This window comes from Pseudoduganella aquatica (genome assembly GCF_009857595.1).
Classification (GTDB): domain Bacteria; phylum Pseudomonadota; class Gammaproteobacteria; order Burkholderiales; family Burkholderiaceae_D; genus Rugamonas; species Rugamonas aquatica_A.
The window spans coordinates 1-215,769 of the sequence record NZ_WWCU01000006.1 but is presented as its reverse complement, the minus strand read 5'-3'; the positions used below and the strand labels follow the sequence as shown (position 1 = coordinate 215,769).

General features: G+C 65.1%; 205 protein-coding genes, 1 other RNA gene and 1 riboswitch. Of the genes, 134 read left to right on the top strand and 72 right to left on the bottom strand.

The features are described from left to right. Positions 1-127 precede the first annotated feature (127 nt). Positions 128-1,243 carry a rod shape-determining protein RodA gene (gene rodA, locus GTP77_RS08505; RefSeq protein ID WP_161071733.1) on the top strand — a complete coding sequence of 372 codons (1,116 nt, stop codon included), beginning with the start codon at positions 128-130 and terminating at the stop codon, positions 1,241-1,243. Continuing rightward, positions 1,240-2,433: a septal ring lytic transglycosylase RlpA family protein gene (locus tag GTP77_RS08500; RefSeq protein ID WP_308807701.1), complete on the top strand. Its 1,194-nt coding sequence runs from the start codon at positions 1,240-1,242 to the stop codon at positions 2,431-2,433. The genes rodA and GTP77_RS08500 overlap by 4 nt, the downstream gene beginning before the upstream one ends. A 9-nt stretch (positions 2,434-2,442) precedes the next feature. On the opposite strand, the gene GTP77_RS08495 is transcribed toward GTP77_RS08500, so the two are convergent. The 7 genes from GTP77_RS08495 to argS are packed head-to-tail and all read right to left on the bottom strand — an operon-like array spanning position 2,443 to position 8,632. Beyond that, positions 2,443-3,141 carry an SPOR domain-containing protein gene (locus GTP77_RS08495; protein ID WP_161071732.1) on the bottom strand — a complete coding sequence of 233 codons (699 nt, stop codon included), beginning with the start codon at positions 3,139-3,141 and terminating at the stop codon, positions 2,443-2,445. 12 nt (positions 3,142-3,153) lie between these two features. Beyond that, positions 3,154-3,933, bottom strand: coding sequence for a type III pantothenate kinase (locus GTP77_RS08490; protein ID WP_161071731.1), 780 nt, complete (start codon positions 3,931-3,933; stop codon positions 3,154-3,156). After that, positions 3,930-4,724 carry a biotin--[acetyl-CoA-carboxylase] ligase gene (locus GTP77_RS08485; RefSeq protein ID WP_161071730.1) on the bottom strand — a complete coding sequence of 265 codons (795 nt, stop codon included), beginning with the start codon at positions 4,722-4,724 and terminating at the stop codon, positions 3,930-3,932. Before GTP77_RS08485 ends, GTP77_RS08490 begins: the two co-directional genes overlap by 4 nt. Further along, the gene (locus GTP77_RS08480) at positions 4,721-5,500 is read right to left on the bottom strand and encodes an SDR family oxidoreductase (RefSeq protein ID WP_161071729.1); all 780 of its coding nucleotides are present in this window, start codon (positions 5,498-5,500) and stop codon (positions 4,721-4,723) included. Before GTP77_RS08480 ends, GTP77_RS08485 begins: the two co-directional genes overlap by 4 nt. Positions 5,501-5,513: 13 nt before the next feature. Then, positions 5,514-6,185, bottom strand: a complete 672-nt coding sequence (locus tag GTP77_RS08475) for a thiol:disulfide interchange protein DsbA/DsbL (protein ID WP_161071728.1) — start codon at positions 6,183-6,185, stop codon at positions 5,514-5,516. Positions 6,186-6,195: 10 nt separating this feature from the next. Further along, a complete protein-coding gene (locus GTP77_RS08470) occupies positions 6,196-6,900 on the bottom strand; it encodes an SPOR domain-containing protein (protein WP_161071727.1) in 705 nt (234 codons plus the stop codon). A 22-nt stretch (positions 6,901-6,922) separates the two neighbouring features. Then, positions 6,923-8,632, bottom strand: a complete 1,710-nt coding sequence (gene argS, locus GTP77_RS08465) for an arginine--tRNA ligase (RefSeq protein WP_161071726.1) — start codon at positions 8,630-8,632, stop codon at positions 6,923-6,925. Between the two features lie 644 nt (positions 8,633-9,276). Between argS and rsmB the strand changes: the two genes are divergently transcribed. The 10 genes from rsmB (at position 9,277) to GTP77_RS08415 (ending at position 19,746) form a co-directional block, all read left to right on the top strand. Next, a complete protein-coding gene (gene rsmB, locus GTP77_RS08460; RefSeq protein WP_229202125.1) occupies positions 9,277-10,602 on the top strand; it encodes a 16S rRNA (cytosine(967)-C(5))-methyltransferase RsmB in 1,326 nt (441 codons plus the stop codon). Between the two features lie 127 nt (positions 10,603-10,729). After that, the gene (locus tag GTP77_RS08455; RefSeq protein ID WP_229202121.1) at positions 10,730-11,257 is read left to right on the top strand and encodes a DUF4390 domain-containing protein; all 528 of its coding nucleotides are present in this window, start codon (positions 10,730-10,732) and stop codon (positions 11,255-11,257) included. After that, positions 11,258-13,561, top strand: a complete 2,304-nt coding sequence (locus GTP77_RS08450; protein WP_161071723.1) for a sensor histidine kinase — start codon at positions 11,258-11,260, stop codon at positions 13,559-13,561. It abuts the gene before it with no gap. 83 nt (positions 13,562-13,644) lie between these two features. Then, on the top strand, positions 13,645-14,364 hold the full coding sequence (locus tag GTP77_RS08445; RefSeq protein WP_161071722.1) for a response regulator: 720 nt from the start codon (positions 13,645-13,647) through the stop codon (positions 14,362-14,364). After that, on the top strand, positions 14,364-14,822 hold the full coding sequence (locus GTP77_RS08440) for a P-loop NTPase family protein (protein ID WP_228894974.1): 459 nt from the start codon (positions 14,364-14,366) through the stop codon (positions 14,820-14,822). Before GTP77_RS08445 ends, GTP77_RS08440 begins: the two co-directional genes overlap by 1 nt. A gap of 77 nt (positions 14,823-14,899) precedes the next feature. Then, the gene (locus tag GTP77_RS08435; RefSeq protein WP_161071721.1) at positions 14,900-15,157 is read left to right on the top strand and encodes a BTH_I0359 family protein; all 258 of its coding nucleotides are present in this window, start codon (positions 14,900-14,902) and stop codon (positions 15,155-15,157) included. A gap of 49 nt (positions 15,158-15,206) precedes the next feature. Beyond that, a complete protein-coding gene (locus GTP77_RS08430; RefSeq protein ID WP_161071720.1) occupies positions 15,207-15,995 on the top strand; it encodes a class II glutamine amidotransferase in 789 nt (262 codons plus the stop codon). A 104-nt stretch (positions 15,996-16,099) separates the two neighbouring features. Then, positions 16,100-17,380, top strand: coding sequence for an EAL and HDOD domain-containing protein (locus tag GTP77_RS08425; protein WP_161071719.1), 1,281 nt, complete (start codon positions 16,100-16,102; stop codon positions 17,378-17,380). Positions 17,381-17,470: 90 nt separating this feature from the next. Continuing rightward, positions 17,471-18,445: an ABC transporter ATP-binding protein gene (locus GTP77_RS08420; protein WP_161071718.1), complete on the top strand. Its 975-nt coding sequence runs from the start codon at positions 17,471-17,473 to the stop codon at positions 18,443-18,445. An 8-nt stretch (positions 18,446-18,453) separates the two neighbouring features. Beyond that, positions 18,454-19,746 (top strand): ABC transporter permease, encoded by a 1,293-nt coding sequence (locus GTP77_RS08415; RefSeq protein WP_229202120.1) that lies wholly within the window; start codon positions 18,454-18,456, stop codon positions 19,744-19,746. A 49-nt stretch (positions 19,747-19,795) separates the two neighbouring features. On the opposite strand, the gene GTP77_RS08410 is transcribed toward GTP77_RS08415, so the two are convergent. After that, on the bottom strand, positions 19,796-20,182 hold the full coding sequence (locus GTP77_RS08410) for an SPW repeat protein (protein ID WP_161071717.1): 387 nt from the start codon (positions 20,180-20,182) through the stop codon (positions 19,796-19,798). A 67-nt stretch (positions 20,183-20,249) separates the two neighbouring features. Further along, positions 20,250-24,032: a methionine synthase gene (gene metH, locus GTP77_RS08405; RefSeq protein WP_161071716.1), complete on the bottom strand. Its 3,783-nt coding sequence runs from the start codon at positions 24,030-24,032 to the stop codon at positions 20,250-20,252. A 113-nt stretch (positions 24,033-24,145) separates the two neighbouring features. On the opposite strand from metH, the gene GTP77_RS08400 reads away from it, so the two are divergent. Both GTP77_RS08400 and GTP77_RS08395 read left to right on the top strand, forming a co-directional pair. Beyond that, positions 24,146-24,964, top strand: a complete 819-nt coding sequence (locus GTP77_RS08400) for a glycosyltransferase (RefSeq protein ID WP_161071715.1) — start codon at positions 24,146-24,148, stop codon at positions 24,962-24,964. A gap of 105 nt (positions 24,965-25,069) precedes the next feature. Further along, positions 25,070-25,483: a tautomerase family protein gene (locus GTP77_RS08395; protein ID WP_161071714.1), complete on the top strand. Its 414-nt coding sequence runs from the start codon at positions 25,070-25,072 to the stop codon at positions 25,481-25,483. Here GTP77_RS08395 and GTP77_RS08390 read toward each other — a convergent pair. From GTP77_RS08390 to def, 3 genes are all read right to left on the bottom strand, one after another. After that, positions 25,480-26,400, bottom strand: coding sequence for a LysR family transcriptional regulator (locus GTP77_RS08390; RefSeq protein ID WP_371869340.1), 921 nt, complete (start codon positions 26,398-26,400; stop codon positions 25,480-25,482). The genes GTP77_RS08395 and GTP77_RS08390 overlap by 4 nt on opposite strands. 3 nt (positions 26,401-26,403) lie before the next feature. Next, positions 26,404-27,363, bottom strand: coding sequence for a methionyl-tRNA formyltransferase (gene fmt, locus GTP77_RS08385; protein ID WP_161071713.1), 960 nt, complete (start codon positions 27,361-27,363; stop codon positions 26,404-26,406). Positions 27,364-27,428: 65 nt separating this feature from the next. Beyond that, positions 27,429-27,971, bottom strand: coding sequence for a peptide deformylase (def, locus tag GTP77_RS08380; RefSeq protein WP_161071712.1), 543 nt, complete (start codon positions 27,969-27,971; stop codon positions 27,429-27,431). A gap of 162 nt (positions 27,972-28,133) precedes the next feature. Here def and GTP77_RS08375 point away from each other — a divergent pair, with 162 nt between their 5' ends. The 4 genes from GTP77_RS08375 (at position 28,134) to GTP77_RS08360 (ending at position 33,885) form a co-directional block, all read left to right on the top strand. Then, a complete protein-coding gene (locus GTP77_RS08375) occupies positions 28,134-29,234 on the top strand; it encodes a LysM peptidoglycan-binding domain-containing protein (RefSeq protein WP_161071711.1) in 1,101 nt (366 codons plus the stop codon). Positions 29,235-29,242: 8 nt separating this feature from the next. Next, positions 29,243-30,493, top strand: a complete 1,251-nt coding sequence (dprA, locus tag GTP77_RS08370) for a DNA-processing protein DprA (protein WP_161071710.1) — start codon at positions 29,243-29,245, stop codon at positions 30,491-30,493. 52 nt (positions 30,494-30,545) lie between these two features. Continuing rightward, positions 30,546-31,010, top strand: coding sequence for a Smg family protein (locus GTP77_RS08365; protein WP_161071709.1), 465 nt, complete (start codon positions 30,546-30,548; stop codon positions 31,008-31,010). A gap of 175 nt (positions 31,011-31,185) precedes the next feature. Beyond that, positions 31,186-33,885 (top strand): DNA topoisomerase III, encoded by a 2,700-nt coding sequence (locus GTP77_RS08360; RefSeq protein WP_161071708.1) that lies wholly within the window; start codon positions 31,186-31,188, stop codon positions 33,883-33,885. Between the two features lie 27 nt (positions 33,886-33,912). Here the strand turns inward: GTP77_RS08360 and GTP77_RS08355 are convergent, their stop codons facing one another. After that, complete coding sequence (locus GTP77_RS08355) at positions 33,913-34,221, bottom strand: type II toxin-antitoxin system RelE/ParE family toxin (RefSeq protein WP_161071707.1); 309 nt, start codon at positions 34,219-34,221, stop codon at positions 33,913-33,915. Next, complete coding sequence (locus GTP77_RS08350) at positions 34,206-34,394, bottom strand: hypothetical protein (RefSeq protein WP_161071706.1); 189 nt, start codon at positions 34,392-34,394, stop codon at positions 34,206-34,208. The genes GTP77_RS08355 and GTP77_RS08350 overlap by 16 nt, the downstream gene beginning before the upstream one ends. A 149-nt stretch (positions 34,395-34,543) precedes the next feature. Between GTP77_RS08350 and GTP77_RS08345 the strand changes: the two genes are divergently transcribed. Further along, positions 34,544-34,960 (top strand): hypothetical protein, encoded by a 417-nt coding sequence (locus tag GTP77_RS08345; protein ID WP_161071705.1) that lies wholly within the window; start codon positions 34,544-34,546, stop codon positions 34,958-34,960. Here GTP77_RS08345 and GTP77_RS08340 read toward each other — a convergent pair. Both GTP77_RS08340 and GTP77_RS08335 read right to left on the bottom strand, forming a co-directional pair. After that, a complete protein-coding gene (locus GTP77_RS08340; protein WP_161071704.1) occupies positions 34,944-35,663 on the bottom strand; it encodes a hypothetical protein in 720 nt (239 codons plus the stop codon). The two genes, GTP77_RS08345 and GTP77_RS08340, sit on opposite strands and share 17 nt — an antisense overlap. Then, complete coding sequence (locus tag GTP77_RS08335; RefSeq protein ID WP_228894990.1) at positions 35,663-36,322, bottom strand: hypothetical protein; 660 nt, start codon at positions 36,320-36,322, stop codon at positions 35,663-35,665. Before GTP77_RS08335 ends, GTP77_RS08340 begins: the two co-directional genes overlap by 1 nt. Positions 36,323-36,629: 307 nt before the next feature. On the opposite strand from GTP77_RS08335, the gene GTP77_RS08330 reads away from it, so the two are divergent. Both GTP77_RS08330 and GTP77_RS08325 read left to right on the top strand, forming a co-directional pair. Then, positions 36,630-38,261: a methyl-accepting chemotaxis protein gene (locus GTP77_RS08330; RefSeq protein ID WP_161071702.1), complete on the top strand. Its 1,632-nt coding sequence runs from the start codon at positions 36,630-36,632 to the stop codon at positions 38,259-38,261. 112 nt (positions 38,262-38,373) lie between these two features. Further along, the gene (locus tag GTP77_RS08325; protein ID WP_161071701.1) at positions 38,374-38,793 is read left to right on the top strand and encodes a hypothetical protein; all 420 of its coding nucleotides are present in this window, start codon (positions 38,374-38,376) and stop codon (positions 38,791-38,793) included. Here the strand turns inward: GTP77_RS08325 and GTP77_RS08320 are convergent, their stop codons facing one another. The 4 genes from GTP77_RS08320 to GTP77_RS08305 form a co-directional block, all read right to left on the bottom strand. Continuing rightward, positions 38,794-42,366, bottom strand: coding sequence for an ABC transporter permease/M1 family aminopeptidase (locus GTP77_RS08320; protein WP_161071700.1), 3,573 nt, complete (start codon positions 42,364-42,366; stop codon positions 38,794-38,796). Positions 42,367-42,376: 10 nt separating this feature from the next. Then, on the bottom strand, positions 42,377-43,270 hold the full coding sequence (locus GTP77_RS08315; RefSeq protein WP_161071699.1) for an ABC transporter ATP-binding protein: 894 nt from the start codon (positions 43,268-43,270) through the stop codon (positions 42,377-42,379). A 167-nt stretch (positions 43,271-43,437) separates the two neighbouring features. Continuing rightward, on the bottom strand, positions 43,438-44,634 hold the full coding sequence (locus tag GTP77_RS08310; protein WP_161071698.1) for an ABC transporter permease: 1,197 nt from the start codon (positions 44,632-44,634) through the stop codon (positions 43,438-43,440). 3 nt (positions 44,635-44,637) lie between these two features. Next, positions 44,638-45,417 (bottom strand): ABC transporter ATP-binding protein, encoded by a 780-nt coding sequence (locus tag GTP77_RS08305; RefSeq protein WP_161071697.1) that lies wholly within the window; start codon positions 45,415-45,417, stop codon positions 44,638-44,640. A gap of 98 nt (positions 45,418-45,515) precedes the next feature. On the opposite strand from GTP77_RS08305, the gene GTP77_RS08300 reads away from it, so the two are divergent. Together GTP77_RS08300 and coq7 are read left to right on the top strand one after the other, a co-directional pair. Beyond that, positions 45,516-45,971 (top strand): hypothetical protein, encoded by a 456-nt coding sequence (locus tag GTP77_RS08300; protein WP_161071696.1) that lies wholly within the window; start codon positions 45,516-45,518, stop codon positions 45,969-45,971. 35 nt (positions 45,972-46,006) lie between these two features. Then, a complete protein-coding gene (gene coq7 / locus GTP77_RS08295; RefSeq protein ID WP_161071695.1) occupies positions 46,007-46,651 on the top strand; it encodes a 2-polyprenyl-3-methyl-6-methoxy-1,4-benzoquinone monooxygenase in 645 nt (214 codons plus the stop codon). A gap of 97 nt (positions 46,652-46,748) precedes the next feature. Here the strand turns inward: coq7 and GTP77_RS08290 are convergent, their stop codons facing one another. Next, entirely contained in the window at positions 46,749-47,171 is a 423-nt protein-coding gene (locus GTP77_RS08290) for an OsmC family protein (RefSeq protein WP_093552311.1), read from the bottom strand. Positions 47,172-47,404: 233 nt separating this feature from the next. On the opposite strand from GTP77_RS08290, the gene GTP77_RS08285 reads away from it, so the two are divergent. The 6 genes from GTP77_RS08285 to erpA all read left to right on the top strand — a co-directional run bounded on the left by GTP77_RS08285 (position 47,405) and on the right by erpA (position 53,011). Then, entirely contained in the window at positions 47,405-49,594 is a 2,190-nt protein-coding gene (locus tag GTP77_RS08285) for an NHL repeat-containing protein (protein WP_161071694.1), read from the top strand. A gap of 654 nt (positions 49,595-50,248) precedes the next feature. Continuing rightward, positions 50,249-50,677, top strand: a complete 429-nt coding sequence (rplM, locus tag GTP77_RS08280) for a 50S ribosomal protein L13 (protein WP_056398365.1) — start codon at positions 50,249-50,251, stop codon at positions 50,675-50,677. A 9-nt stretch (positions 50,678-50,686) separates the two neighbouring features. After that, positions 50,687-51,079, top strand: a complete 393-nt coding sequence (rpsI, locus tag GTP77_RS08275) for a 30S ribosomal protein S9 (protein ID WP_056398368.1) — start codon at positions 50,687-50,689, stop codon at positions 51,077-51,079. A gap of 124 nt (positions 51,080-51,203) precedes the next feature. Next, positions 51,204-52,241, top strand: a complete 1,038-nt coding sequence (argC, locus tag GTP77_RS08270; protein WP_161071693.1) for an N-acetyl-gamma-glutamyl-phosphate reductase — start codon at positions 51,204-51,206, stop codon at positions 52,239-52,241. Positions 52,242-52,244: 3 nt separating this feature from the next. Next, positions 52,245-52,589 (top strand): hypothetical protein, encoded by a 345-nt coding sequence (locus GTP77_RS08265; protein ID WP_161071692.1) that lies wholly within the window; start codon positions 52,245-52,247, stop codon positions 52,587-52,589. A 56-nt stretch (positions 52,590-52,645) separates the two neighbouring features. Then, positions 52,646-53,011, top strand: coding sequence for an iron-sulfur cluster insertion protein ErpA (gene erpA / locus GTP77_RS08260; protein WP_161071691.1), 366 nt, complete (start codon positions 52,646-52,648; stop codon positions 53,009-53,011). 110 nt (positions 53,012-53,121) lie between these two features. On the opposite strand, the gene GTP77_RS08255 is transcribed toward erpA, so the two are convergent. After that, entirely contained in the window at positions 53,122-54,213 is a 1,092-nt protein-coding gene (locus tag GTP77_RS08255; protein WP_161071690.1) for an anhydro-N-acetylmuramic acid kinase, read from the bottom strand. A 117-nt stretch (positions 54,214-54,330) separates the two neighbouring features. Then, the gene (locus GTP77_RS08250; RefSeq protein WP_161071689.1) at positions 54,331-55,716 is read right to left on the bottom strand and encodes a M23 family metallopeptidase; all 1,386 of its coding nucleotides are present in this window, start codon (positions 55,714-55,716) and stop codon (positions 54,331-54,333) included. A 156-nt stretch (positions 55,717-55,872) separates the two neighbouring features. Here GTP77_RS08250 and tyrS point away from each other — a divergent pair, with 156 nt between their 5' ends. The 15 genes from tyrS to GTP77_RS08175 all read left to right on the top strand — a co-directional run bounded on the left by tyrS (position 55,873) and on the right by GTP77_RS08175 (position 69,162). Then, entirely contained in the window at positions 55,873-57,108 is a 1,236-nt protein-coding gene (gene tyrS, locus GTP77_RS08245) for a tyrosine--tRNA ligase (protein ID WP_161071688.1), read from the top strand. After that, positions 57,105-57,557, top strand: a complete 453-nt coding sequence (gene dtd, locus GTP77_RS08240) for a D-aminoacyl-tRNA deacylase (RefSeq protein WP_161071687.1) — start codon at positions 57,105-57,107, stop codon at positions 57,555-57,557. Before tyrS ends, dtd begins: the two co-directional genes overlap by 4 nt. A gap of 13 nt (positions 57,558-57,570) precedes the next feature. Next, complete coding sequence (locus tag GTP77_RS08235; RefSeq protein ID WP_161071686.1) at positions 57,571-58,221, top strand: YbhB/YbcL family Raf kinase inhibitor-like protein; 651 nt, start codon at positions 57,571-57,573, stop codon at positions 58,219-58,221. Between the two features lie 10 nt (positions 58,222-58,231). Beyond that, positions 58,232-58,873 carry a histidine phosphatase family protein gene (locus tag GTP77_RS08230; protein ID WP_161071685.1) on the top strand — a complete coding sequence of 214 codons (642 nt, stop codon included), beginning with the start codon at positions 58,232-58,234 and terminating at the stop codon, positions 58,871-58,873. 171 nt (positions 58,874-59,044) lie between these two features. Continuing rightward, positions 59,045-60,061 (top strand): tRNA dihydrouridine synthase DusB, encoded by a 1,017-nt coding sequence (dusB, locus tag GTP77_RS08225; RefSeq protein ID WP_161071684.1) that lies wholly within the window; start codon positions 59,045-59,047, stop codon positions 60,059-60,061. A 42-nt stretch (positions 60,062-60,103) separates the two neighbouring features. Then, complete coding sequence (locus GTP77_RS08220) at positions 60,104-60,337, top strand: helix-turn-helix domain-containing protein (protein WP_056398400.1); 234 nt, start codon at positions 60,104-60,106, stop codon at positions 60,335-60,337. 97 nt (positions 60,338-60,434) lie between these two features. Continuing rightward, positions 60,435-62,021, top strand: a complete 1,587-nt coding sequence (purH, locus tag GTP77_RS08215) for a bifunctional phosphoribosylaminoimidazolecarboxamide formyltransferase/IMP cyclohydrolase (RefSeq protein ID WP_161071683.1) — start codon at positions 60,435-60,437, stop codon at positions 62,019-62,021. Positions 62,022-62,174: 153 nt separating this feature from the next. Continuing rightward, a complete protein-coding gene (gene ruvC / locus GTP77_RS08210; RefSeq protein ID WP_161071682.1) occupies positions 62,175-62,723 on the top strand; it encodes a crossover junction endodeoxyribonuclease RuvC in 549 nt (182 codons plus the stop codon). A gap of 24 nt (positions 62,724-62,747) precedes the next feature. Beyond that, entirely contained in the window at positions 62,748-63,326 is a 579-nt protein-coding gene (ruvA, locus tag GTP77_RS08205) for a Holliday junction branch migration protein RuvA (RefSeq protein ID WP_161071681.1), read from the top strand. A 16-nt stretch (positions 63,327-63,342) separates the two neighbouring features. Beyond that, entirely contained in the window at positions 63,343-64,398 is a 1,056-nt protein-coding gene (ruvB, locus tag GTP77_RS08200; RefSeq protein ID WP_161071680.1) for a Holliday junction branch migration DNA helicase RuvB, read from the top strand. A gap of 13 nt (positions 64,399-64,411) precedes the next feature. Next, on the top strand, positions 64,412-65,359 hold the full coding sequence (locus GTP77_RS08195) for a LysR family transcriptional regulator (RefSeq protein WP_161071679.1): 948 nt from the start codon (positions 64,412-64,414) through the stop codon (positions 65,357-65,359). A gap of 140 nt (positions 65,360-65,499) precedes the next feature. Beyond that, entirely contained in the window at positions 65,500-66,267 is a 768-nt protein-coding gene (locus GTP77_RS08190; RefSeq protein WP_161071678.1) for an SDR family oxidoreductase, read from the top strand. A gap of 46 nt (positions 66,268-66,313) precedes the next feature. Continuing rightward, positions 66,314-67,102 carry a glutaminyl-peptide cyclotransferase gene (locus GTP77_RS08185; RefSeq protein ID WP_161071677.1) on the top strand — a complete coding sequence of 263 codons (789 nt, stop codon included), beginning with the start codon at positions 66,314-66,316 and terminating at the stop codon, positions 67,100-67,102. A gap of 195 nt (positions 67,103-67,297) precedes the next feature. Then, positions 67,298-68,689: a DUF4214 domain-containing protein gene (locus GTP77_RS08180; protein ID WP_161071676.1), complete on the top strand. Its 1,392-nt coding sequence runs from the start codon at positions 67,298-67,300 to the stop codon at positions 68,687-68,689. Between the two features lie 11 nt (positions 68,690-68,700). Further along, positions 68,701-69,162 (top strand): YaiI/YqxD family protein, encoded by a 462-nt coding sequence (locus GTP77_RS08175; RefSeq protein WP_161071675.1) that lies wholly within the window; start codon positions 68,701-68,703, stop codon positions 69,160-69,162. A 9-nt stretch (positions 69,163-69,171) separates the two neighbouring features. On the opposite strand, the gene GTP77_RS08170 is transcribed toward GTP77_RS08175, so the two are convergent. Together GTP77_RS08170 and GTP77_RS08165 are read right to left on the bottom strand one after the other, a co-directional pair. Next, a complete protein-coding gene (locus GTP77_RS08170) occupies positions 69,172-69,618 on the bottom strand; it encodes a DUF2147 domain-containing protein (RefSeq protein ID WP_161071674.1) in 447 nt (148 codons plus the stop codon). Positions 69,619-69,771: 153 nt separating this feature from the next. Then, positions 69,772-72,570, bottom strand: a complete 2,799-nt coding sequence (locus GTP77_RS08165; RefSeq protein WP_161071673.1) for a valine--tRNA ligase — start codon at positions 72,568-72,570, stop codon at positions 69,772-69,774. 275 nt (positions 72,571-72,845) lie between these two features. Between GTP77_RS08165 and GTP77_RS08160 the strand changes: the two genes are divergently transcribed. The 18 genes from GTP77_RS08160 to GTP77_RS08080 all read left to right on the top strand — a co-directional run bounded on the left by GTP77_RS08160 (position 72,846) and on the right by GTP77_RS08080 (position 89,077). Next, on the top strand, positions 72,846-73,145 hold the full coding sequence (locus GTP77_RS08160; protein ID WP_229202119.1) for a hypothetical protein: 300 nt from the start codon (positions 72,846-72,848) through the stop codon (positions 73,143-73,145). Positions 73,146-73,315: 170 nt separating this feature from the next. Continuing rightward, positions 73,316-73,660: a hypothetical protein gene (locus GTP77_RS08155; RefSeq protein WP_161071672.1), complete on the top strand. Its 345-nt coding sequence runs from the start codon at positions 73,316-73,318 to the stop codon at positions 73,658-73,660. Between the two features lie 45 nt (positions 73,661-73,705). Continuing rightward, entirely contained in the window at positions 73,706-74,935 is a 1,230-nt protein-coding gene (locus GTP77_RS08150) for a DUF4214 domain-containing protein (RefSeq protein ID WP_161071671.1), read from the top strand. Positions 74,936-75,118: 183 nt separating this feature from the next. Beyond that, positions 75,119-75,346, top strand: a complete 228-nt coding sequence (locus GTP77_RS08145; RefSeq protein ID WP_161071670.1) for a hypothetical protein — start codon at positions 75,119-75,121, stop codon at positions 75,344-75,346. Positions 75,347-75,398: 52 nt separating this feature from the next. Beyond that, a complete protein-coding gene (locus GTP77_RS30175) occupies positions 75,399-75,713 on the top strand; it encodes a hypothetical protein (RefSeq protein ID WP_187358654.1) in 315 nt (104 codons plus the stop codon). Between the two features lie 48 nt (positions 75,714-75,761). After that, positions 75,762-76,055, top strand: coding sequence for a hypothetical protein (locus tag GTP77_RS08140; protein WP_161071669.1), 294 nt, complete (start codon positions 75,762-75,764; stop codon positions 76,053-76,055). A gap of 123 nt (positions 76,056-76,178) precedes the next feature. Further along, positions 76,179-76,559 carry a hypothetical protein gene (locus GTP77_RS08135; protein ID WP_161071668.1) on the top strand — a complete coding sequence of 127 codons (381 nt, stop codon included), beginning with the start codon at positions 76,179-76,181 and terminating at the stop codon, positions 76,557-76,559. 87 nt (positions 76,560-76,646) lie between these two features. Next, positions 76,647-76,749, top strand: a riboswitch (TPP riboswitch). Between the two features lie 96 nt (positions 76,750-76,845). Next, a complete protein-coding gene (gene thiC, locus GTP77_RS08130; protein ID WP_161071667.1) occupies positions 76,846-78,726 on the top strand; it encodes a phosphomethylpyrimidine synthase ThiC in 1,881 nt (626 codons plus the stop codon). A gap of 6 nt (positions 78,727-78,732) precedes the next feature. Next, positions 78,733-78,936: a sulfur carrier protein ThiS gene (gene thiS, locus GTP77_RS08125; protein WP_161071666.1), complete on the top strand. Its 204-nt coding sequence runs from the start codon at positions 78,733-78,735 to the stop codon at positions 78,934-78,936. A gap of 36 nt (positions 78,937-78,972) precedes the next feature. Further along, positions 78,973-79,767, top strand: a complete 795-nt coding sequence (locus tag GTP77_RS08120; RefSeq protein WP_161071665.1) for a thiazole synthase — start codon at positions 78,973-78,975, stop codon at positions 79,765-79,767. Next, a complete protein-coding gene (thiD, locus tag GTP77_RS08115; protein WP_161071664.1) occupies positions 79,764-80,663 on the top strand; it encodes a bifunctional hydroxymethylpyrimidine kinase/phosphomethylpyrimidine kinase in 900 nt (299 codons plus the stop codon). Before GTP77_RS08120 ends, thiD begins: the two co-directional genes overlap by 4 nt. 28 nt (positions 80,664-80,691) lie before the next feature. Next, complete coding sequence (gene thiE / locus GTP77_RS08110) at positions 80,692-81,330, top strand: thiamine phosphate synthase (RefSeq protein WP_161071663.1); 639 nt, start codon at positions 80,692-80,694, stop codon at positions 81,328-81,330. A gap of 67 nt (positions 81,331-81,397) precedes the next feature. After that, a complete protein-coding gene (locus GTP77_RS08105) occupies positions 81,398-82,027 on the top strand; it encodes an ANTAR domain-containing response regulator (protein ID WP_161071662.1) in 630 nt (209 codons plus the stop codon). Between the two features lie 74 nt (positions 82,028-82,101). Further along, positions 82,102-82,719: a response regulator gene (locus GTP77_RS08100; protein WP_228895011.1), complete on the top strand. Its 618-nt coding sequence runs from the start codon at positions 82,102-82,104 to the stop codon at positions 82,717-82,719. Then, entirely contained in the window at positions 82,719-83,129 is a 411-nt protein-coding gene (locus GTP77_RS08095; protein WP_161071661.1) for a response regulator, read from the top strand. The genes GTP77_RS08100 and GTP77_RS08095 overlap by 1 nt, the downstream gene beginning before the upstream one ends. Positions 83,130-83,200: 71 nt before the next feature. Beyond that, positions 83,201-84,307 (top strand): S-(hydroxymethyl)glutathione dehydrogenase/class III alcohol dehydrogenase, encoded by a 1,107-nt coding sequence (locus GTP77_RS08090; protein WP_161071660.1) that lies wholly within the window; start codon positions 83,201-83,203, stop codon positions 84,305-84,307. 177 nt (positions 84,308-84,484) lie between these two features. Then, a complete protein-coding gene (locus GTP77_RS08085) occupies positions 84,485-86,713 on the top strand; it encodes a M56 family metallopeptidase (RefSeq protein WP_161071659.1) in 2,229 nt (742 codons plus the stop codon). Positions 86,714-86,767: 54 nt separating this feature from the next. Beyond that, positions 86,768-89,077, top strand: a complete 2,310-nt coding sequence (locus tag GTP77_RS08080) for a UvrD-helicase domain-containing protein (RefSeq protein ID WP_161071658.1) — start codon at positions 86,768-86,770, stop codon at positions 89,075-89,077. Between the two features lie 46 nt (positions 89,078-89,123). On the opposite strand, the gene GTP77_RS08075 is transcribed toward GTP77_RS08080, so the two are convergent. The 3 genes from GTP77_RS08075 to GTP77_RS08065 are packed head-to-tail and all read right to left on the bottom strand — an operon-like array spanning position 89,124 to position 91,334. Next, entirely contained in the window at positions 89,124-89,909 is a 786-nt protein-coding gene (locus tag GTP77_RS08075; protein WP_161071657.1) for a BPSS1780 family membrane protein, read from the bottom strand. Positions 89,910-89,923: 14 nt separating this feature from the next. Next, positions 89,924-90,880 carry a homoserine kinase gene (locus tag GTP77_RS08070; RefSeq protein WP_161071656.1) on the bottom strand — a complete coding sequence of 319 codons (957 nt, stop codon included), beginning with the start codon at positions 90,878-90,880 and terminating at the stop codon, positions 89,924-89,926. 58 nt (positions 90,881-90,938) lie between these two features. Beyond that, positions 90,939-91,334 carry a hypothetical protein gene (locus tag GTP77_RS08065; RefSeq protein ID WP_187358644.1) on the bottom strand — a complete coding sequence of 132 codons (396 nt, stop codon included), beginning with the start codon at positions 91,332-91,334 and terminating at the stop codon, positions 90,939-90,941. Between the two features lie 139 nt (positions 91,335-91,473). Here GTP77_RS08065 and polA point away from each other — a divergent pair, with 139 nt between their 5' ends. The 5 genes from polA (at position 91,474) to GTP77_RS08040 (ending at position 96,799) form a co-directional block, all read left to right on the top strand. After that, positions 91,474-94,287, top strand: a complete 2,814-nt coding sequence (gene polA / locus GTP77_RS08060) for a DNA polymerase I (protein ID WP_161071655.1) — start codon at positions 91,474-91,476, stop codon at positions 94,285-94,287. Positions 94,288-94,436: 149 nt separating this feature from the next. Then, entirely contained in the window at positions 94,437-95,321 is an 885-nt protein-coding gene (locus tag GTP77_RS08055) for a dienelactone hydrolase family protein (protein ID WP_161071654.1), read from the top strand. A gap of 131 nt (positions 95,322-95,452) precedes the next feature. After that, the gene (locus GTP77_RS08050) at positions 95,453-96,181 is read left to right on the top strand and encodes a ZIP family metal transporter (protein ID WP_228895019.1); all 729 of its coding nucleotides are present in this window, start codon (positions 95,453-95,455) and stop codon (positions 96,179-96,181) included. Between the two features lie 74 nt (positions 96,182-96,255). Further along, positions 96,256-96,522: a hypothetical protein gene (locus tag GTP77_RS08045; protein WP_161071653.1), complete on the top strand. Its 267-nt coding sequence runs from the start codon at positions 96,256-96,258 to the stop codon at positions 96,520-96,522. Then, positions 96,494-96,799 (top strand): type II toxin-antitoxin system RelE/ParE family toxin, encoded by a 306-nt coding sequence (locus GTP77_RS08040; RefSeq protein ID WP_161071652.1) that lies wholly within the window; start codon positions 96,494-96,496, stop codon positions 96,797-96,799. Before GTP77_RS08045 ends, GTP77_RS08040 begins: the two co-directional genes overlap by 29 nt. On the opposite strand, the gene GTP77_RS08035 is transcribed toward GTP77_RS08040, so the two are convergent. From GTP77_RS08035 to GTP77_RS08025, 3 genes are all read right to left on the bottom strand, one after another. Continuing rightward, a complete protein-coding gene (locus GTP77_RS08035; protein ID WP_161071651.1) occupies positions 96,800-97,651 on the bottom strand; it encodes a sulfurtransferase in 852 nt (283 codons plus the stop codon). It abuts the gene before it with no gap. A gap of 17 nt (positions 97,652-97,668) precedes the next feature. After that, positions 97,669-98,592: a DMT family transporter gene (locus tag GTP77_RS08030; protein ID WP_161071650.1), complete on the bottom strand. Its 924-nt coding sequence runs from the start codon at positions 98,590-98,592 to the stop codon at positions 97,669-97,671. A gap of 102 nt (positions 98,593-98,694) precedes the next feature. Then, the gene (locus GTP77_RS08025; RefSeq protein WP_161071649.1) at positions 98,695-99,795 is read right to left on the bottom strand and encodes an aromatic ring-hydroxylating oxygenase subunit alpha; all 1,101 of its coding nucleotides are present in this window, start codon (positions 99,793-99,795) and stop codon (positions 98,695-98,697) included. A gap of 325 nt (positions 99,796-100,120) precedes the next feature. Between GTP77_RS08025 and GTP77_RS08020 the strand changes: the two genes are divergently transcribed. The 5 genes from GTP77_RS08020 (at position 100,121) to GTP77_RS08000 (ending at position 104,517) form a co-directional block, all read left to right on the top strand. Next, positions 100,121-100,381 carry an exodeoxyribonuclease VII small subunit gene (locus GTP77_RS08020; protein WP_161071648.1) on the top strand — a complete coding sequence of 87 codons (261 nt, stop codon included), beginning with the start codon at positions 100,121-100,123 and terminating at the stop codon, positions 100,379-100,381. Continuing rightward, positions 100,378-101,277: a polyprenyl synthetase family protein gene (locus GTP77_RS08015; protein WP_161071647.1), complete on the top strand. Its 900-nt coding sequence runs from the start codon at positions 100,378-100,380 to the stop codon at positions 101,275-101,277. Before GTP77_RS08020 ends, GTP77_RS08015 begins: the two co-directional genes overlap by 4 nt. A 2-nt stretch (positions 101,278-101,279) precedes the next feature. After that, the gene (gene dxs / locus GTP77_RS08010) at positions 101,280-103,160 is read left to right on the top strand and encodes a 1-deoxy-D-xylulose-5-phosphate synthase (RefSeq protein ID WP_161071646.1); all 1,881 of its coding nucleotides are present in this window, start codon (positions 101,280-101,282) and stop codon (positions 103,158-103,160) included. Between the two features lie 7 nt (positions 103,161-103,167). After that, complete coding sequence (locus GTP77_RS08005; protein ID WP_161071645.1) at positions 103,168-103,695, top strand: gamma carbonic anhydrase family protein; 528 nt, start codon at positions 103,168-103,170, stop codon at positions 103,693-103,695. Between the two features lie 69 nt (positions 103,696-103,764). Further along, positions 103,765-104,517, top strand: coding sequence for a M48 family metalloprotease (locus GTP77_RS08000; protein WP_161071644.1), 753 nt, complete (start codon positions 103,765-103,767; stop codon positions 104,515-104,517). 51 nt (positions 104,518-104,568) lie between these two features. On the opposite strand, the gene GTP77_RS07995 is transcribed toward GTP77_RS08000, so the two are convergent. After that, a complete protein-coding gene (locus tag GTP77_RS07995; protein WP_161071643.1) occupies positions 104,569-105,804 on the bottom strand; it encodes an SGNH/GDSL hydrolase family protein in 1,236 nt (411 codons plus the stop codon). A gap of 106 nt (positions 105,805-105,910) precedes the next feature. Here GTP77_RS07995 and GTP77_RS07990 point away from each other — a divergent pair, with 106 nt between their 5' ends. Next, entirely contained in the window at positions 105,911-106,810 is a 900-nt protein-coding gene (locus GTP77_RS07990) for a LysR family transcriptional regulator (protein WP_161071642.1), read from the top strand. On the opposite strand, the gene GTP77_RS07985 is transcribed toward GTP77_RS07990, so the two are convergent. Both GTP77_RS07985 and GTP77_RS07980 read right to left on the bottom strand, forming a co-directional pair. After that, on the bottom strand, positions 106,790-109,072 hold the full coding sequence (locus GTP77_RS07985; RefSeq protein ID WP_161071641.1) for an MORN repeat-containing protein: 2,283 nt from the start codon (positions 109,070-109,072) through the stop codon (positions 106,790-106,792). The genes GTP77_RS07990 and GTP77_RS07985 overlap by 21 nt on opposite strands. After that, positions 109,045-109,599, bottom strand: coding sequence for a cob(I)yrinic acid a,c-diamide adenosyltransferase (locus GTP77_RS07980; RefSeq protein WP_161071640.1), 555 nt, complete (start codon positions 109,597-109,599; stop codon positions 109,045-109,047). Before GTP77_RS07980 ends, GTP77_RS07985 begins: the two co-directional genes overlap by 28 nt. A 97-nt stretch (positions 109,600-109,696) precedes the next feature. On the opposite strand from GTP77_RS07980, the gene GTP77_RS07975 reads away from it, so the two are divergent. The 3 genes from GTP77_RS07975 to glcF are packed head-to-tail and all read left to right on the top strand — an operon-like array spanning position 109,697 to position 113,541. Next, the gene (locus GTP77_RS07975; protein ID WP_161071639.1) at positions 109,697-111,187 is read left to right on the top strand and encodes an FAD-linked oxidase C-terminal domain-containing protein; all 1,491 of its coding nucleotides are present in this window, start codon (positions 109,697-109,699) and stop codon (positions 111,185-111,187) included. A gap of 10 nt (positions 111,188-111,197) precedes the next feature. Further along, positions 111,198-112,274 (top strand): glycolate oxidase subunit GlcE, encoded by a 1,077-nt coding sequence (gene glcE, locus GTP77_RS07970; protein WP_161071638.1) that lies wholly within the window; start codon positions 111,198-111,200, stop codon positions 112,272-112,274. Between the two features lie 4 nt (positions 112,275-112,278). After that, positions 112,279-113,541, top strand: coding sequence for a glycolate oxidase subunit GlcF (gene glcF / locus GTP77_RS07965; protein ID WP_161071637.1), 1,263 nt, complete (start codon positions 112,279-112,281; stop codon positions 113,539-113,541). Between the two features lie 54 nt (positions 113,542-113,595). On the opposite strand, the gene GTP77_RS07960 is transcribed toward glcF, so the two are convergent. The 6 genes from GTP77_RS07960 to GTP77_RS07935 all read right to left on the bottom strand — a co-directional run bounded on the left by GTP77_RS07960 (position 113,596) and on the right by GTP77_RS07935 (position 123,405). Continuing rightward, positions 113,596-116,109, bottom strand: a complete 2,514-nt coding sequence (locus GTP77_RS07960; protein WP_161071636.1) for a putative bifunctional diguanylate cyclase/phosphodiesterase — start codon at positions 116,107-116,109, stop codon at positions 113,596-113,598. A gap of 108 nt (positions 116,110-116,217) precedes the next feature. Next, positions 116,218-117,213 (bottom strand): HD domain-containing phosphohydrolase, encoded by a 996-nt coding sequence (locus tag GTP77_RS07955; protein ID WP_161071739.1) that lies wholly within the window; start codon positions 117,211-117,213, stop codon positions 116,218-116,220. 17 nt (positions 117,214-117,230) lie between these two features. Next, entirely contained in the window at positions 117,231-120,680 is a 3,450-nt protein-coding gene (locus GTP77_RS07950) for an MHYT domain-containing protein (protein ID WP_161071635.1), read from the bottom strand. 48 nt (positions 120,681-120,728) lie between these two features. After that, positions 120,729-121,214: a glutathione peroxidase gene (locus GTP77_RS07945; RefSeq protein ID WP_161071634.1), complete on the bottom strand. Its 486-nt coding sequence runs from the start codon at positions 121,212-121,214 to the stop codon at positions 120,729-120,731. An 8-nt stretch (positions 121,215-121,222) separates the two neighbouring features. Beyond that, positions 121,223-122,359: a PilT/PilU family type 4a pilus ATPase gene (locus tag GTP77_RS07940; protein ID WP_161071633.1), complete on the bottom strand. Its 1,137-nt coding sequence runs from the start codon at positions 122,357-122,359 to the stop codon at positions 121,223-121,225. A 2-nt stretch (positions 122,360-122,361) separates the two neighbouring features. Then, entirely contained in the window at positions 122,362-123,405 is a 1,044-nt protein-coding gene (locus tag GTP77_RS07935) for a type IV pilus twitching motility protein PilT (RefSeq protein WP_161071632.1), read from the bottom strand. A gap of 68 nt (positions 123,406-123,473) precedes the next feature. Between GTP77_RS07935 and GTP77_RS07930 the strand changes: the two genes are divergently transcribed. Both GTP77_RS07930 and proC read left to right on the top strand, forming a co-directional pair. Continuing rightward, a complete protein-coding gene (locus GTP77_RS07930) occupies positions 123,474-124,187 on the top strand; it encodes a YggS family pyridoxal phosphate-dependent enzyme (protein ID WP_161071631.1) in 714 nt (237 codons plus the stop codon). Between the two features lie 67 nt (positions 124,188-124,254). Then, on the top strand, positions 124,255-125,124 hold the full coding sequence (gene proC / locus GTP77_RS07925; protein ID WP_161071630.1) for a pyrroline-5-carboxylate reductase: 870 nt from the start codon (positions 124,255-124,257) through the stop codon (positions 125,122-125,124). Positions 125,125-125,222: 98 nt separating this feature from the next. Here proC and GTP77_RS07920 read toward each other — a convergent pair whose 3' ends face one another. From GTP77_RS07920 to GTP77_RS07910, 3 genes are read right to left on the bottom strand one after another with little or no spacing between them, the layout of a single operon-like run. Then, a complete protein-coding gene (locus GTP77_RS07920; protein ID WP_161071629.1) occupies positions 125,223-125,570 on the bottom strand; it encodes an ElaB/YgaM/YqjD family protein in 348 nt (115 codons plus the stop codon). Positions 125,571-125,611: 41 nt separating this feature from the next. Continuing rightward, entirely contained in the window at positions 125,612-126,466 is an 855-nt protein-coding gene (gene ubiA / locus GTP77_RS07915) for a 4-hydroxybenzoate octaprenyltransferase (RefSeq protein ID WP_161071628.1), read from the bottom strand. 54 nt (positions 126,467-126,520) lie between these two features. Next, complete coding sequence (locus GTP77_RS07910) at positions 126,521-127,465, bottom strand: hydrogen peroxide-inducible genes activator (protein ID WP_161071627.1); 945 nt, start codon at positions 127,463-127,465, stop codon at positions 126,521-126,523. A 128-nt stretch (positions 127,466-127,593) separates the two neighbouring features. On the opposite strand from GTP77_RS07910, the gene GTP77_RS07905 reads away from it, so the two are divergent. Beyond that, positions 127,594-128,784 carry a PilT/PilU family type 4a pilus ATPase gene (locus tag GTP77_RS07905; protein WP_161071626.1) on the top strand — a complete coding sequence of 397 codons (1,191 nt, stop codon included), beginning with the start codon at positions 127,594-127,596 and terminating at the stop codon, positions 128,782-128,784. Between the two features lie 12 nt (positions 128,785-128,796). Further along, positions 128,797-129,279 carry an adenylyltransferase/cytidyltransferase family protein gene (locus GTP77_RS07900; RefSeq protein ID WP_161071625.1) on the top strand — a complete coding sequence of 161 codons (483 nt, stop codon included), beginning with the start codon at positions 128,797-128,799 and terminating at the stop codon, positions 129,277-129,279. Positions 129,280-129,377: 98 nt separating this feature from the next. Here the strand turns inward: GTP77_RS07900 and GTP77_RS07895 are convergent, their stop codons facing one another. The 3 genes from GTP77_RS07895 to GTP77_RS07885 form a co-directional block, all read right to left on the bottom strand. Then, entirely contained in the window at positions 129,378-130,169 is a 792-nt protein-coding gene (locus tag GTP77_RS07895) for a transposase (RefSeq protein ID WP_260048671.1), read from the bottom strand. Between the two features lie 135 nt (positions 130,170-130,304). Then, positions 130,305-130,775: a tRNA (uridine(34)/cytosine(34)/5-carboxymethylaminomethyluridine(34)-2'-O)-methyltransferase TrmL gene (gene trmL, locus GTP77_RS07890; RefSeq protein WP_161071623.1), complete on the bottom strand. Its 471-nt coding sequence runs from the start codon at positions 130,773-130,775 to the stop codon at positions 130,305-130,307. A 35-nt stretch (positions 130,776-130,810) separates the two neighbouring features. After that, positions 130,811-131,590 carry a ComFC family protein gene (locus GTP77_RS07885; protein ID WP_161071622.1) on the bottom strand — a complete coding sequence of 260 codons (780 nt, stop codon included), beginning with the start codon at positions 131,588-131,590 and terminating at the stop codon, positions 130,811-130,813. A 58-nt stretch (positions 131,591-131,648) separates the two neighbouring features. Here GTP77_RS07885 and GTP77_RS07880 point away from each other — a divergent pair, with 58 nt between their 5' ends. From GTP77_RS07880 to GTP77_RS07855, 7 genes are all read left to right on the top strand, one after another. Continuing rightward, a complete protein-coding gene (locus GTP77_RS07880; RefSeq protein WP_161071621.1) occupies positions 131,649-132,581 on the top strand; it encodes a methyltransferase domain-containing protein in 933 nt (310 codons plus the stop codon). A 258-nt stretch (positions 132,582-132,839) separates the two neighbouring features. Further along, positions 132,840-134,063: a cytochrome c oxidase subunit II gene (gene coxB, locus GTP77_RS07875; protein ID WP_161071620.1), complete on the top strand. Its 1,224-nt coding sequence runs from the start codon at positions 132,840-132,842 to the stop codon at positions 134,061-134,063. Between the two features lie 16 nt (positions 134,064-134,079). Then, a complete protein-coding gene (gene ctaD / locus GTP77_RS07870; RefSeq protein ID WP_161071619.1) occupies positions 134,080-135,690 on the top strand; it encodes a cytochrome c oxidase subunit I in 1,611 nt (536 codons plus the stop codon). Between the two features lie 2 nt (positions 135,691-135,692). Then, the gene (locus GTP77_RS30315; protein WP_223149313.1) at positions 135,693-135,809 is read left to right on the top strand and encodes a cytochrome oxidase small assembly protein; all 117 of its coding nucleotides are present in this window, start codon (positions 135,693-135,695) and stop codon (positions 135,807-135,809) included. Between the two features lie 7 nt (positions 135,810-135,816). Next, complete coding sequence (locus GTP77_RS07865) at positions 135,817-136,359, top strand: cytochrome c oxidase assembly protein (RefSeq protein WP_161071618.1); 543 nt, start codon at positions 135,817-135,819, stop codon at positions 136,357-136,359. A gap of 12 nt (positions 136,360-136,371) precedes the next feature. Beyond that, the gene (locus tag GTP77_RS07860) at positions 136,372-136,575 is read left to right on the top strand and encodes a DUF2970 domain-containing protein (protein WP_056398627.1); all 204 of its coding nucleotides are present in this window, start codon (positions 136,372-136,374) and stop codon (positions 136,573-136,575) included. Between the two features lie 9 nt (positions 136,576-136,584). Beyond that, positions 136,585-137,445, top strand: a complete 861-nt coding sequence (locus GTP77_RS07855; RefSeq protein WP_371869338.1) for a cytochrome c oxidase subunit 3 — start codon at positions 136,585-136,587, stop codon at positions 137,443-137,445. Positions 137,446-137,621: 176 nt separating this feature from the next. On the opposite strand, the gene GTP77_RS07850 is transcribed toward GTP77_RS07855, so the two are convergent. Further along, on the bottom strand, positions 137,622-137,825 hold the full coding sequence (locus GTP77_RS07850; protein WP_161071616.1) for a twin transmembrane helix small protein: 204 nt from the start codon (positions 137,823-137,825) through the stop codon (positions 137,622-137,624). Positions 137,826-137,861: 36 nt separating this feature from the next. On the opposite strand from GTP77_RS07850, the gene GTP77_RS07845 reads away from it, so the two are divergent. The 8 genes from GTP77_RS07845 (at position 137,862) to GTP77_RS07810 (ending at position 145,882) form a co-directional block, all read left to right on the top strand. After that, on the top strand, positions 137,862-138,596 hold the full coding sequence (locus tag GTP77_RS07845; RefSeq protein ID WP_161071738.1) for an SURF1 family protein: 735 nt from the start codon (positions 137,862-137,864) through the stop codon (positions 138,594-138,596). Continuing rightward, positions 138,580-139,185 (top strand): SCO family protein, encoded by a 606-nt coding sequence (locus GTP77_RS07840; protein WP_503826784.1) that lies wholly within the window; start codon positions 138,580-138,582, stop codon positions 139,183-139,185. Before GTP77_RS07845 ends, GTP77_RS07840 begins: the two co-directional genes overlap by 17 nt. A gap of 9 nt (positions 139,186-139,194) precedes the next feature. Continuing rightward, positions 139,195-140,430, top strand: coding sequence for a COX15/CtaA family protein (locus GTP77_RS07835; protein ID WP_229202118.1), 1,236 nt, complete (start codon positions 139,195-139,197; stop codon positions 140,428-140,430). Beyond that, positions 140,427-141,320 carry a heme o synthase gene (gene cyoE, locus GTP77_RS07830; RefSeq protein ID WP_161071615.1) on the top strand — a complete coding sequence of 298 codons (894 nt, stop codon included), beginning with the start codon at positions 140,427-140,429 and terminating at the stop codon, positions 141,318-141,320. The genes GTP77_RS07835 and cyoE overlap by 4 nt, the downstream gene beginning before the upstream one ends. 2 nt (positions 141,321-141,322) lie before the next feature. Next, the gene (locus tag GTP77_RS07825) at positions 141,323-141,910 is read left to right on the top strand and encodes an SCO family protein (RefSeq protein ID WP_161071614.1); all 588 of its coding nucleotides are present in this window, start codon (positions 141,323-141,325) and stop codon (positions 141,908-141,910) included. A 34-nt stretch (positions 141,911-141,944) separates the two neighbouring features. Further along, positions 141,945-142,982: an AI-2E family transporter gene (locus GTP77_RS07820; protein WP_161071613.1), complete on the top strand. Its 1,038-nt coding sequence runs from the start codon at positions 141,945-141,947 to the stop codon at positions 142,980-142,982. A gap of 78 nt (positions 142,983-143,060) precedes the next feature. Next, positions 143,061-143,621: a heme NO-binding domain-containing protein gene (locus tag GTP77_RS07815; RefSeq protein WP_161071612.1), complete on the top strand. Its 561-nt coding sequence runs from the start codon at positions 143,061-143,063 to the stop codon at positions 143,619-143,621. Next, complete coding sequence (locus tag GTP77_RS07810) at positions 143,621-145,882, top strand: EAL domain-containing protein (RefSeq protein ID WP_161071611.1); 2,262 nt, start codon at positions 143,621-143,623, stop codon at positions 145,880-145,882. The genes GTP77_RS07815 and GTP77_RS07810 overlap by 1 nt, the downstream gene beginning before the upstream one ends. Before the next feature lie 10 nt (positions 145,883-145,892). Here GTP77_RS07810 and GTP77_RS07805 read toward each other — a convergent pair whose 3' ends face one another. Continuing rightward, on the bottom strand, positions 145,893-147,236 hold the full coding sequence (locus tag GTP77_RS07805; protein ID WP_161071610.1) for a hemolysin family protein: 1,344 nt from the start codon (positions 147,234-147,236) through the stop codon (positions 145,893-145,895). A 115-nt stretch (positions 147,237-147,351) separates the two neighbouring features. Further along, a complete protein-coding gene (nhaR, locus tag GTP77_RS07800; protein WP_161071609.1) occupies positions 147,352-148,263 on the bottom strand; it encodes a transcriptional activator NhaR in 912 nt (303 codons plus the stop codon). 101 nt (positions 148,264-148,364) lie between these two features. Here nhaR and GTP77_RS07795 point away from each other — a divergent pair, with 101 nt between their 5' ends. The 8 genes from GTP77_RS07795 to GTP77_RS07760 all read left to right on the top strand — a co-directional run bounded on the left by GTP77_RS07795 (position 148,365) and on the right by GTP77_RS07760 (position 155,832). After that, positions 148,365-149,411, top strand: coding sequence for a DUF475 domain-containing protein (locus tag GTP77_RS07795; RefSeq protein ID WP_161071608.1), 1,047 nt, complete (start codon positions 148,365-148,367; stop codon positions 149,409-149,411). 89 nt (positions 149,412-149,500) lie between these two features. Further along, the gene (locus tag GTP77_RS07790; RefSeq protein ID WP_161071607.1) at positions 149,501-150,076 is read left to right on the top strand and encodes a TerD family protein; all 576 of its coding nucleotides are present in this window, start codon (positions 149,501-149,503) and stop codon (positions 150,074-150,076) included. 2 nt (positions 150,077-150,078) lie between these two features. Beyond that, on the top strand, positions 150,079-150,774 hold the full coding sequence (locus GTP77_RS07785) for a TIGR00266 family protein (protein WP_056398695.1): 696 nt from the start codon (positions 150,079-150,081) through the stop codon (positions 150,772-150,774). A 15-nt stretch (positions 150,775-150,789) separates the two neighbouring features. Continuing rightward, positions 150,790-151,371, top strand: a complete 582-nt coding sequence (locus GTP77_RS07780; RefSeq protein WP_161071606.1) for a TerD family protein — start codon at positions 150,790-150,792, stop codon at positions 151,369-151,371. 235 nt (positions 151,372-151,606) lie between these two features. Further along, a complete protein-coding gene (locus GTP77_RS07775; protein WP_161071605.1) occupies positions 151,607-152,350 on the top strand; it encodes a FadR/GntR family transcriptional regulator in 744 nt (247 codons plus the stop codon). A gap of 117 nt (positions 152,351-152,467) precedes the next feature. After that, positions 152,468-153,379 (top strand): 5-dehydro-4-deoxyglucarate dehydratase, encoded by a 912-nt coding sequence (gene kdgD / locus GTP77_RS07770; protein WP_161071604.1) that lies wholly within the window; start codon positions 152,468-152,470, stop codon positions 153,377-153,379. 15 nt (positions 153,380-153,394) lie between these two features. Continuing rightward, on the top strand, positions 153,395-154,969 hold the full coding sequence (locus tag GTP77_RS07765; RefSeq protein ID WP_161071603.1) for an aldehyde dehydrogenase (NADP(+)): 1,575 nt from the start codon (positions 153,395-153,397) through the stop codon (positions 154,967-154,969). Continuing rightward, a complete protein-coding gene (locus tag GTP77_RS07760) occupies positions 154,957-155,832 on the top strand; it encodes an SMP-30/gluconolactonase/LRE family protein (protein WP_161071602.1) in 876 nt (291 codons plus the stop codon). The genes GTP77_RS07765 and GTP77_RS07760 overlap by 13 nt, the downstream gene beginning before the upstream one ends. A gap of 218 nt (positions 155,833-156,050) precedes the next feature. Here the strand turns inward: GTP77_RS07760 and GTP77_RS07755 are convergent, their stop codons facing one another. The 5 genes from GTP77_RS07755 to GTP77_RS07735 all read right to left on the bottom strand — a co-directional run bounded on the left by GTP77_RS07755 (position 156,051) and on the right by GTP77_RS07735 (position 163,961). Beyond that, entirely contained in the window at positions 156,051-157,910 is a 1,860-nt protein-coding gene (locus tag GTP77_RS07755) for a glycoside hydrolase family 28 protein (protein WP_161071601.1), read from the bottom strand. A 19-nt stretch (positions 157,911-157,929) separates the two neighbouring features. Continuing rightward, on the bottom strand, positions 157,930-159,462 hold the full coding sequence (locus tag GTP77_RS07750) for a pectinesterase family protein (protein WP_161071600.1): 1,533 nt from the start codon (positions 159,460-159,462) through the stop codon (positions 157,930-157,932). Continuing rightward, positions 159,459-160,331 (bottom strand): rhamnogalacturonan acetylesterase, encoded by an 873-nt coding sequence (locus tag GTP77_RS07745; RefSeq protein WP_161071599.1) that lies wholly within the window; start codon positions 160,329-160,331, stop codon positions 159,459-159,461. Before GTP77_RS07745 ends, GTP77_RS07750 begins: the two co-directional genes overlap by 4 nt. A 29-nt stretch (positions 160,332-160,360) precedes the next feature. After that, the gene (locus GTP77_RS07740; RefSeq protein ID WP_161071598.1) at positions 160,361-163,051 is read right to left on the bottom strand and encodes a TonB-dependent receptor; all 2,691 of its coding nucleotides are present in this window, start codon (positions 163,049-163,051) and stop codon (positions 160,361-160,363) included. 205 nt (positions 163,052-163,256) lie between these two features. Then, positions 163,257-163,961: a FadR/GntR family transcriptional regulator gene (locus GTP77_RS07735; protein WP_187358642.1), complete on the bottom strand. Its 705-nt coding sequence runs from the start codon at positions 163,959-163,961 to the stop codon at positions 163,257-163,259. 158 nt (positions 163,962-164,119) lie between these two features. On the opposite strand from GTP77_RS07735, the gene garD reads away from it, so the two are divergent. Both garD and GTP77_RS07725 read left to right on the top strand, forming a co-directional pair. Further along, positions 164,120-165,682 carry a galactarate dehydratase gene (garD, locus tag GTP77_RS07730; protein WP_161071597.1) on the top strand — a complete coding sequence of 521 codons (1,563 nt, stop codon included), beginning with the start codon at positions 164,120-164,122 and terminating at the stop codon, positions 165,680-165,682. 48 nt (positions 165,683-165,730) lie between these two features. Further along, positions 165,731-166,537 (top strand): NAD-dependent epimerase/dehydratase family protein, encoded by an 807-nt coding sequence (locus GTP77_RS07725; protein ID WP_161071596.1) that lies wholly within the window; start codon positions 165,731-165,733, stop codon positions 166,535-166,537. Positions 166,538-166,544: 7 nt separating this feature from the next. Here the strand turns inward: GTP77_RS07725 and GTP77_RS07720 are convergent, their stop codons facing one another. The 10 genes from GTP77_RS07720 to GTP77_RS07675 all read right to left on the bottom strand — a co-directional run bounded on the left by GTP77_RS07720 (position 166,545) and on the right by GTP77_RS07675 (position 177,670). Further along, a complete protein-coding gene (locus GTP77_RS07720) occupies positions 166,545-168,887 on the bottom strand; it encodes a CPBP family intramembrane glutamic endopeptidase (protein ID WP_161071595.1) in 2,343 nt (780 codons plus the stop codon). After that, positions 168,884-169,618, bottom strand: coding sequence for an ABC transporter ATP-binding protein (locus tag GTP77_RS07715; protein WP_161071594.1), 735 nt, complete (start codon positions 169,616-169,618; stop codon positions 168,884-168,886). The genes GTP77_RS07720 and GTP77_RS07715 overlap by 4 nt, the downstream gene beginning before the upstream one ends. Continuing rightward, complete coding sequence (lepB, locus tag GTP77_RS07710; protein ID WP_161071593.1) at positions 169,615-170,292, bottom strand: signal peptidase I; 678 nt, start codon at positions 170,290-170,292, stop codon at positions 169,615-169,617. Before lepB ends, GTP77_RS07715 begins: the two co-directional genes overlap by 4 nt. 61 nt (positions 170,293-170,353) lie before the next feature. Next, positions 170,354-172,108, bottom strand: a complete 1,755-nt coding sequence (gene ggt, locus GTP77_RS07705) for a gamma-glutamyltransferase (RefSeq protein ID WP_161071592.1) — start codon at positions 172,106-172,108, stop codon at positions 170,354-170,356. A gap of 42 nt (positions 172,109-172,150) precedes the next feature. Next, positions 172,151-172,594, bottom strand: coding sequence for a hypothetical protein (locus tag GTP77_RS07700; protein ID WP_187358641.1), 444 nt, complete (start codon positions 172,592-172,594; stop codon positions 172,151-172,153). A 150-nt stretch (positions 172,595-172,744) separates the two neighbouring features. Beyond that, entirely contained in the window at positions 172,745-173,644 is a 900-nt protein-coding gene (gene rpoH, locus GTP77_RS07695; protein WP_161071734.1) for an RNA polymerase sigma factor RpoH, read from the bottom strand. A 313-nt stretch (positions 173,645-173,957) separates the two neighbouring features. Further along, the gene (ftsX, locus tag GTP77_RS07690; protein WP_161071591.1) at positions 173,958-174,872 is read right to left on the bottom strand and encodes a permease-like cell division protein FtsX; all 915 of its coding nucleotides are present in this window, start codon (positions 174,870-174,872) and stop codon (positions 173,958-173,960) included. After that, positions 174,869-175,552, bottom strand: a complete 684-nt coding sequence (locus tag GTP77_RS07685) for a cell division ATP-binding protein FtsE (protein WP_161071590.1) — start codon at positions 175,550-175,552, stop codon at positions 174,869-174,871. Before GTP77_RS07685 ends, ftsX begins: the two co-directional genes overlap by 4 nt. Before the next feature lie 22 nt (positions 175,553-175,574). Then, positions 175,575-176,618, bottom strand: coding sequence for a signal recognition particle-docking protein FtsY (gene ftsY / locus GTP77_RS07680; RefSeq protein WP_161071589.1), 1,044 nt, complete (start codon positions 176,616-176,618; stop codon positions 175,575-175,577). Between the two features lie 107 nt (positions 176,619-176,725). Next, positions 176,726-177,670, bottom strand: a complete 945-nt coding sequence (locus GTP77_RS07675; protein ID WP_229202117.1) for a MerR family transcriptional regulator — start codon at positions 177,668-177,670, stop codon at positions 176,726-176,728. A gap of 781 nt (positions 177,671-178,451) precedes the next feature. Between GTP77_RS07675 and GTP77_RS07670 the strand changes: the two genes are divergently transcribed. After that, positions 178,452-179,528, top strand: a complete 1,077-nt coding sequence (locus GTP77_RS07670) for a porin (RefSeq protein ID WP_161071587.1) — start codon at positions 178,452-178,454, stop codon at positions 179,526-179,528. Between the two features lie 80 nt (positions 179,529-179,608). Further along, complete coding sequence (locus tag GTP77_RS07665) at positions 179,609-180,160, top strand: hypothetical protein (protein WP_161071586.1); 552 nt, start codon at positions 179,609-179,611, stop codon at positions 180,158-180,160. Between the two features lie 63 nt (positions 180,161-180,223). On the opposite strand, the gene GTP77_RS07660 is transcribed toward GTP77_RS07665, so the two are convergent. Beyond that, positions 180,224-181,933 carry a thiamine pyrophosphate-binding protein gene (locus GTP77_RS07660; RefSeq protein ID WP_161071585.1) on the bottom strand — a complete coding sequence of 570 codons (1,710 nt, stop codon included), beginning with the start codon at positions 181,931-181,933 and terminating at the stop codon, positions 180,224-180,226. A 187-nt stretch (positions 181,934-182,120) separates the two neighbouring features. Between GTP77_RS07660 and rnpB the strand changes: the two genes are divergently transcribed. From rnpB to GTP77_RS07645, 3 genes are all read left to right on the top strand, one after another. After that, positions 182,121-182,460, top strand: an RNA gene (gene rnpB / locus GTP77_RS07655) — RNase P RNA component class A. A gap of 29 nt (positions 182,461-182,489) precedes the next feature. Then, on the top strand, positions 182,490-183,995 hold the full coding sequence (glpK, locus tag GTP77_RS07650; RefSeq protein ID WP_161071584.1) for a glycerol kinase GlpK: 1,506 nt from the start codon (positions 182,490-182,492) through the stop codon (positions 183,993-183,995). Next, the gene (locus tag GTP77_RS07645; protein ID WP_161071583.1) at positions 183,995-184,273 is read left to right on the top strand and encodes an acylphosphatase; all 279 of its coding nucleotides are present in this window, start codon (positions 183,995-183,997) and stop codon (positions 184,271-184,273) included. Before glpK ends, GTP77_RS07645 begins: the two co-directional genes overlap by 1 nt. 181 nt (positions 184,274-184,454) lie before the next feature. On the opposite strand, the gene GTP77_RS07640 is transcribed toward GTP77_RS07645, so the two are convergent. Beyond that, positions 184,455-185,372 carry an AEC family transporter gene (locus tag GTP77_RS07640; protein WP_161071582.1) on the bottom strand — a complete coding sequence of 306 codons (918 nt, stop codon included), beginning with the start codon at positions 185,370-185,372 and terminating at the stop codon, positions 184,455-184,457. 238 nt (positions 185,373-185,610) lie between these two features. On the opposite strand from GTP77_RS07640, the gene GTP77_RS31035 reads away from it, so the two are divergent. From GTP77_RS31035 to GTP77_RS07540, 20 genes are all read left to right on the top strand, one after another. Continuing rightward, on the top strand, positions 185,611-187,242 hold the full coding sequence (locus GTP77_RS31035; RefSeq protein ID WP_443094209.1) for a methyl-accepting chemotaxis protein: 1,632 nt from the start codon (positions 185,611-185,613) through the stop codon (positions 187,240-187,242). A gap of 58 nt (positions 187,243-187,300) precedes the next feature. Then, positions 187,301-187,597 carry a hypothetical protein gene (locus GTP77_RS07630; RefSeq protein WP_161071580.1) on the top strand — a complete coding sequence of 99 codons (297 nt, stop codon included), beginning with the start codon at positions 187,301-187,303 and terminating at the stop codon, positions 187,595-187,597. 282 nt (positions 187,598-187,879) lie between these two features. Further along, complete coding sequence (gene mraZ, locus GTP77_RS07625) at positions 187,880-188,308, top strand: division/cell wall cluster transcriptional repressor MraZ (protein WP_161071579.1); 429 nt, start codon at positions 187,880-187,882, stop codon at positions 188,306-188,308. A 12-nt stretch (positions 188,309-188,320) separates the two neighbouring features. Next, positions 188,321-189,289 carry a 16S rRNA (cytosine(1402)-N(4))-methyltransferase RsmH gene (gene rsmH, locus GTP77_RS07620; RefSeq protein ID WP_161071578.1) on the top strand — a complete coding sequence of 323 codons (969 nt, stop codon included), beginning with the start codon at positions 188,321-188,323 and terminating at the stop codon, positions 189,287-189,289. After that, positions 189,286-189,558 (top strand): cell division protein FtsL, encoded by a 273-nt coding sequence (ftsL, locus tag GTP77_RS07615; protein ID WP_161071577.1) that lies wholly within the window; start codon positions 189,286-189,288, stop codon positions 189,556-189,558. Before rsmH ends, ftsL begins: the two co-directional genes overlap by 4 nt. After that, positions 189,558-191,339, top strand: a complete 1,782-nt coding sequence (locus GTP77_RS07610) for a peptidoglycan D,D-transpeptidase FtsI family protein (RefSeq protein ID WP_161071576.1) — start codon at positions 189,558-189,560, stop codon at positions 191,337-191,339. The genes ftsL and GTP77_RS07610 overlap by 1 nt, the downstream gene beginning before the upstream one ends. An 8-nt stretch (positions 191,340-191,347) precedes the next feature. Further along, positions 191,348-192,883: a UDP-N-acetylmuramoyl-L-alanyl-D-glutamate--2,6-diaminopimelate ligase gene (locus tag GTP77_RS07605; protein ID WP_161071575.1), complete on the top strand. Its 1,536-nt coding sequence runs from the start codon at positions 191,348-191,350 to the stop codon at positions 192,881-192,883. Beyond that, positions 192,883-194,301, top strand: coding sequence for a UDP-N-acetylmuramoyl-tripeptide--D-alanyl-D-alanine ligase (locus GTP77_RS07600; RefSeq protein WP_161071574.1), 1,419 nt, complete (start codon positions 192,883-192,885; stop codon positions 194,299-194,301). Before GTP77_RS07605 ends, GTP77_RS07600 begins: the two co-directional genes overlap by 1 nt. Positions 194,302-194,303: 2 nt before the next feature. After that, the gene (gene mraY / locus GTP77_RS07595; protein WP_161071573.1) at positions 194,304-195,473 is read left to right on the top strand and encodes a phospho-N-acetylmuramoyl-pentapeptide-transferase; all 1,170 of its coding nucleotides are present in this window, start codon (positions 194,304-194,306) and stop codon (positions 195,471-195,473) included. After that, complete coding sequence (gene murD, locus GTP77_RS07590) at positions 195,473-197,005, top strand: UDP-N-acetylmuramoyl-L-alanine--D-glutamate ligase (protein WP_161071572.1); 1,533 nt, start codon at positions 195,473-195,475, stop codon at positions 197,003-197,005. The genes mraY and murD overlap by 1 nt, the downstream gene beginning before the upstream one ends. A gap of 3 nt (positions 197,006-197,008) precedes the next feature. After that, positions 197,009-198,223, top strand: coding sequence for a putative lipid II flippase FtsW (gene ftsW, locus GTP77_RS07585; protein WP_161071571.1), 1,215 nt, complete (start codon positions 197,009-197,011; stop codon positions 198,221-198,223). Next, positions 198,220-199,287 (top strand): undecaprenyldiphospho-muramoylpentapeptide beta-N-acetylglucosaminyltransferase, encoded by a 1,068-nt coding sequence (gene murG, locus GTP77_RS07580; protein ID WP_161071570.1) that lies wholly within the window; start codon positions 198,220-198,222, stop codon positions 199,285-199,287. The genes ftsW and murG overlap by 4 nt, the downstream gene beginning before the upstream one ends. After that, the gene (murC, locus tag GTP77_RS07575; RefSeq protein ID WP_161071569.1) at positions 199,284-200,684 is read left to right on the top strand and encodes a UDP-N-acetylmuramate--L-alanine ligase; all 1,401 of its coding nucleotides are present in this window, start codon (positions 199,284-199,286) and stop codon (positions 200,682-200,684) included. The genes murG and murC overlap by 4 nt, the downstream gene beginning before the upstream one ends. A gap of 3 nt (positions 200,685-200,687) precedes the next feature. Then, positions 200,688-201,656 (top strand): D-alanine--D-alanine ligase, encoded by a 969-nt coding sequence (locus GTP77_RS07570; protein WP_161071568.1) that lies wholly within the window; start codon positions 200,688-200,690, stop codon positions 201,654-201,656. Between the two features lie 5 nt (positions 201,657-201,661). Further along, a complete protein-coding gene (locus GTP77_RS07565; RefSeq protein ID WP_161071567.1) occupies positions 201,662-202,429 on the top strand; it encodes a cell division protein FtsQ/DivIB in 768 nt (255 codons plus the stop codon). A 48-nt stretch (positions 202,430-202,477) separates the two neighbouring features. After that, on the top strand, positions 202,478-203,710 hold the full coding sequence (ftsA, locus tag GTP77_RS07560; RefSeq protein WP_056398831.1) for a cell division protein FtsA: 1,233 nt from the start codon (positions 202,478-202,480) through the stop codon (positions 203,708-203,710). A gap of 143 nt (positions 203,711-203,853) precedes the next feature. Beyond that, positions 203,854-205,074 carry a cell division protein FtsZ gene (gene ftsZ, locus GTP77_RS07555; RefSeq protein ID WP_161071566.1) on the top strand — a complete coding sequence of 407 codons (1,221 nt, stop codon included), beginning with the start codon at positions 203,854-203,856 and terminating at the stop codon, positions 205,072-205,074. A 105-nt stretch (positions 205,075-205,179) separates the two neighbouring features. Next, positions 205,180-205,683, top strand: a complete 504-nt coding sequence (locus GTP77_RS07550; protein WP_161071565.1) for a peroxiredoxin — start codon at positions 205,180-205,182, stop codon at positions 205,681-205,683. Between the two features lie 119 nt (positions 205,684-205,802). After that, on the top strand, positions 205,803-206,138 hold the full coding sequence (locus tag GTP77_RS07545) for a hypothetical protein (protein ID WP_161071564.1): 336 nt from the start codon (positions 205,803-205,805) through the stop codon (positions 206,136-206,138). Next, positions 206,135-206,410: a type II toxin-antitoxin system RelE/ParE family toxin gene (locus GTP77_RS07540; RefSeq protein ID WP_161071563.1), complete on the top strand. Its 276-nt coding sequence runs from the start codon at positions 206,135-206,137 to the stop codon at positions 206,408-206,410. The genes GTP77_RS07545 and GTP77_RS07540 overlap by 4 nt, the downstream gene beginning before the upstream one ends. 10 nt (positions 206,411-206,420) lie before the next feature. Here GTP77_RS07540 and GTP77_RS07535 read toward each other — a convergent pair whose 3' ends face one another. Beyond that, complete coding sequence (locus GTP77_RS07535) at positions 206,421-206,924, bottom strand: SET domain-containing protein (protein ID WP_161071562.1); 504 nt, start codon at positions 206,922-206,924, stop codon at positions 206,421-206,423. Between the two features lie 67 nt (positions 206,925-206,991). Then, positions 206,992-207,528, bottom strand: coding sequence for a carboxymuconolactone decarboxylase family protein (locus GTP77_RS07530; protein ID WP_161071561.1), 537 nt, complete (start codon positions 207,526-207,528; stop codon positions 206,992-206,994). A gap of 131 nt (positions 207,529-207,659) precedes the next feature. Here GTP77_RS07530 and GTP77_RS07525 point away from each other — a divergent pair, with 131 nt between their 5' ends. Next, entirely contained in the window at positions 207,660-208,619 is a 960-nt protein-coding gene (locus GTP77_RS07525; RefSeq protein WP_161071560.1) for an AraC family transcriptional regulator, read from the top strand. Here GTP77_RS07525 and GTP77_RS07520 read toward each other — a convergent pair. Then, complete coding sequence (locus GTP77_RS07520) at positions 208,582-209,037, bottom strand: DUF2628 domain-containing protein (protein WP_161071559.1); 456 nt, start codon at positions 209,035-209,037, stop codon at positions 208,582-208,584. The two genes, GTP77_RS07525 and GTP77_RS07520, sit on opposite strands and share 38 nt — an antisense overlap. 229 nt (positions 209,038-209,266) lie before the next feature. Here GTP77_RS07520 and GTP77_RS07515 point away from each other — a divergent pair, with 229 nt between their 5' ends. Beyond that, on the top strand, positions 209,267-210,109 hold the full coding sequence (locus GTP77_RS07515; protein WP_161071558.1) for a DMT family transporter: 843 nt from the start codon (positions 209,267-209,269) through the stop codon (positions 210,107-210,109). 110 nt (positions 210,110-210,219) lie between these two features. Beyond that, a complete protein-coding gene (gene lpxC / locus GTP77_RS07510; protein WP_161071557.1) occupies positions 210,220-211,158 on the top strand; it encodes a UDP-3-O-acyl-N-acetylglucosamine deacetylase in 939 nt (312 codons plus the stop codon). On the opposite strand, the gene GTP77_RS07505 is transcribed toward lpxC, so the two are convergent. Continuing rightward, the gene (locus GTP77_RS07505) at positions 211,152-211,634 is read right to left on the bottom strand and encodes a DciA family protein (protein WP_228895087.1); all 483 of its coding nucleotides are present in this window, start codon (positions 211,632-211,634) and stop codon (positions 211,152-211,154) included. The two genes, lpxC and GTP77_RS07505, sit on opposite strands and share 7 nt — an antisense overlap. A 276-nt stretch (positions 211,635-211,910) precedes the next feature. On the opposite strand from GTP77_RS07505, the gene secA reads away from it, so the two are divergent. Then, entirely contained in the window at positions 211,911-214,661 is a 2,751-nt protein-coding gene (gene secA / locus GTP77_RS07500) for a preprotein translocase subunit SecA (RefSeq protein WP_161071555.1), read from the top strand. Between the two features lie 102 nt (positions 214,662-214,763). Here the strand turns inward: secA and GTP77_RS07495 are convergent, their stop codons facing one another. Both GTP77_RS07495 and GTP77_RS07490 read right to left on the bottom strand, forming a co-directional pair. Beyond that, on the bottom strand, positions 214,764-215,072 hold the full coding sequence (locus GTP77_RS07495) for a helix-turn-helix domain-containing protein (protein WP_161071554.1): 309 nt from the start codon (positions 215,070-215,072) through the stop codon (positions 214,764-214,766). Next, a partial coding sequence (locus GTP77_RS07490; RefSeq protein ID WP_161071553.1) for an HDOD domain-containing protein occupies positions 215,069-215,769 on the bottom strand: 701 nt, incomplete at its 5' end. The genes GTP77_RS07495 and GTP77_RS07490, both read right to left, overlap by 4 nt.

Below are 215,769 nucleotides of genomic sequence, written 5' to 3'. Positions count from 1 at the left end.
GGCTCCCGCGGCGCAGCGCAAGCATGCCGCCGTGCTGCCGCCCGGCGCGCAGCCGCATGCGCCGCCGCCAGCCGTAACGCCGCCTGCGCCGCCAGCGCAGCCGCGCAAGAAAGAATAAGGGACGCGTATGCGTATTAACGAAAGGCGCTCGCTGTGGCGCCGCATGAAACCTTACCTGACCGTGTTCGACGGTCCGCTGATGCTCATCATCACGCTGCTGCTGTCGACCAGCCTGGTCACGCTGGTGTCGGCCAGCATGGGCATTCCGGGCAAGATTGAAGACCAGGTCCGCAACATCTGCATGTCCTTCCTGATGATGTGGATGGTGGCGAACGTGTCGCCGCAAATGATGATGCGCGTGGCGCTGCCCGCCTACGTGGTTACGGTCTCGCTGCTACTGGCGGTGGCGGTGGCCGGCACCATCAAGCTCGGTGCGCGGCGCTGGCTGCATATCGGCGTGGTGGACATCCAGCCTTCCGAGTTTGCCAAGATCGCCGTGCCGCTGATGCTGGCGTGGTTCTTCCAGCAGCGCCAGGGCACGCTGCGCTGGCATTCCTACGCCATTGCCGCAGTGCTGCTGCTGATACCGGTGTTCCTGATTGCGCGCCAGCCCGACCTGGGGACGGCGCTGCTGGTGGTCATGGCCGGCTTCTGCGTGATCTTCCTGGCGGGGCTGTCGTGGAAGGCTATCGTGGCGCTGGCCATTGCCGCCGGGGCCAGTTTGCCAGTGGCCTGGTCTTTGATGCACGACTATCAGCGCGAGCGCATCATGACGCTGATCGATCCCACCACCGACCCGCTCGGCAAGGGCTTCCACATTATCCAGTCCACCATTGCCGTCGGCTCCGGCGGCATGATGGGCAAGGGCTGGAAAGAGGGCACGCAGGCCCACCTTGAATTCATCCCCGAGCGCACCACCGACTTCATTTTCGCGGTCTACTCCGAGGAGTTCGGGCTGATGGGCAATCTGTTCCTGATGATGCTGTACCTGCTGCTGATCGGGCGCGGCCTGATGATCGCCGCGAACGCACCCAACTTCTTCACGCGCCTGCTGGCGGGAGCGGTCACCATGATTTTCTTCACCTATGCATTCGTCAACATGGGCATGGTCAGCGGCATCCTGCCGGTGGTGGGCGTGCCGCTGCCGTTCATGAGCTACGGCGGCACCGCGCTGCTGACGCTGGGCCTTGCATCGGGCATTCTGATGAGCATCCAGCGCCACCGCAAGCTGGTGCAGACATGATGCGCCGCGCCGTTTATGGCCTGGCGCTGGCGGCGCTGCTGGCGCTGGCCGGCTGCGGCACCGCGCCGCAGCAGCCCGCGTCTGCGCCTGCAGCCCGTCCCGCGCCTGCCGCCAAGCCGGCGGCCAAACCGGAGCCCGGCGTGCCTGTGCTGCCGCCTGCCGGCTCGGGGCGCGGCGGCTACTACCAGGACGACGGCCCGGGCGAGAACCCGCCGCCCAACCTGATGGCGACGCCGGATGCGGAAGTGCGCAATGAGCCGCTCAATCCGCGCAACAGCAAGCCTTATGTGGTGTTCGGCAAAACCTATACGCCGATTACGGACCCGAACAAGACCTTTGTGCAGCGCGGCCTGGGCACCTGGTATGGCAAGAAGTTCCACGGCCAGCGCACCTCGTCCGGTGAAATCTACGACATGTACAAAATGTCCGCAGCCCATCCCACGCTGCCGATTCCTTCCTACGCCAAGGTAACGAATCTGGACAACGGCAACCAGGTGGTGGTGCGCATCAACGACCGTGGTCCCTTCCATTCGACGCGCGTGATTGACGTTTCCTATACTGCCGCGCTGAAGCTGGGATTGCTGGGCAAAGGCAGCCACCAGCTGGAGGTGGAACGCATTCTGCCTGCGGACGTGGACCGGTTCAACGCCGAGCGCAGTCAGCAGAAGGCCGCCGCCGCGCAGCCGGAGCCCAAGCCCGAGAACAAGCCCAAGCCGCGCGCGCCGTCGGAGACGGCCGCCATGCTGTATCCGTCGCCGCCGTCCGGCGCTGCCGTGGCCACCGCCAGCGTGGCCGCCGTGCCGTCCGGGCCGGAAAGCGCCGCACCCGCGTTGGCGCTTGCCAGCCAGATGCCGCAGCCCTTGCAGGCCATGCCGCGCGCCGCGCCGCTGATCCTGACGCCGCAGGCAGGCGCCGCCATGCCGGCCGCCGTGTCGCCTGCGGCAATGACGACGCCTGCCGCTGCGGGCGGCTTCTATCTTCAATTGGGTGCATACGGCCGCAAGGAAAACGCCGAAGCCGTGCGCGCCAAGCTGGCGATGGACGGCGGTTTGAGCGGTCTTGAGATTGTGCCTTCCGGCGATGTGCACCGCCTGTATGCTGGCCCGTATGCCACGCGCCAGGAAGCGGCGCAGGCCATACCGGGGCTGCCGCCGGCGATGGGCCTGAAGCCCCTGATTATCCAGCGCTAATCTGCCGGATTACTTGCAGCTGCGGCCTTCCTGGCTTGGGAAGGCCTTCAGCTTGCCCTCCAGCTGCGCCTTCACGTCGGCGCTGATATCGCGGAACTGGAACGCCAGCAGCTTGCTGCCGCTCATGCGCGGCGCCACGCGGGCGCTGTGCACGCCTTGCTTCTGCAGCATGGCCAGCTGGTTCTGCGCCGCCGCTTCCGTCTTGAACACGCCCAGCGAAATAGCCCAGCGCATGGCCGGATTGTCCGCCATGATGAAGTAATTGCTCACACCCAGTCCGCGCAGCTCGGCCGCTTTTTTATCGGCGCCTTCCTTGCTGCCCTGCGACGGGATATGCACGATGTAGCTGGAGACCTCAGTGCCGGGCATGTTGCGGCGGGCCTGGTGGTCGCCCAGGTCCAGCGGCGCCACGGCCGCTTCAAAGCGGCGCGCATCGGCCAGCACGAAATTGCCCACTTCATAGCAGGCCACGGTTTCCGTTTTTTTCTCCGCCGGGGTATCCGCTGTAGCAGGGGCGGCGGGCTTGAGCGCGGCTGCTGCGGCATTGGCTTTGGCGGCCGGGATCAGCGCCAGCTTGTCCGCATTCTGCTGATTCTTCAGGCGCGCAGGCTCGCGTTCGTTGCCGCTGAAATGGCCGAGATAACCCTGTCCGTAGGCGTACAGGGCGCCGTTCACAGCAAGCAGCAACCAGAAGATGAGTTTCAGCACGGGCGTTCCATGTCAGGCGCTGCCGGCGGCAGCTTGTAATCCGATCAGCACGATATTGTCCACCAGGCGGTGCGGAATCTGCGCCGGCAGGGCAGGCGCGATATACGCCGCCGCGCCGCCCGAGATCAGGCAGGCCTGGGCGCGGTGCAGCGCGCATGCGTGTTCGATGGCGCCCGCCTGCGCCGCCAGCAGGCCGCTCAGGATGGCGTCGTCGGTGTTGTCGGCGAATCCAGACGGCAGCTTACCGCCTTGCGCTATCTGCGGCAACTGCGCCGTGTTGCGCGCCAGCGAAGTGGCCATCAGGCCCAGGCCGGGCAAGATCATCCCGCCGAGGAAGACACCGTCCGCCGTTACCGCGTCGATGGTGGTGGCGGTGCCGCAGTTCGCCACGATGACGGCCTGCCCAGGCGCCAGCGCGTGCGCGCCGATGGCGGCGGCAAAACGGTCGCAGCCCAGCTGGGCGGGATTGCGGTAGCCGTTTTTCACGCCCGCGCGCTCGGGCACGGAGGCGAACCAGTCGATGGCGTCTTCGCCGATGGCCAGCGTGGCCAGGGCTGCCGTGATCTGGCCGCGCACGGCGGCGCCGGCCACGTTGGCGGCCAGTACGCGGGTGATGGCGTTGTTTGCAGCCCCTGTGGCCTGTGCGGCAGCGGCGGCCTGCAAGGCGGCGGGCAGCTGCGCGGCGTCCGCATGCATCAGGGCGCCGCAGTCCAGCCAGTCGCCCAGCGCCGCGCCGGGAGCGGCCAGCGCCCACTTGATGCGGGTATTGCCCGCGTCGATCAGCAGCATCATGGCGCCAGCCTTAGCGACACGTCGCCCGACAGCACTGCCACGCGGCCCTGGGCCGTGTCCAGCAGCAGCCGTCCGGAGCCGTCCACGCCGGCGCTCAGGCCTTCGTGCAGGGTTTCGCCATGGTCGAGTATGCGCACCGGCTGGCCGTGCCATGCTTGCAGGCGGTTCCAGCGCTCGGTGAAGGCGGCAAATCCGGTGTCGTCGAATTCGGCCAGCACCGAAGAGAGGCGGTTCAGCAGCGCGGCCATCAGCTCGTTGCGCTCCATCTTGGCCAGCCAGGGCGCGGACGCCACTTCGCGGCCGATATCCGCCTCCAGCTGGTCGGGCATCAGCAGATTGATGCCCGCGCCGATCACGGCCCAGATGGCGCCGTCCTGCGCGGCCTGCGTTTCAACCAGGATGCCGGCCAGCTTGGCGCCGTCCTTCATCACGTCGTTGGGCCACTTCAGCTGCACCGGCACGCCCAGCACGGTCATGGCTTCGGCCAGCGCCACGCCCACCGCCAGCGGCAGGCCGGCCAGGTTCTGCAGCGGCCCCTTGAAGCGCCACGCCAGCGAAAAAGTAAGCGTGGAGCCGGGCGCGGACAGCCAGGGGCGGCCGGCGCGGCCACGGCCTGCGGTCTGGCGTTCGGCGATCAGCAGCACCGGGCCGCTCATGGCGCCCGGCGTGCCCACGCGCTGCAGCAGGTCCGCATTGGTGGAGCCGGTTTCGGCCACCACTTCGATCGCCACGTGGTTGGCGCACTCGGCGCAATGGCGCGCAATCGCGGCCGGGGAGAGTTGCAAAGTCATGGTGCTTTATTGTTCAGACGCGCCTTGTGCGGCGCTTTGGCGAAGGCCAGGTCGTAGACGCCGTTCGGCAGCATGCGCAGCAGCTTGGCCACCACCCCCATCTGCCAGGGAATCACCGCATAGCTGTTGCCGCGCTCGATGGCGCGCACCGCCGCCGCCGCGAATTTTTCCGGCGCCATCAGGAAGGGCATGGGGTAGGCGTTCCGCTGCGTCATCGGGGTATCGATGTAGCCCGGCGCGATGGTCACCACGTCTATGCCGTGCGGTTTCATTTCCAGCCGCAGCGATTCGCAGTAGCTGATCACCGCCGCCTTGGAGGCACTGTAGGCCGCCGCGCCGGGCAGGCCGCGTATGCCCGCCACGCTGCCTATGCCCACCAGGCGCGCGGGTGTTTTCTGCAGCTTCATCGCGGCGATAAAGGGCGCGAAGGTGGCCACGGTGGCGTTCAGGTTGGTGGCGATAATGGCCTCGAACACCGGCAGATCCTCCGCGTGTTCGGTCAGCGTGCCGTGCGAGATGCCGGCGTTGGCGATGACGATGTCGGCGCCGCCGGTGTATTCGATGAAGTCCATGGCAGCCGCGCGGATGGCGGCGTGGTCGCGTACGTCCACGGCGTAGGCGCGGTGCTTTTCAGGGGAGGGCAGGGTGGCGATCAGCGCTTGCAGCGATTCGCCGCGCCGGGCCAGCAGGCCAAGCGTGGCGCCGTGCTGTGCATAGCGCAGCGCCAGGGCTGCGCCTATGCCGCTGGACGCGCCGGTGATGAATACGCGTTTCAACGGCGGCCCATGCTTATTTCTTTTCCGCTTTCGCCTTGGCGACGAGGAAGTCCATGACCTGCAGCGCAGCCGTTTGCAGCTCGGTTTCGCTAGGGTTGCCCTGCATGCCGGAAGCGGCCAGGTGCGGCGAAGCCTGGTAGCGGCCGTCCACGATCAGCGTAGGCCAGGAGTCGATCTTGTACGAGTCCATCATGCCGTCGGCGCGTTTTACTTTGGCTTGCACGCCGAAGGAGCGGTAGGTGTCGATGAACTTCTGGCGGTCGATGCCGTTGGCCGCCACCCAGTCGAATACCTGCTCGTCGCGGTTCAGGCGGTTGCGTTCCACGTGCATGGCGTTGAACACTTTCTTGTGGTACTGCGGCAGCAGGCCCATGGCCTCCAGCGTGAAGAACAGCTTCTGCTGCGGCAGCACGCTTTCGTCGCGCGGCACGTGCACGCGCTTGAAGACGATGTTGTCGCCCTGTTTCTTGACCCAGGCTTCCAGCTGCGGTTCCAGGTTGTTGCAATGCGGGCAGTAGTAAGCGAAGAACTCGATGACTTCGATCTTCTTGCCGGTGTCGGTGGGCTGGGCGGTTTGCAGGGTCTGGTACTCCACGCCGCTGATCGGTGCGGCCGGGGACGCGGCGGCGCCAAAGGCCGCGCTGCACATTGCTACTACGCTCAACAACTGCTTCAGGATACGCATGCTCGATTCCTTATTTTTGATTGCGCACGACGGCCACGTCGATGCCGTTTTCCGACAGCTTGCCGCGTACTTTGTTCATTGCTTCCACCTGATTGTAGGGGCCCATGCGGACGCGGTGCAGCACGCCGGTGCTGTTGGTGTGGTCGGACACGGTCGCCTCGAAGCCCAGCAGGGCCAGCTTGGCGCGCGCATTTTCGGCGTCCGCCACTTCGCGGAAGGCGCCCGCCTGCAGATAATATACGTACTTCTCTTCGCCTGCCGCCGCAGCTGCAGCCGGTGCGGCCACGGTGGGCTGCACGTTGGTGGCGCCGGGCTTCTTGCTGGCCGCTTCTATCTTGTCCACCACCTGCTGCAGTTCATCGGTCGCCGGTTTTGCCGGCGCGGCCGGCGTGGTGTGCGCAGCAGGAGCTGCTGGCGCGGCCGGGACCGCCGGCGCGGCGGGCGCCGCTGCGTTCGGGTCGCGCGCGAGGTCGCGCGCCGCTTCGCGCGCGGCTTCCTTGTTGCCGTACATCGGCTTGTTGGGATCCGAGATCTGTCCCGCAGTCGGTTCCGCCGCCTTGCCCGTTTTGCCGGACTTGTCGGTGAATGGCGTCGAACCCTTGGTGATCACCAATGCCACGATGACCGCGATAACCAGGCCGATAACCAGGCCGATGATGATGCCAACCAGCGTGTTGCCGCGCTGGCGCTGCAAAGAAGTGGGACGGAAACTCATTGTGCGGGATACCCTAAGCGATTTACATTTTGTTCGGAGCGGAGACGCCGATCAGCGCCAGGCCGTTGCGCAGCACCTGGCGGGTCGCCACCATCAGCGCCAGGCGCGCCAGCTTGGTCGCCTCGTCGTCCACCAGCACGCGTTCGGCGAAGTAGAAGCTGTGCAGCGCTGCGGCCAGGTCGCGCAGGTAGAACGCCACCTGGTGCGGGCCCAGTTCGGCCTGCGCGCGCGCCAGCGCTTCAGGGTAGGCGGCCAGCGCGGCCAGCAGCGTCGCTTCCGACGGCGCGGTCAGCGGCGACAGGTCGACATTGGCCAGCTTGGCTTCGTCGCCGTTCCACTGTTCCAGCATGCGGCAGATGCGCGCGTGGGCGTACTGCACGTAATACACCGGATTCTCGTCCGAGGTTTTCAGCGCCACGTCCACGTCGAACACGAATTCGGTGTCCGCCTTGCGCGAGATGAGGAAGAAACGCACTGCGTCGCGGCCCTTGGTGGTGTCGCCGCCGCCCGACCATTCGATCAGGTCGCGCACGGTCACGTAGGAGCCTGCGCGCTTGGAGATCTTCACCTCGGCGCCGTCCTTCATGACGGTGACCATCTTGTGCAGCACGTAGTCGGGATAGCCTTTCGGGATGCCGATGTTCACCGCCTGCAGGCCGGCGCGCACGCGCGCGATGGTGCCGTGGTGGTCGGAGCCCTGGATGTTGATGGCCTGGTCGAAGCCGCGCTGGAACTTGACGATGTGGTAGGCCACGTCCGGCACGAAATAGGTGTAGGTGCCGTCGGTCTTGCGCATCACGCGGTCTTTGTCGTCGCCGTAGTCGGTGGTTTTCAGCCACAGCGCGCCTTCCTGCTCGTAGGTCACGCCGGCTTTCTGCAGCGCTTCCACGGCGGCGTTCACCTTGCCGTCCTTGTACAACGACGATTCCAGGTAGTAGTTGTCGAACTTCACGCCGAAGGCTTGCAGGTCGATGTCCTGCTCGTTGCGCAGATAGGTCACGGCGAAGGCGCGCAGGGATTCGAGGTCGTCCACGTCGCCGGAGGCGGTGGCGGGAGCGCCGTCCGAAGCCGATACGGTTTTCTTGGCCAGGAAGTCGTCCGCGATGTCCTGGATGTAGTCGCCGTTGTAGGCCGACTCGGGCCATTCGGCGTCGCCCGGCTTGAAGCCGCGCGCGCGCGCCTGCACCGAGGTGGCCAGGGTCTGGATCTGCACGCCGGCGTCGTTGTAGTAGAACTCGCGGGTGACCGCGTAGCCTTGCGAGGTGAACAGCGAAGACAGCGCGTCGCCCAGCGCCGCCTGGCGGCCGTGACCCACGTGCAGCGGGCCGGTCGGGTTGGCGGACACGAATTCAATGATTACGCTCTTGCCGTTGCCCACGTCGCTGCCGCCGAACTGCGCGCCTTGCGCCAGCACGGACTTCACGACGGCCTGCTTGGCCGCGTCCGTCACGCGCAGGTTGATGAAGCCCGGACCGGCGATCTCGGCGGCGGCAACGATGTGTTTGCCGTCCGGATTGTCCAGCAGCGCGGCGACCAGCTTGGTGGCCAGTTCGCGCGGGTTCATCTTCAGCTGTTTGGCCAGCTGCATGGCGATATTGCAGGCCACGTCGCCGTGCGACGCATCGCGCGGGCGCTCCAGCACGACATTGGCGGTGACGCCGGAGCCGTCGAGGATGGGCGCCAGGGCGGCGTTGAACAGGGCGGTGATCTCTTGTTTCTGTTGGGCGAGCATGTGCGTAGGTGGCGGCTGGGCCGCGCTAAGTATCTGGTTAATGCGCTTGTAAAAGCGGTTTTGAAGCGAAACGGCCGGCAGCGTGCGCCCCGGCCAAACAGCGGTAATTATACTGGTTTGCAAGGGGGAGCAAACGTTTGAACCAGATGCAAGCCGACATGGCTTTAGCCTGAGTTGTCCACAACCCGGTTACAATCTCACCTTTATAGCAATTCCGCGATTTTTGCGGCCCGGCGGGCCGCTCGGCCCTGCCATGGGCGGACGCGAGCCATTACGGAAATAACAAGATGACCAAAGAGCGCCCAGTCCTGAAACTGAAAACCCCTGCCGCACCGGCCAAGACCGCTGCCGGCAAGGCACCTTACAAGGGCGCTCCCGGCAAATCCGCAGCCGGCAAACCGGCGTATGCCAAGCCGGCCGCCGCCGGCGGCGCCAAGACCTGGCCGGCCAAGCCGGCCGCCGCCGGTGGCCAGTCCGGCTCGCCGGCCCGTCCTGCAACGCCGCGTCCGGCTTCCGGCGAACCGGCCGAGACCGCGGCTTCGGTCTGGGCCAAGGCCGCGCCCAAGCAGCGCAAGACGGCGCCCGAGCCCAAATTTGCGGCCCCGCGCTCCAAGCCGGAGTTCCGCGAGAGCCACCACCGCGACCTGAAGCCTGCGCTGCAAGTCAATTTCCAGACCGATTTGCGCCATGACTCGCTGGCCTTCGCCCTGCTGGGCGCGGCCACCGCCGTGGCCCAGGTGCGCACCGGCATGGCGCTGCCGCAGGCGCTGGCCGGCGTGTTCGCCAGCACCAACGCCATCCCGCAGGCGCGCGGCGCCATGCAGGACATCGCCTACCGCGCCATGCGCGCGCTGGGCCATAGCGACGCGCTGATCGCCATGATGGCGCCGAAAGCGCCCGAGCCGCTGGTGGCTGCCCTGCTGGCCTGCGCCCTGCCGCTGATGCAGAAGGACGCCGACGGCAGCGCCGCCTACGAACAGTTCACCGTGGTCGACCAGACCGTCAGCGCCGCCTGGGCCCACCCGGACACCGAGCGCGCCAAACCCATGGTCAACGCCGTGCTGCGCCGCTTCCAGCGCGAGCGCGCCGAGCTGCTGGCCGCGGCCGCGCTGCAGCCGGTGGCCAAATGGAATTACCCGCAGTGGTGGATAGACGCGGTGCGCACCGCCTATCCGGACCAGTGGCAAGCCGTGCTCAGCACCGGCAACCAGCCGCCGCCGCTCACCCTGCGCGTGAACCTGCGCCGCAGCACGGTGGCCGACTACCTGGCCAGGCTGGAGCAGGCCGGCATCGCCGCCGCGCAGATCGGCCCGCAGGCGGTGCGCCTGGCCAAGCCGGTCGGCGTGCACCTGATCCCCGGCTTCGACGACGGCGTGGTCTCGGTGCAGGACGCGGCGGCCCAGCTGGCCGCGCAGCTGCTCGATGTCCAGGACGGCATGCGCGTGCTGGACGCCTGCGCCGCGCCAGGTGGTAAAACTTGCAACATCCTGGAGCTGGCCGACGCCGACGTGACCGCGCTCGACGCGGACGCCAAGCGCCTGCTGCGCGTGGGCGAGAACCTGGAGCGCCTGGGCCTGCACGCTACCATGAAGGCGGCCGACGCCCAGCATCCGGACTGGTGGGACGGCCAGGCCTACGACCGCATCCTGGCCGACGTGCCGTGCACCGCGTCCGGCATCGTGCGCCGCCACCCGGATATCCGCTGGCTGCGCCGCAAGGGCGACACGCTCCAACTTGCAACACTTTCCGCCAAAATTCTCGACAACCTTTGGCAGATGCTTGCCCCCAATGGTAAATTGCTGTTCGTGACATGTTCGTTGTGGCCGCAAGAATCCGAGGCGCAGGCGGCCGCCTTCGCGGTGCGTCACGGCGCCACCCGTCTCGATGCGCCCGGTCAATTGCTGCCCACCGGCAGTGCCGAACAGGATCATGATGGACTGTTCTACGCCTTGTTCCAGAAAAATGCGTGAACGGCGCATAAGCGTAGCGACTCCATGTTTTGCCCAATTTTTCGCGCTATTCCCGACGGATATATTTAGTACCGGCCCACTTGTGACGCAACGTTTTTTTCGACTCCTCGCCTGGCAGTTGCTGCTGATGTTCGCTTGCGCGCTGTCGCCCGCGCGCGCGTCGGAGGAAACCGTTGAAATCACCCGCGCCACCATCGAGGCGGCGGAGGAGGGCTACCGCCTGTCGGCCGCCTATTCCTTTGAACTGAACCACGGCCTGGAAGACGCGCTGCTGTACGGCATGCCGCTGTACTTCACCACCGAAATCGAATTCACCCGCCCTCGCTGGTACTGGGTGGACGAGAAGGCCGTCCGCGTTAAACGCACTTTCAGCATTTCCTACAACGTGCTCACGCGCCAGTACCACGTCGGCCCGGTCGGCAATGTGCGGCAGAGCTTCCCGACGCTGGAGGACGCGCTGTTCCTGATACGCCGGCCCAGCCGCTGGGTGGTGGCGCCGCGCGGCGCGCTCAAGGTGGGCGAGGTCTACAACGTCACGCTGCGCATGGGCATGGACCGCGATTACCTGCCCAAGCCCATCCAGGTCAACGCGTTCAACAACAGCGAGTGGCGCCTGGCGTCGAACAAGAAAACCTTCCTGTACAGGGCTGAATAAGTGAGACCGGCCTTGCGGTACCTGTTCGTCGTTGCCGGCGCTGCGGTCAGCATCCTGCTGTTCCTGCTGGCCTCGGCGTCCGACAACTCCGGCCTGTTCGACCGCTACTACGGCTGGCTGCTGGGCCTGAACGCGGCGGTCGCCGTGGCGCTGCTGGTGCTGGTGGGCGTGTCGCTGTTCCGCCTGTATTCGCGCTACCGGGCCGGCAAGTTCGGCTCCAAGCTGATGACGCGGCTGGTGCTGCTGTTCGCCGCCATCGGCGTGCTGCCCGGGCTGGTGATCTTCCTGGTGTCGGTGCAGTTCGTGTCCCACTCGATTGATTCCTGGTTCAACGTGCGCATCGAGGAGGCGCTGGACGCCGGCCTGACCCTGGGCCGCGACGCGCTCGACAAGGCGGTGGCCGACCTCAACGGCCAAAGCAAGAAAACCGCCAGCCTGCTGGCCGAAGAACAGTTCTACGCCGCGCCGGCCATCCTGGCGCGCTTCGTCAAGACCCATCCCGGCACGCAGAGCGCCATCATCGTCGACGCCGAAGGCGGGCTGATCGTGTCGGCCACCGGGCCGCAGCGCATCAATCTGTCGGCCGACCTGCCCAATGCGCCCATGCTGGCGGTGGCCAAGAACGAGGACTCCTATGCCCAGGCCGAGGGCGGCAGCGAACTGCGCGACGACCGCGTGGGCGCGCCGCCGCCGCCGCTGCCGGACGCCTCCAACGTGCTGCGCGTGCGTGTGCTGCTGGCCATACCGGACCCGGTGCAGCCCAACGGCACCCACTTGGCGCCGCGCTTCCTGCAGATTATCCAGGCCGTGCCGCCCAAGCTGGCCGCCAACGGCGAAACGCTGCGCACCGCCTACAGCGAATACAAGGAGCGCTTCGTGGCCCGCGTGGGCCTGCGCAAGATGTATATCGAAACGCTGACCTTGACCCTGCTGCTGGCCGTGTTCGGCGCCATCGCGGCGGCCTTCCTGATCGCCAACGACCTGGCCCAGCCGCTGCTGCTGCTGGCCGAGGGCACGCGCGCGGTGGCCGGCGGCGACCTGTCGCCGCGCCCCATCGTGGCCAGTTCGGACGAGCTGGGCACCTTGACGCAGTCGTTCAACACCATGACGCGCCAGCTGTCGGATGCGCGCATCGCCGTCGACAAGAACCGCGCCGCGCTGCAGAACGCCAAGGCCCACCTGGAGTCCGTGCTGGGCAATATGTCGGCCGGCGTGATGGTGCTGGACGGGGACTTCCGCCTGGTCAGCTGCAACGACTCGGTCGAGCGCATCCTGCAGCACGCCGGCGTGACCATGATAGGCCAGCAGCTGACCGAGATCGACGGCCTGCAGGAGTTCGCCGGCGCCATCGTGGCGGCGTTCTCGGCGCAGAGCGCGCACTCGGCGGCGGGCCGCAATGTGCAGCGCCTGCACTGGCAGCGCCAGATCGAAATTCCGCGCCCGGCCAACAGCGCCAATCCGGACGAGCATGACCTGACCCTGCTGACGCGCGGCTCGCGCCTGCCGGTGGAAAACGGCAGCGGCTACATCGTGGTGTTCGACGATATCACCGACGTGATCTCGGCCCAGCGCTCGATCGCCTGGGGCGAGGTGGCGCGCCGCCTGGCGCATGAAATCAAGAACCCGCTGACGCCCATCCAGCTGTCGGCCGAGCGCCTGCAGATGAAGCTCGAATCCAAGCTGGAAATGCAGAACGACGTGGACCTGCTGAACAAGGCCACCACCACCATCGTCAACCAGGTGGCCGCCATGAAGCGCATGGTGGACGACTTCCGCGACTACGCGAAGACCCCGCCGGCCGTGCTCGAGCCGCTGGACGTGAACGCGCTGGTGGAAGAGATCCTGAACCTGTACCTGAGCGGCGAGGCCAGCGACATCATCCACCTGGCGCTGGCGCCCCAGCTGCCGCTGGTGATGGGCGACGCCACCCAGCTGCGCCAGGTGATCCATAATTTACTGCAGAATGCACAAGATGCGTTGCTGGACCAGCCGCCCGCCGGCGTGGCGCCGCGCATCGACGTCGTCACCGAGGCCATCCATTACCAGAGCGCAGACGGCGGCACCCGCGTTGCGGTGCGCCTGGCGATATCGGACAACGGCCCCGGCTTCGCGCCCAAAATCCTGGCGCGCGCCTTTGAACCGTATGTGACGTCGAAGGCGCGCGGCACCGGTTTGGGGCTGGCGATGGTGAAAAAGATTATCGACGAGCATGGGGGACGGATTGATATCCAGAACCATGTCGATAGAAGTGGCGCTTCGGTACTGATTTTGCTGTTAAAGTTGGCGCCGGTGCAGTTGGCATAATATTGGAAGACTAATAAAATAATTGCTAGCATGCAGGCTTACAATGTCAGCATGACCGGCGAATGAAAAAAAGGCAGGGATAGATGGCAAACATTCTGGTAGTGGATGATGAAATGGGTATCCGCGAGTTGCTCTCGGAAATTTTGAGCGACGAGGGACACGCAATACAGCTTGCCGAAAACGCGCAGCAGGCGCGCGAGGCGCGTGCACAAGGCGCGCCGGATCTGGTCCTGCTCGACATTTGGATGCCGGACACGGACGGCGTGACGCTGCTGAAGGAATGGCAGCGCGACGGCTTGCTGACCATGCCCGTCATTATGATGTCCGGCCACGCCACCATCGATACGGCGGTGGAAGCGACGCGCATCGGCGCGCTGAATTTCCTGGAAAAGCCAATTGCCATGCAGAAACTGCTGAAGGCAGTGCAAGCAGGCCTGACGCGCGCCCAGGAAACCGTGCGTTCGCCGTCGCTGGCGCCGCGTCCGGCCGTGGCGCCGCCGCCGGAAGACGGCGCGGTCGCCGCCGGCGCGCCGTTCAGCGCCGCCATGCCGCAAGCCCACGCCTCGGTGCGCGGCGCGGGCGCCACGGCGGGCGAGGGCCATATGTTCAACCTGTCGTTCGACCTGCCGCTGCGCGAAGCGCGCGACGCCTTCGAGCGCATGTATTTCGAGCACCACCTGGGCCGCGAAGGCGGCAGCATGACGCGGGTGGCGGAGAAGACCGGCCTGGAACGCACCCACTTGTACCGCAAGCTCAAGCAGCTGGGCGTGGAGCCGGGCAAGCTGGCCAAGAAGAACCAATAATGGCCAGCGCCGCCGATGCCGCTCCCGGCGCAGCCGGGGCCGGCGCGGGCGGTCCGCCATCGCCCGCTGCGGCCGCGCGTACCCGCGTCACGCTGGTGACCGGCCCGCGCGCGGCTGTGCGCGAAGCGGCCATCGCCGCCGCGCTCGCCAATATGGCGGCCGCGCAGTCCGCCGCGCAGTCCGCTGTAATTCTGGAAGGCCTGGCGGACGCCAATTCCCCCCTTATCTCCTCCCCCGAAACAGGCCTGAATGTGCAGCGCATCGCTCCCGGCTGTTTGTGCTGCGCAGGAAATCTCGTTTTGCGAGTAACATTGAACCGTCTGCTGCGCCGTCCGCCAGCGCAGCTGTTCATCAGCCTGGCAAATGCGGAGCATGTGGACCAGTTGCGCAGCATGCTGCAGCAAGCTCCGTATGGCGATTTGCTGGACCTGGATACCGATTTGCAAGCCCAGGCTTGAAAAGCGGCGCCCGGTCCCCACTTCAATATGGACCGGCGGAACACATGAGCTTCCGCCTCTAGCGTGAAGGAAGCCAAATGAACCTGATCTACAACAGCGAGCAGTACAGCGTGGTTGAATTCGGTGCGGACCGCGACCTGGAGGCCCTGCGTTTTGGCGGCTATGAAATTGTGGACAAAGGCTGCAAGCGCGAGATCTTCATCGCGGGCGTGCTGGCGCAAAGCTTCCGGCGCGACGTCACCCAGCTGATTGCCAGCGAGCCCACCATGGAGGAAGTCGACGAATTCCTCGGCAGCTACGAGTCCCTGATGAGCCAGCCCGTGCTGCTGCATTAAAGGCCGCAGGCATGGTAAGGTGAGAGTCTGTTGCAGATTCTCCCTTACTATGTGCCAATTACTAGCCATGAACTGCAATGTCCCGACCGACATTGTGTTCAGTTTCACCGGCTTCGCCATGCGCGGCGGCCGCACCGACACCCACCATGACGGCTGGGGCATCGCCTTTTTCGAGGGCGCCGGCGTGCGCCATTTTGTCGACCACCAGGCCGCCATCGCCTCGCCGATCGCCGAGCTGATCAAGAACTACCCCATCAAGTCGCGCAACGTGATCGCGCACATCCGCAAGGCCACGCAAGGCCTGGTGGCGCTGGAGAACTGCCATCCCTTCGTGCGCGAGCTGTGGGGCAGCTACTGGGTGTTCGCCCACAACGGCGACCTGAAGGAATTCCATCCCGTGCTGGACGGTGCTTTCCGCCCGGTCGGCAACACCGACAGCGAGCGGGCCTTCTGCTACATCCTGCAGACGCTGCGCGCCCGTTTTGGCGACCAGCGCCCCGAACGGGCCGCCCTGCGCGGCGTGCTGGAAGAGCTGGTGGCCGGTATCGCCGCGCACGGCACCTTCAATATGCTGCTGGCCAGCGGCAACGAACTGTACGCGCACTGCTCCACCAATCTGTATTACCTGGTGCGTCAATATCCCTTCCTGACCGCCGAATTGTCCGACGAGGACGTGACCGTGGACTTTTCCGAGGTCACCACGCCGGACGACCGCGTGGCCATTATCGTCACCCAGCCGCTGACAACGAACGAGCAATGGACGGCGTTTGTGCCCGGTGAACTGAAAGTATTTCTCGATGGAATACCTGATGCGCCGGGTAACGCGAAAATTGTTTGAGACAACATGCGTGAATGATGCCAAAATATCAGGTAAAACCGCGTAAAACAGCGGGTTAGTTGCCATTTGGCACCATTGTTTCCTGAACTGAGACGGACCCTTCCATGATCGACCTTTCGCCTACTAGTGCGGCCTCCAGGAATTTGCGTGTGCGCGAGTTCTATCTTGGCCGTCAGCCTATGCTGGACCGCAATCAGGCGTTGTTCGGTTATGAGTTGTTGTTCCGCAACGCGCCCGTCGGGCCGGCCAACATCGTCAGCGACATCGGCGCCACCGCGTCCGTGATCGCCCACGCCTCCCAGCTGGGCATGGAAAAAGTGATCGGCGACGCGCTCGGCTTCGTCAATGTCGATGCCGACGTCATCATGAGCGACATCTTCGGTTTCCTGCCGCGCGAAAAAGTGGTGCTGGAAATCGTGGAAACCATGGAAGCCACGCCGCCGGTGCTCAAGCGCATGGCCGAGCTGGTGAGCCACGGCTTCAGCTTCGCGCTGGACGACGTGACCGGCGAAACCGGCAATGTGCAGTCGCTGATGCCCATGATCGAGTACGTCAAGATGAGCATGCGCGACACGCCGCTGCCCATCCTGATGAAGCTGGCGCCGCGCTTCAAGCAGGACGGCAAGAAGCTGGTGGCCGAAAAAGTGGAAACCCGCGAGGAGTTCAAGCACTGCCTGGACCTGGGCTTCGACTACTTCCAGGGCTATTACTTTGCCAAGCCGGTCATCATGAGCGGCAAGAAACTGTCGCCGTCGCAGCTGGCCGTGATGGAGCTGATGACCCTGGTGACGTCGGAAGCGGACAACCTGGAAATCGAACGCGCCATCAAGCGCGACGTGTCGCTGGCGCTGAACCTGTTGCGCCTGGTGAACACGCCTGCCGTGGGCGCGCGCCAGCGCATCGACTCGCTGAGCCAGGCCGTGACCATCCTGGGCCGCCGCCAGCTGCAGCGCTGGCTGCAAATCATGCTGTACGCAGAACCGAGCAAGCGCGGCCACAGCATGACGCCGCTGCTGATGCTGGCCACCACGCGCGGCCGCCTGCTGGAGCTGCTGGCGCTCAAGCTGCGCCCCAGCCAGCGCCACTGCGCCGACATCGCCTTCACGGTTGGCATCATGTCGCTGATGGATACGCTGTTCGGCATCCCCATGTCCGAAATCCTGGCCCAGATCCCCGTCATCGACGAGGTGCAGGATGCGCTGATGTTCCGTGGCGGCTTCTTCGGCGACCTGCTCAAGCTGGCCGAATCCATCGAACAGATCGAGGAGCTGGAGCACCAGATCGTGCCCACGCTGCGCGACCTGGCCGTCTCCACCGACGAACTGGTGGAACTGGAAATGGCGGCGTTCGAGTGGAGCGACAACGTGGTGCGCTACGCATTGTGACTTGTCACAACAAGTCATGACACTTGTCACTTGCTAGAAGGCTAACAGGCGCGATAAGCTTGCGATCTTATTAACGGATCGCACCGCGCCATGACTTCAGTCCTGCTCAGCGTCAATCAACTCAGCAAATCCTACGGCGGCCGCCTCGCGGTCGACGGCGTGAATTTCCAGGTCCGGCACGGCCAGACCGTCGGCCTGATCGGCCCCAACGGCGCCGGCAAGTCCAGCACCGTCAGCATGATCTGCGGCCTGCTGCGCAGCGACAGCGGCAGCGTCGAGCTGGAAGGGGAGGCCATGGCCCAGGGCCAGACCGGCGCCAAGCTCAAGATCGGCCTGGTGCCGCAGGACCTGGCGCTGTATGAAGACCTGTCCGCGCTGGAAAACCTCAAGCTCTTCGGCGCGCTGTACGGCCTGAAAGGCGCGCTGCTCAAGGAGCGCTGCGCGCAGGCGCTGGACATGGTGCGCCTGGCGGACCGCGCTGCCGACAAGCCATCCACCTTCTCCGGCGGCATGAAGCGCCGCCTCAATATCGCCGCAGCGCTGCTGCACGAACCCAAGCTGCTGATCCTGGACGAGCCCACCGTGGGCGTCGATCCGCAAAGCCGCAACGCCATCTTCGACACGCTGGAAGCGCTCAAGGCCAAGGGCATGGCGCTGATCTACACCAGCCACTACATGGAGGAAGTGGAGCGGCTGGCCGACCACATCGTCATCATCGACCACGGCAAAGTGCTGGCCGATGAAAGCCCGGCCGACCTGTACCGCCGCCTGCCCGCGCAAGCGGCGCTGCGTGCCGAACTGGCGCAGCCGCTGGCGGCCGAGCGCATGGCCGAGCTGCTCGCCGGCCTGCGCAGCCTGCCGGGCGTGAGCGCCGTGCGCGAGCTGGGCAGCCAGGCCGGCGAGGGCGGCCCGGTGCTGGAAATCGGCCTGGCCGCTACCGCGCACGCGGCTTCCGTGCTGGCCTGGCTGAACGCGCAGGGCTGCGCCCTGCAGCACTTCGCCACCGCCAAGACCAATCTTGAAGACATCTTCCTCAACCTCACCGGCCGCAGCCTGCGCGACTGAAAAGGACCATGATGACCGCATTTTTCGCACTGGTCCGCAAAGACCTCATCCTCTACCTCGGCGACAAGCGCGCGCTGCTGATCAACCTGATGCTGCCCATCGTGCTGGCTGCCTTCTTCGGCTCCCTGTTCGGCGGCAGCGGCGATTCCAAGACCGGCAAGATCGACGTCGGCCTGGTGCTGCAGGACAGCAGCCCGGTCGGCGTGAAGATTGCCGACGGCCTGAAGGCGGACGCCACGCTGCGCATCATTGAACTGCCGCTGGAAGAGGCGCAAGCCAGGGTCCGTTCCGGCAAGCTCACCGTGGCCGTGGTGATTCCGCAAGGCTTCGGCGACGCCGCAGGCAAAGCGCTGTTCAGTGCGGGGAACAAGCCGGAGATCCCGGTGTTCTACGACCCCTCGCAATCGACCACGCTGGCCATGGTGAAAGGCATGCTCACGCAGCAGGTGATGCAGATCGTCAGCGCGGAAATGTTCGGCGGCGACACGGGCGCCAAGTTCATGGACACCAGCCTGCTCGAGCTGGAGCAGGAGACTGCGAAAGGCAAGGGCAATCCCGAACTGCGCGACATGCTGGCCAGCGTGCGCAAGTTCCAGAAAACCGAGCAGGCCAAGCCTGCGCAGGACGGCGCGGACGGCGCCAAGGCCAAGCCCGGCCTGAGCATGCCCTTCGCCACCAAGGACGAGGCGCTCAGCTCTGGTCCCAAGTACAACGGCTACGCGCACTCGTTTGCGGGCATGAGCGTGCAGTTCATCCTGTTCATGGGCGTGGACATGGGCATAGGTATCCTGCTGGCGCGCCGCATGGGCATCTGGAGCCGGCTGCTGGCCGCGCCGGTATCGCTGACCACGGTGCTGCTGGCGCGCGCCATATCGGCCGCCGTGATCGCCTCCGGCCTGCTGGTGGCCATCTTCCTGTGCGCCATGCTGATCTTCAAGGTGCAGATTGCCAACCCGCTGGGCTTCGTGGGCGTGGGGCTGTGCTTCGCGCTGATGACGGCAGGCTTCGGCCTGCTGATCGCCGCCTTCGGCAAGACGCCGGAAGCCGCGCGCGGCATTGCGGTGTTCGCCACGCTGATCATGGTGATGCTGGGCGGCGCCTGGGTGCCGTCCTTCGTCTTCCCCGCGTGGATGCAGCTGCTGACGATCGCCATCCCCACCCGCTGGGCGGTGGACGGCTTTGACGCGGTAACGTGGCGCGGCCTCGGCATGGAAGGCGCGCTTGGCCCCATGGCGGTGCAGCTTGCCTTTGCCGCCGTGTTTGCCGGCCTCGCCATCTGGAAATTCCGCCGCGACCAGTGAAACCGGCGGGTTAGCGCCTGGGCGCGTAACCCGCCAAGCTCCGCCACGGTCACGGATGCGCCGCACCCGGCCAATGCGTGCGCAACTCCGGATCCGTGCGCATCTCCCACAGCGCCAGCACGGCAACCGCCGCGCCGACGATGAGGTTGTTCCACATGGCCTCTTGCGGCACGGTGATCTGCTCGGCCCGCGCCAGCACCCAGGGCGACACCGCCACCCAGACGCCAACCAGCAGGTTCAGCACAACCGCCCAGAAATAGGTCTTGTACAGATCAAACGCGGCCAGCGCCGCCATGACCGCGCCGGTCACGAAAGCGTTCCACGCCAGCTGCGACGGGATGCCGTAGCCAAACACCCAGGGCGTAATGAACTGCCACAAACCGAGCAGCAGGATCAGCTGATCCTGCCAGCGTTTGATTGCAACTGCGTTTTCCATATGGCCTCCGTTGAAGTGGTTAACTCCATGCTTAGGCCATCGCAGCGCGCAAAGGTTCCCGTTTTTTTTACAGGTTAGGCGCGAGGTAGCGTTCGAGTTCAGCCTTGTCGATGCCGCGGCGGACAACCATGTCTTCAAACTGGTCGCTGCCGATCTTGCCGACGGTGAAGTACTTCGATTGCGGATGCGCGAAGTAGAAGCCGGACACGGCGGCGCCGGGGAACATGGCGAACGACTCGGTCAGCTCCATGCCGATCTCTTCCGCTTGCAGCACCTTGAACATGTCGGCCTTCACCGTATGCTCGGGGCAGGCAGGGTAGCCCGGCGCCGGGCGGATGCCGGCGTATTCTTCGGCGATCATCTGCTCGTTGCTCAGGCCTTCGTCGGCGGCATAGCCCCACAGGTCCTTGCGCACGCGCTCGTGCATGTATTCGGCGAAGGCTTCGGCCAGGCGGTCGGCCAGCGCCTTGAGCATAATGGACGAGTAGTCGTCGTGTGCGTCTTCAAAGCGCTGCTCGTACTTCTCGATGCCCAGGCCGGAGGTCACGGCGAACATGCCGATGTAGTCCTTGATGCGGGACTCTTTGGGCGCGATGAAGTCGGCCAGGCACTGGTTCGGGCGCTGCACGCCGTCGATGATGGGCTTCACGCCCTGCTGGCGCAGGCCGTAGTAGGTGAAGGCCACGGTCTCGCGCTCGTCGTCGGTATAGATTTCGATGTCGTCGTCGTTCACGCTGTTGGCGGGCAGCAGCGAGACCACGCCGTTGGCGGTGAGCCAGCGGCCGTCGATCAGTTTCTTCAGCAGCGCCTGGCCTTCCTCGAACACCTTGCTGGCCGCTTCGCCCACCACTTCATCGGTGAGGATGGCGGGGAAGGGACCGGCCAGGTCCCAGGTCTGGAAGAACGGACCCCAGTCGATATAGTTGGCCAGCAGCGCCAGGTCCACGTTCTTGAACACGCGGCGGCCGATGAACTTGGGCTTGAGCGGCTTGAATTCCAGCTTGGCCTTGTTGGCGCGCGCGGCGGCCAGCGATACGGTCGGCAGCGCCTTCTTGTTGGCGTGCTGTTCGCGGATGCGCACATAGTCCTGCTCTATCTCGGCGATGTACTGGTCGCGGCTTTCCGGCGTCAGCAGCGACTGCGCCACCGACACGGAACGCGAAGCGTCCGGCACGTAGACCACCGGGCCTTCGTAGTTGTGCGAAATCTTCACGGCGGTGTGCGCGCGGCTGGTGGTGGCGCCGCCGATCAGCAGCGGGATCTTCATCATGCGGAAGTGCTCGTCGCGCTGCATCTCCTTGGCCACGTGGGCCATTTCCTCCAGCGACGGCGTGATCAGGCCGGACAGGCCGATGATGTCGGCGTTTTCCAGCTTGGCGCGCGCCAGGATCTCGGAGCAGGGTACCATCACGCCCATGTTCACCACCTCGAAGTTATTGCACTGCAGGACCACGGACACGATGTTCTTGCCGATGTCGTGCACGTCGCCCTTCACGGTGGCGATGACGATCTTGCCCTTTGGCTTGGCGACGATGCCGGTGCGCGCTTCCTCGGCCTTCTTCTCCTCCTCGATGTAAGGGATCAGGTGGGCCACGGCCTGCTTCATCACGCGCGCCGATTTCACCACCTGCGGCAGGAACATCTTGCCCTGGCCGAACAGGTCGCCGACGATGTTCATGCCGTCCATCAGCGGGCCTTCGATCACGTGGATAGGACGGCCGCCGGAAGCCAGAACCTGCTGGCGCATCTCTTCCGTGTCGTCGGTGATGAACTGGGTGATGCCGTGCACCAGCGCGTGCGCCAGGCGCTTCTCCACGATGGCGTTGCGCCACTCCAGGTTCTGCTCCTGCGCCTTGCCGCCGGCCTTCAGCGTGCCGGCGATTTCGATCATGCGCTCGGTGGCGTCTTCGCGGCGGTTCAGCACCACGTCCTCCACGCGCTCGCGCAGCTCGGCCGGCAGGTCGTCGTACACGCCCACCATGCCGGCGTTGACGATGCCCATGGTCATGCCGGCCTTGATGGCGTGGTACAGGAACACGGTGTGGATGGCTTCACGCGCCGGGTCGTTGCCGCGGAAGGAGAAGGACACGTTGGACACGCCGCCGGAGATCTTCGCGTGCGGCAGGTTGTCCTTGATCCAGCGGGTGGCGTTGATGAAGTCCACCGCGTAGTTGTTGTGCTCTTCGATGCCGGTGGCGATGGCGAAGATGTTCGGGTCGAAGATGATGTCTTCCGGCGGGAAGCCCACCTGCTCGGTCAGCACCTTGTAGGCGCGTTCGCAGATTTCGATCTTGCGCTCGAAGGTGTCGGCCTGGCCCTTCTCGTCGAAGGCCATGACGATGACGGCGGCGCCGTAGCGGCGGCACAGTTTCGCCTGGCGGATGAACTCCTCCAGGCCTTCCTTCATCGAGATGGAGTTGACGATGGCCTTGCCCTGCACGCATTTCAGGCCCGCCTCGATCACATCCCACTTGGAGGAGTCGATCATGATGGGCACGCGCGAGATGTCCGGTTCGGACGCGATCAGGTTCAGGAAGCGCGTCATGGCGGCCAGCGAATCGAGCATTGCTTCGTCCATATTGATGTCGATGACCTGGGCGCCGTTTTCCACCTGCTGGCGCGCCACCGACAGCGCCTCGTCGTACTGCTCGTTCAGGATCATGCGCGCGAACGCTTTCGAGCCGGTGACGTTGGTGCGCTCGCCCACGTTGACGAACAGCGAGTCGTCGTCGATGGTGAAGGGCTCCAGTCCGGACAGGCGCTGGGCGACCTTCACTTCCGGCAGCGCGCGCGGCTGGGTCTCGGCCAGCAGCTTGGCGATGGCGGCAATGTGGTCGGGCGTGGTGCCGCAGCAGCCGCCGGCCATGTTGATAAAGCCCGCGTCGGCGAACTCGCGCAGCAGGGCGGAGGTGTCGGCCGGCAGCTCGTCGAAGCCGGTGTCGCTCATCGGGTTGGGCAGGCCGGCGTTCGGGTAGATGCAGACGAAGGTGTCGGCGATCTGCGACAGCTCTTCGGCGTAGGGGCGCATCAGGGCGGCGCCCAGCGCGCAGTTCAGGCCTATGGTCAGCGGGCGCGCGTGCCGCACCGAGTTCCAGAAGGCCGGCACGGTCTGGCCGGAGAGGATGCGGCCGGAGGCGTCGGTCACGGTGCCCGAGATCATCAGGGGCAGGCGCTCCTGCTCCGGGCGCTCTTCGAAGTACAGGTCGATGGCGAACAGCGCGGCCTTGCAGTTCAGCGTGTCGAAGATGGTTTCCACCAGCAGCACATCGGAACCGCCGTCGACCAGGCCGCGCACCTGCTCGTAGTAGGCGGCGACCAGCTGGTCGAAGGTCACGTTGCGGGCGGCGGGGTCGTTCACGTCCGGCGAGATGGACGCGGTCTTCGGCGTCGGGCCGAGCGCGCCGGCCACGAAGCGCGGCTTGTCGGCGCTGCTGTACTTGGCGGTGGCGGCCTTGGCCAGCTTGGCCGCTTCCACGTTCATCTCGTAGGCCAGGTGGCCCATGTGGTAGTCGTCCTGCGCGATGGAGGTGGCGCCGAAGGTGTTGGTTTCGATCAGGTCGGCGCCGGCGGCCAGGTAGCGCTCGTGGATTTCCTGGATCACCTGCGGCTGCGTCAGCGTCAGCAGCTCGTTGTTCCCCTTGACGAACAGCTCGCGCGCGCCGCTGTCGGCGGGCGCTGCGAAGTCGGCGAAGCGGCCGGTGGGGCCGCCGCGGTAAGCCATTTCATCCAGTTTGTACTGCTGGATGATGGTGCCCATCGCGCCGTCCAGGAACATGATGCGCTTGGAGAGCATCTCGCGCAATTGCGCTTCGGTCTTGGAGTAGCGTGGCTGGCTGGCTTTGTTGTTCATTTCGTACTTTCGCGACGTGGCTGAAGGGAGGCTGAGAAGACAATACCGGGTCTAAAATTATACGGCATTGCAGCATCGGCAGCATAAGAGGCATTTTCCGGTAACATTGCGCCATGAAGATAACCGTTATCATCTCCGCGCACAAAAAGCGCCGCGAAATGGAGTTCGTCCTGACCGGCTACGCCGCCCAGACCCGCATGCCGGACGAGATCATCGTGTCCCAGGACGGCGAGTTCCCCGAGATTGCCGAGGCGGTGGAAAACTGCCGCCACCTGGGCCTGCCGCTGATCCACCTGACCCAGGAGCACCGTGGCTTCGGCAAATGCCGCGCCCTGAACAAGGCCATCCTGCAAGCCAGCGGCGACCTGCTGCTGTTCACCGACGGCGACTGCATCCCGCGCGACGACTTTGTCGACACCTATCTGCGGCTAAGCCGCCCGGGGGCTTTCCTGGCGGGCGGCAGCCATATCAGCGTGCCGGAGGCCTACCACCTGAATAACGACCTGCGGCCCGCCATCCTGGACCAGCGCCTGTTCGACTACGGCTTCCTGAGCGCCATCCCGGGCTTCGACAAGAGCCGCAACCGATTGCTGCGCAATCCGCGCCTGCGGCGCTTCTACGACTTCCTCTCCCCGCGCAACGCCTTCAGCGGCGCCAATAGCTGCGCGTGGCGGCACGACGTGCTGGAAGTGGGCGGCTTCGACGAGAGCATGGCCTACGGCGGCGAAGACCTGAACATCGGCCTGAGGCTGAACAACATCGGCGTGCGGGGCGTGCGCGCGCGCCACTCCATCGTCAGCCTGCACCTGGACCACGGGCGCGGCTACTACGACGCGGCGCTGCACCAGGCCAACCAGGACTGGAACAAGGAAGTGCGCAGCCGGGGCCACGTGTTCCCGCGCGTTTCTCCTATCCGCCAGCTGAAGCCGTAAGCCGGCGTGCGCGGCGCGCACAAATCCTGTGCGCCGGCATGGCTGGTGCGGGTGGGGAGGGCGGCCTACCATGGCTACACCTTAACCACTCGTAGGAGTAGCGCCATGCCCATCCTGAACCTCACCCTTTCCACGCCGGCCAGCGCCGGGCAATCGCAGCGCGCCGCCGCCATTCTGCTGCGTCTGACCAATGACATCCTGCACAAGGCGCAGCCGCTCACTTCCATCGCCATCTCGCACGTGGAGCCGCAGCACTGGTACATCGGCGCCGCTTCGCTGGCGCAGCAGGAGAAAGCCAGCTTCTTCCTCGACATCAAAATCACCGACGAAACCAACACCGCCAGCGAAAAGGCGGCATACATCAAGGCCGTGTTCGAAGAAATGGCAGGCTTGCTGGGACCGCTGCACGAGGTCAGCTACGTCCACATCGACGACGCCCGCCCCGCCGCCTGGGGCTACGGCGGCCTCACCCAGCAATACCGCGCGGTGAAGAAGTCGATGGCGCCGGCCGAAGCCTAGGCCCAGCCGCGCCCGCGGTAGTGAGCGGTGGCGAAGTCGATGAAGGCGCGGACTTTCGGGGACTGGTGGCGGCTCTGCGGGTAGCGAGCGTACAGTTCGCGCGGACGCTGCGGGTAGTCCGGCAGCAGCGCGGTCAAGGCGCCGCGCTGCACGTCTTCATGCACGATGAAGGAGGCGGCGCTGATGATGCCCAGGCCGGCCAGCGCGGCGGCGCGCAGGGCGACGCTGGTGTTGGCTTGCAGGTTGCCTTGCACATTCACGCTCTCCTCGCCGCCGCCGGGGCTGCGGAAAGTCCATATGCGCGGGTGCTGCGCCTGCGTGTAGACCAGGCAGTTGTGCCGCGCCAGCTCGGCCGGCGTGCGCGGCGCGCCATGCTGCTTCAGGTAGGCCGGGCTGGCGGCCAGCAGCAGCGGGCTGTCGGCCAGTCTCCTGGCGATCAGCGTGGAGTCGGGCAGGCCGCGCGTGAGGCGCAGCGCGACGTCGAAGCTGTCTTCGATCAGGTCGACGATCCGGTCGTTGCAGACCAGGTCCACTGTCAATTCAGGGTATTGCGCCATGAAGGCGGACAGCCAGGCGGCCAGCTCCAGCGTGCCGAAGGCCATGGGCGCGTTGATGCGCAGGGTGCCGGAAGGACGCGCCTGCTGCGCAGTCACGGCGCGGTCGGCGTCGTCGAGGGCGTCGAGGATCTGGCGGCTGGCTTCGTAGTATTGCTTGCCGGCGTCGGTGAGGGCGAAGCGGCGCGTGGTGCGGTTCAGCAGCTGGGCGCCGAGGTGGGCCTCCAGCTGCTTGATCTGGCGCGAGACGGCGGTGTGGCTGAGGCCCAGCGCCTCGGCGGCAGCCGTGAAGCTGCCCAGTTCGACCACGCGGCGCAGGGCGCGCAGCGCAGCCAGCTGGTCGATGCGCGCAGGCTCGCTCACCGCTCAGGCGAAGCGCAAGCCATCCAGCGCGAAGCCCTTGATGAACTCGGAAGCCGGCAGGCGCTTGCCGCCCGGCTTTTGCAGCTCGGTCAGGCGCAGCGAACCGCCGCCGCCGCAAGCCACCACGATGCCGTGCTGCGCGTCGGCCGCGAGCACCTGGCCGGCAGGCGCCGAGCTGTCCGCGTCCAGCACTTCCGCGCCCCACAGCTTGATGGTGACGCCGTTCACGTCGCCATGCGCGCCGGGGAAGGGATTGAAGGCGCGGATCTTGCGGCCGATCTCGCGCGCGGACTGCTTGAAGTCCAGCGCAGCTTCCTCCTTGCTGATCTTGGCGGCGTAGGTCACGCCCGCTTCCGGCTGCGGCACCGCTTCCACGATGCCGCTGTCCATCTTCTGCATCACCTTGACGATCATGCGCGCGCCCATGGCGGCCAGTTTGTCGTGCAGTACCCCGGTGCTGTCCTGCGGGCCGATGGGCAGGCGCTCGATCAGCAGCATGGGGCCGGTGTCCAGGCCTTCTTCCATCTGCATGATGGTGACGCCGGTTTCCGCGTCGCCCGACTCGATGGCGCGGTGGATGGGCGCGGCGCCGCGCCAGCGCGGCAGCAGCGAGCCGTGGATGTTGATGCAGGGCTTGATGTCCAGCGTGCTGCGCGGCAGGATCAGGCCGTAAGCGGCCACCACCATCGCGTCGTAGTCGGTCGCCATCAGCAGCTCATGGGCTTGCTTGGCTTCGGCGGCGCGCTGCGGGTCCTTGCTGTCCATGCGCAGCGACAGCGGCTGCGCCACGGGAATATTGTGCGCCACGGCATATTGCTTGACGGCGGACGGGTGCAGATGCATGCCGCGTCCGGCGGGGCGGTCGGGCTGGGTCAGCACCAGGGGGATCTCAAACCCCGCCTCGTGCAGGCTTTGCAGCGCCACGGCTGCGAATTCGGGTGTGCCCGCGAAGATTATTTTCATTCTATTGTCCTCTTGAGGTGGCACTAAAAACTGACATGGCCGGACTGTGCCGGCCATGTGGGAAATCAGATGCGGCGGCCTTGTTCCCGCAGCGCTTTTTCGCGCGCGATGCCGCGTTCTTCCTTCATCATGCGCGTTTTGATGCGGTTGCGCTTGAGCGGCGACAGGTATTCCACGAATACCTTGCCCACCAGGTGGTCCATTTCGTGCTGGATGCACACGGCCAGCAGGCCGTCCGCTTCCAGTTCAAACTGCTCGCCCTTCACGTCGAAGGCGCGCACCTTCACTTTGGAAGGACGCTCCACGCCGTCGTACACGCCGGGCACCGACAGGCAGCCCTCGTCGTACACGGTGCGCTCTTCGCTGGACCAGATGATTTCCGGGTTGATGAAGGCGATCAGCTGGCTTTTGTCTTCCGAGATGTCGATGACGACAACGCGCTCATGCACGTCCACCTGGGTGGCGGCCAGGCCCACGCCGGGCGCCTCGTACATGGTGTCGGCCATGTCGGCGACCAGTTTGGCCAGGCGCGCGTCGAAGGCGGTGACGGGCTGCGCAATCTTGTGCAGGCGCGGGTCGGGATAGCGGAGGATATTCAGTATGGACATGCGGATTCGTGGTGTGACTTAAAAATGCAACAGGCGCACCCTGCTGCGCAGCGTGGTTTCTCTTGCTAGTTCAGGGTATTATGGGCAGAATTTGATTCAGCAGGGCAACCTTCAGGTCGCGATCCAGCCTTTCGTCCATGCCCGCCTTTAACGGACATCTTAATGAAAAATTTTAGCACAGTCGGCGCACGCCTGTTGATCGCGACGCTTATTTCCAGTGCCACGGCGGCCTCTGCGCAATCCATGAACTGCGAATTCCGGCCGAATGCGCCGGACCAGCACGTGGTGGTCCGCGGCGATACGCTGTGGGGTATTTCCGGGCGTTTCCTGGAGCGCCCCTGGTGCTGGCCCCAGGTGTGGGGCATGAACCGCGAGGAAATCCGCAATCCGCACTGGATTTATCCGGGCCAGATCGTCTACCTGGACCGCGCCGCAGGCCGCCTGCGCCTGGGCAGCCGGGTGGGCGAGGGCGCCGGGGCCGGCGATCCGTCCGCGCTGCGGCTGTCGCCCCAGCTGCGCATGGAAGGCCTGGGCAAGGACGCCGTGCAGTCCATCCCGACCGGCGACATCGAACCCTTCCTCACCCAGCCGCTGATTATCGAAGACGACGAGCTGAAGAATGCGCCGCGCATCATTGCGGCGCAGGAAGGCCACGTTTTCCTGGGCAAGGACGAGAAAGCCTATGTGCGCGGCGACCTGAAGGATGGCACCTCCTTCCAGGTGTTCCGCCCGGGCAAGCCGCTGAAGGATCCGGTCACCAAGGCCGTCATCGGCCAGGAAGCGTTCTATTTAGGCACGCTCAAACTGCAGACCGCCGCCAAGCCCGGTTCCGAAGTGCACACCTTTATCGTGGCCACCGCCAAAGAGGAAATGGGCAAGGGCGATCTGCTGATGCAGTCCCCGCCCACGCCTATGCAGAACTATGTTCCGCACCCGCCGGAGCGCAAGGTGGACGCGGCCGTGGTGGCTATTTACGGCGGCGTGAGCCATGCGGGCCAGAACCAGGTGGTCAGCATTAATCGCGGAAAGCTTGACGGACTCGATATCGGTTCTGTGCTGCAGCTGTACCATAGGGGACAGACGGTGACCGATCCAGGCGCCAGCAAAGGCTGGCTCAACATGGGGAATCCGCAGGTCAAGCTGCCGGATGAGGAAGTGGGCAGCTTGTTTATCTTCCGCGTGTTCAAGCATATTTCTTACGGCCTGATCATGCAGGTAACGGCGCCAGTGGAAGTGGGCGACGTCGCCAAATCGCCGGAGTAAACCGCGCCGTGCAAGCCACGGATCCCCCCGCCAGCGGCAGCCAGCCTGCCGCCAGCCCCGCCGCCGCAGGCCCGGGGCCAGCCCTTGCCGCGCCCCGGGTCTTGGGCCGCGCGGCCATCGCCAGCTGGCTGCGGCTGCAGCTTACGCCCGGCGTGGGCGTGACCGCCGGCGCCGAGCTGATCGCCGAATTTTCCCATCCCGACCGCGTTTTCCAGGCCGAGCCCGGCGATCTGCACCGCGTGTTGGCCGAAGTGCTTGCTGGCAGCCTGGTCGCTCCCGCCGTGCAGGCGCTGCGCTCGCCCCCGGCCGCGCTGCTGGACGAGGCCGGGCGCCTGGCGGACGCCACGCTGCGCTGGCTGGAACAGCCCGGCCACGCGCTGATGGCGCTGGACGATCCCGCTTTTCCGCCCCAGCTGCGCCAGATCCCCGCCGCGCCGCTGCTGCTGTATACAAGAGGGCGGCGCGAACTGCTGTACCGGCCGGCGGCCGCCATCGTCGGCGCGCGCAACGCCAGCGTGCAGGGCGTGGAGAATGCGGACCGCTTCGCCGCCGCACTGTCGGCCGCCGGGCTGGTGATCGTGTCCGGGCTGGCGCTGGGCATAGACGCGGCAGCCCACGCGGGCGGGCTGGCGGCCGGACCGGAGGGCGCCGGCACGGTGGCGGTGCTGGGCACCGGCATCGACCGCCTGTATCCGGCCCGCAACCGCGAGCTGGCGCTGCGCATCGCCGCCGAAGGCTGCATCGTCAGCGAATATCCGCTGGGCACGCCGCCCCTGCCGGACAATTTCCCGCGCCGCAACCGCATCATCAGCGGCCTGGCGCGCGGCGTGCTGGTGATCGAGGCGGCGGCGCAGTCGGGCTCGCTCATCACCGCGCGCTACGCGCTCAACCAGGGCCGCGAGGTGTTCGCCGTGCCCGGTTCCATCCACGCCACGCTGAGCAAGGGCTGCCACGCGCTGATACGGGCCGGCCAGGCCAAGCTGGTCGAAACCGCCGCCGACGTGCTGGAGGATATGTTGCCGGATGCGCCCCGGGGCGCCGGCGCCGAGCGGCAACAGGCCACCGTGCAGCTGCGCGCCGAGCTGGAGGCGCTGCTGCTGGCGCTCGGGCATGATCCGGCCCCGGCCGACGCGCTGGCGCTGCGGGCCGGCCTGTCCGCCGCCGACGCGCACAGCCATCTGCTGGCGCTGGAACTGGCCGGCCTGGTCGAGCGATTGCCGGGAGGAATTTTTCAGCGCCTGCACCGCCGGGGCCTGTGACGATGCGGTGCAGGGCTTGTGTTTCGCCGTTCTTAACTGTTAGAGTAGCGCCATGTTCGACATCCTTGTTTATCTCTACGAGACTTATTACCGCCCCGATGCGTGCCCGGAACCGGCCGCCTTGGCAAGGAAACTGTCGGCCGTCGGTTTCGACGACGAGGAGATCTCCGAAGCGCTGGTCTGGCTCACCGACCTGAATGAAATGGCGGGAGTCGAACAGACGCTGACGGCCGCCTCCACCGGCACCCGCTACTATGTGGAGGAGGAGCAGGACGCGCTGGGCACCGCCGCCATCGGCTTTATCCAGTTCCTGGAAAGCGCCCAGGTGCTGTCGCCCCTGCAGCGTGAAATCGTCATCGAACGTGCGCTGGCGCTGGAGGAAGTGCCGGTGTCGCTGGGCAAGCTGAAAGTCATCGTCCTGATGCTGCTGTGGAGCCAGGGCAAGGAGCCGGACGCCTTGATGTTTGACGACCTGTTCGGTTCCGATGAAGATCAAATGCCGCGCCTGCTGCACTGACACGCTTCCCGTTGTTCCCCGCTTGCGCACCGCAAGACCACCCTCTGCAGCGCCGTGCCGCCAAGCCGAAGCAACCCTGGCGGGATTGCAAAAGTTCAGCATGCGGTATAAGAATGTTCTGTATGATGCGCATGCTGCGCCAAATCCAGAGTAAAAAAACAAGAGAATACAAAATATGAGCAAAACCCTCATCATCGCCGAGAAGCCATCTGTCGCGAACGATATCGCGAAGTCGCTGGGCGGCTTTACCAAGCACGATGAGTACTTTGAGTCCGACGACTACGTGCTGTCCTCGGCCGTCGGCCACCTGCTGGAAATCGCGGTGCCGGAAGAGCACGACGTCAAGCGCGGCAAGTGGAGCTTTGCCCACCTGCCCATGATCCCGCCGTACTTCGCGCTGAATCCGATCGCCAAGACCGAGTCGCGCCTGAAAGTGCTCAACAAGTTGATCAAACGCAAGGACGTCACCGGCCTGATCAACGCATGCGACGCGGGCCGCGAAGGTGAGCTGATCTTCCGCCTGATTGCGCAGAACGCCAAGGCCAAGCAGCCGGTGCAGCGCCTGTGGCTGCAGTCGATGACGCCCAACGCCATCCGCGAAGGCTTCAACAGCCTGCGCTCGGACGAGGAAATGCTGCCGCTGGCGGACGCCGCGCGCTGCCGTTCGGAAGCGGACTGGCTGATCGGCATCAACGGCACCCGCGCCATGACCGCGTTCAACTCGAAAGAGGGCGGCTTCTACCTGACCACCGTGGGCCGCGTGCAGACGCCGACCCTGTCCATCGTGGTCGAGCGCGAAGAAAAGATCAAGAAATTCGTCTCGCGCGACTACTGGGAAGTGCGCGCCGAGTTCATCTGCGCAGCCGGCGTGTACGAAGGCCGCTGGATGGACACCGGCTTCAAGAAGGACGAGCACGACCCGGAAAAACGCGCCGAGCGCCTGTGGTCCAAGGCCGCCGCCGACAGCATCGCGCTGGCCTGCCGCGGCAAGCAGGGCAATGTCACCGAAGAGTCCAAGCCGACCACCTCGATGGCGCCCGGCCTGTTCGACCTGACCAGCTTGCAGCGCGAGGCCAACGGCCGTTTCGGCTTCTCGGCCAAGAACACGCTGGGCCTGGCCCAGGCGCTGTACGAGAAGCACAAGGTGCTGACCTACCCGCGTACCGATTCGCGCCACCTGCCGGAAGACTACCTGGACACCGTCAAGGAAGTGCTGGGCGTGCTGGGCGAGAACCACAATTACCACACCTTCTCCAAGCAGATCCTGAGCAAGGGCTGGGTCAAGCCGAACAAGCGCATCTTCGACAACACCAAGATCTCGGATCACTTTGCCATCATTCCGACCGGCATCGCACCGAAGAACCTGTCCGAGCCGGAACAGAAACTGTACGACCTGGTGACGCGCCGCTTCATGGCCGTGTTCTTCCCGGCCGCCGAGTTCCAGGTCACCACCCGCTACACCGAAGTGTCCGGCCACCAGTTCAAGACCGAAGGCAAGGTCATGACCAACGCCGGCTGGATGGCGATCTACGGCAAGGACGCGGCCGGCGACGACGACAAGGAAGGTAGCGGCATGCTGGTGCCGGTCGCCAAGGGCGAGAAGGTCAAGACCGAGAAGGTCACGCCGAACGGCCTGGTCACCAAGCCGCCTGCGCGCTACTCGGAAGCGACGCTGCTGTCCGCCATGGAAGGCGCGGGCAAGCTGGTCGACTCCGACGAACTGCGCGACGCCATGGCCGGCAAAGGCCTGGGCACGCCGGCAACGCGCGCCGCCATTATCGAGGGCCTGCTGGGCGAGAAATACCTGCTGCGCGAAGGCCGCGAACTGATCCCGACCGCCAAGGCGTCGCAGCTGATGACGCTGCTGCGCGGCCTGGGCGTGAACGAATTGACGGCGCCGGAGCTGACCGGCGAGTGGGAATACAAGCTGTCGCAAATGGAAAAGGGACGCATCTCGCGCGAGGAATTCATGCGCGAAATCGCCCAGATGACGCAAATCATCGTCAAGCGCGCCAAGGAATACGACAACGACACCATTCCGGGCGACTATGCCACCCTGGTCACGCCTTGCCCGAACTGCAACAGCGTGGTGAAAGAGAACTACCGCCGTTTCGCCTGCACCAAGTGCGAGTTCTCGATGAGCAAAACGCCGGGCAGCCGCCAGTTTGAAATCGCGGAAGTTGAAGAACTGCTGAAGAACCGTACCATCGGTCCGCTGCAAGGCTTCCGTTCCAAGATGGGCCGCCCGTTCGCCGCCATCCTGCGCATCGTGCGCGACGAGGACATCAGCAACTTCAAGCTGGAGTTCGACTTTGGCCAGAACGACGAAGGTGGCGAGGACGGCGAAGGCGTGGACTTCACCGGCCAGACCCCGGTCGGCCCGTGCCCGAAATGCGCCGCCAATGTGTACGAAATGGGCTTGGCCTATGTGTGCGAGCACAGCGTCGCCAAGCCCAAGACCTGCGACTTCCGCAGCGGCCGCATCATCCTGCAGCAGGAGATCCTGCCCGAGCAGATGAGCAAGCTGCTCAACGACGGCAAGACCGATCTGCTGCCGGGCTTCGTCTCGCAGCGCACGCGCCGTCCGTTCAAGGCCTTCCTGACCAAGGGCAAGGACGGCAAGATCAGCTTCGAGTTCGAAGAGCGCAAAGCCAAGCCGGGCGCCAAGCCGAAAGCGGGCAAGGCGGACGAAGCGGAAGGCGCCGAAGGCGAAACCGCGGTAGCGGCGGCGCCGACCAAGAAAGTGGCGGCCAAGAAAGCCGCCGCGAAGCCGGCAGCGAAAAAAGCTGCAGCCAAGCCGGCCGCGAAAAAAGCCGCCGCCAAGCCGGCCGCCAAAAAGCCAGCCGCCAAAAAAGCCGCCGCCACAGCGGAATAAGCAAACGGGACCTTCGGGTCCCGTTTTTTATTCCCTTAGCCTGCGGCGCAGCGACACGAAGCTGCGCCTGCTGTGAAGTACGGCAAGGATAAGAGCTTCCGATGCGCGCACCCGATAGATGATGCGGTAGCGGAATACTTTGCGTTCGCGTATCGCCGGATCGGCAAGTTCAGGCACGATGGCGCCCAAGTGGGGAAACTGGCTAAGGCTAGCCGCTGTAGCCAGAATTTTTTTGACAACCGCCGAAGCATTTTGCGTAGAGTCGCGCGCAATGTAGTGGGCGATTGAGTTGAGGTCGTCGATTGCTTTTTCAGACCAAATTACGGATTTAGCCATTTATTGAGCCGCCGTTCCGCTTCAGTGTGCGAAATGGTGCCGTGGGCATCAACATGGTCGTCGCTCCTCTTGATTTCGGCTATGACGTATAGCTTGTAAAGGATGTCTTCCAATGAGCAGTCGTCAGGCATGGTCGCGAGCAAGTTCATGATTTCCTGCTTGGCGGTGGACATTTCTATGCTCCCAGTGCGTTGTATGACTTTAGTATAACTGGCCGGTTCGGACTTTGACCTTGCTTAAATCGGCAGGGTTCACACGCAGCGCATCATGGCTTCACAGGCCGTCCCTATGCTTGCATGATTCACATCATCAGGGACAGCTAATGAAAATCTTCGCTTCGGTTGCCGTTATTTGCACGCGCTTGTGCTGCGCACTTCTGGGCTTTGGCATGCTCTTTGTTTCCATTCCGCTGGCGCTGGTCCTCAACGCGTTTTCTTCCGAGGAGGCGACGGCGTCACCGTGGCAGATGATGGTATTGGTGATCGGCGGCGCGTGCCTGCTGGCGTCCGGGTTTGTGATGTTCGCGGTGGGGTGGCGGGCCAGGTCTCGGGAGCGCGCCTATCGGGGCGCCACGTTCGCGCTGCTGCTGGTGCCGCTTGCGGCCTGGGCGAAGCTGATGACCAGCCCGATCCAGTTTCCGCCAACGTCTTTGGCGGTGGTGCTCAGCGCTTTCACCGTCTGGCTTTTGCTGCTGTGTGCGTGGCCGGAGTTGCTGGAAACGCCTATGCCAGCGACGTGACGCGCCAGTGGCCGTCGGCGAAGGGCAGGGTGGTGATGCCGTCCGGCGAAAACTGCTGCGTGGCCAGCGCGTCCGCGCCGGGCACTTCCTGGCCTTCCTTCCAGGCGCAGTTGGAGCCGGCAATGCGCCAGCCGCCGCCTTTATGCAGCACCGTGAACTCGCCCCATGAGCTGGCGTCCGGCGTGGTCGGGGAGTAGGCGTCGCCGGGGCTGCCGCAAGCCCAGGCCATCCAGTGCTCGCCGATAATCAGGTAGGCGACCGCTGCGCCGCCCGCCGCCGCAACCGGCACCAGCCGCACGCCGCGCATCGGCGCGCCCGCCATGCGTACCCAGTCTTCATCGTAGCTGGCGTCAATGCCGGTTTCGTGGACCGCGTCCTCGCTGTCAAAGCGCATCCAGCCCGCGTCCAGTTCGGCGCTGAGAGCGGGGAAGGCGATCTCGGGCCGCCATTCGCAGCGCTCGCCCGCCACCACGGTAGTGCCGGCAAAGCCGGTTTGCGCGCTGAAACGGGCCAGCTGCGCTGGCGCAAGCGTCGCCAGCTGGGCGCGGCTGTCCAGCGACGGGCGGTCGATCGGAATGCGCAGGTCGATATGGAAGCTGGCGGACTGGAACCACCACACCTGAGTGCTCAGGTCGCTGGTGCCATTGCTGCGCCAGATGCCGGTGCGCCGCCACAAGCCTTGATAGATCGCAGGAACTGTCATCACCGCAAGTCGTCGGTATAGAAGTAGACCGTGCCGCGTATGGCGGACGGCGTTGCCTGCAGCGCGGCGGCGAGCGCTTTGGCGTCCGGTTCGGCCATGCCGTTCTTGGCGATGGTGGCCGGTGCGTATGGCGCATGCGATGCTGCACGGTAAGAAACAATATGATCGAAATCGGGACGGCTGTCGATCTCCTTGATGAGGTAACGCTGTTTGCCGTTGCCAATTTGCACATAAGTTGCCGTGGAGTTTGTTTTTTCGGCTGGCGAGAGTGGCCGGAACAGCAAGACTTTATCCACCACCAATGTTGCAGCCCTGTACTGTGTCTTGCCGCCTTGCTCGAAATGGCCGAGCACCAGATCAGCCTTGAACTGGCGCAGGGGCGAGGCGGCGTCCGGCGCCAGCCTGTCCAGTTCGAATTTTTCCGGGTCCACGGTCCACAGCGCGGTCTTGCCGTCCAGCCGGCCTTTCAGCGCCGCGTCCAGCCTGGCGTCCGCCACGTGCACTTGCAGCACCACCTGGTAATCGTGCGGCGCATGGAACATGGGCAGGTGCGAGGCGTACAAGCCCTCCTTGCCGCCGAACAGCGCCATGCCGTGGGTGCCGAAAGTGGGGCCGGCCGCGATTGCCTGAACGGCGAGAAGGCAGGCGGCGGCAGTCATTGCCGCTGCGCGCGGCCATCTGGTATGGATGAATGTTTTCATACCGTAATGGTATTCGGGCGCACGCGGAGCGTACAGCCCTGCTTGCGTCCGCGTCTACGTAGTTTCCACGAGGCACTAATTTTAACTCCGTGTTACACTCCTATCCTTCCCTAGCAGTTCTGTCAATACTAAGTGTTGCTTTTTATCACAAGCAGCACGCTGTCTCATTGTTGCAATCGTAGTTTCCCATGGACGCACTGGCACCTGTTTTCAGCCGGGGCGCGGCTTGTCCGCCTGTGTCCCACTTTTTTGTTCGAGAGAAAAAATGAAAAACCTGAAAATCGGTACCCGCCTCGCCGGCGGCTTTGGACTTGTCTTGCTGCTAACTATGCTGATGACCTGGATAGGCCTGAGCCATATGCAGGCCGTGGCCGAAGCCACCAGCGAAATGATGCAGCAGCCGCTGGCCAAGGAACGCATGATCTCTGACTGGTACCGCCTGATCCACACCAGCGTGCGCCGCACCACCGCCATTTCCAAGTCCAGCGACGCCAGCCTCGGTCCCTTCTTTGCCGCCGACGCCGCCGCTTCCTCCAGCGAAGTGAACGAGCTGCAAAAGAAGGTTGAGCCGCTGCTCGAAAGCGACGAGGAAAAGCAGCTGTTCGCCACCATGATCGCCGCGCGCAAGCGCTATGTGGCCTCGCGCGACGGCATCGTTGCGCTGAAGAAGGAAGACAAGTTCGAGGAAGCCGCCGCGCTGCTGGAAAAGAATTTCATCCCCGACGGCAAGGCCTATCTGGATGCGCTCAGCGGCCTGCTGGTGATGCAGCGCCAGAGCATCGACGCCAACGCGGCCCGTATCGACGCCAGCTACCAGGAAAACCGCCGCTTCATGCTGGCCTTCGCCGCCGCCGTGCTGGCGCTGGGCGGCCTGTGCGCCTGGCGTTTGACCACCGGCATCACCCGTCCGCTGCGCCGCGCCGTGGACGTTGCCACCGCCGTGGCCGCCAATGACTTGCGCAGCGATATCGTGATCGACAGCCGCGACGAAACCGGCAAGTTGCTGCAGGCGCTCAAAACCATGAACGACGGCCTGGTGCTCATCGTCAGCGAAGTGCGCTCCGGCACCGACCAGATCGCCACCGCCTCGCATCAGATCGCCGCCGGCAATCAGGACCTGTCCAGCCGCACCGAGCAGCAGGCCGGCAGCCTGGAGGAGACCGCCTCGTCGATGGAAGAACTGACCTCGACCGTGAAGCAGAACGCCGACAATGCGCGCCAGGCCAACCAGCTGGCCGTGGCCGCGTCGCACGTCGCCGAGCGCGGCGGCGAGGTGGTGGGCGAAGTGGTGGACACCATGGAATCGATCAATGCTTCGGCGCGCAAGATTGTCGACATCATCAGCGTGATCGACGGCATTGCTTTCCAGACCAACATCCTGGCGCTGAACGCCGCCGTAGAGGCCGCCCGTGCAGGCGAACAGGGTCGTGGTTTTGCGGTGGTGGCCAGCGAAGTGCGCAACCTTGCGCACCGCAGCGCCGCCGCCGCCAAGGAAATCAAGGTGCTGATCGACGACTCGGTGGGCAAGGTTGAGAACGGCAGCAAGCTGGTCGAACAGGCCGGCATGACCATGAGCGAAGTGGTGGACAGCATCAAGCGCGTGACCGACATCATGGGCGAAATCACCTCGGCCAGCATGGAGCAGAGCGCCGGCATCGAGCAGGTCAATGAGGCGATTATCCAGATGGACCATGTGACGCAGCAGAATGCGGCGCTGGTGGAAGAGGCCGCCGCTGCCGCGGGCGCGCTGGAGGAGCAGGCGGAATCGCTGGCGGACGTGGTGAGCGTGTTCAAGTTGTCCGAGCCGTACAGCCATGCGCCGGCGCTGACTTTGCACAAGTCCGCCGCCGTGGCGCCGCGCGCCGCGAACCAGCAGGCGCTGCGCCTGAGCGCTTGATATGGTTGGCGGGTTACGCGCGTACCGCGTAACCCGCCAGCTCTGCAGCGTGCGCTGCATAAATCCCAAACTGTGTAGAGTGTGACAACAACACCATGCTTTGGGAGAAATTATGCGAAATACCTTCTTGAAACTGAGCGCCTTGTGCGCTGCCCTGCTGCTGGCTGCCTGCCAGACCTCGCCGACCGGCTCCAGCGCCGCCCAGGACGAGGCGCCGTCGCCGAAGAACCCCGAGTTCACCACGGAAATGGCGAAATTCAACGCCCAGTTCCCGAATCCGAAAGTCAGCAAGTACGAGGAAGAGTCCATCGCCTTCAACAACGCGCAGAAGTTGGACGAGCGCGGCAACTGCCACGGCAAGTCCAAGTATCCGGTCACCATCATGCTGCTGCTGGACGCGAACGGCAAAGTCATCAGCACTGTGACGGATGTGGAAAACGGCAAGGCGGCCTGCTTCCGCCAGTCCTACGCGGCGGTGCAGTTCCCCAAGCCGCCCATCGCGCCTTACCGCAAGGCCATGCTGCTCAGGTAATCACTGCTCCACGGCGATCATATTGTCGTCCGGCTTGCGGTCGATCAGTTTGTTGTCCGGATCGATGCCCGCCCTGGCCGGGCGGCCGCTGACCACCAGCGTGTAAGTGGCTTGCTTTTGCGTGACCAGCTTGCGCTCGCGCAGCAGGCTGTTGCCGTCCTTGTCGTCCACGCCCACGTCGATCAGGTCGCGGATCGGCATTTCCTTCTCGGCGCCCAGTTCGTCCGCCCGCAGCTTGCTGGCGTGGACTTTCAGCGTCACCTCATACTTGCCGTCCGGACGCTTGCGCGCCGTAGCGCTCAGCGCGCGGCTGTCGTGCAGCACGATGGCGTTGAACAGGTCGTCGATCAGGTAAGCCTGGTCCGGCTGCGCAATCTTGCGCAGCGCATCCACCAGCACCGTCACGCTGGGGTAGGGCGCGGTGTGGAAGGCGTGCTGCGCCAGCAGGCCCTTCAGCACACCGTTCACCCGCTCCTCGCCCAGGATGTCCTGTAGCTGGTACATGGCCAGGCTGCCTTTGCGGTAGTGGATGTAGGGCTGGTTCTCGTTGTCCGCCAGCGGCAGCTCCTTCTTGTTCTCCAGCGCGCGGCCCATCAGGTAGTGGTTCAGGTCGTAGCGCAGGAAGCGGCGCATCTTGTCGGCGCCGTACTGCTTCTTCATCACCATCAGCGCCGAGTACTCGGACAGGGTTTCGCTCAGCACGGTGGCGCCGCGCGTGTCGCCGCCCACCAGCTGGTGCGCCCACCATTGATGCGCCACTTCATGCGCCGTCACGTAGAAGGGGTAGTCCACGTCCTTGGGGTTCTTGTCGTCCACCTTGGCGATGAAGCCCACGCTTTCCGAATACGGGATGGTGTTCGGGAAGGACTGCGCGAACGCGGCGTAGCGCGGGAACTCCACAATGCGCACCACCTTGTGCTGGTAGGGGCTGTAGTTCCTGGTGTAGTACTCCAGCGCGTCCTTCACGCCCTTGGCCATGCGGTCCAGATTGTATTCGTGGCCGGGCTGGTAGTAGATTTCGATGCCCACGTCCTGCCACCAGTCATGCTTGACGGCGTAGCGGGCCGACTGGAAGGCGTAGAAGTTCAGGATGGGCTTGTCCATCTTGTAGTGGAAGTAGCGCCGGCCCTTGGCTTTCCATTCCTTTTCCAGCGTGCCGGGCGCCACGGCGGTCTGGTCGGCGCTGGTGCTGACCACGGCGTCGAAGGTCACCCAGTCGGCGTCGCTGCCGATGTAGTTGTTGGCCAGGCCTTTGGGATCGTCGCGCGGCAGGGCGCGTTCCTGCGCCGGCAGGCCGTGGCGCTTGCGGTCGCGCGGATCGGTCAGCTCGGCCTGGCGCTGGTAGCCGATGTGCGGCAGCTTGGTGTTGTTGAAGAAGGTGCCGTTGCCCACCACCGGCGTGTCCTGGCCCAGGCCGAGGATGCCCTTGGGCGCGTACACCAGTTCGAATTCCAGCGGCATGCGCGCGCCCGGCGCCAGCGGCGTGGACAGGGTGTAGCTGTACACGCCCAGCTGCTCATCCCTGGTTTTCAGGTGCGCCACCTGGCCGAAGCGCAGCGGCTGCATGTCGGCCGTCGTGTCCTGCGTGACGTAGATTTCGCTGATGGGCTGCGCGCTCTTGTTCTCGAGCATGTAGCGGCCCTTCACCTGCAGGCGGCGCTTTTCCGGCTCGATGGCCACGCCCAGCCGCACGTCCGTGATGCGCGGCTGCGCCACATCGGCCAGCTGCTTGTATTTGCGTTCATAGTCCGCGCGCTCGGCCAGCTGGCGGTAGGCGGACTTGTAGTTGTTTGCGATGTGCAGGTTGTAGAACAGCACGCCGCCGGCGCCCAGGAAGATGCTCACGCCCAGGGCCAGCGAGGCCAGCACCGGCATGGTCAGCGCATGGCGCGCCAGCGAGACGCGCTGGCGCCATTCGGTGTTGTTGCCGCGCGCCCAGAACAGCAGCGACAGCACCACCAGGATCAGCGCCGCGCCGCTCCAGTACAGCTCGAACCAGCGCTCGCGCACCAGGTAGTGGCCGTAGCCGTTCATGGCCGAGTAGACGAAGCTGGGCGAGGTGCCGTACACCAGCATGGGATGTTCCATCCCCAGCGAGGGCAGGGTGATGCTGGCTACGTAGTACAGGATCATGGCGAAGTGCGCCATGTATTTGTGGTTGATCAGCACCTGCGCGGCAATCGCCAGCACCGCCACCAGCGCGTAGGACGGCAGCTGCACGGTGTACAGGTGCTGGAAGTACAAGCCGGGTTCAAGCTGGAAGTAGCCGTGGAAGATCTGTATCGTCATGCCGCACAACATCACCACCAGCATCAGCAGCGCCTGCAGGCCGATCAGCGCGAACAGCTTGGACAGCAGCGGCAGCCAGCTCGGCACCGGCAGCGCGTCCAGCATCTGCGCCATGCGGTTCTCGCGCTCGCGCCACACCAGCTCGCCCGCGTAGAAGGTGGTGAGCACCAGCATGAACAGCGCGAAGGTTTCCGACACCATTTCCAGCACCATGTAGGTGACCGGGTAGGTCTTGGTGCCGTACATGGAGCCCATGTCCAGCGCGCCGGCGAACATGGTCAGCACGCCGGCCAGCACGATCACCAGGAAGTAGACATTCTTCACGGTTTCGCGCAGGTTCAGGTAGATGTTTTTCAGCAGCAGCAGGCCCAGGCTGCGCGACTTGAAGTCCGGCGCCTCGTGCGTGTGGCTGGCCGCCTGGCTGATGCGCAGCTGCGGTTCGGCGTCGCCGCGCGCGTCGGCCTTGCCGCTGTCTATGCTGCTGACAAAGCGGAAGCGCCAGTAGCCCAGCAACAGCACCACCACCGAGAACGAGGTCCAGATCACGCGGTTCAGCAGGTACACGCCTTCCGGCAGCACCAGGCGCGTGTTGCGCTCGGCGATGGGCCAGTATTCGGTCAGGTTGATGGCGGCGGCGGTGCCGAAGGGGTCGATCAGCGCGGCCAGCGTCTTGTAGTCCAGGTCGCGCGCCAGGCCGGGGGCGACGATGTAGCCGATCAGCATCACCACGCTGGAAATATAGACCGGCAGCATGCGCCGCGTGAGCGCGGCCAGCACGAAGAAGATGGCGCCGAAGATGAACAGATTGGGCAGCAGCGTGACGAAGTAGGGTATCAGCCAGGCCGCCAGCGGCGGATTGCCCAGCCGTTCTGGATCGACGCCGGGAATGAAGGTGCCCAGCCAGGCGCCCAGCAGGATGGACGCGAACACCACCGCCAAGGTCAGGTAGGCGCCGATGAAGCGGCCCAGCATGTACTGGTACTTGCGGATGGGCGCGCTGAAGAAGAAGTGGTGCATGTCATATTCGAAGTCCTGCTGCACCGAGCGGCCCATCATGGCGGCCACCACGATCACGCCCAGGCAGCCGAGGAAGCTGGCGGTGAACATGATGGAGCGCGGGGCGTTGATGAACACGCGGCCGCCGAAGGTGACCACGGCTTCCTTGAACACGCCGCCGGCGGCCGCCATCCACAGCATGGCCAGCAGCAAAAACATGCCGAAATAAACCCAGGTGGACAGCAGCTTGAGGCGCTGGCGCGCTTCGAACAAGGCGATGGCAAGCATGTTGGCCGCCTTAATCGCAGCTGTCGGCGGCGTTGTGGCGGCCGGCGATGGTGGCGAAGTACAGGTCTTCCAGGTCGCCGATGGCTTCCTCGAAACCGTCGCCCGGATCGTCGTCGCTGTAGACGTGGATCAGCGTGCGGCCGGACAGCAGACGGGTCGAGATCACGGCATGGCGGGTCTGGAACTGCTGCAGGTCGCGCTTGTCCACGAAGCGCGCCCAGATCTTGCAGCTGATGTCGTCGATCAGCTGCTGGGTCTGGCCGGTGAGCAGCAGATGGCCCTTGTTGATAATGGCCATATTGGCGCACAGGTCGGCCACGTCGCTGACGATGTGGGTGGACAGGATCACGGTGCGGTCTTCGCCGATGTCGGACAGGAGGTTGTGGAAGCGCACGCGTTCCTGCGGGTCCAGGCCGGCCGTGGGTTCGTCCACGATAATCAGTTTCGGGTCGCCCAGCAGCGCCTGGGCGATGCCGAAGCGCTGCCGCATGCCGCCCGAGAAGGTGCCCAGCTTCTGGTGGCGCACCTCGAACAGATTGGTCTGCTGCAGCAGGCCGTCCACCACTTCGCGCCGGCGGGCGCGGCTGGACAGGCCTTTGAGCACCGCGAAATGGTCCAGCAGCTCGTAGGCGGACACCTTGGGATAGACGCCGAAGTCCTGCGGCAGATAGCCCAGCAGGCGGCGGATTTCGTCCTTCTCGTCCAGCACGTCCAGCTCGCCCAGGAAGACCGAGCCGGAATCGCATTCCTGCAGCGTCGCCAGCGTCCGCATCAGGGTGGACTTGCCGGCGCCGTTAGGCCCCAGCAAGCCGAACATCCCGGCCGGTATCGTGAGCGAAATATTGTCCAGCGCCACCACCCCGTTGGCGTAAGTCTTGGACAAATTGCGAATGCGTAATTCCATGCTGACTCCTGTCGTGTCCTGCTGCACCGCAACAGGACATACCACTATTCAATGTTGGCATTGTATTGAAATTGCCGCTGAGCGGTGGCTTCATTGCGACAGTCGGCAAAATCAGGGTTCCAGAGCGCCCAAAGCGGGGAACGGGCTACCGGGCGAACCGCGTGCGGCTAGTTGCGGAACAGCACTTGTTCGCGGCTGAACCACCAGCGGCACAGGGCCAGCAGCGCGCCTGCCGTGACCGTGCTCGACACCAGGATCACGGCGAACATGCGGTAGTCCATGGTGCCCTTGACCAGTTCCTTCATGGCCAGCGCCACATTGGTCAGCGGCACCATGGCCCACAGCCAGTTCAGTTCCACGCCCGGCAGCAGGGCCACCATCACCGGCAGCAGGGACAGCAGCATCAGCGGCGAGATCAGCCCGGCCGCCTCCTTGTAGCTCTTGGCGTAGATGGACAGCGACAGCAGCACCGAGGCGAAGATGGCGGCGGTGGGCGCCAGCATCAGCGCCAGCATGGCCATGTCCAGCGCGCCGATGGAGCTGACCATGGCGGCCACGCCGGCCGGCGCCGCGCTGCCGAAGGCGAACAGCAGCACGCTCATGCTGCCCACCATGAGCAGGGACGAGGTCAGGCCTATGCTGAACAGCACCAGGAATTTGGCCAGCACGATGGAGCTGCGCGGCACCGGCGCCAGCAGCAGCGTTTCCAGCGTGCCGCGTTCCTTTTCCCCGGCGCCCATGTCGATGGCCGGGTACATGGCTGCCATCAGGCAGCCCATCAGCAGGAAGTAGGGCAGCAGGCCGCCCAGCACGGCGCCCATCTGCTCGCGCTTGCCCGCCGTGGAGCGCTCCTCCAGCATGACGGGATTGAGGGCGAAGCGGAGCTGCTTCTTGCTCAGGTTAAGCGCGGACAGCTCGTGCTCGCGCAGCTCGGCGTTGACCGCGTCCAGCTCGGCCGACACGCGCTTGCGGATCACGTCCATGCTCACCGCGCTGTTGTAGTGCAGCGCCACGCTGGCCTGCTCCTTGCCTTGCAGGCGCTGCTGGTAGGCCGGCGGGATCACCAGCGCAAACTTGATCACGTCCTTGTCGATGGCGTTGCGGATCTGCTCGGGCGAGGCCAGCGGCACTTCGCGGAAGCCGCGCTCGGCCGTGAAACGCTGCGCCAGGCCGGGCGCGTATTCCTTGCCGAACATGGCGTAGGTCAGCTCGGCGGTGCGCGCCTTGTTGAACAGATTGGTGGACACATAGCTGAAGCCGCCCATGATCAGCGGCATGGCCAGCACCGGTATCAGCACGGTGAAGATAAAGGTCTTGCGGTCGCGCGCCAGCTCCAGGATTTCCTTGAGGTAAATGGTCCACATGGCTCAGTCCTCGCGGTTGATGACGCCGATAAAGGCGTCGTACAGGTCGGCGCTGCCGCCCAGGTGGCGCAGCTCATCGACCGTGCCGTTGAAGGCGGTCTTGCCGTGGTTGATGATGCAGACGCGGTCGCACAGTTTTTCCACCTCGTGCAGGTGGTGGGTGGAGAACACCAGCGGAATGCGCAGCGCCTTGTAGCTGGCGATGAAGTCCAGCAGGATCTTGGAGGACATCACGTCCAGGCCGGTGGTGGGCTCGTCCAGGATCACAATCTGTGGCTCGTGCACCACGGTGCGGGCGATGGCGCACTTCTGTTTCATGCCGGTGGAGAGCTGGTCGGCGCGCTTGCTGCCATAGTCCTGCATCTGCAGCAGCTCGAACAGATAATCGCAGCGGCGCTTCAGGTGGGCGCTGTCCATGCCGTGCAGGCGGCCGAAATACTCGACGTTCTCGCGCGCCGTCAGGCGCCCGTACAGCCCGGTTGAGCCGGACAGGAAGCCGATCTGCTGGCGCGCCAGCAGCGGCTGTTGCAGCAGATCCACGCCGTTCACCAGGGCCTTGCCGGCGTCCGCCTTGAGCGCGGTCGACAGCAGGCGCAGGGTGGTGGTCTTGCCGGCGCCGTTGGGGCCGAGCAGGCCCAGCACTTCGCCGGGCGCGCAGCTGAAACTCACGTCGCGCACCGCGTGGAACCAGCCGTCGTGGCCGCGCGGGTCGCGCGTGGCCGGCGCGGCGCCCTTCTGCCGGGGCAGCTGGAAGCGCTTGGCCAAGCCCTGAACTGCGAGCATTTTATTGTCCTGTTGTAAATATGGTGAGCAAGGGTAGCATGCCAAAATTCTCACATGCAAGATACAAAATGGTTTTGTCTTGCTATAGTCGTGCCACTATGAAAAACAGTCTGTTGATCGACACAGCCACCAAGGAAAAGATCCTCGCGGTAACGCGCTGCGGCACCACCGTGTCCGAAGCCACCGGTTTCTTCCGGGTGGCGCTGGGCCTGCATTACCTGTCCGGACTGATGACCAAGGAGACCCTGGACTTCAAGCGCCTGGACAAGGAATACAACCGCTTCATCTACCATGCCATTGGCAAGGGCCACAGCATCACCAGCATCCTGCAGTACCTGAGCGGCGAAAAGGTGATCAAGGTGGTGGAGTCTGCGCGCTTCCTGCGCGCCTTCAGCGACTATTGCGACGCGGTGCCGGTCGACAGCATTCCCTTCCTGCTGGGGCTGAACCTGGGCGTGGCCAAGGATTTGTCCGGCATCGACGTGCGCGGGCCGGTGGCGGACTGGATAGAGCGCCAGCGCATCCTGCGCGAGGAGAGGGAAGGCGGGGTGTAAAATGGTGCTTTCTGAACCAGCTTGAGCAGAACACCATGGCAGCAAACCATTTCCATACTCCACTGGACCGTTTCATTGCCAGCGCCGACAAGGCGCTGCGCGTGGTGGCTGGCGTGGCCTCGGCCTCGCGCCCGAATCCCGCCGCACATGCGGCCGATGCGGCGCTGAGCGAGTCCGAGCAGCGCCACGCCGCCGGGCTGATGCGCGTGAACCACGTGGGCGAAGTGATGGCGCAGGCGCTGTACAACTCGCAAGGGCGCTTTGCGCGCAGCGAGGAGATCCGCCGGCAGTTTGAAATTGCCTCGCGCGAGGAAGAGGACCACCTGGCCTGGACCGCGCAGCGCCTGGGCGAGCTGGGCTCGCAGATCAGCATGCTCAATCCGCTGTTTTATGCGGGCGCCTATGCGCTGGGCACGGTGGCAGCCGTGCTGGGCGACGCGCGCAGCCTGGGCTTTGTGGTGGAGACCGAGCGCCAGGTGGAGGCGCATCTGGCCAGCCACCTGGACAAGCTGCCGCCGCAGGACGCCAAGTCGCGCGCCATTGTCGAGCAGATGCGGGTGGACGAGGTGGCGCACGGCGCCGCCGCGCAGGAGATGGGGGCGGAAACCGCGCCCCTGCCGGCGCGCCTGGCCATGACGGCCATGGGCAAGCTGATGACCAGTACCGCGTATTACATTTAATGCCGGCGGGTTACGGGCTCCGCCCTAACCCGCCCTACGAATTCACCAAATACCGGACCATTGCGTAGGGCGGGTTAGCGTAGCGTAACCCGCCATCTCAGCCTTCCACGATCTCGTAGGAATGCGTGATCTCGGCCGTCTTGGCCAGCATGATGGACGCCGAGCAGTACTTGTCGTGCGACAGCGACACCGCGCGCTCCACCGTGGTCTGCTTCAGGTTCTTGCCGGTCACGGTGAAGTGGAAATGGATCTTGGTGAACACTTTCGGATCGGTATCGGCGCGTTCAGCCTTCAGCGTCACGTCGCAGCCGCGCACGTCTTCGCGGCCGCGCTTCAGGATCAGCACCACGTCATAGGCGGTGCAGCCGCCCGTGCCCAGCAACACCATCTCCATCGGGCGCGGCGCCAGGTTGTGGCCGCCGCCCTCCGGCGCCCCGTCCATATTCACCAGGTGGCCGGAGCCGGTCTGGGCCAAGAAACTCATCCCGGACGGGCCGTTCCAGCTGACTTTGCATTCCATTTCATCTCTCCGTAAAAAAACTTTGCCACTATTGTAATGGAGCAAAGCCGGCCGCGCTTTGCGCCAGCATCTACTCCTTGTTGCGGTGCCGCATCTTCCGCTGAAAAAGAGCCAATCGCCAGTGGGTATTCATCTGCAATGCACTGCAACATAATTATTGCCGTGAACCACGCAATCTCGCATACTGATGCGCGTCCGCTTCTCCATCTATCCCTTTCATACAGGTAGGTACCATGAACAACATGACTGCATCCGAGACCGGTTTCAAGCACCTGTGCCACTACGGCGAGTTGGCCTTGCCCGGCATGACCAAGAGCGGCGAGCTGCCGGACGACTTCACCATGAATTCCCCGGTCGGCGTTGCGCGCGACAACTACAACCACGTCTGGGTGTGCGACACCGGCAACAGCCGCGTGCTGGTCTTCACCGCCGACTTCGGCACGCTGCTGCATGTGATCGACGGCATCCCGGGCAGCACCGGCCTGGACCAGCGCCTGCTCATGCCCTTCCACCTGTGCCCGCATCCCACCGACGACATCATGTATTGCACCGACATGGGCAACGGCCGCGTGGTGGCGTTTGAATACGACGAGCACAGCGCGGACTTCCAGTTCGCCTTCGGCAACGTCGCCAGCAAAAACTTCCTGCCGCTGTCCGACCCGAACGGCATCACCGTGATCAAGGAAGCGGACGGCGAGCACTACATCTACGTGGCCGACGAGTTCTTCCACACCGAGGGCGACGTGCGCAGCCGCTGCGTGAAATTTACGCTGGAAGGCGACTTCGTGCTGCAGTTCCGCGCCGTGCAAGACCTGGACAGCACCCACGAACTGCTGTGGCCGCAAGGCCTGGCCAGCGACTCGAAAGGCAACCTCTACCTGGCCAACACCGGCTACTACGAAATCCTGAAGATAGACACGGCCTGGCCCATCAAGAACGAAACCGTGCAGGCCACCAAGGAAACCGCGCTGCTGCACGGCTTCGGCCAGCCCACCGGCATCGGCAAGTTCAATGTGATGCGCTCGGTGTGCGTGATCGACGACTACGTCTTCGTGCCGGGCCAGGTGGAAAACGCCATCATGGTCTACAACCCGGAAGGCAAGCTGCAGGAGAAGGTGATGGGCATGCTGCCCATGTGGAACCACGAGCCCGAGCCTGTGCATTCCTATAACGACCTGATCTACGGCGCGCTGGAAGACCGCGTCTTTGTCGGCCCCTACCAGATCTGCGCGGGCAAGGAAAAGAACACCTATTACATCAGCGAGCCGTTCGCCTCCACGGTGCTGCATGTGAGCATCAACATCATCGACGACAGCCTGCCCACCGTGGCCGTGCTGCTCGACACCGTGGGCCACCGCCGCGACAACGCCTCCCGCGCCCTGGCCACCTCGCAGTTCAACTGCATGACCTCGGTGATCCGTGTCGACCCCAACCGCAAGGGCGATGGCGTGCTACCGGCCCGCAACTGGTGGGACGGCTGGGCCAAGACCGCGGCCGGCGTCTACCAGTACTGGTACGACCACGTGCTCAAGCCCGCCGGGCTGGATCCGCTGGCCCATGTGGGCACGTCCTCGTACAACATCGATTCCGGCAACTGGTGCCTGAAGACCTTCAACACCGCCGTCAATCCCTATGCGCAGCTGCAGGACATGGTGCGCGGCTTCTTCACGCCCGGCGACATCGCCATGACGGCCTACTACCCGTCGCAGCCGCTGCTGGGCCAGGTCTGCCCCGGCACGCCGCTGATCTTCATCACCAATTTCAATATGTGCACGGTGTCCATGTACCAGTACGGACCGAACGGGCATTTGCTGAACTACGGCGTGCCCTTCGGCCGCGAAGGCGTGGGCGGCGAGGGCACGCTGAAGGCGCCGCAAGGCATCACGGTGAACAGCCACGGCGAGATCTATATTGCCGATTCGCTCAACAACCGCATCTCCCAGTGGCAGCTGCAGGCCACCGGCATCGTCAGCTTCGTCCGGAATTTCGTGTGGGAGGAGGACGGCAAGCCGCTGGCCTCGTTCACGCCGTGCGACATGGACGTGGATACGCAGGACCGCCTGTTCGTGTGCGACCAGTTCAACAACTGCATCCGCGTGTTCGGCCGCGACGGCAAGAGCCTGTGGAGCTACGGCCAAGCCGGCTATTGCGACGACCTGGAGAAAGATTATGAAAAATTCTATCTCCCGGCCAGCCTGTGCATCGACGAGGACGACAACCTCATCGTCAACGACCTGGTGAACCGCGCGCTGAAGGTGTTCAAGATCGGCGAAAACACGCTGACGTACAAGACGGGCGATCTGGTGTTCAAGAAATATCCGGAGGCGGGCGGCGTGTGGATGCCGTTCTTTATCTATGCCCACAAGGGGAACGTCTACGTGCCGGACACCACCTTCAACGTCGTGAACGTGTATAGCTACTGATCGAGGTGTTTGTGGTTGTATCTGCTTCAGTGCTGACTTGTCCCCTCGAAATCAAAGCCTTACTAGAAAATGAAATTAAATAAGATTCGCATTTGTAAAGTTTTCCTTCGAACATTGTCAATTTTCATTTTGTATTCCGGGGTTGCGTCTGTTCTCGGTGGGAAGCCTGGGCATGGCTTGGTAAATATCGGATTTTCGATTTACGTCGCCTTGTGCAGCACCGATGATGTGATTGCGCTTTGGCATGTCCGCAAAGAGAATTTATCTGCTATTCAGAAAGTCGACAGTCCAGTCTGGTTTTCTTTGTTGGGGACTATTGGGGCGGTTTTGGTGATAACAGGCCTGGCACTTCAGATATTTTAACCAGCCATGCAAACGGTAGGAGGCGATGATACGCCGACTCCGTTTCGAGCGCTTCCGGGAGTGCGCCCCGAGCGAAGGGCGAAGGGGCTTGTCTTTAGAGCAGTGCGAGGCCGGGTGCAGCCAGCGTACGTCCTGCCAGACCAAAGTCGGCTTGACGGGCGTGGCCGGTGGGGGTTATAATTGCCGGCTTTCCCGTTCGCTCAGGGAAAGTAAACAACAAGGATGCGTCCGCTGCAACACCGGGGCGGAACCACCAGATGAGCGTTTTTATCTTTCACAGAAAGTCATAACATGAAAACTTTTTCCGCTAAGGGCCATGAAGTCCAGCGCGATTGGTTCGTGATTGACGCGACGGACAAAGTCCTCGGCCGTGTTGCCAGCGAAGTGGCACGCCGACTGCGCGGCAAGCATAAGCCAGAGTTCACCCCTCACGTCGACACCGGTGACTTCATCGTCATCATCAACGCAGGCAAACTGCGCGTGACCGGTACCAAAGCAACCGAGAAGACCTACTACCGTCACTCGGGCTACCCAGGCGGCATCTACGAGACCAACTTCCTGAAAATGCAACAGCGTTTCCCAGGCCGTGCTCTCGAAAAGGCTGTCAAGGGCATGCTGCCTAAAGGCCCACTGGGCTACGCCATGATCAAGAAGCTGAAAGTATACGCCGAGGGTTCGCACCCACACGCTGCTCAGCAACCTAAAGCACTCGAAATCTAAGGAACTGACATGATCGGTAACTACAACTACGGCACCGGCCGTCGCAAGAGTGCAGTGGCTCGCGTGTTCATCAAGGCAGGCACTGGCCAAATCATCGTTAACGGCAAGCCAGCGGCTGAGTACTTCTCCCGCGAAACCGGCCTGATGGTCATCCGTCAACCACTGGAACTGACCGGCAACGTTGAACGTTTCGACATCAAAGTCAACGTACACGGCGGCGGCGAGTCCGGCCAGGCTGGTGCTGTTCGTCACGGCATCACCCGCGCACTGATCGACTACGATGCAGCTCTGAAGGGCGACCTGGCACGTGCCGGCTTCGTCACTCGCGATGCTCGCGAAGTTGAGCGTAAAAAAGTTGGTCTGCGCAAAGCACGTCGCGCAAAGCAATTCTCGAAGCGTTAATTTGCTTCATACAGCGTGCGCTGCGGCGCATGCTGGCGAGAAAGCCGCCCGGTACGCCGGGCGGCTTTTTTTCAGCCCTGCTAAAATGGGCGTCCCCTCTTTATTTAACTCCCAAGGAAAGAACATGATCAAAGTTGGCATCGTCGGCGGCACCGGATACACCGGAGTGGAACTGCTGCGATTGTTGGCCGTCCACCCTCAAGTGCAGCTGACGGCGATTACGTCGCGCAAAGAGGACGGCTTGCCGGTGGCTGACATGTATCCTTCCCTGCGAGGCCGCGTCAAGCTGGCGTTTTCGGCGCCGGACAAGGTCGACCTGGCCCAGTGCGACGTGGTGTTCTTCGCCACCCCGCATGGCGTGGCCATGGAGCAGGCGCCCGCGCTGCTGAAAGCCGGCGTGAAAGTGATCGACCTGGCGGCGGACTTCCGCATCAAGGACCAGGCCGTATTTGAAAAGACGTACAAGATTCCCCATACCGCGCCGCAACTGATCGAGGAGGCCGTGTACGGCCTGCCGGAGCTGAACCGCGAAGACATCAAGGCCGCCAAGCTGATCGCCAACCCGGGCTGCTACCCGACCACCATGCAGCTGGGCTTCGTGCCGCTGCTCAAGGCCGGCATCATCGACGCGGGCAACCTGATCGCCGACTGCAAGTCCGGCGTGTCCGGCGCGGGCCGCAAGGCCGAGATCGGCATCCTGTTCTCCGAGTCCAGCGACAACTTCAAGGCCTACGGCGTGTCCGGCCACCGCCACACGCCGGAGACGGTGGCCCAGCTGCAGCGTTTCAGCAGCGACAAGGTCAACCTGATCTTCACGCCCCACCTGGTGCCGATGATACGCGGCATGCACTCCACGCTGTACGCGCGCCTGACCAAGGACGTGAGCAACGAGGAACTGCAGGCCCTGTTCGAAGACGCCTACAAGGACCAGCCTTTCGTGGACGTGATGCCGTTCGGCTCGCACCCGGAAACCCGCAGCACGCGCGGCGCCAACACGCTGCGCCTGGCGCTGCACCGTCCGGACAACGGCAACACCGTCATCGTGCTGGTGGTGCAGGACAACCTGGTCAAGGGCGCATCCGGCCAGGCCGTGCAGTGCATGAACCTGATGTTCGGCCTGGAAGAAGGCATGGGCCTGGACAACATCGCCCTGATGCCATAAACAGTGGCGAAAAAATGGCAAGGCAGCGGCGCCTCGGCCCCGCCCACCGTCCTGGTGGAACGCAAAGCGCCGCTGCTGGCGCGCATCGCCGGCGTGGCCGTGGTGCTGGCGCTGGGCGGCGTGCTGCTGGTATGGGGCGTGGACCTGGGCGGACGCATCTTTGGCGTCAGCCGGGGCGCGCCCACGCCGGAGCAGCAGCTGGCGCAGGTGCAGGCCGAACTGGCGCAAATGACCGCCGAGCGCGACGCGCTGCAGGCCATCGTCAAGAAAGCCGGCTTGCCGCTGCCGGGCCAGGAAGCAAAAATTGTTGCCCCGGAACCAAAGCCCGTACAGGAAATCAAGCCTTGACAGCATGAGTCCGGACTAAGGTCTATAATGGCCGTATGAATTTTTAGGAGTAGCACATGAATGCAGTAGCCGAAGTGCAAGACGAAGTAATCCCGGTCCCTATCGTATTCACCGACAGCGCCGCGCAGAAAGTTGCGCAGCTGATCGAAGAAGAGGGCAATCCAGACCTGAAACTGCGCGTATTCGTGCAGGGTGGCGGCTGCTCGGGCTTCCAGTACGGTTTCACGTTTGATGAAATCGTCAACGAAGACGACACCACCATGGACAAGAACGGCGTGCAGCTGCTGATCGACTCCATGAGCTACCAGTACCTGATCGGCGCGGAAATCGACTACAAGGACGACCTGGAAGGCGCGCAATTCGTCATCAAGAACCCGAACGCCACCTCGACCTGCGGCTGCGGTTCGTCGTTCTCGGCCTAAGAGGCACGGCGGGTTACGCGGCTCTGCCGCTAACCCGCCCTACGGTTCCGCATACCCGCAGATCCGCATACCCGGCGTAGGGCGGGTTAGCGCAGCGTAACCCGCCAATCTCAGCGCGGATACAGCGCCCCCAGCACCCGTTCGCCCCGCGCTCCCGTCACGGCAGGCAGATTCCCCGCCAGCCGCTCGTTGAAGCGGAACGCCAGCCAGGCAAAGGCCAGCGCTTCCATCCGGTTCGGCGCCACGCCCAGCGCGTCGGTCGATTCCACCGGCACGCCCAATTCCACCGCAAGATTGCGCATCAGCACGCCGTTGTAGGCGCCGCCGCCGCAGATATACACCGCCTCCGTCCTGGGCGCATGCTCCTTGATCGCCTGCGCCAGCGACAGCACGGTCAGCTGGGTCAGCGTCGCTTGCACATCCTGCGGCGCAGCCGAGGCAAAGGGCGCCAGCTGCGTATCGAGCCAGTCGCCGTGGAACAGGTCGCGGCCCGTGCTTTTCGGCGCGGGCAGGGCGAAGTAAGGCTCGCGCAGCATGGCGTCCAGCAACGGCTGGATCACGGTGCCGGACGCCGCCCAAGCGCCGTCGGCGTCATAGGCCTTGCCCTGGTGGCGGGCGATCCACTTGTCCATCAGCACATTGCCGGGGCCGGTATCAAAGCCGGTGGCCTTGCCGTCGCCGCGCAGCACGCTGATATTGGCGATGCCGCCGATATTGGCCACCACCCGCGTCTTGCCCGGCACGCTGAACATGGCCTGGTGGAAGGCCGGCACCAGCGGCGCGCCCTGGCCGCCGGCCGCCACGTCGCGGCTGCGGAAGTCCGCCACCACGTCGATGCCGCACAGCTCGGCCAGCAGCGCGTGGTTGCCGGTCTGGCGCGTAAAGCCCAGCTCGGGGCGATGGCGTATGGTCTGCCCATGCGATCCCACGGCGCGCACGTCGGCCGGCTTCATCTCGGTCTGCGCCAGCACCTCGGCCACGCACTGCGCGTAATACTCCGCCAGCGTGTTGGCCGCCAGCGCCTCGCGCTCCAGCTCGTTCGGGCTGGCCGCCTGCAGCGCCATCAGCTCCTCGCGCAGCGCCGGCGGAAACGGCACATAGGCCGCCGCCATGGTGCGCGCCGCACCGCCCCAGAAATCCACCAGCACGCCGTCCACCCCATCCAGGCTGGTCCCCGACATCAAACCGATATACAGGCTCATCAACATCCTCCAATAGTGTGCCGCTATTGTGCCTCACCACAGCGAAAAAGGGGTCAGGGTTAATATTGCAAGCAATATTAACCCTGACCCCTTTTTGCGTGGGCCGCGCGCAGCGGCTTATTTGGCGGCCAGGCTGGAGGCGTTGGCGTTGGTGGGACGCAGCAGCGCGAAGCGGTGCATCATGTCGCCGGAGACGGTCTTGAAGCGGTTCAGCTCGGCTGCGGTCAGCGGGGCTTGCGCTTGCACGTTGAGCTTGTTCGGGTCCTTGGCTTCGCCGCCGACACGGAATTCGTAGTGCAGGTGGGCGCCGGTGGACCAGCCGGTGGTGCCGACATAGCCGATCACGTCGCCCTGGCTGACCTTGCTGCCTTTTTTCAGGCCAGGCGCGAAGCGGCTCATGTGGGCGTAGGCGGTGGTGTAGTTGGCCCAGTGCTTGAGCACCACCAGGTTGCCATAGCCGCCCTGGGTGCCGGCGAAGTCCACCACGCCGTCGCCGGAGGCGCGGATCGGGGTGCCGGTGGCGGCCGCGAAGTCGATGCCTTTGTGGGCTTTCCAGTTGCCGGAGATGGGGTGCACGCGCATCGAGAAACCGGAGGAGATGCGGGAGAATTCCAGGGGGGATTTCAGGAAGGCTTTTTTGAGGGACTTGCCGTCGAAGCTGTAGTAGCCGCCGCCTTGGTTGCTGCTGGGATCTTCAAACCAGACCGACTGGTAGGTGGTGCCGCGGTTGGTGAATTCGCCCGCCAGGATGCGGCCCGCTCGGATAAATTCGCCGTCTTGCCAGAACGTTTCGTAGACCACGTTGAAATGGTCGCCGCGCTTCAGGTCGGAGCGGAAGTCGATATTGGTGGAGAACATTTCCACGATCTGGCGCACCACGGAGTCCGGCAGCTTGGCGCCGTCGTTGCTGGCGTCGGTGGCCGCGTACAGCGACGAGGAGTTGATGGTGCGGGTGTGCATTTCCACACGGCGCTCCAGCTTGGCCGCTTCTTCGCTGGCGACAAAGCCGTCGCCCTTGCGGCTGACCAGGATGTTCTTGACCGGGATGTCCTTGCCGTCCACCACGGTGGCGCGCAGCCACACCAGGTTGCCGTTTTCGTCGGTCTGCGCCTGGACCTTCTTGCCGGTCTTCAGCTGCATCACGCCTTTGGCGACCTTGTCCTTCTTGATGAAGGTTTCGGCGGCGTCGTCCTCCACGCCGAGACGGGTCATCAGCGCGGCCAGCGTGTCGCCGGCGCGGATGCGTTCTTCGTGGACGTATTTTTCGGTGGATTCTTGCTGCTCGAGGGCGCCGATTTGCGCGGAGATGTTCGGAAGTTCAAGGGTGGTGGAGACCGACTTGACCGGTAGGTCCGCCGCGTCTGGCGCTAGCGGCGCCACGCCGGCCGCACCAAAGGCGCACACAGCAAGAAAGATTGCCGATGCACTCATGATGCGCGCCTTGCGCGTCGAACCTAGCAAGTTGACCAAGCCTTGGCTTGTGAATTTGTTTATAGGGTTCATGCAATCAGTTAAAATTTACCGCTTGAACTGTTCCGAACTTTGATATTTTTATAGTTGTCGTCTTATCGAGTTTTCATGCGGCAAGATTGATGGGATCGCGAATTATATCAAACTATCGGACTCATCCTACATTTTCACGAGAATTGTGCTCCCCCTATGGTAACTGCAACCCAACCCGCTCTGCCGCTGTCCGACCGCGTGCAGGAAGCCCTGGCCATCACTAAACGCGGCGTCGACGAGCTGCTGATCGAGACCGAATTCGCGCAGAAACTGGCGCGTTCCGAACAGAGCGGCGTACCGCTGCGCATCAAGCTGGGCCTGGACCCAACCGCGCCGGATTTGCACTTGGGTCATACCGTGGTGCTGAACAAAATGCGCCAGCTGCAGAACCTGGGCCACCAGGTGATCTTCCTGATCGGCGACTTCACTTCCATGATCGGCGACCCGTCCGGCCGCAACGCCACCCGTCCGCCGCTGACGCGCGAGCAGATCGAAGCGAACGCCGCCACTTACTTCAAGCAAGCTTCGCTGGTGCTCGATCCGGCCAAGACCGAAATCCGCTACAACTCCGAGTGGTGCGACCCGCTTGGCGCGCGCGGCATGATACAGCTGGCCTCGCGCTACACCGTGGCGCGCATGATGGAGCGCGACGACTTCACCAAGCGCTTCAAGAACGGCACGCCGATTTCGGTGCACGAATTCCTGTACCCGCTGATGCAGGGCTACGACTCGGTGGCCCTGAAGGCCGACCTGGAGCTGGGCGGCACCGACCAGAAATTCAACCTGCTGGTGGGCCGCGAGCTGCAAAAAGACTGGGACCAGGAGCCTCAGTGCATTTTGACCATGCCTCTGCTGGAAGGTTTGGACGGCGTTGAAAAAATGTCCAAATCGAAGAACAACTACATCGGCATCACCGAGCCGGGCAATAACATGTTCGCCAAGATCATGAGCATTTCCGACGTGATGATGTGGCGCTACTACGAACTCCTGTCGTGGAAATCGATCGAAGAGGTAGCGGCGCTGAAAAAGGCGGTGGAGCAGGGCGGCAACCCGCGCGACGCCAAGGTGGCGCTGGCGCAGGAAATCGTCGAGCGCTTCCATTCGCGCCAGGCGGCCGAGGACGCGCTGGCCGACTTCGTCAACCGTTCCAAGGGCGGCATTCCGGACGATGTGCCGGAAATCACCCTGGCCGGCGCGCCGGCCGGCATCGCCCAGCTGCTCAAGCAGTCCAACCTGTGCGCCTCGGTGTCGGAAGCGGCGCGCATGGTGGACCAGGGCGGCGTGCGCGTGGACGGCACGGTCATCAGCGACAAGGCGCTGAAGCTGGACGCCGGTACTTTCGTGCTGCAAGTGGGCAAGCGCAAGTTCGCGCGCGTCACCTTGACGGCATGATAGGGCTGCTGCAGCGGGTCAGCAGCGCGGGCGTGGTGGTGGATGGCGCGCTGATCGGCGCCATCGACGCCGGCCTGATGGTGCTGGTGTGCGCCGAGCGCGGCGACACCGAGAAGGAGGCGGACGCCCTGCTGAACAAGCTGCTGGGCTACCGCGTGTTTGCGGACGAGGCGGGAAAGATGAACCGCAGCGTGACCGACGTGGCCGGCGGCCTGCTGCTGGTGCCGCAGTTCACGCTGGCGGCGGACACCAAGTCCGGCACGCGCCCCTCGTTCACGCCGGCCGCCGCGCCGGCGGACGGCGCGCGGCTGTTCGAGTACTTTGTGCAGCAGGCCAGGCTCAAGCATCCGCAAGTGGCCACCGGCCGGTTCGGCGCCGACATGAAGGTGTCGCTGACGAATGACGGCCCGGTCACGTTCTGGTTGCAGGTTGAACCGAAGAAACAATAAAGCGGGGGCGGCGGTGAAACTGTGGAGTGATTCTTTCAAGAACGGCGGCGTCATCCCCGCCGAGTTTGCCTTTGCCGAGCCGGACCCGCAGGGCGGCATCCGCCTCGCGGCCAACCGCAACCCGCACCTGGCCTGGAGCGAGGTGCCGAACGGCACCGAGTCCCTGCTGCTGGTGTGCATAGACGGCGACGCCCCGGCCGACGCGGCCAAGGTCAACCGCGAGGGGCACACCCTGGACGCGTCCGACGCGCGCGCCGACTTCTTCCATTGGGCGCTGGCCGATATTCCGCCCGCGCTGGGGGGTATCCCCGCAGGCCTGCTGGCCGACGGTGTGACGGCCAGGGGCAAACCCGGACCCGATATCGAGCTGGCCGTGCTGGACGGTGCCGGCCATCCGCTGCGGCAAGGCCTGAACGACTACACCGACTGGTTCGCCGGCGACCCGGCCATGGCGGGCGACTATTTCGGTTATGATGGCCCCTGCCCGCCGTGGAATGACTTGCTGGCGCACCATTATGTGTTCCGGCTGTATGCGCTGGATGTGCCGCGCCTGCCCGTGGAGGGGCGTTTCACCGGCCAGCAGGCTTGCGCGGCCATGCGCGGCCACATACTGGACGAAGCACAAATCATCGGCGTCTACAGCCTGAATCCTCGGGCGCGCTAACCAGGCTTACATGACTACCAGTATTTTATTGATACGCCACGGCGAAACGGCGTGGAACGCCGTGCGCCGCCTGCAAGGCCACATCGACATTCCCCTGAACCCGGAAGGGCGGCGCCAGGCGGACGCCCTGGCGCGTGCGCTGGCCGCCGAGCCGCTGCACGCCATTATCGCCAGCGATTTGCAGCGCGCGCTGCAGACCGCGCAGGCGGTGGCCGGCCCGGACCGCACCGTACAGCAGGACGTGCAGCTGCGCGAGCGCTGCTACGGCGTGTTCGAGGGCATGCTGTACGCCGACATTGAACGCACTTATCCGGCCGAGTTCGCCGCCTGGCAGGCGCGCGACATCGACGCCGTGCCGCCGGCCGGCGAGCGCGTGGCCGAAAGCTTCCGCCAGTTCTTCCACCGCTGCACGGACGGCATCGCCGCCTGGGCCGTGCGCCACCCTGGCCAGACCATCGCCATCGTCGCCCACGGCGGCGTGCTGGAGTGCGCCTACCGCGCCGCCACCGGCATGACGCTGGAAAGCCCGCGCGATTTCCAGGTGAAGAACGCCAGCATCAACCGTTTCACTTTTGCCAACGGCAAGCTGGCGCTGCAAAGCTGGGGCGAAACCGCCCACCTCGAACAGCTCGTCCTGGACGACATCGTTTAAGCTGCCGCCGCCGGCGCGGCAGCACACCCGTGCTTATAAATTCCACACGGAAAGGCAGTTTCATAACTGCCAAGCTGCACAAGCACGGGAATCAGAATAAATAGTGCTTATTATTTGAGCAGTCCTTCGGTTAGAATAGACGGTTTCCCCGTTCATTTTCAGGCTTACCCAGTGCAAATCGGTCCGCATATCCTCCGTAACAATGTCTTCGTCGCCCCTATGGCGGGCGTGACGGACAGGCCTTACCGCCAGCTTTGCAAGGAGCTGGGCGCCGGGTATGCGGTGTCGGAAATGGCGGCCTCGAACCCGCGCGTGTGGGCTTCGGAAAAGAGCGCGCGCCGGCTCGACCATGCCGGCGAAATGGAGCCGAAGGCGGTGCAGATCGCCGGCTCCGATCCGCAGGAACTGGCCGAGTGCGCCAAGCACAATGTTGACAAAGGTGCACAGATTATCGACATCAACATGGGCTGCCCGGTCAAGAAGGTGTGCAACAACTGGTGCGGTTCGGCCCTGCTGCCGCACGAGGACCTGGTCGAGCGCATCCTGCACGCGGTGGTGGGCGCGGTGGACGTCCCGGTGACGCTGAAGTTCCGCACCGGCTGGGACCGCGAAAACAAGAACGCGCTGCGCATCGCCCGCATCGCCGAGCAGGCCGGCATCCAGATGCTGACCCTGCACGGCCGCACCCGCGCCGACGGCTACACCGGCGACGCCGAGTACGACACCATTGCCGCCGTGAAGGCCTCGGTCGGCATCCCGGTGGTGGCCAACGGCGACATCACGTCCCCGGAAAAAGCCCGCTTCGTGCTGGACAAGACCGGCGCCGACGCCGTCATGGTGGGCCGCGCCGCCCAGGGCCGCCCGTGGATTTTCCGCGAGATCGACCATTACCTGCGCACCGGCACGCATCTGCCCGCGCCGCTGGTGGCCGAAGTGGCCCAGCTGATGGACGAGCACCTGCAGGCGCACTACGCTTTTTACGGCGAGCGCAAGGGCATGCTGACGGCGCGCAAGCACATCGGCTGGTATGTGCGCGACCTGGAAGGCGGCGAGGAATTCCGCCAGCGCATGAACCGCCTGGAGTCCACGCAGGAACAGTTGCAGTCGGTTAAAGAATTCTTCGAATCGCAATGGAAGTATGGCGAGCGGTTACAATACCGCCTCGCCGAAGAAATGCTGGCCGCCTGAACGGCGCCGGCGTGGCAGATCAATTAGCAGAAATATATAAAAATGAGCAAAGAAAGCATTCAGGAAGTCGTCCAGAAATCGCTGGAAGATTACTTCAACGATTTGGGCGAGCAGCAGGCGTCGAACATCTATGACATGGTCGTGCTGACCGTGGAACGTCCCATTCTCGAAGTCGTGATGACCCGCGCCGACGGCAACCAGTCGCATGCCGCGCAAATGCTGGGCATCAACCGCAATACCCTGCGAAAGAAATTGCAGGAGCACGGCCTGCTGTAAGGTCCGCTGACGTCCCGGCTTGCATGGCTGTGACCGGCCCGTGCGGCCGGCGCGTTGACCTTTGTCCCACAGAATACTCAACAACCTAGCCACAGCCATGATTAAACAAGCTCTCATCTCCGTTTCCGACAAGACCGGCGTTCTGGACTTCGCCCGCGCCCTGTCCGCCATGGGCGTCAACATCCTGTCCACCGGCGGCACCGCCAAGTTGCTGGCCGACAATGGCGTGCCCGTGACCGAAGTGGCCGACTACACCGGCTTCCCGGAAATGCTGGACGGCCGCGTGAAGACGCTGCACCCGAAAGTCCACGGCGGCATCCTGGCGCGCCGCGATTTCCCCGAGCACATGGCCAAGCTGGAAGAGCACGGCATTCCCACCATCGACATGGTGGTGGTGAACCTGTATCCCTTCCAGGCTACCGTGGCAAAAGACAGCTGCACGCTGGACGACGCCATCGAGAACATCGACATCGGCGGCCCGGCCATGCTGCGCTCGTCGGCCAAGAACCACAAGGACGTGGTGGTGATCTGCGACCCGGCCGACTACGGCCAGGTGCTGGCTGAGATGAAGACCACCGACAACGCGCCCGGCTATGTGTCCTACGAAACCCGCTTCATGCTGGCCAAGAAGGTGTACGCGCACACCGCGCAGTACGACGGCGCCATCGCCAGCTACCTGAGCAGCCTGGGTCCGGACCGTTCGCACGCCAACCGCGCCGCCTATCCGCAAACGCTGAACGCGCACTTTGAAAAAGTGCAGGACATGCGCTACGGCGAAAACCCGCACCAGTCCGCCGCGTTCTACCGCGACCTGGCGCCGGTGGCCGGCGCGCTGGCGAGCTACACCCAGCTGCAGGGCAAGGAACTGTCGTACAACAACATCGCCGACGCGGACGCCGCGTGGGAATGCGTGAAATCGATGGGCGGCTTCGACCAGTCGGCAGCCTGCGTGATCGTCAAGCACGCCAATCCATGCGGCGTGGCGCTGGGCGCCAACGCGGCCGACGCCTACAAGCGCGCGCTGCAGACCGACCCGACCTCGGCCTTTGGCGGCATCATCGCCTTCAACGTGGAAGTGGACGGCACCGCCGCCACCGAACTGGCCAAGCTGTTCGTGGAAGTGCTGATCGCGCCGTCGTTCACCGCTGAAGCCAAGCAGATCCTGTCGGCCAAGCAGAACGTGCGATTGCTGGAAATTCCGCTGGGCAACGGCGTCAACGCGATGGACTTCAAGCGCGTGGGCGGCGGCCTGCTGGTGCAGTCGGCCGACTCGAAAAACGTGCTGCTGGCCGACCTGAAAGTGGTCACCAAGCTGCAGCCTACCCAGCAGCAGCTGCAGGACCTGATGTTCGCCTGGCGCGTGGCCAAGTACGTCAAGTCCAACGCCATCGTCTTCTGCGGCAACAACATGACGCTGGGCGTGGGCGCAGGCCAGATGAGCCGCATCGACTCCGCGCGCATCGCTTCGATCAAGGCGCAGAACGCCGGCCTGACCCTGACCGGTTCGGTCGTGGCGTCGGACGCCTTCTTCCCGTTCCGCGACGGCCTGGACGTGGTGGTGGACGCAGGCGCCACCTGCGTGATCCAGCCGGGCGGCTCCATGCGCGACCAGGAAGTGATCGACGCCGCCGACGAGCGCGGCGTGGTGATGCTGTATACCGGCACCCGCCACTTCCGTCATTAATCATGCATGGCGGGTTACGGCGTGCCGCCTAACCCGCCCTACGAGCTGGCTCAGGGCCGGATGGGGAAACCTGTCCGGCCCTGTTTTTATTGCACTGTGCTTATATACAGCTTTTGCTGCTTGCCAGCCATGTTGTTGATGTACAATCCGAGCATGATTATTCTCGGCATCGACCCAGGTTTGCGCACCACCGGCTTTGGCGTCATCCACAAACAGGGCGCGAAGCTGCGCTATATCGCGTCCGGCACCATCAAGTCCGGCGAAGGCGACCTGCCGGCCCGCCTGAAAGTCATCCTGGACGGCGTGAGCGAAGTCGCTGCCACCTACCAGCCGGACTGCTCGGCCATCGAAAAAGTCTTCGTCAACGTCAATCCCCAATCGACCCTGCTGCTGGGCCAGGCGCGCGGCGCGGCCATCTGCGCGCTGGTCAGCAACGGCCTGAGCGTGGCGGAATATTCGCCCACCCAGCTGAAGCAGGCCGTGGTCGGCACCGGCAAGGCCGACAAGGCCCAGGTGCAGGACATGGTGGCGCGCCTGCTGGCGCTGCCCGGCTTGCCCGGCTCGGACGCGGCCGACGCGCTCGGCGTGGCCATCTGCCATGCCAACAGCTACGATGCGCTGGCCCTGATCAGCCTGGCGGGCGGCACGGCGGCCAGCCCGCTGGCCGGCCTGCGCATGCGCCGCGGCCGCCTGGTCGATTAAACCCACTCACTAAGGTTACAACCCATGATCGGACGTCTCTCCGGCATCCTGCTTGAAAAAAATCCCCCGCAACTGCTGGTTGACGTGCAAGGCGTAGGCTACGAAGTCGACGTGCCCATGAGCACCTTCTACAACCTGCCCGGCGTGGGCGAGAAGGTGGTGCTGTTCACCCACCAGGCCATCCGCGAAGACGCGCACCTGCTGTTTGGCTTCGGCAACGCCGAGGAACGCGCGGTGTTCCGCCAGCTGATCAAGATCAGCGGCATAGGCGCGCGCATGGCGCTGTCCATCCTGTCCGGCATGTCGATCGCGGACCTGGCGCAAGCCGTCACGCTGCAGGAATCCGGCCGCCTGGTGAAAGTGCCCGGCATCGGCAAGAAGACCGCCGAACGCCTGCTGCTGGAGCTGAAGGGCAAGCTGGGCGCGGACCTCGGCGCGGGCGGCGCGCATCCGGTGCACGACTCCCAGTCCGACATCCTGAACGCGCTGATCGCTTTGGGGTATTCTGACAAGGAAGCGCTGCTGGCGCTGAAGACCGTTCCCGCCGGCGCCGGCGTGTCGGACGGCATCAAGCAGGCGCTGAAAGCGCTGTCCAAGGGTTAATGGTAAATACTAAGCAATGAGCATCCAGACCGACAATTTCACCGAGCAGCGCATTATCGACGCCGCGCCTTCGTCGCCGAACGAGGAGGCCATCGAACGCGCCTTGCGCCCCAAGCACCTCGATGAATATGTCGGGCAGGCCAAGATCCGCGACCAGCTGGAGATCTTCATCTCGGCCGCGCGCAACCGCAAGGAAGCGCTGGACCACACGCTGCTGTTCGGCCCGCCCGGCCTGGGCAAGACCACCTTGGCCAACATTATCGCGCGCGAAATGGGCGTGAACCTGCGCCAGACTTCCGGCCCTGTGCTGGAGCGCCCGGGCGACCTGGCCGCCATCCTCACCAATCTCGAAGCGAACGACGTGCTGTTCATCGACGAGATCCACCGCCTGTCGCCGGTGGTGGAGGAGATCCTGTACCCGGCGCTGGAAGACTACCAGATCGACATCATGATAGGCGAAGGCCCGGCCGCGCGCTCCGTCAAGCTGGACCTGCAGCCCTTCACCCTGGTGGGCGCCACCACGCGCGCCGGCATGCTGACCAATCCGTTGCGCGACCGCTTCGGCATCGTGGCGCGGCTGGAGTTCTACACCGTGCCGGAACTGACCAAGATCGTCAGCCGCAGCGCCGCGCTGCTCAAGGCCAGCATGGACGTGGAAGGCGCGGCTGAAATCGCCCGCCGCGCGCGCGGCACGCCGCGCATCGCCAACCGCCTGCTGCGCCGCGTGCGCGACTACGCCGAAGTGAAGGGCAACGGCGACATCACGCGCGAAGTCGCCGCCGCCGCGCTGGTGATGCTGGACGTGGACACCGTCGGCTTCGACGTGATGGACCGCAAGCTGCTGGAGGCGGTGCTGTACAAATTCGGCGGCGGCCCGGTCGGCATCGGCAACCTGGCCGCCGCCATCGGCGAGGCGGCGGACACCATCGAGGACGTGCTGGAGCCTTATCTGATCCAGCAAGGCTATCTGCAGCGCACGCCGCGCGGCCGCGTCGCCACGCCGGCGGCCTACAAGCACTTCGGCGTCACGCCGCCGCGCACCAATCCGAACGGCGAGCTGTGGGACCTGTAGCCAAGGCTGCCTGATGGACGAACTGCGCGCCGTCGCCACCTTTGTGCGGGCTGCCGAACTGGGCAGCTTCAACCGGGCCGCCGAAGCGCAGAGCACCACGCCGCAGGCGGTCAGCAAGACCATACGCCAGCTGGAGCAGCACCTGGGCGTGCGCCTGTTCCACCGCAGCACCCGCAAGAGCACTCTCACCGAAGAAGGCCAGCGCCTGCTGGAGTCCGTCAAGCCCGGCCTGGACGGGCTGGTCGGCGCGCTCAGCAAGGCGCGCAGCGCGGCACAGGACGACCAGGGCGTGGTGCGCATTACCGCGCCCGGCGCGGTGGGCCGCAAGGTGCTGATGCCGCTGCTGGCCGAGTTCCAGCAGCGCTACCCGCTGATCCAGTTCGAGCTGCTGCTGTCGGAGGGCTTCAGCGATATCGTGGATGAGCGCATCGACGTCGGCTTCCGCGCCGGCAATCCGCCGGACCTGCAAGTGATAGGACGCATGCTCTTCCCGGTGCAGCAGATCGTCTGCGCCACGCCGGCCTACCTGGCGCAGCATGGCGCGCCGGGCAGCATCGCCGAGCTGCAATCGCACCGCTGCACGGCCTACCGCCAGCCCGGCAGCGGGCGCGCCATGCCGTGGGAATTCGAGGTGGACGGCAGCACCGTGTTCCAGCACATGCCCACCGTCCTGTGCAGCAACGACCCGGAGGCGGACATGCACGCCGTGCTGGCCGGCATGGGCATAGGGCAGGTGGACAGCATCAACGCCGCCGCGCCGCTGCGCAGCGGCGAGCTGGTGCCGCTGCTGGTGTCCACGGTCAGCGAGCGCATGGGCTTGCATCTCTACTATCCGCAGCGCGCCGATATGCCGGGCCGGGTGCGGCGCTTTATCGATTTTGCCGTGGAGCGCTTGCAGGGCAGTACGGTGTTCTCGGTGCCGGGCGCGGAGCTGGCGGGTTACGCGGGCATTGCCCGCTAACCCGCCCTACGTTGGCGCCGATTGATTAACAACTCGCAGTTGTCTTTCAATCGGGTTTTTGGGACTACTTTGGTTGTCCTTGAAAATATAAAGTTCTCCCTGTCGCCGCATCGCCGGCATTGAACCTCAAGGAGAACAGCATGAACCAAGCTACCCAACTGTCCGGTCGCGTGGCCGTCATTACCGGCGCCTCCAGCGGCATCGGCCTTTCCACCGCAAGGCTGCTGGCCGCGCGCGGCGCCAAAGTGGCCGTGCTGGCGCGCCGCAAGGATGCGCTGGACCGCCTGGTGGCCGAGATCGAGCAGGCCGGCGGCACCGCCATGGCGCTGGCGGTCGACGTGACCGACCAGGCTTCCATCGATGCCGCCGCCGCCGCCGTGCTGGCCGCCTGGGGACCTGCCAACCTGGTCTTCAACAACGCCGGCCTGATGCTGCCCGGCGCCATCGAGGAAAACAAGCTGGAGGAGTGGAGCCGCCAGATCGACATCAACGTGGACGGCGTGATGCGCATCATCCACGCCTTCGTGCCGCAGCTGAAGCAGGCGGCGGAGCAGGGCGTGACCGTGGACCTGATCAACACCTCGTCCATCGCCGGCCAGTACATCTATCCCTACTTCGCCGTGTACAGCGCCACCAAGGCCTACGTCAGCCACCTGACGCGCCATATGCGCGTGGAGCTGGGCCAGAAAAACATCCGCGTGTCCATGATAGAGCCGGGCATCGTCGCCACGGAATTGCAAAGCCACGTCACCCACCAGGGCGTGCTGGACTGGCTGGCCGACGCCGCCAGGAACATCGAGTTCCTGCAACCGGAGGACGTGGCCGAAGTGGTGGGCTTCCTGGCCGCGCAGCCGCCGCGCGTGAACCTGATGCAAGTGGTGGTCATGCCGACCAAGCAGGCAAACTGAGGCTGGCGTTATACTGCATGGTTTATTGATCCGCCACGGAATGACCATGCAAAGTTGGAGCAGCACCAAAGTAGTAGGGCGCCTGGCCGCAGCGGGCCTGGCGCTGTTTGCCTCCTTGGCCACTGCACAGGCCGCTGTGCCTGTGTACGGCTACGAAATCAAGCACAGCTACCCGCACGACCCGCAGGCTTTCACGCAGGGGCTGCTGTTCCAGAACGGCATCCTGTACGAAAGCACGGGCCTGAACGGCCGCTCCTCGGTGCGCAAGGTGGCGCTGGAAACCGGCAAGGTACTGCAGAAGACCGATATCCCGGCGCAGTTCTTCGGCGAAGGCATTACCGCCGTGGGCAACGTCATCATCGGCCTGACCTGGACCAGCCAGACCGGCTTCATCTTCGACAGCGAGACCCTGCAGCTCAAGCAGACCTTCAGCTACCCCGGCGAAGGCTGGGCGCTGGCCACGGACGGCGAACGGCTCTACATGAGCGACGGCACCGCGTACATCCGCGTGCTGGATCCGAAAACCATGCAGCAGACCCGTCGCATCCGCGTTACCGCCGACGGCGAGCCGGTCACGCAGATCAACGAGCTGGAATGGGTGGAAGGGCAGATCTACGCCAACATCTGGCAGACCGACAAGATCGCCCGCATCGACCCCTTCAGCGGCCGCGTGATGGGCTGGATAGACCTGAGCGGCCTGGCCGCCAAGGCCGGCATCGAGTCCGGCAGCGACAACGTCCTCAACGGCATCGCCTACGACAGCGCCAAGCGCCGCCTGTTTGTAACCGGAAAGCTATGGCCCAAGCTGTTCGAAATTGAACTGAAACGTAAATAATGAAGTTGCAATAGGCGATAGCTCCTCGCCAACTCCGCCCGCCGCGTGGTGTGGATGGCTGGCGACAGTGACAATTGGTAATGTCCGTCCGCCATTGAATGTTGTGGTGCAGCCGGTTAGTCTGCTGAGTATTGCTGTATGGCACTATTCTGGCCGGCAGCGGCCGCCGCCTCTTCAGTTTGAACGGACACTTCCATGGACATTACCCCGCCCCGTCTCGTCAGCTTTTCCATGCCATCCACGCTGGACCTCAGCGCTGGTGCGCGCAACCTGTCGCTGCGCGTGGACGCGCGCGATGAAACCGGCGGCTCCGGCCCCGGCTGGGCGCAAGTCTGGATGCAGCAGTCCCTTATCTCCCCGCTCGGCTCCAGCCAGGCCATCATGATAGGCGCACCGGGCAGTGCGGACCCGCTGAGCGACGGCTCCGCCAGCTATGTGTTCCCGGTCGGCGCCGCCACGCCTCCCGGCGTGTACCGCATCTACGAAGTCGCGGTCTACGACATGGCCGGCAATGTGAAGCACTATTTCGACAGCGACCTGGCCGCCATGGGCTTCAATACGGCGGTCACCATTACCGGCGGCGTGGCGGACGCCACGGCCCCTGAGCTGACCGGACTGGTGCTGCCGGGCGTGGTGGACATCAGCGGCGGCGCCCAGCAGCTCAGCTTTACCGCCCATGCGCAGGACGGCGCCGGCAGCGGCGTGGCCGGCGTGGATCTGTTCTTCGACCGCGATTTTTACCTGGACACTTTTACCGGCCCGGCGGTTTCCATCGGCGGCTTCGTGGGCGGCAGCGACACCTTCTACGACGGCACGCTGAACTCCGCCGCCTATACCGGCACGCTGTTGGCGGAAACCGGGCTGGGCGTCTACAACTTGCTGAGCGCGGTGGTCACCGACCAGAGCGGCAACGCGAGGGAATACACTGCGGCCCAGCTTGCCGCCATGGGCATCAACACCCGCTTCGAGGTGCGGGACGGCGTGCCCGCCGAAGTGCCGGGTGATGCGCCGGTGAGCGGCCCCGTGCCCGGCCCCACCGTTATCCAGGGCGGCGCAGGCCTGGACGAAGTGGCGTACGCGGAGGCCAGCACCGGTTTCACGCTGCGCAAATCCGGCGGCGGCTATCTGGTCACGGACGGCCGGGGCACCAGCAATACGCTGGTCAATGTGGAGCGGGTGGCGTTTTCCGACCAGACCATAGCGCTGGACGCGGACGGCAACGCAGGCCAGGCCTACCGCCTGTACCAGGCCGCGTTCGACCGCCAGCCCGACTTGCCCGGCCTGGGCTACTGGATCTCGCATCTCGATGCCGGGCTCGCCTTGCGCGACGTGGCCGCGTCCTTCCTGGGCAGCCAGGAGTTCACCCGCCTGTACGGCGCCGCGCAGCCGAACCAGCAATTCGTGACGGAGCTGTACCACAATGTGCTGCACCGTAACCCCGAGCAAGCCGGGCTGGACTTCTGGGTGCGTGCGCTGGACAATGGCGCCATGCGGACGCAGTTGCTGGTCGACTTCAGCGAGAGCGCTGAGAACATGGCGCAAGTCATCGGCTCGATCGAGCACGGCATCGCCTATATTCCCTACTAAGAAAGCAGTGCATGCAAATTTGGGTGGACGCGGACGCTTGTCCGGCCGTGATCAAGGACATCCTGTACCGGGTGGCCGAGCGCACGCAGATGCAGGTGACGCTGGTGGCGAACCAGCTGATGCGGGTGCCGCCGTCGCGCTTTGTGCGCTCGGTGCAAGTGCCGTCCGGGGCGGACGTGGCGGACCAGGAAATCGTGCGCCTGCTGGCGCCGGGCGACCTGGTCGTCACCGCCGACATCCCGCTGGCGTCGGACGTGCTGAAGAAGGGCGGGCTGGCGCTGAATCCGCGCGGTGAGTTCTACACCGTGGACAACATCGCGCAGATGCTGACCATGCGCGCCTTCATGGAAGAGCTGCGCAGCGGCGGCGTCGACACCGGCGGCCCCGCGCCGTTCAGCCAGTCGGACCGCCAGAGTTTCGCCAACGCGCTGGACCGCCACCTGGCCAAGGTCAAGGCAGCCAGCCGCGGCTGATTTTCCTGCTTACTCCTGGCGCAGCCAGGTTTGCGAGCGGCCCAGCATCGGCACACCGATATAGCCGCGCACTTTCAGCTTCTTGCCGCCGTCGGCCAGTTCCATCTTGCTCTTGTAGACCTTGCCGTTGTCCGGGTCGAGGATCTCGCCGCCGGTGTACTCGTCGCCGTCTTTTTTCAGGCCGGACATGAACACCATGCCCAGGATGGGCTGGTCCTTGCGCGCGTCGGTGCACTTGTCGCACTTGGGATTCTGCTCCTGGTCGGCGGGGCGGAACAGCTTCTCGATCTTGCCCTGCAACACGCCGTTGCTCTCGCTGATGCGTATCAGCGCCTTAGGCTTGCCGCTCACGTCATCGATATTTTTCCACAGGCCCACGGGGCTGGCATCATCGGCAAAGGCAGGCGCCATGACGACGGCGGCGGCCAGGGCGCCGGCTTTGATCCAGTTACGCATAAGGTTGTCTCCAAAAGTTATGTTTGTCCGACGAGTGTAGCGCCAATTAATAGAATAGTCGTACTATTTCGTGTGGCAACAAAAAAAGGGGTCAGGGTTGATATTCCCGCTTGGGAATATCAACCCTGACCCCTTTTTTTGGGGGGCGCTAGCTTATGCCGGCAGCTTGGCCAGTTGTTCGCGCATCTTTTCGATGGTGGCGGTGAAGTTGGCCAGGCGTTCTTTTTCCTGGGCGACGACGGCCGCCGGGGCGCGTGCAACGAAGCTTTCGCTGGACAGCTTGGTGCTGGCCTTGGTGATCTCGCCGTCGATGCGGGCGATCTCTTTCGACAGGCGCTCGCGCTCGGCCGCGACGTCGATTTCCACTTTCAGCATCAGCTTGGTGGTGCCGACGATGGAGACGGCCGCCGTGGTCTCGGGCAGCGTGTCGACGATGGTGACGTCGGCCAGCTTGCCCAGCGCCTGGATGTAGGGCGCGTACACGGCCAGACGCGCCTTGTCGTCCGGCGAGGATGCTTCCACGATCAGCGGCACGCGCAGCGACGGCGCCAGCTTCATTTCGCCGCGCAGGTTGCGCGTGGCGTCGGTCAGCGTTTTCAGCTCGCCCATCCAGGCTTCGGCCGCCTCGTCGATGTTGGCCAGGTTGGGCAGCGGGTATTGCTGGGTCATGATGGATTGACCGGCGCTGTCCTTGCCTGCCAGTGGGGCCACGGCCTGCCACAGTTCCTCGGTCACGAACGGGATGATCGGATGCGCCATGCGCAGCACCACTTCCAGCACGCGCAGCAGCGTGTGGCGGGTGGCGCGCTGTTGGCCTTCGGTGCCGTTCTGTACCTGCACCTTGGCCAGTTCCAGGTACCAGTCGCAGTACTCGTCCCATACGAACTTATAGATGGTGCTGGCGATGTTGTCGAAGCGGTAGTCTTCGAAGCCTTTCACCACGTCCGCCTCGGCCTTCTGCAGCAGCGAGATGATCCACTTGTCGGCTTGCGACAGGTCCGCTTCGCTCGCGGTGCAGTCCTTGCCTTCGGTGTTCATCATCACGAAGCGGGTGGCGTTCCACAGCTTGTTGCTGAAGTTGCGGTAGCCTTCGCAGCGGCCCAGGTCGAAGTTGATGTTGCGGCCCAGCGAGGCGTAGGACGCCATCGTGAAGCGCACCGCGTCCGTGCCGTAGGCGGCGATCCCTTCCGGGAACTCCTTGCGCGTGGCCTTGGCGATCTTCTCGGCCGCCTTCGGGTTCATCAGGCCGGTGGTGCGTTTTTCCACCAGGGCTTCGATGCCGATGCCGTCGATCAGGTCGATCGGGTCCAGCGTGTTGCCCTTGGACTTGGACATCTTCTGGCCTTGCGAGTCGCGCACCAGGCCGTGCACGTACACGGTGTTGAACGGCACCTTGCCGGTGAAGTGCGCGGTCATCATGACCATGCGCGCCACCCAGAAGAAGATGATGTCGAAGCCGGTCACCAGCACGGACGACGGCAGGAAGGCCTTCAGGTCAGGCGTTTCTTCCGGCCAGCCCAGGGTGGAGAAGGGCACCAGCGCGGACGAGAACCAGGTGTCGAGCACGTCGTTGTCGCGGCGCAGGGCGCCGGTGCTGCCGGCCGCCTGCTGCTTGGCCACGGCTTCGGCTTCGGTGCGCGCCACGAAGATGTTGCCCTGCTCGTCGTACCACGCAGGGATCTGGTGGCCCCACCACAGCTGGCGCGAGATGCACCAGTCCTGGATGTTGTTGAGCCACTGGTTGTAGGTGGTGTTCCAGTTCTCCGGCACGAACTTGATCTCGCCGCTGGCCACTTTTTCCAGCGCCACGTCGGTGATCGATTTGCCCGGGTTGAAGGTGCCTTCAGGGGCAGGCTTGCTCATGGCGACGAACCACTGGTCAGTCAGCATCGGCTCGATAACGACGCCGGTGCGGTCGCCGCGCGGCACCATCAGCTTGTGCGGCTTGACCTGCTCCAGCAGGCCTTGCGCGTCCAGGTCGGCCACGATCTGCTTGCGGGCGGCGAAGCGGTCCATGCCCACGTAGGCGGCCGGCGCGTTGTCGGCGATCTTGGCGTCCAGCGTCAGGATGGTGATCATTTCCAGTTTGTGGCGCTGGCCTACCGCGTAGTCGTTGAAGTCGTGCGCAGGGGTGATCTTCACGCAGCCGGTGCCGAAGGCCTTGTCCACGTAGGAGTCGGCGATGACGGGAATTTCGCGGTCGCACAGCGGCAGCTTGAGCATCTTGCCGACCAGCGCCTGGTAGCGCTCGTCGGTCGGGTCCACGGCCACGGCCACGTCGCCCAGCATGGTTTCAGGACGGGTGGTGGCCACCGTCAGGAAGCCGCTGCCGTCGGCCAGCGGGTACTTGATGTACCACATGGAGCCGTCTTCTTCTTCCGACGCCACTTCCAGGTCCGACACAGCGGTGCCCAGCACCGGGTCCCAGTTGACCAGGCGCTTGCCGCGGTAGATCAGGCCTTGCTCGAACAGGCGCACGAACACTTCGGACACCACTTTCGAGCGCGGCTCGTCCATGGTGAAGTATTCGCGTGCCCAGTCAGGGGAGGTGCCCATGCGGCGCATCTGGCCGGTGATGGTGGAGCCGGATTTCTCTTTCCACTCCCAGACTTTTTCGATGAATTTTTCACGGCCCAGGTCATGGCGCGAGATCTTCTGCGCGTCCAGCTGGCGCTCCACCACGATCTGGGTGGCGATGCCGGCATGGTCGGTGCCGGGGATCCAGGCGGTGTTATGGCCCAGCATGCGATGGTAGCGGGTCAGGCCGTCCATAATGGTCTGGTTGAACGCGTGGCCCATGTGCAGCGTGCCGGTGACGTTCGGCGGCGGCAGCTGGATGCTGAAGGAGGGCTTGGACAGGTCGAGCGAAGCGGCGTAGTAACCGCGCTTCTCCCACTCGCTGCGCCAGAACTGTTCAATGTCGGCGGGCTCGAAAGACTTGGCTAATTCCATGATGTTGGGCTGTGTTGTAGGCGAAAACGACCATTATAAAGGGGCAATGCCGCCAGTGCATGCCGCCAGCGCCGCAGTGCACAATATTTCGCACATAATATGTGCCATATTGATAATGAAAGGCCGCCACCGTGGGCGCAACGCCATTGAAACCGCCGGAAAGCCGCTACGCCGCAGTGCGGTGGGCGTTGCGCTGCCTGCGCTATGGCTGGGCGGCGCCGTGCACTGCCGTCGGTATCTGCCTGGCTTCGCCCGCGTTCCTGTTTGGCGCGAGGATGCGGGCCGTGGACGGCGTGGCCGAGATTGCGCTGTCGGCGCGCGCGGAAGCCGGCTGGCTGCGCAAGCTGCCTTTCGTTGCCATCACCTTCGGCCACGTGGTCATCGGCGCCACGCGCGCGGACCTGGAGCGCCTGCGGCTGCACGAGCATGAACACGTCCGCCAGTACGAGCGGTGGGGAGCGCCCTTCCTGCTGGCCTATCCCTTGGAAAGCCTGTGGCAGATGCTGCGCGGCCGGCGCGCCTACCTCGACAACCGCTTCGAAGTGCAGGCGCGGGCCAAAGAAGTCCACCTGTAAGCAAATACAGCAAGTTGTAAGCACGTGTAAGGCTCGTCAACTGCGGCCTTCCGGCCCGCGTTTTCTGCCCAGAGACGCGGCAAAACCAGCTGCCCTGGAACTGAAGTGGATGAGTGAAACTTCGTGGTAACAAACTAAACCGTTTATATCAATTTAAAGAGGATTACATCATGACCAAGACCATCGCTACCCTGATCGCCGGCCTGTTCGCTACCGCAGCCTTCGCCCAAACCCCAGCCCCTGCCGCATCGCCTGTGCCAGCGGCGAAAGCCGAAGCCAAGGTTGTGAAAGCCGAAGCCAAGGAAACCAAGGAAGTTGTGAAAGCCGACGCCAAGGAAGCCAAAACCGTAGCCAGCGCCAACGCCGATGTGGCCAGTGCCAAGGCCGACGCCAAAGTCGAAAAAGCCAAGGCGCATGAGAAGTCTGCAAAATCGAAAGCCAAGGCGCACGCCAAGGCGGCCAAGGAAGTCAAGGCAGCTGAAACCGCCGCCGTCCCTGCCGCGCCAGCCAAGTAAGACTGTCGAACCTGAGGTGCATCCCCGCTTCGGCGGGGATTTTTTTTGCCTAGCGGTGTCAGCCACGCAGTGGGTGAGGAGCAGAACTACTATTCAGTGTGCACTGGCGTTACGCTGTCCAATCCCAATGCGCTGAGCTGCACGGCGACCGCCACCGGCATTGAAGTGCGCCTTGCCGGCGCGTTCAAAATCACCACGATATTGCCTTCGTATTCGGCCGACTACAACCAGCAGTTCGGCAACGTGGGCATCCAGTTCAACGGGCTGCTGAACTCCACCCCGAGCGGCGATGTCAGGGGCACACTGTCCAAGCTTGTGCTGACCGCCGACAAGGTGATGGCATCGACCACCATTGCGGGCGATTTCCAGGTAAGCGGCAATTCGCTGACCATTGCGCAGGGACTGAGCCATTCATCGGTGAGCGGCGTCATGTCCTCCTATGTCACCGAATACCGCGACGGCAGCTATGAGCGCCTCACGGGGCTGTCGGCGCCGCTGAGCGCCAGCCAGGTAATCGATTCCAGCATGCTGGCAAACAGCGCGCTCTTTACCGGGAATGACACCATCAGCCTCAACCTGCCGGCGCGGATATACGGCGATGCGTGGATCATGGCTGGCACGGGTAACGACACCGTCACGATCGGCGGCGGTGGCGGGCAGCTGCATGTGGATGCGGGCGCGGGCAACGACGTGATATCGGTGCTGTCGGGCTCCCACCGCATTGATGGCGGCAGCGGCGTCGATGTGCTGAAGTACAGCGGTGCAAAGTCCACCTACGCGATCGCCAAGACTGCTGCTGGCTTCAACGTTTCATCGCTGAACGGCAGCCAGAGCATCGACATGACGGGCAATATCGAACGCGTGAAATTTGCCGACGGCGCGCTTGCCTTTGATATCGCCGGCAACGCGGGCATGGCCTACCGCGTGTATCAGGCGGCGCTCAACCGCACGCCGGACATCGGTGGCCTGGGCTATTGGATGGCGGTGCTGGATGCCGGCAGCAGTATGCGGGACGTTGCAGGCAGCTTTATTGGGAGCGCCGAATTCCAGGGTATGTACGGCGCCAATCTGTCGGCCGACGCGTTTATCTCCAAGCTGTACGCCAATGTGCTGCACCGCGCGCCGGACCAGGGCGGACTCGAATATTGGAGCAACTCCGTCAAGAATGGTTTGGCCTATGCCGACATGCTGGTGAGCTTCAGCGAAAGTGCGGAGAACCAGTTGCAGGTCATTGGCGCTATTCAGAATGGGATCTCTTACACGCCGTTTGCCTGACCCGGCCTGCTTGCCGAAAATGGATCCCCGCTTCGGCGGGGATTTTTTTTGGCTAACTGTAAGCAATTACCGCAAGTTGTAAGCGCGTGTAAAGCCCGTCAACTGCATGAAACCGGGCCGCGTTTTCTGCTCAGTGACACGGCAAATGTGCACGAAACCACAAACTAGAAAGAGGACTGAAAAATGAAAAAAGTAATCGCTACCCTGATCGCCGGACTGTTCGCTAGCGCTGCGTTTGCACAGGCCTCCGCACCAGCAACGGCGCCCGCCGCTCCAGCAGCACCGGTAGCCAAGACCGAAGTAAAAGTGGAAACCAAAGCCGCAGTCAAAGCAGAACACAAAGCAGAGCACAAGGCAGAACATAAAGAAGTCAAGGAAGCGGCAAAGCCAGCCGCCCCTGCAACGAAGTAAGCAGTAAAAGTTAACTAAATAAACCGTTTATATCATTACAGAGGAATACACCATGACCAAGACTATCGCTACCCTGATCGCCGGCCTGTTCGCAACCGCAGCTTTCGCACAAACCCCGGCGCCTGCAGCCGCGCCAGCGCCTTCCGCCAAGACCGAGGCGGTTGCCGCGAAAGCGGAAACCAAGGAAGCCGCGAAGACCGATGTGAAAGCGGAACCTGCGAAAGAACACAAGAAAGCCGCCAAGGGCACGCACCACAGCAAAGCCGCAGCCAAGCCGGCGGAAAAAACCGCAAGCGCCCCGGCCGCAGCACCAGCAGCACCAGCAGCCCCGGTCGTCGCTTCGGCCACCACTCCGGCCGCCAAGTAATCGCAGCACCGAACAAACCATTCATATACTGACCAAGGAAAAAATATCATGACCAAGACTATCGCTACCCTGATCGCCGGCTTGTTCGCAACCGCTACCTTCGCTCAAACCCCGGCTCCTGCCGCTGCTCCAGCGCCGTCGGCCAAGGCGGAAGCCAAAGTGGTGAAAGCGGAAGCCAAGGAAAGCAAGGAAGTGGTGAAGACCGAGAAGGCCGAAAAGTCGAAAGAGAAATCGCACGCCAAGGATGGCAAGCATGCTGAGAAGGCCGCCGCCACGCCAGCCGCCGCTACGCCTGCCGCAGCACCAGCCGTCGCAGCCGCACCTGCGCCAGCCGCGAAGTAATTTCCGGCGCTTGCCTGGAGCCCCGCTTCGGCGGGGCTTTTTTTCGTCTGCTTGAGGATGTGCGCCGTAACGCCGCCACGCTCGGTTATCATCGCATTTTGAACAGATAGATGGAGTTTGGTGGTGAAGACAATCGTAGCGGCCCTGATGATGGCGGCGGCAATGGCGGCGCAGGCCGCACCGGCGGCGCGCCCGCCGCAGGACGTGTCCCTGATAGAGCTGATCGCAAACCCCGCGCGCTTCGACGGCAAGCAAATCCGCGTGAGCGGCTACCTGGTGCGCGAGTTCGATGGCGATGCAATCTACCTGCACCGCGACGACTACGACCACGGCATCCTGCGCAACGGCCTGTGGGTCACCTTCGCCAAGGACAGCCCCGAGCTGCGCTGCAAAACTTTGCGCTACGCCTCGGTGGAAGGAAAGTTCGTCGCCAAGGAACGCGGCCACCGTGGCTTGTGGAGCGGCTCGATCGACCGCATTGCCCGCTGCAGCGTATCGCGCTGAGCCTGCGGTGCAATAAAAAAGTTTAGTTTCGAATCAATGTTGCCTGCGTTCGCGGGCCATGTATAATTCAAACCGCTGCCGCAAGGCGGCACACGCTAGGGGTCCTGCGTTGCGAAAGCGGCGCGGGTGAGAAATACCCTCCGAACCTGATCTGGATAATGCCAGCGAAGGGAAGCTTTAGGCCTCCACCCGCCACGCCGCGCGCCCGTACTTTGGGGACTGCGCGCCGCAGCCGGGTATTTGCCGAACCTCCTTTGCTGGCTCCTGTAGCCAACAAAGGAGCCAAATGAACGCCAACCCGAAATTCCTGTCCGCCACCGCTGAAGTGGACAGCGCGGCCATCGCGCCGCTGCCGAATTCCCGCAAATTCTATGTCGAGGGCAGCCGCCCGGATATCCGCGTGCCCATGCGCGAGATCTCGCAGTCCGACACCCCGGCCAGCTTCGGCCACGAGAAGAACCCGCCCATCTACGTCTACGACACCTCCGGCCCGTACACCGACCCGGACGTGCAGATCGATATCCGCTCCGGCCTGGCCACGCCGCGCCTGCCGTGGATACTGGAGCGCGATGACACCGAGGAGCTGGACGGCCCGACTTCGGACTACGGCAAGGAGCGCCTGAACGACGCCGCGCTGGCCGAGCTGCGTTTCAACCTGACCCGCAAGCCGCGCCGCGCCAAGGCAAACGGCAATGTCACGCAAATGCACTACGCACGCCAGGGCATCATCACGCCCGAGATGGAGTTCGTGGCGATCCGCGAAAATATGCGCCGCAAGGAGTACCTGGCGGAGCTGAAAGCGTCCGGCCCCATGGGTGAACGCATGGCGGAAATGATGGGCCGCCAGCATCCGGGCCAGAACTATGGCGCCGCAACCCCGGCCGAGATCACGCCCGAATTCGTGCGCGAGGAAATCGCCCGTGGCCGCGCCATTATCCCGGCCAATATCAACCACCCCGAAGTGGAGCCGATGATCATCGGCCGCAATTTCCTGGTCAAGATCAACGCCAACATCGGCAACTCGGCCGTCACCTCGTCCATCGGCGAGGAAGTGGAGAAGATGACCTGGGCCATCCGCTGGGGCGGCGACAATGTGATGGATCTGTCCACCGGCAAGCATATCCACGAAACGCGCGAATGGATCATCCGCAACAGCCCCGTACCTATCGGCACGGTGCCGATCTACCAGGCGCTGGAGAAGGTGAACGGCAAGGCAGAAGACCTGACCTGGGAGATTTTCCGCGACACGCTGATTGAACAGGCGGAGCAGGGCGTGGACTACTTCACCATCCACGCCGGCGTGCTGCTGCGCTACGTGCCGCTGACGGCCAAGCGCCTGACGGGCATTGTGTCGCGGGGCGGCTCCATCATGGCCAAGTGGTGCCTGGCGCATCACAAGGAGTCCTTCCTGTACACGCACTTCGAAGAGATCTGCGAAATCATGAAGGCCTACGACGTGTCCTTCAGCCTGGGCGACGGCCTGCGTCCCGGCTCCATCTACGACGCCAACGACGAGGCGCAGCTTGGCGAACTGAAGACGCTGGGCGAGCTGACGCAGATCGCCTGGAAGCACGATGTGCAGGTGATGATAGAAGGCCCGGGCCACGTGCCCATGCAGCTCATCAAAGAGAATATGGACCTGCAGCTGGATCAGTGCAGCGAAGCGCCGTTCTACACGCTGGGACCACTGACCACGGACATCGCGCCGGGCTACGACCATATCACTTCCGGCATCGGCGCGGCCTTGATCGGCTGGTACGGCACGGCCATGCTGTGCTACGTCACGCCCAAGGAGCATCTCGGCCTGCCGAACAAGGACGACGTCAAGGACGGCATCATCACCTACAAGATCGCGGCGCATGCGGCGGACCTGGCGAAAGGCCATCCGGGCGCGCAGATCCGCGACAACGCGCTGTCCAAGGCGCGCTTCGAGTTCCGCTGGGAAGACCAGTTCAACATCGGCCTCGATCCGGACAAGGCGCGCTCTTTCCATGACGAGACGCTGCCCAAGGACAGCGCCAAGGTGGCGCATTTCTGTTCCATGTGCGGCCCGCATTTCTGCTCGATGAAGATCACGCAGGAGGTGCGCGAGTACGCTGCGCAGGGCATGCAGGAGAAGGCTGTGGAGTTTGTGAAGAAGGGCGCGCAGCTCTACAGCAAGGCTTGACCCGCCATGATCGCGATTGAACTGAACGGCGAGGCGCGCAGCGTGCCGCCGCAATACAGCCTGCAGGCGCTGGTGGAGGAGCTGGGGCTGGCGCACCAGGCGCTGGCGCTGGCTGTGAACCGCAGCGTGGTGCCGCGCCAGGCCTGGGGCGGGCGCACCTTGCAGGCGCAGGACAAAGTGGACATCGTGCGCGCCATCGGCGGTGGCTGAGCGCGGCGTGTCAAACAAAAAAATTGGAGATTGAAAATGCGTGACCTGAAAAATGAAGACCTGCTGACCATTGCAGGCAAGACTTACACCTCCCGCCTGCTGGTGGGCAGCGGCAAATACAAAGACCTGCCGCAGACCCGCGAGGCGACCGACGCGGCGGGCGCTGAAATCATCACGGTGGCGATCCGCCGCGTGAACATCGGCCAGGACCCGAAGGCGCCCAGCTTGCTGGACGTGCTGCCGCCGTCGCAGTACACCATCCTGCCCAACACCGCCGGCTGCTATTCGGCCAAGGACGCGGTCTACACGCTGCAAATGGCGCGCGAGCTGCTCAACGGCCACAAGCTGGTGAAGCTGGAGGTGCTGGGCGACGAGAAGACCCTGTTCCCCAATATGCCGGAGACGCTGGTGGCGGCGAAGGAGCTGGTGAAGGATGGTTTCGATGTGATGGTTTATTGCAGCGACGATCCTATCCAGGCACGCATGCTGGAGGATATCGGCTGCGTGGCGGTGATGCCGCTGGCGTCGCTGATCGGCTCCGGCATGGGGATACTCAATCCATGGAATCTGTCGCTGATTATCGAGCAGGCCAAGGTGCCGGTGCTGGTGGATGCGGGCGTCGGCACGGCGTCGGATGCGGCCATCGCGATGGAGCTGGGCTGTGACGGTGTGCTGATGAATACCGCCATTGCCGGCGCGCAGGATCCGGTGCGCATGGCGCGAGCCATGAAGCTGGGCGTGCAGGCTGGGCGTGAAGCCTTCCTGTCCGGGCGCATTGCGCGCAAGTTCGCGGCCTCGCCGTCGTCGCCGATGGCGGGCAGGATGGTATGACGGTGAGCGCTGCCGCTGCGGATGCGGGCGGGCCGAATGCGCGGAGGCGCTGCGTGCTGGTGTTTTCCGGCGCTGATCCGTCGGGCGGCGCCGGCATCGCTGCCGACATCCTGGCGATACGTGCACAGGGTGCGCATGCGCTGCCGGTCATCACCGCGCTCACGGTGCAGGACAATGACCGTGTGTACGAAGTGCTGCCGGTGGAGCCGGATGTGGTGCTGCGCCAGGCCCGCGCGCTGGCAGCCAGGGTGACGGTGGATGCGGTCAAAATCGGCATCCCCGGCAGCGCCGCCAACGCGCGCGCCATAGCGCAGGTGATCGCCGAACTACGCGCCGAACTGCGCGCCGGAGCGGGCGATACGCTGCCCGTCGTGCTCGACCCCGTGCTGGCAAGCGGCCACGGCGACCTGCTCTCGCGCGGCGACGCGGTGCAGGCGCTGGCGGCGCTGCTGCCTCTGGTCACGCTGATCACGCCCAACGGGCCGGAAGCTTTGGCGCTGGCGCGCACCGGCAGCACGGCGGAAGCGGCGGATGCGGCGGCCGGCGCCGCCGAGTCACCCGCCGGCGCCGATGCGGATTCGCAGCGCGCTGCGCGGGTCTTGCTGGGGCAGGGCTGCCGCCACGTGCTGGTCACGGGCGGCCATGGCGGCGGCGACACCGTCATCAACCGCTGGTTCAGCGCCGCGCCGACGCCGGGGCAGGAGCGGGCCTGGCATTGGGCCCGCCTGCCCGGCGAGTTCCACGGCAGCGGCTGCACGCTGGCCGCCGCTGCCGCCGGCCTGCTGGCGCAAGGCGTTCCGATGCAGCAGGCGCTGGCGCGCGCGCAAGACTACACGCATGGCGCGCTGGCCGCCGCCTTTGCCATCGCGCCCGGCCAGCGCATTCCACAACGCTAGTCACTACAACTATCAAAGAGAGACCATCATGCAAGGACTTTATCTGGTTACCCCCAACTGGGACGACACCGCCCGCCTGCTCGACGTCACCGAACAGGCGCTGGCCGAAGGCGTGGCCATGCTGCAGTACCGCCACAAGGATGCCAGCCCCGAATTGCGCATGAAGCAGAGCGCGGAGCTGCTGGCGCTGTGCCGCCGCTACGGCGTGCCCTTCATCGTCAACGACCATGTCGACCTGTGCCTGCTGATCGGCGCGGACGGCATCCACCTCGGCGGCACCGACGCCCGCATTGCCCAGACCCGCGCGCTGCTCGGGCCGGACACCATCATCGGCGCCTCCTGCTACGGCGAGATGCAGCTGGCGCTCGACGCGCAGGAAGCCGGCGCCAGCTACGTCGCCTTCGGCGGCTTCTACCTGTCGCGCGTGAAGCAGTATGCCGTCACCACGCAGCCCGAGATACTGGACGAGGCGCGCCGGCGCGTGCACCTGCCGCGCGTGGTCATCGGCGGCATGACGCCGCAGAACGCCGCGCCGCTGGTGGCGCGCGGGGCGCACATGGTGGCGGCCGTGAGCGGCGTCTACATGGTGGAAGACCCGGCCCAGGCGGTGCGCGATTTCAACGCGCTGTTCCTGGCTGAAGCCGTGGAAGAATTCATCAGCGAATAAATTCGCGCCGGCGCGGCGCGATCGTCTTATAATCGGTTGCATTATCTTCCGCTCAAGGTTGCGAACAATGAATGCACCCACCCCGGCGAAGCGCCTGATACTGATAGTTGACGACGACCAGTTGCTGGCCGCCTTCCTTAGCGAAGTGCTGCACCATGCCGGTTACGACACGGTGCTGGCCTATTCGGCCGACCAGGCGCTGGCCCAGGTGGCCGAGCGCGAACCGGACATGGCGCTGCTCGACATCCACATGCCCGGCATGTCCGGCCTGGAACTGGCCAAGCAGCTCAACCGCAACACCTCGGTGCCGTTCATGTTCCTGTCCGGACGCGGCGACAGCGACGCGGCCAAGCAGGCCGCCGCTTACGGCGCGGTTGGCTTTGTGGTCAAGCCGGTGGACGAGCAGCACCTGATGCCGGCCTTCGAAGCCGGTCTGGCGCGCGCCGACGAAATCCGCCAGCTGCGCCGCACCGAACTGAATCTGAATGCGGCGCTGGCCGCCGGGCGCGAGACCAGCCTGGCCGTCGGCCTGTTGATGTGCAAGTTCCAGACCGACCGCAACACCGCGTTCGAGGTGCTGCGCGACCATGCGCGTTCCAGCCGTCGCAAGATCAACGAGATTGCCGACCAGCTGCTGACGGCCGAGGAAACATTGAATGGTTTGCATGCTGCGTTTAGTGCACGGCTGAAAAAATAAGTCCGAAAATAAAACCGTTTCGCCTGAAATACGCTAAACTTGTATCCACAAGCACGGGGTCCTGAACCGCCCCGTTGCTTCCTCTTGCAGCCGCCCGCTCCCTGCCGCTGTATCTGAATTTCGGCCCAGCTCCGCCGACCTTGCACCCTGAATCCATCGATACGGCCCCGCCGCTGCTGTGCGCGCGCGCCTTCTGGCTTCAGGCACTGCGCAACAAGCAAACCGCAGCCGCCTTGGCTGCGGGCGGAGAAAAGAAGATGAAGGACAATCTGCACGCAATCGGTGACGTGATGGAAGAGCTGGCGGCCCTGGTCACCGAAGTGCCGCGTGTGCTGCACGTTGACGGCGACAGCGACGCCGCGCTGGTGCTGGCCACGCTGCTGGTGCCGGAAACGGAAGTGGTGCACGTGGCCACGCTGGCCGAGGCGTTGGGCAAGGTGGAGCAGGCCAGCTACGCGCTGGTGGTACTCGATCCGGACCTGCCCGATGGCGACGGCACGGTGCTGCTGGAGCAGCTGCGGCAGCGCCGGGAACGCATGCCGGTGCTGCTGTATTCGGCCCGCCATCCCGGCCTGCGCCTGCAGGCGCACGCCTTCCTGCCCAAGCCCTGGACCTCGCCGCGCCAGCTTTGGCGCACCGTGTCCCATCTGCTGGGCATAGAGCCGGTGATCCTGCAAGAGGAGGCCACCTGATGGGCGTGCTGAACAGCATACTGTATGTTGAAGACAACCCGCACGTGCGCGGCGTGGCCAAGATGGCGCTGGAAGTGATCGGCAATTTCAAGGTGCGCGAGTGCAGTTCGGGCCTGGCGGCATTGCGCCTGGGGGCTGACTTTCATCCCGATCTGATCCTGCTGGACGTGCAGGAGCCCGGCATGGACGGCGTGGCCACGCTGGCGCAGCTGCGCAGCATACCGCACCTGTGCCATACGCCGGCCATGTTCGTCACCGGCGCGGTGTCGGCCGGTGAAATGGCGCGCTACGTGGCGGCCGGCGCGGCCGGCATCATCGCCAAGCCGCTCGAACCGCTGCGCCTGGCCGGCCAGCTGCGCCGCCTGTGGGACGAAAGGCCGGAACAGGGGTTGGCCTTATTGCCGGTGTAATCTTATTTTCCTTGTTATGATTCGGGTATCCCGCTTATCAGGGCAATCCCCAACGTACACAGGAAACAAGCATGAAAACCAAAGCAGCCGTTGCATGGAAATCCGGCGCTCCGCTGACCATCGAGGAAGTGGAGCTGGGCGGCCCGCGCGAGGGCGAAGTGCTGGTGGAAATCAAGGCCACCGGTATTTGCCACACCGACTACTACACCCTGTCCGGCGCCGACCCGGAAGGCATCTTCCCCGCCATCCTGGGCCATGAGGGCGCAGGCGTGGTGGTGGACGTGGGTCCGGGCGTGAAATCGCTGAAGAAGGACGACCACGTCATTCCGCTGTACACGCCGGAGTGCCGCCAGTGCAAATTCTGCCTGTCGCAAAAAACCAACTTGTGCCAGTCGATCCGCTCCACCCAGGGCCGCGGCCTGATGCCGGACGCCACCAGCCGCTTCTCCATCGACGGCAAGCCCATCTTCCACTACATGGGCACGTCCACCTTCTCGAACTACATCGTGGTGCCGGAGATCGCGCTGGCCAAGATCCGCTCGGACGCGCCGTTCGACAAGGTCTGCTACATCGGCTGCGGCGTCACCACCGGCGTGGGCGCCGTGCTGTTCACCGCCAAAGTGGAGGCGGGCGCCAATGTGGTGGTGTTCGGCCTGGGCGGCATCGGCCTGAACGTGATCCAGGCCGCCAAGATGGTGGGCGCCGACAAGATCATCGGCGTGGACATCAACCCGGCGCGCGAAGAGATGGCGCGCAAGTTCGGCATGACGCACTTCATCAACCCGACCAAGGTGGAAAACGTGGTGGACGCCATCGTCCAGTTGACGGACGGCGGCGCCGACTACAGCTTCGAGTGCATCGGCAACACCACCACCATGCGCCAGTCGCTGGAGTGCTGCCACAAGGGCTGGGGCCAGTCCATCATCATTGGCGTGGCGGCGGCGGGGCAGGAGATCTCCACCCGTCCGTTCCAGCTGGTGACGGGCCGGGTGTGGAAGGGCTCCGCTTTCGGCGGCGCGCGCGGCCGCACCGACGTGCCGAAGATCGTCGACTGGTATATGGAAGGCAAGCTCAATATCGACGACCTGATCACCCACAAGCTGAAGCTGGAAGACATCAACAAGGGCTTTGACCTGATGAAGTCCGGCGAGTCGATCCGTTCCGTGGTCGAGTTCTAAACTCCGCATTTTTGCCGCCTGCTCCGCGCAGGCGGCGTTCTGTCGCAAATCCCTCGCTCCTGGCGGCGCCCGCCGCTACATTCATGCTGACGCCGTCACGGTTGGAAGTAGAAAAAAAGTTCTAGACAGAGAGTTCTAGATCATTTAATCTACATTGCATATTTCAAGGAGTTATTCATGGCCGAGTTGCTGTCCCTGCTGATGCCTGCCATAGGCTGGTCGCTGCTGCACTTTGTGTGGCAGGGATTGCTGATCGGCTGGGCGGCGACACTGGCGCTGCAACTGCTGCGCAACGCCCGTCCCCAGGCGCGCTACGCGATTGCCTGCGGCGCCTTGCTGCTGTGCGCCGCGCTGCCGCTGGCCGGTATCGTCTGGCGCCTGCTGGACGCGGCCAGCGCCGCGCCCGCCGCCGATCCCGCCGCGCTGCTGATGGCGGCCGCTCCTGCCGGCGCGGCATCCGCTGGCCTGGGCGTGCCCGTGCTCATGGATGGCGACCAACTCATTTCCTGGCAATACATGCTGCAGCGCCAGCTGCCCTGGCTGGTGCTGCTGTGGGCCAGCGGGGCCGCGTTCATGACGGTGCGCCTGTCGCTGGGCCTGCTCTGGGTGCGCGAGCGCACGCTGGAGGCGCAGGCCGTGCCGAATGCCCACTGGCAGCAGCGCCTGGACCGCCTGGCGCTGCGTCTCGGGCTGGACCGTCCGGTGCGGCTGGCCGTGGCGGACCACCTGGACTCGCCCATGACGGCGGGCTGCTGGAAGCCGGTGGTGCTGCTGCCCGCGTCGCTGCTGACCGGCATGCCGGCCGATCTTCTGGAAGCGCTGCTGGCGCACGAACTGGCCCATATCAAGCGCCATGACTACCTGGTGAACCTGGTGCAGAGCGCGATCGAGATACTGTTGTTTTACCACCCGAGCGTGTGGATGCTGTCCCGGCACATCCGCGACGAACGGGAGCAGATTGCAGATGATTTAGCCGCAAGCACGCTCGGCGAACCGCGGCGCCTGGCCCTTGCATTGTCCGAACTGGACCGCTTCCAGTTCGCTACCCCCCAGCCTGCGCTGGGGGCTCAAGGAGGAAACCTCATGTCCCGTATCAAACGTCTGGTCCGCCCAGACAGCCAGCCGCTGAGCTGGAAGATTGCCGCGCCCCTGCTTGGCCTGTGCACCGCCTGCGCCGTGCTGTACGCCCACGCCGCCCCGCAGCCGCCCGCCGTTGACGCGCCGGCAGCTCCTGCCGTGCCCGCTATTGACGCGCCCGCCGCCCCCAAGTCCCTGCCTGCCGTGCCGCCGGTGCCTGCCGTTGCCCAGCCGATGATGCTCGCGGCCGCCGCGCCGGTGCCGCCAGTGCCGGACGCCGCTCCAGTCCCGGCCCCGGCGCCCGCAGCCGCTCCGATGCCAGCACCGCGTCCCGCGCTTGCCGCCCGTCCCGCTCCCGCCGCCTTGGTGGCTTTGGCTGCCCCGGCTGCTCCTGCAGCCCCCGCCGCACCGGCAGCCCCAGCGGCTCCGGCTGCTCCGGCAGCGAAAGCAGCCCCCGCCGCACCGGCAGCTCCAGCAGCCCCGGCTGCGCCGCCGGCCCCGCCGGCGCCCATGCAGGCCGACGAGCAGGCTGCCCCGCACACTCCCGGGCGCATCCGCATGACCTTCGGCCGCCTGACCATGAACAACAACGCCAAGGAAGCCTACGCCATCCGGCGCGGCGACGGCTACAAGTCGATCTATTCCGGCCGCAACGACATGGCCGAACTGAGCCGCCTGGAAGGCGCCGTGAAGGGCGACTTCATCTGGTACCGCGACGGTAGCCAGGCCTGGCTGATCAAGGATCCCGCACTGCTGGCCAAGGTCAACGCCGCCTGGGCGCCGGCCGACGCGATGGATCAGAAAATGAAAGAGCAAAGCAAGGAGATGGAGCAGCACAGCAAGGCCATGGCCGTGCTGGGCGAGAAAATGCGCGCGATGTCCGACCAGGCCGAGCGCCAGGAGCGCGGTATGCCGCACGCCAGGATCGAGCAAGTGGCGCGCGAGCAGGAAGCCGTGGCGCGCAAGATGGAAGCGGTGGGGCGCCGGATGGAGCGCAACGGTGAAGCCGGCGCCGACCGCGAGGCCCTGCAGCGCGAAATGGCGGCCCTGAAAAAGGAAATGGAGCCCTTCAAGAAGCAAATGAAGGAGCTGACTGCCGAGTTTGCAAAAATGCACGCGGAAATGGCCCTCAAGCAGGAGCCAATGAAGGCGCTGAGTGCGGAAATGCGCGAAGCCGGCAAGCCCATGAAGGAGCTGGGCCGGAAGATGGGCGAGCTGGGCCGGGAGCAGGGCCGCCTGAGCCGCGAAGCCGACCAGACCGTGCGTGCGCTGATCCAGGAAGCCGTGCGCAACGGCCAGGCCGAAGCGGTCCCGGCCCCCAAGGGCTGATTGGATATCCAGTGTTTTGCACCGGGGCGCGCGCCGCCCCGGTATAATCACGGGATGCAAAATCTCCTCCACAACCTCAACCCCGAACAACTGGCCGCCGTCACGCTGCCGGCCCAAAGCGCCCTCATCCTTGCCGGCGCCGGCTCGGGCAAGACCCGCGTATTGACCACCCGCATTGCCTGGCTGATCCAGACCGGCCAGGTATCGCCGGCCGGCATCCTGGCGGTAACGTTCACCAACAAGGCCGCCAAGGAAATGCTCACGCGCCTGTCGGCCATGCTGCCGATCAATACGCGCGGCATGTGGATAGGCACCTTCCACGGCTTGTGCAACCGTCTGCTGCGCACCCACTACCGCGACGCGGCCTTGCCGCAGACCTTCCAGATTCTCGATTCGCAGGACCAGCTGTCGGCCATCAAGCGCCTGCTGAAGGCCTTCAATATCGACGACGAGAAGTTCCCGGCCAAGTCGGTGGTGTACTTCATCAACGGCGCCAAGGACGCGGGCCTGCGCGCCGGCGACGTGGAAGCCCACGATCCCGCCGAGCGCAAGATGGTGGAGCTGTACGGCCTGTACGACGACCAGTGCCAGCGCGAAGGCGTGGTGGATTTTGCCGAACTGCTGCTGCGCAGCTACGAGCTGCTGAGCCGCAACCAGCCGCTGCGCGAGCACTACCAGCAGCGCTTCAAGCACATCCTGGTGGACGAGTTCCAGGATACCAACGACCTGCAATACAAGTGGCTCAAGCTGCTGTCCGGCCAGGGCCAGAGCCAGGCCCGCAGCGCGCTGTTCGCGGTGGGCGACGACGACCAGAGCATCTACGCCTTCCGGGGCGCGAATGTGGGCAATATGCGCGCCTTCGAGCAGGAGTTCAACGTCCAGAACCTGATCAAGCTGGAGCAGAACTACCGCTCGCACGGCCACATCCTGGACTCGGCCAATATGCTGATCGCCAATAACAGCAAGCGCCTGGGCAAGAACCTGCGCACCGACGCCGGGCACGGCGAGCAGGTGCGCGTGTACGAGGCCAGCTCGGACCTGCAGGAAGCGCAGTGGATTATCGAGGAAACCAAGAACCTCATCGCCGAAGGCGCCTCGCGCAGCGAAGTGGCGGTGCTGTACCGCTCCAACGCGCAGTCGCGCGTGATCGAGCATGCGCTGTTCTCGGCCGGCATTCCCTACCATGTGTACGGCGGCCTGCGCTACTTCCAGCGCGCCGAGGTCAAGCACGCCATCGCCTATCTGCAGCTGATGGACAATCCGCACAACGACTCGGCCTTCCTGCGCGTGGTGAATTTCCCCACGCGCGGCATCGGCGTGCGCACCATCGAGAACCTGCAGGGCGCGGCGCAGCAGTACGGCATTTCGCTGTACGCGGCGGTGCCGTATATGTCGGGCAAGGCGGGCAGCTCGCTGTCCGGCTTCGTCAAGATGATAGAAGGCATGCGCTTTGAAACGCAGCAGATGGCGCTGCCCGAACTGGTGCGCGTGGTGCTGGAAGGCAGTACGCTGCTGAGCCATTACGCCACCGAGAAAGAAGGCGCGGACCGCGTCGAGAACCTGGAGCAGATGGTGAGCGCGGCCACGCAGTTCGTGTCCGAAGAAGGCTATGGCCAGGGCGCCCCGGCGCACCTGGGACCGCGCGCGGACGCGCAGGCCGGCGCGCCCATCGTCAACGCCGACGGCATCGAGATACTGGACGCGGACGCGCCGCTGGCCACGGTGATGTCGCCGCTGTCGGCCTTCCTGTCGCACGCCTCGCTGGAAGCGGGCGACAACCAGGCGCAAGCCGGCCAGGACGCGCTGCAGATGATGACGGTGCACTCGGCCAAGGGCCTGGAGTTCGACAACGTCTTCATCACCGGCCTGGAAGAGGGCCTGTTCCCGCACGAGAGCAGCTCGAAAGAGGACGGCGGCGTGGAGGAGGAACGGCGCCTGATGTACGTGGCCATCACGCGCGCGCGCAAGCGCCTGTACATGTGCTTCTCGCAGACCCGCATGCTGCACGGCCAGACCCGCTACAACATGAAGTCGCGCTTCTTCGACGAGCTGCCTGAGGAATCGCTGAAGTGGCTGTCGCCCAAGGTGCAGTCGCACTGGTTCGCCAACAAGAAGTCGGCCTGGGACGACGCGCCGCTGAACCTGGGCAGCGACAACGCCCTGGCCCAGCGCATGGCGCAGAAAGCCGGCGGCGGCAGCGGCTGGCGCATCGGCGAGGCGGTCTCGCACGGCAAATTCGGAGAAGGCGTGATCGTCAATATCGAAGGCAGCGGCGCCAACTGCCGCGCACAGATCAACTTCGGCAGCCACGGTATGAAGGTGCTGGATTTGAGCGTGGCGAAGCTGGAGCGGCTGGGACGCTGACGTCTGGCGGGTTACGCCCTGCGGGCTAACCCGCCCTACGGATTGCTTATTCCTGTGGCTGGTTTTCCTGCGGGTCCTGCGGCTGTACCGGGCTGCCGAAGATTTGCCGGTAGCTGGCGTACAGCGAGCAGTGGAACAGCACCGAGAACAGCACCAGCACCACCTGCATCACCATCATATACAAGGCGGGGGTGCGGCCGAACAGCAGGGCCACGGTCTGCGACAGCAGCAGCATCAGGCCGAACATGCTGATCAGGAAAACGGCGAAGGTCTTGAACGCGCGCCATACGCCGAAGAAGCTGAAGAAGATGGACTTGCCCACGCCCATTTTCTGGAAGTAGATCAGCGGCGCGGCAAAGCAGAAGGCCATGGCCGCCGGAATGCCGGCCGCCATAATGACCAGGAAGGCGCCGCCCAGGCTGGCGTCGCGCGCTTCCGGCGAGTTGTGCGGCACCTGGCCGGTGAGCAGCTTGATCAGCATGCCGTCGCTGGCCAGCGTGGCCAGGCCGATGGCCAGCGCAGCGGCAGCCATGTACAGCAGGCCCACCGCCACCAGTTTGCCGAAGGCCGGCTTCTGGAAGCCTACCGTCAGCAGTTTCGGTGTTACCCGCTTGCCTTGCTCCACGTCGGCGCCAGCCTGTATTAACGCTACCGAGAACACCGGGGTCAGGATCACCCAGGCCAGCGGGCCGATATAGGGCACGATGTTAAGCAGCAGATTCAGCATGGCGTACAGCATGGCCAGCGACGTCAGGTTGCCTGGCTGCTGCTTGAACATGCCGTAGCCCTGTTTGATCCAGAGCCAGCCGGTGCTTGCGGGAAGTTTGCCCATATCGGTTTTCAGTGTCAGTACAGTGCTGGTGCGGCTACGGCGATGCGTTCGCGCAGGATGCGTTCAAAGTGCGTGGGGTCGTGCGGCGTGAGCATCTCCGCTTCGCGCGGCTGGTGCAGGTCGTACAGGCGCGAGAGCCAGAAGCGCAGCGCGCCGGCGCGCAGCATGGGCTGCCATGCGGTCTGCTCCGCCTCGGTGAAGGGGCGCACGGCATGGTAGGCGTCCAGCATGGCGCGCACGCGCGCCGTGTCCAGCACGCCCGTGTCCAGGTCGATGCACCAGTCGTTGACCGTCACCGCCACGTCGAACAGCCAGCTGTCGCAGCCGGCGAAGTAGAAGTCGAAGAAGCCGGTGAGCTTGTCGCCGTCGAACATGACGTTGTTGCGGAACAGGTCGGCGTGCACCGGGCCTTGCTGCAGCTGCTTGTATGTGTCGCAGCCGTAGAACGCTTCCTGGAAATGCATCTCGGCGCGCAGCAGGTGCGCTTCCGCGTCGGACAGGAAGGGCAGCACTTGCGGCGTGGCCCAGTTCCACCAGTCCAGGCCGCGCAGATTGGGCTGCGTGCCGGTGTAGTCCAGCGCCGCCACGTGCATTTTCGCCAGCATGGCGCCCACTTCGGCGCAATGCACCGGCTGCGGGTCCATTTGCGACTTGCCCACCAGCTTGGTGACGATGGAGGCCGGCTTGCCGTGCAGCGGCACCACCAGCTGACCGTCCGCGTTGGCGATCGGCGCGGGCACGGCCACGCCCCGGTCGGCCAGGTGGCGCATCAGGTTCAAATAGAAGGGGAGTTGTTCGAAAGACAGGTTCTCAAAGATCGTGAGCACATATTCGCCGCGCTCGGTCGTGAGGAAGAAGTTGCTGTTTTCGATGCCGGACGCGATGCCTTTGATCGCGACCGGTTTGCCGAGAGGAAATTGCGTGATCCACTGGCTGACGTCATCCAGGCTGACCGGGGTAAAAACTGCCATGAGTAGAGGTTTGTTTAAGTAAGCTGCGGGAGCAAGAAAGTCGCGGACCAGCGCAGGCTCAGGGCTTGGCGGGCGGCGGGGCCGGCGTGTCGTCGGCCGCTTCGCCTTCCTTCTGCTTGGTCTTTTTCTTGCCGATGTCGAATTCCATCACGGTCCACTGCGGGCCACGGTTGGCCGAGCCGGCGGCGTCGCCGGGCAGGGCCGTGGTGCTGCTGGTGTTCTGCGCCTTGACGGTGTAGGTGCTCGGGCCGCTCTTGACTTTGGCCTCGGTCACACGGCCGCCTTCGCGTTTCTCCGTGATCTTGCGTTCGTTGGCCGGCTTGGTGGTAACCGTGATCGGCGTGTCAACTTCTTCGATTTTGTCGAGTTTGGGGGGCGCGGCCGAAGGCGTTTGAGCCTGGGCGACGCTGTTCAGGGCGAGAATGAGGACTGGCCAGATTATGGATGCACGCATGATGTATACCGCCCTGTTAAGTGAATAGCTAGATTCTGTATGTGCCCATTGTAACAAACCGACACGGTTCCGGTTTTAAAATAGTCTGCGATAATGGCCGACTACATTGTTATAACGCCGGAACGCTTAATTTTCTAATATGCAAAAGACCCTGCTGCTGGTTGACGGTTCCAGCTATCTCTACCGAGCCTTCCACGCGCTGCCCGACCTGCGCAGTCCGGACGGCCATCCGACCGGCGCCATGCACGGCATGGTCAACATGCTGCGCCGCCTGCGCGCCGATTTCCCCGCCGCCTACATCGCCTGCGTGTTCGACGCCAAGGGCAAGACCTTCCGCGACGATATGTACCCGGAATACAAGGCCACCCGCGCCTCCATGCCGGACGACCTGCGCCTGCAGATCGAGCCTATCCACGAGGCGGTGCGCGCCATGGGCTGGCCCATCCTGATGGTGGAGGGGGTGGAGGCGGACGACGTGATCGGCACGCTGTGCGTGGACGCGGTGAAGGTGGGGCTGGACGTGGTGGTGTCCACCGGCGACAAGGATCTGGCGCAGCTGGTCAACCCCAACGTCATGCTGATCAACACCATGACCAACGAGAAAATGGACGAGGCGGGCGTGCTGGCTAAGTTCGGCGTGCCGCCCAACCGCATCATCGACTACCTGACCCTGATCGGCGACACGGTCGACAACGTGCCGGGCGTGGCCAAGTGCGGCCCGAAAACCGCGCTGAAGTGGCTGACCGCTTACGACAGCCTGGACGGCGTGATGGCCAATGCGGAGAAAATCACCGGCGCCGTGGGCGAGAACCTGCGCCAGGCGCTGGGGTGGCTGCCCAAGGGCCGCGAGCTGATCACCGTGAAAACCGATTGCGACCTGGCCGCGCACATGATGTCGATTTCCGAATCGCTGGTGGCCAAGGGCGAGGACAAGGAAGCGCTGCTGGCCTTCTTCGGCAAATACGGCTTCAAGACCCTGCTGCGCGAACTGGGCGGCATGACGCCGTCCGCGCCCATCGGCGCCGGCGGCGCAGGCGCTCCGGCCGCAGCCTCCGGCAATGGCTCCGGTGCCGGCGCTGCGCCGGACGGCGCGATCGCCGCCGGCGGCGCCAATGGCGACCTGTTCGCCGCCGCCAGCGCGCCCGCCAGCGTGAACTACGAAACCGTGCTCACCGAAGCCCAGCTGGACGCCTGGATCGCGCGCATCAACGCCGCAGAGCTGACCGCCGTGGACACGGAAACCACCTCGCTGGAGCCGATGACGGCGCAAATGGTCGGCATTTCGCTGGCCACCGAGCCTGGCCTGGCCTGCTACATCCCGGTGGCGCACAGCTACCAGGGCGTGCAGGAGCAGCTGAGCCGCGAGCTGGTGCTGGACAAGCTGAAACCCTGGCTGGAAGACGCCGCCAAGGCCAAAGTGGGCCAGAACCTGAAATACGACGCGCACATCTTCGCCAACCACGGCGTGGCGCTGCGCGGCATCGTGCACGACACGCTGCTGCAGTCCTATGTGTTCGAGTCGCACCGCACGCACGACATGGACAGCCTGGCGCTGCGCCACCTGAACCACACCACCATTCCCTTCGTGGACGTGTGCGGCAAGGGCGCCAAGCAGATCACCTTCGACCAGGTGGAAATCGGCCGCGCCACCGAGTACGCGGCGGAAGACGCCGACATCACGCTGCGCCTGCACCTGGCCATGCATGGCAACGTCACTGCGGATGCGAAGCTGGAGCACATCTACAGCCAGATCGAACTGCCGACCGCCATCGTGCTGCAGAAGATAGAGCGCAACGGCGTGATGATAGACGCCGCGCTGCTCAAGACGCAGTCGGCCGAACTGGGCGCACGTATCGTGGAACTGGAAGCCAAGGCGCACGAACTAGCCGAGCAGCCCTTCAACCTGGGGTCGCCCAAGCAGATCGGCGAGATCTTCTTCGAGAAGCTGAAGCTGCCGGTGGTGAAAAAGACCCCGAGCGGCGCGCCGTCCACCGACGAGGAAGTGCTGCAAAAGCTGGCCGAGGACTATCCGCTGCCGAAGGTGCTGCTGGAATACCGCGGCATGGCCAAGCTGAAGTCCACCTACACGGACAAGCTGCCGCTGATGATCAATAAGGCCACCGGCCGCGTGCACACCAACTACGCGCAAGCGGTGGCGGTGACGGGGCGCCTGGCGTCGAACGATCCCAATCTGCAGAACATCCCCATCCGCACGGCCGAAGGGCGCCGCATCCGCGAAGCGTTCATCGCGCCCGAGGGCAGCCACATCGTTTCGGCCGACTATTCGCAGATCGAGCTGCGCATCATGGCGCACATCTCGGAAGACGCGAACATGCTGCGCGCCTTCGCCGAGGGCGAGGACATCCACCGCGCCACCGCCGCCGAAATCTTCGGCGTGGCCCCGGCCGAGGTGACGAGCGAGCAGCGCCGCTACGCCAAGGTGATCAACTTCGGCCTGATCTACGGCATGAGCGCCTTCGGCCTGGCGGGCAACCTGGGCATAGACCGCACCGCCGCGCAGAATTATATCGACCGCTACTTCGCGCGCTTCTCCGGCGTGAAGGCGTACATGGACGATACGCGCCTGCAGGCCAAGGCCAAGGGCTATGTGGAGACCGTGTTCGGCCGCCGCCTGTGGCTGCCGGAGATCAATTCGCCGAACGGCCCGCGCCGCCAGGGCGCCGAGCGCGCCGCGATCAACGCGCCGATGCAGGGCACGGCGGCGGACCTGATCAAGCTGGCCATGATCGCGGTGCAGGACTGGCTGGAGAAAGACCAGCTGAAAACCAAGATGATCATGCAGGTGCACGATGAACTGGTGTTGGAAGTGCCCGACGACGAGCTGGCGCTGGTGCGCGAGAAGCTGCCGCAGCTGATGGCCGGCGTGGCGCAGCTGAAGGTGCCGCTGCTGGCCGAGGTCGGGGTAGGGAAGAACTGGGAGGAGGCGCACTAACGGCGGGTTACGCTACGCTAACCCGCCCTACGCCCTGTCGCGACGTCGCAACCAATGCCGCGACGCCGTCATATGCGTAGGGCGGGTTAGGCGCCGCCGTAACCCGCCAGCGCCGCCGCACATTTTGTTGTAACCACTGGAGGGGACTGATGAAAGATTTGTTGAACGACGCAGCAAGCCTGAACGAAAAGCACCTGAACGACGGCATACCCCGCCGCGACTTCCTGAAAGTGGCGCTGGGCACCGGCTTTGCCGCCGCCGCGCTGCCGGTGGTGGCGCAGAACGTGGTCAAGACAGACACCGAAGGCCTGACCGCCGGCACCGTCACGGTGACGGTGAACGGCACCGCCGTGCCGGTCTACCGCGCGCAGCCCGCCGGCAAGACCGGCCTGCCCGTGATACTGGTGATCTCCGAAATCTTCGGCGTGCACGAGCACATCGCCGACGTGGCGCGCCGCTTCGCCAAGCTGGGCTACCTGGCGCTGGCGCCGGACCTGTTCGTGCGCCAGGGCGACGCCACCAAGGCGCCGTCCCAGGCCGAGCTGATGAAAAACATCGTCGGCAAAACCCCGGACACCGAAGTGCTGGCCGACCTGGACGCCGTCGTGGCCTGGGCCAAGGCCAATGGCGGCAACACCGACAAGCTGGGCATCACCGGCTTCTGCTGGGGCGGCCGCCAGACCTGGCTGTACACCGCGCACAACCCGAACGTGAAGGCCGGCGTGGCCTGGTACGGCCGCGTGGTGGGCGACAAGACGCCGATCAACCCCGCGCAGCCTATCGACGTGGCGGACAAGATCAAGGCGCCGGTGCTGGGCCTGTACGGCGCCAAGGACACCGGCATCCCGGTCGAATCGCTGGACAAGCTGAAAGCGGCGCTGGCGGCGGCCGGCAACACCAAATCCACGTTTGTGGTCTACCCGAACTCGGGCCACGCCTTCCACGCGGACTACCGTCCCAGCTACAACGAAGCCGACGCCAAGGACGGTTTCGCGCGTGCCGTCGCCTGGTTCAAGGCCAACGGCGTTGCATAACTGAGCAGGAAACCGGGCCGGGCGGTAAAATGCCCGGTTTGCGCAGTTTTGCGTAGCGTTCCAAGGCAGTCCGAGGTTATAAAATCGATTCCACACTCATTTCCATACTGCTGGCCACCACTATAGGCGGCGTGATCAGCCTGACGGCTGCGGCCATTTTCTCGTTTACCTTGCTGTCCAAGGTGGTCGAGCGCATGGTCAGCCTGTCGGTGGGCATCATGCTGTCCACGTCGCTGCTGCACGCGCTGCCGGAGGCGTTTGAGTCGAACGCCGACCCGCGCACGCTGTTTGCCACCCTGCTGGGCGGGCTGCTGGCCTTCTTCATGCTGGAGAAGCTGGCCATCCTGCGCCACTCGCACCACCACGAGCACGACGGCCACCACCACCACCATGGCCACGACAAGCGCGAGGCCGGCAAGGCGGGCTGGATGATACTGGTCGGCGACGGCATGCACAATTTCACCGACGGCATCCTGATCGCGGCGGCCTTCCTGGCCGACCCCGGCCTGGGCCTGGTGACCGGCCTGGCGATTATCGCGCACGAGATTCCGCAGGAGATCGGCGACTTCATCGTGCTGCTGAACGCGGGCTTCTCGCGTACGCGCGCCTACATCTACAATCTGCTGTGCAGCATGATGGCGATCGCCGGCGGCCTGCTGGGCTACTACACGCTGGACCAGGCCAGCAATCTGATCCCTTACGTGCTGGTGTTCGCCTCGTCCGGTTTCATCTACATCGCCGTCAGCGACCTGATGCCGCAGATGCAGCGCCGCGCCACCCTGCGCGAAACCGTGCCCCAGGTGCTGCTGATCGCCGCCGGCGTCGCCATCGTCCTCTTCCTCACCGCGCACCGCCACTAAAAGCGCTTGCGGCCGCGCAAACCGCGCGGTCCGCCCTGTGCTAAGGTGGTGTTTTGGCCGCCAAGGAGGCAATCATGGCTACCGAACAAGACCTGCAAGCCCTGTCCCCATCCGACCGCGAGCGCCTCGAGCGCCTGGCCGCGCTGGCCGAGCGCACGCCGCTGGAAACCTTGTATTTTGTTCAACGGGATGGATTTGAAGAATGCGAAGAAAGCGTTCGCGAAAATTTGCTGGCCGAGCAGAGTATTCTGGAGCAGGGCACAGTATCCAATGACGAGGTAATGGCCGAAACCCGCCGCATGATTGATCGTTATGCCCGGCAAAAACAGGCTGCAAAATAATCGCCGCGTTGAATGGGCCTTGCCCGCACTCCAGTCCTATCACGGCACTTTGCAGCGTATTGCGGAGCAGGACGTGTTAACAGTGGCACTTTTTGAACAGCGGGTCATGCATGCGCTATCCTTGCTGGCCAGCCAGCCCGGCATGGGAACGCCCGGAACCCGTGCCGGGGTGCGCTCCTTCGCTGTGCCCAACACCGGCCATACGCTCGAGTATCGAATGCAGGACGATATTCTGCGGGTTACACGCTGGTATCGCCAGCGCCGCAAGCGGCCGTGATCAGGCGCCGGTGGCGATCGGGCGGGCGGGGTTGGCGCACCATTCGCTCCAGGAACCGGGATACAGCGCAGCGCCGTGCAGGCCGGCCACTTCCATCGCCAGCAAGTTGTGGCAGGCCGTCACCCCCGAGCCGCATTGCATGATGGCGGCCGATGCGCTGCCGAACAGCGGCGCGAATTCCTGTTTCAGCTGCGCCGCTGGCTTGAAGCGGCCGTCCGGCCGCAGGTTGTCCTTGAAGAAGCGGTTCTTCGCGCCCGGTATGTGGCCGCCCACCGGATCGATGGTCTCGTTCTCGCCCCGGTAGCGGTCCGCCGCGCGCGCATCCACCACGGTGCGGCGGTGGGTGCCCAGGTTCTCCACCACGTCCGCCACGGTCACGGTATGCGTCAGCGTAGGGCGCTCGGTGATGTGGCCGCGCGCGCGCTGCGCCACCGGCGTCACCAGCGGCAGGCCCTGCGACTGCCACGCGGCCATGCCGCCGTCCAGCACCGCCACCGCCGGGTGGCCTATCCAGCGCAGCAGCCACCACAGGCGCGCAGCGAACATGCCGCCGTGTGCGTCGTATGCCACCACCTGGGTGCTGTCGCTGATGCCCCAGCCGCGCAGGGTTTCGATCAGCGCGCCGCGCTCCGGCAGCGGATGGCGGCCGGTGAACTGCGCGCCGGCCGGGCTCTTCGGGCCGGACAAATCGTCGTCGATGCTGGCGAATTGCGCGTTCTGGATATGGCCGATGGCGTAGCCGTCGCGGCCCGCGTTCGGATTCATCAGGTCATGGCGGCAGTCCAGGATGACCCAGTCCGGGTCGGTCAGGTGCTGCGCCAGGCCGGCGGCGTCGATCAGGGTGGTGTACATGGCGCTCCTTTTGTTTTTTATACTTCGCTGGCAATCGGATCGGTCGTGGCGATGGCCTTGCCGCGTTCCGTACTGCGGGTATTGTAAAACGTCGCGGCGATGCCGGAGGCGAGAATAATGCCTATGCCCAGCCAGCTGTGCCAGTCGAAAGAGTCGTTGAACACCATCACGCCCCAGAAGCTGGAGAACACAATGCCGGTGTACTGCAGATTGGCCACCACCAGCGTCTTGCCGACGCGGTAGGCGCGCGTCATGGCCATTTGCGCGGCGGTGGCGAACAGGCCTATGCCCAGCATCAGGAAGAATTTCTGCCAGGTGTCGACCGCGTGCCATACCACCGGGCCGCTGCCCGCTTCGAGGATATTGCCCGCCACGCCGGCGATCAGGTTGCCAATCGAGAAATAGAACACCACGCGGTATTCCGGCTCGCCCGCCAGGCCCAGCTTGCGCACCTGCATATAGGCCATGGCCGACAGCACGCTGGAGCCCAGCGCCACCAGCGTGGGGCCGAACAGATGGGAGTTGAAGGCCGGCTGCAGCAGCAGGGTGACGCCGACAAAGCTCATGAACACGGCCAGTATCAGGGGCCATTCAATGCGGTTCTTGGCGTGCCACCAGCCGTGCATGAACAGCCAGACGGCGATCCAGATCGGCGCCATGTAGTTCAGCGTCATGGCGGTGGCGAGGGGCAGCTTGGCGATGGCGTAGAACCACAGCCACAGGGAAATGACGCCGATGAAGCCTCGCCACAGGTGGGCCAGCGGCATGCCGGTCTTCAGGCTGCCGCCCTGGATGCGTATCATGCAGAACAGCACCGTCACGCCGATCACGCCGCGGCACAGCACGATCTCGGAGGTGGTGTAGATTTCCGAGGCCAGTTTCACGCACACGCCCATGGCGGCGAACATGAAACTGGCAAACAGCATCCAAAGCGATTGCATAGGCGGCAGTGTCTTTCCGTAGGGCGGGTCGTGACCCGCCATGTTTGCGATGCGGCGGCGCTGTGGCGGGTTACGCGGCGCTGCCGCTAACCCGCCCTACACTTACAGCGTTACTTTACTGCGGTACCACTCGTGGAAGTGCTGCATGCCGTCTTCCATGGGCGACTGGTAGGGGCCGGCGTCGTTTTCGCCGCGCTGCATCAGGATCTTGCGCCCGGCGTCCATGCGCAGGGCGATTTCGTCGTCCTCCACGCAGGTTTCCATGTAGGCGGCGCGTTCGGCGTCCACGAACTCGCGCTCGAACAGCACGATTTCTTCAGGATAGTAGAACTCCACCACATTGCGCGTTTTCTGCGGGCCGTCCGGCCACAGGGTGGACACCACCAGCACGTGCGGATACCACTCCACCATGATGTTGGGGTAGAGCGTGAGCCAGATGGCGCCGTATTCCGGCGGCTCGCCGCCACGGAACTTGAGCACCTGCTCGTGCCATTTCTCGTACACCGGCGAGCCGGATTTGCGCAGGCTGCGGTTCACGCCCACGGTCTGCACGCTGTAGTCGGCGCCGAATTCCCAGCGCAGGTCTTCGCAGTTGACGAAGCTGCCCAGGCCGGGGTGGAAGGGCTCGACGTGGTAGTCCTCCAGGTAGACCTCGATGAAGGTCTTCCAGTTATAGTCGCACTCGTGCACTTCCACGTGGTCGAACATATAGCCGCTGAAGTCCAGGTCCTTGGTGACCGACATCTCCTTCAGCTTTTCCATGACGTTGTAGCCGTTCTGCTCGAACAGCAGGCCGTTCCAGCTTTGCAGCTTGGTCTTGGGCAGGTTCAGGCATGGCGTTTCGGGGAAGTGCGGCGCGCCGATCAGCTCCCCTTTCAGGTCGTAGGTCCAGCGGTGCAGCGGGCAGACGATGGTGCTGCTGTTGCCGCGCCCATTGAACATCAGCGCCTGGCGGTGGCGGCAGACGTTGGACAGCACTTCCAGGCCGTTGGCGTTGCGCACCAGCATACGCCCTTCGTTTTCGGAAACGAGGGTCGCAAAATCGCCGGTGTTCGGCACCATCAGCTCATGCCCGATATAGCGCGGGCCGGCTTTGAACAGTTGCTGCATTTCACGCTGCAGTAGCGTTTCGTCAAAGTAGACGTTAACCGGAAGTTGCGCGTTGGAGCGCGCTAGCTTGGCGTGGGTAGCCAGATCGGACATCCCAACCCCCCTTAATTAATGTGCTGCAAACCAAGAAGAGACAGAATCCGTAAAGACCTGAATTCAGTTTTTGAAACGGTATTTCGGACAGAACCGGCGATTATAACGTGAAATGCCCATCTTCCGCTTGTGTTAAGGTGGTCCGCGGGTGGATTGCCGCGGATTGCCGTCCCGATAGGGTGGACTGATTTGCAACACCGCGTCCCCGGCGCGCTCACTTGGCCAACTGTTAATTCCACTGCATTGGATGGTTTGATCTAAAATAACGGGCTAAACTGGGCTGGCGGCCCCTGAACGCCGTCCGGCCTTACTGATTTGAGTGCTTATGTCTAAGAAATTGAACGCTGAATCCGCCCCTGTGCTGCCGCCGCCGGCCTCTTTCGAGGAAGCCATGGCGGAGCTGGCGCAACTGGTGACGCAAATGGAGGCGGGCCAGCTGCCGCTGGAAGCGTCCGTCGCGGCCTATGCGCGCGGTTCGGAACTGGTGAAATACTGCGCCGGCCAGCTCGACAAGGTGGAAACGCAGGTGAAGGTGCTCGAAGGCGGCATGCTGAAGCCCTTCGCGGACACGGAGGAGCTGGCATGAGCGCGTCCTTCCAGGATTGGATGAAGACCATCCAGGCCGGCATGGAGCAGGATATGGACGGCTACCTGCCCGCCGCCGGCGCCGAACCGGCCAAGCTGCACGAGGCGATGCGCTACGCGCTGCTGGGCGGCGGCAAGCGCGTGCGCCCGCTGCTGGTGTACGCCGCCGGCGCGCTGTTCGGCGCGGATGCGGCGGTACTGAGCCGCGCCGCCGCCGCCGTTGAAATGATCCACGCCTACTCGCTGGTGCACGACGACATGCCTTGCATGGACGACGATGAACTGCGGCGCGGCAAACCCACCGTGCACGTGGCCTACGACGAAGCGACCGCGCTGCTGGTGGGCGACGCGCTGCAATCGCAGGCCTTCCTGGTGCTGGCCGACGCCGCCGCAGTGGCCGGGCTGCCGCCCGCCCGCCTGGCGGCCATGCTGCGCCTGCTGGCGCACGCGTCCGGCTCGGCCGGCATGTGCGGCGGCCAGGCCATCGATCTGGACAGCGTGGGCCTGAGCCTGACGCTGGAGCAGCTCGAACGCATGCACCAGCTGAAGACCGGCGCCTTGCTGCGCGCGTCCGTGGTGCTGGGCGCGCTGGCCGGCAAGGAACTGGACGAGGCCGAACTGGCGGCGCTGAACGCCTACGCGCGCGCCATCGGCCTGGCTTTCCAGGTGGTGGACGACGTGCTCGACGCCACCGCCGATTCGGCCACGCTGGGCAAAACGGCCGGCAAGGACGCCGCCGACAACAAGCCGACCTATGTTTCGATACTGGGCCTGGAACCGTCGCGCGTGCTGGCGGAACAATTGCGGTTGGACGCGCACGCAGCGCTCGCGCCGTTTGGTGAACAAGCGATGCGCTTACGCGAACTCGCGGATTTGATCGTGCAGCGGAAGGCTTAAGAATGAATTTGCTCGAAAATATTAACGACCCGGCAGACGTGCGCAAGCTGGCGCGCACCCAACTCACGCCGCTTGCGCACGAGGTGCGCAACTACCTGCTCGATTCGGTCTCCAAGACCGGCGGCCACCTGTCGTCCAACCTGGGCACGGTGGAGCTGACCGTGGCGCTGCACTACGTCTTCAACACGCCGCACGACCGCATCGTGTGGGACGTGGGCCACCAGACCTACACCCACAAGATCCTGACCGGCCGCCGCAACCAAATGCATACGCTGCGCCAGCTGGACGGCATTTCCGGCTTCCCGCGCCGCGTGGAAAGCGAATACGACACCTTCGGCACGGCGCACTCGTCGACCTCCATCTCGGCCGCGCTGGGCATGGCGCAGGCGGCCAAGATCAAGGGCGAGCACCGCCACGCCATCGCCGTCATCGGCGACGGCTCCATGACCGCAGGCATGGCCTTCGAGGCCCTGAACAACGCGGGCGTGCAGGACGACGTGAACCTGCTGGTGATCCTGAACGACAACGACATGTCGATCTCGCCGCCGGTGGGCGCGCTGAACCGCTACCTGGCGCGCCTGATGTCCGGCCAGTTCTACGCGGCCGCCAAGAACGTGGGCAAGCAGGTGCTGCCCGGCCCCGTGCTGGAACTGGCCAAGCGTTTCGAGGAACACGCCAAGGGCATGGTGGTCCCGGCCACCATGTTCGAGGAGTTCGGCTTCAACTACATCGGCCCCATCGACGGCCACGACCTGGAATCGCTGATCCCGACGCTGGAGAACATCAAAAAGCTCAAGGGGCCGCAGTTCCTGCATGTGGTAACCAAGAAGGGCCAGGGCTACAAGCTGGCCGAGGCCGAGCCGGTGCTCTACCACGGCACGCCGAAATTCAATCCTGCCGAAGGCATCAAGCCTGCGCCCGCCGGCAAGATCACCTACACCGAAGTATTCGGCAACTGGCTGTGCGACATGGCCAAGGCGGACAAGCGCCTGGTCGGCATCACGCCCGCCATGCGCGAAGGATCGGGCATGGTGCGCTTCGAGCAGGAATACCCGGACCGCTATTTCGACGTCGGCATCGCCGAGCAGCACTCGGTCACCTTCGGCGCGGGCCTGGCCTGCGAAGGCCTGAAGCCGGTGGTGGCGATTTATTCCACCTTCCTGCAGCGCGGCTACGACCAGCTGATCCACGACGTGGCGCTGCAAAACCTGGACGTGACCTTCGCGCTGGACCGCGCCGGCCTGGTGGGCGCGGACGGCGCCACGCACGCCGGCAATTACGACCTGGCCTTCATGCGCTGCATCCCGAACATGGTGGTGATGGCCGCGTCGGACGAAAACGAATGCCGCCAGATGCTGACCACCGGCTACCACTACGAAGGTCCGGCGGCGATCCGCTATCCGCGCGGCGCGGGCATAGGCGCGGCCATCGAGCCGGCGCTGAACTCGATCGAGATCGGCAAGGGCGAGATCAAGCGCAAGGGCGAGAAGATCGCCATCCTGGCCTTCGGCTCCATGGTGGCGCCGTCGGTGGCGGCGGGCGCACAGCTGGGCGCCACGGTTGCCAATATGCGCTTCGTCAAGCCGCTGGACGTGGAACTGGTCAAGCAGCTGGCCGCCGAACATGATTACTTCGTGACGGTGGAAGAGGGCTGCATCATGGGCGGCGCAGGTTCCGCCGTGGCCGAGGCGCTGGCCGCCGAGGGCATCATCAAGCCTGTGCTGATGCTGGGCCTGCCGGACAAATTCATCGACCACGGCGACCCGGCCAAGCTGCTGGCCAGCGTGGGCCTGGACGCGGGCGGCATCGCAGCGTCCATCAAGGCGCGCTTCCTGGATGCGGACGGCAACGGCGAACCGCGCCTGGTCGTCAACAACGGATAGTTCCAGCATGCCAGTCAGTTCCTACCTCGACACCTCGCCCGAACTGGGCGAGGGCGTCTACCTGCACGACACCGCGCAAGTGATCGGCGACGTGCGCATCGGCCGCGATTCCTCGGTCTGGTGCAACACCGTGCTGCGCGGCGACGTCAACCGCATCACCATCGGCGAGTGCAGCAATGTGCAGGACTTCGCCATGGGCCACGTCTCGCACAAGAACCCGGCCAAGCCGGACGGCTCGCCGCTCAAGATCGGCAACTACGTCACCATAGGCCACTCGGTCATCCTGCACGGTTGCGAGATCGGCGACGAATGCCTGATCGGCATGGGCTCCATCGTCATGGACGACGTGGTGGTGCAAAAGCACGTCATGGTTGGCGCCGGCAGCCTGGTCTCGCCGGGCAAGGTGCTGGAAAGCGGCTACCTGTACGTGGGCCGCCCGGTCAAGCGCGTGCGCAAGCTCACCGAAGCGGAAATCACCTGGCTGAAGTACTCGGCCGAGCACTACGTCCGCGCTAAAAACAACTACAACAAGTAAGTCCCGCTTGCGGCTGCGCCCGCGCTCTCCTATATTGGTATAAACGGTTTATTCCAATGAGGGGGCGTCATGCGCGGTCTCGCTATGCTGTTGGCCGGATGGCTGCTGTGCGCAGGCGCGCAGGCCCAGGTGCCGGATTCCGGACGCTGGCAGGAGTTGCGCTTTGGCGCGGACGAGGTCGTCGAGCGCATGGAAGACCGCTATATCGAGCAGGTGGTGGACCTGGCCGCCGCCGGCAAGCTCGATGCGGACCGTACGCTGCTGCACCGCCTGCGCTACGTCAGCGCCACGCTGATTGCCGCCGCCATCGAACTGAAACCGGAAGCGGCGGACTGGCCCTGGGAGGTGCACCTGGCCGGCGCAGCGGATATCGATGCGGTCTGCCTGGCCGGCGGCAAGCTGCTGGTGGGCGCAGGTTTTGTACGGCGGCTGGCGCTGACCGACAGCGAGTTGGCGGTGCTGCTGGCGCACGAGGTGGCGCACGCCATCGCCGAACACTCCCGCGAGTTTTTGTCCGAAGCGCAGCTGGTGTACCGTCCGCTGGTACCGGTCGACGTGGTGATGCTGCGGCTGGACAGCGACCTGTCTTTGCAGCTGCGCCTGGCCTGGCTGTCGCGCATGCAGGAGCGCGAGGCGGACCAGCTGGGCATGGTGATCGCACACCGCGCCGGCTGGCCGGCCTCCGCCATGCTCAGCTTCTACCGCAAGCTGGCCGACGCGGATGCCGACAACGGCCCCGGCGAGCCGCTGATCGCGAGCCACCCTTCGCACGCCTCGCGCATCAGCATGTCGCGCGGCATGGCGCGGCTGCTGGAGCCGTAACCCGCCATGCGTTTCGACGGCTCATGGCGGGTTACGCTCCGCTAACCCGCCCTACAGAACTTGATACGCGGCTTTTGCCATTGCTTCATAGCCCGCGTCGCCCGGGTGCAGATGGTCGCCCGAGTCGAATGCCGGCAGCAGGCGGGACGGACGCGCGGGGTCGCGCAGCACCGCATCGAAGTCCACCACCGCGTCGAAGGCGCCGCTGCTGCGTATCCAGTCGTTCACCTGGCGCCGCACGGCGTCCTTGGCCGGGCTGTAATGGTCCGACAGGGGCGTGCCTTGCAGCGCGTTCTCGAACGGCGCCATGGTGGCGCCTATCACCTTCACCTTGTTTGCATGGGCGCGTTCGATCAGCTTGCGGTAGCCGGCGATCAGCGTTTCCGCCGCCATGGCCGGATCGTGCGGCGCAAAGGCGCTGGCCGGCCAGCCGATATCGTTGATGCCCAGCGCGACGATCACGCTGCGCACGCCCGGCTGGGCCAGCACATCCTGCTCAAAACGCGCCGCCGCGCGCTCGCCCATGCGGTCGGCCAGCACGCGCGCGCCCGAGATCCCGGCATTCGCCACAGCCAAGCCGCGCGCCACCGCCAGCCGGGCCAGATAGTCCGGCCAGCGGCGGTCGTGATCCGGCGTCGAGCCATTCCCGTCCGTGACCGAATCCCCCAGCGCCACCAAGGTGCCGCCGTCCGCGCCGCCGCTCACATGGACAGCGGTCAGGAATATGCGCCCCTGCAGCGTCTCTGCGCCAGGCAGCTGCCGCGCCGCAGTCTGGTTGCCGCTGGCGATAAATCCCGTCTGTTGCGCGCCCCAGTGAAAGGTGGAGGGCAGTGCGCGCTGCGGAAAGTAAGTTGATACGCTCAGCCGCTCAAGCGGGCGCACGCAGAAATCCAGTGCATCGCTGACCGCCTGCTTCCCGGGCGGCACCGTCACAGAGCGCTGGCCGCCGAAGGTCAGCACGCCCGCCGGCGCCGCGGTGATGGCGTGCGACGCCCCGGCGGCCGCGCCGGCGGCGGTGCGCGCCAGCCGCGCCTCGCCTATCACCAGAGCTTCGGTGCCATAGCGGTTCGACAGCACCACCCGCACCCTCTGCCCGCCCGCACTGAGGCGCAGCGTCTCGCGCACGGTTTGATCCTGCAGGCTAAGCGGGATGTTGGTCGGCAGCGCAAAGCCTGCATCCCAGCCGGGCTGCGGCGCCGCGTACCAGCTGGTCTGCCATTGCTCTTCCGCCACGGCAGGCAAGGCGACGGCGGCTGCAATGCCGATGACGGTCAAAGTCTTCAACATGGTCTGCTCCTTGAGTAAGTGTGCAGCCATCTTCATTCATTCCACTATCATGCGGAAGTGGCCGAAATGGACTATGCTTCATTCCAATATCGAATGAAAGACCGGCATGGACTCCATCCGCTCCCTGCAATACTTTGTGCGCGCCGTCGAACTGGGCAGCCTGTCCGCCGTCGCGCGCGAACACGGCACCACGCAGCCCACCGTCAGCAAGGTCGTCGCCGCGCTGGAGGACTCCCTGGGTGTGCGGCTGCTGGAGCGCAGCACCTCCAGCCTGTCGCCCACCGTGCAAGGCCAGCGCTTCTACGAGCGCAGCAAAGGCGTGCTGGAGGACTATGCCGAAGCCGTGGCCGACGCGCGCGGCGAAACGCAAACCGCGTCCGGCCTGCTGCGCGTGAATGCCCCGGTCGCGCTGGGCCAGTTCCGCCTGAACGCGCTGGTGCAGGAATTCCTCGCGCAATACCCCGGCATGGAAATCGAACTGATACTGAATGACCGCATGGTGGATCTGGTGGAAGAGGGCGTCGATGTCGCCCTGCGCTTGGGCAGCGAGTTGCCGCCCAACGCCATCGCCCGCAAGATCGGCAGTTCGCCGCGCTGGCTGGTGGCGTCGCCGGGCTATCTGAAAAGCCATCCCAAGCTGCGCCAGCCCGACGACCTGGCCGCGCATGAAGTTATCCGCTTCGCCTGGCTTAGCACGGGCGGCACTGTCGAACTGCACAATGGCGAGCGCAGCGTGCAGGTGCAAACCCACGGCCGCTACCGCGTCAACAATGCCCTGGCGATACGCGAAAGCCTAGCCATGGGCGGCGGCATCGGCTTGTGTCCCGCCTGGCTGGTTCAGGACCTGCTGGCAAGCCGCAAACTCACCCGCGCGCTACCCGCCTGGCAAGGGGCAACGCAAGACCTCAACTTGCTCTATCCCTCCCGCCGCCACCAGCCGTTGCGCGCACGCCTGTTTATGGACTTTCTGCAGGCGCGCTTCGCTTCAGTCAGCGGCGAACAATAGCTTGCCTTCCTTGAATACGCACGGTGCGGGTATGTCGTTGGCGTCGGTTCCCCGGCATGTGCCTTTTCCGTGCCGCAGGCCGTTCGTGTCCGCAGGTCCGTTGAAGACTATGCCATCCGTTGCCGCCCATTCGAAGCCGCCGCGCCGCCAGGCGCCGCTCAGCGTTACCGGTTTTTTTGCTGCCGTGAACTCGCCCGCGCCGTGCATGCTGCCGTCCTCGAAGCCGCCCACGTAGCGGCCCGTTTTGGTCACCAGTTCGCCTTTGCCGGATGGCCGCATATAGTCCACCTGGCCCTTGTAAGAGATGGCCTCGCTGCCGGACGGGTAGCTGACTTCCCCCTGGCCGCGCCCGTATCCACGGTCGAATTCCCCGAGGTAGACCAGCCCCGAGTCGCTGGCCAGTTTTCCTTTGCCATGAGGGACGCCTTGCACGAACGGCCCTTCGTAGTACGATCCGTTCGGCAGGCTGATTTTGCCCATGCCGTCCGGCTTGCCGTTGCTGACGGCACCGGTGTAGCGTGTGCCGCCGGCGTATTCGAGTCCCGTGGCCGTGGCTTTCGCCTCGCCGGCCAGGTCGTTCAGCAATTCGACATTGTCGAGTAGTAGCGCTTCGGGACCGAGCAAGGAGGGCTTGCTGAACGCCACCGCGCTGCGCAAGGCGTCCAGTGCTTCCATCGGTTTACCCATGCGCAGGAATACACCTGCCAGTTGCCTGAAGGTCTCCGGCTCGCGCGTGTAGATCGATGCGGTATCGAAGCCCGCCACCGCTTCCTGCAGCGGTTCGCTGTCCGGCAGCAGCTGATACAGCAGTCCCAGGCCGTTATACGGTGCGGGATAGCCTGCATCGATGCGGATCGCTTTGCGGTAGTAGTCGCGGGCCTTGTAGGCGATGGCCGGCCAGCCGGCTTCGCCCTGGTCCTTCATGTGTTCGGCCTGCCCCCGCAGCATGTCGGCGCGCAGCGTCAACAGCATGGGATGTTTCGGAAAGCGCTGCTCCAGGGCCGCGCCTGCCGTACTGCTTTCCAGGCCGTGCAGCAGTGGGAGAAGATTGGCGTCGGCGTCGTCTTGATTCAGTTCGCGGTTCCTGGTGAGCAGTTTTTCCAGGTCTGCACGCGAAATTTTGTGGTTGGGAAGGATGCGTGCAAGCTGCGCATACAGGCCGGGCGTATCGAGCCGGGTGACGGAAGGGGAAATCTTGGGGAATACGAAGTCGCCATGCCGATAGGTCATGACCTGCGCCGTCAGGTGGAGGGAGGCGTATTTCGCAATCGCCTTGTTCAGCTCCGCGTAGGACTGTTGAAAAGCCATCGCCGCAGCCCGGTCCTGGCGGTAGCCGCGATTGATGAATGTGACGTATCTGGCCAGCGATGCGCGCAAGGCGTCGGTGGAGTTGAAGTAGTGCACCGCGAAGTATGCGGCCGAGTAGAAGCGGCTCAGATCGTAGTGATCGGCCCGCGAGCTGCCTTCCAGTGTCAGGTCGACGGTATTGAAAGTCGTTTGCATGTCGAGCGAGAGGCGGCCGAGGTGGTTGTAGAGGCCGTGGTCGCGGCTGCCGCCATCGCTTGTGACGCGGTCTCCCAGACGGATGGTTGGCCCGTTGACATTGAACGTGGCCCAGTAGTCCGCCATGCCCTCATCCACCCAGTGCGGGTAGGCGAATGTCCGTTCCGACATGCGCAACAGGAAATGGAAGTATTCGTGCAGCAGGACTGTGCGCGGCCAGTTGTCGGTTTTGCTGCCGCGCATATAGTCGCCGATATTGGCGACCGCTGAGTAGCCTTGCAGGTCGAGCTGGAAGACGCCTGCCCACGTTGCGGGAAAGCCGATTTCGGCAAAGGCATCCTCGCCCAAGGCGAGTATGGGCAGCGGCTTGGACAGCTCAAGCGCCTTCAGGGTGCCGTACTCGCGCCTGAAGTGGCGGAACGCCTCCATGTCGGTCACCACCCGCAGGGCGACGGCTTCGGGCTGATCGGTGACGATGCTGAAGTTCGGGCTGTCGACCTTGATCCAGCTGCGCTTGGCCAGGCCGTCCAGGTTCGCTGCGGCGGCCGAAGAAAGAACACATGCGGCGCAGAGTTGCACGCATAGGGACAGGAAAGGACGGGGCATGGAGAAAAGTTGATTGAAGGCAATACTCCATCCTATCAACAACTTATGAATAAGGCAATGCGCATGACCCGGAAAATTCAACAGCTGTTTGAGGTCACAATTTGTGACCTCAAACGAGTGTTTGATCAGCGGCTCTTGCGTTCGTGCTGCCACAGCACGTCGCCGCCGCCGGCGTAGCGGTTCAGCACGCGGGCCAGCACGAACATCAGGTCGGACAGGCGGTTCACGTACTGGCGCGGGTGCTCGTGGATGGGCTCGGCGTTGCCCAGCGTGACGATGCTGCGCTCGGCGCGGCGGCAGATGGTGCGGCACACGTGGGCGATGGCGGCGGCGCGCGAGCCGGCCGGCAGGATGAACTCGGTCAGCGCGGGCAGGGTGGCGTTGTACTTGGCCAGCAGCGCGTCCAGCTTTTCCACATGCTCTTCCTTGATCATCTGATAACCCGGAATGCACAGTTCGCCGCCCAGGTCGAACAGGTCGTGCTGGAAGCCGACCAGCTCGTCGCGCAGGTCGTCCGGCATGGCTTCGCACAGCAGCAGGCCCAGGTTGGAGTTCAGCTCGTCCACGTCGCCGATGGCGTGGATGCGCAGGCTGTCCTTGCTGGTGCGGCTGCCGTCGCCCAGGCCGGTGGTGCCGTTGTCGCCGGTGCGGGTGGCGATTTTCGAGAGTCGGTTGCCCATGGTATTGCCCCTTAATTCTGGAATGACTGCGAGCATACGATAAATTCAGGCCGGGTGCCTTACAATCACTGCTTCATCGGCGATATGCTTTCCACCCATGACCATAGCCACCCCCAAGCCGGCCTTCACGGCCGAGCGCCAGCACAGCGTTGCGGCCGCCCTGCGCGCCGTGCTGCCGGCAGCCAGCATCCTGTCCGCGCTGGAAGACACCAAACCCTATGAATGCGACGGCCTGGCGGCCTATCGCCAGGCGCCCATGATCGTGGCGCTGCCGGCCAGCGAGCAGGAAGTGCTGGCCGTGCTCAAGGTGTGCCGCGACATGAACGTGCCCATCGTGCCGCGTGGCGCGGGCACCGGCCTGTCCGGCGGCGCCATGCCGATCGCCGACGGCCTGGTGCTGTCGACCGCGCGCATGAACCAGATCGTGCGCATGGACGCCTACTCGCGCACGGCGGTGGTGCAGCCCGGCGTGCGCAACCTGGCGATCTCGGAGGCGGCGGCGCAGCATGCGCTGTACTACGCGCCGGACCCCTCGTCCCAGATCGCGTGCACCATAGGCGGCAACGTGGCGGAGAATTCGGGCGGCGTGCACTGCCTGAAATACGGCCTGACGGTGCACAACGTGCTGCGCGTGCGCGTGGCCACCCTGGAGGGCGATGTGGTGGAGCTGGGCAGCGAGGCGCTGGATGCGCCGGGCCTGGATCTGCTGTCGGTCTTTATCGGCTCGGAGGGCATGCTGGGCATCGTCACCGAGGTGACGGTGAAGCTGGTGCCCAAGCCGGCCTGCGCGCGCGTGATCATGGCTTCGTTCGACGACGTGGTCACCGGCGGCAACGCGGTGGCCAAGGTGATCGCGGCCGGCATCATCCCGGCCGGGCTGGAGATGATGGACCGCACCTCCTCGCGCATGGTCGAGCCCTTCGTCAAGGCGGGCTACGACACCGACGCCGCCGCCATCCTGCTGTGCGAGGCGGACGGCACGCAGGAGGAAGTGGAGGAGGAGATCGCGCGCATGACTGCGGTGCTGGAAGCTGCCGGCGCGAGCGCCATCCAGGTTTCGCGCAGCGAGGCGGAGCGTCTCAAGTTCTGGTCCGGACGCAAGAACGCCTTCCCGGCGGCGGGCCGCATCTCGCCGGACTACTACTGCATGGACGGCACCATCCCGCGCAAGAACCTGGCGCAGGTGCTGATCGGCATCGAGCAGATGGAGGCCAAGTACGGCCTGCGCTGCGCCAATGTGTTCCACGCGGGCGACGGCAATCTGCATCCCTTGATCCTGTTCGACGCGAACCAGCCGGACGAGCTGCACCGCGCCGAGGCCTTTGGCGCGGAGATACTGGCGCTGTGCGTGGAAGTGGGCGGCACCATCACCGGCGAGCATGGTGTGGGCATAGAGAAGATCGATTCCATGTGCGTGCAGTTCAAGCCCGCCGAGCTGGAGGCCTTCTTCAGCGTGAAGCGTGCCTTCGATCCGGCCATGCTGCTCAATCCGAACAAGGCCATTCCCACATTGAACCGCTGCGCGGAGTTCGGCAAAATGCGCGTGACGGCGGGTGTGCTGCCGCACGCGGGCCTGCCGCGTTTTTAACGGAGTTATCTTGCAAGCGATCGTAGAACAATTCCGCAACCAGGTGCTGGCGGCCGTTGAAGCGGCCACGCCTTTGCGCGTGCGCGGCGGCGGCACGAAGGACTGGTATGGCAACGCAGCCACTGCTGCCTCCGCTGGGGCCGTGCTCGATACGCGCGCCTACACCGGCGTGGTGGATTATGAACCGACCGAACTGGTGATCACGGTGCGCTGCGGTACGCCGCTGGCTGAAGTCGAGGCGCTGCTGGCCGCCAACGCGCAGATGCTGGCGTTCGAGCCGCCGCGCTACGGCGAGGCGTCCACCATGGGCGGCGTAGTGGCCAGCGGCCTGGCCGGTCCGCGCCGCGCCAGCGCCGGCGGCGTGCGCGACTTCGTGCTGGGCGCGAAGCTCATGGACGGCAAGGGCGAGGTGCTCAGCTTCGGCGGGCAGGTGATGAAGAACGTGGCGGGCTATGACGTGTCGCGCCTGCTGGCGGGCTCGATGGGGACGCTGGGGCTGATACTCGAGGTGTCGCTCAAGGTGCTGCCGCTGCCGGTGTGCGAGGCCACGCTGCGCTTCGGCATGAGCGAGATCGAGGCGCTGCGGCGCTTGAATGAATGGGCGGGCCAGCCTTTGCCGGTGTCGGCCAGCTGCTGGCACCAGGACGTGCTGACGCTGCGCCTGTCCGGTGCGGAGGCTGCGGTGCGCGCGGCGCTGCTGCGCATGGGCGGCGGCCGCGTGGACGATGCGGAGGCGGCGCTGTTCTGGAACGGCTTGCGCGATCAGACGCATAGCTATTTCGAGGGCGGCGCGCTGTGGCGGCTCTCGGTGCCGCCTGCGGCCAGCGCCATCATCCTTAAGGGCGAGCAGCTGATCGAGTGGGGCGGTGCGCAGCGCTGGCTGAAGGTCGACCCTGCCGCCAGCGCGGACGCGGCGCAGGACATCCGCCGCAGCGTGGCTGCGGCCGGCGGCCACGCCACGCTGTTCCGTGCAGACGACAAGCGCCCCGGCGCTTTCCATCCGATGGCGCCGGCCGTGGCTACGATCAACCAGCGCCTCAAGCAGGCCTTCGACCCGGCCGGGATATTCAACCCGGGCCGCATGTAAAACTATGCAAACCAATCTGGCAGACTTCATCAAGAACACGCGCGACGGCGACGAGGCGGAGGCCATCCTGCGCGCCTGCGTGCATTGCGGCTTCTGCACCGCCACGTGCCCCACCTACCAGTTGCTGGGCGATGAACTGGATGGCCCGCGCGGCCGCATATACCTGATCAAGCAGGTGCTCGAAGGCGCACCCGTGACGCAGAAGACGCAGCTGCACCTGGACCGCTGCCTTACCTGCCGCAACTGCGAGAGCACCTGTCCGTCCGGCGTGCAGTACGGCCGCCTGGCCGACATCGGCCGCAAGGTGGTGGAGCAGCGTGTGCAGCGTCCGCTGGCCGAGCGCGTGAAGCGCTATGTGCTGAAGGAGGCTTTGCCGCGCCGCTGGCTGTTCACGCCTGCGCTGGCGATGGGGCGCATGGTCCGGCCTTTGCTGTCGCCGGCCTTGCAGGACAAGCTGCCGCCCGCAGCGGCGGCCGGCAGGCGGCCCTCGCGCACCCATGCGCGCCGCATGCTGATGCTGGAGGGCTGCGTGCAGCCGGGCATGGCGCCGAATATCAACGCGGCCACGGCGCGCGTGCTCGATGCGCTGGGCGTGCAGCTGATCGCGGCGCCCAAGGCGGGCTGCTGCGGCGCGCTGCGCTACCATCTGAACGACCAGGATGGCGGGCTGGATGATATGCGGCGCAATGTGGATGCGTGGTGGCCCTACGTGTCGGGCGAGGCTGGCGCGGCGCCGGTGGAGGCCATCGTGATGACGGCGTCCGGCTGCGGCGTCACCGTCAAGGAGTATGGCCATTTGCTGGCGCATGACGCGGCTTATGCTGAGAAGGCGCAGCGCATTTCGGAGCTGACCAGGGATTTGAGCGAGGTGATGCCGGCCTTTGAGGCGGAGCTGGCGCAGCGCATGGGCGGACGCATCGCGGAGCGCGTGGCCTTCCATCCGCCGTGCACTTTGCAGCATGGGCAGCAGATACGCGGCAAGGTGGAGGGCGTGCTGCGCGCGGTCGGCGTGGATGTGGTGCTGTGCGCGGACAGCCATTTGTGCTGCGGTTCGGCGGGCACGTATTCGATGCTGCAGCCGGAGCTGTCCAAGCAGCTGCGGGACCGCAAGGTGGAGAATCTGGAGGCGACCGGGGCGCGGAAGATCGTGTCGGCCAATATCGGCTGCCTGACGCATCTGCAGTCGGGCACCGAGACGCCGGTGCAGCATTGGATTGAGCTGATCGATCAGGCGCTGGCGGATGGCGGGTTACGCGCTACGCGCTAACCCGCCCTACAATCACCGTAGGGCGGGTTAGCGGGGTACCCGCGTAACCCGCCGTTACGGGACCGCGGGCAGTGCGGTGCTGGGGATGCTGGGGGCGCCGTTCATGCCGTCGATGGGCAGCAGCGCGGCGCGCTGCCAGGCGGGCGTGGAGGCGAAATTGGCGGTCCAGTCCAGCACGTCGTCCGCCGGCATGGGGCGCGCGATGCCGTAGCCTTGCGCCAGTTCGCAGCCCAGCCGCATCAGCTGGGCGCCGTGCTCCACGGTCTCCACGCCTTCGGCGATCACGCTGCGGTTGAAAGCCCGCGCCAGGCCGATCACGGCCGACACCAGGTGCAGGTCGTCACGGTCCACCAGCATATTGCGCACAAAGCTCTGGTCTATCTTCAGCACTTCGGCCGGCAGGCGCTTCAGGTAGGACATGGATGAATAGCCGGTGCCGAAGTCGTCCAGCGCGAAGCGGATGCCGAGCGCCTGGCATTCCAGCATGATGGCGCGCACGTGGCCGATGTCCGCCAGCGCGGATGATTCCAGTATCTCCAGCTCCAGCATGCGCGGCGGCACGGTGGGGAATTCGGCCAGGATGGCGGTCAGGCGCGGCACGAAGTCGGTGCGCTGGAAGTGGCGCGCGGCGATGTTCACGCTGACCACCCAGCCTGGATGGCTGGCGCGCCAGATCTCCAGCTGGCGCAGCGCGTGGCGCAGCACCATGTCGCCGATCTCCACGATCAGATCGGTGTGCTCCACCACCGGCAGGAATTCCATCGGCCCGACGATGCCGCGCAGAGGATGGCGCCAGCGCAGCAGCGCTTCCATCCCGATGATGCGCCCGGCGCGCATGTCCAGCTTGGGCTGGTAGAACAGGCACAGTTCCCCGGCGCGCAGGGCGGCGCGCACTTCGGTGCGGCGGTTGTGGTGGGTGCGCACTTCCTCGTCCAGATGCGCGTCGAAGTAGTGCACCTTGTTGCGGCCGGTGAGCTTGGCCTGGTACAGCGCCTGGTCGGCCTGGCGCAGCAGGCTGTCGGCGCTGATATCGCCGCCGGTGTAGAGCGCCACGCCGGCGCTGGCAGGCACCGACAGCGTTTGCGTCTCGCAATGGTAGGGCCTGGCCAGCAGCGCCATCAGCTGCGCCAGCGCGTGCTCGACGGCGCCCTGGCCGGGCTGGTCCGGCAGCAGCAACACGAATTCGTCGCCGCCCAGGCGCGCCGCGTAGTGGCGCGGGCCTGCAAAGCTGTGCAGGCGGCCTGCGGCCTGCTTGAGGATCTCGTCGCCCAGCGCATGCCCGCCGCGCTCGTTCACTTGCTGGAAGTGGTCCAGGTCCAGCATGCACACGGCCAGCGTGGCGCCGCCGGCCTGCTCGCGCGCCAGTTCCAGCTCGTGCTCGAAGCGCGCCGCCAGGGCGCTGCGGTTGGGCAGGCCGGTCAGCAGATCGTGCTGGCTTTGCCAGGACATCTGCTGGATCAGCTGCTTTTTCTCGCTCACGTCGCGGAACACCAGCACGGCGCCTTGCACCGCGCCTGCTTCGCCGTGGCCGTTGCGGCGGATGGGCGCCACCGTGTATTCGATGACGAAGCTGGCGCCGGAGGGCTGGCGCAGGGTCTGGTTCTTGGCGCGTACCGCCGCGCCGCCGGCGCAGATGCTGTGCATGGTGCGCTTGAGCGCCTGGTGGCCGAAGTTGTTGGCCAGCGTGAACACCGCCTGCAATTGCTTGCCGCAGGCCTGTTCCTCGCTGTAGCCGGTGAGCTGCTGCGCCGCTTCGTTCATGCTGCCGATGCGGCCATCGAGTCCGGTGGTGATGACGGCGTCGCCGATGGAGGCCAGCGTGACTTCAATGCGCTCCTTCTGGTCCTGCAGCGAATGCACCAGCGCCTGCACCTGGCTGGCCATGCTGTTGAAGGTGGTGGCCATGGCGCGCGCTTCGAGCGAGCCGGCAACCGGCATGCGCACACCCAGTTCGCCGTTCTGGAACCGGCTGGTGGCGTTCTCCAGGCGCAGCTGCATGCGGCGGTTCAGGTAGACCAGCAGCCCAAGCAGCACGAAGATGGTGACCACGTTCAGCGCCGAGATAATGGCCTGCTGGCGCAGCGCGCGCCACACGCGGTTGAGTGGCTGGGTGGGACGGAACCACAGCGACAGGGTGCCGGTGGCGGCATGGGGCGCCGCGTTGGCGCCCGGGGTGGATTCACTCCCGCTGCGCAGCGGGACGCGCAGGTTCAGATACAGCGGTTCGATGGCGATGGCCGGTCCCAGCCAGGCAGGATGGGCGATGCCGGGCAGGTCCGGGTCGCTTGCGGCGCGGGCTTGCCCGCCTGCGTGCTCCCAGCGCACCAGTGCCAGGTCGGGATTCTGCGCTGCTGCGCCGGCCAGCAGGGCGGAGATGGCGTTCTCGTTCTGTTCGCGTTGCAGCGGCCTGAGAGCCGCGGCCAGGTATTGGCCAAGCTGCTGCGCTTCCACTTCATAGCGCTGGCGCGCGGCGGCTGATTCGGATTCGGTCAGCAGCGTATAGCGCACGCTGATGATGATGGTGACTAGCAAAAAGATAGGGACGAACAGCCTCGCGTAGATTCCCATGCGCATCCACAATGACAGCAATTTCCCCAGCAGTGGCATGGTTTCCGTCCAGCTCTAAATCGTTCCTATTCCCATTATTACGTAAAAGTAAATAAAGCACATCCCTTTTTAACGTTCCGCCCATTTTTCCATGATCTCGGCGACGGCCGGCAGCTGGGTCAGGAACAGGTCCACCAGCCGGGGCTCGAAATGCAGGCCGCGCTGTGCGCGCAGATGGTCGCAGGCCTGCTCCACGGTCCATGCCTGCTTGTAGGGACGCACCGAGGTGAGCGCGTCGAACACGTCGGCCACCGCCACGATGCGGGCGGCCAGCGGGATCGCCTCGCCGGCCAGGCCGTTGGGGTAGCCGCTGCCGTCCCATTTTTCGTGGTGGTTCTGCGCCACCTGGCAGGCCACGGCCAGCATGCCGGTGGCGTGGCGGCCGATAATGTCCGCGCCGATGGTGGGGTGGGTCTGCATGACGCGCCACTCGTCCTCGTCCAGCTTGGCGGGCTTTTGCAGGATGCGGTCCGGAATGCCGATCTTGCCGATGTCGTGCATGGGGGCGGCGTTGAACAGGTCGTCCACGTCGTCCTCGTCCATGCCGGCCGCGATGCCGAGCAGGCGCGCGTAGTGGCTCATGCGGATCACGTGCAGGCCGGTTTCGTTGTCCTTGTATTCGGCGGCCAGGCCGAGGCGCTGCACGATCTCCAGGCGGCTTGCTTTCAGTTCATCCAGGCGCACCAGCGACAGGTGCAGGCGCACGCGCGCTTTCACCACGGCCGGGCTGACCGGCTTGGTGATGTAGTCCACCGCGCCGGCGTCGAAGCCGTCCACCTCGTCGGTGCTGTCGGTGAGGGCGGTGACGAAGATGACGGGAATGCCGGCCGTGGCCGGGTCGGCCTTCAGGCGGCGGCACACTTCGTAGCCCGTCATGTCCGGCATCATCACGTCCAGCAGGATCAGGTCGGGTTGCTCCTTGGCGGCCAGCTCCAGCGCGCGCGGGCCGTCCTTGGCGAACAGCAGGCTGTAGCGGTCCTGCAGGATCTGGCGCAGCAGCTGGAGGTTGGTGGATTCGTCGTCTACGGCGAGGATGACGGGCAGGCGCTTGGGGGCGCTGTGCATTTGTGCAGGTGCGAGGGTCATGTTGTGCTCCCGGCCGCCGCGGGCAGGACGGACGCCAGCAGCGCCTCCAGCCGCGCGTGGGCCGCGCTGAAATCAAAATCGTCAATGGCTTGCTGCAGTTCGTGCAGGCGCTGCGGCGCAACGTGCGAGGCCAGGGCCTGCGCCAGCTGCGCCATCGTGGCTTCATCGAAGGCGCCGCTGTCGATGGAGCGCTGCAAGGTGGCGCCCAGGGTGCGCACCAGCTGTTCGTCCAGGGCTGCGGGCGCGCCGCTGGCCGGGCGCGATGCGGCATCGGCAGTGACGGGGGCAGGGGTGGGCAGCAGGGCGGACGGGGGCGCGTCGGCCAGCAGCTCGCCGATGGCGGTGATGGCTTCGGCCAGGCGCTGCTCCACCGCCGCCAGCATGCCGGACACGGCGTCTGCCGGGGTGTCCGTGTCGCGCAGTGCGCGTTCAAGCTGGTCCAGCGCGGCGGCCAGCTGTTCCAGGCCGAGGTTGCCGGCCGCGCCTTTCAGCTGGTGGGCCAGGCCGGCCGCGTCGGCGGCCGCAGCCGCATCGTCGCCATGGCCGGTGCCCACGCCGGTCAGGCTGCGCAAGTCGCCGCTGGCCTGCGCGCGTTCGGCGGCGAAGTTGCGCAGCGAGCGGTGGTAGGCGCGCTCCTCGCCGGCCCAGCGGTGCAGCGCATGCGCGTGGTTGAGCACCTGCAGCGACTGCTCCGCGTCCGGCGCGGCCTCCTCGGCGATGTCTATGCCCAGCACCATGGCCAGTTCGCGGCCCAGCACGTGCATGTCCACCGGCTTGGGCGCAAAGCCGTCCATGCCGGCCGCGCTGGTGGCCTCGCGGTCCTTCTCCAGCACGCTGGCCGTCATGGCGATAATGGGCACGCGGCCACGGCCCTGCTGCGCCTCCTGCGCGCGGATGCGGCGCGTGGCTTCCAGGCCGTCCACGTCCGGCATCTGCACGTCCATCAGGATCACGTCGAAGCGGCCTTCGGCGGCCAGCTGCACGGCAATGGCGCCGTCGCTGGCGCCGGTGACGCTGTGGCCCTGCTTGCCCAGCAACAGGGTCAGCAGCTCCAGATTCTGCGGCACGTCGTCGGCCGCCAGGATGTTCAGCGGCGGCAGCTTGATGCACGGCGCCTGGCGCTGCAGCGCCGGCAGGTTTACGGCCGGCGTGAGCGGCAGCACCACGTGGAAGGCGCTGCCATGGCCCTCGGTGCTGGTGGCCCAGATCTGGCCGCCCATCAGCTCGGCGAGCTGCTTGCAGATGGTGGTGCCCAGGCCGGTGCCGCCGTAGCGCCGGTTCATCGACGCGTCGGCCTGGGTGAAGGGCTCGAAGATGGCGGCCAGGCGGCTGGCGGGAATGCCGATGCCGGTATCGCTAACAATGAAGTGCACGCAGTCGCCGTCCGGGCCGTTCTCGCGCGCCACCGCCAGCGTGACGTTGCCGCGGTCGGTGAACTTGATGGCGTTGCCCAGCAAATTGCTGAGCACCTGGCGCACGCGCAGCTCGTCGCCGTGCAGGCAGTGCGGCATGGCCGGGTCGTAGGCGATGGACAGCTTGAGGCCTTTCGCGCTGGCGTTGCTGCCCATGGTGGAGGACAGCTCGTCGATCAGGGCCAGCAGGTTGTAGTCGGCCAGCTCCAGCTCCACCGCGCCCTTGTCCAGCTTGGCCGTGTCGAGGATTTCATTGAGCAGGCGCAGCAGCGAGCGCGCCGAATTGCGCACCGTGTTCAGGTGGCGGCGCTGGTCGTTGGCCAGATCGCCCTGCAGCAGCACGTCGGTGAAGCCGAGGATGGAATTCATCGGCGTGCGGATTTCATGGCTCATATTGGCCAGGAAGGCGGCGCGCGCGGCGGCGGCCTGCTCGGCGCGCTCCTTGGCTGCGCGCAGCTCCTCCTCCATGGTGCGGCGGCCGCTGATGTCGAGGATCACCCCGTCCAGCCACTGCACCTTGCCCTGCTCGGTGAAGATGGCGCTGCCGTTCTCCCACATCCAGCGCGTGCTGCCGTCCTTGTGCAGCAGGCGGTATTCGAGCACGAAGGGCTCGCCTTTTTCCACCGCCGCGTCCAGGCCGCGCGCCACCTGCTCGTGGTCGTCGGGGTGGATCAGGTCGCCGAAGCTGCGCTTGGGCGGCGAGCCGAGGAAGTCGGCGGCCGGGTAGCCGGTCAGGTTCTCCACCGCCGCGCTGACGAAGACCATGGGCCAGCCCGGCGCCATCAGGCTGCGGTAGGAAATGCCGGGGATGTTGCCGATCAGGGAGCGGAACTGCTGCTCGCTGGCGCGCAGCTGCTGCTCCATGGCCTTGCGCTCGCTGATGTCGGTGACGAAGCACACGTATAAATCCTTGTCGGCCAGGCGCGCATGGCCGTAGGCATTGCGCAGCGGGACATGGCTGCCGTTCTTGTGCAGGCCCAGCACGTCCTGGCTCTCGCCGATCACGCCCTCCCTGCCGTCGTTCAGGTGGCTGAGCAGGCCGTCGCGCTGCGAGCGCTCCAGGTCGGCCATCAGCAGGCGGATGTTGCGGCCCACGATATCGTTGCGGCGCCAGCCGAAGATGCGTTCGGCCGCCGCGTTGAATTCGCGGATGGTGCCGTCCGACTCCATGGTGATCACGCCGTCCACGGCGGTGGCCAGCAGCGCGCGCATCCACGACTCGCTCTGGCTCAGCTGGAAGAACAGGGCGCGGTAGCGCAGCAGGCCGTTGGCCGACATCACCAGCAAGGTGAGGGACACGGTGATGAGCGTGATGGCCAGCGCCAGGAACATGGAGTCGCTCACGCCGCCGGCCGTGCCGGGCGGCACCGTGCCGACGAAGCGCGCCGCCGCCATGCCGGTGTAGTGCATGCCGGCGATGGCGCAGCCCATGATGACGCCGGCGATGGCCAGGCGCGCGGCGCTGCTCAGGCGGTCGCGCAGCGCGCTCAGGCCGAAGCGCACCCACAGCGCCAGCGTGGCCAGCGCCACTGCCACCACGATGGACAGCGCGAACATGGCCGGGTCGTAGCGCAGCTCCAGGGCGCTGCGCATGGCCGCCATGCCGGCATAGTGCATGGTGCCGATGCCGGCGCCCACCAGCACGCCGCCGGCCAGCAGCTGCCAGCGGCCGATGCGCTGGCGGCTGATCAGCGACAGCGCCACCAGCGACGCCGCCACGCTGGGCAGCATGGACCAGATGGTGATGGAGCGGTCGTAATCGACGCTGGTGCACAGGTCGAAGGCCAGCATGCCGATGAAGTGCATGGCCCACACGCCGCTGCCCAGCGCCAGGCTGCCGGTCAGCAGCGCGGCGCGGCGCAGGCGCGCGCTGGTGGCGTTGCCGGCCTGGCCGGCCATCTGCAAGCCCATCCAGGACGAGAAGGAGGCCACCAGCACGGACAGCGCCACCAGCCAGGGATCGTACTTCCCGTAGGTGAGCATCGAAGGATCGGCGGGCGGCGAGAACAGCTGCGCCAGGTAATCTATAACCATAATGTGCGGACGGGGGATGGCCCCGCCGGGGTAATGCCGGTGCGGGACTTATTCGGCCAGCAGGCGCGCGATATCGTCCGCCAGTTCTTCCGGCTTGGTGGTGGGGGCGTAGCGTTTGTAAACCGTGCCGTCTTTGCGGATCAGGAACTTGGTGAAGTTCCACTTGATGCCTTCGGTGCCCAGCAGGCCGGGCGACTCCTTCTTCAGGTGCTGGTACAGCGGATGCGCGCCGCTGCCGTTCACGTCCACCTTGGCGAACATGGGGAAGCTCACGCCGTAGTTCTTTTCGCAGAAGGCGCCGATCTCGTCGGCCGAACCCGGCTCCTGCGCGCCGAACTGGTTGCAGGGGAAGCCCAGCACCACGGCGCCCTGGTCCTTGAACTGCTGGTACACCGCCTCCAGGCCCTGGTACTGCGGCGTGAAGCCGCACTTGCTGGCGGTGTTCACGATCAGCAGCACCTTGCCGCGGTACTGCGCCAGGTCGGCCGGCGCGCCGGACAGGGTGTCGGCGCTGAAGTCGAAGACTGTGCTCATGTGCTTCCTTAAATAATGTTCAGGTGTTCGGTGCCGGCCGACAGGTCGCGCGTCTTGGCGGCCTTGCCTTCCAGCTTGATGGCCAGCCGCAGGTCGTTGACGGAATCGGCGTTGCGCAGCGCGTCCTCATAGCTGATGGCGTCGGCCTCGTAGAGGTCGAACAGCGACTGGTCGAAGGTCTGCATGCCCAGCTCGCGGGACTTTTTCATCAGCTCCTTGATCTCGTGCACCTGGCCCTTGAAGATCAGGTCCGAGATCAGCGGCGAATTGAGCAGGATCTCGATGGCCACGGCGCGGCCCTTGGTCTCCTTGCGCGGCACCAGGCGCTGCGAAATCATGCCCTTCAGGTTGAGCGACAAGTCCATCAGCAGCTGCTGGCGGCGCTCCTCGGGGAAGAAGTTGATGATGCGGTCCAGCGCCTGGTTGGCGCTGTTGGCGTGCAAGGTGGCCAGGCACAGGTGGCCGGTCTCGGCGAAGGCGATGGCGTGGTCCATGGTCTGGCGGTCGCGGATCTCGCCGATCTGGATCACGTCCGGCGCCTGGCGCAGCGTGTTCTTCAGCGCCACTTCCCAGTCGTCGGTATCGACGCCCACTTCGCGCTGGGTGATCACGCAGTTGCGGTGCGGGTGCACGAACTCCACCGGGTCCTCGATGGTGATGATGTGGCCGTAGCTGTTCTCGTTGCGGTAGCCCACCATGGCCGCCAGCGTGGTGGACTTGCCCGAGCCGGTGGCGCCCACCATGATGACCAGGCCGCGCTTGGACATCACCACGTCCTTGAGCACTTCGGGCAGGCCCAGGTCCTCCAGCTTGGGGATGGCCGAATTAATCGTGCGCAGCACCATGCCGACCGCGCTCATCTGCACGAAGGCGGACACGCGGAAGCGGCCCAGGTCGCCGGGGCTGATGGCGAAGTTGGCCTCCTTGGTCAGCTCGAAGCCGGCGGTCTGCTTGTCGTTCATGATGGAACGGGCCAGATCCGACGTGTGGGCCGCCGTCAGCGGCTGGGCCGACACCGGCGTCATCTTGCCGTCTATCTTCATGGCCGGCGGGAAGCCGGCCGTAATGAACAAGTCCGAACCGTTCTTGCTGACCATCAGGCGCAAGAGGTCGAACATGAATTTGGATGCCTGGTCGCGTTCCATGTTTAGCCCGGGAAGTTGTCGGGGATCTTGGCGGCGTTGCGGGCGGCGGCCGAGGAGATCACGTTGCGGCGCACCAGCTCGGTCAGGTTCTGGTCCAGCGTCTGCATGCCGACATTGCTGCCGGTCTGGATGGCCGAGTACATCTGCGCGATCTTGGCTTCGCGTATCAGGTTGCGGATGGCCGGCGTGCCGACCATGATCTCGTGCGCGGCCACGCGGCCGGAGCCGTCCTTGGTCTTGAGCAGGGTCTGCGAGATGACCGCCTGCAGCGATTCGGACAGCATGGCCCGCACCATCTCTTTTTCCTCGGCCGGGAACACGTCCACGATACGGTCGATGGTCTTGGCGGCGGAGGAGGTGTGCAGGGTGCCGAACACCAGGTGGCCGGTCTCGGCCGCCGACAGCGCCAGGCGGATGGTTTCCAGGTCGCGCAGCTCGCCGACCAGGATGGCGTCCGGGTCTTCCCGCAGCGCCGAGCGCAGCGCGTTGTTGAACGACAGCGTGTGCGGCCCCACTTCGCGCTGGTTGATCAGGCATTTCTTGGAGTCGTGCACGAACTCGATCGGGTCCTCGATGGTGAGGATGTGGCCGTATTCGTTTTCGTTGAGGTGGTTGACCATGGCCGCCAGCGTGGTGGACTTGCCCGAGCCGGTCGGCCCCGTCACCAGCACCAGGCCGCGCGGCTTGAGCGCGAATTCGGCGAAGATCTTGGGCGCGTTCAGCTCCTCCAGCGTGAGGATCTTGGACGGAATGGTGCGCAGCACGGCGGCCGCGCCGCGCTCCTGGTTGTAGGCGTTGACGCGGAAGCGCGCCAGGCCCGGAATGGCGAAGGAGAAGTCGCACTCCAGCATTTCCTCGTAGGCCTTGCGCTGGCCGTCATTCATGATGTCATAGATCATGCCGTGCACGTCCTTGTGCTCGAGCGGCGGCAGATTGATGCGGCGCACGTCGCCGTGCACGCGGATCATGGGCGGCAGGCCGGCGGACAGGTGCAAATCGGAGGCTTTGTTCTTGACGGAGAATGCGAGTAATTCGGAGATGTCCATTTATAATCCCAGTGCTGCGTTTCGGGGGGAGGCCTGCGGAACCGGCCCAACCAGCCCGCTCAATGATTATGTCCAGAATAGCCCAGAACTTGCAAGCAGTGATCAGTACAATTGTTGCCTCCGAGCACGAAGCCGGCCGCGCGCCGCAATCGGTGCGCTTGCTGGCCGTTTCGAAGACGTTCGGCGCAGATGCGGTGCAGGAGGCGGTGGCGGCGGGGCAGCGCGCCTTCGGCGAAAACTATGTGCAGGAGGGCGTGGACAAGATCCGCGCCCTGGCTGCGGCCACGCCCGTGCCGGACCCGGCGCTGGAATGGCATTTCATCGGCCCCATCCAGAGCAACAAGACGCGGCCCATCGCCGAGCATTTCGACTGGGTGCACACGGTGGAGCGCGAGAAGATCGCACTGCGCCTGAGCGAGCAGCGGCCGGCCGGGCTGGCGCCGCTGAATATCTGCCTGCAAGTGAATATCAGCGGGGAGGCCAGCAAGAGCGGGGCGGCGCCTGAGGACGTGGCGGCGCTGGCGCAGGCCGTGGCCGGGCTGCCGAATCTGCGCCTGCGCGGCCTGATGGCCATCCCGGAGCCGGAGGAGGATGTAGCCAAGCAGCGCGCGGCGTTCCGCCGCGTGCGCGCACTGTACGAGGCGCTGCGCGCGCAGGGCTTTGCGCTCGATACGCTGTCCATGGGCATGTCCGGCGACATGCGGGCGGCGGTGCTGGAAGGCGCCACCATCGTGCGCGTGGGCAGCGCCATTTTCGGCGCGCGCAGCTACGCCGCGCAATGACACGCGGCGACACAACCATGCCGGCGCGCGCCTGCACCGCGCACGCGGCGACACAACAAGGGACTTTATGAAAATTGCATTTATCGGCGGCGGCAATATGGCTGCGGCACTGATCTCCGGCCTGGCCGGCAAGCTGACGGCGGGCGCGAATATCCACGTGGTCGATCCGAACCCGGCCGCGCTGGAGAAGCTGAGCGCGCAGTTCGGCGTGACCACCTCGGGCGCGCTGCCCGGCGCGCAGCAGGCGCCGGACCCCGCAGCCTACCAGACCGTGGCCAGCGCGGACGTGATCGTGCTGGCGGTGAAGCCGCAAAGCATGCGCGAGGTGGCCGAGCAGCTGCGTCCGCTGCTGCCGGCGGCGGGCGGCGAGGGCGGTGGTCCGCTGCTGCTGTCGATCGCGGCGGGCATACGCGCGGCCGACTTGTCGCGCTGGCTGGGCGGCGGGCGCGCCATTGTGCGCTGCATGCCGAACACGCCCGCGCTGATTGGCATGGGCGTGACCGGCCTGGCCGCATCGGCCGGCGTGAGCGCGGAACAGAAGGCGGCGGCGGACGCCATCATGAAAGCCGTCGGCGCCACCGTATGGCTGGACGATGAGGCCAAGATCGACGCGGTGACGGCGGTGTCCGGCAGCGGCCCGGCCTATGTGTTCTACTTTATCGAGGCCATGCAGAAGGCGGCCGAGGAGCTGGGGTTGAGCGCCGAGCAGGGCAAGGCGCTGGCGCTGGCCACCTTCACCGGTGCGGCGCAGCTGGCGGCGCAATCGGACGAGCCGGTGTCGCTGCTGCGCGAGCGCGTGACGTCCAAGGGCGGCACCACCTATGCCGCGCTGACCAGCATGGCCGCCGACGGCGTGGCAGAAGCGATCGGCCGCGCCATGGCGGCGGCGGCTGCGCGCGGCCGCGAAATGGGCGTGGAGTTCGGCGCGGCGGATTAGGCGCTGGCGGTTCTGGCGGCTCTGGCGGGTTACGCGCTTTGCGCTAACCCGCCCTACGCGCCCTACGCGCCCTACGCGTTAGCTGGCTGCCGACCTGCCTAGCGCTGCGTGGCGCCGATCAGCATGCCGGCCAGAATGCCGACCACCGCGCCGGCCGCCACGGCGCCCCAGGGGTGCTCGTGCACATAGTTGTCGGTGGCCTTGGCGGCCAGCTTGCCGCGCGCCAGCATGCTGCCTTCCAGCCTGAGCAGATCGGTCTTGGCGGTCTGCAGGGTTTCCTTGAAAGCCGTTTTCGCGTGTTCAACGTCGGCGGGCGCGTCCTTGACGGCTGTGCTCAGCCATTGCTCGGCGTCGGTGACCGCATCGCGCAGGTGGTTCAGCAGGCGTTCGCGGTCGGCGCTGGCGTCGCTGCGCAAGGTGCTGGCTGGGGTGGTGGTCTGGTCCATGGAAAACCTCTCTGCTTGGGTGGATAAGCCGGGCGGCCGGCTCAGCGCAGCGCGTAATCCAGCGCCACGCCTGCAAACACTGCCGCCCCCAGCCAGTTATTGTGCCGGAACGCGGCCAGGCAGGGCGCACGTTCGCGTCCGCGTATCAGGGTGTAGTGGTAGACGGCGAGTCCGGCCGCCACCGCCAGCCCCAGGTGGAAGGGCCAGCCCAGGCCGAACTGGAGGCCCGCCGCCGCCAGCATGCCCAGGTGAACCGCGTAGCACAGCATGATGATGGCCACGTCGTGGCTGCCGAAAGTGATGGCCGAGGTCTTGATGCCGATTTTCAGGTCATCGTCGCGGTCCACCATGGCGTATTCGGTGTCGTAGGCCAGGGTCCAGAAGACATTGGCCGCCAGCAGCCACCACGCCACCGCCGGCACCGTGCCCTGCACCGCCGCGAAGGACATCGGAATGCCGAAGCCGAAGGCGATGCCCAGGTAGGCCTGCGGAATGGCGAAGAAACGCTTGAAATACGGATACGTGGCGGCGATGATCACGGCGGCCACGCTGAGCTGCTTGGTCAGCGCGTTGAGCGGCAGGATTAGCAGGAAAGCCAGTATGGTCAGCAAGCCAGCCAGGGCCAGCGCTTCCTTGCCGCTGATGCGCCCGCTGGTGATGGGGCGTTCGGCGGTGCGCTTGACGTGGCGGTCGAAATCCTGGTCGGCGTAGTCGTTGACGGCGCAGCCGGCCGAGCGCATCAGCAAGGTACCCAGCGAGAAGATGAACAGCAGGCGCCAGTCCGGCACGCCGCCGCTGGCCAGCCACAGCGCGCTCAGCGTGGGCCACAGCAGCAGCACCGTGCCGATGGGTTTGTCGAGGCGCACCAGGCGGAAATAGAGCTGCAGCTTGTTCATCGCGTTCAGGACCGGAAGACGGGAAAACCGCGATTATAGACCCTAGCCCGGCCTCTATGCCGCAGGCTCGTCCTGGCACAGCGGCGTGATGCCCGGCAGCGCGCACTGGGCCACGGCGGTGCAGATGGCGTCGATGGCGGCCTTGCGCGTGAAACTCTTGCGCCACACCATGACCACGCGGCGCGAAGGCTCGGGCTGGTCGAAGGGGCGGAACTGCAGCATGCCGTCCTTGGCCGCCATGTCCGGCACCGAGGCGCGCGGCAGCACGGTCAGGCCGATGCCGCTGGCCACCATGTGGCGTATGGTCTCCAGCGAGGAACCCTCGAAGGTGCGCTGCATGCCGTTGCCGGGCGAGGCGTAGCGCGCCATCTCCGGGCACACTTCCAGCACCTGGTCGCGGAAGCAATGGCCATTGCCCAGCAGGAGCATGGTTTCGGTTTTCAAATCCTCGGCCGGGATGCTGTTGCGCGCGGCCCACGGATGCTGGCGCGGCATGGCCACCACGAAGGGCTCGTCGTACAGCGCCTGCAGCGCCATGCCGTGCTCGGGCAGCGGCAGCGCCATGATGGCCGCGTCCAGCTCGCCCTGGCGCAGCATCTCGAGCAGCTTGACGGTGAAGTTTTCCTGCAGGATGAGCGGCATCTGCGGCACATTGTCTATCATGGCCTTGACCAGCGGCGGCAGCAGGTAGGGGCCGATGGTGTAGATCACGCCCAGGCGCAGCGGGCCGGCCAGCGGGTCCTTGTTCTGCTTGGCGAGTTCCTTGATGGCGGCGGTCTGCTCCAGCACGCGCTCGGCCTGGGCCACGATTTGCGCGCCCAGCGGGGTGACGGAGATTTCGGCGCCGCCGCGTTCAAACAGCACGACACCGAGCTCGTCTTCAAGCTTTTTGATGGCAACCGAGAGCGTGGGCTGGGCGACGTAACAGGCTTCGGCGGCGTGGCCGAAGTGTTTCGCTCGCGCAACAGCAACGATGTATTTCAGTTCGGTCAGTGTCATAAATGTATTTGAACACAGGCAATGGCTGGGCGCAATGCCGGAATCGGGACGTTTGTCCAGCGCAAGAAAATACATTGTAGCGTATGGGGATGGCTATAATTGCCCGACCACCCCATCGCGAGGCAAGCATGTCATCCACATTTGGCCATGAAGAAGCGCAGGCCTACATCCACAAGCTGCTCAAGGTGATGCACCAGACTGGCGGCTCGGACCTGTTCATCTCCGCCGACTTCCCGCCCAGCATCAAGTCGCAGGGCGCGATGAAACCGCTCAGCCAGCAGCGCCTGACCGGCGAAGTCACGCGCGCGCTGGCCATGGCCATCATGAACGACAAGCAGCGCGCCGAATTCGCCGCCGAGATGGAATGCAATTTTGCCATCTCGCTGCCGGACGTGTGCCGCTTCCGCGTCAACGTGCTGATGCAGCAGCAGAACGTGGCCATGGTGATACGCACCATCGCCTCCGAGATTCCGAATTTTGAAAAGCTGGACCTGCCCGAGGTGCTGAAGGAGGTCATCATGACCAAGCGCGGGCTGGTGCTGGTGGTGGGCGGCACGGGCTCGGGCAAGTCGACCACGCTGGCGGCGATGATAGACTACCGCAACAGCAATTCGGCCGGCCACATCATCACGGTGGAAGACCCGGTGGAGTACGTGCACAAGAACAAGGGCTGCCTGGTGACGCACCGCGAAGTGGGCGTGGACACGCATTCCTGGCACAACGCGCTGAAGAACACGCTGCGCCAGGCGCCGGACGTGATTTTGATCGGCGAGATCCGCGACACCGAGACCATGGAACACGCCATCGCCTTCGCCGAGACCGGCCATTTGTGCCTGGGCACGCTGCACGCCAACAACGCCAACCAGACCATGGACCGCATCATCAACTTCTTCCCGGAGGAGCGGCGCAACCAGCTGCTGATGGACTTGTCGTCGAATCTGAAGGCCATCGTGTCGCAGCGGCTGGTGCGCACCGAGGACGGCAAGGGGCGCAAGGCGGCCATTGAAATACTGCTCAACACGCCGACGATTGCCGAGATGATCTTCAAGGGCAACTTCCACGCCATCAAGGAAATCATGGCCAAGTCGCGCGAGCTGGGCATGTGCACCTTCGACCAGGCCCTGTACGAGCTCTATAATAAGGGCTACATTGCCTACGAAGAAGCGCTGCGCAACGCCGACTCGGCCAACGGCCTGCGGCTGCAGATCAAGCTGCGCGGCGACCGCAAGGAGCCGGGCGAGGGCGGCGGCAGCCGGCCGGTTGGCGAGCTGAGCATGCAAATCGACGCGGAAGAAGAAGACGCCGAGCCCGGCCATTAACCTACGGACCCTATGCCCCAATTCGAAGAAAAAATCTGCAGCCGCGCCGAGCTGAGCGCGCGCGTGGCGGCCCTGCCCAAGCCGGTGGTGCTCACCAACGGCGTGTTCGACATCCTGCACCGCGGCCACGTCACCTATCTGGCGCAGGCGCGCGCGCTGGGCGGCTCGCTGGTGGTGGCGGCCAATACCGACGCGTCGGTGAAGCGGCTGGGCAAGGGCGACGACCGCCCGCTGAACGCCTGCGGCGACCGGATGGCGGTGCTGGCCGCGCTGGAATCGGTCAGCCTGGTGGTGCCGTTCGACGAAGACACGGCGCTGGAGGTGGTGCAGGAAGCGCGGCCCGAAATCTACGCCAAGGGCGGCGACTACGACATGGCGGCCATCCCGGAAGGCAAGGCCGTGATTGCCTACGGCGGCCAGGCGGTGGCGATCGACTTCGAGCACGACCGCTCCACCACCAAGCTGCTGGCCAAGGTGCGCACCTTCGGCGGCTGACCACCCCCCAAGCAACCTGAGCCGCACCCACCCCCATTCGGGGTCAGACCCCGGGGCGGTTAATGCGGCTCAGGCCGCTTGTAGGATAGCAGGGAAAGCTATAGGAGTTTCCCTAGGCGGCGTAACAACCTCATCAGACTGCGGGGAGAGATGCGCAAGTGCTGGGCAATGGCGCGTATTGAATAGGCGGACGACAGATAGGCTCGCAATGCGGCTTCATCCGGGCTGGAGAATCGGGCAAAGAAGGCGTCGATGGGCGGCGTGGCGGTGGCCTGGGATGGGACTGCGGGTGCGCTGGGCTTGGCGCCTTTGCGGCGATGGCGCAAGGGATCGGGCAACCCTATTCCCTGTTCGACGAATTCGGTGTAGGCCTCGACATGCCGCTCGCGCGTGCCGTTGCCGAACTGGCTCAGTATCCAGTCGCCGTCCAGCCATGCCGGCAGGGGAACGTAGCCGAGCAGGGCCTGGTGGCTGCTCCATTTCCACGACGCCGCCGCCGACACCAGCTGCGCCCGCACCGGGTTGAGCACAACGTAGCGGGCCAGTTCCAGCAAGTACGCCTGGCGCTCGATCATTTCGGCGTTGTATCGGCATTGCGAAACATGGCCGAGATGCTTGTGCTTGCGGTTGAAATATTGGCAGTACTTGCCGTTCAGATAGCGGATTCCGGCCGCAATATTGCCCAGTGGTGTTTCCACCACCAAATGGTAATGATTCGGCATCTGGCAATAAGCGTGGATGACCAGCGTATAGCGCGCCGCCGCTTCGGCCAGCACGTCCAGCCAGACGCTGTAGTCAAATGCATCGACAAAGATGGGCATGCGGCGAACGCCGCGCGAAGTGACATGATAGATGGCGCCGCACGCCTGGGGCCGGAGTGGTCTGCTCATAGCAGCAATGTATGCTCCATCACCCAGCGATGCCTTGCGCTGCCGCAAGTTTGCGTCAATCAAGCTGAGCCGCATTTCCGCCAATTCGGGGTCTGACCCCGAAATGGGGGAAATGCGGCTCAGGCTGCCTGGGATTTAGGCGCCGCCGGCGTAGCCGTGCTGGCGCCAGGCTTCGAAGACGACCACGGCGACCGTGTTGGAGAGGTTGAGGCTGCGGTTGTCGGGGCGCATGGGGAGGCGGATGCGCTGGCTTTCGGGGAAGCGGTTGCGCAGCGCCGGGTCGAGGCCGCGCGTTTCGGAACCGAACACGAAGTAGTCGCCCGGCTGGAAGCGGCATTGCGCGAACGGCGACGAGCCGTGCGTGGTCATGGCGTACATGCGCGCAGGCTCGGGCTGCTCGCTGGCCAGGAAGTCATCCCAGCTTTTGTGCACCTGCATGTTGGCGTATTCGTGGTAGTCGAGCCCGGCCCGCTTCATTTTGCTGTCGTCCAGCGGGAAGCCGAGCGGTTCGATCAGGTGCAGCTGCACGCCGGTGTTGGCGCACAGCCGTATCACGTTGCCCGTGTTGGGCGGGATTTCGGGGCTGACTAGTACGACGTGGAACACTGCATTTCTCCTGTTACGTATGTATTGCTTTAACTTTAATGCGGCGGCGTGCGCGCAAACACCAGGCAGGTGATGCGCGCCGCGCCGTGCCGCTTGAGCGCGGCGGCCAGTTCGTCCAGTGTCTGGCCGCTGGTCATGACGTCATCGACGATGCCGATGTGGCGCCCTTCAACCAGCGCGCGGTCCGGCACCGCGAAGGCGTGCGCGATGTTGGCGCGCCGCTCGGACGGCTGCACCAGGCTTTGCGCCAACGTGTCGCGCGCCCGCTCGGCCAGCCGCGGCTGCACGGTGACGTCCAGCCGCCGCCCCAGCGCGCGGGCGATTTCCAGCGCCTGGTTGTAGCCGCGCGCGGCCAGCCGCTGCGGACCCAGTGGCACCGGGCACAGCACGGCGGGACGGATAAAGCCGGGCTGGCCCAGCGCGGCTTCGGCCAGCACCCGGCCGAACAGCGCGGCCAGCGCCAGGTGGCCGCCGAATTTGAGCTGCAGCACCAGCTGGTCCTGCGGCATGGCGTAGTCGGCGCCGGCCACCGTGGCGTCGAACGCGGGCGGATGCGACAGGCAGCGGCCGCACACCGCATCGCCGGCCCCACCGGCGCCCGGCAGCGGGTTGGCGCACACGCGGCAGCGCGCCCGCATGGCGCCGAATATCTGTGCATGGCAGGGCTGGCAGGTTTGCGTGCCGATGGCCGCGATTCCTCCGCACAGCACGCAGGCGCCCGGCAGCAGGGCGTGCCCGGCGCGCGCCAGCAGGGCGGGCAGCCATGACAGGGCGCCCGGCCGCGTGGCGGCGGGCCTGGATTGGGCGTTCGGCATCGCACTTTGCCTTAACCATGTAAACTGCGCCCATTATCTCACCCATCCGGTCATTACCATGCAAGTTCCCGCCAAGCCGCCTAAATTGAGCGCGCCCATCGATATCGAGCGCGTGCGCGCGCTGTTTTCCCGCCCGGAGCGCGTTGCGCCGTCCGATTTCCTGCGCCGCGAGGTTTCCTCGCGCATGCAGGACCGCCTGCAGCTGGTGAAGATCGTGCCGCAGCGGGTGCTCGATGCGGGCTGCGGCGAGGGGGCGGATCTACCCATGTTGCAAAAAATGTATGCCGCCGCCCAGATCCTGGGCGTGGATGCGTCCGAGGCCATGGCGCGCGCGGCCAGCGCCGCCACCGGCCCGGCGCCGCGCGGCGGCCTGAATCAGCTGATCAGCAGGCTGCTGCCGTCGAAGACCGGGGTGGACCTGGCCTGCGCCGATTTCGCCGAGCTGCCGCTGGCGCTGCACAGCATGGACCTGGTCTGGTCCAACCTGGCGCTGCACTGGCATCCGCAGCCGGACCGCGTGTTCGCCGAGTGGCGCCGCGTGCTGCGGGTGGAGGGCTTGCTGATGTTTTCCTGCTTCGGGCCGGATACCTTTTCCGAGCTGCGCACCGCCTTCGCCGACGTGGATCTGTTCCCGCACGCGCTGCCTTTCGTGGACATGCACGATTTCGGCGACCAGCTGGTGGAGGCGGGCTTTTCCACCCCGGTGCTGGACATGGAGAAGATCACCGTCACCTATGACACGCCCGAGGCCTTGCTGGCCGACGCCCGCGCCTGGGGCGGCAATCCGCTGGCTACGCGCCGCCGTGGCCTGCTGGGCCGCGCCGGCCATGCGGCCCTGCTGGCGGCCCTGGAGCGCCAGCGCCGCCCGGACGGCAAGCTGGGGCTGACCTTCGAGGTGTTGTACGGCCACGCGTTCCGCCCCGCGCCGCGCACCACCAGCCAGGGCGAGTCGATTATCCGCTTCGACCTGCCGCGCAAGCCCTCTAAATAGGCCGCTCTGGCCATAATACGGCTGCGCATATGTGGCAAATAAGGTCCAAGCACGCCGCTTTGGGCTTGCGTAACAGATAATTTCCTTGATGCCCCTAGGGGTGTTGACTATAATCCTTGACTAATTTTGCCATCATTTCGTCTTGTATAAGTATTACGGGTCGGGGGGTTTTAGGTGTTGTAGCGTACGGCGGCTATTCAGAACATCGGACGGCTGCCTTTAAAAATATTAATTATTTCTTGGGTGGTTGGGGAAAACATGAAACATGCAAAGCGATTTCAATCGTTGATGCTCGCGCTGTCGATGACAGCCGCCGCAGTCCCGTCCTGGGCGGCGGAGACGGCTGCAGCGGCTACTGAATACTCGAAGGCCACCGGCGGTACCGGCGGCCCCCTGGTCAACCAGCTGAACCTGCAGGCGCCCGCTACCGCCATCGCGGCGGACATCTACAGCCTGCACAACCTGATGATGATCATCTGCCTGGTGATCTTCGTCGCCGTGTTCGGCGTGATGTTCTACTCCATCCTCAAGCACCGCAAATCGCTGGGCCACAAATCGGCCTCCTTCCACGAGTCCACCGCGGTTGAAATCGCCTGGACCATCGTGCCTTTCCTGATCGTGATCGGCATGGCGCTGCCCGCCACCAAGACCGTGGTGGCCATGAAGGACACCTCCAACGCCGACATCACCATCAAGGCCACCGGCATGCAGTGGAAATGGGGCTATGACTACCTGAAGGGCGAGGGCGAGGGCATCACCTTCATCTCCAACCTGTCCACCCCGCGCTCGCAAGTGGGCTCGCCGGGCGTGGCGCCGACCGAAAAGCGCGGCGACACCTATCTGATGGAAGTCGACAACGAAGTGGTGGTGCCGGTCAATAAGAAGATCCGCATCGTCACCACCGCCAACGACGTGATCCACGCCTGGACCATCCCCGCCTTCGGCGTGAAGCAGGACGCCATCCCCGGCTTCGTGCGCGACACCTGGTTCAAGGCGCAGCACACCGGCGTCTATCGCGGCACCTGCGTGGAACTGTGCGGCAAGGACCATGCGTTCATGCCTATCGTGGTGCGCGTGGTCACCGCCGAGGAGTACACCGCCTGGGCCGACAAGAAGAAAAAGGAACTGGCCGCGCTGGCCGACGATCCAACCAAGACCTGGACCATCGATGAGCTGAAAACCAAGGGCGAGAAAGTGTACTCGGCCAACTGCGCGGTGTGCCACCAGGCTACCGGCAAGGGCGTACCGGGCGCGTTCGCCGCGCTGGACGGCTCGGCCGTCGTGAACGGCGAGAAGGCGGCGCAGATCCACGTGCTGCTGAACGGTCAGAAGTCGGGCAAGTTCCCTGCCGAAATGCCGGCATGGAAGCAGCTGTCGGACACCGACATTGCGGCTGTCATCACCTACACCCGCAACAGCTGGTCGAACAAGCCGGCCGAAAACATCGTTCAACCGGCCGAAGTCCTGGCTGCACGCAAGTAATTAGGAGCTGCACATTATGAGCACGACTGTCGATCACGCACACGCGCATGACCATGGCCACGACCACGGCCATGACCACGCCCACGACCACCCCACCGGTTTCCGCCGCTGGCTGTTCGCCACCAACCACAAGGATATCGGCACGCTGTACCTGTGGTTCTCCTTCACCATGCTGCTGTCCGGCGGCGTGCTGGCGCTGATGATACGCACCGAGCTGTTCCAGCCCGGCCTGCAGTTCTTCCAGCCTGAGTTCTTCAACCAGCTCACCACCATGCACGGCCTGGTGATGGTGTTCGGCGCCATCATGCCGGCCTTCGTGGGCTACGCCAACTGGATGATCCCGCTGCAGATCGGCGCATCCGACATGGCCTTTGCGCGCATGAACAACTTCTCGTTCTGGCTGCTGCCGCCTGCGGCGCTGCTGCTGGCCGGTTCCTTCTTCGTGCCGGGCGGCGCCACCGCCGCCGGCTGGACGCTGTACGCGCCGCTGTCGACCCAGATGGGACCCGGCATGGACATGGGCATTTTCGCCATGCACATCATGGGCGCGTCCTCGATCATGGGCTCGATCAACATCATCGTCACCATCCTGAACATGCGCGCTCCCGGCATGACCCTGATGAAGATGCCGATGTTCTGCTGGACCTGGCTGATCACCGCCTACCTGCTGATCGCCGTGATGCCGGTGCTGGCAGGCGCCATCACCATGACGCTGACCGACCGCCACTTCGGCACCTCGTTCTTCAACGCCGCCGGCGGCGGCGACCCGGTCATGTACCAGCACATCTTCTGGTTCTTCGGCCACCCCGAGGTGTACATCATGATTCTGCCGGCTTTCGGCATCGTCTCGCAGATCATCCCGGCCTTCGCCCGCAAGACCCTGTTCGGCTACCATTCGATGGTGTACGCCACCGCGTCCATCGCCATCCTGTCCTTCATCGTCTGGGCGCACCACATGTTCACCACCGGCATGCCGGTGACCTCGCAGCTGTTCTTCATGTACGCCACCATGCTGATCGCGGTGCCGACCGGCGTGAAAGTGTTCAACTGGATCGCCACCATGTGGAAGGGTTCGATGACCTTTGAAACCCCGATGCTGTTCGCCGTGGGCTTCATCTTCGTGTTCACCATCGGCGGCTTCACCGGCCTGATCCTGGCCGTGACCCCGATCGACATCCAGCTGCAGGACACCTACTATGTGGTGGCGCACTTCCACTACGTGCTGGTGGCGGGCTCGCTGTTCGCGCTGTTCGCCGGCTTCTACTACTGGGGTCCGAAGTGGACCGGCCATATGTACAACGAGACCATGGGCAAGACCCACTTCTGGCTGTCGCTGGTCACGTTCAACATCACCTTCTTCCCGATGCACTTCCTGGGCCTGGCCGGCATGCCGCGCCGCTATGCGGACTACGCCGCGCAGTTCACCGACTTCAACGCGATTGCCACCATCGGCGCCTTTGGTTTCGGCCTGAGCCAGGTGTTCTTCCTGTTCTTCGTGGTGCTGCCGACCATCCGCGGCGGCAAGCCCGCTGGCGACAAGCCATGGGACGGCGCTGAAGGCCTGGAGTGGACCGTGCCGTCGCCGGCGCCGTTCCACACCTTCGAAACGCCGCCGCAGGTGAAATAATCATGGCCGATCCTCGCGGCAACAAGAAGCAGAGCAATCTGAGGCTGGCGCTGATACTGGGCTCGATCGCCCTGGTGTTCTTCGTGTCCGTGTTCGTCAAGCGCAGCTGGCTGGGCTGAGATGAGCATGGGCAGCGTCAAGGCCGAGAACCTGCGCATGCTGCGCAAGCTGATCGTCATCGCGGTGATGATGTTCGGCTTCGGCTACCTGCTGATCCCGGTGTACAAGCATATTTGCGAAGTACTCGGGATTAATATGCTCACGCAGAAGGACGGCACGGTGGCGCTGGACCCGAAGAACACGCAAGTGGACAACAGCCGCCTGGTGACGGTGGAGCTGGACAGCAATGCGCATGGCCCGTGGCGTTTCCGCGCCACGCAGCGCAGCATCCAGGTCCATCCGGGCGAGCTGGCCACAGTGGTGTACGAAGTGGTCAACACGCAGCCGCGCACGGTGAACGCGCAAGCGATACCGAGCTATGCGCCCAACAGCGTGACGCCGTACTTCAAGAAAGTGGAGTGCTTCTGCTTCAAGCAGCAGACCATGAAGGCGAACGAGGCGCGGCAGATGCCGGTGGTGTTCTTTATCGACCCGGCGCTGCCGAAGGACGTGAAGACCATCACGCTGTCGTACACCTTCTTCGAGATTGCAGGGCTGGCCTCCAATTAAGGGGTGGCAAAGATGGAAGAGAAGAAGCAAACAGCTTCTTTCATGTATTCGATGAAAGCGGTGATCTGGTCGTTTTTCGGCCTGCGCAGGAAGAAAGATTTTGACCAGGACGGGGCCAGGCTGAATCCCTTCCACGTCATCATCGCGGCCTTGATAGGCGTCGCGCTGTTCATCGGCTTGCTGATAACAATAGTGAAGTTCGTAGTTTCACAGTAATTTTAGGAGATGAAGATGAGTTCACATAACGCGGCACCGTACTACTTCGTGCCTGGTCCTTCGCGCTGGCCTATGCTGGCCGGCATTTCCCTGCTCATCACCATGATAGGCGCGTCGGCCTGGGTCAACGACGCCTCCTGGGGTTCCACCGTCAACATCGTCGGCATCCTGTGCACGCTGACGGTGCTGTACTTCTGGTTCGGCGACGCCATCAAGGAATCCGAGGGCGGCTTGTACAGCAAGCGCATCGACCATTCCTACCGCTGGTCCATGGGCTGGTTCATCTTCTCGGAGGTGATGTTCTTCGGCGCCTTCTTCGGCGCGCTGTTCTACGCCCGCGCCATCACCCTGCCTTGGCTGGGTGACCTGGACCATAAATTCATCTGGCCGGACTTCGCCGCGCAGTGGGGCAATACCCCGGCCGGCGTGGTGGAGTCGTTCACCGCCATGGGTCCGTTCCCCATCCCGACCATCAACACCGCGCTGCTGCTGCTGTCCGGCCTGACCCTGACCATCGCCCACCACGCGCTGATCGCGGGCAAGCGCGGCAAGACCGTGGGCTGGCTGGCCGCCACCGTGGCGCTGGGCGCCGTGTTCATGTGCTTCCAGGTGTACGAGTACATGCACGCGTACAGCGAACTGAATCTGAAGCTGACCTCGGGCATCTACGGTTCCACCTTCTTCCTGCTGACCGGCTTCCACGGCTTCCACGTGACCATGGGCGCCATCATGCTGGCGGTGGTGATGTTCCGCGTCATGAAGGGCCACTTCACGCCTGAGCACCACTTCGGCTTCGAAGGCGCGGCCTGGTACTGGCACTTCGTGGACGTGGTGTGGCTGGGCCTGTACATCGTCGTCTACTGGTTGTAAGCGCTATAATCTGCGGCGACCCTGTTCGCCGCAATGAAAAAAAGCCGTGCGCAGGTGCATCCCGCGCGCGGCTTTTTTCTTGGCGGCGTGGCGGGTTACGCGCTTTGCGCTAACCCGCCCTACGTTCCGGCAGCGAGACCGTAGGGCGGGTTAGGCGCAGCCGTAACCCGCCAACGCTAGCGGATGCCGGTAGGCTGGATGTAGCCCAGTTTGTTGGCCACCAGGATAATGATGAACAGCGCGATCGAGAAGCCCACGCGCATGGCCAGCGAGCGCACCATGCGCTGGTCGTTCTTGCCCTTTTGGCGCATCATGTAGTACAAGGCCGAACCGAGGCTGGCTAGGATCAGAATGAAGGCAATCGCAACAAGGATTTTCATGGAATTGGCAGCGCCGCAGGTCGGAATAGAGGCACCATTGTAATGGCCTTCCGCTTCAAATGGGTGCCCTTTGCGGCCACCGTGCTGGTGGTGGCGCTGGGCGTTTCGCTGGGCCAGTGGCAGGGCCGCCGCGCGGCCGAGGCCAGCGCCGCCGACGCGCGCCTGCAGGCGGGCCAGGCCGGCGCGCCGCTGATGCTGGGCGCCGCCGCCGTGCCGGAGGCCGAGGCGGCCGGAATGGAATACCGCCGCGTGCGCGTGACCGGCCGGTTTGTGGCCGGCTGGCCGCTCTACCTGGACAACCGCCCGTCCGCCAAAGGCGTGGGCTTCTACCTGCTGATGCCCTTCCGTATCGCCGGCTCGGACCAGCACGTGCTGGTGGCGCGCGGCTGGCTGCCGCGCAATATGGCGGTGCGCGAGCAGCTGCCGCCCTACGGCACGCCGGCCGGGGAGGTGACGCTGGAGGGCGTGGCGCGCCTGCATCCCGGCCATGTGATGCAGCTGGGGACGGCGCCCGCGCTCAAGCCCGGCGCCATCGTGCAGAACGCCACGGCGGCCGGGGTGGCCGAAGCCAGCGGCTTGCGCATGCAGCCTTTTATCATCGAACAAACCGCGCCCGCCGGTGCGGAGGACAGCGGCCTGTCGCATGACTGGCCGGCGCCCGCTTCGCGCGTGGACAAGCATCGCGGCTATGCCTTCCAGTGGTACGCCCTGGCAGCCATGGCCGCTCTCTTTTTCGTCGTAACAGGATATAGACGTGGAAAACAAAACTGAACCGGGCCAGCCGCAGCGCAGCCGCGGACGCTGGAAGCTGATGGCGGTGCTGGCCGTGTGCGCGGCGCCGCTGATTGCGTCCTACATCACCTACTACTTCATCAAGCCCGAAGGCCGCACCAATTACGGCGCGCTGATCGACCCGCGCCAGTATCCCATACCGGCCATGGCCAGCGCCACGCTGGACGGCAAGCCTGCCGGGCTGGATGCCTACAAGGGCAAGTGGATCATGCTGAAGGTGGGCGGCTCGGACTGCCAGCAGGCCTGCCAGGACCAGCTGTTCGCCATGCGCCAGCTGCGCACCATGCAGGGCAAGGAGATGGAGCGCATCGAGCGCGTGTGGCTGATCACCGACGACCAGCCGCTGGAGACCATACTGCTGCGCGTGAACGACGGCACCCGCATGCTGCGCGCACCGGCCGAGGCGGTGACCAAATGGCTGCCGGTGGAGCAGGGCGGCCAGGCCGCCGAGCATATCTACCTGATCGACCCGCTGGGCAATTTGATGATGCGCTTCCCGAAACAGCCCGACCCGAGCAAGGTGAAGAAGGACATCGCCAAGCTGCTCAAGGCTTCGGCCATCGGCTGAGGGGACCTTATGCATCACACCACGCTGGCCCAGATGGCCGTCACAGGACTGCTGGTGGCGCTGCTGCCGCTGTCCATGGTCTGGGTGTCGTCGGACGAGAACAAATACCGCAAGCTGGTCTGGATCAGCGTGTTCCTGACCTTCGACCTGATCGTGTTCGGCGCCTTCACGCGCCTGACCGACTCGGGTCTGGGCTGCCCGGACTGGCCGGGCTGCTACGGCCTGGCCAATCCCTTCCTGGCGCATGCCGACATCGCCGCCGCCGAGGCCTTGCAGCCCAGCGGCCCGGTCACGCTGTTCAAGGCCTGGGTGGAGATGATCCACCGCTACCTGGCCATGGGCATCGGCGTGCTGATCGTGGCCATGATGGCGGTGGCGCTGATCCAGTCGCGCAAGGCGGGCAAGCTGGCTGCGCAGGCCGGCGCCGATATCGCCGCCGCCGTCGCCGCAGCCGGCATGCGCCGCGCCTACGCGCCGGCCTTGCCGGTGGTGCTGTTCTTCTTTGTCTGCCTGCAGGGCGCGTTCGGCGCGTGGACCGTCACGCTCAAGCTGCAGCCGGTGATCGTCACCATCCACCTGCTGCTGGGCATGGGGCTGTTGTCCATGCTGGTGTGGTTCGGCTGCCGCCAGGACACGGTGCACCAGTCGCTGCTGCCCGCCGCCGAACAGCAGCAGCGGCGCCAGCGCCGCTACCTGGCGTCGGCCCCGCTGCCGGTGCTGCGCACCCTACGCTGGCTGGCGCTGGCCTCCGGCCTGGCGCTGCTGATCCAGCTGGCGCTGGGCGGGTGGGTGAGCACTAACTACGCCACGCTGGCCTGCACCGAATTCCCGCTGTGCGCGGGCAAGGTGGTGCCCGAGATGGACTTCGAGCACGGCTTCCACCTGTGGCGCGAACTGGGCAAGACGGCCGCCGGCCACTACATGCCTTTCTCCGCGCTGACCGCCATCCACTGGGTGCACCGCAACTTCGCCTTCGTGGTCGTGCTGCTGGCCGGCTACACGGCCTGGCGCGCGTGGAATATGGCCGGAATGGCAAGGCTGGCGCGCGGCATCGCCGCCGTGCTGGCGCTGCAGACGGCCAGCGGCCTGGCCACCATTTATTTCAGCTTCCCCCTGGCGATCGCCGTGCTGCATAACGCCGGAGCGGCGCTGCTGGTGCTTTTGCTGACCATGTTAAACTATCGGGCTAAGCACCAACACGACACGGCCCAGCAAGGCGCTGCGCCAGCCAGACACCACCAATGACGACCCAGACCGCCCTACATAAACAGACCAACCGCATTGCCCAGTACTGGGCGCTGACCAAGCCGCGCGTAACGCAGCTGGCGGTGTTCTGCGCCGTCATCGGCATGTTCCTCGCCACCGACGAGCTGCCCAGCTGGCGCGTGGTGGTGGCCGCCACCTTCGGCATCTGGCTGCTGGCCGGCGCCGCCTTCGCCGTCAACTGCCTGGCCGAGCGCGAGATCGACGCGCGCATGGCGCGCACCGCGCGCCGGCCCATGGCGCAGGGCGAGATCACGGTGGCGCAGACCGCCGTGTTCTCCACCGTGATCGGTGGCCTGGGCATGTGGATACTGTACGCGCTGGTCAACCCGCTGACCATGTGGCTGACCTTCGTCACCTTCGTTGGCTACGCCGTCATCTACACCATGATCTTGAAGCCGGCCACGCCGCAGAACATCGTCATCGGCGGCCTGTCCGGCGCCATGCCGCCCGCGCTGGGCTGGGCCGCCGTGGCCAACGACGTGCCGATGCAGGCGTGGCTGCTGGTCATGATCATCTTCATCTGGACCCCGCCGCACTTCTGGGCGCTGGCCATGTACCGCCGCGACGACTACGCCAAGTCCGGCCTGCCCATGCTGCCCGTCACGCACGGCATGACCTTCACCGGCTTCCACGTCTGGCTGTACTCCATCGCCCTGGCCGCCACCACCTTGCTGCCCTTCGCAGTCAAGATGAGCGGCCTGATTTACCTGGTCAGCGCGGTGGCGTTGAACGTGGTGTTCCTGTGGCATAGCTGGCGCGTGCACCGCCATTACACTGACCTGGTGGCGCGCAAGGCGTTCACCTGGTCCATCATCTATCTGTCCCTGCTGTTCGCCGCGCTGCTGGTGGACCATTACGTGAAGATTTGAGCATGAAAAAAATCCTGGCAGTACTGTGCATGGCGCTCGCATTGGGCGCCTGCCAGAAGCAGGCCCCCGGTTCCGGCCTGGCCTTCAAGAACACCGACCTGACCGGCCTGAGCTACGCCCAGGGCTTCTCGCTGAACGACCACACCGGCAAGCCGGTCACGCTGGAGAGCTACAAGGGCAAGGCGGTGGTGATCTTCTTCGGCTACACCCAATGCCCGGACGTGTGCCCGACCACCATGGCCGAGATGGCCGGCGTCATGAAGGAACTCGGTCCGCTGGCCGACCAGGTGCAGGTGCTGTTCATCACCCTGGACCCGGCGCGCGACACCAAGGAGCTGCTGGCCCAGTACGCGCCCACTTTTGATCCGCGCTTCATTGGCCTGTACGGCACGCCCGAGCAGACCGCGCAGGTGGCCAAGGAGTTCAAGGTCATCTACAACAAGGTGGAAGGCAAAACGCCGGACAGCTACACCATCGACCACACGGCGGGCAGCTATGTATTCGACAAGAACGGCAAGATCCGCCTGTTCCTGCGCCATGGCCAAGGCCCCGCGCCCATTGCGCACGACCTGAAACTGCTGCTTTCCTGATAAGCTAGCCCCCGATACAACATTTGGGGGCACGATGGAAAAACGTTTTCAACCTTACACCCGCCTGGCTGCGATCATCTTCCTGGTGATCGGCTGCCTGGCGGTGCTGCGTCCCTTCCTGGCTGCGATCCTGTTCGCCGCCGCCATCGCCATCTCCAGCTGGCCCCTGTACCAGATGCTGCTGACGCGCTGCCGCCAGCGCCATACGCTGTCGGCCGCCGTCATGACGCTGACGCTGATACTCATCATTATCCTCCCGCTGGCCGTGGTCACCTGGAACATCGCCGACAGTGCGCGTGAAGTATATGAACACCTGCGCGTGGCGATAGACGAAGGCACCGTAACGCCGCCGTCCTGGCTGCGCGACATCCCCATGGTGGGCGAGGCGGCGGACGCCTATGTGCGCAAGATTATCGGCAGCCGCGAGGAGCTGGTGGCGCTGGCCAAGCGCTATATGGAGCCGGCGCGCCACTTCCTGCTGGGCAGCGGCGTGGTGCTGGGCAGCGGCGTGGCGCAGGTGAGCCTGGCCGCCTTCGTTTGCTTCTTCCTGTACCGCGACGGCGCCGCCATCCTGGGCGCGCTGCGCGTGGGCATGGACAAGATCATGGGCGAGCACGCGCCCGAGGTAGCGGACACCGTCAGCCGCACCGTGCGCGGCGTGATGTACGGCCTGCTCGGCACCGCGCTGGCGCAGGCGGCGGTGGCCTGCATCGGCTTCCTGATCGCCGGCGTGCCTGCGGTGGCGCTGTTGTCGGTGGCCACCTTCCTGTTTTCGCTGGTGCCGGTCGGCCCGCCGCTGATCTGGGGCGGCGCCGTGGTCTGGCTGTTCAACCAGGGCAGCACCGGCTGGGCCGTGTTCATGCTGGTGTGGGGCGTATTCGTCATCAGCGGCGTGGACAACGTGGTCAAGCCCATGATCATCAGCCGCGGCTCCAGCCTGCCGTTCCTGCTGGTGCTGCTGGGCGTGATGGGCGGCGTGCTGGCCTTCGGCTTCGTGGGCCTGTTCATCGGTCCGACGCTGCTGGCGGTGGCGCTGGGGCTGCTGCGCAACTGGACCGGCAAGGCGCTCTGAGGCGCGGCTGGATCCGCAGTCCGACAGACTGTTAAATCACGTTTTATACTGGCGCTGTTTTGGAGACAGGGAGGCGGTATGAAAGGCGTGGTATTCACTGAATTCATGGAGCTGGTCGAGGCCCGCATGGGGCTCGATATGCTGGACCGCATCATCATCGAAGCCAATCTGCCCAACGACGGCGCCTACACCTCGGTCGGCACCTACGACCACGCGGAGCTGGTGCGGCTGGTGGTGGCGCTGTCCAATGCCAGCGGCCTGGCCATTCCGGCGCTGATCCACCTGTTCGGCCAGCACCTGTTCCAGCGCTTCTCGGTCGGCTACCCGGCGCTGTTCGCCGACGCCAGCAACACCTACGACTTCCTGAGCCGCATCGACGACGTGATCCACGTCGAAGTGCGCAAGCTCTATCCGGACGCCGAGCTGCCCAAGCTGCCCTGCGAGCGTCCGGCGCCGGGCGAACTGGTGCTCATGTACAGCTCCCCGCGCGGCTTTGCCGACCTGGCGGCGGGCCTGATCGACGGCTGCATTGCCCACTTCAAGGAAACCATCAGCGTCACCCGCACCGATCTGCCGATGGAGGGCAATCTGCACCGCACCCTCTTCCACCTGGTGTCCGCGCCGGCCGCAGGGGCGTGATGCAGCCGCCGGACGCACCCGTCAGCACGGTCGCCTCGCGCAGCCTGCTGCGCGAACGCGCCGCGCGCAAGGAGGCGGAATCGCTGCTGGAGCAGAAAAGCCGCGAGCTGTACGACATCAACCAGAACCTGCGCCAGCTCAATAGCCATATCGAAGAAAGCGAAGCGCGCTACCGCTCGCTGGTGGAGCTGATACCGGACGCCATCTGGATCCACACCGGCGGCAAGATCGTCTTCCTGAACCCGGCCGCGCAGCGCCTGTTCGGCGCCGCCTCGGCCGGCAGCCTGCTCGGCACGGACGCCGACGCGCGCGTGCCCGCCGAGTTCCATGCGCAGCTGGCAGAAGGCACGTATAACGACATCTCGCTGGCCCAGCAGCAGCCGCGCAGCGCCTTGCAGCTGCTGAGGCTGGATGGCGCGCTGGTGGACGTGGAGTACTTCGGCTGCCGCCTGTGGTTCAACAACGCCGACTCGGTGATGAGCGTGGCGCACGACGTGACCGAACGCCGCCAGCAGGAGAAGGCCATCGAGCACCAGGCCACACACGACCAGCTGACCGGCCTGCCCAACCGCGCGCTGTTCCTGGACCGCCTGGCGCACGCCATCCGCCGCGCAGAGCGGCGCAAGGAGCGCCTGGCCGTGGTGTTCCTGGACCTGGACAAGTTCAAGCAGGTCAACGACACGCTGGGCCACGCCGTGGGCGACGAGCTGCTGCGCGTGGTGGCCTCCACCTTGCGCCACAGCGTGCGCGACTTCGACACCGTGGCCCGCCTGGGCGGCGACGAGTTCGTGCTGCTGCTCGACAGTCCGCTGGGCGAGACCACGCCGGGCATGATCGCCGAGCGTATCGGCGAGCACCTGGCGCGGCCGGTGCTGCTGGCCGGGCAGGAACACGTCATCACCGGCAGCATGGGCCTGAGCCTGTACCCGAACGACGGCGACCAGGCCGAGAACCTGCTGCGCCAGGCCGACATCGCCATGTACCGCGCCAAGCAGGCCGGCCGCAACGGCTTCCAGTTCTTCACCCAGGAAATGCAGCAGCGCCTGGACGCGCGCGTGACGCTGGAGCAGGGCCTGATGCGCGCCCTGCAGCGCGACGAATTCGTGCTGCACTACCAGCCGCAGGTGGACCTGGCCAGCGGCAAGGTGATCGGCCTGGAAGCGCTGCTGCGCTGGCAGTCGCCCGAGCTGGGCCTGGTGCCGCCGATGCAGTTCATTCCGGTGGCAGAGGAAAGCAATCTGATCACAGCCATCGGCGGCTGGGTGCTGGACAAGGCCTGCGCCACGCTGCGCGCCTGGCTGGACGCCGGCGTGCCGGTGGTGCCGGTGGCGGTGAACGTGGCCGCCAGCCAGTTCGCGCACCAGAACATGGAAACCATGCTGCGCGAGGTGCTGGCGCGCTACAGCCTGGAGCCGGGCCTGATCGAATTCGAGCTGACCGAGAGCCTGTCCATGGTGGATCCGGAAGCGTCGATCGCGCTGATGCACCGCCTGAAGGCGATCGGCATCACCATGTCCATCGACGACTTCGGCACCGGCTATTCCAACCTGAGTTATCTGAAGCGCTTCCCGGTCGACAAGCTGAAGATAGACCAGTCCTTCACGCGCGGCATGGCCAGCGATCCGGAGGACCGCTCCATCGTGACGGCGGTGATACGGCTGGCGCACAGCCTGGGCTTGCGCGCCATCGCCGAGGGCGTGGAGACGGAGGGCCAGATGCAGCTGCTGGCGCGCCACGGCTGCGACGAAATCCAGGGCTATTATTTCAGCCGTCCGCTGGCCGAGCCGGGCATCGTGGCCATGCTGCGCAGCGGCGCCATGCTGGAGGTGCCGCTGACCGGGCAGCGCAAGCCGGAGCTGCGCCGCACGGTGCTGCTGGTGGACCATGAGCCGCGCACGCAGGCGCATTTCCGCCGCCTGCTCGACAGCACGCCCTACGAGCTGCTGTCGGCGCTGAAAATGGAGGATGCCTACGAGGTGCTGGCCAGCCGCGAGGTGGGGGTGGTGCTGTCGGGACGGGGGCCGGAAGGGCGCAGCGGGGTGGACTTCTTCGAGCGCATCAAGCGCCTGTATCCGGCGGCGGTGCGGGTGCTGCTGACGCGCGAGGCGGAGGGCGGCGACAGCGCCGCCGGACTGGCGGACGCCATCAATCTGGGCGCGGTCTACAAATTCATCGCCGCGCCGGACGACGACGCCCACGTGCTCGAGACCCTGGCCAGCGCCTTCGAGCAGTACGAGCGCCAGGCCGGGGCGGCTTCCTAGAACCGTGTGATCAGTCCTGGTCGTCGGACTCGCTGTGGCGGGCCTGGCGCGGGATCACCTTCACCAGCAGGATGCGCGGGCCGTTCATCTTCTTGACGACGATGTCGAAGCCGTTGAACTCCACGCGCTGGCCCTGTTTCGGAATGTCGCCCAGTTTCAGCATCACCATGCCGCCCACGGACTCGATGTCCTCCAGGCCCATCTCCTCGTTCTCGATGTCCAGGCCCAGTGCGCGCTCCAGCGACACGATGGGCAGGCTGGCCTTGCCGACCAGGGCGCCGTCCGGCTGCTTGAGCCAGTCGTTCTCGTTGAGGCGGAACTCGTCGTGGATCTCGCCCACCATGGCGCCCAGCAGATTGTCCAGCGTGAGGAAGCCCACCGGGCGCTTGCCTTTTTCGCCGATCAGCGCGAAGTGCGGCGCACCGTCCTTGAAGCGGCGGAACAGCTCCAGCGCAGGGGTGCGCGCCGAGTAGGTCTCGACCGGGCGCAGGAAGGGGGCCATCGACGTGATCTGCTTGCCGGACTGCTCGGCGAAGAACAGGTCTTTCAGGTGCACCATACCGAGCACGGTCTCGCCGTCCTCGTCGTAATACGGGTAGCGGCTGAAGCGGTTGCGCACCACGGTTTGCAGATTGTCGTCCATGGACTTGGCCGCGTGCAGCGCGATCACTTCGTGGATGGGACGCATCAGGTCCGACACCGACAGCTGGCTGAAGTCCAGCGAGTGGGCCAGGATGTTGCGCTCGTCCTTGTTGAATTTTTCGCCGGGCTGGCTGGTGCGCAGGATCAGCTTCAGTTCATCGGTGGAATAGTGCGAGTCGCCGTGGCCGCCGGAACCGGCCAGGCCGGCCAGGCGCAGCACCATATTGGCGCTGGCGTTGAGCACCCAGATGGCCGGGTACATGGCCCAGTAGAAGGCGTACAGCGGAATGGCGCTCCACAGTCCCACCGCTTCTGGCAGGCGGATGGCCAGCGATTTCGGCGCCAGTTCGCCCACCACGATGTGCAGGAAGGAGATGGTGACGAAGGCGAAGACAAAGGAAATGCCGTGGATCAGCTGCGGGGAGGTGACGCCGAAGGCGCCGAACACAGGTTCCAGCAGCGAGGCGAAAGCCGGTTCGCCGACCCAGCCCAGGCCCAGCGATGCGAGGGTGATACCCAGCTGGCAGGCCGACAAATACGCATCGAGTTCACCGTGGACCTTGGCCAGGATGCGGCCGCGCAGGCCCTGCGTTTTGGCGATGGCGCGCACGCGGGTGCGGCGCAAAGTGACGATGCCGAATTCGGCGGCAACAAAGAATCCGTTCAGCGCGACCAGGAAAAGCGCCAACAGAACCAGCAATAGATTAGCCATATAAATCGCTTGCGCGACCGTAGTTGAAACCTACATCTTATCCGACCCGGGCGATCCGGGCGCAAAATTGCCCGGCGCCGGGGTGGCTGGGAGGTGGGATGGCGCGGCCGGACGGTCAGATATCGCTGCTGAACGCGCCCGTGTGCAGCGCCTCCAGGATGGCCTCCACCGCCGGGTGCTTGATCTTGCGTTCGTTGGAAATGGCGTAGAACTGCTCCTTCAGTTCGGGCGCGTCGCCCACGTGCACGGCGCCGAACTGCTCCTGGATATCGTGCGCCAGCACCGAGGGCGCGAAGAACAGGCCCATGCCGTTGCGGCCGAAAGTGTTGAGCATGGCGTTGTCCTCGAATTCCCCCACCACGTCCGGCCGCGCGCCGTGCTGCACGAACCAGGCGTCGATGCGGCCGCGCAGCGCGTTGTTGCGGGTGGGGAGCAGCAGCGGCGCGCCGTTCAGGCTGTGCGGGAAGCCTCGCCGGTACTTGACCGCCAGCTTGCGCGCGCCGAACAGCTGCATGCCGCTTTCCAGCAGCAGGTGGCTGAACACGCGCAGGCTGGGCGTGGCGCGCACGGCGCGGTCGGTCAGCACCACGTCCAGCTTGTTCAGCGCCAGATCGGCCAGCAGGGAATCGAATTCGTTCTCCATGCAGATCAGCTTGACCTTGCGGCTCAGGTGCTGGGTGGTCTCCAGCAGGCGGTAAGCCACCAGCTTGGGCAGCGAGTCCGAGATGCCCACCGCCAGCCGCACGCGGCCCGCGTCCACGTCCGTCAGCGCCTGCTGCAGCTGGTCTTCCAGCTGGAAGATCTGGTCCGCATAGTCGAGCGCCACGCGGCCGGCCTCGGTGGGCACCAGGCGCCGGCCCTGCTGCGTGAGCAAGGCCGTGCCGAGCTGCTGGTCGAGCTGCGCCAGCTGGGTGCTGACGGTCTGCACCGCCAGGCCGAGGCGCTCGGCGGCGCGCGTGACGCTGCCTTCCTTGGCCACGTTCCAGAAGAAAAATAGATGCCGGAAGTTAATGCCTGCGGTTTTCATGGTTCTGCTTTTCCGAAGTAATCCTTCGATTATCTTCTATTTTTTAATGCAAGGGAATTCTCTACACTCCATGACATTCATCAATAAGAAAGGAAATACAGATGAAACACTTCAGAGTGTCATTCATAGTCTCCTTCATCTGCCTGGCAATCGCCGGCTGGTGGGGCTACACCCATACGGGCTGGGGCGGCGCGCTCACGGCACTGGGCATCGCCACCATCCTGGCGGTGATGGAAGTATCGCTGTCCTTCGACAACGCGGTGGTGAACGCCTCCGTGCTGAAGACCTGGGACGCGTTCTGGAAAAAGCTGTTCCTGGGCGTGGGCATCATCATCGCCGTGTTCGGCATGCGCTTGCTGTTCCCGCTGGTGATCGTGGCGGTGGCCGCCGACATCAGCATGGCCGAGGTGTGGACGCTGGCGCTGAACGACCCGAAAGCGTATTCCACCCACCTGACCAACCACCATGCTGAAGTGGCGGCATTCGGCGGCGCCTTCCTGCTGCTGGTGTTCCTGAACTTCCTGCTGGACAAGGACAAGGAAACCCACTGGCTGGGCAACGTGGAGAAGAAACTGGGCTCGCTGGGCAAGATGTCCTCGGTGTCCGTCATGGTGACCATAGGCGCGCTGCTGGCATGCCTGGGCATGGTGGAGGAAGGCCAGAAGCTGATCGTGCTGATCGCCGGCCTGTGGGGCGTGCTGATCTACGTGGCGGTTGACGGCTTGAGCAGCCTGCTCGAATCGGAAGAAGAGGGCAGCAATGTGGGCGACATGGTCAAGCGCGGCGGTATCGGCGGCTTCCTGTACCTGGAAGTGCTGGATGCATCGTTCAGCTTCGACGGCGTGATCGGCGCGTTCGCCATCACCAACGACGTGGTCATCATCATGCTGGGCCTGGCCATCGGCGCGATGTTCGTGCGCTCCATGACCATCTTCCTGGTCGAGAAGGGCACGCTGGACGAGTTCGTCTACCTGGAGCACGGCGCGCACTACGCCATCGGCATCCTGGCGGTGATCATGCTGGCGAGTATCAAGTTCCACATTCCCGAGATCTTCACGGGTCTGATCGGTGTGGCTTTCATCGGCGCCTCCATCTGGTCGTCGGTACGCCACCGCAAACAGCAGGAAGCGCTCGGCGTCACCGCCTGAGCGATGTAAAGAAAACGCGGCGCGCCCATAGAACACCGGCCCGCCGCGCATGCAGCAAGGTGTTCAACTACTTTTAGGAGTCACAAATCATGGCAATCAGTCTGCAAAAAGGCGGTAACGTTAATCTGAGCAAAGAAGCTCCGGGCCTGTCCAAGATGATCGTAGGCTTGGGCTGGGATATCCGCAACACGGACGGCGCGGCGTTCGACATCGACAGCTCCGCCTTCCTGCTGAAGGTCGACGGCAAGGTGCGCGCCGACAATGACTTCATCTTCTACAACAACCTGAAGTCGAGCGACGGCTCGGTGGCCCACTCGGGCGACAACCGCACCGGCGCGGGCGACGGCGACGACGAAACCGTCACTGTCGACCTGTCGAAAGTGCCGGCCGAAGTGGACCGCATCGCCGTCTGCGTCACCATCCACGAAGCCGACGCCCGCCGCCAGAACTTCGGCCAGGTGCAGAAGGCCTTCGTGCGCTGCGTGAACGCGGCCGGCAACACCGAGATCGCCCGCTTCGACCTGTCCGAAGACGGCTCCACCGAGACCTCGCTGGTGTTCGGCGAGATCTACCGCAACGGCGGCGATTGGAAGTTCCGCGCCGTAGGCCAGGGCTACAAAGGCGGCCTGGGCGCGCTGGCTTCGTCCTTCGGCGTCGCGGTGTAAGCATGCCGGTCTTCACCGTTACAGGGGATGTCGATCCCTTCCTGCACGTCTCGCTGCGGCAGGGCGAAAAGATCTACTGCGAGTCCGGCGCCATGGTGATGATGGAATCGGCGCTGGAGCTGAAGGGCAAGATCACAGGCGGTATCGGCAGCGCCATCATGCGCACCTTTGCCAACGGTGAATCGTTCTTCCAGCAGCACATCGAAGCGGTGCGCGGCAACGGCGATTGCCTGCTGTCGCCAACGCTGCCCGGCGCGATGCAGGTGGTGGACGTCGGTCCGCGCCAGTACATGATCAGCGACGGCGCCTTCGTGGCGGCCACCTCCGGCGTGGAGCTGAAGGTGCGCACGCAAAGCCTGGGCAATGCGCTGTTTGCGCAGAGCGGCGGCTTCTTCATCACGGAGACGCAGGGCAGCGGCCAGCTGGCGGTATCGGGCTTCGGTTCGATCTCGCAGCTGGAAGTGGAGCCGGGCAAGGACGTGACGATCGATAACTCGCACGTGGTGTGCTGGGACAGTTCGCTGCGCTACGAGATGTCGGTGGCGACCTCGCAAAGCGGCGGTTTCCTGAGCAATCTGGTGAACAGCCAGACCAGCGGCGAGGGCATGGTCCTGCGCTTCTCGGGCCAGGGCAAGATTTTGGTGTGTTCGCGCAGCCGCCAGGGCTTCCTGGGCTGGGTGCGCGGTACCGGACAATAAAACTAGGAGTTAGCTATGTCAGTCAATTTGGAAAAAGGCCAGAAGATCTCTCTGGACAAGGAAGCCGGCAGCGCGTTGTCGCGCGTGGTGATGGGCCTGGGCTGGGACGCTGTCAAGAGCAAGGGCTTCTTCGGCTTCGGCGGCGGCAGCGCGGAAGTGGACCTGGACGCCTCGTGCATCCTGTTCGACACCGACAACCGCCCGCTGGACGTGGTCTGGTTCCGCCAGCTGAAGAGCAAGGACGGCAGCATCTCGCACAGCGGCGACAACCGCACCGGCGCCGGCGACGGCGACGACGAGCAGGTCAACGTCTCGCTGGGCAGCGTGCCGGCCAATGTGAAAAGCATCGTCTTCACGGTGAACAGCTTCACCGGCCAGAACTTCTCGCAAGTGCAGAACGCCTACTGCCGCCTGCTCAACGCGGCCGACGGCAAGGAAGTGGCGCGCTTCAACTTGTCGGTGCAGGGCAGCCACTCGGCGCAGATCATGGCCAAGCTGTACCGCCACAACGGCGAATGGAAGATGCACGCCATCGGCGAAAACGGCACCGGCCGCACCTTCGACGACCTGATGCCGCAGATCGCGCAGCACCTGTAAGAGCAAGTGTAGTACCGGGCGCCCCGAGGGCCGGTCCGAAGGGCGCCCACCCCGACCTTTTGCTTCCCGGTGCGTGTTCCCCATGTCACGCGCCTTTTCGCGGCAGCCTGTTCCAGGCTGCCGTTTTTTTATTACCGGATGGAATGAATGCAGGCGCAGGCGGCGTCGCAAGGAGGGACGGGAAGGGTTGTCATACAACTGCTATAATCAAAGTTCTATTTGACACCTGCCAGCCATGAACGACATCGCCGCCGCCAACGCCCTCCAGCCGCCGAAGAAGCGCCACCGCAATCTTGCGCAGGGCGTGGTGGAGAGCATTACGGCCAGCATCACCGGCGGCCAGCTCAAGCCGGGCGACAAGCTGCCCACCGAATCGGTCATCATGGAGATGCACGGCGTGAGCCGCACCGTGGTGCGCGAGGCGATTTCCCATCTGCAGGCGGCAGGCCTGGTGCAGACCAAGCACGGCATCGGCACCTTCGTGCTGGAGCCGCCGTCGGCGCCGCTGCGCATCTCGGCCGACACGGTGCGCACCATCGGCGACGTGCTGGCCATCCTGGAGCTGCGCATCAGCCTGGAAACCGAAGCGGCCTGCCTGGCCGCCAGCCGCCGCAGCCCGGCGCAGCTGGCCGCCATGGGCGAGGCGCTGCAGCGCATCCTCGACGTCGGCTCGGTCGAGGCCGACGTGCAGTTCCACCTGCTGATCGCGCAGGCCACCGGCAACCGCTATTTCGTCGACATCCTGACCGACCTGGGCACCCACATCATTCCCCGCGCGCGCGTCAATTCGGCGCAGCTGGCGCATGACGACCCGGCCCATTACCTGGAAGGCGTGAACCGCGAGCACGAGAATATTTTCCGCGCCATCGAGCGCCAGGATCCGGATGCGGCGGGCGCCGCCATGCGCACGCATTTGAGCAACAGCCGCGAGCGCCTGCGCCGCGCCCAGCAGGAAGTGACGCCTGCCAATGTTTCCTAAACAATAAGAGACCAAAAAGCCACGCAAAAGGCTTGCCCCGTTTTGATTATAGTTGTACGATGTCATACAACAAGACGGCGCCTTGCCGCTTTTTAGTCCCCAACTGGAGAAGAAGACATGCATCCTAATGACCTTAAAACCATCCTCTCGTCCGGCCTGCTGTCCTTCCCGGTCACCGACTTTGACGCGCAGGGCAACTTCCGCGCCGACACCTACGCCAAGCGCCTGGAATGGCTGGCCCCTTACGGCGCCAGCGCGCTGTTCGCCGCCGGCGGCACCGGCGAATTCTTCTCGCTGACCAACGGCGAATACACCGACGTCATCAAGACTGCGGTCGACACCTGCAAAGGCAAAGTGCCTATCCTGGCCGGCGCCGGCGGTTCCACCCGCGCCGCCATCGGTTTCGCGCAGGAAGCCGAGCGCCTGGGCGCGCAAGGCGTGCTGCTGCTGCCGCACTACCTGACCGAAGCCAGCCAGGACGGCCTGATCCGCCACGTGGAAGAAGTGTGCGCTTCGGTGGACTTCGGCGTTGTGGTCTACAATCGCAACGTGTGCCGCCTGACCGCCGACTCGCTGGAGATCCTGGCTGACCGCTGCCCTAACCTGATCGGTTTCAAGGACGGCCTGGGCGATATCGAACTGATGGTGCAAATCTGGCGCCGCATGGGCGACCGCTTCAGCTACCTGGGCGGCCTGCCGACCGCGGAAGTGTACGCCGCCGCCTACAAGGCGCTGGGTACGCCGGTGTACTCGTCGGCCGTGTTCAACTTCATGCCGAAACTGGCCATGGACTTCTACCACGCTGTCGCCAACGACGACCACGCTGCGCAGAACAAGATGCTGGACGAATTCTTCCTGCCATACCTGGAGATCCGCAACCGCAAGGCCGGCTACTCCGTCAGTATCGTCAAAGCGGGCGCCAAACTGGCCGGCTACGACGCAGGCCCGGTACGCGCTCCGCTGACCGACCTGACCGAAGAAGAAGTCGCCATGCTGGAAAAACTGATGCGCGCACAGGGCGCGCAATAATCCTAAGGAGTAGTGATGCAAGTATCCGGTGAAATGATTATCGGCCGTAACGTAGTCCGCGGCCAGGAAGGCACGATCAAGGCGATCGATCCTTCGCGCAACGAGCAAATCGAACCGGCCTTCGGGCTGGGTGGCGAAGCGCAGCTGCAGCAAGCCTGCGCGCTGGCCGAACAGGCGTTCGACCGTTATCGTGAAACCGGATTGGAGCAACGCGCCCGCTTCCTGGAAACCATCGCCGACCGCATCATGGACCTCGGTCCAGCGCTGATCGAGCGCGCGATGCAGGAAACGGGTCTGCCGCAAGCCCGCCTGGAAGGCGAGCGTGGCCGCACCTGCAACCAGCTGCGCCTGTTCGCCAAGGTCGTCCGCGACGGCCGCTTCCTGTCCGCCACGCTGGACTCGAAGCTGCCGGACCGCACCCCGCCGCGCTCGGACATCCGTCTGCGCAAGATCGGCCTGGGCCCTGTCGCCGTGTTCGGCGCCAGCAACTTCCCGCTGGCCTTCTCGGTGGCCGGCGGCGACACCGCGTCCGCACTGGCGGCCGGCTGCCCAGTCGTCGTCAAGGCGCACTCGGCACACCTGGGCACCTCCGAACTGGTGGCCCGCGCTGTGCAGAAAGCCGCAATTGAATGCGACATGCCGGAAGGCGTGTTCTCGATGCTGATCGGCTCCGGCGTCACGGTCGGCCAGAACCTGGTTGCGCACCCGGCCATCAAGGCCGTGGGCTTCACCGGTTCCCGCGCCGGCGGCACCGCGCTGATGCGCACCGCCGCAGCGCGCCACGAGCCGATTCCCGTGTATGCTGAAATGAGCAGCATCAACCCGGTGTTCCTGCTGCAAGGCGCACTGGAAAACAGCAAGCTGCCGCAAGCCTTCGTCGATTCGCTGACGCTGGGCGCCGGCCAGTTCTGCACCAACCCAGGCCTGCTGATCGGCGTGGACGGCCCGCTGCTGCAAACCTTCACCGAAGGCGTCGCCGCCGCGCTGGCCGCCAAGGCCCAGCAGACCATGCTGACCCCGGGCATCCACCAGGCCTACTCGTCGGGCGTGGCCAAGCTGGCCGCGATCCCAGGCGTGAAGCTGGTCGGCCAGGGCCAGACCGGCGCCCTGCCATGCGGCGCGCAAGCCGCGCTGTACGAAGTGGCCGCCGAAACCTTCCTGTCGAATCCGGACCTGGAAGGCGAAATCTTCGGACCGGCATCGCTGCTGATCCGCTGCCGCAATGAAGACGAAGTGGTGCGCGTGGCCGAACACCTGGAAGGCCAGCTGACCGCCGCCGTGCACGCCACCGCAGCCGACCTGGCCTTCGCCAAGCGCCTGCTGCCTACGCTGGAGCGCAAGGCCGGCCGCGTGCTGTTCAACGGCTTCGGCACCGGCGTGGAAGTCTCGCACGCCATGGTGCACGGCGGCCCGTTCCCGTCCACCTCGGACAGCCGCAGCACCTCGGTTGGCGCCTCCGCCATCGACCGCTTCCTGCGTCCGGTGAGCTACCAGGACGTGCCGGCGGAACTGCTGGCCGCCGCGCTGGCCGACGGCAACCCGCTGGCCATCCCGCGCGTGGAAGACGGCGACCTGGTATGGAACGCGTAAGCGATATTTCATGCAAGGTCGGTGAAAGCCCGGTCTGGGACGCGCACAGCGCGGCCTGGTACTGGGTGGACATTGTGTCGAAGCGGGTCTGGCGCCTGGACGGGCGCAGTGGCGCGGCGCGCTACTGGAGCACGTCCGAAATGGTGGCTTGCGTGGCCCCCAAGGCCAGCGGCGGGCTGATCGCAGGCATGGAAACAGGCTTGTTCAGCCTGGAGCTGGGCGAGGGCGAGTCGGCCGGGGAAACCCGGCTCGCGCGTCCCGCCTCGCTGGGTGAGGGCATGCGCTTCAACGACGGCCGCACCGACCGCCAGGGGCGTTTCTGGAGCGGCACCATGTTCATGGACATGTCGGCCGCGCGCGCCATCGGCGAGCTGTATAGCTACAGCGCGGAGCAGGGCTTGTCGGCGCCTGTGGTGTCGGGCCTGGTCACGCAGAACGGCCTGGCCTGGTCGCCGGACGGACGCACGATGTATTTGTCCGACTCCCACCCGAGCAGCCGCCTGGTCTGGGCTTTCGACTACGACACCGCCACGGGCGAGCCGTCGAACCGGCGCGTGTTTGCCGACCTGAACCAGCACGTAGGCCGTCCCGACGGCGCAGCGGTGGACGCCGAAGGCGGCTACTGGACCTGCGCCAACGACGCCGGCTGCCTGCTGCGTTTCACGCCGGACGGCAAGTTCGACCGCCGTGTCGACGTCCCGTTCGCCAAGCCCTCCATGTGCGCCTTTGGCGGCGCCGACATGGAGACGCTGCTGGTCACCTCCATCCCCTCCGGCAAGCCGGAAGACGCGGAGTGGGGCGGCGCGGTGATACTGCTGCGGCCCGGCGTCAAGGGCGTCGTCGAGACCCCGTTCCAAGACTAAGCAAAAAGCGTCGATCGGCGCTTTTTTTTCGCCCCAAGCAAACTGAGCCGCATCCCACCAACCCCGGGGTCAGACCCCGAATTCGGTGGAATGCGGCTCAGCTCGTTTGTAGGAAAACGGGAGGATTTAGCAGACTGAGCCGCATTTTTTCCTTCGTTGGGGTCTGACCCCGAAGTAGAAGAAATGCGGCTCAGGCTGCTTGTAGGAGAAGCGGAGGGTTAGGCGGAGAGTTCCGAGTTGTGGACGGTGCCGCCTATGGTGACGTTTTTCAGCTTGAGGCCTTTGACGTTGTAGAGGAACCAGGGCGATTCGGTGCTGGCCGGGGTGCCGAAGTCGCTGTCGCTGATGGTGACGTTGGTCACCGGCACCACCGTCGGCATCGGCGCGCTGCCGTTGTAGTCGGAGGCGACCGGCCCCAGTATTACCACGGCCTGGTAGCACGAGGCCTGCTTGCCGCCCTTGGCCGCGACGTTGCCCACCTTGACGTTCGAGATGTGGATGTTGTCCACCACCGGTGGACGGGTGCGTACCGTGTCGGCAATGGGCGCGTAGTCGCAGTCGAAGGTCACCACCGCGCCCGCCGCCGTGGCCACCGTGCGCGACTGGATCGGCGATCCCGGCAGCGAGGCGTAGAACGAGGGGCTGGTCTGCACGCCGTTCGGAATGCTGATGTTGCGCACGTAGAAGTTGCGCAGGTAGCCGCCGCGGTTCAGATTGGTCTTCAGCCGGATCGCCGTGTTGAGCGGGTTGGTCTTCCAGTGCACGTTCTCGAACACCAGGTTCTGCGCGTAGACGTTCTGGATGCCGCCCGCCATCTCGCTGCCCAGCGTGACCGCGCCGTGCCCGCTGTGCATGATGCAGTCCTGGATCACGATGTTCTGCGAGGGGCCGAATTGCGTGTCCTGGTTCTTGCCGGCCTTGATGGCGATGCAGTCGTCGCCGGCGTCGAAGGTGCAGCCTTCAATCAGCACGTGGTCGCACGCTTCCGGGTCGAAGCCGTCGCTGTTCGGGCCGTGGCTGACGGCGTGCACTTTGCGGATGACGATGTTGCGGCAGTGGACCGGGTGGTGCTGCCAGAACGGCGTGTGCTGCACCTGGTAGCCCTGCAGCAGCACATTGGTGCAGCTGACGATGTGCACCATGGACGGACGCAGGTAGTGGCCCAGGCCGAACACGCGCCGCGCCAGCGGCACGCCCGCTTCGGACAGCGCCGGCAGGTACTGCTCGTCGGCGCGCCACTTGCCGCCCGCGCCCTGGATCTGCAGCCGTTCTTCTTCCGTCAGATTGGGCGCCACTTCGGCCAGCGAGGCCGGGTTGGCGGGGTTTTCGATATTGCCGGCCAGTTTGCCCGGGCCGAAGTTGGGCACCGAGTTTTCCGCCACCGAGTTCATGGTGCGGGTCTTGCCTTTCCAGGTCCACCAGCAGTCGCCGTTGCTGTTGAAGGGCACGCCGCCCTGGCCGTCGATGATGCTGGTCCAGTCTTCGCCGGTGAGGGCGATGTTGTCCTGGCCGTAGGCGTAGATCGGCGACGAGAAGTTCAGGCAGTCGTTGCTCTGCCAGCGCGTGATCGACAGCTTGCCGTTCTTGCCGCAGTCGAAATCGCCGTATTTGGCGTAGTCGGCCGGCTGGTTGCTGAAGTAGATGTGGGCGCCGGCTTTCAGGTGCACGTTCACGTTCGACAGCAGCACGATGGGGCCGGCGCAGTACCAGTTCCCGGCCGGGATGACCACGCGCCCGCCGCCGGCCTTGCTGCAGGCGGCGATGGCGGCGGCGAAGGCGGCGTAGCAGTCTTTCGAGCCGGGCGCGGGGGTGTTCAGCTCGTCCTGTTCCTCGAACGATTTCCAGGCTTTGACCTTGACCAGCTTGCAGGTGGCGGCGCCGTATTTGGTGACGTCGAAGTCCTGCTTGCGGAACACCGGCGGCTTGGACAGGCGCTTGACGATTTCCGCCGCGCGCTCCCACGGGTCCACCGCCGTGGCGGCGCCGGCCAGTGCGGGCAGGCCGCCGGCCAGCGCGGCGCTGGTGGCGGAGGCGGCTTTCATCAGGCTGCGTCGCTGTTGGTTGATTTGCTTGCTCATGCGGTCTCCGTTGCTGTGCTTATTGCTCATAGGTGTTGTTGTATTCGGCCAGGTAGCTGTCCGCCGGTGCGGGCTGCGTGGTGTAGCCGAGGTCCTTTGCCGGGTCGAAGCCGGCCGCTTTCAGATTGGCCCAGTAGTCGTCCGAGTTGAACTGCGCGGGGCGGTAGGACAGCGTGCCGCTGCGGTTCCAGTCGGACCACGGCGTGTTGCGGTTGATGTGGGCGCCGATGCGGGAATTGAGCACCGCCATTTTGCCCACCGTTTCCAGCACCGTGGGCGTGATGGTGCCGGCCGGGGACTGGAACTGGCTGGTTTGCCCCATCACGCAGGAGTAGCCGGCCAGGGGGATCTTGCCGTAGGGCGTGCAGCGCGAGTTGTGGAACCATTGGCGCGCCAGATAGAACTTGCCCGCCAGCGCGAACGGCGAGCCGTCGTGCGTGAAGCGGCAGTGGTCGAACACCAGGCCGTAGCGGGTTTTGTGGTTGGTGTTGGGCGCGCCCACGTAGGAGGTGCTGCGGTCGCCCAGGGATTTGATTTCGGTCTGATGGAAGTAGGCCGTGCTGTCGCCGAAGATGAAGTCGACGTCGCCTTCGATATAGGATTTGTTGAAGAAGCTGCGCACGGTCACGCGCGTGTCGGCGGCGCGCAGGAACAGCGTGTCCTGGAAGCCGATCAGGCGGATGTTCTCGAACTGCACTTTGTCCGCGCCTTCCACCTGCAGCGCCACGGCCTGGTGGTGCACCACGTTTTTCTGCGGGTTGATGTCGGTCTTGCCGCAGGGGCGTTCGCCGCATTCTTCGCGGGCGTTGCCGGTGTCCTTGTTGTAGCCGTTTTCTATGGTCAGGTTGCGGGCCTGGAAGCCGTTGTTCTGCACCCACACGGTCATGGAGCCGAAGGTGCCGACATTGCCGTTGCCTGCTGCGGCGCGCTCTTTCACGATGGCGTGCATGGCTTGCACGGACGGCGCCGCGGTGGCGAATTGGGCGCCGTATTGGGCGGTGTAGCTGGCGCCTGTGGTGGCGGCGTCCAGCTTGGCGGTGATTTTCGTGGCGGCGGCGTCCGCGCCGTCCCCGTACAGCGTGATCGGGGCGGCGCCGGCGGGCACGTAGACCAGTTCCTTGTACACGCCGGGCTTGATCAGGATGTAGACGCGTTCGGCCTTGCCTGCGCCGGCGGCGCGGCTGACGGCCGCTTGCACGGTGCTGAAGGTCTTGACGCCGTCGGCCTTGGCGCCGGCGTCCACGATGTAGGTGGGCGTGAAGGCGGCGCCTTTGGCCAGCGGGTCGGCCAGCGGGTCCCACGGGTCGATGCGTTCATTGCCGGACGGGCCGGCGTATTTCAGTACTTCGCTATAGCTGTACTGCGCTGCCTGCGCGGCGCTCAGCTGCGGGCGCGCGGTGCCGGTGCTGGCCGTGGCGCGCGCGGCGGTGCTGCTGTCTGCGGCCGCAGGCGTGGCTGGCTGGGCCTGGCTCTGACCGACACTCGGCTGGGCGAACAGCACGGCCAGCGGAGTGGCGATAAGCGCGGCCAGGCGCGCTGCGCGGGCCGTCATTGCTGGCCCTCGGCGCGGAATTGGCCGGCTACGGCGGGAATCACGGCTTTCATCTCGGCTTCGACCATGCGGGCGAAATAGGCTGCGCCCTTGGCGCCGACGTGGGTGCGGTCGAAGGCGGTTTTGGCGGCGCCTTGCGGCTCGGTCGCCGCCGCTGTGCTTGCGCCGCTTGCCGTTGCTGGCACGGAGCCCGGCAGCACGGCCGGCGCCAGGTAGTCGGCTGGACGCGGCACCACGGCAAGCGTGTCGGCTTCGTCCTGGCCCATGGCTTGCACGGCGGCGTGGCTTTTCGCGTTCAGCTCCAGCAGCGGCGCGCCTTCCTGCGCCGCTACCTTGCGGATGGCGTCGGCCCACGGCAGCAGGTTGTTTTCCAGTGCGCCGTTCTTGAAGGTGCGGCGCGTGAGCGGCGTCACCAGCACGGGCACGCCGCCCAGTGCTTTCACTTCCCGCGCGTAGCGCGCCATATTGGCGGGGAATTCGGTGGCCAGATCGGTCGAGCGTCCGGGCTTGCCCGGCTGGTCGTTGTGGCCGAACTGTATCAATACATAGGTGGCGCGATAGGCGGCCGAGCCGCGCAGCAGGCCTTGCACTTCGTCCCAGCGGCCTTCGGCGCGGAAGCTGCCGGAACTGCGGCCGCCCTTGGCCAGGTTGATGCAGGTGTCGCTGCGGCTGATGCGGGCGCACAGCGCGTCGCCGTAGCCGCTGTTGCTGGCCATGGTGGAGTCGCCCACCAGGATGAAGCGTACAGGCTTGTTCTCGGCCGCCATCGCAGCTGGCGCCGCCGCCACGAGGGCGGCGGTGCTCAGCGCCAGGGCCGCAGCGGCCCTGGCAAAGTGGCGACGGGAACCAGTGTTGAAGTTACTGGTCATCGTCTGCTCCTGTTTTCTGACGTGGACGGTCAGAAGTTGTAAGTACCGCGAAGATTGAACGAACGGCCGATAGGGCTGGCCGCGCTGCTCAGATAACCGTTGGCGTAGCCGCTGTGATTCGTCACCGGTGGGTTGGTGTCGAACAGGTTGGTGATGCCGGCGGTGATCTGGATGTTCTTGAAGCCTTTGTACGACGTGGTCAGGTTCCACACTTTATACGACTCGATGTCGCGCCAGTACTGCTGCGCCACCAGATTCTGGTCTTCGTAGCTCGAGTTGTAGTTCTGCGTCATCTGCGCCGACCAGTCGCCCTTGGCCCAGCCCAGTTTCAGCGTGTGCTTCCAGCGGTAGGTAATGATGGGCAGGCTGCTGGTGGTGCCGTTGCTGGCCAGGCCGAAGCGGCCCACGTTGGACACGAACTCGCTGTCCTTCTCCAGCTGGTTGTCGAACTGGGTCAGGTAGGTGCCGTCCAGCTGCACCTTGAAGTTGCCGTAGTCGCTGCGCGGGAAGTCGTAGCTGGCCGAGACGTCGATGCCGCCTGCCTTCTGGCCGCCCAGGTTCATCGTCACGTTCTTGATGTAGTTGATGGTGCGGTCGGGATTGCGCACGATCAGCGACTGGTACTTGGCCGGGTCGGTGAAGTAGACCTGTTCCGGCAGGTTGGCCAGCATGTCCTTCATGCGGATGTTCCAGTAGTCGAACGACAGCGTGAGCGACTTGATGGGTTCCACCACCACGCCCAGCGTGTAGCCGCGCGATTTTTCCGGACGCAGGTCGGCGTTCGAGCCTACTTGCTTGGGCAGCGCCACGTTGCACACTTCCGAGGCCACGAAGCCCGGCAGCGCGGTGCCGGTGCCGGCCACGCCTGGTTTGCCGCCTGGGCACAGCAGCGGGTCGTCCCACTTGGCGGAGGTCTTGCCGGTGGCGCCGGGCAGGCGGTAGCCGTAGGCGTCGAACAGGGTCGGCGCGCGGAAGCCGGTGTTGGCCGAGCCGCGGAACATGATCTGTTTCGACGGTTCGTAGCGGAAGCTGGCCTTGGGGTTGATGGTGTTGCCGAAGTCGCTGAAATAGTCGTCGCGCACGGCCAGGTTCAGGTTCAGCTGCTTGGTCAGCGGCACGTCCAGTTCGGCGAACGCCGCGTACACATTGCGCGCGCCTTCGCCGTGCGACGAGGTCGAGTTCAGGTAGGTGACCGAATTCTGCACCGCCAGCTTGTCGTCGCGCGTGGTGTCGCGGTGGATGTCGGCGCCGAGCGCCAGGGCCATCGAGCCGCCCGCCAGTTCCATCAGGCTGCGGCTGGCGTTGACGTCGACACCGGTGAAGGTGGAGCGCGAGTCGCGGTTTTTCTGGCCGTCCACCGAGATCGATTTCAGGTAGTCGCGGCCGGCCTGGTCCTGCAGGCCGAAGGGATTCAGCGCGCCCGATTTCAGGCCGTCCAGCAGGCCCTGGCCGGTGAAGAAGCCGTTGTCGTAGTAGTTCTCGCGGTCGCTCACGCCGATCACCAGGCCGGTGCGCACGTCCCACTCGCCGAAGCGGTTTTCGTCTGCCACAGCGATACGCTGGTTGACCTGCTTGTCCTTCTGCACGGCCACGCCGTAGTCGGCCACGGCCCAGGTCACGGTCAGCGGCTCGCCTTTCAGGCCGGCCACCGCAGGCACGCCGCCGCTGGCGCCCGGATACCATTTGCTGGTGGACGGCAGGGTGGCGTTGACGCCGTTGACGGCCACCGCGTTGGTCGGGTTGCGTGCCGCCAGGATGAATTCCTGGCCGCGCATGTAGTCGATGCTCAGCGTGTGGTCTTCGTTGAAGCGCTTGGTGCCGCGCGCGTAGAAGGTGAGCTGTTCGTTCTCGTGCAGCGCGGTGCCGTATTCCTGGTTGTTCAGGATGCAGGTGTTCTTGCCGCCGATGATGGAGTAGGGCGCCACGCAGCCGGATGCGAAGTAGGGGTTCTGCGCGGTCTTGTTGGTGGCGGTGGTGAAGTTGGCCGGCATGGCGTTGCCGCCGCTGCCCAGCGTGGGCGCGCGGCCGATGCTGGTCAGCAGTTCGGTCGAGCTCAGCTCGGCGCGGTCCTTCTGCGCCAGGCGGCTGCGGCGGTGCATGTCCACGCTGGCGTACACGTTCCAGCCGTCCTTGGCCAGGCTGCCCTTGCCCACGGTCAGGGTCAGGCGCTGTTCGTCGCCGCCGCCGCTTTTCTCAGGCTGGATGTATTGCGCGGTGGCGGAGGCGCCTTCGAAGTCGCGCTTGGTGATGAAGTTGACCACGCCGCCAATGGCGTCCGAGCCGTAGATGGAGGAGGCGCCGTCGCGCAGGATCTCCACGCGCGACAGGGCGCTCATGGGGATCACGTCCAGGTTGGCGTAGCCGTCGGCGATCGCTTCGTTGGCCAGGCGGCGGCCGTTCAGCAGCACCAGGGTGCGGTTCACGCCCAGGCCGCGCAGGTTGATGTTGGTGCCCGAGCCTGCGTTGGACGGCGCCAGCGAGGCCGATTGCGGCAGCGCCATCATCACGTCGGCCAGCGTGGTCATGCCGCGCTCTGCGAATTCTTCCGCCTTGATGGTCGATACCGGCAGGGCCGCTTCGGTGGCCAGGCGTTTGATGCTGGAACCGGTGACTTCCACGCGTTGCATTTCCTGTGCGGTGGCGCTGTTCATCAGCGTCAGCACCGCCAGGGTGATGGACGAAAGCAGCAAGCGCGGCTGCACTTTGTCGTATGTGTTCATGAAGCTTGTCTCCTGATGATTCAATTGAGTGTTCGGCGCGCATGGCTGCGTGCCGTGGGTGGAGCACCTCGCGTGCTCCGTGCCGCTGAGAGGAGGGCTGCGCGGTGAGGCGCGGCCTAGCTCGCAGGCGGTTGATAATGGGTTCTTGCCGGGCGCTGTCCTCTGCGGGACAGGCGCGTGCCGGACTGCGTTGGCCTTGCTGCGCTTATCCCCTCGAGAAGGTGCGGGTCACGCGTTCGAGGTGGGAGCGCATGGCTTTCCTGGCGCCGGCCGGATCGCCGGCGGCGATCGCTTCCAGGATGCGGCGGTGGTCCTTCAGCGTTTCCTGGCGCAGTTCCTCGGTCTGGAAATGTTCTTTCAGCTTGTGCCACAGGCGCCCGCGCTGGTTCCACAGGTAGTCCAGGCCGCCCACCAGCGCGCTGTTGCCGGTGGCGCGCGCGATGGCCAGGTGGAAAGCGCGGTCGGCCTGTTCGTTGCTGGCCTTGTTGGCGTGGCTCGCTTCCATCTGCTCCACCGCTTTCAGGATGGCGTCCACGTCGCCGGGCGTGGCCACGCGCGCGGCGATGGCGGCGATCTCCGCTTCGATCAGGCGGCGCGCGTGCAGTACTTCAAAGGGGCCGGGGCCGGCTTCGGGCAGCGCCACGTCGGCCTCGGGCAGCGCGCTGACATACACGCCGGAGCCGCCGCGCACTTCGATCACGCCGCCCAGTTCGAGCGCGATCAGCGCTTCGCGCAGCGAGGCGCGGCTCACGCTGAGTTTGGTGGCCAGGTCGCGCTCCGACGGCAGGCGCTCGCCGGCGGCAATGCCTTCGGCGGCGATCAATTGCTGGATGCGGTCCGCCACCACACGGTACAGGCGCGGCTCGTGGCTGGCGGCTTCCGGGGTCGAGCTGGATTTTTTAGGGATCAAGGCAGGTTCCGCTGTGTTCGTTTGGTCAGGCCATTCTAAGGTGGTCTGACCAAATAATCAATCTGGACTAGCCAAATTTTTTTTTCTCTGCCATACTGAATCGCATAGCACGCAACACAGCACGTAATAAAGCAAGTAACCAACAAGGACGTAAAACAATGACGACCGAGCCGAGCGCGAACAGCCCGCGCTACATCCTCATGCATGAGAACGACAACGTAGCCATCGTTGTCAATGACGGCGGCCTGCCCGCCGGGGCGGTGTTCCCGAACGGCCTCGTGCTGCGCGAAGCTGTGCCGCAAGGGCACAAGGTCGCCTTGCGCGCCTTCGCCAAGGGCGATCCCGTGATCCGCTACAACGTAACTATCGGTTTCGCCGCGCTGGACATCGAAGCGGGCAGCTGGATCGCCGAGGCGCAGGTTGAGATGCCGGCCGCGCGCGAGCTGACCGGCCTGCCTATCGCCACCGTGAAGCCGCCGCCGCAGGAGCCGCTGGAGGGCTACACCTTCGAGGGCTACCGCAATCCGGACGGCAGCGTGGGCACCCGCAACATCCTGGCCATCACCACCACCGTGCAGTGCGTGGCGGGCGTGGTGGAGCACGCGGTGCAGCGCATCAAGGCCGAGCTGCTGCCGAAATACCCGAATGTGGACGACGTGGTGGGCCTGGAGCACACCTACGGCTGCGGCGTGGCGATCGACGCCCCCGGCGCCAATATTCCCATCCGCACCGTGCGCAACATCAGCCTGAACCCGAACTTCGGCGGCCAGGCCATGGTCGTCAGCCTGGGCTGCGAGAAGCTGCAGCCGGCGCGCCTGTTCCCGAAAGGCTCGATTCCCATCCAGAACAGCGGCGGCGCCGATCCGGCCCACGTCTGCCTGCAGGACCAGGGCCACGTCGGCTTCCAGTCGATGATCGCCTCCATTATGAAGACCGCCGAAGTGAACCTGCAGGCGCTGGACAAGCGCCGCCGCGAAACCGTGCCCGCTTCCGAGCTGGTGGTGGGCGTGCAGTGCGGCGGCAGCGACGCATTCTCGGGCGTGACCGCCAACCCGGCCGTCGGTTTTGCCACCGACCTGCTGGTGCGCGCCGGCGGCACCGTGATGTTCTCCGAAGTGACCGAAGTGCGCGACGGCATCGACCAGCTGACCTCGCGCGCCGTGAACGAGGAAGTGGCGGCCGCCATGATCCGCGAGATGGAATGGTACGACCAGTACCTGAAGCGGGGCGGCGTGGACCGTAGCGCAAATACCACGCCGGGCAACAAGAAGGGCGGCCTGTCCAATATTGTTGAAAAAGCCATGGGCTCCATCGTCAAGAGCGGCAGCTCGCCGATCTCGGGCGTGCTTTCGCCGGGCGAGAAGCTGACCCAGAAAGGCCTGATCTACGCGGCCACCCCGGCCAGCGACTTCATCTGCGGCACGCTGCAAGTGGCGGCCGGCATGAATCTGCACATTTTCACCACCGGCCGGGGCACGCCTTACGGCCTGGCCGAAGTGCCGGTGATCAAGGTCGCCACCCGCAACGAGCTGGCCGCGCGCTGGCACGACCTGATGGACGTGAACGCCGGCCGCATCGCCAGCGGCGAAGCGAGCATCGCGGACGTGGGCTGGGAAATGTTCCGCCTGATGCTGGACGTGGCCAGCGGCCGCAAGACCTGGGCTGAACAATGGAAGCTGCACAACGCGCTCGTGCTGTTCAATCCGGCCCCGGTGACTTGATTTACTAGTATCATACGACATCGTACAACTGGACTGAGTGGACTTTACATGAGCAAACCATTTAAACGCATCCTGCTGACCGGCGCAGCAGGTGGACTGGGCAAGATTCTGCGCGACCGCATCAAGCCGTGGGCGGACGTGGTGCGCCTGAGCGACATCGGCGACATGGGCGAGGCGCGCGAAGGCGAGGAAATCGTGCGCTGCGACCTGTCCGACAAGCCTGCCGTGCTGAAGCTGCTCGAAGGCGTGGACGCGGTGCTGCATTTCGGCGGCATCTCCACCGAGAGCAATTTCGAAGCCATCATGGCGGCCAACATCCAGGGCACGTACAACCTGTACGAAGGCGCGCACAAGGCAGGCACCCGCCGCATCATTTTCGCCAGCTCCAACCACGCCATCGGCTTCCACAAGGTGACCGAGGTGCTGGACGCGGACAGCCCGACCCGCCCGGACAGCATGTACGGCATCAGCAAGGTGTTCGGCGAACAGCTGGCGCGCTACTACTTCGACCGCACCGGCATTGAAACCGTATGCCTGCGCATCGGTTCGTCCTTCCCGGAACCGAAGAACCCGCGCATGATGCGCACCTGGCTGAGCTACGACGACCTGGTGGAAGCGCTGCGCTGCTCGCTGATGGCGCCGCGCGTCGGCCACGCCATCCTGTACGGCCAGTCGAACAACGAAGCCGTGTGGTGGGACAACAGCAAGGCTGCCTTCATCGGCTTCAAGCCCAAGGACAGCTCGGAGCAGTTCAAGCACCTGTTCCCGGACACCGGCGTGTATCCGGACAAGGACGACGCAGCCACCACCTACCAGGGCGGCGGCTTCGTCAACGACGGCCCGCAGTACATCTAACTCCGCACTACAGCGCCACCTGCACGCCGACCACCATGGCGTTGTAGGTGGCGTGCACCAGCATCGGGGCCAGCAGCGACTTGCTGCGGTCATAGGCCCAGGCAGTACACACCCCCAGCACGAACACCGGCGCCATTGATACGGCCGGATGCACGATGGCGAACAGCGCCGCGCTGGCCGCCGCAGCGGGCAGGGCGCCGCCCAGGCGCCGCAGGCCGCCGAAGATCAAGCCCCTGAAAATAAACTCCTCGAACAGCGGTGCGGCCAGTACCGTCAGCAGCAGCACCAGGTGCAGGCCGTGCGGCCGCTGCCTCGGCCACCACGGCGTGTCGCGCAGCAGCCACATATACAAGGCGCCGAAGGCGCATGTGGCCAGCGCGGCGGGCAGCGCATGCACCGTACCCGCCCATGCGCCGGACTGGCGGCCGAAGATCACCGGGATGCCGGCGGTCTTGTGGCGCCAGTACAGGTAGCGCACCAGCGCGTACACCGTGCCGCCCGCGATGGCGAAGGCGAATGTGGCGGTGGACAGCCTGCCGGGCGCGCCGCCCATCAGCATGGCCACGAGGTGCTGCAGCACGAAGAACAGCATGGCGGCGATCAGGCCGTCCGACAAGGCGACACGGGCCGGCGGCGCGGCGCCGGGGTCCAGCAGGAAGGGCAGCGTGTCCTGCGCTTTTTGCCACAGCGCGAGCGCAAGCGCGGCGGTCAGGATGATGATGGCCAGCGCCTGCAGCCAGTCGCCGGCATACAGGGCGTAGGTGTAGAGGCCGCACAGCAGCATGTAGAGATAGGCGTACGTGGGCCGCACGCGGGCCTGGGTTTCCTGCGCTTGCGGGTCGCTGGCGAACACGCCCAGCGAGACGGCGATCAGGGCGTAGATGGGGATCCCGGCCAGCACGATGGCGATGTAGCCCAGCAGGGGCCAGTTGAAGTCGGGCGTGTAAGCCAGGCCGATGGCGAAGACCAGCAGCGGATACAGCATGGCCAGCGAGCCCCACAGCTGGGCCTTTTCCTTCAGCAGCGCGCTGATGGGGCGCGGGAAGGTGTACAGCATCCACAGCGCGTTGCCCTCGGTGTTGAGGGACTGGAAGGCGGACAGCAGCAGCACGTAGCTGCCGATGCCGAAGGCGATGGCGGCCATCATCTGCTGATTCTGGCCCAGCAGCGTGATGCTGGAGAAGCGGCCGCTGACCAGCAGCTGGCTGACGATCAGCACCACGGGGATCAGCAGGCTCTGGACCAGGAAGTTGCGGTCGCGCCCGAGCAGCATCAGCTCGCGCCGCTGCAGCACGGTGCCGATGCGCCAGCGCTGCGGGCCGACCGCCGCCGCTGCGCTCTTGCCGCGCCTGGCCGCCTCGCGCGCACCGCTGGCGACCACGCCGCCGCGCAACTGGTGGCGCAGCACCGCCATGCCGGCCAGCAGCAGCGCGGCCACTTGCGCGCACAGCAGCGCGGCGGCTTGCAGCGCTGCCGTTGTGGTGGCGGCGGTCAGCGCCTGCACCGCCAGGCCGGGCGGCGTCCACAAGGTCCATGCCGGAAAGCTGCGCGCCCAATCCAGCGTGAAGGAATTGTTGGACCACGTCGAATAAGAGATCCCCACATACATCAACGGCATGCTGAGCACTGACGCCAGCGCCTGCAGGTTGCGCAATTGCGACGCGGGCAGCGACAGCCGCAATCCGGTATCGGCCAGGGTGCGCATCAGCGCCGCCAGCATCAGCAGCGCGAACGCGGCGGCGGCGCCCAGCAGAGGCGCCCACCCGCCATGATTGCCATACCAGGCCAGCACCATGCACAGCGGCCAGAGCGCCAGGATGCCGGTGGGATTGGCGATGCTGCGCTCCAGCACCCGGGCCCACAGCAGCGTGCCGCGTTCGACGGGCAGCGTGACCAGCCACTCCAGGTCCCAGTCCGCCTGCGCCATCTCCTTGCTGGCCAGGGGCAGCAGAAAACTCACCAGCCACATGAGCAGCAGCATCAGCGTGGCGGCGGCAGCCAGCGCGGGACTGAAGTGATTGGCGTGCAGATGGGCGCTGGCCATTTCGTGCATGCGTTCGGCCGAGTGCGTGGCGGCCAGCTTCACGCAGCGCTGCGTGCTGTCGAACTTGCAGTGCAGATTGAGCACGGAGGTGCGCATCATGGTGGTAAAGGCGAACAGCATGGCCGCACCGACGATAAGGCCCAGCAGCCAGCGGCTGCTTTTCTTGCCGCGCGAGGCGGCGCGGCTCTTGCCCTCGGCGTTGCGCTTGCCACCGCTGAACTGGACGGCGGCCGTCATGTTCAATAAGCGCAGCAGGCGCAGGCGCGCCAACAGCCAGATGGCGCCGGCGAACGAACGCCCGTTCATGCGCGCTCGCCGGCTTCGTCGGTGATCTTGAGGAAGACTTCTTCCAGCGAGCCGTCGGCGCAGGCCGCGCTGCGCAGCTCGTCGACCGTGCCGCTGGCCACCAGCGCGCCGCGATGGATAATGCCCACCCGGCTGCACATGCGCTCGGCCATATCCAGCAAGTGGGTCGACACAAAGATGGTGGTGCCTTGCGCCGCGGCCGCCGTCAGGCGCTCCTGCACGTCGCGCGCGGCGCGCGGGTCCAGGCCGTTGATCGGTTCGTCGAGCACCAGCACTTTCGGATCGTGCACCAGCGCGCAGGCCAGGCCGAGCTTCTTCTTCATGCCCAGCGAGTAGTTCACCGCGAACTCCTCGGTCACGTCCTCCAGCGCCAGTTCGCGCAGCAGGCGGTGCGCGCGCGCCGCCGCCTCCGAGCGCGAGTAGCCGTGCATTTCGGCCACGAACTGCAGGATTTCGCGGCCGCGCAGATAGTCGTAAAAAATCGGCGTGTCGGGCAAGTAGCCCACGTGGCGCTTGACCTCGGCCGCGTCGGCGTGGCAATCGAGGCCGTTCACCAGCACCCGTCCCGCGCTGGGCACCAGGATGCCCATCAGCATGCGGATGGTGGTGGTCTTGCCGGCGCCGTTCGGCCCCAGGAAGCCGAACACCTCGCCGCGCGGCACCGTCAGCGACAGCGGCTTGACGGCGTCAAAGCCGCCGTAGGATTTCGACAGTCCCTGGAACGCTATCATTGTCCGCCTAGCGCCATGCCGAAGCGTTCGGTGCGCGGCATCCAGTTGCCGACGATGTCGGCCGACACCAGCACGCGCACGGCGCGGCCGATCAGCATCTCGCGCGGCACCAGGCCGATGTAGCGCGAGTCCATGCTGTTGTTGCGGTTATCGCCCAGCATCAGGTAGCTGCCGGCGGGGATGGTGAGCGGGGCGAAATCGCGCCGGCTGCTCGTCACTTGGGGCAGCAGCTGGATGCGGCGTTCGCTGCCGCCGGATTTCTCGGTCAGCTGCAGCGCCTGCAGCTTGCCCACGTGCTCGATCGCCTCGACGGCATCGGCCGGCATGCTGTAGCCGGCCGGCTGGCCGTTGATGATGAGCTGGTCCTTCTGCATGGCGACGGTGTCGCCGGGCAGGGCGATCACGCGCTTGATCAGGCGGGTCTTGTCCAGCGGCGAGGAGAAGGTGACGATGTCGCCGCGCTGCGGCTCGCCCAAGTGCGCCACCACCACGTCGGTCAGCGGCACTTTCAGGTCGAAGGCGAGGCGGTTCACGAACACCACGTCGCCCTCCAGCAGATTGGGATGCATGGACGCGGAAGGGATGGGGTTCCAGTCCGCCACGGCGGTGCGGAACAGGCCAAACAGCATCAGGAAGGCGATGAAGCCCTTGTTCGCGCGCAGCCAGCTTTTCATCTTGGTTCTCCGGAGTGGTTAAGTTGACATCGCATCATCCGATGCGATTCTTAAACCATGCTTAGTGCCCCAGCTTTTGCACTTGCGCGCTGCCCACGCCGTGGCGCCAGCCTTCGCTGACCGCCGTCACCGTGCCGTCGGCATTGAACAGCAGCGCGTTGGCCGCGCCGATTTCCTCCTGCGCGGGGCTCCAGCGCTGGCCGTATTTCTCCAGCGCCTTGGCGGCGTCGCTGGCGGCGTAGCCGGGCTCGATATTGGTGGCGGTATTGTTGCGTTCGGACAGGCGCGGCGCGTCCACCGCCTGGCTCATGCTCATGCCCAGGTCGATGTGGTTGACGATGGTTTGCAGCACCGTGGTGATGATGGTGGAGCCGCCCGGGCTGCCGACCGAAAACGCCGGCTTGCCGTTCTTGAAGGCCAGCGTGGGCGACATGCTGCTGCGCGGACGCTTGCCCGCTTCCGGCACGTTGGGATGCGGGCCGCTGAAATCGAAGTCCGTCATTTCGTTGTTGAGCAGGAAACCGTAGCCGGGCACGGTGATGCCGCTGCCGCCCCAGGATTCAATGGTGAAGGTGTAGGAGACGATGTTGCCGTCCTTGTCCGACACGGTCAGGTGGGTGGTGTGCGCGCCCTCGGCCAGCAGCTTGGACTGGGCCGGGCGCAGCGGCACGCTCTGGTCGTTCTGGAAGGGATAGGGATCGCCCGCGTCCGCGTGCGCGGCGGCGCGCATCGGGTTGATCAGCTCGCGGCGGCGCGCGGCGTAGTCCTTGCTCATCAGGCCCTGCACCGGCGCTTCCAGGTATTCGGGATCGGCCAGGTAGGCGTTGCGGTCGGCGAAGGCCAGGCGGCTCGCTTCCAGGTACAGATGCTCGACCTTGTCGCGCGGCATGGACTTGAGGTCGTAGCCTTCCAGGATGTTGAGTGCCTCGGCCACCGCCACGCCGCCGCTGCTGGGCAATGGCATGCCGTAGATATCGTAGCCGCGGTAGGTGGAGCGCAGCGGCTGGCGGATGCGCGCCTCGTAGTTGGCCAGGTCGGCCATGGTCATGGCGCCGGCGCGCACCTTGCCGCCGGGGTTGTTGACCGTATCGACGATGGCGCGCGCCATCTTGCCTTCATAGAACACCTTGATGCCGCCCGCCGCCAGTTCGCGGTAAGCCTTGGCCAGGTCCGGGTTGCGCAGCAGGCTGCCTTCCGGCAGCGCCTTGCCGTCCTTCAGGTACAGCTTGGCCGTGGCCGGGAACAGCTGGAACTTGGCCTCGTTGGACGCCACCAGGCGCGAGAAATTGGCGTTCACCTTGAAGCCGTCCGCCGCTACTTTAATGGCCGGCTGCAGCACCTTCTTCAGCGGCATGGAGCCGTAGCGCTCCAGCGCCTCGTGCCAGCCGCGCACCGTGCCCGGCACGCCCACCGACATGCCGCTGGCCACGGTCTGCTCGAAGTCCAGCTCCTTGCCGTCCTGCTGGAAGATGGTGGGCTTGAAATTGGCCGGCGCCATTTCGCGGTGGTCGATGGTGATCACGCGCTTGTCCTTGGCCAGGTAAATCATCATGAAACCGCCGCCGCCTATGCCGCAGCTGAAGGGATCGGTCACGCCCAGCGTGGCCGCCGCCGCCACGGCCGCATCGACCGCGTTGCCGCCCTGGTTCAGGATGGTCATGGCCGACTGCGTGGCCTGCACGCTGATGGTGGCGGCCGCGCCGCCGGTGCCGGTGGCCACCGGGCTCTTGGCCCAGGCAGCCGGCGCGGCGGAGAAGGTGATGATGATGGAGGAAACCAGCAGGGAGGGAAGGGCGCGGCGATGTGGCGAAGTCATGGGCTCTCTTATCGGGCAAAGCGCGCCGGCGTGGCGCGGTGGCTAAGGAATTTCCACCCGCAAGCTTACCCGATAAGTTGGCGCAGGAGCATTTAACGCAGGCGGGTCCGGCGGATCCAGCCCTTGCAGCGTGAAGCGCAAGCCCTGCTGCGTGGCGCTATTGCTGGCGTTCGGCATTTTTTCCGACAGCACGAAGTTGCTGCTGTTGCCGTTGCTGGTTAGCACAAAGCTGTAGCTGATATAGCCCTCCCACACGCACACCGCGCCGGTTTTGCAGCGGCTGTCGTTGATGCGTTCCAGCTTCAACGTGGCAGCCGGCGTCAGCGCCACGGTCTGGCCGGCGGTCAGTGTATAGGTGGCGCTCTTGCGCGGCGGCGTGGGCGCAGGCGTTGGCGAGCCTCCGCCATTCTGCGCCACCACGCTGCAAGCGCCGACGATGCCAAAACCGGCAAAGCAAGCCAGCAGGCTGATGATTCTGAGCTGCATATTTATTCTCCGTTATAGAGGGAAATATTAGCTAAAACACATCCAGTGCGGCGCACGCTTGCTGTAAAGCAAAAAGGGGTCAGGGTTAATTAAATTGTTTCCAATTTAATTAACCCTGCCCCCTTCTTTGCGCTTTGCGCTGCTGCAGCGTTACATGTAGGCGGCGAGCGCGCCTTTCATTTTTTTCAGCGCGGCCGCTTCGATCTGGCGGATGCGCTCGGCGGAGACGCCGAACTCGGCGGCCAGCGTGTGCAGCGTGGCGCCGGAGCCGTCGTCATTGGCCAGCCAGCGGGCTTCGACGATGCGGCGCGAACGGGCGTCCAGCTTGCCCAGCGCGGTTTCCAGGCCTTCGGAGTGAAGGCGCGTGACTTGCTCGGCTTCCAGCACACGGGTCGGCTCGCTCTGCTCGGAGGACAGATAGGCGATGGGCGCGAACTTGTCGTCTTCGTCGTCGGTCGGCGATTCGAGGGCGATGTCGCGGCCGCTCAAACGCGTTTCCATTTCGATCACTTCTTCGCGCTTCACGTCCAGCAGCTTGGCCAGGTTGTCGATCTGGGCCGGCGACATGGCGTCCAGGCCGGTCTTGTGGCTGCGCAGGTTGAAGAACAGCTTGCGCTGGGCCTTGGTGGTGGCCACTTTGACCAGGCGCCAGTTCTTCAGGATGTATTCGTGGATTTCGGCCTTGATCCAGTGCATGGCATACGACACCAGGCGCACGCCCTGGTCGGCGTCGAAGCGCTTGACGGCTTTCATCAGGCCGATATTGCCTTCCTGGATCAGGTCGGCGTGCGGCAGGCCGTAGCCCAGATAGCCGCGCGCGATCGACACCACCAGGCGCAGGTGCGACAGCACCAGCTCCTGCGCGGCGCCCAGGTCGTTGTTTTCTTTGAGGTTGCGGCCGAGACGCTTTTCGTCTTCAGGCGTGAGCATAGGCAGGCGGTTGACCGCAGAAATGTAGGCGTCCAGGTTGCCCAGGTTGCCAGTGAATCCCAGTCCCAATGCCAGTGCATTTTTATTGCTTGGTACCAATGCGGCAGGTGCGGTCATCATAGTCATTTTTGTTTCCTCGCTCGTCGAACATGGAATGTTTCGGATTCTTGCATCTTGCGTGACACTTCTTAAACTCAGCTTAATGTTGCTTGTGTGCATGAGTTCAGACATCAGTTGGACATATATTAGCACTCTCGATCGGAGAGTGCCAATCGCCAGTTGCTATGCCCCTGATAGCGGTAATGCTATGGGCTGATTCTATTCGATGGCTTTTGGCAAACGCACGGCAAACTGCACGGTGTTTGCGTATCGTCAATTAATACAGGGTAGTGGGGGGCGGGGGCGGGGACTGTGCGGGAACGCACGCCGGCTGTCAGTTCAGCCGGGCCAGATGGCGCTGCACCGACAGCACGGCGCCGGCCAGTCCCAGCGCTGCCGATACGGCCAGCAGGCCGGCCATGGGCAGCGGTTCGAGCGGTGCGAGCTGGAATTCGGAGGCGTACAGGCGGGCGAACTCGGCAATAGCCTTGTTCAGCGGCTGCAGCGCCAGCGCCACCGCGCCCAGCGCCGCGCCGCCCGCGCACAGGCCCAGCAGCGCGCCGGTGTAGTAAAAGGGGCGGTGGATAAAGGTGTCGGTCGCGCCGATCAACTTGGACACCAGGATCTCCTCGCGCTGGGTCAGCACCTGCAGCCGTATGGTGTTAAACACAACCGCCACCACCACCGTGCCCAAGGTGGCGGCCAGCAGCAGCAGGGCCAGCTTGAGCACGCCGATCAGCGCGGCCAGGCGCTTGACCCAGGCCGAGTCGATCTGCACCGTGTCCACGCCGGGCAGGGTGCGCATCTGCTCGGCCAGGGTGTCCACGTCCAGGCCGGCGGCGGCGCTGCGGAAGGCGTCCAGCTTGATGATGTAGCTGTCGGGCAGCGGGTTTTCGCCCAGCGTGGCCAGCACGTCGGACAGGCCGCTCTTGCCTTTCAGCTGGTCCAGCGCTTTTTCGCGCGGCACGAAGATGATTTTGGCGTCCTTCATCAGCTCGCGCAGCGGCGTGGCCAGGGCGGCGGACTGCTCGCGCGCCACGTCCTGCTTCATGAACAGGCTGATTTCGGGATCGACCGACATTTGTTCGGACAGCGGCCGCACATTGTCCAGCAGAGTCAGGCCCATGAAGGGCAGCGCCAGGGCGATGGCCACCACCAGGATGTTGAACAGGAAACTGCCGGGCGCCTTGCGCAGGTGCACCAGGGCGGCGCCCAGCGCGAAGCCGTGTTGACGGAACCAGCTGATCATGCGGCCACCTCCGCTTGCGGCGCGTCGCTGTTGTTTTGCAGCTGGCCTTGTTTCAGGTGGATCACGCGCGCCGCGCCGGCCAGCACGTGGTCGTCGTGGGTGGAGATCAAACAGGTCACGCCCACCGAGTGGAAGGCGCGCAGGGCGTCGAGCACGCGGTCGGCGCTGGCGCGGTCCAGGTTGGCGGTGGGCTCGTCGGCCAGGATGATTTGCGGGCGGTTGACGATGGCGCGCGCGATCGACACGCGCTGCTGCTCGCCGCCGGACAGGGCCAGCGGCGCGGCGTTGGCGCGCTCGCCCAGGCCCACTTTGTCGAGCGCGGCGCGGGCGCGCTGCTCGGCCTGCGCGCGCGGCTGGCCGGTGACCATCAGCGGCATCATCACATTGGCCAGGATGGAGCGGTCGGCCAGCAGGCGCTGCTCCTGGAAGATCAGGCCCAGGTTGCGGCGCAAAAAGGGCACGCCGGCCGCCTTGAGCTTGCCGATGTCCTGGCCGTTGACGATGACGCGTCCCGAACTGGGGCGCTCCATGGCGGCGATCATCTTCAGCAGGGTGGACTTGCCGGCTCCGGACGGGCCGGCCAGAAACACCAGCTCGCCCTTGTTGACCGTGAACGACACGTCGCGCAGCGCGGTGGCGTCGGCCGAGTATTGTTTGCTAACGTGCTGGAATTCGATCATGGGCGTGGGCTGTCCTTTTCGTTTAGCCCAGCAGGGCTTCGACAAATTCCGTGGCGTTGAAGGGCTGCAAGTCCTCGATGCGCTCGCCGATGCCGATGAAGTACACCGGCACCGGGCGCACCCGGGCGATGGCGGCAATGACGCCGCCCTTGGCCGTGCCGTCCAGCTTGGTAATGATGAGGCCGGACAGTTGCAGCGCGTCGTCGAAGGCCTTCACTTGCGCCAGCGCGTTCTGGCCGGTGTTGCCGTCGATAACCAGCAGGGTCTCGTGCGGCGCGCCTTCCAGGCCTTTGCCCAGCACGCGCTTGACCTTTTTCAGCTCTTCCATCAGGTGCAGCTGGGTCGGCAGGCGGCCGGCCGTGTCTATCATGACGATGTCGATGCCCTTGGCCTTGGCCGACTGCACCGCGTCGTAGGACACGGCGGCCGGGTCGCCGGACTCCTGCGAAATGACGGTGACGTTGTTGCGCTGGCCCCAGACCATCAGCTGCTCGCGCGCTGCGGCGCGGAAGGTGTCGCCGGCGGCCAGCAGCACGGACTGGCCGTGGCTCTGCATGTGCTTGGCCAGCTTGCCGATGGTGGTGGTCTTGCCGGCGCCGTTGACGCCGGAAATCATCATTACCAGAGGCTGGTGGCGGCCCAGCTCGAACGGCTTTTGCAGCGGCGCCAGCAGCTCTATCATCAGGGTTTTCAGGGCGGCCTTGACGGCGGCCGCGTCCAGCAGCTTGTCTTCCTTGACCTTGCGCTTGAGGGCGTCGAGCAGGAACTGGGTGGCGTCGATGCCGGCGTCGGCCATCAGCAGCGCCGCTTCCAGCTCGTCGTACAGCTCGTCGTCGATCTTGGCGCCGACGAACAGCACGGACAGGTTGGCGGAGGTTTTCGACAGGCCGGCCTTGAGGCGGGCCATCCAGTTGGGCTTGTCTTGTTCCGCGCCGGAGGTGCTGGGCGCGGCCAGCGGCATGTCCGGCGTCGGTGCGGCGGCGGGCGCAATGGCGGGGGCGGCTGCCGGGGGCAGGGTGGAGGCAGTCTCAGGCTGGACAGGTTTTTTCTTGAAGAAGCTGAACATTGGTGTGCGGTAGAGGGCTTCAAGCGAAGGTCCGGCGGCGCCGGACGGGGAAATACTGCCAGTATTCTACCAGAGCGCCGGCCGCCAGCCGCAGCGCGGCCGGGCGATCAGCCCAGCGGCATGGCCTGGGTGCGCACCCGCACGCGCCAGTCGGCGATGCCGCCGCCGATTTCGTGCAGCTGGAACACGCGCACAAAGGCGGGCGGGCGCTTGCGCAGCGCCGAGCAGTTGCCGCCGGCCCAGATTTCCACCGTCTCCGGCAGGCGCGCGCGCAGCTCTTTCAGGCCGTCCAGCGCCTGGCGCGGATTCATGGACGCCGACAGCGACAGCGCCACGATGTCCACGCCCAGGCTGCGGGCGGCGTCGGCCAGGTCCGGCACCGGGGTCTGCAGGCCGAGTGAAATGCCGTGCGCGCCTTCGGCGGCGAACAGCGCCTCGGCCATCAGCAGGCCCAGGCCGTGGCGCTCCTGTGGCAGCGTGGTGAGCAGGATGCGCGGGCGCGGCGCCGAGCTGTTGTTGGCGTTGCCCTGCGGCACGGAGAAGATGGCGCTGCGCATCACCATCTGCAGCGATTCGGCGAACAGGTGTTCTTCAAACACGGCGAAGCGGCCCGAGGCCCAGGCGTCGCCCACCATGGCCGTCAGCGGGGTGACCAGGTCGATGACGAAGCTCTTCAGGCCCATCACCAGCAGCGCCTGCGACAGCTTGCGGCGCAGCGCGTCCATCTGGTGCGATTTGCACAAGTCCAGATAGATCTGCATTTCCGGGTGGTGGGCGCGGCTGCTGCGCGCCTTGTTGCCTTCGGCGGCTTTTTCGGCCAGCGCCTGCAGTTCTTCGGGGCTGTACTGGATCACCTTGCCGGGGCGGAAGCCCAGGTCGATCAGCCTTTTCACCAGGCGCAGCTTGACCACCTGCTCGGTCGGGTAGACGCGCTCGCCAAACGGATCGCGCAGCGGCTGTGGGAAGTCGTAGCGCCGTTCCCAGACGCGCAACGTCTCTTTGGCCACGCCGGTGTCGCGCTCAACGTCGCTGATGGTGCTGGGAACTGTCAAAAAGGAAGTCTCAGTGTTCATTGTGCCTATGCGGCCACTGGTTCGGGGTGGCCGCGCTTTCTGTGCGGGCGGATGCTTAACCGCTTGCGAACTGCATTCTACAATCGTTTCGTTAGAGAAAGTGTCCAGTACGGACGTGCGCTTTTCCGGCAAACCGCCTGATAGCCAAGCTTGTCCACGACACAGGCGGACAAGCAGGAACTCAGGGCGCGATTCCGTGCCTAGACGAGCTTTTGTATTGGACAATAAAGTCTTTATTTTTGTAAAAAAAAGATTGGCGAGTGTTGTATATGCAGGCGGATGGGAAGGCGGAGGGAGGCGAACTCGTTAATATAACGATAGGCTTTTTGGCGGGGCAGTCAAGGCCTGTGTGAGGCGGGGAGACCGCCGGCGCGGCGCCGACTATTCTATTGTGGAAATTACTTATAACTAACAAGTCCATGCAGGACGGCGCTGATTACTGTATAAATGATGCTGTTTGGTTCAGCTTGCAAGTAACGCCACCGGGCGCACTGGACGATTCATAACACTTGCTGGATTAGCAAACGGCCAGTATAGTGCCGCCTCCAGAGCGTATCGCTCTGTGACGAAGCCGGCGACAGCAAGCGGCAGCCTATATTAGTGACGCGTTTCTTATCCGAATACGCAGCGTGGCAATCGGGGATTGCTGTCACAACATAAATAAAGTGTGGCGCCTGAACATCAGGTGCAGACAAGCACAAGAATTGAGCCGTAGTTCCAGCTTTACCATTTTTGCAACACAAACTGAAGGAAACTCGTAATGAAAAAAACTCTGATCTCCATCGCAGTTCTGGGCGCAATGAGCAGTGCTGCTTTTGCCCAATCGAACGTCACCATCTACGGTATCGTTGATGCCGGCCTGGTCTCCGAGCGTGGCGGCAAAGCAGGTAACGTAACGAAGGTAAGCAGTGGTGTTGCCAACACTTCCCGTATCGGCTTCCGCGGTACCGAAGATCTGGGTGGCGGCCTGTCCGCAGTGTTCCTGCTGGAATCGGGCTTCGCAGCCGACACCGGCGTGGGCGACGCATCCGGCCTGTTCCAGCGTCAATCCTACGTTGGCCTGGTTTCGAAAGAAGCCGGTTCGCTGACCCTGGGCCGCCAGTACACCCCAATGTACAACGCCCTGGTGCAAGTTGCCGACCCGTTCCAGGCTGGCCTGGCTGGTTCCGCCAAGAACCTGTTCTCCGCTTCGGGCGCCAGCGTGCGTATCTCGAACTCGGTCAACTACAAGACCCCAACCTACAACGGTTTCAACGTTGAAGCGCAATACGGCGTGGGCGAACAGTCGAAAGCCGACGCTGGCCGTCAACTGGGCATCTCCCTGGCGTACACCAACGGTCCGCTGAACGCCCGTCTGGCTTACAACAACCGCAACAACGACGTTGCCGCAGCTGGCGCGCCAGTGGTGAACAACGAATACGCGCACAACACCCTGTTCGCCGCCAACTACGACTTCAACGTTGTAAAAGGCTACTTCGCGTACAGCAGCGACAAAGGCCCAAGCTCGTCGCCTATCCCTAACCCAACCGCCTTCACCGCAACCGCCGTGGCCGCGTCGAAAGACAGCGACACCATGCTGATCGGCGCAACCGCTCCTATCGGCGGCGCAGGCACCCTGATCGCTTCGTACATCCACAAGGATGACAACGAAGTGGCCAACCGCGACGCCAACCAGCTGGCAGTAGGCTACTCCTACGCCCTGTCGAAGCGTACCAGCACCTATGTTGCTTACGCCAAGATCAAGAACAAGCGCGGCGCCAGCTACACCGTTGGTAACAACGCTGAAGCCGGTTCGGGCGACAAAGCATTCAACGTGGGCATCAAGCACACCTTCTAATTCCGTGTAAGCGGAGTTACATGCTGAGAACGGCGGCCTGCGGGCCGCCGTTTTTTTATTCCAGTGCTAGAATTGCTGCCATGAAAATTGCCCATCAACTCGCGTGTTTCTCCCTGCTGGCGGCCAGTGCCGCGATCGCCGCGCCCAAGGCGCAGCAAGGCTTTCCCCGCTACGGCATGGCCGTGTATTCGGACTTGTGCGTGCATGCTGAAACAGGCGAGTTCGGCGGCCAGCGCATCAGCCTGCAGCGCTTTGCCGAAGTGGACACGGTGATCTATGAATTCACCGCCGGCGGCCTGAGCTGGCCGCTGGTGGCGCACGACGTCAACCTCGACCCGCGCGGCAAGCAGATGTATTTCAGCGTGCAGGTGGACGAGGAGGAGCGCACCATTAGCGGCAAGTTCGCCGACAATGGCGACACGCTGGTGCTCGATGGCGGCTATTGCGGCCAGCCGGACGTGCCGTCGCGTTTAAAGAAGGTGAAGGATTTCGGGCGCGCGGCGCCGGCATGCAAGCCGTGCCCCGCGCCCAAGCCGGCCCCGCTGGAGCCGGAAGAAGAGACGCCCGCCACGCCCAAGATGCCGCACGAGGCCCCCGTCAAGCAGGCCGCGCCGCAGCCCCAGCAGGCGTAGGGCGGGTAGGGCGGGTTAGCGGAACGCGTAACCCGCCGCAGCGCGCGCCGCCGCAGAGCCGGTTTAAGCCGTTTTAGCGGACAACGCCGCTTCCGCGTTCTTGCGTATGGTCTCCAGCGTGGCGCCCGGCGTAATCAGGTTGCCGTCGTAGCGCAGCTCGATCACCGCCGGCAAGCTCTTGCCGCGCGTATGGTCCAGCGCGCGCTGCAGCGCGGGCGCGAACTGCGCCGTTTCCGTCACCACCTCGCCATGCGCGCCATAGGCCTGCGCCAGCGCCGCGAAGTCCGGATTGTGCAGCTCCGTGCCCGACACGCGGCCCGGATAGTTCTTCTCCTGGTGCATGCGTATGGTGCCGAACATGCTGTTATTGAACACGATAATGATGACACCTGCGCGGTACTGCACCGCCGTGGCCAGCTCCTGGCCGTTCATCATGTATTCGCCGTCGCCGGCAAAGGTGATCACGGTGCGCGACGGATCGATAATCTTGGCCGCCACGCCGGCCGGCACGCTGTAGCCCATGGCGCCGCTGGTGGGCGCCAGCTGGGTGCGCATGCCGCCGTAGCGATGGAAGCGGTGCGCCCAAGTGGCGTAGTTGCCGGCGCCGTTGGTGATGATGGTATCGGCCGGGGTCAGCGCGTCCATGTCCTGCACCAGCTGCCACAGGTTCAGCGGCGCCTTGCCGTCCTGGAAAATGGGAGGCTGCTGCTGGAAGGCCGCGTACTCGGCGCGCGCCTCGGCCACGCTGCCCTGCCATGCGGCCGGGTCCACCGGCGCCATCTCCGCCAGCATGGCCGCCACTTGCGGCATGCCGCTGGCGATCATCAGTTCAGCCTGGTAGACGCTGCCCAGTTCCTCCGGGCTGGCGTGGATATGCACCAGGCGCTGCCGCGGCACCGGCGAGGACAGCAGCTCGTAGCCGCTGGTGGTCATCTCGCCCAGGCGCGGGCCGATGGCGATCAGCACGTCCGCATTCTTCACGCGCGCGGCCAGCTTGGGGTTGATGCCTATGCCCACGTCGCCCGCGTAGTGGGGATGGTTGTTGTCGAGCAGATCCTGGAAGCGGAAGGTGCAGGCCACCGGCAGCGCGTTGGTCTCGGCGAAGCGCTGCACATCGGCGCAGGCCTGCGCGTTCCAGCCGCCGCCGCCCAGCAGCACCAGCGGGCGCTTGGCGCCGGCCAGCATGGCGCGCAGTTGGGCCATTTGCGGCTGCGACGGCGCGCCCTGGGTCGGCTGGTAGCGGCCGGTATCGGCCACGGCGGCCAGATTGGTCAGCATATCTTCCGGCAAGGCCAGCACCACGGGGCCGGGGCGGCCGCTGGTGGCCACCTGGAAGGCGCGCGCCATGTATTCGGGGATGCGGTCGGCGCGGTCGATTTGCGCGACCCATTTCGCCATCTGGCCGTACATGCGGCGGTAGTCGATTTCCTGGAAGGCCTCGCGGTCCATGAAGTCGCTGCCCACCTGGCCGATGAACAAAATCATCGGCGTGGAGTCCTGGAAGGCCGTGTGCACGCCGATGGAGGCGTTGGTCGCGCCCGGGCCGCGCGTGACGAAGCAGATGCCGGGCTGGCCGGTCATCTTGCCGTAGGCCTCGGCCATGAATGCCGCGCCGCCCTCCTGGCGGTTGATGATGAAGCGGATGCCGGACTCGTGCAGTGCGTCGAGCACGTCGAGATAGCTTTCGCCGGGCACGCCGAAGGCGGTGTCCACGCCGTGGATCTTCAGGGCGTCCACCAATATCTGGCCACCGGTGCGGGAGGGATGCGTCATGGTCTGACCTTTATGCGGGAAAGTGATGCGGCATTCTACGGCCAGCCACCGCCTGCGGCTTTTGAAATGGCGACATCAAATTTCCAAAAAGGGGTCAGGGTTGATTTTCCGGGTTGATATTCTCATACGGGAAAATCAACCCTGACCCCTTTTTGGCGGGTGGGGGCGGCGTGTTACAATACGCCCCGAAGCAAGCCAGACAGCCGCTGGCCGATGCAGCAATGCAAAGGCGGGAGGAAGGTCCGGACTCCATAGAGCGGGGTGACGGTTAACGGCCGTCCGTCGAAAGCCGCAAGGTATAAGGCGAGGAATAGGGCCACAGAGACGAGCGTATTAAGTTACGGTGAAACGCGGTAACCTCCACCTGGTGCAATTTCAAATAGGCACGCGATGATGCTGCTCGCGGAGCGTGCGGGTAGAAAGCTTGAGCGCTGGAGTAATCCAGCGCCTAGAGGAATGGCTGTCATAGCGCGGACCCGCAAGGGCGAGCGCCGTAACAAAATCCGGCCTACCGGCTTGCTTCAACTAACAATCTGCAGTGCTAGGGGACTAGCCGATGAAGAAATACATCCTGGCCCTTGACCAGGGCACCACCAGTTCGCGCGCCATCCTGTTCGACCAGCAGGGGCAAATCCACGGCAGCGCGGCGCTGGAATTCCCGCAGCATTATCCCCAGCCCGGCTGGGTCGAGCACGATCCCAACGAAATCTGGAACAGCCAGCTCACCGTGGCCCGCAAGGTGCTGCACGACCACCATGTCGATGCGCAGCAGGTGCTGGCCATCGGCATCGCCAACCAGCGCGAGACCACCGTGGTGTGGGACCGCAAGACCGGCGAGCCGATCGCGCCCGCCATCGTCTGGCAGGACCGCCGCACCGCCGACATCTGCGACCAGCTGCGCGCCGCCGGCAAGGCCAGGCTGATCGCCGAGTGCACCGGCCTGGAGCTGGACGCCTATTTTTCCGCCACCAAGATCAAATGGCTGCTGGACCACGTTCCCGGCGCGCGCGAGCGGGCGCGCCACGGCGCGCTGGCCTTCGGCACCATCGACACCTGGCTGGCGTGGAAGCTGTGCGGCGTGCACGTCACCGACGTCAGCAACGCCGCCCGCACCATGCTGTTCAATATCCACCTGATGCGCTGGGACGCCGACCTGCTGGCGCTGTTCGACGTTCCCGAGCAGATGCTGCCGCAGGTGGTGTCCTCCAGCGAGGAGGTTGGCGTGACGCGCGCGGCCCTGTTCGGCGGCGAGATCCCGGTGGCCGGCATAGCGGGCGACCAGCAGGCCGCCACCTTCGGCCAGGCCTGCCACGCGCCGGGCATGGTCAAGAACACTTACGGCACCGGCTGCTTCATGCTGATGCATGCGGGGCAGCACGCCGCCGTGTCGCACAACCGCCTGCTCTCCACCGTGGGCTGGCGCGTGGACGGGCGCACCGACTACCTGCTCGAAGGCAGCGTCTTCATGGGCGGCGCCACCGTGCAATGGCTGCGCGACGGCCTGGGGATCATCAAGCAATCGAGCGACGTCGAGGCGCTGGCCGGCAGCGTGCCCGACAGCGGCGGCGTGCTGCTGGTGCCGGCCTTCACCGGCCTGGGCGCGCCGCACTGGGACCCTTACGCGCGCGGCACGCTGGCCGGCATGACGCGCGGCACCACCGCCGCGCACATCGCCCGCGCGGCGGTCGAATCGATCGCCTACCAGAGCGCCGAGCTGCTGGCCGCCATGCAGAAGGACGTGGCCGCCTCGCACCGCGCCATCCCCGTGACCGAAGTGCGGGCCGACGGCGGCGCCGCCCGCAACGACCTGCTGATGCAGTTCCAGGCCGACCTGCTGGGCGTGCCGGTGCTGCGGCCCAAGGTCACGGAAACCACCGCGCTGGGCGCCGCCTACCTGGCCGGGCTGGCGGTCGGCTTCTGGGAATCGAAGGAAGAAATCGCCGCGCAATGGCAGTGCGAGCGCCGTTTCGAGCCCGCCATGGGCGCCGATCAGCGCGCCGCGCTGCTGGACCGCTGGTCCCGCGCCGTCGAGCGCGCCAAGGGCTGGGAGGCTCCGTTCTGATGGCGAAACAGCTGCTGATCGAAGGCCGCGTGCAAGGCGTCGGCTACCGCGCCTCCTTCGCGGACGAGGCGCAGTCCCTGGGCCTCTCCGGCTGGGTACGCAACCGCCGCGACGGCTCCGTCGAGGCCGCCGTCGATGGCGATGCGCAGGCAGTCGAGGCCATCATCCAGTGGTCCAAACGCGGCCCGCCCGCCGCCCGCGTGCACCAGGTCGCCGTGACCGATTTGGAAGCCCCGCCATCCCCCGGCCGCGAGTTCAAGATTCTGCCGACGCAATAAGCCCCCCAGCTTAGGCTTGGGCGCCAAGCGAACATTTACAAGGATTAATACGCGCTCGCGCGGTGCCGGGTGCGCGCGGCGCACGAGTCCAACGGCCCGACCTATGCCAGCGAAATCCTGACAACGGCGGAATTGCTCGAGCGCGTGCGCGCCTGAAGCGCCACGCCTGCCGCTGCTGCCCCTATGCGCCCAGCAGCGGCAGGAAGTTCTTGCTGAGCGGGACGGTGGCGGCCGCCAGCAGGGTTTGCAGGGTGATCAGCGCCGCCATCAGGCGGGCGTCGCCGCCCAGTTGCCGGGCCATGATGTAGGCGTTGGGCGCGGTGGGCAGGGCGCAAAAGAAGACCGCTGCCAGCGCCACCGGCCCGCCTATGCCGAACAGCAGGCACACTTTGGCCGCCACCAGCGGCATCAGCAGCAGTTTCAGCGCCGAGGTCCAGCCCAGCGCCACGGGCCGCAAGCCTTGCAGCGAAAACACCAGGCCGCTGCCCACGCAGACCAGGCCCAGGCACAGCGCCGCCTTGCCGAGGATGTCGAGCGTGTTCATCAAGGCCAGCGGCAGGGCCACGCCGGACAAACTCACCAGCATGCCGCTCAGCGTGGACAGGATGATGGGATTGCGCGCCAGCGTCTGCGCCACCTTGGCGTAGTCGGTCTTGCTGCCGCTCCACCACGACAGCGCGACGATAGACAGCATATTCACCACCGGCAGGCATAGCGCGAGCGCCAGCATCACCAGCGCGGCGGTCTTGGCGTCGAAGAACAGCGAGGACACGGCCAGCCCGAAATAGGTGTTGGGCCGCATGGCGCCCTGCAGCACGGAGGAGCGACTGGCGTCCGGCAAGCCGCGCGCGAAGGGCATGGCCACAAGCGCGACCGCGATGATGATAAAGGTCGGCAGCAGGGTGGCCAGCGCCAGTTCGCCCACCTGGCCGCCGCCGAAGCTCAGGCGGGCCGTGCCGGCGAACAGCAGGGCGGGGAAGGCGATGTTGTAGGAGAACTTTTCCACCGAGGGGAAAAAGGCCTCGGGCAGCCATTCGTAATGGCGGATGGCCACGCCCAGCAGGATGATGAGGAAAACGGGAAGGATGGAAGCAAGCATGCAGAAGCATACACCGGCGGCGGTCAGGGCGTGGCGGCGCCGGTTTGTTCTGTCGGTTGCTGCATTGCAGCAATTTGGAATTCTGGATTTCACGAATTTGCCAACTGTGGAATATACGTAGTTTGCCAATTGTGAAATATTACGATGTTGCATCGCAACATAAGCAGGAAATTTTGCCATGCAGTAACATGTTTCCTTCTGGAAAAAAATGTTATGTAAAAGGTATGATATGAATTGGTTGAAAAGACTCAAGTTGTCCACCAAGCTGGGCCTGGCGTTCGCCGCCGTGTTGGCGCTGACGGTGGGCGTAGGCGTGTTTTCCATCCTCAAGCTGGCCCAGGTCAACGCCACGGCCGGCGAGCTGTCTTCGCGCTGGATGCCCAGCATGCGCGCGGTGCAGGACATCAAGTCCCAGATCGCCCGCGTGCGCACCCGCGAGTTCCAGTACATTATTTCGACCGAGCAGGCCGACATGGACAAGTACGACAAGGTGATCGCGGCCGACCTGGTGGAGCTGGGCAAGATGCAGGCGGCCTATGTCGAACTGCTGGCCACGCCGGAGGAGAAGGCGCTGTATGCCGGCTTCGTCGCCATGTGGGAACGCTACATGGCCGAGGATGTGAAGATACGCGCCGCCGCCCGCGCCAATGACGACGCCGCCGCCAAGGCCTTGATACGGGGCGAGTCGAACAAGCTGATCGTGGCGCTGCGCGCCCAGGTCGACAAGCTGGTGGACCTGTACGGCGAAGGCGGCGTGGACGCCGCCCGCCACGGCGCCGACGTCTATGCCTCGGCGCGCGTATGGATTATTTCGCTGCTGGCCGCGAGTGTGGCCCTGGGCGCGCTGGGCGCCGCCCTGATCACCCGCTGGCTGACGCGCCGCCTGGGCGGCGAGCCGGAGTACGCGGCCGAGATCGCCGGCCGCATCGCCGCCGGCGAACTGTCGGTCGAGGTGCATACCGCGCCCGGCGACGGCGGCAGCCTGCTGCTGGCCATGGGCAGCATGCGCGAAAGCCTGGCCAATATCGTCGGCCAGGTGCGCGTGGCCACCGACACCATCGCCAGCGCCTCGGACCAGATCGTGGCCGGCAACCTGGACCTGTCGGCCCGCACCGAGCAGCAAGCCAGTTCGCTGGAGGAGACCGCCGCCGCGATGGAGGAGCTGACCACGGCCGTGAAGCACAATTCGGCCAGCGCGCGCCAGGCCAACCAGCTGGCGTTGGACGCGTCCGGCATCGCTGAAAAAGGCGGCGCCGTGGTGGGGCAGGTGGTGGAGACCATGGGCAGCATCAATGCCTCGGCCCGCAAGATCGTGGACATTATCGGCGTTATCGACGGGATTGCCTTCCAGACCAATATCCTGGCCCTGAACGCGGCCGTGGAAGCGGCCCGCGCGGGCGAGCAGGGCCGTGGCTTTGCCGTGGTGGCGACGGAAGTACGCAGCCTGGCGCAGCGCTCGGCTGCTGCCGCCAAGGAGATCAAGACCCTGATCGGCGACTCGGTGAACCAGGTGGAGGCGGGAAGCATGCTGGTCAGCCAGGCCGGCGAAACCATGAATGAGGTGGTGCAGAGCGTGCGCCGGGTGACGGCCATCATGGGCGAAATCACCGTGGCCGGGCAGCAGCAGAGCGCCGGCATCGAGCAGGTGAACCGCGCCATCGCCGAGATGGATGCAGTTACCCAGCAGAACGCGGCGCTGGTCGAGGAGGCGACTGCCGCCTCGCAAAGCATGCGTACCCAGGCGGGCGGCCTGGATGCCCTGGTCAGCATCTTCACGCTGGAAAGCGCCGGTTCCGCGCGCTCCGTCGCGCCGCGCCGTTCCGCCATCGCTGTGCCGGTCCAGGCGCCGGCGCTGCGGCGCGCCGCCTGAGGCCGGGCGTCCTCCGCTGCTGTAATGCACCCCTCTCCGGGGTGCAAACAGGCGCGCCTTGGGCGTGCCTTTGCGTATAATATCGACAGGTCCAGCCCGCACCGCCGGGCTTAAAATTGTCTATACAAGTTATCGCAATGGCAGTCAGAAGGAAAAGTTCAGCACTGGTTTGATCCCAAGATTCTTCGTCCTGCCTGATCGCGCGCAAAGCGCGGCAGAGTGCCAAATCCCACAGAAAATCACCCTCCTGTCCGCCCTTGCCAAGCTTGCTTGGCGCCGCCCGCTGCTGTTGTCGAATTGCTACGGCTCTGTTGTCTACTGGCAACCTTATGGTTATTTTTCAATTTTTTCTTGACATCTTTTTCACCCTGAGACTAGACCCAAGCAGCGGAACATTGATGAGATAGCACTTTCAGTATCGGATGTAAGTCTCTAATTTCACGACACATTTTTACTTGAGCTTGCATCAAGGAACGACGCTAAGTCCTTAATTTCATTAATAAAATCCATGTTTTTCCAATTGGAAAGCGCTTGACCACTATCTTTCCATCCTCTAAAGTGGGCAACTGTGTGAAAAAGTGTAGTTTTGTGGGATTTTCCGCCCTCTTTTTCAGCCCCACTACTTAAAAGGTAATACGTGTTTCAAGGCGCTTCCGCGATCACTCTCGATGCGAAAGGCAGGATGTCCATCCCGGCCAAGCATCGCGACGCACTGGCTATCCAGTGCGAAGGACGCCTCACGCTTACCAAGCACCCGGACGGCTGCCTGCTGATGTACCCGCGCCACGTGTGGGAAGCCAAGCGCGACCAGATCGCCGCTTGGCCGATGTCGGCCCGCGGCTGGCAGCGCATTCTGCTGGGCAACGCCAGCGACGTGGAAATGGACTCGGCCGGCCGCATCCTGGTGGCGCCCGAGCTGCGCGACGCCGTCGGCCTGGGCCGCGAGGTCGTGCTGTCCGGCATGCTGACCCATTTCGAGATCTGGGATCCGGCCCGCCGTGCCGAAAACGAGCAGCAAACCATCGACGTCGGCATGCCCGACGCGCTTTCCGATTTTTCTTTCTAAGGCCCGCCCAAAATGACTTCAGTTGCGGTGCCAGAATTCCAGCATCGTACGGTGCTGCTAGACGAGGCGGTGGACGCGCTCCAGCTTGAGGGCGAGCGCGCCAACGGCCTCTATATAGACGGCACTTTCGGCCGTGGCGGCCACAGCCGCCTGATCCTGTCGCGCCTGGGCGCGCAAGGCCGCCTGCTGGCCTTCGACAAGGACCTGCAGGCCATCGCCACCGCCGAACAAATCACCGATCCCCGTTTCCAGATCGTGCACGACAGTTTCGCCACCATGGCCGAAGCGCTGCAAGAGCGCGCCATGCCCAAGGTGGACGGCGTGCTGTTGGACCTGGGCATCTCTTCGCCGCAGGTGGACGACGCCGCCCGTGGCTTCAGTTTCCGCAACGATGGTCCGCTCGACATGCGCATGGATACCACCCGTGGCCAGTCGGCCGCGGAATGGCTGGCTACCGAAACAGTAGAGACACTGGAAAAGGTGATAAAAGAATATGGGGAAGAACGGTTTGCTTTTCAGATTGCAAAGGCGATTGTTGCTCGCCGGGCAGTCGAGCCAATTTCAACCACACGACAGCTTGCCGGTATCGTGGCAGGGGCGGTCAAGACCCGTGAAAAGGGCAAGGACCCGGCCACCCGGACTTTTCAGGCTATCCGGATTCACATCAATAAGGAGCTTGAGGATCTCGAAGCCGGACTGACCCACGCCTACGACTGCGTGGCGCCGGGCGGCATCCTGGCCATCATCAGCTTCCATTCGCTGGAAGACCGCATGGTCAAGCGCTTCTTCGCGTCCAAGGCCAATGTGCCGCAGCCGGACCGCCGCCTGCCCATCCGCGCGGCGGACCTGCCGCAGCCGGAGCTCAAGCTGCTGGGCAAGATCAAGCCATCCGACGCTGAGGTGGAAGCCAACCCGCGCGCCCGCTCGGCGGTGATGCGCGTGGCGCGCCGCCTGCCGTATGACGACAAGGCGGCTGCGTGAGTTTCAAGATCAACCTCGTCCTGGCGGCCTTCCTGGTCGGCTGCGCGCTCTCGCTGGTGAACGCGCAGTACCAGGCGCGCCACCTGTTTATCGACCTGGAGCGCGCGCAAGCGAAGGCGCGCCAGCTCGATATCGACTGGGCGCAGCTGCAGCTGGACCAGTCCAAGCTGGGCAAGCACGCCCGTATCGAGGAAATCGCCCGCCGCGACCTGAACATGACGCAGCTCACGCCGAACCGCACGCAATACCTGACGCAAGGGGACAAGTAATGCGGGCAGGCGGCGGAGCAAACAGCGCACGCGTGGCACGCTCGAAAGGCATGCCATTCACGAAGAACCCGATGCTGGCGGTCAGCCTGCCGCCGTGGCGTTCGCGCGTGGTGCTGTTCGTGCTGTTCGCCGCTTTCGCCGCGCTGGCAGTGCGCGCCCTGTGGCTGCAAGGCGTGTCGACCCAGTTCCTGCAAAAGCAGGGCGAGGCGCGCTACGCCTTCACGCTGGAGCTGCCCGCCACGCGCGGCAAGATCACCGACCGCAACGGCCAGGTGCTGGCGTCGTCGGTGCCGGTGAAAGCCATCTGGGCGATACCGGACGACGTGCTGGCCGCGCCGCCCGAGAAAATCCGCGCGCTGGCCGCCCTGCTTGAAATGAACGAGGCGGACCTGCGCAAGAAGCTCGATTCCGACCGCGACCTGGTCTACCTGAAACGCCAGGTGGAGATGGACGTGGCGGCCAAGATCGCCGAACTGAAAATCGAAGGCATCGAAGCGCGCAAGGAATACAAGCGCTTCTACCCGCAAGGCGAAGTGATGACCCACGTGGTGGGCTTCACCAACGTGGAGGACGTGGGCCAGGAGAGCATGGAGCTGGCGCAGCAGAAGACGCTGCAGGGCGCCACCGGCAGCCGCCGCGTGATCAAGGACCGCCTGGGCCACATCGTCGAGGACGTCGGTTCCATCCACGAGCCGCACGACGGCAAGGATTTGACGCTGTCGGTGGACAGCAAGATCCAGTACATCGCCTACACCCAGCTCAAGGGCGCGGTGGAGAAGTTCAAGGCCAAGGCCGGCGGCGCGGTGGTGCTGGACGTGCACACCGGCGAAGTGCTGGCGCTGGCCAACTACCCGAGCTACGACCCGAACGACCGCCGCTCGCTGACCGGCGCGCAGCTGCGCAACCGCGTCATGACCGACACCTTCGAGCCCGGCTCCACGCTCAAACCCATCACCGTGGCGCTGGCGCTGGACAGCGGCCGCGTGAACCCGAATTCCTATATCGACACCGGCGCCGGCAAGTACACCATCCTGGACCGCACCATCAGCGACACCAAGGGCCACGGCGTGATCAACGTGCAGCAGATTATCGAAATGTCGTCCAATATCGGCACCTCGAAAATCGCGCTCAGCATGCCCTCGCAGGAGATGTGGGAGATGTTCACCAAGGTAGGCTTCGGCCAGCAGCCGAAGTGGGGCTTCCCCGGCGCGGTGGCCGGCCGCGTGCGTCCTTACAAATCGTGGCGCCCCATCGAGCAGGCCACCATGAGCTACGGTAACGGCATTTCGGTGTCGCTGATCCAGCTGGCACGTTCCTACATGATGTTTGCGCGTAACGGCGACACCATACCGCTGTCCTTCCAGAAGGTGACGGAGCCGCCGGTGGGGCAGCAGATCATCAAGCCCAAGACCGCGGAACAGATGCGCGCCATGCTGGAGACCGTTGTGTCCGGCAAGGACGGCACCGCCAAGCAGGCGCAGATTCCAGGCTACCGCGCAGGCGGCAAAACCGGCACCGCCTACAAGGTGGAAAACGGCCGCTACGCCATGCCGCGCAAATACATCGGCTCCTTCGTCGGCATGGTGCCGATGTCGAATCCGCGCTTCATCATCGCTGTCATGATCGACGAACCTACGCAGGGCGGCCACTACGGCGGCCAGGTCGCGGCGCCTACGTTTGCCGCCGTTGCGGCCAATGCGCTGCGTTCGCTGAACGTTCCGCCGGATTCGTCCGTCACTGAAATTGTCATCCCTGCCGACGGCGGGGCGGACGTAATGTAAGAGCGCCCATGACACCTAACGAAATCAGCAACTGGATCAAACAGACGGTGCCCAACGGGCAATTGGTCTCCGATTCGCGCCGCGTCAAACCGGGCGATGTGTTCTTCGCCTATCCCGGCGACGGCAAGGACGGGCGCGGCTACATCGCCGCCGCCATCGAGCAGGGCGCCGCCGGCATTGTCTACGAAGAGCAGGGCGCGCAAGCCTATCCCTGGGACGACGCCGCGTGGAATGTGCCGCACCTCGCCGTCAAGGACCTGAAGCGCCGCTCCGGCCCCATCGCGCAGGCCTTCTATAATTATCCGGACGCCAGCATGTACACCGTGGCCGTCACCGGCACCAACGGCAAGACCTCGTGCGCCGTGTGGCTGGGCCAGGCGCTGAGCCGCCTGGGCGACCTTACCGCCGTCATCGGCACGCTGGGCGTGGGAATGTCGCGCGCGCGCGGTGAAGTGGAGTTCGACCCCACCGGCTACACCACGCCGGACGCCGTGCTGCTGGCGCAGAAACTGGCCGAAACGCGCGACCTGGGCGCCACCGCGCTGGCGATCGAAGTCACCTCCATCGGCCTGGACCTGGGCCGCACCGACGGCATGCACTTCGACGTGGCGCTGTTCACCAACCTCACGCGCGACCACCTGGACCACCACGGCACCATGGAAGCCTACGAGGCGGCCAAGACCAAGCTGTTCGACAGCCCCGGCCTGCAAGCCTCGGTGGTGAACCTGGACGACGCCATGGGCCGCCGCCTGGCGGACCGCATCACCGCGCGCAAGGACCGCGTGGTCGGCTACACGCTGCGCGACGCGGCCGAGCTGCCGGACCTGCCCGGCGTGGACATGCTGCGCGCCAGCCAGCTGCGCACCCGCAGCGCCGGCACCGAATTCCACCTCGACACGCCGCAAGGCAGCACCTTGGTGAAGACCCACCTGGTGGGCCAGTTCAACATCAGCAACGCGCTGGCGGTGCTGGGCGCCTTGCTGGTCAAGGGCGCCACCCTGCGCGCCGCCGTGGAAGCCATCGAAGGCCTGACCTCGGCGCCGGGCCGCATGCAGCAGATTGGCGGCAACGAGGCGCCCATGGTGGTGGTGGACTATGCCCACACGCCGGACGCGCTGGAGAAGACGCTGGAAACGCTGCGCGTCGTGGCGCAGGAGCGCGGCGGCCAGCTGTGGTGCGTGTTCGGCTGCGGCGGCGACCGCGACCCGGGCAAGCGCCCGCAGATGGGCCGCGTGGCGCAGATCGCCGAGCACGTGGTGGTCACCAGCGACAATCCGCGCAGCGAAGATCCGCACGCCATCATTGAACAGATTATCGCGGGCATGGACGCCAGCCACCCGACCTCCGTATTCCAGACTGTGGACGACCGCGCCGCCGCCATCCTGTCGGCCATCAAGCACGCCGCCAAGCCGGACGTGATCCTGCTGGCCGGGAAGGGCCATGAGGCCTACCAGGAAATCAAGGGCCGCAAGATCCCGTTCTCGGACGCGGACCATGCCCAGCTGGCGCTGTCGGCCCGCCTCACCATGATGAGGACCAATTGATGCACGCAACACTGGCCCAGCTGCTGGCGGCGATTCCCGGCGCGACGTTTGCGCCGGGCGCTTCCGCAGCCACGCCCGACGCTGTCGCATTCGACGGCGTTTCCACCGACAGCCGCAGCACGCCTGCCGGCTCGCTGTTCGTCGCCCTGCGCGGCGAGAACTTCGACGCCCACGATTTCCTGCTGGACGGCCCCAACGCCGTGGCGGGCAAGGGCGTTGCCGCCGTCGTGGCCGAACGCCTGCCGCAGGGCTGGACCCTGCCGGCCCTGCTGGTGCCGGACACGCTGGCCGCGCTGGGCCGCATCGCCAACTACTGGCGCAAGCAGTACGCGCTGCCCGTCATCGGCGTTACCGGCAGCAACGGCAAGACCACGGTCAAGGAAATGATCGCCTCCATCCTGGCGGCGGCGCACGGCGAGGACGGCCGCCTGGCCACGCGCGGCAACCTGAATAACGAAATCGGCGTGCCGCTCACGCTGTTCCGCCTGGACGCGGCGCACCAGTCGGCCGTGATTGAACTGGGCATGAACCACCCCGGCGAGATCGGCCGCCTGAGCGCCATCGCCGAGCCCACCATCGCCCTGGTGAACAACGCCCAGCGCGAGCACCAGGAATTCATGCACACGGTGGAAGCGGTGGCGCGCGAAAACGGCGCCGTGCTGGCCGCGCTGCCTGCGGACGGCGTGGCCGTTTTCCCGCAGCACGACGAATTCACGCCGGTCTGGCGCGAGCTGGCCGCCGGCCGCAGCACGCTGACCTTCGGCCTGACCAAGGAAGCCAATGTCTCGTGCACCTTCCGCGCGGGCGACTTCGGCAACCAGATGTTTATCACCGTGCGCGAGAGCGAAGGCGATCCGCTGCAGTTCTTTGTCGCGCTGCAGGCGGCGGGCGAGCACAACGTGCTGAACGCGCTGGCCGCCGTGGCCTGCACTTACGCCGCCGGCGTCAGCGCCGAGCATATCAAGCTGGGCTTGGACACTTTTGCGCCTGTCAGCGGCCGCCTGCAGAAAAAGGCCGCGCTGAACGGCGCCGTCGTCATCGATGACAGCTACAACGCAAACCCTGACTCCGTGCGCGCCGCCATCGACGTGCTGGCCAAAGCCCCCGCGCCGCGCGTGCTGGTGCTGGGGGACATGGGCGAAGTGGGCGCGCAGGGCCGGGAATTCCACGAGGAGATCGCCGCCTACGCCGCCAGCAAGAACCTGGAACACGTCCTCGTTACCGGAGAGCTGGCGCAGCATATGCGCGGCGCCGGCGTAACCAGGCATTTTGAAGAATTCGACGCGCTGCTCGCTGCCGTGGACGCAGCAGCAACGCCGGATGCAACCGTATTGATCAAGGGCTCCCGCTTCATGAAAATGGAACGGGTCGTGCAGCATTTGATTGGATCGCAACAAGCTAACAAAGGAACTCACTAATCATGCTGCTCTGGCTCGCACAAATGTTCCAGGACGACTTCGGTCCCCTGCGGGTATTCAACTTCATCACCGCGCGCGCGGTGTTCGCCACCATCACGGCGCTGATCATCGGCCTGTGGGCCGGCCCGTCCGTGATCCGCAAGCTGACCGCCATGAAGTACGGCCAGGCCGTGCGCACCGACGGTCCGCAAACCCATTTGAAAAAACACGGCACGCCCACCATGGGCGGCGTGCTGCTGCTGATCGCCATCGGCGTGTCCACGCTGCTGTGGTGCGACTGGTCGAACCGTCTGATCTGGCCGGTGATCGTGGTCACCATCGGCTTCGGCGCGGTGGGCTGGGTGGACGACTACCGCAAGGTGGTGCGCCAGGATCCGGAAGGCATGCGCTCCGGCGAAAAATATTTCTGGCAGTCGCTGGTGGGCATAGGCGCCGCGCTGTACCTGGCGTTCTCGGTGTCCGCACCCACGCCGGCCAAGGTGTTCGAGCTGTTCTTCGCCTGGGTGCAGTCCGGCTTCTCCATGGACCTGCCGCCCAAGGCCGATCTGATCGTGCCGTTCTTTAAAACCATCAGCTATCCGCTGGGCGTGTGGGGCTTTATCGCGCTGACCTACTGCGTCATCGTCGGCACCAGCAACGCCGTGAACTTCACCGACGGCCTGGACGGCCTGGCCATCATGCCGACCGTGATGGTGGGCTCGGCGCTCGGCCTGTTCGCCTACCTGACCGGCAGCACCGTGTACGCCAAATACCTGTTCATTCCGCACATTCCCGGCGCCGGTGAGCTCATCATCTTCTGCGGCGCCATGGCGGGGGCCGGCCTGGCCTTCCTCTGGTATAACACGCACCCCGCGCAAGTGTTCATGGGCGACGTGGGCGCGCTGGCGCTGGGCGGCGCGCTCGGCACCATCGCCGTCATCGTGCGCCAGGAAATCGTGCTGTTCATCATGGGCGGCATCTTCGTGGCTGAAACCGTGTCCGTGATTATCCAGGTGGGCTGGTTCAAATACACCAAGAAGCGCTACGGCACCGGCCGCCGCGTCTTCCTCATGGCGCCGCTGCACCACCACTTTGAACAAAAGGGCTGGAAAGAGACCCAGGTCGTCGTCCGCTTCTGGATTGTGACGATGATGCTGGTACTGGTTGGCCTGTCCACCTTGAAACTGCGCTGATGAGCTACGACGGCAAACGGGTGTTGGTACTCGGGCTGGGCGAATCCGGCCTGGCGATGGCGCTATGGCTGGCCCGCGGCGGCGCGCGCGTGCGCGTGGCCGACACGCGCGCCGAGAGCGCCGTGGCCGACCGCCTGGCCGCCCTGAAGGCCGCCGTGCCGGACGCCGAATTCATCGGCGGCCGCCTGGACATCGCGCTGCTGTACGACACCGACTTCGTCGCCATCAGTCCCGGCCTCGCCCCGCAAGGCGACGTGGCCGACCTGATGCGCGCCGCAGCCGCCGTGAACATTCCAGTTTGGGGCGAGATCGAACTGTTCGCCCAGGCGCTGGCGTCGCTGAAGGAAGAACGCGGCTACGCGCCGAAAGTCATCGCCATCACCGGCACCAACGGCAAGACCACCGTCACCAGCCTGACCGGCCAGCTGTGCCAGCGCGCAGGCTTCAGCGTGCGCGTGGCGGGCAATATCAGCCCGGCCGCGCTGGACGTGCTGCGTGAAGTGATCGAGGCCGATGCGCTGCCGCAGGTTTGGGTGCTCGAGCTGTCCAGCTTCCAGCTGCACACCACCTTCAGCCTGCAGGCGGACGCCGCCACCGTATTGAACGTGACCCAAGACCACCTGGACTGGCACGGCTCGATGGACGCCTACGCCGCCGACAAGGCCCGCATCTTCGGCGCCGGCACCGTGCGCGTGCTGAACCGCGATGACGCCACCGTGATGCGCATGGCCAATCCGGTCGGCGAGAACGTCAGCTTCGGCACCGGCGAACCGGCGGAAGCGGGCAGCTTCGGCCTGCACAACGAGCGCGGCATCCACTGGCTGGCAACCGCCGTGCCGGACGAGGACGCGGAGCCGCCGAAAAAGCGCAAGAAGAACGATCCGGCCCCGGAACCTGTGGCCACCACCGTCAAGAACCTGATGCCGTCGGACGCGCTGCAGATCCGTGGCCTGCACAATGCCTCCAACGCGCTGGCCGCGCTGGCGCTGTGCCGCGCCATCGGCCTGCCGTTCGCGCCGCTGCTGCACGGCCTGCGCGAATATCGCGGCGAGCCGCACCGCGTCGAGCTGGTGGCCGCCATCGACGGCGTGGAATACTACGACGACAGCAAGGGCACCAACGTGGGCGCCACCGTGGCCGCGCTGAACGGCCTGGGCAAGAGCTTCACCGGCGCCGGCCAGCGTTTGCTGCTGATCGCCGGCGGCGACGGCAAGGGCCAGGCGTTCGATCCGCTGGCCGAACCCGTGTCGCGCTACGTGCGCGCGGTGATGCTGATCGGCCGCGATGCGCCGGCGCTGCGCGCCGCGCTGGAGCAAGGCGGCGTGGTGGAAGCCGGCATCGACCTGGCCGACTGCGGCACCGACCTGCCGTCCGCCGTGCGCCTGGCCGCCAAGCTGGCCAAGCCTGGCGACGCCGTGCTGCTGTCGCCGGCCTGCGCCAGCCTGGACATGTTCAAGAACTACGCGCACCGCGCGCAGGTCTTCATCGACACCGTGCGCGACATCGCGCTCGACGCCGGGCAGGAGATCTGATCCATGGCCTTCCAGCTGCCATTCCGCTTCTCCTCTTCCTCCACGGGTTCCACGGCCATCGACAGCCGCGCGCGCCCGTCGAAGATGATGGAGTACGACCAGCTGCTGGTGTGGGTGGTGCTGATCCTCATGCTGCTGGGGATGGTGATGGTGTATTCGGCCTCGATCTCGCTGCCGGACTCGCCCAAGTACGCTGCCTACAAGAACAACTACTTCCTGGTGCGCCAGGCCAGTTTTATCGGCATCTCGGTGCTGGTGGGGCTGATGACCTTCCGCATTCCCGTCGCCGTGTGGCAGCGCACCGCGCCCTATCTGTTCATCGGCACGCTGGTGCTGCTGATGGCGGTGCTGATACCGGGCCTGGGCGTGGTGGTGAACGGCGGGCGCCGCTGGCTGTCGCTGAAGGTGTTCAACTTCCAGCCGTCCGAGCTGATGAAGGTGGTGATCGTGCTGTACGCGGCCGACTACACCGTGCGCAAGCAGGAATACATGCACAAGCTGACCAAGGGCTTTATGCCGATGGCGCTGGCGGTGAGCTTCGTCGGCCTGCTGCTGCTGCTCGAACCCGACCTGGGCGCTTTTGGCGTGATCGTCTGCATCGCCATGGGCATCCTGTTCCTGGGCGGTATCAACGCCATCTGGTTCGGCGGCATAGGCGCCATGCTGGTGACGATATTCGTGGCCATCATCGCGCTGTCGAAATTCCGGCGCGACCGTTTCTTCGCCTATCTGAATCCCTGGGAAGAGGACAATGCGCTGAACAAGGCTTACCAGCTGACGCACTCGCTGATCGCTTTCGGGCGCGGCGAGATTTTTGGCGTTGGCCTGGGCGGCAGCCTGGAAAAGCTGCACTACCTGCCGGAAGCGCACACCGACTTCCTGCTGGCCGTGATCGGCGAGGAGCTGGGCCTGGCCGGCGTGCTGTGCGTCGTGGCCATGTTCTACTGGGTGGTCAAGCGCGCCTTCGACATCGGCCGCCAGGCCATCGCCATCGACCAGACCTTTGCCGGCCTCGCGGCCAAGGGCATCGGCATCTGGATCGGCGTGCAGACCTTCATCAATATGGGCGTGAACCTTGGCCTGCTGCCTACCAAGGGCCTGACCCTGCCGCTGATGAGCTACGGCGGCACCGGCATTATGATTAACTGCGTCGGACTCGCGATCCTGCTTCGGATCGACTACGAGAACCGGGTCCTGATGCGCGGCGGCAGAATATGAAACGACTGATGATCATGGCAGCCGGCACCGGCGGCCACATTTTCCCCGGCCTGGCGATTGCGCAGGCCATGCGCGCGCGCGGCTGGGAAGTGAGCTGGCTGGGTACGAGCCACGGCATGGAGCAGGAGCTGGTGCCCAAGCACGGCATCGCGATCGACACCATCAACTTCTCCGGCATGCGCGGCAAGGGCATCAAGCACAGCCTTGGCGGCGCGCTGAAGATGCTGGCCGCCTTCGCCGACTGCTTCCGCTTCCTGGGCCAGCGCAAGCCGGACGCGGTGCTGGGCATGGGCGGCTACGTCACCGTGCCGGGCGGCCTGATGGCGCGCCTGCGCGGCGTGCCCATGGTGCTGGTGAACGCGGACGCGGCGCTACTGCTGTCGAATAAAACGCTGGCGCCTTTTGCCGGGCGCGTGTGCTTCGGCTTCCCGGCCGATTTCGGCGCGGCGGCCAGCAAGGCCGTCGTCACCGGCAATCCGGTGCGCCAGGAGATCCTGGACATGGCCGCGCCCGAAGCGCGCTTCGAGGGCCGCAGCGGCGCCTTGCGCGTGCTGGTGGTGGGTGGCAGCCTGGGCGCCAAAGCGCTGAACGACAACCTGCCCGCCGCGCTGGCGCTGATCCCCGAGGCGCAGCGCCCGGTGGTGACGCACCAGTCGGGCAAAAAGAATATCGACGCGCTGCGCGCAGGCTACGCCGAAGCGGGCGTGCAGGCCAGGGTGGTCGACTTTATCGAGGACATGGCGCAAGCCTACGCCGAGGCGGACCTGGTGATTTGCCGCGCAGGCGCCATCACCGTGTCCGAACTGACGGCGGCCGGCGTGGCGAGCGTGCTGGTGCCGCTGGTGGCGTCCACCACCAGCCACCAGCGCGACAACGCGCAGTGGATGGCCAAGCAGAACGCCTCCATCCATATGCCGCAGACGGAAATGAACCCGCGCAGCCTGGCAACCCTGCTGGAGACGCTCACGCGCGGCGCCTGCCAGACCATGGCCGTGGCGGCCCGCAAGGCGGGCAAGCGCGACGCGAACAACGCGATCGCACAAGTACTGGAAGAACTAACATGAAGCACAAAGTCAAAAACATACATTTCGTCGGCATCGGCGGCAGCGGCATGAGCGGCATAGCCGAAGTGCTGCTCACGCTGGGCTACAACGTATCGGGCTCGGACCTGGGCGCCAACGCCGTCACGCAGCGCCTGATCGACATGGGCGCCACCGTGCACCAGGGCCACGCAGAAACCCATATAGGCAACGCCGACGCGGTGGTCACGTCCACCGCCGTCAAGGCCGACAATCCGGAAGTGGTGGCGGCGCGCGCGCGCAAGATCCCCATCGTCCCGCGCGCGGTGATGCTAGGCGAGCTGATGCGCCTGAAGCGCGGCATCGCCATCGCCGGCACGCACGGCAAGACCACCACCACCAGCCTGGTGGCCTCGGTGCTGGCGCAGGGCGGCCTGGACCCGACCTTTGTGATCGGCGGCCGCCTGACCGCAGCCGGCGCCAACGCCAAGCTGGGCACCGGCGACTATCTGGTGGCCGAGGCCGACGAGTCGGACGCGTCCTTCCTGAACCTGACGCCGATGATAGAAGTCATCACCAATATCGACGCCGACCATATGGAAACGTATGAGCACGACTTCGAAAAACTGAAGCAGGCCTTCGTCCACTTCACGCACCGCCTGCCGTTCTACGGCCGCGCCATGCTGTGCATCGACGACGTGCATGTGCGCAGCATCATCCCGCACGTGACCAAGCCGATCACCACCTACGGCTTCAGCGAGGACGCCGAAGTGCGCGCCGTGAACGCGCGCGCCGTAGGCGTGCAGATGCATTTCACCGTGCTGCAGGAAGGCTATCCGGACCTGGACGTGGTGCTCAACCAGCCCGGCATGCACAACGTGCTGAACGCCTGCTCGGCGGTCGCCATCGCGCGCGAAATCGGCATCGAGGACAGCGCCACCCAGGCCGGCCTGGCCGGCTTCGCGGGCGTGGGCCGCCGCTTCACGCGCTACGGCGAGACCGCCATCCAGGGCGACCAGGCCAAGGGCGCCTTCGCGCTGGTGGACGATTTCGGCCACCACCCGGTGGAAACGGAAGTCACGCTGGCCGCCGCGCGCGCCGCCTATCCGGGCCGCCGCCTGGTGCTGGCGTTCCAGCCGCACCGCTACAGCCGCACGCGCGACCTGTTCGAGGACTTCGCCCGCGTGCTCTCCAGCGTGGACGTGCTGGTGCTGGCCGACGTGTACGCTGCCGGCGAGCAGCCCATCGTGGCGGCCGACGGCCGCTCGCTGGCGCACGCCATCCGCGCGCGCGGCAAGGTCGAGCCGGTGTTCGTGGAGAACATCGCCGACATGCCGGAAACCATCATGAACGTGGTGCGCGACGGCGACGTCGTGCTCACCATGGGCGCAGGCTCGATCAGCGGCGTCCCTGCAAAACTGTCTACTTACACGAAGGCCTAAGAAGTGAACGCGACTCAATTCCTCTCCGCGCAAGAAGCGCAAGCTTTCGGCAAAGTTGGCGTGCTGTTCGGCGGCCGTTCGGCCGAGCGCGATGTGTCCATCATGTCCGGTTCCGGCGTGCTGGCCGCGCTGCAAAGCCAGGGCATAGACGCCCACGCCTTCGACCCGGGCCAGCGTTCGCTGGCCGAGCTGGCCGCTGAGAACTTCGACCGCGTGTTCATCGCGCTGCACGGCCGCTTCGGCGAAGACGGCAGCCTGCAAGGCGCGCTGGAACTGCTGGGTATTCCTTACACCGGCAGCGGCGTGATGGCCAGCTCGGTGGGCATGGACAAGATCACCACCAAGATCCTGTGGCTGGCCGAACACCTGCCCACGCCGAAGTACGCCGTGCTCAACGCGAACTCGGACCTGGACAAAGTGGCGGCCAGCCTGGGCCTGCCGCTGATCGTCAAACCGCCTCACGAAGGCTCGACCATCGGCATCACCAAGGTGGAGCAGGCGGCCGATTTCAAGGCGGCCTACGACATCGCCGCAGCGCTGGACGACTCGGTGCTGGCCGAGGAATTCGTCACCGGCCGCGAATTTACCGTCGCAGTCCTGGGCACCGGTGTCAACGCGCGCGCGCTGCCCATCGTTGAGATCGTCGCGCCGCAGGGCAATTACGACTACCAGAACAAGTACTTCACCGACGACACGCAGTATTTCTGCCCCGCCGTGCTGGACGCGGCGCTGACCGCCGAAATGCAGCGCATCGCCGTGCAGGCCTACCGCTCGCTGGGCTGCGAGGGCTGGGGCCGGGTCGACGTGCTGCTGCGCGTGGCCGACAACAAGCCCTTCCTGCTGGAAGTGAACACCTCGCCGGGCATGACCAGCCACTCGCTGGTGCCGATGGCGGCGCGCGCGGAAGGCATCAGCTATGAGCAGCTGTGCGTGGAGATACTGCGCTCGGCACGACTGAAGATGAAGGGGTAGGCAGCATGTGGCAAGACGCGAGAGCCTTGAACGCAACCGCCAGCGGCATTTTTGCCGCGGTGGTGCTGGCTTGCGCGGCTTCCGGCGTGTGGTGGGTGTCGCAGCGGCCGATGTTCAACCTGCGCGCGATCCGCGTGGAGACCATGGACCGGGCGGACCTGCGCCATGTGAACCACCTGACGCTGCAAGCGGGAACCTCGGGCCGCATCCGGGGCAACTTCTTCACCACCAACCTGGACTCGGTGCGGCAGGCTTTCGAATCCGTGCCTTGGGTGCGCCGCGCCACGGTGCGCCGCGAATGGCCGGACCAGCTGGTGGTGGCGCTGGAGGAGCACGAGGCGCTGGGCACCTGGGGCGAGGACGGCCGCCTGCTCTCGACCAAGGGCGACGTGTTCACCGCCAACCTGGCCGAGGCGGAGGAAGACCATGAGCTGCCCGCCTTCTCCGGACCGGAAGGCAGCGAGAAGGAAGTGCTGTCGCGCTTCGGCGAACTGAAAGCGTGGTTCGCGCCGGCGCAGCTGGAGCCGCAGGCGCTGGACTTGTCGGGCCGCTACGCGTGGACCGTGAAGCTGGACAACGGCATGAGCGTGGAGCTGGGCCGCGAGCAGACCAGGTCCACGCTGAAGGAAAGGGTGGACCGGCTGGTGGGCATCTGGCCGCAGCTGGCGAACCGGGTGCAGAACATAGAGACGATAGACATGCGGTACCAGAACGGATTGGCGCTCAGCGCAGCGGGACTGAAGATTCCGCCGGAAGGCAAGAAACCGAAATAAGCATGGCTAAGCACAGACACTTTAAAGCATATAAAGCAGGCAAATGAAATGACAAAAGACGCGAAAAACCTGATCGTCGGCCTCGACATCGGCACCTCGAAAGTGGTGGCCGTGGTGGCCGAGGTGATGGGCGATGGACGCCATGAAGTGATCGGGCTGGGCCAGCACGAATCGAAGGGCTTGAAGAAGGGCGTGGTGGTTAACATCGAAGCGACCGTCGAGTCCATCCAGCGCGCGCTGGAGGAAGCCGAGCTGATGGCCGACTGCAAGATCCGCAACGTGTACGCCGGCATCGCGGGCAGCCATATCCGCTCCTTCAATTCGAGCGGCATGGTGGCCATCAAGGACAAGGAAGTGACGGCCACCGACGTGGCGCGCGTCATCGAAACGGCCAAGGCGGTTAATATCCCGACCGACCAGCAATTGCTGCACACGGTGCCGCAGGAATTCATCGTCGACAGCCAGGAAGACGTGCGCGAGCCTATCGGCATGAGCGGCATCCGCCTGGAAGTGAAAGTACACATCGTCACCGGCGCGGTGAGCGCGGTGCAGAACATCGTCAAGTGCGTGCGCCGCTGCGGGCTGGAAGTATCGGACCTGATACTGCAGCCCATGGCCTCGGCCGACGCGGTGCTCACGCCGGACGAGAAGGAACTGGGCGTGGTGCTGATCGACATCGGCGGCGGCACCACCGACGTGGCGGTGTTCTCGGACGGCGCCATCCGCCACACGGCGGTGATCCCCATCGCCGGCGACCAGATCACCAACGACATCGCGATGGCGCTGCGCACGCCGACCTCGGAAGCGGAAGAGATCAAGATCCGCTACGGCGTGGCCAAGCAGGTGCTGGCCGATCCGGGCGAGCACCTGGAAGTGCCGGGACTGGGCGACCGCGGCCCGCGCAACCTGTCGCGCCAGGCGCTGGCGGCCGTGATCGAGCCGCGCGTGGAAGAGCTGTTCGCCATGGTGCACCAGGTGGTGCGCGAATCGGGCTACGAGGGCGTGCTGTCGTCGGGCATCGTGCTCACCGGCGGCACCTCCATCATGCCGGGCATGGTGGAAATGGCGGAAGACATTTTCCTGAAACCGGCGCGCATGGGCACGCCGGACTATCGCGGCCAGCTCGCCGACGTGGTGCGCAGCCCGCGCTACGCCACCGTGCTTGGCCTGCTGCTGGAAGCGAAAAAGCAGTACCTGCGCGGCCATATCGTTACGCGCCAGGATGGGTCGGTGAAAGCGGTATGGCAGCGCATGAAGGAATGGTTCCTCGGTAATTTCTGAAGTATGTGGTTTTAGTGTTGCATTGGTTTTGACGGTTTTTGAACTTAATATAATTTTTAATTGAAACCGCAGTTTTCAATCCCCAGCTCTCCTAACGATATGAGGACTGGCGATTGAAAACGGCATTCTGATAGGAGCACATCATGGAGTTTGATATGGTCGATAACGCAGCTTTGGGCACCGTCATCAAGGTCGTCGGCGTCGGCGGAGCAGGTGGCAATGCAGTTCAGCACATGATCAACAAGGGCATGAGCGGCGTGGAATTCATCGCCGCCAACACCGACGCGCAAGCGCTGTCGGCCTCGAAGGCCGGCAACATCATCCAGATCGGCGAGACCGGCCTGGGCGCGGGCATGAAACCGGAAGTGGGCCGCAAGCTGGCCGAAGAATCGCGCGCGCGCATTGAAGACGCGCTGCGCGGCGCGCACATGGTGTTCATCGCCGCCGGCATGGGCGGCGGCACCGGCACCGGCGCCGCGCCTATCGTGGCCGAAGTGGCCAAGGCCATGGGCGCGCTGACCGTGGCCGTGGTGTCCAAGCCGTTCTCGCACGAAGGCCAGAAGTGCATGGACATCGCCGACGAAGGCCTGGAGCAGCTGGCCGCCAACGTCGACTCGCTGATCGTGATCCTGAACGAGAAGCTGGAAGAGATCTATGAAGACGAATCGCTGATCGAGTGGCTGCAGCACGCCGACGATGTGCTCAACAACGCCGTCGCCGGTATTGCCGAGATCATCAACGTGCCTGGCCATATCAACGTCGACTTCAACGACGTGAAGACCATCATGGGCGAGCAGGGCAAAGCCATGATGGGCACCGCCACCGCCTCCGGCGTGGACCGCGCGCGCATCGCCGCCGAGCAGGCCGTGGCTTCGCCGCTGCTGGACGGCGTGGACCTGTCCGGCGCGCGCGGCGTGCTGGTCAACGTGACCGCCTCGCGCGGCCTGAAAGGTAAAGAGATCAAGGAAGTCATGGCCGCCGTGCGCGCCTTCGCCGCGCCGGACGCGTCGATCGCACAGGGCATCGCCTACGACGACGAGATGGGCGACGCGATCCGCGTGACCGTGGTGGCCACCGGCCTGGGCAAAGCCAAGAAGCATGTGCAGCTGGTCCAGCAGCCTATGCTGCGCACCGGCACCCACAATGCGCCGCAGGCAGCGCTGGGCGGCGGCGCCGTGACCTCGTCGGTGACGATGGGCGGCGTGGGCGGCGGCATCTCGGGCGGCGGCGCGCAAGCCTTCGACGGCATGAAGGCGCCTGCGGTATGGCGCCGCGAATCGGCTTCCGAGCAGGTGAACGCGCTGCAGAAGTCGGGCATGGAAACCTACGACATCCCGGCCTTCCTGCGCAAGCAAGCCGACTAAGCGCGCAGCCGACGCATTCCTCCAACCTCTGGCATACTTCGAGTTCTTGCCAGAGGCAAGCCGCGCCTGGCGCGGCTTTTTCACAACCATACAAAAGGAGTCACCATGACCATCAAGATCGGCGACAAACTGCCGGAAGGCACCCTGTCCGAATTCATCGAAACCGAAACCGAAGGCTGCTCGCTGGGTCCGAACACCTTCAAGGTGGAAGACCTGGTCAAGGGCAAGAAGATCGCCATCTTCGGCCTGCCGGGCGCCTACACCCCAACCTGCTCGGCGCAGCACGTGCCGGGCTATGTGAAGCACGCGGCCGAGCTGAAAGCCAAGGGCGTGGACGAGATCTGGTGCATCAGCGTGAACGACGCCTTCGTCATGGGCGCCTGGGGCCGCGACCAGAAAGCCACCGGCACCGTGCGCATGATGGCCGACGGCAACGCCGCCTACTCCAAGGCGCTGGGCCTGGACGCCGACTTCAGCAAGTTCGGCATGGGCACCCGCTCGCAGCGCTACTCGCTGCTGGTGGAAGACGGCGTGGTCACCCAGCTCAACATCGAGCAGGGCGGCAAGTTCGAAGTCTCGAACGCGGAAACCCTGCTGGGCCAGCTGTAATCCCGGCTCTCCCGCAGCAAAGCACAACGGCGCCGATGGCGCCGTTTTTGTTTTCTTGGCTGGTGAAATATCAAGGTATGATCGTGGCGTGCTTGCATAATTTGAGCACGGAGGCTGCCATGCAATTTCTGACCCTGGAACAACTACAGCAGGACCACGCCGCAGGACGGGTGGATTCGATAACTTTGCAGGCGGATGGCGCCGGGTTCGAAGTGCAGATCGTCGCAGGGGGCGGCTTGCACCGGCTGGCGAGGCGCTTCACAGAGCCAGGGGAAGCGTTGCAGCTATTGCGGGACGCCGGGATTAGCGATGTTCACATCGCTGGTAATGATGCCGCCAGCCATGCCATTCGGAAAGCTCTGTCTGGGCTCGAGGACGGCAGCAATACCATCTATGCCCCGGATGATTGGGAACTGCTCAGGACAAACAAAAGGATGCAACGAGACGCGCCATGAAGCGCGTTCTGCGTAGCCGCAGCTACCAGGAGGATCTGGATGATATCGAACGCTATATCGCCAGGAGCAATCCGCGCGCAGCTGTTGATTTGTGGCTGCGTATCGACGAACAGGTCGACAAGTTAGCTGATCCAAATTTCCCTCGGCGTCCCGGCCGGGTAGCCGGCACCTTCGAGCTGGTGGCGCACAAAAATTACATTGTTGTCTTTTACGAGGACGTATCCTCGGTTTATGCCTTGAACGTCATCCATGCGCGCAAACGCTACCCTTGAACGGAATGGATCAGGTGGCGCTGTGCGCGTCGCTTTTGGCGGGCTTGCGGCTGCGGCGCTTGGGCGCGAGCATGACGCCGGTGCAGGACGGCGCGCCGCAGTAGCAGGCGAAGGCGCGCTTGACGGCGGGCGTGTGGCGCGCCTCGTAGATCAGCGCGTAGTTGTAGTTCAGTTCCTCGCCGGCGTCGATGTGGTGCAGCGAGTAGATGAAGACCTTGCCGTCTTCCTCGTAGGCTTCGCAGTTGGGTTCGCAGGCGTGGTTGATCCAGCGCGCGTCGTTGCCGCCGCTGCCGCCGTCGATCAGGCTGCCGTCCTCCAGGCTGAAGAAGAAGGTGTGGTTGATGGGGCCGCCCCCCGCTTCCGCCCGCCGCGCCGACTCGTCGCTGCTGATGCGCTCGCCGGTGTATTCGATAATGCGCGTGCCCGGCGGAATGTCCTCGCGCGCGAACACGCCGCGCCCGTGGATGGGGGATTCTTTGACGATGTAGAGCGGGAGGTCGGTAGGGGTAGGCATGGCGGTAATATTACCGCAGCTTGCGGGCTGCGTGCCACATCTCCCGCAAGCGTTTCTCCGCCGTCTATCAATCCGCTGCCGGGAAATCCAGCGCCGTGTCGTTCACGCGGTTCACCAGGTTGGTGAAGGTGATGCTGGCGATGGCGAGCAGGGTGTCGACGATTTGGGCGTCGCTGTAGCCGGCCGCCTTCACGGCGGCCACGGCTTCGGCCGGCACCGTGCCGCTGCTGCGCGCCAGGGTGTGGGCAAAGGCGGCCAGCGCGTCGGCGCGGTCGTCGCCGGAGGCGCCGCCTTTGCGCACGGCCAGGATGGCGGGGCGGCTCAGGCCGGCTTTCGCGCCCATCAGCGTGTGCGCGGCCAGGCAGTAGTCACAGCCCGCGTCTTCGCTGATGGCCAGCTTGATGATCTCGATTTCCTTGACGCTCAGGCTGGATTTTTTCAGCGCGCCGTCCAGGTTGAGGGCGGCTTCCAGGGCGACCGGGCTGTTGCTGCCAACCGCCACGTAGGCGTTCGGCACCATGCCGATGGCGCCTTTGATGGCGGTGAACAGCTGGGCGGCGTGGCCGGTGGCTTCGGTGGTGGCGATGGTGTGCAGACGGCTCATGATATTTCCTCTCAGTGTGGGACCGACTGGGTTTGTGTGTCGGCATGGAAAGAAGTTTAGGCCGCTTGGGTGAATCTTTTAATGCCTGAAATGCGCTAAAATTTGCTTAATCGTCTCAATCGGAGAGTCCCATGGGAGCTTTAAGCCGCTTGCTGTCGCTGTATCCGGTGCAGACCGCGCTGGACATCCGCTGCCATTTCGGCGCGCCCTGGGTGCTGGACCAGCCGGCCGAGCCGGCCGGAGTGGCGCCGTATCACCTGGTGGTGAGCGGCGGCGGCTGGCTGGAGGTGGGCGCGCAGCGCGGCATCGCGGTGCAGGCGGGCGACATCCTGCTGTTCCCGCACGGGTCGCCGCACAAGCTGCACACCGGCGATCCTGCCGCGCAGCCGCCGGTGCCGCGCGCGTTCGAGAGCGGGCAGGTGGTGCGCGTGTACGAGAACGGCGGCCAGGGGGAGGCCACCGACATCCTGTGCGGGCGGCTGGAGTTCGGCGCTGGCGGCCCTCATCCGCTGCTCGCCGCGCTGCCCGAGCTGATCCACGTGCGCACGGCGGGGCGCGACGACTTCGCCGGCCTGCAGTCGCTGATGGCGATGCTGCGGGTGGAGACCGAGACCGTCCGTCCAGGCGCGCGGGCCGTGGTGTCGCAGCTGGCGTCGGCCTTGTTCGCGCTGCTGATGCGGGCCTGGCTGGAGCAGGCCTCGGCCATGCCGGGCCTGTTTGCGCTGCTGGCCGAGCAGCGGCTGCAGGCGGCGCTGCTGGCCATGCTGGCCGAGCCGGAAAAGCCGTGGACGCTGGAAGAACTGGCCGGCCTGTGCCACATGTCGCGCGCCACGTTCGCGCGGCTGTTCCAGAAGGCTGCCGGCAGCACGCCGGCGGCGGTGCTGACGCAGACGCGCATGGCCAGGGCGGCGGCCCTGCTGGCGCAAGGGCGGCTGCCGGCCGGGCAGATAGCCGAGCAGGTGGGCTACCAGTCCGAGGCCGCGTTCAACCGCGTGTTCAAGCGCAGCTACGGCGTCGGCCCCGGCGCTTACCGGCGCGGCGCGGCGGCGCCGCTTACAGCCAGCCGTCGTCGTCCAGCACCATCTTCTTGAAGTAGTCGACATTGGCGCGGGTGGCGAACAGGGCGGAGGGGATGAAGCACAGCAGTGCCGACGCCATCACACTGTGCAGGCCGAGCGCGCCGAACAGCAGGCGCGCGGCGCACACCAGCAGCGCCGCCAGCGCCGTCAGCACCAGCGCCTTGCGCGCCATGCCCTTGGCCACGTAGTAGAACGGCCCGAACAGGAAAGCCCAGGGATTGAACAGCACCTGCGCCCGTTCGGCCAGGCTCAGCTCGATTGATTGCGGCAGGTCCACGCCGCCGCCTTTCTGCAGGGCCGCGAAGATGGCTTTCCAGCCGTCGGGCAGGCCGGGCAGGGCCAGCGCCGAAGCCGCGACGTCGGCGCCGCAGTTGAAACAGAAGTCTGCGGTGGACGAGGCTTGGGATCCGCATTGCTGGCAGAACGGCATTTATTTCCTTGGTGGGGAGGATGCCTGCCATGATACCGCCGCGCCAGCCCGCAAAAACACGTGCTTTGTCACACTGCCCGGGCGCGGCGCGGAATAAAGTCGCTGCGCGGCGGACGCGGTGCGTAAACGCAACACTCGCGCACTTGCTATAATCGGGCGCCCCTCACGACGCCACGCGCAAGGAGCTCCTCTGACCCCGCAAGCCGAAAACCTGCGCAGCATCTACGCCATGCTGATCGCTGTCGCCATGTTCGCGCTGATGGACACGGCCATGAAACTGCTGTCCGCCCACTATCCCGCCATGCAGGTGACGGCGCTGCGCTCGCTGTCGTCGCTGCCACTGGTGTGCGCCTATATGGCCTACCGCGGCAAGTTCGGCGGCATTTTGCGGGTGCGCTGGCCGCTGCAGCTGCTGCGCGGCGTGCTCGGCATCGGCATGCTCACCATGTTCGCCTACGCGCTGAAAAGCCTGCCGCTGGCCGACACGTATTCGATCTTCTTTATCGCGCCGGCGCTGATCACGGCGCTGTCGGTGTTCATCCTGAAGGAAAAGGTGGACGCCATGCAGTGGGCCGCCATCGTGGTCGGGCTGGGCGGGGTGTTGGTGGTGCTGCGGCCGGACGGCGCCAGCTTTATTTCGCTGGCCGGGCTGGCGGTGCTGGGCTCGGCGGCGTGCTACGCGGTGTCGGCCATCGCCAGCCGCATATTGAGCCGCAGCGACGCCAGCGAGCACATCATGTTCTGGCTGCTGGTGATGATGGGGACCGGTTCGGTGGCCATGTGCTGGCAGGGCTGGGTGGCGATACGGCCGCAGGACTGGCTGATTATCGCCGGGCTGGCGCTGAGCGGTTTTTTCGGCCAGCTGGCCATCACCATCGCCTTCAGCATGGGCAAGGCCTCGATCGTGGCGCCGTTCGAATACTCGGCGCTGGCCTGGGGCGTGGCGATCGACTGGCTGCTGTGGAACACGCTGCCGGACGGCTACACCCTGCTGGGCGCGGCCATCATCATCGGCAGCGGCATCTACCTGGTGCGGCGCGAAGCGGTGCACGCCGAAGCCGAGCACCCCTAGCAGCCTGAGCCGCATTTACTCCACTTCGGGGTCTGACCCCAAATTGCGCGAAATGCGGCTCAGCTCGCCTGGCCGGGGCGGGGCAGCGGCATCTCCGATATAATTTGCGGATGCTAAAACAACGCACCATCAAAGAAAAAGTCTGCACCACCGGCGTGGGCCTGCACTCGGGCACCAAGGTGGTGCTGACGCTGCGTCCGGCCGCGCCCGGCGTGGGCGTCGTGTTCCGCCGCGTGGACCAGGAGCCGCCGGTGGAGTTCCCGGCCTCGGCCATGGGCGTGACCGATACCCGCATGGCCACCGTGCTGAGCAAGGGCGACGTGCGCATCTCCACCGTCGAGCACCTGATGTCGGCTTGCGCCGGCCTGGGCATCGACAATCTGTACGTGGACGTGAGCGCCGAGGAAATCCCCATCATGGACGGCTCGGCCTCGTCCTTCGTCTACCTGCTGCAGCAGGCCGGCGTGCAGGAGCAGGACGCGGCCAAGAAATTCATCCGCGTGCTCAAACCGGTGGAAGTGCGAGAAGGCAAACCGGGCAACGAGAAGTGGGCCCGCCTGGTGCCGCACGACGGCTTCAAGCTGGACTTCTTCATTGAATTCAACCACCCGGCGGTGGACGGCACGGCGCAGCGCGCCAGCATCGATTTCGGCGACGTCACCTATGTGCAGGCGATTGCCCGCGCGCGCACCTTCGGCTTTATGCAGGACGTGGAGATGCTGCGCGGCATAGGCCTGGCGCGCGGCGGCTCGCTGGAGAACGCCATCGTGATGGACGAGTACCGCATCCTGAACGCGGACGGCCTGCGCTATGACGACGAGTTCGTGCGCCACAAGATCCTGGACGCGATCGGCGATTTGTACCTGGTCGGCCACCCGCTGGTGGCGGGCTACGAGGCGCACAAATCGGGCCACGCGCTGAACAACCAGCTGCTGCGCGCGCTGCTGGCCGATCCGTCGTCGTATGAAGTGGTGACTTACGACACGGTGGAGTCGGCGCCGGATTCCTATGTGCGCCAGATGACGCACGAGTGGGACCTGAATCAGTAATCGGGCCGGTCGCGGCGGCGCTGCACCAGTAGCTGCAGCGCTTCGATCAGGTGGCCGTTCTGCTTGCTCTGCTCGAGCGACTTGCTCAATTCCTCGAAGGCGGTGACGGCAGCGGGCGGCAGGCTCAGCGTGCGCATCTGCGGCTTGATGTCGGCCGCCTTCATCATCTGCACCCGCAGGCGGATGTTGTTAATCTGCCACCCGCGCTGCTGCAGCGTATCTTGTAATTTCGGCAGCTGCTGTTTGAGCTTGGCCGCCACGGCCGAGCTGGGGGTGGACAGCAGCAGATGGCCGTCCTCGAACGCCAGGATTTCGCAATGGCTGAACATGCTGGGCAGGGTGGCGGCGCAATCCTTCTGCAGCGCGGCCATGCGCTCGATGGCCGGCAGCAGGGCCGCCATCTTGTCATTTCTTTTCAGAAAGTCCGTCGCCACCTTGGGCGAGCGGCCTTGATTGAGGGAATTGAATAAGCGCATGGCCCGAAACATACCACAGCCCGCCGCCCGCCCCAAGCGAGCTGAGCCGCATTCGCCCTCCTTCGGGGTCTGACCCCGGATTGGGGTGAGTGCGGCTCAGCTCGCTTGTAGGAATGGGCTGAAAGTGGCGGGAAAATCCGAGTTTGTTACCATACTGGCTATTGTTATACGGGGCAATAACCCAACCTTGGCCGGACGGCATGATAAAATCATCGGTCTTTTGCCCTTGGCAAGCTGAGCACCCTACACCCTAGCTTTTTTTAACGGCGTTAACCAATGTCCTTACTGACCCAGATTTTCGGCAGCCGCAACCAGCGTCTGCTCAAGCAATATCAAAAAACGGTACGCGAAATCAATGCGCTCGAGCCGGCCATGGAGAAGCTGTCGGATGCCGAGCTGCAGGCGAAAACCCCGGCCTTCAAGGAACGCATCGCCGGCGGCGAGGCGCTGGACGCCATCCTGCCGGAGGCCTTCGCGGTCTGCCGCGAGGCGTCCAAGCGCGTCTTCAAGATGCGCCACTTCGATGTCCAGCTGATCGGCGGCATGGTGCTGCATTACGGTAAGATCGCCGAAATGGGCACCGGCGAGGGCAAGACCCTGACCGCGACCCTGCCGGCCTATCTGAACGCGCTGTCGGGCAAGGGCGTCCATATCGTCACCGTCAATGACTACCTGGCCCAGCGCGATGCCGAAACCATGGGCAAGCTGTACAACTGGCTCGGCCTGTCCACCGGCATCAACCTGTCGCAGATGGAGCACGCCGCCAAGCAGTCCGCCTACGCGGCCGACATCACCTACGGCACCAACAACGAATTCGGCTTCGATTACCTGCGCGACAATATGGTCTTCGAGGCACGCGACCGCGTACAGCGCGCGCTGAACTTCGGCATCGTCGACGAGGTGGACTCCATCCTGATCGACGAGGCCCGCACGCCGCTGATCATCTCCGGCCAGGCCGAAAACCACACCGATCTGTATTACAAGATCAATGAAGTGCCGAAGATGCTGACCCGCCAGGTTGGCGAGGAAACCCCGGACGGCAAGGGCAGCGTTGAAGTGCCCGGCGATTACACCAAGGACGAGAAGGCGCACTCGGTGCTGCTGACCGAAGCCGGCCACGAGAAGGCAGAGGCCATCCTGGTGCAAATGGGCCTGCTGCCGGAAGGCGCCTCGCTCTACGATTCGGCCAACATCACGCTGGTGCACCATCTGTACGCGGCCCTGCGCGCGCACGCGCTGTACTTCAAGGACCAGCACTACGTGGTGCAGAACAATGAAGTGGTGATCGTCGATGAATTCACCGGCCGCCTGATGACGGGCCGCCGCTGGTCCGACGGCTTGCACCAGGCGGTGGAAGCCAAGGAAGGCGTGAAGATCCAGAACGAGAACCAGACCCTGGCCTCGATCACCTTCCAGAACTACTTCCGCATGTACGCCAAGCTGGCCGGCATGACCGGTACGGCCGATACCGAAGCCTACGAATTCCAGGAGATCTACGGCCTGGAAACCGTGGTGATCCCGCCTAACCGCCCGTCGGCGCGCAAGGACAAGCAGGATCAGGTCTACAAGACCAACCAGGAAAAGTACAACGCCATGCTGCTGGAAATCCGCGAGTGCTACGACCGCGGCCAGCCGGTGCTGGTGGGTACCACCTCGATCGAGAACTCGGAGCTGCTGTCGGGCATCCTGACCAAGGGCGGCCTGCCGCACAACGTCCTGAACGCCAAGCAGCACGCCCGCGAAGCGGAGATCATCTCCCAGGCCGGCAGCCCGAAAGCCATCACCATCGCCACCAATATGGCGGGCCGAGGCACCGACATCGTCCTGGGCGGCAATGTGGAAAGCCAGATCAAGTTCATCGAAGCGAATCCGGAACTGAGCGACGCCGACAAGGCCGCCCAAGCCCAGGCGCTGCGCGCGGGCTGGCAGGCGCTGCACGAGCAGGTGGTCGCTGCCGGCGGCCTGCACATCGTCGGCACCGAGCGCCACGAGTCGCGCCGCGTCGACAACCAGCTGCGCGGCCGCGCGGCGCGCCAGGGCGATCCCGGCATGTCGCGCTTCTTCCTGTCGCTGGACGATCCTTTGCTGCGCATCTTCGCGGGCGACCGCGTGCGCGCCGTGATGGACCGCCTGAAAATGCCGGAAGGCGAACCGATCGAGGCGGGCATCGTGTCCCGTTCCATCGAGTCGGCGCAGCGCAAGGTCGAGGCGCGCAACTTCGATATCCGCAAACAGCTGCTGGAGTATGACGACGTCGCCAATGACCAGCGCAAGGTGATTTACCAGCAGCGTAACGAGCTGCTGGAAGCGACCGATATCTCGGAGATGATCCAGTCGCTGCGCCATGGCATGTTCACCGACATCGTGCGCGAGTTCGTGCCGGAGGAATCGGTCGAGGAGCAGTGGAATATCCGCGGCCTGGAAGCGGCCCTGGCCACCGAGTGGCAGGTGCAGGTGGATCTGCAGGCCGCCCTGGCGGCCGACGCCAGCCTGACCGACGACGAAGTGCTGGAGAAGGTGCTGGCTGCGGCCGACGCCGTGTACCAGGCCAAGATCGACATCGTGGGCAAGGACGCCTTTGGCGGCTTCGAGCGCAATGTCATGCTGCAAAGCGTGGACAGCCACTGGCGCGAGCATCTGGCGGCGCTGGACCACCTGCGCCAGGGTATCCATCTGCGCGGCTATGCGCAGAAGAATCCGAAGCAGGAGTACAAGCGCGAGGCCTTCGAGCTGTTCGGCCAGATGCTGGACATGATCAAGAACGAGGTGGTGCGCCATGTGATGACGGTGCGCATCCAGTCGCGCGAGGAAATCGACGCGGCCGAAGCGGCCATGCAGGCCACCCACCTGGAAAATGTGCATTACCAGCACGCGGACTTCAATCCGAATGCGGCGCCTGAGGAGTTGCTGGCGCCAACCGCGGCGCCCGCGTCGGCGGACGACGGCGGCCTGCGCGTGGGCCGCAACGACCCTTGCCCTTGCGGCAGCGGCAAGAAGTTCAAGGCTTGCCACGGCAAGCTGGCTTGATGCGGGCCGGGCGGCGCGCAGCAGCAGGCTGCGCGGCCCGTGGCGGCAGCTAGTCTCCATCCCCGCCTTATGGCGGGTTTTTTTTTGCGCGCTGCCGGCGCCTCAGCCTGCCGCTTGGGCGGCTTCGGCCTGCTGCTGCGCACCGGCGCGGCGGCGGTACGGGCGGTGCGGATAGCTGCTGTCGCACGCCAGCAGCAGGCGCTGCGTGGCGAATGGCATGCCGAAGGCTTCGTGCAGGCGCAGCATCACTTCGGCGCTGACGCGCTGGCGGCCGTTGCGCATCTTGCTCATCAGCGGCGGACCGATGCCGGCGGCGCGGCACAGCGCGGCGTCGTTCTTCAAATGCTGCTCCTTGATCAGCGTGTCGAACAGGTGGGCGGCGCCGCCGCCGCAGGGGCCGGTGGTGGTCATGTGGGTCTCCTCTCTGGTTGGCGATAAATGGGGGCGGCGGCGGCGGGGCGCGGCCGCTGGGCGCAGGGCAGGTCGAGCGCCACGCACCAGCGGCGCCAGGCCAGGCCGGCGCGCTCGGTAAGCGCGAGCAAGGCCGGCACGTTCAGTTCCAGCAGGGCGCCGGTGGCGGCCAGCTCCGGCAGCAGTTCGGCGCGCTGCTCCGGCTCCGCAGCGCACACCTGGGCCACCTGCTGCGCCAGGTGCAGCTGCCTGGCCAAGGCGCGCGCCGGGGCGGTAGCGCATTGTTCGGGCGCGTCCAGATGTTGGACGGCTTCGGCCAGGGACGGCGCCACGTTCCAGTGGCGCAGCATGGCCGCGCCCAGTTTCAGGTGGTTGTAGCAGTAGCGCGCCTCCTCCATGGCCAGCAGGACGTCGGGCTGCCAGCGCGCCGCCTCTGCTTCGCGCAGCAGCTTGGCGTAGGAGCGCGGACGCGAGCTGGCCAGCCCGAGCTGCCCGCAGCCGGCCAGCAGTCCCGCGCTGAACAGGGCGGCCCCGGCCATTGCGCCGCCCAGCTGCTGCGCGGCGCAGGCCAGCGCCAGTGCGCGCGACCAGTATTGCGGGTAGGCGAAGGCGCCGCAGGGGCCGCGCCGGTGGGCGCCGAGCAGGCCCAGGGCCAGCGTCATCTGCTGCACCACGGCCGGGCCCAGCGCGGCCAAGG

What these genes read in the sequence shown, in the direction of transcription:
- GTP77_RS07815 (WP_161071612.1), top strand. Translation starts at nt 143,061, where the DNA reads ATGAAAGGCGTGGTATTCACTGAATTCATGGAGCTGGTCGAGGCCCGC.
- GTP77_RS08065 (WP_187358644.1), bottom strand. Translation starts at nt 91,334, where the DNA reads ATGCGTGCATCCATAATCTGGCCAGTCCTCATTCTCGCCCTGAACAGC.
- GTP77_RS07905 (WP_161071626.1), top strand. Translation starts at nt 127,594, where the DNA reads ATGTCATCCACATTTGGCCATGAAGAAGCGCAGGCCTACATCCACAAG.
- GTP77_RS07565 (WP_161071567.1), top strand. Translation starts at nt 201,662, where the DNA reads ATGTGGCAAGACGCGAGAGCCTTGAACGCAACCGCCAGCGGCATTTTT.
- GTP77_RS08290 (WP_093552311.1), bottom strand. Translation starts at nt 47,171, where the DNA reads ATGGAATGCAAAGTCAGCTGGAACGGCCCGTCCGGGATGAGTTTCTTG.
- ftsX (WP_161071591.1), bottom strand. Translation starts at nt 174,872, where the DNA reads ATGATCAGCTGGTTCCGTCAACACGGCTTCGCGCTGGGCGCCGCCCTG.
- GTP77_RS08015 (WP_161071647.1), top strand. Translation starts at nt 100,378, where the DNA reads ATGAGCGCGTCCTTCCAGGATTGGATGAAGACCATCCAGGCCGGCATG.
- proC (WP_161071630.1), top strand. Translation starts at nt 124,255, where the DNA reads ATGAAAATTGCATTTATCGGCGGCGGCAATATGGCTGCGGCACTGATC.
- GTP77_RS08435 (WP_161071721.1), top strand. Translation starts at nt 14,900, where the DNA reads ATGAACCTGATCTACAACAGCGAGCAGTACAGCGTGGTTGAATTCGGT.
- GTP77_RS30315 (WP_223149313.1), top strand. Translation starts at nt 135,693, where the DNA reads ATGGCCGATCCTCGCGGCAACAAGAAGCAGAGCAATCTGAGGCTGGCG.
- GTP77_RS08410 (WP_161071717.1), bottom strand. Translation starts at nt 20,182, where the DNA reads ATGGAAAACGCAGTTGCAATCAAACGCTGGCAGGATCAGCTGATCCTG.
- GTP77_RS07975 (WP_161071639.1), top strand. Translation starts at nt 109,697, where the DNA reads ATGACCATAGCCACCCCCAAGCCGGCCTTCACGGCCGAGCGCCAGCAC.
- GTP77_RS08140 (WP_161071669.1), top strand. Translation starts at nt 75,762, where the DNA reads ATGACCAAGACTATCGCTACCCTGATCGCCGGCTTGTTCGCAACCGCT.
- GTP77_RS08000 (WP_161071644.1), top strand. Translation starts at nt 103,765, where the DNA reads ATGCGCGGTCTCGCTATGCTGTTGGCCGGATGGCTGCTGTGCGCAGGC.
- GTP77_RS08490 (WP_161071731.1), bottom strand. Translation starts at nt 3,933, where the DNA reads ATGATGCTGCTGATCGACGCGGGCAATACCCGCATCAAGTGGGCGCTG.
- GTP77_RS07850 (WP_161071616.1), bottom strand. Translation starts at nt 137,825, where the DNA reads ATGAAAATCCTTGTTGCGATTGCCTTCATTCTGATCCTAGCCAGCCTC.
- GTP77_RS07750 (WP_161071600.1), bottom strand. Translation starts at nt 159,462, where the DNA reads ATGACGGCCCGCGCAGCGCGCCTGGCCGCGCTTATCGCCACTCCGCTG.
- GTP77_RS07825 (WP_161071614.1), top strand. Translation starts at nt 141,323, where the DNA reads ATGAAAAAAATCCTGGCAGTACTGTGCATGGCGCTCGCATTGGGCGCC.
- GTP77_RS08430 (WP_161071720.1), top strand. Translation starts at nt 15,207, where the DNA reads ATGTGCCAATTACTAGCCATGAACTGCAATGTCCCGACCGACATTGTG.
- GTP77_RS08090 (WP_161071660.1), top strand. Translation starts at nt 83,201, where the DNA reads ATGAAAACCAAAGCAGCCGTTGCATGGAAATCCGGCGCTCCGCTGACC.
- GTP77_RS07520 (WP_161071559.1), bottom strand. Translation starts at nt 209,037, where the DNA reads ATGCCGTTCTGCCAGCAATGCGGATCCCAAGCCTCGTCCACCGCAGAC.
- GTP77_RS08420 (WP_161071718.1), top strand. Translation starts at nt 17,471, where the DNA reads ATGACTTCAGTCCTGCTCAGCGTCAATCAACTCAGCAAATCCTACGGC.
- GTP77_RS08350 (WP_161071706.1), bottom strand. Translation starts at nt 34,394, where the DNA reads ATGTCCACCGCCAAGCAGGAAATCATGAACTTGCTCGCGACCATGCCT.
- GTP77_RS07765 (WP_161071603.1), top strand. Translation starts at nt 153,395, where the DNA reads ATGCAAGTATCCGGTGAAATGATTATCGGCCGTAACGTAGTCCGCGGC.
- GTP77_RS30175 (WP_187358654.1), top strand. Translation starts at nt 75,399, where the DNA reads ATGACCAAGACTATCGCTACCCTGATCGCCGGCCTGTTCGCAACCGCA.
- GTP77_RS08170 (WP_161071674.1), bottom strand. Translation starts at nt 69,618, where the DNA reads ATGCGTAACTGGATCAAAGCCGGCGCCCTGGCCGCCGCCGTCGTCATG.
- GTP77_RS07805 (WP_161071610.1), bottom strand. Translation starts at nt 147,236, where the DNA reads ATGGCTAATCTATTGCTGGTTCTGTTGGCGCTTTTCCTGGTCGCGCTG.
- GTP77_RS08400 (WP_161071715.1), top strand. Translation starts at nt 24,146, where the DNA reads ATGAAGATAACCGTTATCATCTCCGCGCACAAAAAGCGCCGCGAAATG.
- GTP77_RS07960 (WP_161071636.1), bottom strand. Translation starts at nt 116,109, where the DNA reads ATGGGAATCTACGCGAGGCTGTTCGTCCCTATCTTTTTGCTAGTCACC.
- GTP77_RS07900 (WP_161071625.1), top strand. Translation starts at nt 128,797, where the DNA reads ATGCCCCAATTCGAAGAAAAAATCTGCAGCCGCGCCGAGCTGAGCGCG.
- GTP77_RS08085 (WP_161071659.1), top strand. Translation starts at nt 84,485, where the DNA reads ATGGCCGAGTTGCTGTCCCTGCTGATGCCTGCCATAGGCTGGTCGCTG.
- GTP77_RS08425 (WP_161071719.1), top strand. Translation starts at nt 16,100, where the DNA reads ATGATCGACCTTTCGCCTACTAGTGCGGCCTCCAGGAATTTGCGTGTG.
- GTP77_RS08300 (WP_161071696.1), top strand. Translation starts at nt 45,516, where the DNA reads ATGAAAAACAGTCTGTTGATCGACACAGCCACCAAGGAAAAGATCCTC.
- GTP77_RS07980 (WP_161071640.1), bottom strand. Translation starts at nt 109,599, where the DNA reads ATGGGCAACCGACTCTCGAAAATCGCCACCCGCACCGGCGACAACGGC.
- GTP77_RS07670 (WP_161071587.1), top strand. Translation starts at nt 178,452, where the DNA reads ATGAAAAAAACTCTGATCTCCATCGCAGTTCTGGGCGCAATGAGCAGT.
- dtd (WP_161071687.1), top strand. Translation starts at nt 57,105, where the DNA reads ATGATAGGGCTGCTGCAGCGGGTCAGCAGCGCGGGCGTGGTGGTGGAT.
- GTP77_RS08045 (WP_161071653.1), top strand. Translation starts at nt 96,256, where the DNA reads ATGGCTACCGAACAAGACCTGCAAGCCCTGTCCCCATCCGACCGCGAG.
- GTP77_RS07920 (WP_161071629.1), bottom strand. Translation starts at nt 125,570, where the DNA reads ATGGACCAGACCACCACCCCAGCCAGCACCTTGCGCAGCGACGCCAGC.
- cyoE (WP_161071615.1), top strand. Translation starts at nt 140,427, where the DNA reads ATGACGACCCAGACCGCCCTACATAAACAGACCAACCGCATTGCCCAG.
- rsmH (WP_161071578.1), top strand. Translation starts at nt 188,321, where the DNA reads ATGACTTCAGTTGCGGTGCCAGAATTCCAGCATCGTACGGTGCTGCTA.
- GTP77_RS08070 (WP_161071656.1), bottom strand. Translation starts at nt 90,880, where the DNA reads ATGGCAGTTTTTACCCCGGTCAGCCTGGATGACGTCAGCCAGTGGATC.
- GTP77_RS08475 (WP_161071728.1), bottom strand. Translation starts at nt 6,185, where the DNA reads ATGCGTATCCTGAAGCAGTTGTTGAGCGTAGTAGCAATGTGCAGCGCG.
- GTP77_RS07990 (WP_161071642.1), top strand. Translation starts at nt 105,911, where the DNA reads ATGGACTCCATCCGCTCCCTGCAATACTTTGTGCGCGCCGTCGAACTG.
- GTP77_RS08055 (WP_161071654.1), top strand. Translation starts at nt 94,437, where the DNA reads ATGAAAGATTTGTTGAACGACGCAGCAAGCCTGAACGAAAAGCACCTG.
- lepB (WP_161071593.1), bottom strand. Translation starts at nt 170,292, where the DNA reads ATGAAAAGCTGGCTGCGCGCGAACAAGGGCTTCATCGCCTTCCTGATG.
- polA (WP_161071655.1), top strand. Translation starts at nt 91,474, where the DNA reads ATGCAAAAGACCCTGCTGCTGGTTGACGGTTCCAGCTATCTCTACCGA.
- GTP77_RS07535 (WP_161071562.1), bottom strand. Translation starts at nt 206,924, where the DNA reads ATGCCTACCCCTACCGACCTCCCGCTCTACATCGTCAAAGAATCCCCC.
- GTP77_RS08415 (WP_229202120.1), top strand. Translation starts at nt 18,454, where the DNA reads ATGATGACCGCATTTTTCGCACTGGTCCGCAAAGACCTCATCCTCTAC.
- thiE (WP_161071663.1), top strand. Translation starts at nt 80,692, where the DNA reads ATGCAAGGACTTTATCTGGTTACCCCCAACTGGGACGACACCGCCCGC.
- GTP77_RS07780 (WP_161071606.1), top strand. Translation starts at nt 150,790, where the DNA reads ATGTCAGTCAATTTGGAAAAAGGCCAGAAGATCTCTCTGGACAAGGAA.
- ftsZ (WP_161071566.1), top strand. Translation starts at nt 203,854, where the DNA reads ATGGAGTTTGATATGGTCGATAACGCAGCTTTGGGCACCGTCATCAAG.
- lpxC (WP_161071557.1), top strand. Translation starts at nt 210,220, where the DNA reads ATGCTAAAACAACGCACCATCAAAGAAAAAGTCTGCACCACCGGCGTG.
- glpK (WP_161071584.1), top strand. Translation starts at nt 182,490, where the DNA reads ATGAAGAAATACATCCTGGCCCTTGACCAGGGCACCACCAGTTCGCGC.
- GTP77_RS08080 (WP_161071658.1), top strand. Translation starts at nt 86,768, where the DNA reads ATGCAAAATCTCCTCCACAACCTCAACCCCGAACAACTGGCCGCCGTC.
- thiS (WP_161071666.1), top strand. Translation starts at nt 78,733, where the DNA reads ATGATCGCGATTGAACTGAACGGCGAGGCGCGCAGCGTGCCGCCGCAA.
- thiC (WP_161071667.1), top strand. Translation starts at nt 76,846, where the DNA reads ATGAACGCCAACCCGAAATTCCTGTCCGCCACCGCTGAAGTGGACAGC.
- GTP77_RS07865 (WP_161071618.1), top strand. Translation starts at nt 135,817, where the DNA reads ATGGGCAGCGTCAAGGCCGAGAACCTGCGCATGCTGCGCAAGCTGATC.
- GTP77_RS07995 (WP_161071643.1), bottom strand. Translation starts at nt 105,804, where the DNA reads ATGTTGAAGACTTTGACCGTCATCGGCATTGCAGCCGCCGTCGCCTTG.
- GTP77_RS07715 (WP_161071594.1), bottom strand. Translation starts at nt 169,618, where the DNA reads ATGATAGCGTTCCAGGGACTGTCGAAATCCTACGGCGGCTTTGACGCC.
- GTP77_RS07550 (WP_161071565.1), top strand. Translation starts at nt 205,180, where the DNA reads ATGACCATCAAGATCGGCGACAAACTGCCGGAAGGCACCCTGTCCGAA.
- GTP77_RS07860 (WP_056398627.1), top strand. Translation starts at nt 136,372, where the DNA reads ATGGAAGAGAAGAAGCAAACAGCTTCTTTCATGTATTCGATGAAAGCG.
- rpoH (WP_161071734.1), bottom strand. Translation starts at nt 173,644, where the DNA reads ATGATGACCGCACCTGCCGCATTGGTACCAAGCAATAAAAATGCACTG.
- def (WP_161071712.1), bottom strand. Translation starts at nt 27,971, where the DNA reads ATGTCCATACTGAATATCCTCCGCTATCCCGACCCGCGCCTGCACAAG.
- GTP77_RS07505 (WP_228895087.1), bottom strand. Translation starts at nt 211,634, where the DNA reads ATGCGCTTATTCAATTCCCTCAATCAAGGCCGCTCGCCCAAGGTGGCG.
- GTP77_RS07895 (WP_260048671.1), bottom strand. Translation starts at nt 130,169, where the DNA reads ATGAGCAGACCACTCCGGCCCCAGGCGTGCGGCGCCATCTATCATGTC.
- GTP77_RS07495 (WP_161071554.1), bottom strand. Translation starts at nt 215,072, where the DNA reads ATGACCACCACCGGCCCCTGCGGCGGCGGCGCCGCCCACCTGTTCGAC.
- GTP77_RS07950 (WP_161071635.1), bottom strand. Translation starts at nt 120,680, where the DNA reads ATGGTTATAGATTACCTGGCGCAGCTGTTCTCGCCGCCCGCCGATCCT.
- GTP77_RS08025 (WP_161071649.1), bottom strand. Translation starts at nt 99,795, where the DNA reads ATGTCCGATCTGGCTACCCACGCCAAGCTAGCGCGCTCCAACGCGCAA.
- argS (WP_161071726.1), bottom strand. Translation starts at nt 8,632, where the DNA reads ATGCTCGCCCAACAGAAACAAGAGATCACCGCCCTGTTCAACGCCGCC.
- GTP77_RS07640 (WP_161071582.1), bottom strand. Translation starts at nt 185,372, where the DNA reads ATGCTTGCTTCCATCCTTCCCGTTTTCCTCATCATCCTGCTGGGCGTG.
- GTP77_RS08120 (WP_161071665.1), top strand. Translation starts at nt 78,973, where the DNA reads ATGCGTGACCTGAAAAATGAAGACCTGCTGACCATTGCAGGCAAGACT.
- GTP77_RS07940 (WP_161071633.1), bottom strand. Translation starts at nt 122,359, where the DNA reads ATGGAACGCGACCAGGCATCCAAATTCATGTTCGACCTCTTGCGCCTG.
- kdgD (WP_161071604.1), top strand. Translation starts at nt 152,468, where the DNA reads ATGCATCCTAATGACCTTAAAACCATCCTCTCGTCCGGCCTGCTGTCC.
- GTP77_RS08395 (WP_161071714.1), top strand. Translation starts at nt 25,070, where the DNA reads ATGCCCATCCTGAACCTCACCCTTTCCACGCCGGCCAGCGCCGGGCAA.
- GTP77_RS07795 (WP_161071608.1), top strand. Translation starts at nt 148,365, where the DNA reads ATGAAACACTTCAGAGTGTCATTCATAGTCTCCTTCATCTGCCTGGCA.
- GTP77_RS08340 (WP_161071704.1), bottom strand. Translation starts at nt 35,663, where the DNA reads ATGACAGTTCCTGCGATCTATCAAGGCTTGTGGCGGCGCACCGGCATC.
- GTP77_RS08230 (WP_161071685.1), top strand. Translation starts at nt 58,232, where the DNA reads ATGACTACCAGTATTTTATTGATACGCCACGGCGAAACGGCGTGGAAC.
- GTP77_RS08095 (WP_161071661.1), top strand. Translation starts at nt 82,719, where the DNA reads ATGGGCGTGCTGAACAGCATACTGTATGTTGAAGACAACCCGCACGTG.
- GTP77_RS08165 (WP_161071673.1), bottom strand. Translation starts at nt 72,570, where the DNA reads ATGGAATTAGCCAAGTCTTTCGAGCCCGCCGACATTGAACAGTTCTGG.
- GTP77_RS07740 (WP_161071598.1), bottom strand. Translation starts at nt 163,051, where the DNA reads ATGAACACATACGACAAAGTGCAGCCGCGCTTGCTGCTTTCGTCCATC.
- murG (WP_161071570.1), top strand. Translation starts at nt 198,220, where the DNA reads ATGAAACGACTGATGATCATGGCAGCCGGCACCGGCGGCCACATTTTC.
- GTP77_RS08335 (WP_228894990.1), bottom strand. Translation starts at nt 36,322, where the DNA reads ATGACTGCCGCCGCCTGCCTTCTCGCCGTTCAGGCAATCGCGGCCGGC.
- GTP77_RS08195 (WP_161071679.1), top strand. Translation starts at nt 64,412, where the DNA reads ATGGACGAACTGCGCGCCGTCGCCACCTTTGTGCGGGCTGCCGAACTG.
- ruvA (WP_161071681.1), top strand. Translation starts at nt 62,748, where the DNA reads ATGATCGGACGTCTCTCCGGCATCCTGCTTGAAAAAAATCCCCCGCAA.
- GTP77_RS08190 (WP_161071678.1), top strand. Translation starts at nt 65,500, where the DNA reads ATGAACCAAGCTACCCAACTGTCCGGTCGCGTGGCCGTCATTACCGGC.
- murC (WP_161071569.1), top strand. Translation starts at nt 199,284, where the DNA reads ATGAAGCACAAAGTCAAAAACATACATTTCGTCGGCATCGGCGGCAGC.
- GTP77_RS07935 (WP_161071632.1), bottom strand. Translation starts at nt 123,405, where the DNA reads ATGGACATCTCCGAATTACTCGCATTCTCCGTCAAGAACAAAGCCTCC.
- GTP77_RS08020 (WP_161071648.1), top strand. Translation starts at nt 100,121, where the DNA reads ATGTCTAAGAAATTGAACGCTGAATCCGCCCCTGTGCTGCCGCCGCCG.
- GTP77_RS08455 (WP_229202121.1), top strand. Translation starts at nt 10,730, where the DNA reads ATGTTCGCTTGCGCGCTGTCGCCCGCGCGCGCGTCGGAGGAAACCGTT.
- GTP77_RS08360 (WP_161071708.1), top strand. Translation starts at nt 31,186, where the DNA reads ATGAGCAAAACCCTCATCATCGCCGAGAAGCCATCTGTCGCGAACGAT.
- ftsW (WP_161071571.1), top strand. Translation starts at nt 197,009, where the DNA reads ATGGCCTTCCAGCTGCCATTCCGCTTCTCCTCTTCCTCCACGGGTTCC.
- GTP77_RS08470 (WP_161071727.1), bottom strand. Translation starts at nt 6,900, where the DNA reads ATGAGTTTCCGTCCCACTTCTTTGCAGCGCCAGCGCGGCAACACGCTG.
- argC (WP_161071693.1), top strand. Translation starts at nt 51,204, where the DNA reads ATGATCAAAGTTGGCATCGTCGGCGGCACCGGATACACCGGAGTGGAA.
- GTP77_RS08175 (WP_161071675.1), top strand. Translation starts at nt 68,701, where the DNA reads ATGCAAATTTGGGTGGACGCGGACGCTTGTCCGGCCGTGATCAAGGAC.
- ruvB (WP_161071680.1), top strand. Translation starts at nt 63,343, where the DNA reads ATGAGCATCCAGACCGACAATTTCACCGAGCAGCGCATTATCGACGCC.
- GTP77_RS08220 (WP_056398400.1), top strand. Translation starts at nt 60,104, where the DNA reads ATGAGCAAAGAAAGCATTCAGGAAGTCGTCCAGAAATCGCTGGAAGAT.
- GTP77_RS08345 (WP_161071705.1), top strand. Translation starts at nt 34,544, where the DNA reads ATGAAAATCTTCGCTTCGGTTGCCGTTATTTGCACGCGCTTGTGCTGC.
- GTP77_RS08325 (WP_161071701.1), top strand. Translation starts at nt 38,374, where the DNA reads ATGCGAAATACCTTCTTGAAACTGAGCGCCTTGTGCGCTGCCCTGCTG.
- GTP77_RS08440 (WP_228894974.1), top strand. Translation starts at nt 14,364, where the DNA reads ATGGCCAGCGCCGCCGATGCCGCTCCCGGCGCAGCCGGGGCCGGCGCG.
- ctaD (WP_161071619.1), top strand. Translation starts at nt 134,080, where the DNA reads ATGAGCACGACTGTCGATCACGCACACGCGCATGACCATGGCCACGAC.
- GTP77_RS07945 (WP_161071634.1), bottom strand. Translation starts at nt 121,214, where the DNA reads ATGAGCACAGTCTTCGACTTCAGCGCCGACACCCTGTCCGGCGCGCCG.
- ggt (WP_161071592.1), bottom strand. Translation starts at nt 172,108, where the DNA reads ATGACTTCGCCACATCGCCGCGCCCTTCCCTCCCTGCTGGTTTCCTCC.
- GTP77_RS07855 (WP_371869338.1), top strand. Translation starts at nt 136,585, where the DNA reads ATGAAGATGAGTTCACATAACGCGGCACCGTACTACTTCGTGCCTGGT.
- GTP77_RS08365 (WP_161071709.1), top strand. Translation starts at nt 30,546, where the DNA reads ATGTTCGACATCCTTGTTTATCTCTACGAGACTTATTACCGCCCCGAT.
- GTP77_RS07880 (WP_161071621.1), top strand. Translation starts at nt 131,649, where the DNA reads ATGCAAGTTCCCGCCAAGCCGCCTAAATTGAGCGCGCCCATCGATATC.
- tyrS (WP_161071688.1), top strand. Translation starts at nt 55,873, where the DNA reads ATGGTAACTGCAACCCAACCCGCTCTGCCGCTGTCCGACCGCGTGCAG.
- GTP77_RS07775 (WP_161071605.1), top strand. Translation starts at nt 151,607, where the DNA reads ATGAACGACATCGCCGCCGCCAACGCCCTCCAGCCGCCGAAGAAGCGC.
- GTP77_RS07885 (WP_161071622.1), bottom strand. Translation starts at nt 131,590, where the DNA reads ATGCCGAACGCCCAATCCAGGCCCGCCGCCACGCGGCCGGGCGCCCTG.
- GTP77_RS08500 (WP_308807701.1), top strand. Translation starts at nt 1,240, where the DNA reads ATGATGCGCCGCGCCGTTTATGGCCTGGCGCTGGCGGCGCTGCTGGCG.
- GTP77_RS08035 (WP_161071651.1), bottom strand. Translation starts at nt 97,651, where the DNA reads ATGTACACCACCCTGATCGACGCCGCCGGCCTGGCGCAGCACCTGACC.
- GTP77_RS08040 (WP_161071652.1), top strand. Translation starts at nt 96,494, where the DNA reads ATGCCCGGCAAAAACAGGCTGCAAAATAATCGCCGCGTTGAATGGGCC.
- glcF (WP_161071637.1), top strand. Translation starts at nt 112,279, where the DNA reads ATGCAAACCAATCTGGCAGACTTCATCAAGAACACGCGCGACGGCGAC.
- GTP77_RS07515 (WP_161071558.1), top strand. Translation starts at nt 209,267, where the DNA reads ATGCTGATCGCTGTCGCCATGTTCGCGCTGATGGACACGGCCATGAAA.
- metH (WP_161071716.1), bottom strand. Translation starts at nt 24,032, where the DNA reads ATGAACAACAAAGCCAGCCAGCCACGCTACTCCAAGACCGAAGCGCAA.
- GTP77_RS07530 (WP_161071561.1), bottom strand. Translation starts at nt 207,528, where the DNA reads ATGAGCCGTCTGCACACCATCGCCACCACCGAAGCCACCGGCCACGCC.
- GTP77_RS07790 (WP_161071607.1), top strand. Translation starts at nt 149,501, where the DNA reads ATGGCAATCAGTCTGCAAAAAGGCGGTAACGTTAATCTGAGCAAAGAA.
- GTP77_RS08005 (WP_161071645.1), top strand. Translation starts at nt 103,168, where the DNA reads ATGCCAGTCAGTTCCTACCTCGACACCTCGCCCGAACTGGGCGAGGGC.
- GTP77_RS08485 (WP_161071730.1), bottom strand. Translation starts at nt 4,724, where the DNA reads ATGACTTTGCAACTCTCCCCGGCCGCGATTGCGCGCCATTGCGCCGAG.
- GTP77_RS07540 (WP_161071563.1), top strand. Translation starts at nt 206,135, where the DNA reads ATGAAGCGCGTTCTGCGTAGCCGCAGCTACCAGGAGGATCTGGATGAT.
- ftsA (WP_056398831.1), top strand. Translation starts at nt 202,478, where the DNA reads ATGACAAAAGACGCGAAAAACCTGATCGTCGGCCTCGACATCGGCACC.
- GTP77_RS07645 (WP_161071583.1), top strand. Translation starts at nt 183,995, where the DNA reads ATGGCGAAACAGCTGCTGATCGAAGGCCGCGTGCAAGGCGTCGGCTAC.
- GTP77_RS08320 (WP_161071700.1), bottom strand. Translation starts at nt 42,366, where the DNA reads ATGCTTGCCATCGCCTTGTTCGAAGCGCGCCAGCGCCTCAAGCTGCTG.
- GTP77_RS07525 (WP_161071560.1), top strand. Translation starts at nt 207,660, where the DNA reads ATGGGAGCTTTAAGCCGCTTGCTGTCGCTGTATCCGGTGCAGACCGCG.
- GTP77_RS07745 (WP_161071599.1), bottom strand. Translation starts at nt 160,331, where the DNA reads ATGACCAGTAACTTCAACACTGGTTCCCGTCGCCACTTTGCCAGGGCC.
- ubiA (WP_161071628.1), bottom strand. Translation starts at nt 126,466, where the DNA reads ATGAACAAGCTGCAGCTCTATTTCCGCCTGGTGCGCCTCGACAAACCC.
- GTP77_RS07930 (WP_161071631.1), top strand. Translation starts at nt 123,474, where the DNA reads ATGTCCAGAATAGCCCAGAACTTGCAAGCAGTGATCAGTACAATTGTT.
- GTP77_RS08285 (WP_161071694.1), top strand. Translation starts at nt 47,405, where the DNA reads ATGAACAACATGACTGCATCCGAGACCGGTTTCAAGCACCTGTGCCAC.
- fmt (WP_161071713.1), bottom strand. Translation starts at nt 27,363, where the DNA reads ATGAAAATAATCTTCGCGGGCACACCCGAATTCGCAGCCGTGGCGCTG.
- GTP77_RS08375 (WP_161071711.1), top strand. Translation starts at nt 28,134, where the DNA reads ATGAAAAATTTTAGCACAGTCGGCGCACGCCTGTTGATCGCGACGCTT.
- murD (WP_161071572.1), top strand. Translation starts at nt 195,473, where the DNA reads ATGAGCTACGACGGCAAACGGGTGTTGGTACTCGGGCTGGGCGAATCC.
- GTP77_RS07835 (WP_229202118.1), top strand. Translation starts at nt 139,195, where the DNA reads ATGCATCACACCACGCTGGCCCAGATGGCCGTCACAGGACTGCTGGTG.
- rplM (WP_056398365.1), top strand. Translation starts at nt 50,249, where the DNA reads ATGAAAACTTTTTCCGCTAAGGGCCATGAAGTCCAGCGCGATTGGTTC.
- mraY (WP_161071573.1), top strand. Translation starts at nt 194,304, where the DNA reads ATGCTGCTCTGGCTCGCACAAATGTTCCAGGACGACTTCGGTCCCCTG.
- GTP77_RS07610 (WP_161071576.1), top strand. Translation starts at nt 189,558, where the DNA reads ATGCGGGCAGGCGGCGGAGCAAACAGCGCACGCGTGGCACGCTCGAAA.
- GTP77_RS08310 (WP_161071698.1), bottom strand. Translation starts at nt 44,634, where the DNA reads ATGTGGACCATTTACCTCAAGGAAATCCTGGAGCTGGCGCGCGACCGC.
- erpA (WP_161071691.1), top strand. Translation starts at nt 52,646, where the DNA reads ATGAATGCAGTAGCCGAAGTGCAAGACGAAGTAATCCCGGTCCCTATC.
- GTP77_RS07785 (WP_056398695.1), top strand. Translation starts at nt 150,079, where the DNA reads ATGCCGGTCTTCACCGTTACAGGGGATGTCGATCCCTTCCTGCACGTC.
- ruvC (WP_161071682.1), top strand. Translation starts at nt 62,175, where the DNA reads ATGATTATTCTCGGCATCGACCCAGGTTTGCGCACCACCGGCTTTGGC.
- GTP77_RS07660 (WP_161071585.1), bottom strand. Translation starts at nt 181,933, where the DNA reads ATGACGCATCCCTCCCGCACCGGTGGCCAGATATTGGTGGACGCCCTG.
- secA (WP_161071555.1), top strand. Translation starts at nt 211,911, where the DNA reads ATGTCCTTACTGACCCAGATTTTCGGCAGCCGCAACCAGCGTCTGCTC.
- purH (WP_161071683.1), top strand. Translation starts at nt 60,435, where the DNA reads ATGATTAAACAAGCTCTCATCTCCGTTTCCGACAAGACCGGCGTTCTG.
- GTP77_RS08250 (WP_161071689.1), bottom strand. Translation starts at nt 55,716, where the DNA reads ATGAACCCTATAAACAAATTCACAAGCCAAGGCTTGGTCAACTTGCTA.
- GTP77_RS07700 (WP_187358641.1), bottom strand. Translation starts at nt 172,594, where the DNA reads ATGCAGCTCAGAATCATCAGCCTGCTGGCTTGCTTTGCCGGTTTTGGC.
- rpsI (WP_056398368.1), top strand. Translation starts at nt 50,687, where the DNA reads ATGATCGGTAACTACAACTACGGCACCGGCCGTCGCAAGAGTGCAGTG.
- GTP77_RS07910 (WP_161071627.1), bottom strand. Translation starts at nt 127,465, where the DNA reads ATGACACTGACCGAACTGAAATACATCGTTGCTGTTGCGCGAGCGAAA.
- GTP77_RS08160 (WP_229202119.1), top strand. Translation starts at nt 72,846, where the DNA reads ATGCGGGCCGTGGACGGCGTGGCCGAGATTGCGCTGTCGGCGCGCGCG.
- garD (WP_161071597.1), top strand. Translation starts at nt 164,120, where the DNA reads ATGACGACCGAGCCGAGCGCGAACAGCCCGCGCTACATCCTCATGCAT.
- GTP77_RS07545 (WP_161071564.1), top strand. Translation starts at nt 205,803, where the DNA reads ATGCAATTTCTGACCCTGGAACAACTACAGCAGGACCACGCCGCAGGA.
- dxs (WP_161071646.1), top strand. Translation starts at nt 101,280, where the DNA reads ATGAATTTGCTCGAAAATATTAACGACCCGGCAGACGTGCGCAAGCTG.
- GTP77_RS07685 (WP_161071590.1), bottom strand. Translation starts at nt 175,552, where the DNA reads ATGATCGAATTCCAGCACGTTAGCAAACAATACTCGGCCGACGCCACC.
- GTP77_RS07955 (WP_161071739.1), bottom strand. Translation starts at nt 117,213, where the DNA reads ATGCACAGCGCCCCCAAGCGCCTGCCCGTCATCCTCGCCGTAGACGAC.
- GTP77_RS07725 (WP_161071596.1), top strand. Translation starts at nt 165,731, where the DNA reads ATGAGCAAACCATTTAAACGCATCCTGCTGACCGGCGCAGCAGGTGGA.
- GTP77_RS08185 (WP_161071677.1), top strand. Translation starts at nt 66,314, where the DNA reads ATGCAAAGTTGGAGCAGCACCAAAGTAGTAGGGCGCCTGGCCGCAGCG.
- GTP77_RS08105 (WP_161071662.1), top strand. Translation starts at nt 81,398, where the DNA reads ATGAATGCACCCACCCCGGCGAAGCGCCTGATACTGATAGTTGACGAC.
- GTP77_RS07720 (WP_161071595.1), bottom strand. Translation starts at nt 168,887, where the DNA reads ATGAACGGGCGTTCGTTCGCCGGCGCCATCTGGCTGTTGGCGCGCCTG.
- coxB (WP_161071620.1), top strand. Translation starts at nt 132,840, where the DNA reads ATGAAACATGCAAAGCGATTTCAATCGTTGATGCTCGCGCTGTCGATG.
- GTP77_RS08030 (WP_161071650.1), bottom strand. Translation starts at nt 98,592, where the DNA reads ATGCAATCGCTTTGGATGCTGTTTGCCAGTTTCATGTTCGCCGCCATG.
- rodA (WP_161071733.1), top strand. Translation starts at nt 128, where the DNA reads ATGCGTATTAACGAAAGGCGCTCGCTGTGGCGCCGCATGAAACCTTAC.
- thiD (WP_161071664.1), top strand. Translation starts at nt 79,764, where the DNA reads ATGACGGTGAGCGCTGCCGCTGCGGATGCGGGCGGGCCGAATGCGCGG.
- GTP77_RS08355 (WP_161071707.1), bottom strand. Translation starts at nt 34,221, where the DNA reads ATGGCTAAATCCGTAATTTGGTCTGAAAAAGCAATCGACGACCTCAAC.
- GTP77_RS07810 (WP_161071611.1), top strand. Translation starts at nt 143,621, where the DNA reads ATGCAGCCGCCGGACGCACCCGTCAGCACGGTCGCCTCGCGCAGCCTG.
- GTP77_RS08305 (WP_161071697.1), bottom strand. Translation starts at nt 45,417, where the DNA reads ATGCTCGCAGTTCAGGGCTTGGCCAAGCGCTTCCAGCTGCCCCGGCAG.
- GTP77_RS07605 (WP_161071575.1), top strand. Translation starts at nt 191,348, where the DNA reads ATGACACCTAACGAAATCAGCAACTGGATCAAACAGACGGTGCCCAAC.
- GTP77_RS08445 (WP_161071722.1), top strand. Translation starts at nt 13,645, where the DNA reads ATGGCAAACATTCTGGTAGTGGATGATGAAATGGGTATCCGCGAGTTG.
- GTP77_RS08180 (WP_161071676.1), top strand. Translation starts at nt 67,298, where the DNA reads ATGGACATTACCCCGCCCCGTCTCGTCAGCTTTTCCATGCCATCCACG.
- GTP77_RS07760 (WP_161071602.1), top strand. Translation starts at nt 154,957, where the DNA reads ATGGAACGCGTAAGCGATATTTCATGCAAGGTCGGTGAAAGCCCGGTC.
- ftsY (WP_161071589.1), bottom strand. Translation starts at nt 176,618, where the DNA reads ATGTTCAGCTTCTTCAAGAAAAAACCTGTCCAGCCTGAGACTGCCTCC.
- GTP77_RS07665 (WP_161071586.1), top strand. Translation starts at nt 179,609, where the DNA reads ATGAAAATTGCCCATCAACTCGCGTGTTTCTCCCTGCTGGCGGCCAGT.
- GTP77_RS08075 (WP_161071657.1), bottom strand. Translation starts at nt 89,909, where the DNA reads ATGGGCAAACTTCCCGCAAGCACCGGCTGGCTCTGGATCAAACAGGGC.
- GTP77_RS08155 (WP_161071672.1), top strand. Translation starts at nt 73,316, where the DNA reads ATGACCAAGACCATCGCTACCCTGATCGCCGGCCTGTTCGCTACCGCA.
- coq7 (WP_161071695.1), top strand. Translation starts at nt 46,007, where the DNA reads ATGGCAGCAAACCATTTCCATACTCCACTGGACCGTTTCATTGCCAGC.
- GTP77_RS08315 (WP_161071699.1), bottom strand. Translation starts at nt 43,270, where the DNA reads ATGGAATTACGCATTCGCAATTTGTCCAAGACTTACGCCAACGGGGTG.
- GTP77_RS08255 (WP_161071690.1), bottom strand. Translation starts at nt 54,213, where the DNA reads ATGAGCCTGTATATCGGTTTGATGTCGGGGACCAGCCTGGATGGGGTG.
- GTP77_RS07755 (WP_161071601.1), bottom strand. Translation starts at nt 157,910, where the DNA reads ATGAGCAAGCAAATCAACCAACAGCGACGCAGCCTGATGAAAGCCGCC.
- GTP77_RS08330 (WP_161071702.1), top strand. Translation starts at nt 36,630, where the DNA reads ATGAAAAACCTGAAAATCGGTACCCGCCTCGCCGGCGGCTTTGGACTT.
- GTP77_RS08145 (WP_161071670.1), top strand. Translation starts at nt 75,119, where the DNA reads ATGAAAAAAGTAATCGCTACCCTGATCGCCGGACTGTTCGCTAGCGCT.
- nhaR (WP_161071609.1), bottom strand. Translation starts at nt 148,263, where the DNA reads ATGAAAACCGCAGGCATTAACTTCCGGCATCTATTTTTCTTCTGGAAC.
- GTP77_RS07820 (WP_161071613.1), top strand. Translation starts at nt 141,945, where the DNA reads ATGGAAAAACGTTTTCAACCTTACACCCGCCTGGCTGCGATCATCTTC.
- GTP77_RS07600 (WP_161071574.1), top strand. Translation starts at nt 192,883, where the DNA reads ATGCACGCAACACTGGCCCAGCTGCTGGCGGCGATTCCCGGCGCGACG.